General features: G+C 73.5%; 147 protein-coding genes, 1 tRNA gene, 5 pseudogenes and 1 riboswitch. Of the genes and pseudogenes, 82 read left to right on the forward strand and 71 right to left on the reverse strand.

From position 1 onward, the window contains the following. Positions 1 to 76 precede the first annotated feature (76 nt). On the forward strand, positions 77 to 631 hold the full coding sequence (locus tag AC068A_RS08020) for a nucleotidyltransferase family protein (protein ID WP_478582300.1): 555 nt from the start codon (positions 77 to 79) through the stop codon (positions 629 to 631). 273 nt (positions 632 to 904) lie between these two features. Then, a complete protein-coding gene (gene aceB / locus AC068A_RS08025; protein ID WP_478582303.1) occupies positions 905 to 2,524 on the forward strand; it encodes a malate synthase A in 1,620 nt (539 codons plus the stop codon). Here aceB and AC068A_RS08030 read toward each other — a convergent pair. Then, positions 2,514 to 2,969 carry a hypothetical protein gene (locus tag AC068A_RS08030; protein WP_478582306.1) on the reverse strand — a complete coding sequence of 152 codons (456 nt, stop codon included), beginning with the start codon at positions 2,967 to 2,969 and terminating at the stop codon, positions 2,514 to 2,516. The two genes, aceB and AC068A_RS08030, sit on opposite strands and share 11 nt — an antisense overlap. Positions 2,970 to 3,269: 300 nt before the next feature. Between AC068A_RS08030 and AC068A_RS08035 the strand changes: the two genes are divergently transcribed. Further along, complete coding sequence (locus AC068A_RS08035) at positions 3,270 to 4,460, forward strand: GDSL-type esterase/lipase family protein (RefSeq protein ID WP_478582309.1); 1,191 nt, start codon at positions 3,270 to 3,272, stop codon at positions 4,458 to 4,460. A gap of 60 nt (positions 4,461 to 4,520) precedes the next feature. Then, positions 4,521 to 5,138: a 3'-5' exonuclease gene (locus AC068A_RS08040; RefSeq protein ID WP_478582311.1), complete on the forward strand. Its 618-nt coding sequence runs from the start codon at positions 4,521 to 4,523 to the stop codon at positions 5,136 to 5,138. A gap of 71 nt (positions 5,139 to 5,209) precedes the next feature. Here AC068A_RS08040 and AC068A_RS08045 read toward each other — a convergent pair whose 3' ends face one another. The 7 genes from AC068A_RS08045 to AC068A_RS08075 form a co-directional block, all read right to left on the reverse strand. Continuing rightward, entirely contained in the window at positions 5,210 to 5,842 is a 633-nt protein-coding gene (locus AC068A_RS08045) for an HAD family hydrolase (RefSeq protein ID WP_478582314.1), read from the reverse strand. Positions 5,843 to 6,184: 342 nt separating this feature from the next. Next, positions 6,185 to 7,579, reverse strand: a complete 1,395-nt coding sequence (locus AC068A_RS08050; protein ID WP_478582317.1) for an 8-oxoguanine deaminase — start codon at positions 7,577 to 7,579, stop codon at positions 6,185 to 6,187. A gap of 269 nt (positions 7,580 to 7,848) precedes the next feature. Continuing rightward, entirely contained in the window at positions 7,849 to 8,772 is a 924-nt protein-coding gene (pucL, locus tag AC068A_RS08055; RefSeq protein ID WP_478582320.1) for a factor-independent urate hydroxylase, read from the reverse strand. A gap of 6 nt (positions 8,773 to 8,778) precedes the next feature. Then, positions 8,779 to 9,171, reverse strand: a complete 393-nt coding sequence (gene uraH / locus AC068A_RS08060; protein WP_478582323.1) for a hydroxyisourate hydrolase — start codon at positions 9,169 to 9,171, stop codon at positions 8,779 to 8,781. Between the two features lie 7 nt (positions 9,172 to 9,178). Next, positions 9,179 to 9,685, reverse strand: a complete 507-nt coding sequence (uraD, locus tag AC068A_RS08065) for a 2-oxo-4-hydroxy-4-carboxy-5-ureidoimidazoline decarboxylase (RefSeq protein WP_478582325.1) — start codon at positions 9,683 to 9,685, stop codon at positions 9,179 to 9,181. Between the two features lie 152 nt (positions 9,686 to 9,837). Further along, the gene (locus tag AC068A_RS08070) at positions 9,838 to 10,221 is read right to left on the reverse strand and encodes a helix-turn-helix domain-containing protein (protein ID WP_478582328.1); all 384 of its coding nucleotides are present in this window, start codon (positions 10,219 to 10,221) and stop codon (positions 9,838 to 9,840) included. After that, on the reverse strand, positions 10,218 to 10,469 hold the full coding sequence (locus AC068A_RS08075; RefSeq protein WP_478582331.1) for a thiamine-binding protein: 252 nt from the start codon (positions 10,467 to 10,469) through the stop codon (positions 10,218 to 10,220). The genes AC068A_RS08070 and AC068A_RS08075 overlap by 4 nt, the downstream gene beginning before the upstream one ends. Positions 10,470 to 10,594: 125 nt before the next feature. Between AC068A_RS08075 and AC068A_RS08080 the strand changes: the two genes are divergently transcribed. The 3 genes from AC068A_RS08080 (at position 10,595) to AC068A_RS08090 (ending at position 14,094) form a co-directional block, all read left to right on the forward strand. After that, positions 10,595 to 11,428 (forward strand): TIM barrel protein, encoded by an 834-nt coding sequence (locus tag AC068A_RS08080; protein ID WP_478582334.1) that lies wholly within the window; start codon positions 10,595 to 10,597, stop codon positions 11,426 to 11,428. Positions 11,429 to 11,515: 87 nt separating this feature from the next. After that, positions 11,516 to 12,409, forward strand: a complete 894-nt coding sequence (locus AC068A_RS08085) for a 2-hydroxy-3-oxopropionate reductase (protein ID WP_478582337.1) — start codon at positions 11,516 to 11,518, stop codon at positions 12,407 to 12,409. Positions 12,410 to 12,636: 227 nt separating this feature from the next. Further along, positions 12,637 to 14,094, forward strand: coding sequence for a catalase (locus tag AC068A_RS08090; protein WP_478582775.1), 1,458 nt, complete (start codon positions 12,637 to 12,639; stop codon positions 14,092 to 14,094). Positions 14,095 to 14,451: 357 nt separating this feature from the next. On the opposite strand, the gene AC068A_RS08095 is transcribed toward AC068A_RS08090, so the two are convergent. Continuing rightward, positions 14,452 to 14,763: a hypothetical protein gene (locus tag AC068A_RS08095; protein WP_478582339.1), complete on the reverse strand. Its 312-nt coding sequence runs from the start codon at positions 14,761 to 14,763 to the stop codon at positions 14,452 to 14,454. Further along, positions 14,760 to 15,368 (reverse strand): RNA polymerase sigma factor, encoded by a 609-nt coding sequence (locus tag AC068A_RS08100; protein WP_478582341.1) that lies wholly within the window; start codon positions 15,366 to 15,368, stop codon positions 14,760 to 14,762. The genes AC068A_RS08095 and AC068A_RS08100 overlap by 4 nt, the downstream gene beginning before the upstream one ends. Positions 15,369 to 15,904: 536 nt before the next feature. On the opposite strand from AC068A_RS08100, the gene AC068A_RS08105 reads away from it, so the two are divergent. Beyond that, the gene (locus tag AC068A_RS08105) at positions 15,905 to 16,495 is read left to right on the forward strand and encodes a TetR family transcriptional regulator C-terminal domain-containing protein (RefSeq protein ID WP_478582777.1); all 591 of its coding nucleotides are present in this window, start codon (positions 15,905 to 15,907) and stop codon (positions 16,493 to 16,495) included. Here the strand turns inward: AC068A_RS08105 and gcl are convergent, their stop codons facing one another. Together gcl and AC068A_RS08115 are read right to left on the reverse strand one after the other, a co-directional pair. Beyond that, on the reverse strand, positions 16,496 to 18,274 hold the full coding sequence (gcl, locus tag AC068A_RS08110; RefSeq protein ID WP_478582780.1) for a glyoxylate carboligase: 1,779 nt from the start codon (positions 18,272 to 18,274) through the stop codon (positions 16,496 to 16,498). Positions 18,275 to 18,591: 317 nt separating this feature from the next. After that, positions 18,592 to 18,978 (reverse strand): hypothetical protein, encoded by a 387-nt coding sequence (locus AC068A_RS08115; protein WP_478582344.1) that lies wholly within the window; start codon positions 18,976 to 18,978, stop codon positions 18,592 to 18,594. Between the two features lie 187 nt (positions 18,979 to 19,165). On the opposite strand from AC068A_RS08115, the gene AC068A_RS08120 reads away from it, so the two are divergent. Next, positions 19,166 to 19,534, forward strand: coding sequence for a hypothetical protein (locus AC068A_RS08120; protein WP_478582347.1), 369 nt, complete (start codon positions 19,166 to 19,168; stop codon positions 19,532 to 19,534). 98 nt (positions 19,535 to 19,632) lie between these two features. After that, positions 19,633 to 20,121 (forward strand): glutathione peroxidase, encoded by a 489-nt coding sequence (locus tag AC068A_RS08125; protein ID WP_478582350.1) that lies wholly within the window; start codon positions 19,633 to 19,635, stop codon positions 20,119 to 20,121. A gap of 139 nt (positions 20,122 to 20,260) precedes the next feature. Here the strand turns inward: AC068A_RS08125 and AC068A_RS08130 are convergent, their stop codons facing one another. Next, the gene (locus tag AC068A_RS08130) at positions 20,261 to 21,988 is read right to left on the reverse strand and encodes an AMP-binding protein (protein WP_478582352.1); all 1,728 of its coding nucleotides are present in this window, start codon (positions 21,986 to 21,988) and stop codon (positions 20,261 to 20,263) included. Between the two features lie 45 nt (positions 21,989 to 22,033). Further along, the gene (locus AC068A_RS08135; protein WP_478582355.1) at positions 22,034 to 23,155 is read right to left on the reverse strand and encodes a winged helix DNA-binding domain-containing protein; all 1,122 of its coding nucleotides are present in this window, start codon (positions 23,153 to 23,155) and stop codon (positions 22,034 to 22,036) included. 121 nt (positions 23,156 to 23,276) lie between these two features. Here AC068A_RS08135 and AC068A_RS08140 point away from each other — a divergent pair, with 121 nt between their 5' ends. Both AC068A_RS08140 and AC068A_RS08145 read left to right on the forward strand, forming a co-directional pair. Further along, positions 23,277 to 24,404 carry a magnesium and cobalt transport protein CorA gene (locus AC068A_RS08140; protein WP_478582358.1) on the forward strand — a complete coding sequence of 376 codons (1,128 nt, stop codon included), beginning with the start codon at positions 23,277 to 23,279 and terminating at the stop codon, positions 24,402 to 24,404. 330 nt (positions 24,405 to 24,734) lie between these two features. Next, positions 24,735 to 24,821: pseudogene (locus AC068A_RS08145) on the forward strand (hypothetical protein); the annotation flags it as partial. A gap of 85 nt (positions 24,822 to 24,906) precedes the next feature. Here the strand turns inward: AC068A_RS08145 and AC068A_RS08150 are convergent. The 6 genes and pseudogenes from AC068A_RS08150 to AC068A_RS08175 form a co-directional block, all read right to left on the reverse strand. Then, positions 24,907 to 25,589 (reverse strand): annotated as a pseudogene (locus AC068A_RS08150) (contact-dependent growth inhibition system immunity protein). A gap of 10 nt (positions 25,590 to 25,599) precedes the next feature. Continuing rightward, entirely contained in the window at positions 25,600 to 25,899 is a 300-nt protein-coding gene (locus AC068A_RS08155) for an RNase A-like domain-containing protein (RefSeq protein ID WP_478582360.1), read from the reverse strand. A 9-nt stretch (positions 25,900 to 25,908) separates the two neighbouring features. Then, a complete protein-coding gene (locus AC068A_RS08160; RefSeq protein ID WP_478582363.1) occupies positions 25,909 to 26,466 on the reverse strand; it encodes a hypothetical protein in 558 nt (185 codons plus the stop codon). Between the two features lie 29 nt (positions 26,467 to 26,495). Beyond that, positions 26,496 to 26,711, reverse strand: a pseudogene (locus AC068A_RS08165) (RNase A-like domain-containing protein); the annotation flags it as partial. A 75-nt stretch (positions 26,712 to 26,786) separates the two neighbouring features. Then, positions 26,787 to 27,005, reverse strand: a complete 219-nt coding sequence (locus AC068A_RS08170) for a hypothetical protein (protein ID WP_478582815.1) — start codon at positions 27,003 to 27,005, stop codon at positions 26,787 to 26,789. Positions 27,006 to 27,117: 112 nt separating this feature from the next. Further along, positions 27,118 to 27,555 (reverse strand): annotated as a pseudogene (locus AC068A_RS08175) (methyltransferase domain-containing protein); the annotation flags it as partial. Positions 27,556 to 27,643: 88 nt separating this feature from the next. Between AC068A_RS08175 and AC068A_RS08180 the strand changes: the two are divergent. From AC068A_RS08180 to AC068A_RS08190, 3 genes are read left to right on the forward strand one after another with little or no spacing between them, the layout of a single operon-like run. Beyond that, a complete protein-coding gene (locus tag AC068A_RS08180; RefSeq protein WP_478582365.1) occupies positions 27,644 to 27,799 on the forward strand; it encodes a hypothetical protein in 156 nt (51 codons plus the stop codon). Then, positions 27,796 to 28,026 carry a CATRA system-associated protein gene (locus AC068A_RS08185; protein WP_478582368.1) on the forward strand — a complete coding sequence of 77 codons (231 nt, stop codon included), beginning with the start codon at positions 27,796 to 27,798 and terminating at the stop codon, positions 28,024 to 28,026. Before AC068A_RS08180 ends, AC068A_RS08185 begins: the two co-directional genes overlap by 4 nt. Next, positions 28,023 to 28,676, forward strand: a complete 654-nt coding sequence (locus AC068A_RS08190; protein WP_478582371.1) for a methyltransferase domain-containing protein — start codon at positions 28,023 to 28,025, stop codon at positions 28,674 to 28,676. The genes AC068A_RS08185 and AC068A_RS08190 overlap by 4 nt, the downstream gene beginning before the upstream one ends. Positions 28,677 to 28,851: 175 nt before the next feature. Here AC068A_RS08190 and AC068A_RS08195 read toward each other — a convergent pair whose 3' ends face one another. Next, the gene (locus AC068A_RS08195) at positions 28,852 to 30,132 is read right to left on the reverse strand and encodes an MFS transporter (protein ID WP_478582374.1); all 1,281 of its coding nucleotides are present in this window, start codon (positions 30,130 to 30,132) and stop codon (positions 28,852 to 28,854) included. Next, a complete protein-coding gene (locus AC068A_RS08200; protein WP_478582377.1) occupies positions 30,129 to 30,509 on the reverse strand; it encodes an MBL fold metallo-hydrolase in 381 nt (126 codons plus the stop codon). The genes AC068A_RS08195 and AC068A_RS08200 overlap by 4 nt, the downstream gene beginning before the upstream one ends. 86 nt (positions 30,510 to 30,595) lie before the next feature. On the opposite strand from AC068A_RS08200, the gene AC068A_RS08205 reads away from it, so the two are divergent. Further along, positions 30,596 to 31,273, forward strand: a complete 678-nt coding sequence (locus AC068A_RS08205; protein WP_478582379.1) for an ArsR/SmtB family transcription factor — start codon at positions 30,596 to 30,598, stop codon at positions 31,271 to 31,273. A 76-nt stretch (positions 31,274 to 31,349) separates the two neighbouring features. On the opposite strand, the gene AC068A_RS08210 is transcribed toward AC068A_RS08205, so the two are convergent. From AC068A_RS08210 to AC068A_RS08225, 4 genes are all read right to left on the reverse strand, one after another. Continuing rightward, complete coding sequence (locus AC068A_RS08210) at positions 31,350 to 32,615, reverse strand: NAD(P)/FAD-dependent oxidoreductase (protein WP_478582382.1); 1,266 nt, start codon at positions 32,613 to 32,615, stop codon at positions 31,350 to 31,352. Between the two features lie 66 nt (positions 32,616 to 32,681). After that, on the reverse strand, positions 32,682 to 32,807 hold the full coding sequence (locus AC068A_RS08215) for a hypothetical protein (protein WP_478582385.1): 126 nt from the start codon (positions 32,805 to 32,807) through the stop codon (positions 32,682 to 32,684). Between the two features lie 58 nt (positions 32,808 to 32,865). Continuing rightward, complete coding sequence (locus AC068A_RS08220; RefSeq protein ID WP_478582388.1) at positions 32,866 to 33,633, reverse strand: tyrosine-protein phosphatase; 768 nt, start codon at positions 33,631 to 33,633, stop codon at positions 32,866 to 32,868. 68 nt (positions 33,634 to 33,701) lie between these two features. Next, positions 33,702 to 34,370, reverse strand: a complete 669-nt coding sequence (locus AC068A_RS08225) for an O-methyltransferase (protein WP_478582391.1) — start codon at positions 34,368 to 34,370, stop codon at positions 33,702 to 33,704. A gap of 503 nt (positions 34,371 to 34,873) precedes the next feature. On the opposite strand from AC068A_RS08225, the gene AC068A_RS08230 reads away from it, so the two are divergent. After that, positions 34,874 to 35,893: a trypsin-like serine peptidase gene (locus AC068A_RS08230; protein ID WP_478582394.1), complete on the forward strand. Its 1,020-nt coding sequence runs from the start codon at positions 34,874 to 34,876 to the stop codon at positions 35,891 to 35,893. A gap of 291 nt (positions 35,894 to 36,184) precedes the next feature. Here AC068A_RS08230 and AC068A_RS08235 read toward each other — a convergent pair whose 3' ends face one another. Continuing rightward, positions 36,185 to 37,051, reverse strand: coding sequence for a DUF2182 domain-containing protein (locus AC068A_RS08235; RefSeq protein WP_478582397.1), 867 nt, complete (start codon positions 37,049 to 37,051; stop codon positions 36,185 to 36,187). A 193-nt stretch (positions 37,052 to 37,244) separates the two neighbouring features. Between AC068A_RS08235 and AC068A_RS08240 the strand changes: the two genes are divergently transcribed. Then, a complete protein-coding gene (locus AC068A_RS08240) occupies positions 37,245 to 37,916 on the forward strand; it encodes a DUF1326 domain-containing protein (protein ID WP_478582400.1) in 672 nt (223 codons plus the stop codon). 36 nt (positions 37,917 to 37,952) lie between these two features. Here AC068A_RS08240 and AC068A_RS08245 read toward each other — a convergent pair whose 3' ends face one another. Then, a complete protein-coding gene (locus AC068A_RS08245) occupies positions 37,953 to 38,903 on the reverse strand; it encodes an oxidoreductase (protein ID WP_478582403.1) in 951 nt (316 codons plus the stop codon). A gap of 158 nt (positions 38,904 to 39,061) precedes the next feature. On the opposite strand from AC068A_RS08245, the gene cbiE reads away from it, so the two are divergent. The 3 genes from cbiE to AC068A_RS08260 are packed head-to-tail and all read left to right on the forward strand — an operon-like array spanning position 39,062 to position 41,917. Beyond that, positions 39,062 to 40,393 (forward strand): precorrin-6y C5,15-methyltransferase (decarboxylating) subunit CbiE, encoded by a 1,332-nt coding sequence (cbiE, locus tag AC068A_RS08250; RefSeq protein WP_478582405.1) that lies wholly within the window; start codon positions 39,062 to 39,064, stop codon positions 40,391 to 40,393. Next, on the forward strand, positions 40,390 to 41,139 hold the full coding sequence (gene cobM, locus AC068A_RS08255; protein ID WP_478582408.1) for a precorrin-4 C(11)-methyltransferase: 750 nt from the start codon (positions 40,390 to 40,392) through the stop codon (positions 41,137 to 41,139). Before cbiE ends, cobM begins: the two co-directional genes overlap by 4 nt. Next, complete coding sequence (locus AC068A_RS08260) at positions 41,129 to 41,917, forward strand: cobalt-precorrin-6A reductase (protein WP_478582411.1); 789 nt, start codon at positions 41,129 to 41,131, stop codon at positions 41,915 to 41,917. Before cobM ends, AC068A_RS08260 begins: the two co-directional genes overlap by 11 nt. A 553-nt stretch (positions 41,918 to 42,470) precedes the next feature. Here the strand turns inward: AC068A_RS08260 and cobJ are convergent. The 3 genes from cobJ to AC068A_RS08275 form a co-directional block, all read right to left on the reverse strand. Beyond that, positions 42,471 to 43,904, reverse strand: coding sequence for a precorrin-3B C(17)-methyltransferase (cobJ, locus tag AC068A_RS08265; RefSeq protein ID WP_478582783.1), 1,434 nt, complete (start codon positions 43,902 to 43,904; stop codon positions 42,471 to 42,473). Between the two features lie 155 nt (positions 43,905 to 44,059). Continuing rightward, complete coding sequence (locus AC068A_RS08270) at positions 44,060 to 44,707, reverse strand: precorrin-8X methylmutase (RefSeq protein WP_478582414.1); 648 nt, start codon at positions 44,705 to 44,707, stop codon at positions 44,060 to 44,062. After that, positions 44,704 to 46,437: a hypothetical protein gene (locus tag AC068A_RS08275; RefSeq protein ID WP_478582416.1), complete on the reverse strand. Its 1,734-nt coding sequence runs from the start codon at positions 46,435 to 46,437 to the stop codon at positions 44,704 to 44,706. The genes AC068A_RS08270 and AC068A_RS08275 overlap by 4 nt, the downstream gene beginning before the upstream one ends. Before the next feature lie 506 nt (positions 46,438 to 46,943). After that, positions 46,944 to 47,046, forward strand: a riboswitch (cobalamin riboswitch). A gap of 53 nt (positions 47,047 to 47,099) precedes the next feature. Between AC068A_RS08275 and cobN the strand changes: the two genes are divergently transcribed. Further along, positions 47,100 to 50,714, forward strand: coding sequence for a cobaltochelatase subunit CobN (cobN, locus tag AC068A_RS08280; protein WP_478582419.1), 3,615 nt, complete (start codon positions 47,100 to 47,102; stop codon positions 50,712 to 50,714). 195 nt (positions 50,715 to 50,909) lie between these two features. Here the strand turns inward: cobN and AC068A_RS08285 are convergent, their stop codons facing one another. The 6 genes from AC068A_RS08285 to AC068A_RS08310 form a co-directional block, all read right to left on the reverse strand. Continuing rightward, positions 50,910 to 52,226 (reverse strand): YncE family protein, encoded by a 1,317-nt coding sequence (locus AC068A_RS08285; protein WP_478582422.1) that lies wholly within the window; start codon positions 52,224 to 52,226, stop codon positions 50,910 to 50,912. A 150-nt stretch (positions 52,227 to 52,376) separates the two neighbouring features. Continuing rightward, positions 52,377 to 53,528: an XdhC family protein gene (locus AC068A_RS08290; RefSeq protein ID WP_478582425.1), complete on the reverse strand. Its 1,152-nt coding sequence runs from the start codon at positions 53,526 to 53,528 to the stop codon at positions 52,377 to 52,379. 68 nt (positions 53,529 to 53,596) lie between these two features. After that, the gene (locus AC068A_RS08295) at positions 53,597 to 55,063 is read right to left on the reverse strand and encodes an NCS2 family permease (RefSeq protein WP_478582428.1); all 1,467 of its coding nucleotides are present in this window, start codon (positions 55,061 to 55,063) and stop codon (positions 53,597 to 53,599) included. 355 nt (positions 55,064 to 55,418) lie between these two features. Further along, complete coding sequence (pucD, locus tag AC068A_RS08300; protein WP_478582431.1) at positions 55,419 to 57,821, reverse strand: xanthine dehydrogenase subunit D; 2,403 nt, start codon at positions 57,819 to 57,821, stop codon at positions 55,419 to 55,421. A 2-nt stretch (positions 57,822 to 57,823) separates the two neighbouring features. Next, positions 57,824 to 58,426, reverse strand: coding sequence for a (2Fe-2S)-binding protein (locus AC068A_RS08305; RefSeq protein WP_478582434.1), 603 nt, complete (start codon positions 58,424 to 58,426; stop codon positions 57,824 to 57,826). A 2-nt stretch (positions 58,427 to 58,428) separates the two neighbouring features. Continuing rightward, entirely contained in the window at positions 58,429 to 59,322 is an 894-nt protein-coding gene (locus AC068A_RS08310) for an FAD binding domain-containing protein (protein WP_478582436.1), read from the reverse strand. A gap of 253 nt (positions 59,323 to 59,575) precedes the next feature. On the opposite strand from AC068A_RS08310, the gene AC068A_RS08315 reads away from it, so the two are divergent. Both AC068A_RS08315 and AC068A_RS08320 read left to right on the forward strand, forming a co-directional pair. Then, entirely contained in the window at positions 59,576 to 61,255 is a 1,680-nt protein-coding gene (locus AC068A_RS08315; RefSeq protein ID WP_478582439.1) for a PucR family transcriptional regulator, read from the forward strand. A gap of 172 nt (positions 61,256 to 61,427) precedes the next feature. Next, a complete protein-coding gene (locus AC068A_RS08320) occupies positions 61,428 to 62,207 on the forward strand; it encodes a hypothetical protein (RefSeq protein ID WP_478582442.1) in 780 nt (259 codons plus the stop codon). 121 nt (positions 62,208 to 62,328) lie between these two features. Here AC068A_RS08320 and AC068A_RS08325 read toward each other — a convergent pair whose 3' ends face one another. Continuing rightward, complete coding sequence (locus tag AC068A_RS08325) at positions 62,329 to 63,000, reverse strand: GntR family transcriptional regulator (protein WP_478582443.1); 672 nt, start codon at positions 62,998 to 63,000, stop codon at positions 62,329 to 62,331. 134 nt (positions 63,001 to 63,134) lie between these two features. Here AC068A_RS08325 and AC068A_RS08330 point away from each other — a divergent pair, with 134 nt between their 5' ends. Both AC068A_RS08330 and AC068A_RS08335 read left to right on the forward strand, forming a co-directional pair. After that, positions 63,135 to 64,019 (forward strand): (2Fe-2S)-binding protein, encoded by an 885-nt coding sequence (locus tag AC068A_RS08330; RefSeq protein ID WP_478582446.1) that lies wholly within the window; start codon positions 63,135 to 63,137, stop codon positions 64,017 to 64,019. 440 nt (positions 64,020 to 64,459) lie between these two features. Then, positions 64,460 to 65,527, forward strand: a complete 1,068-nt coding sequence (locus tag AC068A_RS08335; RefSeq protein ID WP_478582448.1) for a DUF2637 domain-containing protein — start codon at positions 64,460 to 64,462, stop codon at positions 65,525 to 65,527. Positions 65,528 to 65,620: 93 nt separating this feature from the next. Here AC068A_RS08335 and AC068A_RS08340 read toward each other — a convergent pair whose 3' ends face one another. Together AC068A_RS08340 and AC068A_RS08345 are read right to left on the reverse strand one after the other, a co-directional pair. Beyond that, positions 65,621 to 66,001, reverse strand: coding sequence for an ATP-binding protein (locus AC068A_RS08340; RefSeq protein WP_478582786.1), 381 nt, complete (start codon positions 65,999 to 66,001; stop codon positions 65,621 to 65,623). A gap of 642 nt (positions 66,002 to 66,643) precedes the next feature. Further along, positions 66,644 to 67,549 carry a protein phosphatase 2C domain-containing protein gene (locus tag AC068A_RS08345; protein WP_478582450.1) on the reverse strand — a complete coding sequence of 302 codons (906 nt, stop codon included), beginning with the start codon at positions 67,547 to 67,549 and terminating at the stop codon, positions 66,644 to 66,646. A gap of 451 nt (positions 67,550 to 68,000) precedes the next feature. Here AC068A_RS08345 and AC068A_RS08350 point away from each other — a divergent pair, with 451 nt between their 5' ends. From AC068A_RS08350 to AC068A_RS08365, 4 genes are all read left to right on the forward strand, one after another. Continuing rightward, positions 68,001 to 68,192: a hypothetical protein gene (locus AC068A_RS08350; RefSeq protein ID WP_478582453.1), complete on the forward strand. Its 192-nt coding sequence runs from the start codon at positions 68,001 to 68,003 to the stop codon at positions 68,190 to 68,192. A gap of 370 nt (positions 68,193 to 68,562) precedes the next feature. Then, complete coding sequence (locus AC068A_RS08355; protein WP_478582455.1) at positions 68,563 to 69,543, forward strand: helix-turn-helix domain-containing protein; 981 nt, start codon at positions 68,563 to 68,565, stop codon at positions 69,541 to 69,543. A 24-nt stretch (positions 69,544 to 69,567) separates the two neighbouring features. Beyond that, the gene (locus tag AC068A_RS08360) at positions 69,568 to 70,050 is read left to right on the forward strand and encodes a DUF456 domain-containing protein (RefSeq protein WP_478582457.1); all 483 of its coding nucleotides are present in this window, start codon (positions 69,568 to 69,570) and stop codon (positions 70,048 to 70,050) included. 132 nt (positions 70,051 to 70,182) lie between these two features. Then, entirely contained in the window at positions 70,183 to 70,563 is a 381-nt protein-coding gene (locus AC068A_RS08365; protein WP_478582460.1) for a PPOX class F420-dependent oxidoreductase, read from the forward strand. 77 nt (positions 70,564 to 70,640) lie between these two features. Here AC068A_RS08365 and rsgA read toward each other — a convergent pair whose 3' ends face one another. Together rsgA and AC068A_RS08375 are read right to left on the reverse strand one after the other, a co-directional pair. Further along, positions 70,641 to 71,777: a ribosome small subunit-dependent GTPase A gene (rsgA, locus tag AC068A_RS08370; protein WP_478582463.1), complete on the reverse strand. Its 1,137-nt coding sequence runs from the start codon at positions 71,775 to 71,777 to the stop codon at positions 70,641 to 70,643. Between the two features lie 265 nt (positions 71,778 to 72,042). Further along, positions 72,043 to 73,212, reverse strand: a complete 1,170-nt coding sequence (locus AC068A_RS08375; protein WP_478582466.1) for a YihY/virulence factor BrkB family protein — start codon at positions 73,210 to 73,212, stop codon at positions 72,043 to 72,045. 17 nt (positions 73,213 to 73,229) lie between these two features. Here AC068A_RS08375 and AC068A_RS08380 point away from each other — a divergent pair, with 17 nt between their 5' ends. The 14 genes from AC068A_RS08380 (at position 73,230) to AC068A_RS08445 (ending at position 86,919) form a co-directional block, all read left to right on the forward strand. Then, positions 73,230 to 74,885: an acyl-CoA dehydrogenase family protein gene (locus AC068A_RS08380; protein WP_478582469.1), complete on the forward strand. Its 1,656-nt coding sequence runs from the start codon at positions 73,230 to 73,232 to the stop codon at positions 74,883 to 74,885. Between the two features lie 336 nt (positions 74,886 to 75,221). Further along, a complete protein-coding gene (locus AC068A_RS08385; protein WP_478582789.1) occupies positions 75,222 to 76,490 on the forward strand; it encodes a GAF domain-containing protein in 1,269 nt (422 codons plus the stop codon). A gap of 5 nt (positions 76,491 to 76,495) precedes the next feature. Then, complete coding sequence (locus AC068A_RS08390; RefSeq protein WP_478582472.1) at positions 76,496 to 77,059, forward strand: GNAT family N-acetyltransferase; 564 nt, start codon at positions 76,496 to 76,498, stop codon at positions 77,057 to 77,059. A 241-nt stretch (positions 77,060 to 77,300) separates the two neighbouring features. Next, positions 77,301 to 77,384 carry a putative leader peptide gene (locus AC068A_RS08395; protein ID WP_312845914.1) on the forward strand — a complete coding sequence of 28 codons (84 nt, stop codon included), beginning with the start codon at positions 77,301 to 77,303 and terminating at the stop codon, positions 77,382 to 77,384. Positions 77,385 to 77,602: 218 nt separating this feature from the next. After that, positions 77,603 to 79,294, forward strand: coding sequence for a nitrite/sulfite reductase (locus AC068A_RS08400; protein WP_478582475.1), 1,692 nt, complete (start codon positions 77,603 to 77,605; stop codon positions 79,292 to 79,294). A 28-nt stretch (positions 79,295 to 79,322) separates the two neighbouring features. After that, positions 79,323 to 79,502, forward strand: coding sequence for a hypothetical protein (locus AC068A_RS08405; RefSeq protein WP_478582478.1), 180 nt, complete (start codon positions 79,323 to 79,325; stop codon positions 79,500 to 79,502). Next, complete coding sequence (locus tag AC068A_RS08410; RefSeq protein ID WP_478582481.1) at positions 79,499 to 80,188, forward strand: phosphoadenylyl-sulfate reductase; 690 nt, start codon at positions 79,499 to 79,501, stop codon at positions 80,186 to 80,188. The genes AC068A_RS08405 and AC068A_RS08410 overlap by 4 nt, the downstream gene beginning before the upstream one ends. Positions 80,189 to 80,211: 23 nt before the next feature. Continuing rightward, on the forward strand, positions 80,212 to 80,757 hold the full coding sequence (gene cysC / locus AC068A_RS08415) for an adenylyl-sulfate kinase (RefSeq protein ID WP_478582483.1): 546 nt from the start codon (positions 80,212 to 80,214) through the stop codon (positions 80,755 to 80,757). Next, positions 80,754 to 81,704: a sulfate adenylyltransferase subunit CysD gene (gene cysD, locus AC068A_RS08420; protein WP_478582486.1), complete on the forward strand. Its 951-nt coding sequence runs from the start codon at positions 80,754 to 80,756 to the stop codon at positions 81,702 to 81,704. Before cysC ends, cysD begins: the two co-directional genes overlap by 4 nt. A gap of 2 nt (positions 81,705 to 81,706) precedes the next feature. After that, positions 81,707 to 83,059 (forward strand): sulfate adenylyltransferase subunit 1, encoded by a 1,353-nt coding sequence (locus AC068A_RS08425; RefSeq protein WP_478582489.1) that lies wholly within the window; start codon positions 81,707 to 81,709, stop codon positions 83,057 to 83,059. A gap of 230 nt (positions 83,060 to 83,289) precedes the next feature. Continuing rightward, positions 83,290 to 84,420 (forward strand): aliphatic sulfonate ABC transporter substrate-binding protein, encoded by a 1,131-nt coding sequence (locus tag AC068A_RS08430; RefSeq protein ID WP_478582492.1) that lies wholly within the window; start codon positions 83,290 to 83,292, stop codon positions 84,418 to 84,420. Positions 84,421 to 84,453: 33 nt separating this feature from the next. Continuing rightward, a complete protein-coding gene (locus tag AC068A_RS08435; protein ID WP_478582495.1) occupies positions 84,454 to 85,248 on the forward strand; it encodes an ABC transporter ATP-binding protein in 795 nt (264 codons plus the stop codon). Beyond that, positions 85,235 to 86,119: an ABC transporter permease gene (locus AC068A_RS08440; RefSeq protein ID WP_478582498.1), complete on the forward strand. Its 885-nt coding sequence runs from the start codon at positions 85,235 to 85,237 to the stop codon at positions 86,117 to 86,119. Before AC068A_RS08435 ends, AC068A_RS08440 begins: the two co-directional genes overlap by 14 nt. Before the next feature lie 5 nt (positions 86,120 to 86,124). After that, entirely contained in the window at positions 86,125 to 86,919 is a 795-nt protein-coding gene (locus AC068A_RS08445) for a sirohydrochlorin chelatase (RefSeq protein WP_478582501.1), read from the forward strand. A gap of 168 nt (positions 86,920 to 87,087) precedes the next feature. Here AC068A_RS08445 and AC068A_RS08450 read toward each other — a convergent pair whose 3' ends face one another. Then, positions 87,088 to 88,092 carry a ketopantoate reductase family protein gene (locus AC068A_RS08450; RefSeq protein WP_478582504.1) on the reverse strand — a complete coding sequence of 335 codons (1,005 nt, stop codon included), beginning with the start codon at positions 88,090 to 88,092 and terminating at the stop codon, positions 87,088 to 87,090. 414 nt (positions 88,093 to 88,506) lie between these two features. On the opposite strand from AC068A_RS08450, the gene AC068A_RS08455 reads away from it, so the two are divergent. Further along, positions 88,507 to 90,381 carry a DNA/RNA non-specific endonuclease gene (locus tag AC068A_RS08455; protein WP_478582507.1) on the forward strand — a complete coding sequence of 625 codons (1,875 nt, stop codon included), beginning with the start codon at positions 88,507 to 88,509 and terminating at the stop codon, positions 90,379 to 90,381. A gap of 19 nt (positions 90,382 to 90,400) precedes the next feature. Here the strand turns inward: AC068A_RS08455 and AC068A_RS08460 are convergent, their stop codons facing one another. Continuing rightward, complete coding sequence (locus AC068A_RS08460; protein WP_478582510.1) at positions 90,401 to 90,943, reverse strand: DUF1697 domain-containing protein; 543 nt, start codon at positions 90,941 to 90,943, stop codon at positions 90,401 to 90,403. A gap of 74 nt (positions 90,944 to 91,017) precedes the next feature. Between AC068A_RS08460 and AC068A_RS08465 the strand changes: the two genes are divergently transcribed. Then, on the forward strand, positions 91,018 to 91,884 hold the full coding sequence (locus AC068A_RS08465; protein WP_478582513.1) for a phosphotransferase enzyme family protein: 867 nt from the start codon (positions 91,018 to 91,020) through the stop codon (positions 91,882 to 91,884). Positions 91,885 to 92,037: 153 nt separating this feature from the next. Here the strand turns inward: AC068A_RS08465 and AC068A_RS08470 are convergent, their stop codons facing one another. Both AC068A_RS08470 and AC068A_RS08475 read right to left on the reverse strand, forming a co-directional pair. Then, positions 92,038 to 92,763 carry an exonuclease domain-containing protein gene (locus AC068A_RS08470; protein ID WP_478582516.1) on the reverse strand — a complete coding sequence of 242 codons (726 nt, stop codon included), beginning with the start codon at positions 92,761 to 92,763 and terminating at the stop codon, positions 92,038 to 92,040. A gap of 167 nt (positions 92,764 to 92,930) precedes the next feature. Continuing rightward, positions 92,931 to 94,265 (reverse strand): SAV2148 family HEPN domain-containing protein, encoded by a 1,335-nt coding sequence (locus tag AC068A_RS08475; protein ID WP_478582519.1) that lies wholly within the window; start codon positions 94,263 to 94,265, stop codon positions 92,931 to 92,933. 311 nt (positions 94,266 to 94,576) lie between these two features. Here AC068A_RS08475 and glgX point away from each other — a divergent pair, with 311 nt between their 5' ends. Both glgX and treY read left to right on the forward strand, forming a co-directional pair. Next, the gene (gene glgX / locus AC068A_RS08480) at positions 94,577 to 96,691 is read left to right on the forward strand and encodes a glycogen debranching protein GlgX (RefSeq protein WP_478582794.1); all 2,115 of its coding nucleotides are present in this window, start codon (positions 94,577 to 94,579) and stop codon (positions 96,689 to 96,691) included. A gap of 302 nt (positions 96,692 to 96,993) precedes the next feature. Then, a complete protein-coding gene (treY, locus tag AC068A_RS08485) occupies positions 96,994 to 99,327 on the forward strand; it encodes a malto-oligosyltrehalose synthase (protein WP_478582521.1) in 2,334 nt (777 codons plus the stop codon). Here treY and AC068A_RS08490 read toward each other — a convergent pair. After that, positions 99,301 to 100,182, reverse strand: a complete 882-nt coding sequence (locus tag AC068A_RS08490) for a LysR family transcriptional regulator (protein WP_478582524.1) — start codon at positions 100,180 to 100,182, stop codon at positions 99,301 to 99,303. The two genes, treY and AC068A_RS08490, sit on opposite strands and share 27 nt — an antisense overlap. 85 nt (positions 100,183 to 100,267) lie before the next feature. Here AC068A_RS08490 and lpdA point away from each other — a divergent pair, with 85 nt between their 5' ends. Further along, the gene (gene lpdA / locus AC068A_RS08495) at positions 100,268 to 101,671 is read left to right on the forward strand and encodes a dihydrolipoyl dehydrogenase (RefSeq protein WP_478582527.1); all 1,404 of its coding nucleotides are present in this window, start codon (positions 100,268 to 100,270) and stop codon (positions 101,669 to 101,671) included. A gap of 105 nt (positions 101,672 to 101,776) precedes the next feature. Then, positions 101,777 to 103,105: a M14 family zinc carboxypeptidase gene (locus tag AC068A_RS08500; protein ID WP_478582530.1), complete on the forward strand. Its 1,329-nt coding sequence runs from the start codon at positions 101,777 to 101,779 to the stop codon at positions 103,103 to 103,105. Positions 103,106 to 103,149: 44 nt separating this feature from the next. On the opposite strand, the gene AC068A_RS08505 is transcribed toward AC068A_RS08500, so the two are convergent. Further along, positions 103,150 to 103,710 (reverse strand): FHA domain-containing protein, encoded by a 561-nt coding sequence (locus tag AC068A_RS08505; protein WP_478582533.1) that lies wholly within the window; start codon positions 103,708 to 103,710, stop codon positions 103,150 to 103,152. 120 nt (positions 103,711 to 103,830) lie between these two features. Between AC068A_RS08505 and treZ the strand changes: the two genes are divergently transcribed. Next, positions 103,831 to 105,639, forward strand: coding sequence for a malto-oligosyltrehalose trehalohydrolase (gene treZ / locus AC068A_RS08510; protein ID WP_478582536.1), 1,809 nt, complete (start codon positions 103,831 to 103,833; stop codon positions 105,637 to 105,639). Between the two features lie 28 nt (positions 105,640 to 105,667). Here treZ and AC068A_RS08515 read toward each other — a convergent pair whose 3' ends face one another. Together AC068A_RS08515 and AC068A_RS08520 are read right to left on the reverse strand one after the other, a co-directional pair. Then, a complete protein-coding gene (locus AC068A_RS08515) occupies positions 105,668 to 106,777 on the reverse strand; it encodes a hypothetical protein (RefSeq protein WP_478582539.1) in 1,110 nt (369 codons plus the stop codon). Positions 106,778 to 106,781: 4 nt separating this feature from the next. Continuing rightward, complete coding sequence (locus AC068A_RS08520) at positions 106,782 to 107,681, reverse strand: LysR family transcriptional regulator (protein ID WP_478582796.1); 900 nt, start codon at positions 107,679 to 107,681, stop codon at positions 106,782 to 106,784. 77 nt (positions 107,682 to 107,758) lie between these two features. Here AC068A_RS08520 and AC068A_RS08525 point away from each other — a divergent pair, with 77 nt between their 5' ends. Together AC068A_RS08525 and AC068A_RS08530 are read left to right on the forward strand one after the other, a co-directional pair. Next, on the forward strand, positions 107,759 to 108,586 hold the full coding sequence (locus AC068A_RS08525; protein ID WP_478582541.1) for a CTP synthase C-terminal region-related (seleno)protein: 828 nt from the start codon (positions 107,759 to 107,761) through the stop codon (positions 108,584 to 108,586). A 94-nt stretch (positions 108,587 to 108,680) separates the two neighbouring features. Then, positions 108,681 to 108,753 (forward strand) — tRNA-His (locus AC068A_RS08530). Positions 108,754 to 108,811: 58 nt separating this feature from the next. On the opposite strand, the gene AC068A_RS08535 is transcribed toward AC068A_RS08530, so the two are convergent. Next, positions 108,812 to 109,585 carry an alpha/beta fold hydrolase gene (locus AC068A_RS08535; RefSeq protein WP_478582544.1) on the reverse strand — a complete coding sequence of 258 codons (774 nt, stop codon included), beginning with the start codon at positions 109,583 to 109,585 and terminating at the stop codon, positions 108,812 to 108,814. A gap of 121 nt (positions 109,586 to 109,706) precedes the next feature. Then, complete coding sequence (locus AC068A_RS08540; protein ID WP_478582547.1) at positions 109,707 to 109,832, reverse strand: hypothetical protein; 126 nt, start codon at positions 109,830 to 109,832, stop codon at positions 109,707 to 109,709. A 62-nt stretch (positions 109,833 to 109,894) separates the two neighbouring features. On the opposite strand from AC068A_RS08540, the gene AC068A_RS08545 reads away from it, so the two are divergent. After that, entirely contained in the window at positions 109,895 to 110,635 is a 741-nt protein-coding gene (locus AC068A_RS08545; protein WP_478582550.1) for a hypothetical protein, read from the forward strand. On the opposite strand, the gene AC068A_RS08550 is transcribed toward AC068A_RS08545, so the two are convergent. Beyond that, positions 110,622 to 112,685 (reverse strand): phosphocholine-specific phospholipase C, encoded by a 2,064-nt coding sequence (locus tag AC068A_RS08550; RefSeq protein ID WP_478582553.1) that lies wholly within the window; start codon positions 112,683 to 112,685, stop codon positions 110,622 to 110,624. The two genes, AC068A_RS08545 and AC068A_RS08550, sit on opposite strands and share 14 nt — an antisense overlap. A 207-nt stretch (positions 112,686 to 112,892) precedes the next feature. On the opposite strand from AC068A_RS08550, the gene AC068A_RS08555 reads away from it, so the two are divergent. Genes AC068A_RS08555 through AC068A_RS08590 form a run of 8 tightly spaced genes read left to right on the forward strand, consistent with a single transcriptional unit; the run spans position 112,893 to position 125,003 of the window. After that, positions 112,893 to 116,018: a hypothetical protein gene (locus tag AC068A_RS08555; protein WP_478582556.1), complete on the forward strand. Its 3,126-nt coding sequence runs from the start codon at positions 112,893 to 112,895 to the stop codon at positions 116,016 to 116,018. A 1-nt stretch (position 116,019) separates the two neighbouring features. Next, positions 116,020 to 117,351, forward strand: a complete 1,332-nt coding sequence (locus tag AC068A_RS08560) for a TRAFAC clade GTPase domain-containing protein (protein ID WP_478582559.1) — start codon at positions 116,020 to 116,022, stop codon at positions 117,349 to 117,351. Further along, on the forward strand, positions 117,348 to 120,020 hold the full coding sequence (locus AC068A_RS08565) for a GTPase-associated protein 1-related protein (protein ID WP_478582562.1): 2,673 nt from the start codon (positions 117,348 to 117,350) through the stop codon (positions 120,018 to 120,020). Before AC068A_RS08560 ends, AC068A_RS08565 begins: the two co-directional genes overlap by 4 nt. Beyond that, the gene (locus AC068A_RS08570) at positions 120,017 to 121,711 is read left to right on the forward strand and encodes a TRAFAC clade GTPase domain-containing protein (protein ID WP_478582565.1); all 1,695 of its coding nucleotides are present in this window, start codon (positions 120,017 to 120,019) and stop codon (positions 121,709 to 121,711) included. The genes AC068A_RS08565 and AC068A_RS08570 overlap by 4 nt, the downstream gene beginning before the upstream one ends. 47 nt (positions 121,712 to 121,758) lie before the next feature. After that, complete coding sequence (locus AC068A_RS08575; RefSeq protein ID WP_478582567.1) at positions 121,759 to 121,908, forward strand: hypothetical protein; 150 nt, start codon at positions 121,759 to 121,761, stop codon at positions 121,906 to 121,908. Between the two features lie 16 nt (positions 121,909 to 121,924). After that, complete coding sequence (locus AC068A_RS08580; protein WP_360638105.1) at positions 121,925 to 122,587, forward strand: vWA domain-containing protein; 663 nt, start codon at positions 121,925 to 121,927, stop codon at positions 122,585 to 122,587. Positions 122,588 to 122,646: 59 nt separating this feature from the next. Next, on the forward strand, positions 122,647 to 123,675 hold the full coding sequence (locus AC068A_RS08585; RefSeq protein WP_478582570.1) for a PP2C family serine/threonine-protein phosphatase: 1,029 nt from the start codon (positions 122,647 to 122,649) through the stop codon (positions 123,673 to 123,675). Further along, positions 123,672 to 125,003, forward strand: coding sequence for a protein kinase domain-containing protein (locus AC068A_RS08590; RefSeq protein WP_478582573.1), 1,332 nt, complete (start codon positions 123,672 to 123,674; stop codon positions 125,001 to 125,003). Before AC068A_RS08585 ends, AC068A_RS08590 begins: the two co-directional genes overlap by 4 nt. A gap of 27 nt (positions 125,004 to 125,030) precedes the next feature. On the opposite strand, the gene AC068A_RS08595 is transcribed toward AC068A_RS08590, so the two are convergent. After that, entirely contained in the window at positions 125,031 to 125,366 is a 336-nt protein-coding gene (locus AC068A_RS08595; RefSeq protein WP_478582576.1) for a hypothetical protein, read from the reverse strand. Between the two features lie 32 nt (positions 125,367 to 125,398). Further along, entirely contained in the window at positions 125,399 to 126,907 is a 1,509-nt protein-coding gene (locus tag AC068A_RS08600) for a hypothetical protein (protein WP_478582579.1), read from the reverse strand. A gap of 170 nt (positions 126,908 to 127,077) precedes the next feature. Here AC068A_RS08600 and AC068A_RS08605 point away from each other — a divergent pair, with 170 nt between their 5' ends. The 6 genes and pseudogenes from AC068A_RS08605 to AC068A_RS08630 all read left to right on the forward strand — a co-directional run. Further along, a complete protein-coding gene (locus tag AC068A_RS08605; RefSeq protein WP_478582582.1) occupies positions 127,078 to 128,103 on the forward strand; it encodes a 3-oxoacyl-ACP synthase III family protein in 1,026 nt (341 codons plus the stop codon). Continuing rightward, positions 128,100 to 128,897: a glycosyltransferase family 2 protein gene (locus AC068A_RS08610; RefSeq protein ID WP_478582585.1), complete on the forward strand. Its 798-nt coding sequence runs from the start codon at positions 128,100 to 128,102 to the stop codon at positions 128,895 to 128,897. Before AC068A_RS08605 ends, AC068A_RS08610 begins: the two co-directional genes overlap by 4 nt. Further along, positions 128,897 to 130,441, forward strand: a complete 1,545-nt coding sequence (locus AC068A_RS08615; protein WP_478582588.1) for an AMP-binding protein — start codon at positions 128,897 to 128,899, stop codon at positions 130,439 to 130,441. The genes AC068A_RS08610 and AC068A_RS08615 overlap by 1 nt, the downstream gene beginning before the upstream one ends. Before the next feature lie 320 nt (positions 130,442 to 130,761). Continuing rightward, complete coding sequence (locus AC068A_RS08620) at positions 130,762 to 132,501, forward strand: cytochrome P450 (protein WP_478582591.1); 1,740 nt, start codon at positions 130,762 to 130,764, stop codon at positions 132,499 to 132,501. Next, the gene (locus AC068A_RS08625; RefSeq protein ID WP_478582594.1) at positions 132,498 to 133,421 is read left to right on the forward strand and encodes an NAD-dependent epimerase/dehydratase family protein; all 924 of its coding nucleotides are present in this window, start codon (positions 132,498 to 132,500) and stop codon (positions 133,419 to 133,421) included. The genes AC068A_RS08620 and AC068A_RS08625 overlap by 4 nt, the downstream gene beginning before the upstream one ends. Before the next feature lie 417 nt (positions 133,422 to 133,838). Further along, positions 133,839 to 134,045: pseudogene (locus AC068A_RS08630) on the forward strand (site-specific integrase); the annotation flags it as partial. A 95-nt stretch (positions 134,046 to 134,140) separates the two neighbouring features. Here the strand turns inward: AC068A_RS08630 and AC068A_RS08635 are convergent. Then, the gene (locus AC068A_RS08635; RefSeq protein ID WP_478582597.1) at positions 134,141 to 134,482 is read right to left on the reverse strand and encodes a hypothetical protein; all 342 of its coding nucleotides are present in this window, start codon (positions 134,480 to 134,482) and stop codon (positions 134,141 to 134,143) included. An 11-nt stretch (positions 134,483 to 134,493) separates the two neighbouring features. Continuing rightward, positions 134,494 to 141,144 (reverse strand): polymorphic toxin-type HINT domain-containing protein, encoded by a 6,651-nt coding sequence (locus tag AC068A_RS08640; protein ID WP_478582600.1) that lies wholly within the window; start codon positions 141,142 to 141,144, stop codon positions 134,494 to 134,496. Between the two features lie 478 nt (positions 141,145 to 141,622). Between AC068A_RS08640 and AC068A_RS08645 the strand changes: the two genes are divergently transcribed. Beyond that, positions 141,623 to 145,525: an FG-GAP-like repeat-containing protein gene (locus tag AC068A_RS08645; RefSeq protein WP_478582603.1), complete on the forward strand. Its 3,903-nt coding sequence runs from the start codon at positions 141,623 to 141,625 to the stop codon at positions 145,523 to 145,525. Positions 145,526 to 145,659: 134 nt separating this feature from the next. On the opposite strand, the gene AC068A_RS08650 is transcribed toward AC068A_RS08645, so the two are convergent. Further along, on the reverse strand, positions 145,660 to 146,862 hold the full coding sequence (locus AC068A_RS08650) for an acyltransferase family protein (protein ID WP_478582606.1): 1,203 nt from the start codon (positions 146,860 to 146,862) through the stop codon (positions 145,660 to 145,662). 273 nt (positions 146,863 to 147,135) lie between these two features. Further along, on the reverse strand, positions 147,136 to 147,315 hold the full coding sequence (locus AC068A_RS08655) for an MbtH family NRPS accessory protein (protein ID WP_478582609.1): 180 nt from the start codon (positions 147,313 to 147,315) through the stop codon (positions 147,136 to 147,138). 245 nt (positions 147,316 to 147,560) lie between these two features. Between AC068A_RS08655 and AC068A_RS08660 the strand changes: the two genes are divergently transcribed. Together AC068A_RS08660 and AC068A_RS08665 are read left to right on the forward strand one after the other, a co-directional pair. Further along, on the forward strand, positions 147,561 to 147,878 hold the full coding sequence (locus AC068A_RS08660; RefSeq protein ID WP_478582612.1) for a hypothetical protein: 318 nt from the start codon (positions 147,561 to 147,563) through the stop codon (positions 147,876 to 147,878). A 138-nt stretch (positions 147,879 to 148,016) separates the two neighbouring features. Then, entirely contained in the window at positions 148,017 to 148,349 is a 333-nt protein-coding gene (locus AC068A_RS08665; RefSeq protein ID WP_478582800.1) for a hypothetical protein, read from the forward strand. 176 nt (positions 148,350 to 148,525) lie between these two features. On the opposite strand, the gene AC068A_RS08670 is transcribed toward AC068A_RS08665, so the two are convergent. After that, the gene (locus AC068A_RS08670; RefSeq protein ID WP_478582615.1) at positions 148,526 to 149,164 is read right to left on the reverse strand and encodes a CAP family protein; all 639 of its coding nucleotides are present in this window, start codon (positions 149,162 to 149,164) and stop codon (positions 148,526 to 148,528) included. Between the two features lie 155 nt (positions 149,165 to 149,319). Beyond that, positions 149,320 to 149,898 carry a hypothetical protein gene (locus tag AC068A_RS08675; RefSeq protein WP_478582618.1) on the reverse strand — a complete coding sequence of 193 codons (579 nt, stop codon included), beginning with the start codon at positions 149,896 to 149,898 and terminating at the stop codon, positions 149,320 to 149,322. 298 nt (positions 149,899 to 150,196) lie between these two features. Between AC068A_RS08675 and AC068A_RS08680 the strand changes: the two genes are divergently transcribed. Next, positions 150,197 to 150,589, forward strand: coding sequence for a response regulator transcription factor (locus AC068A_RS08680; RefSeq protein WP_478582621.1), 393 nt, complete (start codon positions 150,197 to 150,199; stop codon positions 150,587 to 150,589). On the opposite strand, the gene msrB is transcribed toward AC068A_RS08680, so the two are convergent. From msrB to AC068A_RS08700, 4 genes are all read right to left on the reverse strand, one after another. Beyond that, complete coding sequence (gene msrB / locus AC068A_RS08685; RefSeq protein WP_478582623.1) at positions 150,549 to 150,956, reverse strand: peptide-methionine (R)-S-oxide reductase MsrB; 408 nt, start codon at positions 150,954 to 150,956, stop codon at positions 150,549 to 150,551. The genes AC068A_RS08680 and msrB overlap by 41 nt on opposite strands. Before the next feature lie 41 nt (positions 150,957 to 150,997). Beyond that, positions 150,998 to 152,398, reverse strand: a complete 1,401-nt coding sequence (gene murC, locus AC068A_RS08690) for a UDP-N-acetylmuramate--L-alanine ligase (protein ID WP_478582626.1) — start codon at positions 152,396 to 152,398, stop codon at positions 150,998 to 151,000. A 114-nt stretch (positions 152,399 to 152,512) separates the two neighbouring features. Then, positions 152,513 to 152,980: an indole-3-glycerol phosphate synthase gene (locus AC068A_RS08695; RefSeq protein WP_478582629.1), complete on the reverse strand. Its 468-nt coding sequence runs from the start codon at positions 152,978 to 152,980 to the stop codon at positions 152,513 to 152,515. A gap of 132 nt (positions 152,981 to 153,112) precedes the next feature. Beyond that, positions 153,113 to 153,940 (reverse strand): pyrimidine reductase family protein, encoded by an 828-nt coding sequence (locus tag AC068A_RS08700; protein ID WP_478582632.1) that lies wholly within the window; start codon positions 153,938 to 153,940, stop codon positions 153,113 to 153,115. A 36-nt stretch (positions 153,941 to 153,976) separates the two neighbouring features. Between AC068A_RS08700 and zapE the strand changes: the two genes are divergently transcribed. The 4 genes from zapE to AC068A_RS08720 all read left to right on the forward strand — a co-directional run bounded on the left by zapE (position 153,977) and on the right by AC068A_RS08720 (position 158,372). After that, positions 153,977 to 155,086 carry a cell division protein ZapE gene (gene zapE, locus AC068A_RS08705; protein ID WP_478582635.1) on the forward strand — a complete coding sequence of 370 codons (1,110 nt, stop codon included), beginning with the start codon at positions 153,977 to 153,979 and terminating at the stop codon, positions 155,084 to 155,086. Between the two features lie 73 nt (positions 155,087 to 155,159). Next, positions 155,160 to 155,585 (forward strand): OsmC family protein, encoded by a 426-nt coding sequence (locus AC068A_RS08710; protein WP_478582637.1) that lies wholly within the window; start codon positions 155,160 to 155,162, stop codon positions 155,583 to 155,585. Between the two features lie 311 nt (positions 155,586 to 155,896). Next, a complete protein-coding gene (locus tag AC068A_RS08715) occupies positions 155,897 to 157,258 on the forward strand; it encodes an alkaline phosphatase PhoX (RefSeq protein WP_478582640.1) in 1,362 nt (453 codons plus the stop codon). A gap of 190 nt (positions 157,259 to 157,448) precedes the next feature. Further along, positions 157,449 to 158,372, forward strand: coding sequence for a polysaccharide deacetylase family protein (locus AC068A_RS08720; RefSeq protein WP_478582643.1), 924 nt, complete (start codon positions 157,449 to 157,451; stop codon positions 158,370 to 158,372). Between the two features lie 133 nt (positions 158,373 to 158,505). Here the strand turns inward: AC068A_RS08720 and AC068A_RS08725 are convergent, their stop codons facing one another. Genes AC068A_RS08725 through AC068A_RS08735 form a run of 3 tightly spaced genes read right to left on the reverse strand, consistent with a single transcriptional unit; the run spans position 158,506 to position 160,753 of the window. Further along, positions 158,506 to 159,249 carry an ABC transporter gene (locus AC068A_RS08725; RefSeq protein ID WP_478582646.1) on the reverse strand — a complete coding sequence of 248 codons (744 nt, stop codon included), beginning with the start codon at positions 159,247 to 159,249 and terminating at the stop codon, positions 158,506 to 158,508. Beyond that, a complete protein-coding gene (locus AC068A_RS08730) occupies positions 159,246 to 160,079 on the reverse strand; it encodes an ABC transporter ATP-binding protein (RefSeq protein ID WP_478582803.1) in 834 nt (277 codons plus the stop codon). The genes AC068A_RS08725 and AC068A_RS08730 overlap by 4 nt, the downstream gene beginning before the upstream one ends. Next, on the reverse strand, positions 160,076 to 160,753 hold the full coding sequence (locus AC068A_RS08735; protein WP_478582648.1) for an AIM24 family protein: 678 nt from the start codon (positions 160,751 to 160,753) through the stop codon (positions 160,076 to 160,078). Before AC068A_RS08735 ends, AC068A_RS08730 begins: the two co-directional genes overlap by 4 nt. A 71-nt stretch (positions 160,754 to 160,824) precedes the next feature. On the opposite strand from AC068A_RS08735, the gene AC068A_RS08740 reads away from it, so the two are divergent. Then, positions 160,825 to 161,583 (forward strand): aminoacyl-tRNA hydrolase, encoded by a 759-nt coding sequence (locus AC068A_RS08740; RefSeq protein WP_478582651.1) that lies wholly within the window; start codon positions 160,825 to 160,827, stop codon positions 161,581 to 161,583. A gap of 21 nt (positions 161,584 to 161,604) precedes the next feature. Here the strand turns inward: AC068A_RS08740 and AC068A_RS08745 are convergent, their stop codons facing one another. Beyond that, complete coding sequence (locus AC068A_RS08745) at positions 161,605 to 162,183, reverse strand: HD domain-containing protein (protein WP_478582653.1); 579 nt, start codon at positions 162,181 to 162,183, stop codon at positions 161,605 to 161,607. A gap of 377 nt (positions 162,184 to 162,560) precedes the next feature. On the opposite strand from AC068A_RS08745, the gene AC068A_RS08750 reads away from it, so the two are divergent. From AC068A_RS08750 to AC068A_RS08760, 3 genes are all read left to right on the forward strand, one after another. Beyond that, entirely contained in the window at positions 162,561 to 163,847 is a 1,287-nt protein-coding gene (locus tag AC068A_RS08750; protein ID WP_478582656.1) for an MbnB/TglH/ChrH family RiPP precursor modification enzyme, read from the forward strand. Then, positions 163,844 to 164,902, forward strand: a complete 1,059-nt coding sequence (locus AC068A_RS08755) for a TIGR04222 domain-containing membrane protein (RefSeq protein ID WP_478582660.1) — start codon at positions 163,844 to 163,846, stop codon at positions 164,900 to 164,902. The genes AC068A_RS08750 and AC068A_RS08755 overlap by 4 nt, the downstream gene beginning before the upstream one ends. A 108-nt stretch (positions 164,903 to 165,010) precedes the next feature. Next, positions 165,011 to 166,747, forward strand: a complete 1,737-nt coding sequence (locus tag AC068A_RS08760; protein ID WP_478582662.1) for an alpha/beta hydrolase — start codon at positions 165,011 to 165,013, stop codon at positions 166,745 to 166,747. 99 nt (positions 166,748 to 166,846) lie between these two features. On the opposite strand, the gene hemQ is transcribed toward AC068A_RS08760, so the two are convergent. Both hemQ and hemG read right to left on the reverse strand, forming a co-directional pair. Then, complete coding sequence (gene hemQ, locus AC068A_RS08765; RefSeq protein ID WP_478582665.1) at positions 166,847 to 167,560, reverse strand: hydrogen peroxide-dependent heme synthase; 714 nt, start codon at positions 167,558 to 167,560, stop codon at positions 166,847 to 166,849. A gap of 23 nt (positions 167,561 to 167,583) precedes the next feature. Next, on the reverse strand, positions 167,584 to 169,056 hold the full coding sequence (hemG, locus tag AC068A_RS08770; protein WP_478582806.1) for a protoporphyrinogen oxidase: 1,473 nt from the start codon (positions 169,054 to 169,056) through the stop codon (positions 167,584 to 167,586). A 165-nt stretch (positions 169,057 to 169,221) separates the two neighbouring features. Here hemG and AC068A_RS08775 point away from each other — a divergent pair, with 165 nt between their 5' ends. Beyond that, positions 169,222 to 170,316, forward strand: coding sequence for a DUF4349 domain-containing protein (locus AC068A_RS08775; RefSeq protein ID WP_478582667.1), 1,095 nt, complete (start codon positions 169,222 to 169,224; stop codon positions 170,314 to 170,316). A 75-nt stretch (positions 170,317 to 170,391) separates the two neighbouring features. Then, entirely contained in the window at positions 170,392 to 171,774 is a 1,383-nt protein-coding gene (locus AC068A_RS08780; RefSeq protein WP_478582670.1) for an FAD-dependent oxidoreductase, read from the forward strand. Positions 171,775 to 171,992 lie beyond the last annotated feature (218 nt).

The raw sequence follows: 171,992 nt of genomic DNA on the forward strand, positions 1-171,992 counted from the left end.
ACCCCGCTCCCTCTCCCCGCCCTCCTCGTCATCCCCGCCTCCCGCCAGCGGACCGCAGGCGTTTCGCCGGTGGTCGGTGCCCCCCCCCCCCTTCCCCCCCCCCCCCAAGGCCCTGCTGCCCTACCGCGGGCGCCCGCTCGTCGAGAACGCGGTGCGGGTGCTGCGCGAGGCGGGCTGCGGTCCGCTGCACGTGGTGCTCGGCGCCTCGGCCGCCGAGGTCCGCGAGCGGGCGGACCTCGGCGGCTGCGTGGTCGTCGACAACCCGGACTGGGCCGAGGGCATGGGCTCCTCGCTGCGGGCCGGCCTCGCCTCGCTGGCCGGCACGGGGGCGAGCGCGGCCCTGGTCTCGCTGGTGGACCAGCCGGGGATCGGGCCGGCGGCCGTGGCCCGGGTCCTCGCGGCGTACCGGTCCCCGGCGAGCCTGGCGGCGGCGGCGTACGGCGGGGAGCGCGGGCACCCGGTGCTCTTCGGGGCGGACCGCTGGGCGGACATCGCGGCCACGGCGACGGGCGACAAGGGCGCGCGGGTCCACCTGACACGGCACGCGGACGAGCTCACGCTGGTGGAGTGCGGGGACATCGCCGAGGCCTACGACATCGACACCCCGCCCGACCTGGCACGACTCGCCTGAGGACGGGCAGGGGCGGTCTTGAGCGGGCTGTGACCGTGGTGGCACTGAGGGCCACCACCGACCGGAGTGTGTCGATTCAGAGAATCTCGACGTCAACAAACCATTGAACTTCCACCATAAGGAAATTACTATCCACTGGTCAGAAGCGCCCTGAACCCCAGACGGCGCCCGCGACCGTATCCCGGAGCTCTCCACACCCGACGGCACTGCGTGCCGTCCTGAGCGAGCATTCCCCCGCGGCCGCCAGGCACCGCCGCTGAAGGAGTGACAGCCATGTCCGCACCAGCGCCGTCATCGCCGGCCATCGTCGACGCCGAACCCCTGCCCCGCCAGGACGAGGTCCTGACCGAGGCGGCCCTCGCCTTCGTGGCCGAGCTCCACCGGCGGTTCACCCCCCGCCGCGACGAGCTCCTCGCCCGCCGGGCCGAGCGCCGCGCCGAGATCGCCCGCACCTCCCACCTCGACTTCCTCCCGGACACCGCACAGGTCCGCGAGGGCGAGTGGCAGGTGGCCCCGGCCCCGGCCGCCCTGAACGACCGCCGTGTGGAGATCACCGGTCCGACCGACCGCAAGATGACCATCAACGCCCTGAACTCGGGCGCCCGGGTCTGGCTCGCCGACTTCGAGGACGCCTCGGCCCCCACCTGGGAGAACGTGGTCCTCGGCCAGCTGAACCTGATCGACGCCTACGAGCGCCGCATCGACTTCACCGACCCGCGCACCGGCAAGGCGTACGCCCTGCGGCCCGCCGAGGAGCTCGCGACCGTCGTGATGCGGCCGCGCGGCTGGCACCTGGAGGAGCGCCACCTCACGGTCGACGGCCGGCCGGTGCCGGGCGCGCTCGTGGACTTCGGCCTGTACTTCTTCCACAACGCGCAGCGCCTGATCGACCTGGGCAAGGGCCCGTACTTCTACCTGCCGAAGACGGAGTCCCACCTGGAGGCGCGCCTCTGGAACGACATCTTCGTCTTCGCCCAGGACCACGTCGGCATCCCGCAGGGCACGGTCCGCGCGACGGTCCTGATCGAGACCATCACGGCCGCGTACGAGATGGAGGAGATCCTCTACGAACTGCGCGACCACGCCGCCGGCCTGAACGCGGGCCGCTGGGACTACCTGTTCTCCATCGTGAAGAACTTCCGCGACGGCGGCGAGAAGTTCGTCCTGCCGGACCGCAACGCGGTGACGATGACCGCCCCGTTCATGCGGGCGTACACCGAACTGCTCGTCCGCACCTGCCACAAGCGCGGCGCGCACGCCATCGGCGGCATGGCGGCCTTCATCCCGTCCCGCAAGGACGCCGAGGCCAACCGCGTCGCGTTCGAGAAGGTCAAGGCCGACAAGGACCGTGAGGCGAACGACGGCTTCGACGGCTCCTGGGTCGCCCACCCCGACCTGGTCCCGATCGCCATGGCCTCCTTCGACGCCGTCCTCGGCGACAAGCCGAACCAGAAGGACCGCCTCCGCGAGGACGTCTCGGTGGCGCCCGGCGAGCTCATCGCGATCGACTCCCTGGACGCCAAGCCCACGTACGAGGGCCTGCTGGGCGCCGTCCGGGTCGGCATCCGCTACATCGAGGCCTGGCTGCGCGGCCTGGGCGCGGTCGGCATCTTCGGCCTGATGGAGGACGCGGCCACCGCCGAGATTTCCCGCTCGCAGGTCTGGCAGTGGATCAACGCCGGTGTCGTCTTCGAGAACGGCGAGCGCGCCACCGCCGAACTCACCCGCAGGATCGCCGCCGAGGAACTCGCCGCCATCCGCGCCGAGGCGGGCGACGAGGCCTTCGCGGCCGGCAAGTGGCAGGAGGCCCACGACCTCTTCCTCCAGGTCTCCCTGGACGCCGACTACGCGGACTTCCTCACCCTCCCGGCCTACGACCGCCTCATCGGCTGACCCGCCCGCCGAACGCAACCGGCCCCCGCCCGCAAGGGCCCGGGGCCGGTTGCGTTCGGCCCGTGCGCCGCCCGCATCCACCGGTCAGCCGGGCGGCGGCGGACAGGCCCGCGCCGGATCCTCCACCGGGACGGGCCGGACCTGGCCGACGGGTCCACTCGGGGTCCACCCCGAAGCAGGAGGGCGCGGGACGCCGTTGCTCGGCCGCCTGCTGCGTACGGGCGACGGCCCGCGCGGTGTTGTCGAGGGCGAGTCCCGCGAGCGAGGCAACGACCACGACCTCGACGCAGAACAGGCGCGCACCGGAATCAACGGCGAGGGCTCCGGCGGAGGGCCCCTCGCCCCGGCCGAACTCGGCCACGACGGGCCAGCCCCGCACCCCGAACTCCACCCTGGCCTGCTCGAAGTCCCGCGCCTCGCCGCGCACTTCGACCAGGGTGGGCACCCGTTGGCCGTACCGCCGTCGCACCGCCCCCACCCCCGCATCTCCTGGTCCGGTCGGGTGACCGTACCGGGCGCGGCGGGGCGGTGCGCGGGGAATTCCGGGCCGTGCGAAGCGGAGTTCGGGCGGCCGAACGACCGGTCGGTCGTTACGTCATCGTAATCTGCGGCTACCTAGCGGTAACAAGCCGGGGCGTGTCACCTTTCCCGTGCCACCGGCCGGCGGTGTCCCCCACTTCCCCAGCCATGCCCCGGAGTTCTCGCGCGCTCCGGCTCCGGCATGGCCTACCGCAGGAGTTCCGTCGTGATCGGATTCCGCTACGCCAGCAAGGACAGGACACACCGCCGGCTGCGACGACTGGCCGGGGCCGGGCTGGCCCTGCCGCTCGCCGCGGGCGCACTGGCAGTTGCCCCGGCCGGGACCGCGGCCGCCGCCCCCGGGACCGGGCCCACCGCCGTGGTGTCCATGGGCGACAGCTACATCTCCGGCGAGGCCGGGCGCTGGAAGGGCAACAGCCTCACCAATTCGGGCAGCCGGACCGGCACCGACCGGGCCTGGGTCAGCGGCAGCGTCTACGACCCGTCGAAGGTATACGGCTCCACCGCGGGCGGATGCCACCGCTCCGACTCCGCCGAGGTCAAGAGCGCCGGGCCGATCGCCGACGCGGCCGTCAACCTGGCCTGCTCCGGCGCCACCACCGCGAACGTCTTCCGCTCCGTCAGCGGCGGCGTCCCCTTCAAGGGCGAGGCCCCGCAGGCCGACCAGCTCGCCGCCGTGGCCGCGAGCCACAACGTCAAGGTCATCGCCCTCTCCGTCGGCGGCAACGACCTCGGCTTCGCCGACATCATCGAGGAGTGCGCGTACGACTTCGTGATCTGGAACTCGTACTGCTACGACGACCAGCAGTACGGCGTCGACCAGAAGATCGACGGCGTCATGGGAGGAGTCGCGAAGTCCGTGGACGAGATCCGGGCCGTGATGCGCGCCGCCGGCTACGGCGACTCCGCGTACCGGATCGTGCTCCAGTCCTACCCGTCGCCGATCCCGCGCGGCGCGGAGAACCGTCACCCCCAGAGCGACTGGAGCCGCTTGAACACCGGCGGCTGCCCCTTCTGGAACCGGGACTCGGACTGGGCGCGGGACTCCCTCGTCCCGCAGATCGCGAACCGCCTCAAGGCGGTCGCGGCGGAGAAGGGCGTGCAGTTCCTGGACCTGCGGGACATGATGCAGGGGCGCGAGGTGTGCGCCAAGGCCAGCACGCAGGTCACCTCCACCACGCCGGCGTCGGCGAAGACGAGCGAGTGGGCGCGCTGGATCGACAGCAGCGAGACCCAGGGGCTCGTCCAGGAGTCCATGCACCCCAACCACTTCGGCCAACTGGCGCTGGGCCGCTGCCTGGCCCTGGCCGTCGGCCAGAGCGGCACCTCGAGCGTCGGCTGCAAGAACACCGCCGGCGCGGACCAGACCGGGATGTACCTCACCCCCGTCCCGTAGCCACCGCAGGGCCCGGAAATCGGGATGATCGCCCGCGGTACGGGCTGGCATGCTCGGCGCATGGCAGCCCGTACCGCGCGTCCCAGCATCTACATCTCCGTCGACATCGAGGCCGACGGCCCGATCCCCGGCCCCTACTCCATGATCAGCTTCGGTGCCGCCGTCGCCGGGCGGCAGGACGGCGCCGCGTACACGGCCGCCGACCCCCAGCGGCAGACCTTCTACCGCGAACTGCGGCCGATCAGCGACCAGTACGACCCGGAGGCCCTGGCCGTCAGCGGGCTGGACCGGGACCGGCTGCTGCGGGAGGGCACCGACCCGGGCGCGGCCATGGCGGCGTTCCGGGGGTGGGTGCGCACGGTGGCCGAGGCGGCCGGGGCGCAGCCGGTGATGTGCGGCTACCCCGCCTCCTTCGACTGGACCTTCCTGTACTGGTACCTGATGCGGTTCGGCGGCGACAGCCCCTTCGGGCACTCCGGCTGCCTCGACATGAAGACCCTGTACGCGGCGAAGGCACGGGTCCCGCTGCGCGCCGCGGTCAAGGGGCGGATGCCGGCCGAGCTCCGCTCCCGCCGCCGCCACACCCACCACGCCCTCGACGACGCCATCGAACAGGCGGAACTGATGAGCAACCTGATGCTCTGGCAGGGCCCGGCCGACCCCGAAGCGGGCCGGTAGCCGCCGACTGCCGGCCCCGCCGGTGTGTTCGCCGGCCTCGTGCCGGGGGCGGCACCGCCCGCACGACGGTCTCAGCCGGGCGGCAGGAAGCCCAGCACCGCGCTGAGGTCGGCGAGTTCGCGGTAGTGGACGCCCGTCATGCCGATCGCGACCGCGGCCTCGACGTTCTCGGCCCGGTCGTCGACGAACAGGCAGCGGTGCACGGCGACGCCGGCCCGTTCGGCCGCGATCTCGTAGATCCGGCGGTCCGGCTTGGCGACCCCCACCCGGGCACTGCTGACGACGTGGTGCGCGAGGTCCTGGAGTCCCAGCGTCAGCAGGTCCGCCTCCAGCTGCTCGGTCGCGTTCGTCACCAGCACCAGGGGCATGTGCGCCCGTACCCGGCGGAGCAGCGCCACCACCGCCTCGTCGGCCCGGAACGGCGCTTCGGCGAACGCCGTTCCCAGCTCGCGGGCCACCGGCTCCGGCACGCAGTCGGCCAGGCCGAGCACGATGGACTCCACCCACTGCCGCTTCGTGGTCTCGCCCAGGACCAGCGGCAGGCCCCGTTCGGGTGCGAAGGCCACCCGTGCGGTCGTGCCCTCCGGCAGCCCGGCCCGCCGCTCCAGCTCCGGGAGCAGGGCCGGATCGTAGAAGCGGATCACGTTGTCGAAGTCGCAGAGCAGCGCGTCGAAGGGGGCGCCGGGTATCCCGTCATCAGCCACCTCCCTTGGATAGCAGCGCCGTCCGCGGTCGTCGAGACCACCCGCCCGGCGGGAGATCGGCTCGGAGCTCGCAGAACACGTCGAGCGGAGCCTGCACAGGGCGGCCGTACTCGCCGGGGTGCCGGGTCAGCAGACCGGTGACGACGCCCGCGTGCATGGCGGCCGCGGGCCGGAGGGCGCTCGCGTCGTTCCGCCGTACGGGCGTCAGGTGGCACGCGTCACCGCCCCGGGAGGCACCTCGGGCAAGCCTTCGGTGCCGCCCGGGAGCGGGAGCCGCGGACCCCGCTCGGGTCCGCGGCCGCCGGCCGGGGGCCGTCCCCCCCGGCCGGAGCCGGTGGGGGATCAGCCCTGCGCGGTGATGCGCGCGAGGCGCTGGGCCTCGTCCCGCGTGGAGCGGGCGATGGCGTCCTCGTCGGCGGTGAGCAGCCGGTTGTTCTCGACGATCTGCTCGCCGTTGACGAACGACGCGGTCACCGGGGCGGCCGCGCCGAAGACCAGGGCGGTGACCGGGTCGGCGATCGAGGAGTGCAGGAACGTGCTGAGGTTCCACAGCACCAGGTCGGCGAGCTTGCCGGCCTCCAGGGAGCCGATGCTGTCGGCTCGGCCGAGGACCTGCGCGCCGCCGTACGTACCGAGGCGCAGCGACTGGCGGGCGGTGAGCGCGGCCTCGCGGTGCACCGGGTTCAGACGGTTGATCAGCAGCGCGTTGCGCAGCTCGGTGTGCAGCTCGCCGGACTCGTTGGAGGCGGTGCCGTCCACGCCGAGGCCGACCGGGACGCCGGCGGCGAGCATGTCCGGGACGCGGGCGATGCCGGCGGCCAGGCGGGCGTTGGAGGACGGGCAGTGCGCCACACCGGTCTTGGTCCGGGCGAACGCGGCGATGTCGGAGTCGTTCATGTGGACGCTGTGCGCCATCCACACGTCCTCGCCGAGCCAGCCGGTCGACTCGAAGTAGTCGGTCGGGCCCATGCCGAAGAGCTCGTGGCAGAACTTCTCCTCCTCGACCGTCTCGCTGCCGTGGGTGTGCAGGCGCACACCGAGGCGGCGGGCCAGCTCGGCGCCCTGCTTGAGCAGCTCGGTGGAGACCGAGAAGGGGGAGCACGGGGCGACGGCGACCTGGGTCATCGAGTCGAAGGACGCGTCGTGGAACTTCTTGACGGTCGCCTCGGTGTCGGCCAGCGCACCCTCGAGGGTCTCGACCGCGTGGTCCGGCGGCAGGCCGCCGTCCTTCTCGCTGCGGTCCATGGAGCCGCGGGCCAGGGTGAAGCGGACGCCCATCTCGGACGCGGCGCGGATGATCGCGCCGGAGAGGTCGCCGGCCCCCTTCGGGTACACGTAGTGGTGGTCCATCGCGGTGGTGACACCGCCGCGGGCCATCGCGGCCAGGGAGCCCTGGGCGGCCGAGTAGGCCATCTGCTCGTCGATGCGCGCCCAGGTCGGGTACAGCGCCACGAGCCAGTTGAAGAGGTTGTGGTCGGTGGCCAGGCCGCGGGTGATCCACTGGTAGAAGTGGTGGTGCGTGTTGACCAGGCCGGGGGTCACGAGGTGGCCGGTGCCGTCGATGCGGCGCACCACGTTCTCGAGGTTCTCGGGGGCGCTGCCCGCGCCGATGGCCTCGATCCTGTTGCCGGCGATGACGATGTGACCCGAGGCGTACTCGGTGTCGTTCGCGTCGACGGTGGCGATCGCACAGTTCTCGATGACGATGCGCCGGGCCGCGCTGTCAGTGGCTGCCATGGGGCTTCCTCGTGCTTTCAGTGGCGGTGCGGGCACGGCAGGACCCAGGGATTTGAGTGCCGAAACCGGGGCCTGACAGCTGACAGTACTGCCGCCCCGTGTGATGCTCCGGGTGCCGAGTTCGGGAAGTGCGAAGGTGTTGCGGTGGATGCGCGATTCGGGTGGATGCGCGGTGCGGGTGGAGCCGGGGGTATCCGGAGTGTCCGGGTCCCGGGGCCGCTGAGGAGCCCCGGGACGCCGGGTGCCGGATGCCGGATGCCGGGTGCCGGCTAGAGGTTCGTCAGGTCCACCGGGATGCGCGCGTCGGCGCCGTCCCGCAGGATCGTGGCCTCGATCAGACCGTACGGGCGGTCCGCGGCGAAGTACACCTCGTTGTCGTTCTTGAGGCCGAAGGGCTCCAGGTCGACGAGGAAGTGGTGCTTGTTCGGGAGCGAGAAGCGGACCTCGTCGATCTCCGAACGGTGGTTGATGATGCGTGAGCCCATCTGGTACAGCGTCTGCTGGAGGGAGAGGGAGTAGGTCTCCGCGAAGGCCTCGAGCATGTGCTTCCTGGTGGCCTCGTAGGACTTCTCCCAGTTGGGCATGCGCTGCTCGTCGTCGGTCCAGTTGAACCGCCAGCGGCCCGACACCTGGGTGGCCAGGATGCGGTCGTAGGCCTCCTGGAGGGTCGTGTACTTGTCCTTCACGTACCCCCAGAACTCGGAGTTCGTGGAGTTCATGACGACCAGGTCCTTGAGGCCGGAGATGACCTCCCAGTTCTTGCCGTCGTACGTGACCTGGGTGACGCGGACTTCCTGGCCCTTGCGGACGAAGGAGTGCTTCACCTCGTCGGCGCCTATGAACTTGGAGTTCGCGTCCGAGGTCTGGATCCGCTCCCAGGCGTACTCCTCGATGCGGATGCGCGCCCGGTGGATCGGCTCCTGGCTGCCTACGAACCAGCGGGCCAGGTGGATGCCGAACTGCTCGGCGGACTCGATGCCGTACTCCTTGGCGAACGCGTACACCGTGTTCTTGGTGGTGTCCGTCGGCAGGACGTTCGCGTTCGAGCCGGAGTAGTGCACGTCGTCCATGTCGCCGGAGAGGGCGACGGAGACGTTCAGGTCCTTGATGTGGTGGGTGTCGCCGTCCCGCGTGATCTTGACGACGCGGTTCTCTGCTTTGCCGTACTGGTTCTGGCCGAGAATCGTGGGCATGGTCTGCTAGCTCCCTCGGTAAACGGAGTAGCCGAACGGGTTGAGCAGCAGCGGTACGTGGTAGTGCTCGCCCGGGTTGACCGCGAACGTGATGGTCACCTCGGGGAAAAACGCACCGCTGTCCCTTACGCGGGGGGCGTCCTGCTGCGCCTCGGCGGCTTGCTTCTTGGCGAAGTACGCCTCGGTCTCGAAGTCCAGGCGTACGTGGGTGGTGCCCTCCGGCAGTGCCGGCAGGTCCTTGCAACGCCCGTCGGCGTCGGTGGCCGAGCCGCCCAGGGCGGTCCACTCGGCGTCGTGGCCGCTGCGGGCCGCGAGCGAGATGGCGACGCCCTCGGCGGGACGGCCGATGCTGGTGTCCAGGATGTGCGTGGACACCGATGCGGTGGTTTCGGTGCTCATGGCCGTGTCACTCTCCTTCGGCGAGGCGGGTCAGACGGATCCGGTTGATCTTGACGAGCTCTCCGCGGGCGATCTCCCGCTCGGCCTCGGCGGTGTTCTGGATCCGGACCTTGACCGCGTCCCGCATCTGCTCACCGGTCGCACCGGTCGCGCAGATCAGGAAGACGTGGCCGAACTTCTCCTGGTAGGCCAGGTTGAGTTCGAGCAGCTCGGCCCTGAGCTCCTCGGAGGCCCCGGCCATGCCCCGCTGCTCGCGGGCGGAGGTCGGGTCGCCCGGCTTCGGACGGCCGATCGGGGGGTGGCCGGCCATGGCCTCCTCCAGGTCCGCGGCGGTGAGCTCCGCCATGGCGGCGTCGCTCGCGGCGAACAGGGAGGGGGCGTCGGCGAAGGGGCGGTGGGCGAGGACCTTGCTGCCCCAGGCCGCGCTGGCGCACACCTCGTGCAGTTCGGCCGCGGCCGCTGCATCGGCCAAGGCGTTGAACCGGGAAAGCCCCGGGGTCGGACTCGAAGTCACGGGAAGCCTCCGTGGCCTGATTGCTTTGACGGGCTGCGCATAGCTAACGCCCTCGGCAACACGGCGTCAACACTTTGTTGAATTTTCCCGTACACAAAAGCCGCCGTCCGGTTGATTCGGACGGCGGCTCGCGACCCTGGGTGACAGCTGGATCACCCCTGGTTGTTTTTATTGGGGTTTTCCCGGTTCAAGTAGTTGTAAACGGTGAAGCGGCTGACACCGAGGGCGCCCGCCACGGTCTCGACGCCGTGGCGCACGCTGAAGGCGCCGCGCGCCTCCAGCATCCGGACGATGCCCTGCTTGGACTTGCGGTCCAGCTGCGCCAGCGGCACGCCGTGGCGGCGCTCCAGCGCCGCCAGGATGTGGTCCAGGGACTCGCCCAGCTGCGGCAGGCGCACGGCGAGGACGTCCCGCCCCTCCCAGGCGAGCACCACGTCGTCGGGCCCGGCCTGGGCGGGATCCATCAGCACCCCGCCCATCGCGTCGACCAGCGGCTTGACCGCGGCGACGAACGGGTGGTCGCGAGGCTCGGTCATTCGACGCCCTCCCCGATCACGTTCACCTGGAGGGAGACGCGCGTGGCCCCGGCCTGAAGCGCGTCGCGCAGCAGCGCCGACACCGCCTGGAGCACCTCGCCGGCCTCGCCCTCGGCGGTGTTGCCGAACGGGCCGACGTCGACCGCGTCCAGTTGCGCCTTCTCGATGACCTCTCGCGCGACCACGGCATGGGCGGGTGCCTCTTCGAGGTCGAAGGGCTCGGTCGTGAACTCCACTCTCAATCGCACCTGGTCAAGCTACCCCGAGGTACCGAAATTCCGGCAGCCCCCACTTGACATCCGCACACAGCCCCATGCAGTCTTCCATCAAGCAGAAACAAACTTCCGCAATACGGAAGGAGCGCACACCCCTCATGGGATACACGGACCAGCGCTTCGATGTGAACCTGTCGATCCTCTTCACGGAACTCCCGCTCCTGGAGCGCCCCGCGGCCGCCGCCGCGGCGGGCTTCACCGCGGTCGAGCTGTGGTGGCCCTGGATCGACACCCCCACCCCGGCCCAGGAGGAGCTCGACGCCCTCAAGAAGGCCCTTGAGGACGCCGGCACGCAGCTGGTGGGCCTGAACTTCTACGCGGGCCGGCTCCCCGGGCCGGACCGCGGCGCGGTCTCCGTACCCGGCGAGGAGTCGGACCGCTTCCGCGCCAACATCGAGGTCGCGGCGGGCTTCGCCGCCTCCGTCGGCTGCAAGGCGCTGAACGCCCTCTACGGCAACCGCGTCGAGGGTGTGGACCCGGCCGTCCAGGACGAGCTCGCCCTGGAGAACCTGGTGACCGCGGCCCGCGCCGCGGACCGGGTGGGCGCGATCCTGCTGATCGAGACGCTGAACAAGCCCGAGTCCCCGCTCTACCCGCTGGTGAGCGCGCCGTCCGCGATCGAGGTCGTGGACAAGGTGAACGAGGCGACCGGCCTGGGGAACGCCAAGTTCCTGCTCGACCTGTACCACCTGGCGATGAACGGCGAGGACCTCTCCGAGGCCATCGGAAAGTACGCCGCCAAGACCGGCCACGTCCAGATCGCGGACAAGCCGGGCCGGGGTGCCCCGGGCACGGGCGAGCTGCCCCTCGAGGAGCTCCTCGACCAGCTCAAGAAGGCCGGCTACCAGGGCTTCGTCGGCCTGGAGTACAAGGCCGAGGACGCCGCCGCGTCCTTCGACTGGCTGCCGGCCGAGGCCCGCGCCGCCCGGTAGGAGGACGGAGTCCGGAGTTTCCCCCGGGCGCGCCCGCCACTTTTCGTACGCAGCTTCCAGAGCTTTTCAGAGAAGGACCCCGTCACAATGAGCAACAACCTCCCCAAGATTGCGTGGATCGGCCTCGGCATCATGGGCTCCCCCATGTCCGAGAACCTCCTGAAGGCCGGCTACCCGGTCACCGGTTTCACCCTGGAGCAGGACAAGCTGGACCGCCTCGCGGCGGCCGGCGGCACCGCGGCGGGCTCCATCGCCGAGGCCGTCGAGGACGCCGACGTCATCATCACGATGGTGCCGGCCTCCCCGCAGGTCGAGGCCATCTGCTACGGCCCCGAGGGCATCCTGGAGAACGCGAAGTCCGGCGCGCTGATCGTCGACATGTCGTCGATCACCCCGCAGACCTCCGTCGACCTGGCCAAGAACGCCAAGGAGAAGGGCATCCGCGTCATCGACGCCCCCGTCTCCGGCGGCGAGGCCGGCGCCGTCGAGGCCGTACTGTCGATCATGGTGGGCGGCGAGCAGGCCGACTTCGACGCGGCCCTGCCGATCCTGCAGGCGCTCGGCAAGACCATCGTCCTGTGCGGCCCGCACGGCTCCGGCCAGACGGTCAAGGCCGCCAACCAGCTCATCGTCGCCGTCAACATCCAGGCGTGCGCCGAGGCCGTGGTCTTCCTGGAGAAGTCCGGCGTGGACCTGACGGCGGCCCTGGACGTGCTCAACGGCGGCCTCGCCGGCTCCACCGTGCTGACCCGCAAGAAGGACAACTTCCTGAACCGCGACTTCAAGCCCGGCTTCCGGATCGACCTGCACCACAAGGACATGGGCATCGTCACCGACGCCGCCCGCAACGTCGGTGCGGCCCTCCCGGTCGGCGCGGTCGTCGCCCAGCTGGTCGCCTCGCTGCGCGCCCAGGGCGACGGCGGCCTGGACCACTCGGCCCTGCTGCGCGCCGTCGAGCGGCTCTCCGGCTCCCAGGTCTGACCGGGCAGCCCGATCGGGCCAACCCCCTCCCCCCACCGGGGGGTCCGAGTTTCCGGACGGTGCCGGTGCCGACACCTGTCCTGTCGCGCCCAGGCGCCGGCACCGTCCGGATCACCACTCTCCACCTTTGTTCAACAAACTGTTGACGTTGCGATCGGCCCGAATCTAGGCTGTTCCGCATGACGGAAAACGCTTTCCGTCAGCAGTTACCCGTACGGAAGGTCACCATGTCGAAGCGCACGCTGACGACCGAGTCCGGCGCCCCGGTCGCCGACAACCAGAACTCCGCCACCGCCGGCGTCGGTGGCCCGCTCCTGATCCAGGACCAGCAGCTCCTCGAGAAGCTCGCCCGCTTCAACCGTGAGCGCATCCCGGAGCGTGTGGTGCACGCGCGCGGCTCGGCTGCGTACGGCTACTTCGAGGTGACCGACGACGTCACCGCCTACACCAGCGCCGCGTTCCTGAACACGGTCGGCAAGAAGACCGAGACCTTCCTGCGGTTCTCCACCGTGGCTGACTCGCTCGGCGGCGCGGACGCGGTCCGCGACCCGCGCGGCTTCGCGCTGAAGTTCTACACCGAAGAGGGCAACTACGACCTCGTCGGCAACAACACCCCGGTGTTCTTCATCAAGGACCCGATCAAGTTCCCCGACTTCATCCACTCCCAGAAGCGCGACCCCTTCACGGGCAAGCAGGAGGCGGACAACGTCTGGGACTTCTGGGCACACGCCCCCGAGGCGACGCACCAGATCACGTGGCTGATGGGCGACCGCGGCATACCGGCCTCGTACCGCCACATGAACGGCTACGGCTCGCACACCTACCAGTGGACGAACGACAAGGGCGAGGCCTTCTTCGTCAAGTACCACTTCAAGACGAACCAGGGCATCCGCTGCCTGTCCTCCGAGCAGGGCGCCGAGCTCGCGGGCAAGGACCCCAACTCGCACCAGACCGACCTGCTCCAGGCCATCGAGCGCGGCGTGTACCCGTCCTGGACCCTCTACGTCCAGATCATGCCGGCCGCCGAGGCCGCGGACTACCGCTTCAACCCGTTCGACCTCACCAAGGTGTGGCCGCACGCCGACTACCCGCTGCAGCGCGTGGGCCGCCTGGTCCTCGACCGCAACCCGGACAACGTCTTCGCCGAGGTCGAGCAGTCCGCCTTCTCCCCGAACAACTTCGTCCCGGGCATCACCGCCTCGCCGGACAAGATGCTCCAGGGCCGCCTGTTCGCGTACGCCGACGCCCAGCGCTACCGCCTCGGCGTCAACCACACCCAGCTGCCGGTCAACGCCCCGAAGGCGGCCGTGGCGGACAACTACGGCCGCGACGGCTTCATGGCCACCCGCAACGGTGCGCGGACCGACAAGAACTACGAGCCCAACTCGTACCAGGGCCCGGCCGAGACCGGCCTCGCCCTCGGCGCCCCGAAGGCCGTCTCGGGCTACACGGGCACCCACGCGGCCCCGCTGCACACCAAGGACGACGACTTCTTCCAGGCCGGCGAGCTCTACCGCCTGATGTCGGAGGCCGAGAAGCAGCGTCTGGTGGCGAACATCGCCGGCGGCCTCTCCCAGGTCGGCCGCGAGGACGTCATCGAGAAGAACCTGGCTCACTTCCACGCCGCGGACGCCGACTACGGCAAGCGCGTCGAGGAGGCCGTCCGCGCGCTGCGCGAGGGCTGAGAGCCGCAAGCTGCGCCTGAAGCCTGGCGGGAGGTCTGGCTTCGGGCGCTGGGCCCACACTGCGGACCCGGATGAGGGGTGGTCCGCGGTGGGGTCAGGACGAGGACCGTGGCGGGCGTGCGAGCCAGTGCGGTGGTCATGGGCGCCGAGGCCCGTCTCTTGACCTGAGGGAGACGGAGCCGGAGCTCCCGTCGCCGACCGCCACGGTCCCAGCCGCTCCGCGTCCGTACAGGGGCCACGCACAGAGTCCCCTGTACGGACGCGGAACACCACCTCCCCCCACCACTCCGCCCGGCGGTGCGAACGTCCTGTCGCGCCAGCCTCGCACCGTCGGGCGGTCACAGCCAAAGCGCCGAGTCACGGACGGTCCCGCGACCCGGCGCTTTGCCTTTCGGTCGGCTGCTGCGCGGGCTTCGCCGCCGGGTGCGCCTCGGTGAGGGTGCAGACGCCGTCGGCACATCGGCGTTCCAGACGGCCGCGGGAGATCGTCTGCGCCAGGCCGACCATCCAGCAGGTGGGGCAGCCGCGGAAGGCGATCAGGGCCAACGGGGCCGCCAGCAGGGCGGCCGGTCCGGCGACCGGCACCAGGCAGATCGAGCCGATGATCAGCCCGAAGCCGATGGCGCCGCGCGCCAGGTGGCGCGGGACGGACGTGCCGGCGAAGTTCATCGTGGGTCTCCTCCCACTCGTGGGTCGATGGCGTGACCGGCCGCCCGGTCGGTCACGGCCAGTGAGTGACGCAGTGCTGCGCGCGCCCGGTGCAGCCGTGATTTCATCGCGGCGTTGCTCAGACCGAGCGAACGGGCGACGGTCCTGCCGGGCAGGCCCTGTACGTCCCGCATGACCAGGACCTGTCGCTGGTCGCGGGGAAGGGCACCGACCGCGGCCGCGATCCGCTCCACCTCCAGCCTGTGCAGCACCGCGTCCTCGGCGGACGGTTCCGCGGACGGTTCCGCGGACGCCTCCGGTTCGGTCGGCGCCCGGTCGCTCCGCGGGACGAACAGGCGCACCTGCCGGAGGCATTCGTTGCGCACGATCCGGAACATCCACGAGGCAAGCGCGCCGGTGGCCCGCAAGGTGCCGATCTTCCGGTAGAGGATGATCAGCGCCTCCTGCGCCGCGTCCTCCGCGTCCTGCGGCGAGGCGCACAGCGACAGGGCGAACTTGCGCACATGGGGCTGGGATTCCATGACGACGGTGGTGAGCGAAGTGACGTCGCCGTCCTGAGCGGCCTTGATCAGCCGCTCCTGCGGCCAGGGATGGCGTTGGTTCATGACTCCTCGTACTCGGATGGGCGGCCCGCGCGCAGGTGCCGGTCAGCTTCGGCTCTGGTAGCGCCGCATCAGGTGCCAGCTGCATGCGCCCACGAGCAGGGCTCCGATCACGATGAGGCCGGTGACCATCATTGGCGTTTCCTCCCGGTTCTGCCGGCGCGTTCGGCCGGTACGCAGATAAGAGACGGGGAGGTCCGCAGAGGATTCGCCGCAGGCCGAAGTTTCTTCTCGGCACGGCGTCCGCGCAGGGCGTACGTGACTTTCGGCAGTGCCGGACGGTCCGAGGGATCCGTACCGTCGACTCCGCGTACACCGAACTGATCGACGACGGGTCCGGGACCTCACAGTCCGCGCCGCGCCGCGGCTTTGACGCGGAAGGCGTTCTCTCCGCGGCTGCGCTGCTGTCGGCCGCGCTGTCCGTGCTGAGCCTGTGGTGGGCCGTGCCCGCCGCGGTGGCCGCCTTCCAGGCGGGGCGGCTCGCGCGGCAGCCGACCCGGGCGGCGCTCGCCCTCGGCGCGACCGTCGCGGCGGGTGCGGTGGCGTTGTGCGCCGTACCGGCCCGGCTCCCGCCGGCGGGCCGGCCTGTCGGCCGGAGCGCTCAAGCTCGCTCAGGGCCTCGACGAGCAGCACCGCCGGGCCGCGGGCGACATCAGGGCGAGGGCGGAGGCCGCGGTGGAGCGCCTCGCCCAGGTGATCGGGGTCCTGCGGGAGGAGGCCGGCGAGGGCCCGGCTGCCCCGGCGGATCCTCGCCGGCCGGCCCCGGTCTGCGCGCGAAGCTCGTCGAGTCGACCCGCGGGTGGGTCCGGGACACGGCCGAGCTCGTCGCGGACGCCCAGGCGGCCGGCCTGGCCGATCTGCGGGTCGAGCCGCTCGACGCCGCCGAGCGGCTGACCGCGCTCGTGGAGGGGCTCAGCGAGCGCCGGCTGAGCGGTTCGCTGGGCCTGGAGCGGGCCCGCGAGCTGCTGTCCGGCGCGGTCGACGCGGAGCTCGGCCCCCGCCGCGTAGGCCCCCCGCGCCTCGTACGGCATACGCGCGTACGGACGCACGAAGGCCCCCGTTCCTCCTTGCGGAGGGGCGGGGGCCGTTCGGGTGCTGTTCCTGCCCGACCTTCCGGTCAGGGAGGCTGATCAGACCTTCAGGGCCTTGATCGCGGTCGGGGCGTGGCCGGGCTCGGTGGCCAGCTCCTCGAACTCGGTGACGTCGCTCATGTCGACGGTCTTGCTCATCGCGATGTTCGTGATGCGCTCCAGGATCGCCTCGACGACGACCGGGACCCGGTGCTCGACGGCCAGCTTCTTGGCCTGCTCGAAGGCCGCACCCAGCTCCTCCGGGTCGGTGACGCGGATGGCCTTGACGCCCAGGCCCTCGGCGACCTTGACGTGGTCGACGCCGTAGCCGCCGAGCTCCGGGGCGTTGATGTTCTCGAACTCGAGGTTGACCTCGAAGTTGATGCCCAGGTTGCCCTGCGCCTGACGGATCAGCCCCAGGTAGGCGTTGTTCACGAGGACGTGGACGTAGGGGACCTTGTGCTGGGCGGCGACCGCCAGCTCCTCGATCATGAACTGGAAGTCGTAGTCGCCGGAGAGGGCGACGATCGGGGTCTCCGGGTCCGCGGTGGCGGCACCGATGGCGGCCGGGATGGTCCAGCCGAGCGGGCCGGCCTGGCCGCAGTTGATCCAGTGGCGCGGCTTGTAGACGTGCAGGAACTGCGCGGCGGCGATCTGGGAGAGGCCGATGGTGGTGACGTAGCGGGTCTCCGGGCCGAAGGCCTTGTTCATCTCCTCGTAGACGCGCTGCGGCTTCATCGGGATGTTCTCGAAGTGCGTACGCCGCTGGAGGGTGGCCTTGCGCTCCTGCGCGGAGGCGGCCCAGGCGGAGAAGTCCGGCAGCCCACCTGAAGCCTTCAGCTCCTTGGCGACCTCGATGAACAGCTCCAGCGCGGCCTTGGCGTCGGAGGCGATGCCGTAGTCCGGGGCGAAAATCTTGCCGATCTGGGTCGGCTCGATGTCGACATGGACGAACGTGCGGCCCTTGGTGTAGGCGTCCATGTTGTAGCCGGTGTGGCGGTTGGCCCAGCGGTTGCCGATGCCCAGGACGAAGTCCGACTCGAGGAACGTCGCGTTGCCGTACCGGTGGGCGGTCTGGACGCCGACCATGCCGGCGGCCAGCTCGTGGTCGTCCGGGATGGTGCCCCAGCCCATCAGGGTGGAGATGACCGGAACGCCCGTCAGCTCGGCGAACTCGACCAGCAGGTCGGAGGCGTCGGCGTTGATGATGCCGCCGCCGGCGACGATCAGCGGGCGCTCGGACTCGAGCAGGAACCGGATCGCCTTCTCGATCTGGGCGCGGGTCGCGGACGGCTTGTAGACCGGCAGCGGCTCGTAGGTCTCGGGGTCGAAGTCGATCTCGGTCAGCTGGACGTCGATCGGAAGGTCGATCAGGACCGGGCCGGGGCGGCCCGAGCGCATCAGGTGGAACGCCTGCTGGAAGACGCCGGGGACCTGCGCGGCCTCGAGGACGGTGGTCGCGGCCTTGGTGACGGGCTTCGCGATCGCCGCGATGTCGACGGCCTGGAAGTCCTCCTTGTGGAGCTTCGAGACCGGGGCCTGGCCGGTGATGCAGAGGATCGGGATCGAGTCCGCGATCGCGGAGTACAGGCCGGTGATCATGTCGGTGCCGGCGGGGCCGGAGGTACCGATGCAGACACCGATGTTGCCCGCCTTCGCCCGCGTGTACCCCTCGGCCATGTGCGAGGCGCCCTCGACGTGGCGGGCGAGGGTGTGGTTGATGCCGCCCACGTTCTTGAGCTCCCGGTAGAACGGGTTGATCGCAGCGCCGGGCACGCCGAACGCTTGCGCGACACCCTCGCGCTTGAGGATCTCCACGGCGGCGGCTGCGGCTGTCATACGGGGCATCGAGTACTCCTGGCGGTCCGGCGGTCAGACTTTTTCCGCAATGCGGAAGTCATATTCTGTTATGCGAAACAAGCTAAGTGGCGGCTCCTCACACGTCAAGGCGGTGCGGCACCCCGGAACCCACCAAAAGCCCCGCCCCGAGGGGGCGGGTTGCACAAACGGACCCCGACCGGGCGGAAAATCGCCGACGCCCTCGCGGCGGCGGTCGCGGGTGGTGGAGCATGGATCCACGCACAGCGACGGAGGGGGTCGGGGTCCATGACGGAAGCGGTGCCGGTGCGCTGCCCGGTATGCCTGCGCGAGAGCAGTTACGCCGCCCCGGTCTTCCCCTGCGCCTGCGGGACCCCGGCCGCCCTGCCGCTGGACCTGACGGCGCCGCCCGTGCCCCTGACGCACCGGACCTGGTCGGACTCGTGGGTGGCGGCGCGGTGCGGGACCTGCGGGCTGGTGAGCGAGTGGCCGCAGCCCGAGGTGGGCTGCGGCTCGTGCGGGACGGTGGTACGGGTTCCGGTGCACCCCGTGGAGCCGGTGGAGAAGGTGCGGCCGGTGGGGCAGGAGGGGCCGGTGGGGAGGGTAGGGCCCTTGGGGCCCGCGGATGCCCCGGATGCGGCGGATCCGCGGGCCGGCGGCTTCCGGGCCGAGGGCTTCCGGTCGGCGGACGTTCCCGCGGCGGACTTCCGGGCGGCGGCGAACATCCCGGCCGAGGCCCCCAGGGCCGCGCCCGGCCCTCCGCCTGCGCCCGGCCCTCCGCATGCGCCCGGTTCCCCGCTTGCTGCCGGCTCCCCGTCCGCCGCCGATCCGCGGCGGCCCGCCGGCCCGGCGGGCCCGTACCGCCCGCAGCGGCACGGAGTTCCGCCGGTGCCGCGGCCGCCGTTCCGCCCGATGACCATCCGCACCGCCCGGGACGCGGTGGCCACCGCCGCGCTCTACCTGCGCTGGCTCGGCTTCCGGGACGTCCGCCAGCCCGACGGCCGGCCGATCCCCTCGGCAGCGGTGGACCTGCGGGCTCCCGGCCTCGTCGCCCAGGTGGACCCGACCACCGCGCCGGCCGGGCTGCGGGCCGTGGAGTGCGTCTGGCTGCACGGGCTGACGAGTTCGGCGACCAGCGTCTACTTCGCGCTCGCCGGGTACACGCAGGAGGCCCGCTCCCGCGCCGACGAGCTGCGGATACCGCTGTTCGTCATGGACCTCACGGGCATGCCCCAGCCGCTCAACGACCCCGCGGACGCACTCGTCGCCGCGGGGGCCTGACCTCGGCCCCCTCCGGCCAGGACGTAGGCTCGGACGCGATATCCGCCGGCCGCGACCCGTCCTGCCCCGCCCTGCCCCGCCCTGCCGAGGAGAGCCCGATGAGCCTGTACGACATCCCGCTGACCACCCTGTCCGACGAGCCCACCACCCTCGGGGCCCACAAGGGCAAGGCGATCCTGCTGGTGAACACCGCCTCGCAGTGCGGGCTCACCCCGCAGTACTCCGGACTGGCCCGCCTCCAGTTCGCGTACGGGGAGCGGGGCTTCACCGTCATCGGCGTGCCCTGCAACCAGTTCGGCGAGCAGGAGCCCGGCACCGCCGAAGACATCCAGACGTTCTGCGCGGCCGGCTTCGGCGTGACCTTCCCGATGCTGGAGAAGTCCGAGGTCAACGGTGAGAACCGGCACCCGCTGTACCAGGAGCTGGTGAAGACCCCGGACGCCGACGGCGAGGCGGGCGACATCCAGTGGAACTTCGAGAAGTTCCTGATCTCCCCCGCCGGCGAGGTCGTCGCCCGGTTCCGTCCGCGTGTCGAGCCCGAGTCCGCCGAGGTCATCGCGGCGATCGAGGCGCACCTGCCCGCGTAGCCGTACGTACGTACGCGCACGGACACACGGACACACGGACGCACGGACGCACCGGGGCGCACACGGGGAGGCAGCTGAAAGGTACGCCGGGCGGGCTGACCGTGGGGTCAGCCCGCCCGGCGCCGCACCGACCGCGGCGTCAGCCCAGGTCGGCCTCGTCATACTCCGCTCCCGAGCCCGCCGCGGTGAGCTCCCGCAGCTCCACCCGGCGGATCTTGCCGGAGACGGTCTTCGGGAGCTCCGCGAACTCGATGCGCCGGATCCGCTTGTACGGGGAGAGCACCGCGCGGGAGTGCGCGAACAGCGCCCGCGCCGTCTCCGGACCGGGCTCCCAGCCGGCGGCGAGCGCGACGTACGCCTTCGGCACGGCCAGCCGCAGCGGGTCCGGGGCCGGTACGACGGCGGCCTCCGCCACGGCCGCGTGCTCCAGCAGCGCGCTCTCCAGCTCGAACGGGCTGATCTTGTAGTCGGAGGCCTTGAAGACGTCGTCGGAGCGCCCGACGTAGGTGAGGTATCCGTCCGCGTCGCGGGAGGCGATGTCGCCCGTGCGGTAGAGCCCGTCCGCCATCGCCTCGGCGGTGCGCTCCTCGTCGTCGCGGTAGCCGGCCATCACCCCGGCCGGGCGCGGGCCGAGGTCCACGCAGACCTCGCCCTCGTCCGGGGAGACCTTGCCGGTGACCGGGTCGAGGAGGACGATCTCGTAGCCGGGCGCGGGCCGCCCCATCGAGCCGGGCTTCACCGGCGCCCCGGGGAAGTTGCCGATCTGGAGGGTGGTCTCGGTCTGGCCGAACCCGTCGCGGATGGTGACGCCCCACGCGGCGCGGACCTTCTCGATGACCTCGGGGTTGAGGGGCTCGCCCGCGGCGACCGCCTCGCGCGGCGGGTTGCGCAGCTTCCCGAGGTCGGACTGGATCAGCATCCGCCACACGGTGGGCGGGGCGCAGAAGGTGGTCACGCCGTGCCGGTCCATCTCCGCCATCAGCCGCTCCGCGTCGAAGCGGGTGTAGTTGTACACGAAGGCGGTGGCGCCGGCGTTCCACGGGGCGAAGAGGTTGGACCAGGCGTGCTTGGCCCAGCCGGGCGAGGCGATGTTGAGGTGCACGTCGCCGGGCTGGAGCCCGAGCCAGTACATGGTGGAGAGGTGCCCGATCGGGTACGAGGCGTGCGTGTGCTCGACGAGCTTGGGGCGGGCGGTCGTCCCGGAGGTGAAGTACAGCATCAGCGGGTCGCCGGCCAGGGTCTCGCCGTCCGGGGTGAAGACCGGGTCGGCCCGGTACATGTCCTCCAGGCGCCGCCAGCCGGTGGGCCCCTTCGGTCCGGCGGCGATCCTGGTGTAGTTGCCCGGGACCCCGTCGAACTTGCCGGTGTCCTCGGCGCGCACGATGACGTGGCGTACGCGGCCGCGCTCGATGCGGTCGTGCAGGTCGGCCGGGCCGAGCAGCGGGGTGGCGGGGATGATGACGGCGCGCAGCCGCATCGCCCCGAGCATGACCTCCCAGAGTTCGCGCTGGTTGCCGAGCATGACGAGGACGCGGTCGCCGGCCGCGACCCCCTGTTCGCGCAGCCAGTTGGCGGCGGAGCAGGAGCGCTCGGACAGCTCCCGGAAGGAGAGGCTGTGGCTGGTGCCGTCCTCCTCGGAGATGCGGAGGGCGTCGACGGCGCCGGTGTCCACGGTGTCGCCGTGGGCGAGGTGGTCGAACCAGTCCTCGGCCCAGTTGAAGCGCTCGGGCCGCGGCCAGCCGAACCCGGCGCGGGCGCCCTCGTAGTCCTCGCGGTGGGCGAGGAGGAAGTCCCGCGCGGCACGGAACCCGGCGGCGGTGCCGCTCCCGGCCCCCGCCCCTGCATTCTCGACGGTGTTGTGCGTCATGAGGGGCATCGTGCCGTGAGGGCAGCGCGCCCCACCAGAGCCGGGTCAGCCGTGGATTGACCCGAAGCGGACGGAACCCGCCCCGCCCGCGGCCCCGGCCATGCCGGCGAGCATCCGTTCCCCTTCGGCGGCGACGGCGTCCTTCTCCGGCCGGGTGGCCTTGCCGAAGAGCTCGACGGTGAGCCGGCCGCCCTCCTCCAGCCGCCACAGGCCGGCGAGGAACCCGTCGAGGAGAAGGGTGCAGTACGCCTGATTGCCCGCCCAGGTACGGCCCTTGAGGTCGGCGGGAACCACCCGGGTGCGGTCGGCGTGGGACAGCAGGAGGTTGTCGAACTCGGGCAGGAAGCGGGGCGGGGCCGGGGTGTCCGCCTCGGGCCGGGGCGCGTCGGGCAGGTCGAACAGCTCCACGCCGCTCTCGTCGCGGAAGGCGGCGAGCTGCGGCCGCAGCCGCTCGAAGGATTCCCGCAGACGGGTGAGCCCGGCCCAGACCTGCATGTCCTTGACCGAGGCGGGCCCGAAGGCCCGGAGGTAGCGCACCACGAGCTCGTCCAGGCCCTTCTCGGGCGCCCGTGCTGCGGGCGGGGCGGCGCCGAGCCAGCGCTCGACGGTGGTGAGCCGTACCTGCCCGCTGTGCCCCCACACCCCGCGCGGCGTGACCTGGACGAGCGGCAGCCGGCAGCGCGCGGCGACGGACAGGGCCTGCGGCGCGGCGTCGGGCCAGTGCTTCAGCAGCTCCTCGCGGATCTCCCCCATGGTGCGCGGCGCGGCCTCGACGAACGCTCGGGCGAGCTCGGTGAGCCGTTCGAGGTCCACCCCGGCGAGGCCCTTGCGGAAGGTGCCCAGCTCCCGGTCCCGGGGGGCCTGGACGAGGGGCGGCAGGGTGAGCGCGTCCCGGGCGGTGTGGGTGTGGATGGTGGAGCGCATGGTGACCATCCGGACCACCTGGCGGGACTCCATCAGCCCGGCGAGCTCGGCGGGCCGGAATCCGGCGAGCCGTGCGTGGAGCTGGAAGTACGGCGGCTTCACGTTCTGCGCCTGGAGGCCGAGCAGGTGCGCGACGGCGTCCAACGCGGGCATGTCGGCGCGGCTGAGGAGTAGCTGGCGGGCGAGCGTGGCACGGTTCAGTGAACGGGTGTCGAGTACGGGGTGCGTCGTCCTGGAGGCCATGACGGCAAGCTATCCCCCATCGCGGACACCTCCTGTCCGCAACAGAATGCGAAACCCGAACCCCACGAGCCCGCCCATCCATCCTTCCGTCCATCCACCCACTCCCGGGAGCCGAGCTGCGATGTCGGAGCGCCCAGACCGCCGCCCCCCGCCGTCGGCGAAGCGACCGGGGTGGCGCCGCCCCGCGCCCCCGCCCGCCACACCACCGTCCGGGACGCCCGAGAACCACCTCAGCGTGATCGACTCCGCGGTGTACCGCGACGGCAGGCGCGTCGCCTCCCCCGAGACCCTCGCAGAAACCTTCCGCCGACTGCGCGAGCAACCGGGCCGCATGGCCTGGATCGGCCTGCACCGCCCCACCGAGGCCGAACTCCTCTCCCTCGCCGACGAGTTCAACCTCCACGAACTCGCCGTAGAGGACGCCCTGGAGGCCCACCAGCGCCCCAAGCTGGAGCGCTACGGCGAGACCCTCTTCGTCGTCCTGCGCGCCGCCCGCTACCTGGACGCCCCGGAGGAGGTCGAGTTCGGCGAACTCCACATCTTCGTGGGCCCGGACTTCCTGATCACGGTCCGCCACGGCGCCGCCCCCGACCTCTCGGCGGTACGCCGCCGCATGGAGGAGACCCCCGAGCTCCTCTCCCTCGGCCCGGAGGCCGCCCTGTACGCGATCCTCGACGCGGTGGTCGACGGCTACGCCCCGGTCGTCGAGGGCGTCCAGAACGACATGGACGAGATCGAGACCGAGGTGTTCCGCGGCGACCCGGAGGTCTCCCGCCGCATCTACGAACTCTCCCGCGAGATGGTCGAGTTCCAGCGCGCCACCCGCCCTCTGGTGGCCATGCTCCACGGCCTGATGGCGGGCTTCGCGAAGTACGGCACGGAGGAGGAGCTCCAGCGCTACCTCCGCGACGTGGCCGACCACGTCACCCACACCAGCGAACGCGTCGACGGCTTCCGCCAGGCCCTGACCGAAATCCTGACGGTCAACGCCACTCTGGTGTCCCAGCAGCAGAACGCCGAAATGCGAGCCCTGGCCGAAGCCGGCTTCGAACAGAACGAGGAGATCAAGAAAATCTCCTCCTGGGCCGCCATCCTCTTTGCACCTACGTTGGTGGGAACCATCTACGGCATGAACTTCGCAGCCATGCCAGAGCTGCGCTGGGCGCTCGGATACCCATTCGCAGTTGCCCTTATGGCGGCAGTTTGCATCAGTTTGTACCTCATCTTCAAACGTCGGGACTGGCTCTAGACCAAGCAACTAACCGCATCGCCCGCCTATTGGATTTGCATCTGTACCGTCAAAAAAATCGAGCGCGTGACGTGCCCTGGTGAGCGGCTGGGGAGAATGGACGTCCACAAACTTGTCTGCCTAGTAATCCAGTTGCAGATCGCGATCTTGCTGGTCGATGTGGTCATGAGGACGGATCGATATCGGATCAATGAAGTCACCCTCGATGACCGCATGGGAGACCGCTGCGGCGCGCAGCAACGCCGAAACCTCCCACCCCACCGTCGTCTTGCCGGCACCGGCCCGCCCTTTCGCGCCCTGTCCCCCGCCGTGAACGTCACGTTCACGGCGATGACATGCATCGACTGGCTCGGCTCCACGCTGTGCCAGATCACCGACCACTGGCACCCCAGCGGTGTCCACCGCGACACGGACGGCGTGTTCCGCGCAATCAGCACCGAGGCGGGCTACGACCGACTCGCGCAGCAGAGCTTCGCCCGGAAAGCCCTCCGGACGGAACTGTTCAGTTCGCGTAGTCGGGCCTGGCCGCCCCGAGATGCTCCGCCACCGTCCGGAGCCAGGCTTCGACCGAGAACGGGGCCGGCGGCTCGACCTCCATGCCGAGCTCAGCGACGCCGACGGCGTAGTCGTGCTCCTCCAGCCCCAGAGCCAGCAGTTCGTGGATCTCGCCGACCAGCCGGGCGGTCAGCTGGGGATCAACCGCTGCCCTGTAGTCGCGGACCGCCGCATCGTGGTCGCCGAACTCGTCGGGCATGTCATGTCCTGCGAGAACCAACCGCCGAGGAACTGTCCCAGCTCCCCGAAGCGGGCGTGCCACTCCCAGTGGGTCTGGGGGGCGACCGGCGGAGGCACATCGCCGGACTCGATGCTGCGCTTGATGTGGTCGGCCATCTCGGACAGCCAGCTTTGAGTCCGGGACTCGGACAGCCCGATGTCGGGTACCGAATAGAACTCGCCGAGGCGCAGCCGCAAGCGGCCCGGCGGATTCCGCGCGTATTCCCGGAGTTGTTGTTCGGCGACGGAGAGCGCCCAGGGCCGGGTGTGCCAGGTGTGCCGGAGGTACGCCTGAAGTGCCGGGGGCGCTGTGCCTGCTTCCGGACTGTCGGGTTCCTGTCCGACGAAGGCTGCGACGACGACGTTGAGTTCGCCGTACCGGCGGTCGAACTCAAGCGGCTTCATGGGCACTGCGGCACCTTCAGAGGTAGATCGGGTAAGTGGCGTGCACGACAAAGCCGTGCGGACTCAACGCTTCACGCCTCAGCGTCACCCGCGCGGCCCGCACATCGACGGGCTCGCGACCGGCGAGCATCATCGCCTGCAGCAGCACGCGCCCGACGGGCTCCTCACGGGACGGCCAAGCGGCCTCGATGGTGAGCCTCGGTCGCGTGCCCTGGGCCAGCCAGCGATGTACGGCCTGCTCGTTGCGCGTGACGACCTGCTGGGTACACCACTGTGCGGTCGCGCGGTCGGGATAGGTGGCAGAACGGGTACGCACGGGAGATCCTCAGTCGATGGTGAAGCCCCAGAAGATGCCGACTTCCGTGGCGGAGACAGCGATTACACCACAATCCATTACGTGGCTGGTGAAGCCCTCATAGGCACCCTCGCGACGGAACATATCGGCATGGGGATTCTCTCGCGCCGTCGCCGCATTGGTAAAAAACAGCGCGTCTTCTCCGAATCTCTTCAGGATCGTGCTCGCGCGCGAAGTCAGCTCGGCCTCTCGCGCATCGAAATCCGGAATGTCCTCTGTTTGGAACCACTCACCCTGGAGAGTGACCAGGATTTGTTCGGCGCCCCTCCTGGACACAGGGAAGGCCGTGCTGAAGTCTCCTGGCGTGACAGCACTGAACGGGCTGTCCGGGCCGGTGCCGTAATCGCCCCCTCCCGGCGCCGCGGCAACCTTCGACCAGCCACGCGGATCGTCCGTCCGCAGCTGCATGACGTCGAGGGCGTCCAGACGCCAGTCATCGCGCCGCCGCGCCCCCACGGCCGCGAACATGCCCTCCCCGAATAGGGCCCGCAGGGAACGGCTCCAGGAGGTGGCGTCAATCTGAGTCACGGGCCTTACCTCAGTTCTCCAAGTGCGCACTACGGGTGCTGGGTCTTGTCGGTGGGCATGGAAGTGAGAACGACGAACGGCGGGTGGCTCCCCGGGTTGGGTCTCAGAACGACCCATACATTGGTCACGTCACGCGCGGCGGTGTCGCCCCGGTCCCACGACCTTCCCACGACGTCGTTCGTCGTCAGGAGGAGTGAGCGTGACGAGTTGGGTCCAGGGTTACCCGCGAGCCAATTGTCAATCTTCCTCTGATTGTTCGGTTGTCATGACGCGCCTCCTGGCACGCTGCGGCCTTGCGGGCCGCGGGAAGGGCCGAGGGCTCAGCGGTTCGCCTTGACCGCGAGCAGGGAGATGCTCTTCACGCCGTACCGGGCGCCGGCCCGGCGGGCTTGTCCGGAGAGGAACTTGTAGTCGTTGCCGCGGAGTTCCTCGATGTGCAGTCCGGCGGCCCCGATGGCCTGCCGGTAGGTGGCCTCGTGGGCGGCGCCGCCGATGCACAACGCCCACAGACCGGCGTCGCAGACGATGGACCGGGCCAACGGCTGTTCCGTGACGATGTCGGCGAGTGCCAGTCGGCCCCCGGGACGCAGGACGTGCGGCTTCCGCGAAGACCCGCTCCTTGTCGGCCGAGAGGTTGATGACGCCGTTGGAGATCACACAGTCGAAGCTCGCGCCTTCTGCCGGCAGCGACTCGATGCGGCCCTCGCGGAACTCGACACGATCGAAGCCGCCGGCCTCGGCGAGCCTCCGGGCCTTGTCCAGCTGTGCGGGCGTGAAGTCGACGCCCACGACCCGTCCTGAGCCTGCGACCTGCCGGGCGGCGCAGAACGAGTCCGTTCCCGAACCGCTGCCCAGGTCGATGACGTGCTCGCCCTCGCCGAGCCCGGCCAGGTCGAGGAAGTAACCGACCCCGGCGAAGGAATCGACGGCTCCCGCCGGGACCCGGTCGAGCAGATCGGCGGGATAGCCCAGGCGACGGGCCAGCGCACGGCCCGTCTCGAAGTGGTAGGAGCCGCGTGGCTCCTGGGCCACCAGGCGGTACAGGGCCTGGACCTTCGCGTCCAGCTCCAGGGTGTTCACCGCGGTCATGGCCTTCGCCTTCCTCCGGGAGAGCCAGTGCCTTCGATGAGGAGGACGACGCGTGGGCCCGCATTATTGCCCGCAGGAGAAATAGGGAGTGGAGGGATTTCTCGCCCGGGAGGTCGCGGCCATGCTGGACGCGCCGCTCGGGACCGTGCTGGCCCGCCTGCACCGCGGACGCAAGCTGTTCGAGAAGCAGTTGTGGGACTACGCGGAGGACAACGGGCTGCTGAAGGAGGGTGCATCGCATTGATCACCTGTGCCGAGGCCACCAAGCGGCTCTGGGAGTACCTCGACGCCGCGCTCGGCGCGGCGGACCGGGCCGCGCTGGAGGAGCACCTGGCCGGCTGCCGACGCTGCTGCGGGGAGCTGGAGTTCGCCGGGGAACTCCGGCGGTTCCTGGCCGCGCCCGGCCGCGAGGAGATCCCTGATGACGTCCTGCGGCGCCTGAACCGAACCCTCGAGGAGTTGGAGCCATGACGAGGGAGACGAGGGACCTGATGCACGGTGCCGAGGTGAAGGAGCTGGTCCGCGCCGCGTACCGGAACGTTCCCGCGACCACTGCCGTCGTGGCCCGCCGGCTGTACAGCGCCGAGGAGCTGGCAGAGGTGCCGCGGTCCGCTGTCGACCGCTCGCTCGGCGTGGCCAATCATCTCCGCTTCGCCGAGGTCCGGCCCGGCGAGCGCATCCTCGACATCGGGTGCGGCGGCGGCATCGACACGATCCTCGCCGCCCGCCGCACCGGCCCCTCCGGCCGGGTGATCGCGCTCGACTTCCTCCCCGAGATGCTCGCGCGCACCGCGAACGCGGTGTCCGAGGCCGGTCTCGCCAACGTCGACCTGCTGGAGGGCGAAATGGAAGACATTCCCCTGCCCGACGCCGCGGTCGACCTGATCATCTCCAACGGCGTCGTCAACCTCTCCCCGAGGAAGGCCCGGGTGATGGCCGAATGCGCCCGCGTACTGCGACCGGGCGGACGGCTGTGCGTGTCGGACCTGACCGTCGGGCAGGACGACCTCCCACCGGAGATCCTCACGCAGCCGGCCGCCTGGGCGGGCTGCGTCGCCGGCGCACTCGCGGAGGACGCTTTCGTACGGAAACTGGAGAAGGCCGGCTTCCAGCAGGTCTAGGTGGTGCACCGAGAGGCGATGAGCGTCGACGACTGCGCCCTCTATCCTCTGTTCACCCCGGCCGTGATCCGCCTCATGAGGGAGCGTGGCCGTCTCCATCGTCGTCAGGGCCACCCGGCCCGCGGCAGAGCCGGAACCCTGACCCGCGCGCCGTCACACCCGGCAGTCGCAGTCGTCATGCCCTCGCCTGTTCGGTGATCCAGTGGGCGGCGAGGAGGCCGGAGGCAGCGGTGAGGGCGGCGGCGGCGATGACGGTGGCGTTGAGGCCGAGGGTGTCGGCGAGGACGCCGGCGACGAGGGCTCCAGCGGCGTAGCCGATGTCGCGCCAGAACCGGTAGGTGCCCAGGGCATTGGCGCGCCAGGCGGGGTGGGCGTGGTCGGAGACCGAGGCGATGAGGGCCGGATAGACCATGGCCGTGCCGATGCCGAGGGCGACCGCGGAGAGGACGCCTGCGAGCAGCGGCCGGTCCAGGAGCGCCAGGACCAGGACGAATCCGGTGGCCTGGACGAGCATCCCGGTCACGATCAGGGGTTTGCGGCCGATGCGGTCGGCGAGGTGGCCGGTCGGGATTTGCCCGACGCCCCAGAGGATGGGGTACAGGCCCTTGATCAGGCCGACGGCGGCGAGGCCCAGGCCGTGGTCGGTGAACAGGAGCGGGAAGACACCCCAGGCCAGTCCGTCGTTGAGGTTGTTGATCAGACCGGCCTGGCTGGCACCGCGCAATGAGCGGTCGCGCCAGGAGGTGCGGGCGAAGATCGTCCTCAGGCCGGTGTCCTCACCGGTGGGCAGCGGCTCGGGATGCTGGGCGAGTTCGAGGGCGACGTGGGCAGCGGTGTCCCGTACGACGAGGGCCAGGGCGAGGCCGGCGACGACGAAGACGACTCCGATGAGCTCGGGGACGGGGCGCAGGCCGTAGGTGGTGGCGAGGTAGCCGGTGAGGAGGGCGGTGACGCCGACCGCGGTGTAGCCGGCGGCCTCGTTGAGTCCGGTGGCCAGGCCGCGGCGCGCGGGGCCGACGAGGTCGATCTTCATGTTGACGGTCATCGACCAGGTGAGGCCCTGGTTGAGGCCGAGCAGCACGTTGGCCGCGACGATCCACCCCCAGGACGGCGCCCACGCGAGCGCGAAGGGGACCGGTATGCCGACGAGCCAGCCGGCGACGAGGAGCTGCTTGCGGCGGAAGCGGGCGGTGAGCGCGCCGGCGGCGAGGTTGGTGAGTGCCTTGGTGACGCCGAAGGCGATGATGAACGAGAAGACCGCCAGGTCGCTGGTCAGGCCGAATGTCTCGGAGCCGATGAGCGGCACGGTGGTGCGTTCCAGGCCCACCAGGCCACCCACGCAGACGTTGACGATCACCAGCAGGGTGAACTGGAGCCGGTTCTCCCGCAGGCCCAGACGTACGGGCGGTCCGCCGGATGCGCCGTCCGCCGCGGTGGATGCGGGGGTGGTCCTCACGAGCGCAGGAAGGGAAGGTGCTCGTCGGTGTGTCCCGGCGTGGCCAGCGCCCGCAGGGTCAGCCCGCCGAGGTCGACCTCGTCGCCGTCGGCGAGGCCCTGGTGGTCGAAGGCGCGGTGACCGGCGGCGGAAGCCAGCACGGTCGCCCCGTGGTCGTGGCCGAGCTGGACGGCGCCGGACAGGAAGTCGGCGTGCAGGTGGGTGTCGGCCGCGTACGCCACGGTCAGGCCGCGCCGCCGCGTGGCGGCGTGCAGGCTGCGCAGGTCACGGCCGGCGTCGACGGCCATGGCCCGGCCGTCGCCGAGGTCGACGACGTAGGCGCTGTTGCCCAGTCCCGTGTCGGCCAGCGGGATCAGGTGATCGTCGGCGAAACCCATCGTGCTGTCCCTCCAAGGGGTGCGACAGGCGGGAGCCGGATTTCCGGGCGCCAGTTACAGTAATCCATAGATATTTGGAGGAAGCAATGCGGGATGCCACCACGAGCGGCGCCAAGGCTGCCCTGTACGACGCGTTCGCGGCCAGCGGCAAGGCGCTGGCCAGCGGAAAGCGGCTGGAGCTGCTCGATCTGCTCGCCCAGGGCGAGCGCACGGTGGATGCGCTCGCGAAGGCCGCCGGGCTGAACCTGACGACCGCGTCCGCCCATCTGCAGACGCTCAAGCAGGCCGGTTTCGTCTCCACCCGCCGCGAGGGCGTCCGGATCCACTACCGGCTCGCCGGTGACGACGTCGCCCGGCTGTTCGCGCTGCTGCGCAAGGTCGCCGACCGCCACCAGACCGCCGTCCCCGCGGCCCGGGACGCCTATCTGGGTGAGGACGGAGCCGCCGAGGTCGGCCATGAAGAGCTGCTGGACCGGGTCGCCGCCGGCAACGTGGTGGTGCTCGACGTACGACCGGAGGAGGAGTACCTGGCCGGACACATCCCCGGCGCGATCTGCATCCCCGTCGCCGACCTGTCCGACCGGATCGGCGAGCTGCCCGAGGAGACCGAGGTCGTCGTCTACTGCCGCGGCGAGTACTGCGCACTCGCCTACGACGCCGCACGACTGCTGGCCGAGCACGGACGCCGGGCGATCCGGCTCAACGACGGCATGCTCGAATGGCGCCTGGCCGACCTGCCCGTACACGCCGGGGAGAGGGGGTGAACTTCCCACGCCGGACCGTATCGAGCCGTACTCGGGCCGCGCCTGAGCGGCCTTCCGCACCGCACAGCGGCGCAGCTCAACGTGCGGTTGGCGCAGCCGCCCCGCGGTGCCTGACATTGACGGCCGAAGCCTTGGCCAGCGCCACGGGGTTCAAAAATCGCAGCGGACCGATCAGGCGGGATGCGAAAAGATGCATGTGCCGGGCCACCGACTCATCGCGCGCTGCCGCCGAGAACATCAGCCGCTCCAAGGGATTGAACGGGCGGGCCTTGGCGAAGTCGGCGGCCAGGTACTGGTGGCCTCGCAGCCGGCGCCGGTGTCTGCGTGCGTACGCCGCAAGCGGGCTGTCGAGGTCGCCCCGACCGGTTGCGGCCGAGGCGACTGCCTCGGCCAGCCACTGCGCGGACTCCAGGGCCCACCCGCATCCCACTCCCCACAGGGGATCGCAGGTCAGGGCGGCGTCGCCGATGAGCGCGACGCCCGGTGCGGTCGGCTCGCGGCTGATCAGCGGGTAGTTGACCATGCCGATGATCTTCGTGATGCGTTCGGCGGAGTCGATGGGCGGCGCCTCGGGGAGGGCGCGTACGAACTCGAGGAAGCTGCCCTCCAGGTCCTCCCGAAAAGCCGGCAGCCGCTTCTTGTCCGGGAGCACCGCGATGACCGTCACCCCGTCGTCGTTCGGAAGCGCGTACGCCATGTCGGGCTCGAGGAACCAGGTGTGACCGATCCCGCCGTGCAGCGGAAGGTTGCGGAAGTGGGCGAGATAGCTGAACCGCGCGTTCTCGTACAGCCGGGCAGGAACCCCGGCGCACTTCGCCACGGCCGAGTCCTTGCCATCGGCGCCGACCACCAGGCGGGCCCGGATCTCGTGCTCACCCTGCGGGGTCGACGCGCGCACCCCCGAGGTTCGCCCGGCTTCCCGGACCAGCCCGGTCACATGACGGCCGAGGAGCAGATCGACGCCAGGGGTCTGCGCCGCACGGGACCTGATCAACGGGTCGAGGGTGCTGCGCCGAATGTTGTACGCGTACGGCAGCCCGGGGCCCGTCGGCGCGGCCCTCGGCTCGATCCATCCCCAGCGGGTGTACCAGCGGGCCTCGTTGCGGACGGCTCCCGCCTTCTCGAGAGCGGGGACGAGGCCGAGTTCGTCCAGCACCGGGTAGGCGTTGGCCGTGAGGGAGTGGGTGCACAGCACTTTGTACGCCTCGGGGTCCGAGCGGCGTTCCAGCAGCGCGACGCGGACACCGCGTCGAGCGAGCAGGATCGCCGCGGCGCTGCCGGCGAGGCCGGCTCCGCTGATGACGACGTCGTAGTCGTAGCCCGCACTCTCAGGCCTGGTCATGTGCTGGTCGCTCCCTTCGGGGTGTGGTGGCGTTCTGCCCCGCATCTCCGGGGCGGGCCCGGCCCGTCAGGGCACGGCGACGGCCGTGTCCGTGCGGTCCCGGTGTGCGGAGACCGTGGCCGGGGCTGCCGCCGCCCCCAACAGGAGCAGCGACAGCGCGGCGCCGACGAGAGGCCGACTGTCGATTGCCATGCGCATTGTTGTGATCTCAGGCTCAACTGGCAATGAAATAAGGAGGATTGGCTCGCCGTCAGGTCAGATAGCGGGACTTCAGGTGGTTCCGGGTCGAGGGTGTGATGCCCACGCGGTCGGCGAGGTAGCCGGCCGTCGAGCCGTACCGCGCCGACAGGTCGGCGAGGACCAGGGACAGGACGACCGCGGGTGCACGCCCGTACGACGGCCAGCGCATGGTGCGGTCCGGGTTGGCGGCGCGCCAGTCGGCCAGGAGCCGCTCGGTGGCCAGCTCGGTCAGGGCGAAGTCGGCCAGGATGTCCTCCTCGGACACCCCGAGGAGGGTCAGGACGAGGGCGGCGATGAGACCGGTGCGGTCCTTGCCCGAGGTGCAGTGGAACACCGCCGGCCCCGGCCCGGTGGCGATCAGCTCGATCACCTGCCGGATCTCCTCGACCCCGTCCTCCGCGACCTCCGCGAACCGGTCGGCCAGGTATCGCCAGGGGTCGACGGCGGGGTCGATGGCGGCCTGGTCGTACGGCCGGTGCTCGATGCTGAGGTTGGCGTACGTGAAGCGGCCGGGCTCGGGGATCCGGCCCTTGGCCTCGATCTCCCACGGGTAGCGCAGGTCGATGACCGTACGTATGCCCAGGGTGAGGAAGCGGTCCCAGTCGGGGCCCGCCTCCTCACCCCCGAGCTTGCCCAGCGAGTCGGCGCGGTAGAGCGCGCCCCAAGCGACTGTACGGCCGTCGGCGCCGCGGTAGCCGCCCAGATCGCGGAAGTTGTGCAGGCGGTCGAAGGTGATGTGGCGGCGGTGTTCCGGCGAGTGCGGCAATTGTTCGGTCAACTGGGGCTCCTTGGGCGGTTGTTGCTGTTGCGACCAAGGATGCCTTGTGGCCGGCCAGTCGGCCCGGTTCAGCGTTTGCGGGCGAGGGTGAGGCCGTCCGCGATGGGCAGGAGGACGGACTCGACCCGGGCGTCGGCGCGCACGTGCGCGTTGAACTCCCGGATCGCCAGGGCGTTTCCGGTGGCATCGGGGCGGGCCGCGTCGCCGCCGTAGAGGACGTTGTCGGCGAGGAGCAGCCCGCCCGGCCGCATCCGGGGCACGAGCTCGTCCCAGTAGGTGCGGTAGCCGCCCTTGTCGGCGTCCAGGAAGGCCAGGTCGATCTCCGCCTCGTACGGCAGGGCGCCGAGCGTGTCGGCGGCCGGCGCGAGCCGCAGGTCGATGCGGTCGGCGACGCCGGCCGCCTGCCAGGCCTCCCGGGCGATCGCCGTCCACTCCTCCGAGATGTCGCAGGTCACCACGCGCCCGCCGGGGGCCAGGCCCTCGGCGAGGGCGAGGGTGGAGTAGCCGGTGAAGGTGCCGACCTCGACGATGCGGCGGGCGCCGGTGATCCGGGCGAGGAGGGTGAGGAGGCACGCCTGCTCGTGCGGGACCTGCATGACGGCCACGTCGCCGAGCTCGCGCGTGCGGGCGGCCAGCTGCTGCTGGACGGGCGTCGGCGGGTCGGTCTGGGCGAGCAGGTACGCGTACACCTCCGGGGTGATCGGCACCGACTTGGCCGTACCGGCGGTCCTGTCCATGTCCTGCGCCCCCTTCGCGGGAGGACGGGGCCCCGCGCCGCCGTCCGGGGTGGTCAACGACCGCGTTCGGCTGCGGAAACGGTGGAGCCTGTCGTTCGGCCGCCCGGTAGCGGGTGGAGAGACGCGTACCGCAGGGGCGCGGCGCCGACGGGACCGCCTTGCGGGTCGGCACGTCGGCGACGGCCTCCGTCCGCGGCCGGGTGGGCGTACGGGTCCGCGGCCGGGTGTGGGTACGGGTCCTGCCTGCGCCGGCCCCGCGCCGCCGGTCGGCGGACGCGGGAACGCCACCGCCCTCAGGTTCCCGCCACGGGCGGCCCGGTCGACCGCCGGGCCGCCCGGGTACGGCAGCCCGAAGGGGAGTTGGCCGGGAGCCGGCCGAGGGCCGGCCGGGCGGTTGTGAGGACGGCCACACGCCGATGCGGAACTCCCGCTGCGGCCGCCCCCGTCGAACAGGAGGCGGAATCGGGAATCGGGGCAGGTAGCCGGGCAGGAGTCACAGTCACATGAGCACCACAGGGCGCAGTCGGCGGGGTATCGGCCGCCGGCTGCTCATCGTCGCGTGCTGCGCGGTGCTGGCGGGCGTCGCCGCGTACGCGTGGCAGCTGCGCGGCATCGTGGCGAACTCGGCGGCGGGCGACCGGGGCCGCGGAACATACCTCCAGGACCCGGAGACCGCCGACCGCACGGCCTCGGCCGTCCTGGACGGGATCGTACGGGAGACCGAGGCCGATCCAGGGCTGCGGGCGCGGCAGGCCGCCCCGCGACGCGCCACGAACTGGCGGTCCGGCGGCTGGCGGCCCTCCGACCCGCTGGTGGCGCGGCCCGCCGTCGGCGAGCCCACGGTCGGGGCGCTGTTCTCCCCCGGCAACGACGGGGACCCCGACCACCACTGCTCGGGCGTCGTGGTCCACTCCCCGGCCGGCGACCTGGTCGCCACCGCCGCACACTGCGTGTACCGGGCCGCCCTCGGCTTCCGCACCAACCTCGCCTTCGTGCCCGGCTACCGGGACGGGCAGGCCCCGTACGGGGTGTGGGTGCCCACCCGGATCGACGTCGACCCGCGCTGGACCGAGGACCAGGACCCGGATTACGACGTGGCCTTCCTGCGGCTGCGGCGGCCGGGGCGGCCGGGCGAGGAGCTGGAGGACGTCACGGGGGCGGAGACGCTCCGGTTCGATGCCGAACTGCCCGCACCGGCACGGCTCGTGGGCTACCCGAACACCGCCGAGCAGCCGCTGGAGTGCTTCAACACCGCCCGCCCCGAGGGGCCCACGCAGCTGCGGCTGGATTGCGCGGACGTACCCAACGGCACGAGCGGCGGTCCGATGCTGACCGACGGGCACACCCTGATCGGGGTGATCGGCGGCCGGGACGGAGGCGGGGACGAGAAGACCTCGTACAGCAGCCGGTTCGGCGACGGCGTCCGCGCGCTGTACGAGCGGGCCACCACGGGCCCGGCGAACCCGGGCCGCCGACAGGCCGCGCCACCCCCGGCCCAGGCGCCGGCCCCGGCCCCCCACTGACCCTCCCGCCCGCGGCCCCCACGCCGCGACCCGGCACCGCCGTCCGCCCCTGCCCGCCTGTCCCTTCACCCGTCGGCGGTCCGGTCCGCCGGGACCGGCGAGGCCGGCGCCTCGCGGCACCGCCTTGGATGACGCATGGCCGGCGGCTGCTGGGTGGTTGTCCGCATCGTCGTCGTCCATGGCACCGAGTGTCCCCGCCCGGCCCGCCCCGCCCCGGTCCCCGCCGGGGGCGCCTCGGCGCAACCCGGGGGCGGTCGGACTCGCGGACGGCTCACGGCGCGGCCGCGCAGCTCACGGCACCGCACCGGCGCCGAGCCGCTGCCCCGCCCCCAGCATGTCCATGTGCTCCGGCATCGGCTCCGGCGGGGTCTCCAGGCCCGGCAGGAGCCAGGGGTGGAACGGGGCCAGTGCGGCGAGGGCCAGGAAGGCGGCGCCGACCGCGAGGGAGAACACCGGGCCGAGCCGCCACAGCTTCTCCACGAAGATCACCACGGCGAGGGCGGCCATCGCCAGGACGTTCATGACGCCCAGCGGGATCAGGACGATCATCAGGCCCCAGCAGCAGCCGACGCAGTACAGGCCGTGGTGGAGCCCGACCCGCAGGTCACGGGCCCGGGTGCGGAAGCCCGCGTACCGGACGAGGTGGGCCATGGGGCTGCGGCAGTGCCGCAGGCAGACGTCCTTCAGCGGGCCGATCTGCTGCAGCCCGGCCAGCAGGAACGCCCCGGCGCCGATCCAGCGACCGGTGTCGGGATGCTCCTCCACCGCGCTGCCGGTCAGCACGAGGATCCCGTACGTGAGCAGCCCGAACGCCGTCCAGGCCAGCAGGTAGCCGCCGACGAACTCGGTCAGCCGCGCCGCGCGGGCCGCGCCCGCCGACCCGCGGCCGATGGACCGGGCCCAGGTGACCGCCACGGGCGCCACGGACGGGAACATCATGGCGATCATCATGATCACCCACAGCAGCAGGAACAGCGGCAGACCCATGCCCATGGTGCCCGGCTCGACCCCCATGCCCCGGGTCTGGCCCAGCACCAGGACCCAGGCGAGCAGCGCGAGCACGACCATCAGGGACCAGGCGACGGCGAGCTCCCGCGCAGGCAGGAGGTTCGCCGGCCTCAGCGGTGGCGAGAGGGCTCTGCGGTCGAGGCGGCGCACGCTTCCAGCACAGCACAGGCGTCGTCCCGGCGCGCGGTGCGGGGCTCGTCCTGCCCGGCTCCCGCGGCCCGCCTCCGGTGACGTGCGGCGCGGGCGGCCGTATGGCCCGCCGCCGGGCGGAGGGGGAGAATTTGAGGTGGGGACTTGTAGACCTGTGCTCAGGGGCGGCGAGGAGGCACGAGGAGGCGGCGAGATGTCCGCGGAAACGGTGACGGTCCCGAAGTGGCACGCGGTGGGCGACTGGTTCGACACGTGCAGGTGCCATGTGCCCTGTCCCTGCACGTTCGCGCAGCTGCCGACGTACGGCGCCTGCGACGGCGTCCTGGCCTGGCACATCCGTGAGGGGCGGTACGGGGACACGTCCCTGGACGGCCTCAACGTGCTGATGCTCGGCTCCTTCGTCGGCAACTTGTGGGCCGCGCACTCCAACGCCTACGCCGCGGTCTTCTTCGACGAGCGCGCCGACGACGGCCAGCGCGAGGCACTCCAGATGATCTTCAGCGGCAAGGCCGGCGGGTGGCCCGCCCGGCTGGGGGAGACGCTCGGCGCGGAGATGCGGGGCATGGACTTCGCCCCCATCGAGATGGAGGTCGCCGAGGACCTCAGCGGCTGGTGGGCGTCCGTCCCGGGCCGGGTCGAGGCCCGCGGCGAGGCGCTCACCGGACCCACCACCCCCGAGGGCGCGCGGGTCCAGTCGACGAACATGCCGGGCTGTGAGACGGGGCCGGGGCAGGTCGTGACCTGGGGCCGGGCGACGGCCAACCGCGCCGACGCCTTCGGGTTCGAGTGGAGCCGGCCCGGGCAGTCCAGCAAGTACATCCCGTTCGACTGGGCCGGACCGGACGAGGTCGAACACGCCGCCTGAGGCGGCCGCCCGGGCGCACGCCACGGCCCGCCGCGCTCAGCCGCGGGCGAGGGACTCGTACGCCACGGACGTGAGCTTCTCGGATGCGGTCCACAGCCGCCGCGCGGACTCGTCGTCCAGGGTCCACTTCGCCCGCCAGGAGGGGACCGGCGCCCCGCGCCAGCCCAGCCGCGGCCCGAAGAAGTCGTCGGGCCGGACCCCCGGCGCGGTGGCCGCGTACAGCGTCGGCAGCGCCCCCGCCGCCGCGGGCTGGGCGATGACGGCGTTGCCGAGTTCCATCAGCCGGGCCAGGGCCCGGCGGGCGCCCCCGTCCTCCGGGCCCTGTCGTGCGGCGCCCGCCTGCAGGTTGGTGGCGGCGTACCCGGGGTGGGCGCTCGCGGCGACGATGGTGGAGCCCGCGGCCGCCAGGCGCCGGGCCAGTTCGCGGGTGAAGAGCAGGTTGGCGGTCTTGGAGCGGCCGTACGCGGTCCAGCGCCGGTAGCGGTGCTCGCTGTTGAGGTCGTCGTGGTCGACGTCGCCGAGGGCGTGGAAGCCGCTGGAGACGTTCACGATCCGGGCTCCGGGCGCCGCGTCGAGCAGCCGCGGCAGGAGCAGGCCGGTCAGGGCGAAGTGGCCGAGGTGGTTGACCCCGAACTGGGTCTCGAAGCCGTCCGCGGTCCGCCCGTACGGCAGGGCCATCACGCCCGCGTTGTTCACCAGCAGGTCCAGGGCCGGCCGGCGCCGCGCGTAGCCGTCCGCGAACTCCCGTACGGAGCCCAGGTCGGCCAGGTCCAGCCGGGCGAACTCCACCTCGGCGCCGGGGACTTCGGTGCGCAGCCGGATTGCGGCGGCATGGCCGCGGGCCGCGCTGCGGCAGGCCAGGACCACCTCCGCCCCGTGCCGTGCGAGCTCCCGGGCGGCCGCGTAGCCGATACCGCTGTTGGCGCCGGTGACGACGGCGGTGCGGCCGCTCTGGTCGGGGATGTTCCGGGCACTCCAGCCGGGCATGTCAGCTCCCTCGCTACCCTCACGACAGTGGGTTACCGAGGGTAGTCCGGTCGCTGCGCGGGGGTGGACCCGGGGTCGGCCCTCCCGGCCAGTAGGCTGCGGGTCCGTCCCCCTCCCCGGCGGGTCCGCCCGTCCCCTACGCCCCGAGGTACCGCGCAGTGAGCCCCGCACCGCCGCCCCCCATACCCGTATCGGTCGTCGGCCTCGGCGCCGACGGCTGGGCCGGACTCACCGCCGCCGCCCGCTCCGCCCTCGCCGCCGCCGAGGTGCTGATCGGCGGGCCCCGGCAGCTGGACCTGCTGCCCGCCGCGGACTGCCGCGGCGAGCGGGTGGCCTGGCCGAGCCCGCTGCGGCCGGCGGTGCCGAAGCTGATGGCGGAGCACGCCGGCCGCCGGATCGCCGTGCTCGCCAGCGGCGACCCCATGTTCTACGGGATCGGCCGCGCCCTCTCGCAGGAACTCGGGCCCGAGGCGCTGCTGGTCCACCCGCACCCCTCGTCGGTGTCGTACGCCTGCGCCCGCCTGGGCTGGCCGGTGGAGGAGACCGAGGTCGTCACGGTGGTCGGCCGCCCCGTGGCCCGGCTCGCGGCCGCCCTGTACGAGGGGCGGCGGGTGCTGGTGCTCAGCGCGGGAGCAGCGACCCCGGGCGAGATCGCCGCTCTCCTTCGTGAGCAGGGCTTCGGCCCGAGCCGGATGCGGGTGCTGGAGCAGCTCGGCTCCGAGCGCGAGGACGCGTACGAGGGCCGGGCCGACAGCTGGGACCACCCGCCCGGCGACCCGCTGAACGTGGTGGCCGTCGACTGCCGCCGCGATCCGGCCGCGCCCGGCCCGCGGCTCGGCGCGACCCCGGGGCTGCCCGACACCGCGTACGAGCACGACGGCCAGCTCACCAAGCGCCACGTACGGGCCGCGACCCTGTGCGCCCTCGCCCCGGCCCCCGGCGAGCTGCTGTGGGACATCGGCGGCGGCTCCGGCTCCATCGGCATCGAGTGGATGCGCACGCACCCGTCCTGCCGGGCGGTGGCGGTGGAGCGCGTCCCGGAGCGGGCCGCCCGCATCACCCGCAACGCGGCCGCGCTCGGCGTGCCCGGGCTGAAGGTGGTCACCGGCTCCGCCCCCGCGGCGCTGGCCGGACTCCCGGCCCCCGACGCGGTGTTCATCGGCGGCGGACTGACCGCGCCCGGCCTGCTGGACGCCGCCTGGACGGCCCTGGCCCCCGGCGGCCGGCTGGTGGTCAACACCGTCACGCTCGAATCGGAGGCGGTCCTGACCGAGCGCTACCAGCGGCACGGCGGCGACCTGGTGAAACTGGCCGTCGCGCACGCGGTGCCGGTCGGCGGCTTCACGGGCTGGCGGCAGGCGATGCCGGTCACCCAGTGGACCGTCACCAAGCCCCGGGACCTGCCCGCGGACGACGGCACCCCGGCCGAAGCCCCCTCCGCCACTCCGGCCGCCCACACCCACTCGAACGAGAAGGACCATCAGATATGACCGTGTACTTCATCGGCGCGGGCCCCGGCGCCGCCGACCTGATCACGGTGCGCGGTGCCCGGACGCTGGCCGCCGCCCCGGTCTGCCTGTACGCGGGCAGCCTCGTCCCGCGCGAGCTGCTGGCGCAGTGCCCGCCCGGCGCCCGCCTGGTCGACACCGCGCAGCTGAACCTCGACGAGATCATCACCGAATGCGTACGGGCCCACGAGGCGGGCCAGGACGTGGCGCGGCTCCACTCGGGCGACCCGTCCATCTTCAGCGCGGTCGCCGAGCAGATGCGGCGGCTCGACGCGGCCGGCATCCCGTACGAGGTGGTGCCCGGCGTGCCCGCGTTCGCCGCCGCGGCGGCCTCGCTGAAGCGGGAGCTGACCGTCCCCACCGTCGGCCAGACCGTGATCCTGACCCGGATCGCCCAGCAGGCCACCCCGATGCCGCCCGGCGAGGACCTGGCCACCCTGGGCCGCAGCGGCGCGCTCCTGGTGCTGCACCTGGCCACGCGCTACGTGGACCGCGTCGTCGACGAACTGCTGCCGCACTACGGGGCCGACTGCCCGGTGGCGGTGGTGGCCATGGCCAGCCGCCCCGACGAGCTGGTCCTGCGGGGCACGCTGGCCGACATCGCCGGCCAGGTGAAGGAGGCGGGCCTGGTGCGCACCGCGGTCATCGTGGTGGGCCGTACGCTCGGCGCCGAGCAGTTCCGCGACAGCCACCTGTACTCCCCCGAACGCGACCGGCATGTCTGCTGAACCGCCCGCCGGGCCGCACGTCCTCATCCTGGGCGGCACCACGGAGGCCCGGCGCCTCGCGGAGGCGCTGGCCGCCGAACCCGCCCCGCCCGTACGCCCGTTCCGGGTGACCACCTCGCTGGCCGGGCGGGTCGCCGCGCCCGTGCTCCCGCCGGGCGGGGTCCGCATCGGCGGGTTCGGCGGGCCGGAGGGCCTCGCGGCCTGGATCGCCGACCACCGGGTCACCCACCTGGTGGACGCCACCCACCCCTTCGCGGAGCGGATGAGCTTCAACGCGGCCCGGGCGGCGGCCCTTTCGGGGATCCCGCTGCTGGCGCTGCGCCGCCCCGGCTGGACCCCGGGACCCGGCGACGACTGGACCTTCGCATCGGACCTCGAGGAGGCGGCGGCCCTCCTCCCCGGGCTCGGGGCCGGCCGGGTCTTCCTCACCACGGGCCGCATGGGGCTGCACACCTTCGCCCACCTGACCGAGCCGTGGTTCCTCGTGCGCTCCGTGGACCCCCCGGCCGGGCCGGTGCCGCCGCGCCTCGAAGTGCTGCTGGCCCGCGGCCCGTTCACCCTCGACGACGAGCGGGAGCTCCTGTCCCGGCACCGGATCGACGCCCTGGTCACCAAGGACAGCGGCGGCTCGGCCACCGCCCCCAAGCTGACCGCGGCTCGCGAGGCCGGCATCCCGGTCCTCGTCGTCCGCCGCCCCCCGATCCCCGAGGGCGTCCCGGCGGTCGGCACCGCGACGGCCGCGGCCGCCTGGCTGTACGAACACGCGACGCACGGCTGAGGGCTCCGGCACGGCGACGGAGCGGCCGGCGGCCCCCGGCCGGCCCCGCGCTCAACCCAGCCGACCTGTTCGCCATCGCCCACCAATCCCCGTCAGCCGCCGAGCAATGAGCAGCACGTAGCGATCCGGTGCGTCTACAGCCGGTCATCCGCAGGTCGGGACCGCCCAGGTGCCCGGTGAAGCCTCAGACCCGGCCGCGAGAGGAAGCGTTGGGGCACGCGACCGGTCCCCAACCGCCACCCACCCGGCCGGATCCGGGGAGACGGGAAGGGGCAAGGGAACGAAGGCCGCCGCATCTGCGATGCCGCGCCCCTGAACACGACCCTCCCGGCCGTTCCTCGGGGGCTTCCCGGCTGTCTGTTGGCATTCCGGGGCGGGTCGGTCGGTCAAGGGTGGCCGAAGGCCATCGCGAAGCGACGCGACGACGAAGGAGGAGCGCCCTTGACGGGCCGGCCCGAACCGGAAGGACAATGGGCGGCCGGGAAACCCCCGGACACCAACCGACCCCGCCCGACACAGCCCCCGCTCCCGCCCTCCCCCCTCGTCCGGCCGCTCAGGAGTAGCGGCGCGGGGTCCACGTGACGGACGAGCCGTCCGGCCGCTCCGTGACCTGCGTCTGCGAGGAGCCGATCAGCAGGATCGTGCGCATGTCGACCTCTGAGGGCTCCAGCGTGCCGAGCGTGACGATGCGGACGGACTGCTCCGGGCCGCCCACGTCGCGGGCGACGACCACCGGGGTCTGCGGGGAGCGCAGCTCCAGCAGCAGCTCCCGCGCCTTGGCGACCTGCCAGTTCCGGCTGCGCGAGCCCGGGTTGTACAGGGCGAGCACCAGGTCGGCCGCGGCGGCCGCGCGCAGCCGCTCCGCGATGACCTCCCACGGCTTGAGCCGGTCGGACAGGGAGACGGTGGCGTAGTCGTGGCCGAGCGGGGCCCCGGCCGCGGCGGCCGCCGCGTTGGCCGCGGTCACGCCCGGCAGGACCCGTACGGGCACGTCCTTGTACTCGGGCTGGGCGGCGACCTCCAGGACGGCGGTGGCCATGGCGAAGACGCCCGGGTCGCCGCCGGAGACCACGGCGACCCGCTTGCCGCGCCGGGCCAGGTCGAGCGCGAACTCGGCGCGCTCCGACTCGACCTTGTTGTCGGAGCCGTGCCGGATCTGTCCCGGCCGGTCGGGGACGCGGTCCAGGTACGTGGTGTAGCCGATCAGGACCTCGGCGTCGGACAGCGCCCGGCGCGTCTCGGGGGTGAGCCACAGCGGCCCGGCCGGCCCGGTGCCGACGACGGCGACCTCGCCGGGCCCGGACGGCACGCTGCCCGGGTTGCCGACCCGGCTGGGCACGACGGCGACGGCGAAGTACGGGACCGTGTCGGGGTCGGTGTCCGCGAGGACGCCGGTCCGCTCCCCCTCCATCGTGGCGCGCTCGACGTAGCGGGCCTCGGCCAGGCGGCCGCTGCCCTCCATCGCGCGGCGCACGGCCGGGAAGGTACGGCCGAGCTTCATGACGACCGCGGAGTCGGTGGCGGCGAGGCGGGCGGTGAGCTCCTCCTCGGGCAGGGTGCCGGGGAGGATGGTGAGCACCTCCTCGCCCTCCACGAGCGGGGTGCCCAGGCGGGCGGCTGCCGCACTGACCGAGGTGACGCCGGGGATGACCTCGGCCTCGTAGCGGTCGGCGAGCCGCTTGTGCATGTGCATGTACGAGCCGTAGAAGAGCGGGTCGCCCTCGGCGAGGACCGCGACGGTCCGGCCGGCGTCCAGGTGCGCGGCCAGGCGGGCGGCGGAGGCCTCGTAGAACTCCTCCATCGCGCCCTGGTAGCCGCCGGGGTGGTCGGTGGTCTCGGTGGTGACCGGGTAGACCAGCGGCTCCTCGATGTGGTCCGCGCGCAGGTGGCGGGCGGCGATCGAGCGGGCGATGGAACGGCCGTGGCGGGCGCTGTGGTAGGCGACGACGTCGGCCTCGCCGATCACCTCGACGGCCCGCAGGGTCATCAGGGACGGGTCGCCGGGGCCGAGGCCCACCCCGTACAGACGGCCCTTGGCCGGTGCGCCGTCGCCGGCGCCGGAGCCGACGACGTCGGCTCCGGTGCCAGTGGCGATGCTGGCGGTGCTGGTGGTGCCGGTGGTGCCGGTGGTGCCGGTGGTGCTCATTCTTCCTCGCTCGCGATCGCGTTGAGGGCGGCGGCCGCGATGGCGCTGCCGCCGCGCCGGCCGCGGACGACGAGGTGGTCGAGACCGGAGGGGTGGGCGGCCAGGGCGTCCTTGGACTCGGCGGCGCCGATGAAGCCGACGGGCACACCGATGACGGCGGCGGGGCGCGGGGCGCCCTCCTCGATCATCTCGAGCAGCCGGAACAGGGCGGTCGGCGCGTTGCCGACGGCGACCACGGAGCCCTCCAACAGGCCGCGGTCGCGCCACACTTCGAGGGCGGCGGCGCTGCGGGTGGTGCCCATGCGCCGGGCGAGGGCGGGGACGGCCGGGTCGGAGAGGGTGCAGATCACCTCGTTGTCGGCGGGCAGCCGCTTGCGGGTGACGCCGCTGGCGACCATCTGCACGTCGCAGAGGATGGGCGCGCCCGCGTGCAGGGCGGCGCGGGCGCGCAGGACGACGTCCGGCGTGTAGCCGAGGTCCTGGGGCAGGTCGGTCATTCCGCAGGCGTGAATCATGCGTACCGCGACCTGCGCGACGGAGGCGGGCAGCCCGGAGAGGTCCGCCTCGGCGCGGATCGTGGCAAAGGACTGGCGGTAGATCTCCGCGCCGTCCTTCTCGTACTCGAACACTGTGTACTCGCTCATTTCTTCGCTGCGTCGTCGTGGGAGGTGGTGCGGCGTGCGGACGCGAGGGCCGCGGCCAGGTGGTCGGAAGTCTCGATGCCGCGGTGCGGCGGGCCGCCGGCGACGGAGAGGTCGTAGCCGGCGGGAGTGGCGACGAGGTCGACCCACGCGGTGCCGCGGGGGTGCCCGCAGCGCCGGTCGCAGCCGGACCAGTGCACGGGCAGCGGTCCGGTCGCGCGGGCCGCTACGGCGCGGGCGTCGGCGCGGACGTCGGCCAGGGACTTGGCGCAACCGGGGCGCCCCGTGCAGGCGGTGACGGAGCGCCAGGGGTCGTCGGGGGCGGTGACGAGCCCGGCGTCGGCGAGTGCGGCCAGCGCCTCGGGGGCCCGGGCGGCGGGCAGGCCGGGGACGACGATCCCGCGCCAGGGCGTGAGCCGCATACGGCCGGTCAGCCCGGCCAGCAACCGCCACTGAGCGGTGGTCAGCCGCCCGAGGGGCGCGAGCACACTGAGCGCGACGGCCCCGCCGGGCCCGTCGACGACCCCGGGCTCGGGCCCCGGCCCGTCGGGCCCGTACGGGCGAGCGGCGGGCACGGCAGGTCCAGCCGGGTCCTGCGGGCGGGACGCGGGCACGGCGGAGCCGCCCGGGGTCCGCCGACGCTCCTCCTGCGGGGCCGCAGCGGTGTCGGCTGTGACCGGTGCGGACACGGACACGGACACGGCCGCGGACACGGGCACGGCGGTGGCCGCGATGCCGGCGGCCTCCAGCCGGGCCGCCAACCGGGCGGCGCTCAGGGCATGTTCGGCGGGCAGTTCGGCGGCCCGCCAGGCGCGTGTGCCGGACGCGCGGGCCGCGTCGAGGAAGTACCGGGCGGCGGCCACCGCGGCGCGCGGCACCTCGACCGCGGCCACAAGCACCGCCTGCGCCGCACCGCTGAACTCCGGACCGCCGGACACCGACGAGTTGATCCTCCCGGGCCCGGACACCAGGCCATCGGCCGCGTCGCCGAACGCCGAACCACCGGCCACCGCACCACCCGCCGCCGCGTCGCCGGATACCGAACCACCAGACGCCACGCCTCCGGAAGCAACGCTTCCAGCCCCCGCGCCACCGGACACTGTTCCGCCCGACACCACACCGTCGGCCGGCCCGGCGCCGGCAGCCGCTCGGCGGGCGGTGGGTGCGGCCGGGGCGGTCTGCGCGGTCGCGACGTACAGGAGGGCGTGTTCGGTGCCGCGGGCGACGACGGTGACATCCGCGTCCAGCGAGGCCACGTCGCCCCGGCCGTCGTCGAGGGCGAACAGGAAGCGCCCGGACAGGGCGGCCGCGTCCGGGTCGGCGCACAGCAGCCGGTCCAGCTCGGCCACCCACGGGGCCACGTCGGGGCGCGCCGGCAGGTCCAGGCCGGTCAGCGGCGAGGCAACGATGTTGCGGACCCGCTCGTGGGTGGGCGCGGGCAGCAGCCCGGCCCGGTCCAGCACCCCGGCCAGTTCGCCGCCGCAGCCGGCGCCGAGCCCGCGGAGCTGCGCGTTGCCGCGCGAGGTGAGGTCGATGTGCCCGTCGCCGAGCCGGTCGGCAGCGTCGGCGAGCAGCAGGGCCGCGTCCTCGCCGAGCATCCCGCCGGGGATCCGCACCCGGGCCAGGTACCCGTCGTCGGCCGCGTGGAGGCGCAGTGCGCCGGGACAGGCGTCACCGCGCTCCCGTATGACGGGTTCGTCCCGTGCTGCGGGGGCGGAGGGGGCTGTGGGCATGGCGGCGAGCATACCCACGAATCCCGGCCCCCGGCCTGTGGCCGTCACCACCCCCGACCTGCGGCCGCCACCACCCTCGACCCGCGGCCGTCGCCGACCCGGCCCCGCACCGTCGCCCGTCCGCGGACCCATCTCCGGCCGCTGCCCCGCCACATGCCCGCCGCGCCCCTCCCGCCCCGTGCCCGTGCCCCGCGCCCCCACTCCCGCGGTACGACCGCCGCACGCCCCGCCACACGAACACCGCATCCCCGGCCGCCATACGCCCCGCCCGCCGCACCAACACCGCACCCCCGGCCGCCGTACACCCCGCCCGCCGCACGCCCGCGGTGCGGAATCCGTGCGCCGCGCCGCGCGCCCCCGCCGTGCGCCCCCGCACCCCCGGTCACCAGGCACGTCCGTCCCACGGGGCTCCCTCGCCCCGGCCGTGGTCCGGCCGGGGACCCCTCACTCCCGGCCGGGGGCATCGGCACCTAAGATGACCTTCGGCGTGCCATTCGGCCCGCTCATCGCCGAGGACGGCGACATGGGAGGAAGCCCGGTGCGATTCCGGCGCGGTCCCGCCACTGTGAACCCGGCAGAGCAGCCGCCGACCGGGTGAGCCAGGAACTCCCGCCGTCCTCACTGCCCGGGGCGCGGAAACCCCGAGGAAGGCCTGCCGCCGCATGATCCTGCTGCTGTCGACGTCCGACACCGATCTGCTCAGCGCCCGAGCGGCCGCGGACGGCCCGGTGCCGTACCGGTTCGCGAACCCCTCCCGCCTTCCCCTCGACGACCTCCCCGGCCTCCTCGACGGCGTCGACCTGGTCGTCGTACGCCTCCTCGGCGGCCTGCGCGCCTGGCAGGACGGCCTGGACCTGCTGCTGGCCCCGGAGCAGACCCGCCCCGTCGTCGTCCTGACCGGCGAACAGGCCCCGGACGCGCAGCTGATGGAGGCGTCGACGGTCCCCATCGGCATCGCGGCCGAGGCGCACGCCTACCTGGCGCACGGCGGCCCCGCCAACCTGGAGCAGCTGGCCCGCTTCCTGTCCGACACCGTCCTGCTGACCGGGCACGGCTTCGAGCCGCCCGCCGCCGCCCCCACCTGGGGTGCCCTCGAGCGCCCGGAACCGGCGGCCGCGGACGGCCCGCGGATCGCGGTGCTCTACTACCGCGCCCACCAGATGAGCGGCAATACGGGCTTCGTGCACGCCCTGTGCGATGCGATCGAGGCGGCGGGCGGCTCCCCGATGCCGCTGTACGTGTCCTCCCTGCGCACCCCGGAGCCGGAGCTGCTGACCGCGCTGGAGGGGGCCGACGCGGTCATCACCACCGTGCTCGCGGCCGGCGGCACCCGCCCCGCGACCGCCTCCGCCGGCGGTGACGACGAGTCCTGGGACGCGGGCGCGCTCGCCCGCCTGGGCGTGCCGGTCCTCCAGGCCCTGTGCCTGACCGGTTCGCGCAGCGCCTGGGAGGAGAACGACGAGGGCCTGTCGCCGCTCGACGCCGCGACGCAGGTCGCCGTGCCCGAGTTCGACGGCCGCCTCATCACCGTCCCGTTCTCCTTCAAGGAGTTCGACGAGGACGGCCTGCCCGCGTATGTGGCGGACCCCGAGCGTGCCGCCCGGGTCGCCGGGATCGCCCTGCGTCACGCCCGGCTGCGGCACATCGCCCGCGCCGACAAGAAGATCGCGCTGGTCCTCTCCGCCTACCCGACCAAGCACTCGCGGATCGGCAACGCGGTCGGCCTCGACACCCCGGCCAGCGCGATGGTGCTGCTGCGCGCCCTCCTCGACGCCGGCTACGACTTCGGCCCCGCCGAGGGGATCCCCGGCCTGGTCTCCGGTGACGGCGACGAGCTGATCCGCGCCCTGATCGAGGCCGGCGGCCACGACCAGGACTGGCTGACCGAGGAGCAGCTCGCCCGCAACCCGGTCCGCATCCCGGCCGCCGACTACCGGCGGTGGTTCGCCGAGCTGCCGGCCGAGCTGCGCGAGCAGGTCGAGGAGCACTGGGGTCCGGCGCCCGGTGAGATGTTCGTGGACCGTTCGCAGAACCCGGAGGGCGACATCGTCCTGGCGGCGCTGCGCCGCGGGAACCTGCTGATCCTGATCCAGCCGCCGCGCGGGTTCGGCGAGAACCCGATCGCGATCTACCACGACCCGGACCTGCCGCCCTCCCACCACTACCTGGCCGCGTACCGGTGGATCCAGGCCCGCGCCGAGGACGGCGGTTTCGGCGCCGACGCGATGATCCACCTGGGCAAGCACGGCAACCTGGAGTGGCTGCCGGGCAAGAACGCCGGCCTGTCGGCGGCGTGCGCGCCCGATGCCGCGCTCGGCGACCTCCCGCTCGTCTACCCGTTCCTGGTCAACGACCCGGGCGAGGGCACCCAGGCCAAGCGCCGCGTGCACGCCACCCTGGTCGACCACCTGGTGCCGCCGATGGCGCGTGCGGAGTCGTACGGCGACATCGCGCGCCTGGAGCAGCACCTGGACGAGTACGCCCAGATCAGCTCCATGGACCCGGCGAAGCTGCCGGCGATCCGCGCGCAGATCTGGACGCTGATCCAGGCGGCGAAGCTCGACCACGACCTCGGTCTGGAGGAGCGCCCGGACGACGACGGCTTCGACGACTTCCTGCTGCACGTCGACGGCTGGCTGTGCGAGGTGAAGGACGCCCAGATCCGCGACGGCCTGCACGTCCTGGGCGGCGCCCCGACCGGCGAGGCCCGCGTCAACCTGGTCCTGGCGATCCTGCGCGCCCGCCAGATCTGGGGCGGTACGACGGCCCTGCCCGGTCTGCGCGAGGCCCTCGGCCTGGACGAGTCCGCGGCCACCCGTACGACAGCCGACGAGGCGGAGGAGACGGCCCGGGCGCTGGTGCAGGCGATGGAGGACGCCGGCTGGGACCCGGCCGCGGTGGCCTCGGTCGCCGCGGGCCGCTCGGCGGACGTGGCGGCCGTACTGGACTTCGCGGCCCGCGAGGTGGTGCCGCGGCTCGGCGGCACGACGGACGAGATCGCCCACGTGGTGGCGGCCCTCGACGGCCGGTTCGTCCCGGCGGGCCCGTCCGGCTCCCCGCTGCGCGGCCTGGTGAACGTGCTGCCGACCGGCCGCAACTTCTACTCGGTGGACCCGAAGGCCGTCCCGTCCCGCCTGGCGTGGGAGACCGGGCAGGCGCTGGCCGACTCGCTGCTCACGCGCTACCGCACGGACAACGGCGAGTGGCCGGCCTCCGTCGGCCTGTCGCTGTGGGGGACGAGCGCGATGCGCACGGCGGGTGACGACGTGGCGGAGGCGCTGGCCCTGCTGGGCGTCCGCCCGGTGTGGGACGAGGCCTCGCGGCGTGTGACCGGCCTGGAGCCGATCCCGCTCGACGAGCTGGGCCGCCCCCGCATCGACGTGACCCTGCGCATCTCGGGCTTCTTCCGGGACGCCTTCCCGCACGTGATCGGGCTGCTGGACGACGCGGTGCGGCTGGTGGCCGGGCTGGACGAGCCGGCGGAGCAGAACTTCGTCCGGGCCCACGCCCAGGCGGACCTGGCCGAACACGGCGACGAGCGGCGCGCGACCACCCGTATCTTCGGCTCGCGTCCGGGCACGTACGGGGCGGGCATCCTCCAGCTGATCGACTCCCGCGACTGGCGTACGGACGCCGACCTCGCGGAGGTCTACACGGTGTGGGGCGGCTACGCGTACGGCCGCGGCCTGGAGGGCCGGCCGGCCCGGGAGGAGATGGAGTCGGCGTACCGGCGCATCACGGTCGCGGCGAAGAACACCGACACCCGCGAGCACGACATCGCGGACTCGGACGACTACTTCCAGTACCACGGCGGCATGGTGGCCACGGTCCGCGCGCTGCGCGGCACCGCGCCGGAGGCGTACATCGGCGACTCGACCCGCCCGGAGACGGTGCGCACGCGCACCCTGGTGGAGGAGACCTCCCGCGTCTTCCGCGCCCGCGTGGTCAACCCGAAGTGGATCGAGGCGATGCGCCGCCACGGCTACAAGGGCGCCTTCGAGCTGGCGGCGACGGTGGACTACCTGTTCGGCTACGACGCCACGACGGGCGTGGTCGCGGACTGGATGTACGACAAGCTGACCGAGACGTACGTCCTGGACCCGGAGAACCGCGCCTTCCTGGAGGAGGCCAACCCGTGGGCCCTGCACGGCATCGCGGAGCGGCTGCTGGAGGCGGAGTCCCGCGGCATGTGGGAGAAGCCGGACCCGCAGATCCTGGAGGCCCTGCGCCAGGTCTACCTGGACACGGAGGGCAACCTGGAGGCGGACGCGGAGTAACCGCTGCCCGCACCCCGGTCCGGACACGGCGCCCGGCCCGCCCCCGTGGTGGGCGGGCGCCGTGCGCCTGCTCCGCCCACGCTCGCCGCGGCGGCGATTCACATCGCCGGAAGCCGCCGGCGGCAGGGCGGACCCCCGGCGAGGAGACCGCCCGGCTGCTGCGGGCGGCGGCCCGCCCGACCCCGCTCTACGGGGTCACCGGCCGGGGCCCGTCCAGTCGGCCGGGACGTGGCCGAGCCGGACGCGCTGGGGGTGGTCGCCGACGGGGACGGACACCCGCTTCGTGCCGGTGGCGAAGTCGATGGCGGTGACCCGGTCGGAGCCGCTCTCGGAGATCACGCAGCCGGTGCCGTCGCCGTCGACGGTGGCCCAGTACGGCTTGTCGGCGGGGACCAGCGGCCCCTCGGCGAGGGTGGCCCGGTCCACGACGGTGGCGTAGTCGTCCATGGTGCCCGCGATGCACAGCTTGGTGCCGTCGGGGCTCATCGACATGCCGTGGTGGCGGGAGTCGTTGACCCAGGTGGTGCGGTCGCTGCTGGTGGCGGGGTTCTGCGGGAGGGTCTTGACGCGGGTGACCCGGTCGGCGGCGAGGTCGTACTCGACGAACCCGTTGAAGAACGACACCTGGAAGTAGAGCGTGGACTCGTCGGGGCTCAGGGACATCGGCCGCACCGCGTCGGAGAGGTCCGAGCGCCCGAAGGCGTTCAGCCGGTCCCGCATGTCGATGGTGCGGACCGTGCGGAAGGTCTGCGCGTCGGCCACCGTGATCTTGCGGTCGCCCTTCGTCCAGTCCAGCCAGGGGGCGTCCAGGGCGGAGGTCACGTCGCCGATGGAGCTGTTCCACAGGAACCGGCCGTCGCGGGTGAAGGTGTTCTCGTGCGGCTTGTCGCCGGTGGCGAAGGAGCCGACCTGGCGGCCGGTCGCGATGTCGAGGACGTGCACGGTGTTCGCGGTGGACGCGGAGACGGCGACCCGGGTGCCGTCGGGCGAGACGGCCATGTGGTCGGAACGGTATCCGGCGACCGGGAAGCGCCAGTTGATCCGGCCGGTGCGCAGGTCGAGGGAGACGACGTCGGCGAAGCTGGGGCGGGAGACGACCACGGCGGAGCCGTCCGGGGTGGTGTACATGTCGTCGACGAACTGGTCGTGGCCCTCGCCGGCGGTGTGCCGGATCCCGAGGAAGAAGCCCAGCTTGATCGGGTTGAGGTAGATCTCCCGGAGGCGTTCCTCCTTGTCGGGGACCACGTTGATCCGGCCGATGCGCTCCAGGGTGCCGGTGGAGGCGAGGACGTCGGCGGTGCCCTCCCAGTTGTTGCCCACGAACAGCACCTCGCGCAGGCCCGGGGAGGAGGCGGCGGAGGCGACGGCGGAGGCCGGGGGCGCGGCGGCGGTCGCGGACGCCGAGGCGGCCGGTGTCGCAGCACCCGCCGCGAGGGCGGCCGCGGCCAGCGCGCACCCGGCGAGGAGCGTGCGGCGCACCGGCGTGCGGGCAGGGCGGTTCGTCCGGGACATACGCTCAACTCCGTTGCAGGCAGGCGCTGTTACCGGCGGGTAAAATAGAGGGGACGGCGAAAGGGCGCAAGCCCTGTGGCTGCGCCCGTTTCCTCACGCCTGCGGGTCACCGACCCGGCGGCCGTCCCTTCGGATCCGGTGGCCGCCCCGTCAAGCCACCGAGCCGATCCTGCCGACCACCGCGTCCGAGGTGTCGGGGTGGATCGGGATGTGCCCGCCGGTCAGGGCCGCCCCGGAGCCGCCGCGCCGGTTGGCGACGATCTCGGCCGCGATGGACAGCGCGGTCTCCTCCGGGGAGCGGGCGCCGAGGTCCAGGCCGATCGGGGAGCGCAGGCGGGCCAGTTCGAGCTCGGTCACGCCGACGTCGCGCAGGCGCCGGTTGCGGTCCTCGTGGGTGCGGCGCGAGCCCATGGCGCCGACGTAGGCGACGGGCAGCCGCAGGGCCAGCTGCAGCAGCGGGACGTCGAACTTGGCGTCGTGCGTGAGCACGCACAGCACGGTCCGGCCGTCGACCTCGGTGGTCTCCAGGTAGCGGTGCGGCCAGTCCACGACGATCTCGTCCGCCTCGGGGAAACGCTTCTTCGTCGCGAACACGGGCCGCGCGTCGCACAGCGTCACGCGGTAGCCGAGGAACTTGCCGATCCGCACCAGGGCGGCGGCGAAGTCGATGGCACCGAAGACGATCATCCGCGGCGGCGGGACGCTGGACTCGACCAGGACCTTCAGCGGCTCCCCGCAGAGCCGGCCGTCGGCGCCGATCTCGAGCACTCCGGTCCGGCCGGCGTCGAGCATGGCGCGCGCCTCCTCGGCGACGGTGCGGTCCAGTTCGGGGTGGCCGCCGAGGCCGCCCTCGAAGCCGCCGTCGCCGCGGACCAGTACGGCGCGGCCCTTGAGCTCGTCCGGGCCCTCCGCGATCCGGGCGACGGCCGCCGCCTCGCCGCGGGAGGCCGCGGCCAGCGCGGCGGCGAACACCTCGCGGCCCGGCGAGCCGACGGGGACCGGGGTGACGAGGATGTCGATGATGCCGCCGCAGGTCAGGCCGACGGCGAAGGCGTCGTCGTCGCTGTAGCCGAAGCGCTCCTGGACGGTCTCGCCGTCCTCCAGCGCCTGGCGGCACAGCTCGTACACCGCGCCCTCCACGCATCCGCCGGAAACCGAGCCGATGGCCGTGCCCTCGCTGTCGACGGCGAGGGCCGCTCCGGGCTGCCGGGGTGCGCTGCCTCCGACCGCCACGACCGTGGCGACGGCGAAGTCACGTCCCTGCTCGACCCACCGGTTCAGTTCTTCGGCGATGTCCAGCATGTGCGGCCTCCTCGGAGGTTCGGGTTCCAGTATCGGATGCGTGGAGGGTCAGTGCTTTTCGGTCAGGGTCAGTGGACCCCGAGCCAGCCCTCGATGGGGTTGAGCGTGTAGAAGACGATGAACACAGCCGTCAGTCCCCACATGAATCCGCCGATCTCGCGGGCCTTGCCCTGCGCGATCTTGATCGCGACGTGCGAGATCACACCGGCGGCGACACCGGCCGTGATCGAGTACGTGAAGGGCATCAGCACGACGGTCAGGAAGACCGGGATCGAGGTCGCCGTGTCGGCCCAGTCCACGTGGCGGGCGTTCTGCATCATCATCGCGCCGATGACCACCAGGGCGGCGGCGGCGACCTCACCGGGGACGATCTGCGTGATCGGGGTGAAGAAGACGCAGGCGGCGAAGAAGAGGCCGGTGACCACGGAGGCGAGGCCCGTACGGGCCCCCTCGCCGACGCCGGTCGCGGACTCGACGAACACGGTCTGGCCGGAGCCGCCGGTGAAGCCGCCGATGGCACCGCCCGCGCCGTCGATGAACAGGGCCTTGGACAGGCCGGGCATCCGGCCCTTGTCGTCGGCCAGCTTGGCCTCGGTGCCGACACCGATGATGGTGGCCATGGCGTCGAAGAAGCCGGCCAGCACCAGGGTGAAGACGATCATGCCGACGGTCATCGCGCCGACCTCGCCCCAGCCGCCGAACTCGACCTGGCCGAAGAGCGAGAAGTCGGGCATCGAGACGGCCGAGCCCTCCAGGACCGGCGGGCCGCTGGCCCAGGCCTTGTCGTCGATGTCGATGACGATGTTGAGGATGGCGGCGAGCACGGTGCCGGTGACGATGCCGATCAGGATGGCGCCGGGGACCCTGCGGGCCTGGAGCATGAAGATCAGCAGCAGGGTGACGGCGAAGAGGAGCACGGGCCAGCCGGCGAGCTCGCCGGTCGGTCCGAGGACCACGGGGCCGCCGCCCGGGGCGGGGTTCTCGTGCACGAAGCCGGCCTTCACCAGGCCGATGAGGGCGACGAACAGGCCAATGCCCATGGTGATCGCGTGCTTGAGCGCGAGCGGGATCGCGTTCATGATCATCTCGCGGAGGCCGGTGACGACCAGGAGGCAGATCACGACGCCGTACATGACGCACATGCCCATGGCCTGCGGCCAGGTCATCTGCGGGGCGACCTGCGAGGCCAGCACACCGGAGACGGACAGGCCGGCGGCCAGCGCGAGCGGGACCTTGCCGATGAAGCCCATCAGCAGCGTGGTCAGGGCGGCGGCGAACGCCGTGGCCGTGATCAGGGCCTTCTGGCTCAGGGTGTCCCCGGCGACGTCCTTGCCGGAGAGGATCAGCGGGTTGAGCAGGAGGATGTACGCCATGGCCATGAAGGTCGTGACACCGCCACGAACCTCATTGCCGACGTTCGACCCTCTATGGGTGATGTGAAAGTACCGGTCGAGCCAAGAACGCCCGGCGGGATGGCGAGAGCCGTCGCCGGCCTCTTCCGCGGTGGTTCTGGACTCCACAGACGACTGGGTCATGGTGCCTAACTCCCAAGGTTCACAGGGGCACCCGCTCGCGGGTTCCGGAGGCGGGATTTGGGAAATGCCGTTGGCTGCACGACCCGGGGTGACGGCCCGAGGCGACGCGATTGCAAACTGCGTGTACTGCGGGTACTGCGGGGGTTCTGCGGTACTGGTGACGGTGCCGGGGTACCGGCGCCGCCTTTCCTTCTGTCGGGGGTACTGCCGGTGGGGCGGACCGCGAGCGGTGCGGTCCCCGTGTGCCGGACTCCGTGCTCCGGGCGGTGCTCGGCCAAAGGTGTGACGTTCCGCTGTCGCACCGCCCGGAGAGTCTGGGGTCCGGGGGCCTCGCGGGCCCCCGGAGGACGCCGTCCTACAGGGTGCCGGTGAGGGCTTCCGGACGGATCGGCGTCTTGTTGAGCTCCAGGCCGGTCGCCGCCCGGATCGCCGCGAGGACGGCCGGGGTGGACGACAGGGTCGGGGCCTCGCCGAGACCGCGCAGGCCGTACGGCGCGTTCGGGTCGGCGAGCTCCAGGTAGTCGACGGGGATGCTCGGGGTGTCGAGGATCGTCGGGATCAGGTAGTCCGTGAAGGAGGGGTTGCGCACCTTCGCGGTCTTCGGGTCCACGATGATCTCCTCCATCACCGCGACACCGAGGCCCTGGGTGGTGCCACCCTGGATCTGGCCGACGACGGAGAGCGGGTTGAGGGCCTTGCCGACGTCCTGGGCGCAGGCCAGCTCGACGACCTTGACCAGGCCGAGCTCGGTGTCCACCTCGACCACCGCGCGGTGCGCGGCGAAGGTGTACTGGACGTGGCCGTCGCCCTGGCCGGTGACCAGGTCGAAGGCGACGGTCGGCCGGTGGCGGAACTCCAGCTCGATGTCGATGGCGTCCTCGCCCTCGAGCAGCTCGGCGATGTCCGCGAGGACCTCGCCGCCGTCGGTGACGACCTTGCCGCCCTCGAGGAGGAGCTCGGCGGTGGCCCACGCCGGGTGGTAGGAGCCGTTCTTCCGGCGGCCGATCTCCAGGACCTTCTCGCGCACGGCCTCGCAGGTGTTCTTCACGGCGCCACCGGTCATGTACGTCTGCCGGGAGGCGGACGTCGAACCGGCGGAGCCGACCTGCGTGTCGGCCGGGTGGATGGTCACGTTGGTGACGCCGAGCTCCGTACGGGCGATCTGGGCGTGCACGGTGACACCGCCCTGGCCGACCTCCGCCATGGCCGTGTGGACCATCGCGACGGCCTCGCCGCCGATGGCCTCCAGGCGCACGCGGGCGGTGGAGTAGTCGTCGAAGCCCTCGGAGAAGCCGACGTTCTTGATGCCGACCGCGTAGCCGACGCCCCGGACGACGCCCTCGCCGTGGGTGGTGTTCGACAGGCCGCCGGGCAGCGCGCGGACGTCCGCGCCCTCGCCGGCCGACTCCCACTGGCGCTCCGGCGGCAGCGGGCGTGCCTTGACCCGGCGCAGCAGCTCGGCCACCGGGGCGGGCGAGTCCACGACCTGGCCGGTGGGCATGATCGTGCCCTGCTCCATGGCGTTGAGCTGGCGGAACTCGACCGGGTCCATGCCCAGCTTGGCCGCGAGCCGGTCCATCTGGGCCTCGTACGCGAAGCAGGCCTGGACGGCGCCGAAGCCGCGCATGGCGCCGCAGGGCGGGTTGTTCGTGTAGAGGGCGATGGCCTCGATGTCCACGTCCTCGACCACGTACGGGCCGACGGAGAGCGAGGAGGCGTTGCCGACGACCGCCGGGGAGGCGGAGGCGTAGGCGCCGCCGTCCAGGACGATCCGGCACTTCAGGTGGGTGAGCTTGCCGTCCTTGGTGGCGCCGTGCTCGTAGTACAGCTTGGCCGGGTGGCGGTGCACGTGGCCGAAGAAGGACTCGAACCGGTTGTAGACCATTTTGACCGGCTTGTTGGTCGCGAGGGCCAGCAGGCAGGCGTGGATCTGCATCGAGATGTCCTCGCGGCCGCCGAAGGCACCGCCGACGCCGGAGAGCGTCATGCGCACCTTCTCCTCGGGCAGGCCGAGGACGGGGGCGATCTGGCGGAGGTCGGAGTGCAGCCACTGGGTGGCGACGTACAGGTCGACGCCGCCGTCCTCGGAGGGCACGGCGAGGCCGGACTCCGGGCCGAGGAAGGCCTGGTCCTGCATGCCGAAGGTGTACTCGCCCTCGACGATCACGTCGGCCCGCTTGCGGGCCTCCTCCACGTTGCCGCGGATGATCGGCTGGCGGTGCACGATGTTCGGGTGCGGGACGTGGCCGGCGTGGTGGTCGTCGCGGCCCGGGTGGATGAGGATCGCGTCCTCGGCGAGGGCGGAGGCCTCGTCGGTGATGACCGGCAGCTCCCGGTAGTCCACCTTGATCTTGGCGGCGGCACGGCGGGCGGTCTCCGGGTGGTCGGCGGCCACGAGGGCGACCGGCTCGCCGTGGTGGCGTACGCGGCCGTTGGCGAGGACCGGGGTGTCCTGGATCTCCAGGCCGTAGTTCTTCATCTCGGCCGGCAGGTCCGCGTAGGTGAGGACCGCGTGGACGCCGGGCACGGCCAGCGCCTCGGAGATGTCGATGCCCGCGATCTCGGCGTGGGCGACGGGGCTGCGCAGGGTCTGGCCCCACAGCATGTCCTCGTGCCACATGTCCGAGGAGTACGCGAACTCGCCGGTGACCTTGAGGGTGCCGTCCGGGCGGAGCGTGGACTCGCCGATGCCGCCCTGGTTGTGCTCCTGGGAGACGTTGGTCGGCGTACCGGACGGGGCGGTGCGGGTGTTGGCCATGGTCAGACCGCCTCTCCCTGGCGGGCGGCCGCCAGGCGGACCGCGTCGAGGATCTTCTCGTAGCCCGTGCAGCGGCAGAGGTTGCCGGAGAGGGCCTCACGGATGTCCTGGTCGGACGGGTCGGCGTTGCTCTCCAGCAACGCGTCGGCCTGGACCAGCAGACCCGGGGTGCAGAAACCGCACTGGACGGCGCCGGCGTCGATGAACGCCTGCTGGATCGGGGAGAGCTCCACGCCCTCACCGGTCTGCGAGTCGGTGCCCTTGGCGGTCCACTGCCTGGCCTCGTCGGTGGAGACGCCCCGGTCGCCGCCGCCGCACGCACCGGTGCCGCAGGAGTGGCCGTGCTCCTCGCGCTGCTTGGCGAAGTCGGCGAGGCCCTCGACGGTCACCACGTCGCGGCCCTCGACCTGGCCGGCGGCGACGAGGCAGGAGCAGACCGGCACGCCGTCGAGGCGTACCGTGCAGGAACCGCACTCGCCCTGCTCGCAGGCGTTCTTGGAGCCGGGCAGGCCCAGGCGCTCGCGCAGGACGTAGAGGAGGGACTCGCCCTCCCAGACGTCGTCGGCCTGCTGCGGACGACCGTTGACGGTGAAATTGACGCGCATGGTTACGCAGCCCCTTCAAGCGAGCGGCCGTTGCTGCCGCGGTACTGCTCCCACGTCCAGACCAGCTGGCGGCGAGCCATGATGCCGACCGCGTGACGGCGGTACTTCGCCGTGCCGCGGACGTCGTCGATCGGGTTGCACGCGCCGGAGGCGAGCTCACCGAACTGCTTGGCGATCGACGGGGTGATGACCTTGCCGGACTCCCAGAACCCGCCCTCCTCGAGCGCGGCGTTCAGGAACTCCTCGGCGGCCTTCGCCCGGATCGGGGTCGGGGCGGCCGAGCCGATGCCGGTGCGGACCGTACGGGTCTGCGGGTGCAGGGCCAGGCCGAACGCGCACACCGCGATGACCATCGCGTTGCGCGTGCCGACCTTGGAGTACTGCTGCGGACCGGTGGCGTTCTTGATGTGGACCGTCTTGATGAGCTCGTCCGCGGCGAGCGCGTTGCGCTTCACGCCGGTGTAGAACTCGTCGATCGGGATCATGCGGGTGCCGCGTACGGACTCGACCTCGACCTCGGCGCCGGCGGCCAGCAGGGCGGGGTGGGAGTCGCCGGCGGGCGAGGCGCAACCGAGGTTGCCGCCGACACCGCCGCGGTTGCGGATCTGCGGGGACGCGACCGTGTGCGAGGCGAGCGCGAGACCCGGCAGGGTTGCCCGCAGGTTCTCCATGATCTGGGTGTACGGGACGGAGGCGCCGAGCTCGGTGACCTCCTCGCCGACCTCCCACTCCCGCAGCAGCTCGATGCGGCCCAGGTCGAGGAGGTACTCCGGACGGCGGTGGTCGAAGTTGATCTCGACCATGATGTCGGTGCCACCCGCAATCGGCACAGCTGTGGGGTACTCGGCCTTGGCGGCGAGTGCCTCCTCCCAGCTGGCGGGGCGAAGGAAGTCCATGTGCGGCTCTCTTCTTGTAATCGGGTCGTTCACTTCAGGCCAGGAGGCCGAAGGGCCCTCGACTGGTCGTTCACGTGGTGTTAACGCGGTGTGGAGCCAGTACACAAGCCGCGCGTCCCCCGGGTGCAGTCACCGAAACCATGAAGGAGTTGGCTGGCGCCCTCCCTCGTCTTGTAGATTCGTATGAAAGGCAGGATGCAACGACCTGCCCGATTTCCAAGGGCAACATTCGAGACAGATCGGCGGCGACACCATGCGGCTGCGCGCACTGCTGGAAACCGAGGCGCTGGGGCTGCGGCTGCTGGGCGGCGAGGAAGAACTCGACCGGACGGTCCGCGGCGTCATGACGACCGACCTGAGGGATCCCAGCCGATACCTCACCGGGGGCGAACTCGTCCTCACCGGCCTGGCCTGGCGAAGAAATTCGGCCGACTCCGAGCCGTTCGTACGAATCCTCGCGAGCGCGGGCGTCGCCGGCCTCGCCGCCGGCGAGGCGGAGCTGGGGGACATCCCGGACGATCTCGTTTCGGCCTGCGAGCGCCACCGCCTGCCGCTGTTCGCCGTGAACGAGGACGTTGCATTCGCCACGATCACCGAGTACGTCGTACGGCAGGTCTCCGGGGAGCGCGCCGGCGATCTCGCGGCCGTCGTGGACCGCCACCGCCGCCTGATGACCTCGGGTCCCGCGGGCGGCGGACCGGACGTGGTGCTCGATCTGCTCACCACCGACCTCGATCTGCGCGCCTGGGTGCTGTCCCCCACAGGCCGGCAGATCGCCGGAGCGGGAGAACCCCTGGCACCGGGCATCTGTGCGGCTCTGGCCGGCGAGCACCTCGCGGCGGTCCGCACCGGTCGCAGGGGCCCGCACCGGATCTCCATCCAGGGTATTGCCTACTCCCTGTTCCCGATCAGGGGCGCGGGGCGCGGCCCGGGCGGCCCCGGCGGCCGCGACGTGCGCGAGAGCGTGCTCTCCGACTGGCTGCTGGCGGTCGAGGCGGACGCGGGCGACTGGCCGGCGGAGCGGCTGGACCTGCTGCAGGGCGTGACCCAGCTGATCGCCGTCGAGCGGGACCGGCGCGACGCGGCCCGCACGGTGCGCCGGCGGCTGGCGCAGGAGGTGCTGGAGCTGGTCCAGACGGGTGCCGCGCCCGCCGAGATCGCGGCGCGCCTGCGGGTGGCGGCCCCGGTGCTGCTGCCGGGGCTGGGCACCGCCCCGCACTGGCAGGTCGTCGTGGCCAGGGTGGACTGGGAGGGCGGGGACATCCCCGGCGGCCCGGTGGCCCAGTCGCTGCTGGAGGAGATCCTCGTCGACCCGTCCGCCTCGGGCCCGGAGCCCTCGGACCGGATCGCGGTCGCGCACACCGGCGACGAGGCGATCGCACTGGTGCCGCTGCCGGCGCACCCCGGAGAGCCGGGCGAGGACAAGGGCCCGGACGCCGGCCTGCACGCCGACGAGCTGCTGGCCGTCGTACGCGAACCGCTCCAGGCGGGCCTGGACGGCGACGGCCGGCTCACCTTGGGCGTCAGCGCGGCCGTGCACTCCGCCGAGGGGCTGCGCGGGGCGCTGGAGGAGGCGCGGCACGCCCGCCGGGTCGCCGCGGCCCGCCCCGGGCGGGTCTGCGCCGCCGGGCACCACGAGCTGGCCTCGCACGTCCTCCTCCTGCCCTTCGTTCCGGACGACGTGCGGCGCGCGTTCACCGCGCGGCTGCTGGACCCGCTGCGGGACTACGACCGCCGCCACCGGGCCGAGCTCATCCCGACCCTGGAGGCGTTCCTGGACTGCGACGGGTCCTGGACGCGGTGCGCGACGCGGCTGCACCTGCACGTCAACACGCTGCGCTACCGGGTCGGGCGAATCGAGCAGTTGACGTCGCGTGACCTGTCGCGGCTGGAGGACAAGCTCGACTTCTTCCTGGCCCTGCGGATGAGCTGAGCATTCCGCCGCACGGGCGGGAGGGGCGTATTCCGGAAAGTGCTGACGCCGTGTCCGGACTTTGTGAAAGAGTTCACCCGACCCCTTGGCCGAACCTGCCGATCCGTGCTCTCATTTCGCCCCAGGGCTCGAAGTCGTGCTGCTTCTGCTTGGTTGCTTTGGGGAGGGCAATGTGGCGGAGACCGCCATGTCCGGTGCCGGAACCACCGGGGGGGACGACCCCCTCCAGCGGGCGATATGGCGGCTGCGCTCGCGCGGCTGCTGGACCGATGCGGCGGCCCTGCTGACGCCGCACGTCGAGGACGACGCCGGCGCCGCCGTGCAGCGCACCGCGCTGCTGATCGAGCGGTGCCTGTTCACCGGGCAGGGCTGGGCCGAGGCGGAGGACGCGCTGCGCGTCGCCGAGGCCGTGGCCGCGGACGACGACGAGCGGGGCGCGGCGGCCTGCGAGCGGGGGCACCTGGCGTACGCGGCCACCGTGCTCGGGGTCCGCGACCGCGCGGACGAGGCCCGCGCGGCGCTGGGCCGCGCGGCGGCCCTGCTGTCCCCCGACTCCCGCACCCGCCCGCTGCTGGACCTGCGGCGGGGGCTGGTCGCCGAGCACCTGGCGGACGCCCCGCAGTCGGCGCGGCCGGCGTACCGGCGCGCGCATGCGGGGGCGGCGGCGAACGGCGACTCCCTGCTGCTGTCGTTCACGTGGCGGCACCTGGCCGCGCTGGCCCTGCGGGACGGCGAGGTGGCGGAGGCCCGCAAGGGCTTCGCGGAGTCGCTGCGGATCCGGGAGGAGCTGGGGTTCCTGGTCGGGACGGCGCCGGCGCTGGCGGCGCTGGCGGAGGCCGAGCCGGAGCCGGAGGCCAGCCGGCTGCGGGCCGAGGCCCGCCGCCTGTTCCGCCTCCTCGGCGGCATCCCCACCTGGCTCGCCGACCAACTCAACCCGACCCCGGCCACCTGAGCGGCTTCGGGGGAAGTGAGGCGCGCCCCCGGAAGCGGCGGCGCGCCCGGGCGCCGAGAGCGGTCGGCCGGTACAGCCCCGCCGGCGATCGAGGCGCAGGGGCGGCGGGCCGCCGGCAGCGTCAGGCGGCGGAGCCGGCGAAGTGTTCCCGGACCAGCGACTCGACCACCGGCAGATCACCCGCGATCAGCGCCTCCAGCAGCGCCGAGTGCTCCGCCGCATCCGCGACCAGGTCCGCCCTCCGCACCCGCGGGGCGCCGGGTACGGGCCACTGGGAGCGGCGGTGGAGCTCCTCCGCCACCTGGACCAGCTGATCGTTCCCGTCCAGGGCCAGTACCTCCCGGTGGAAGGCCCGGTCGGCCTCCGCGTAGCCGGCCAGGTCCCCGGCGGCGGCCGCCGCCGCCGTGGCGGCCGCCGCCGGCCGCAGGGCGGACCAGGTGTGGGCCGGGACCGTCCGGGCCAGCCGCAGCATCACCGGGACCTCGATCAGCGCCCGCACCTCGGCCAGCTCGGCCAGCGCCCGCGGGGTGCGCTGCAGCACCCGGAAGCCCCGGTTCGGCAGGCACTCCACGGCCCCTTCCAGGGCCAGCTGCTGCATCGCCTCGCGCACCGGCGTCGCGGAGACGCCGAAGCGCTCCCCCAGCGCCGGCCCGGAGTAGATCTCCCCCGGCACCAGTTCGCCGTCGACGAGCGCGGCGCGCAGCGCCTCCAGCACCTGTCCGCGTACGGAGTGGCGCAGCACCTTCTGGGTCGGGATCAGAGCCGACACCCCGACACGGGCCGCTTTGTGCACTCGGTCCTCCTGTGGGTCTCGGCCTGTCGGGAGAATAGTTGAATCCGTCCGGGAAGTGTGGATACAGACAGCCCCAGATCGGGTAAGGTAAGCCTTACCTATGTCGATCACGACCACCTGATCGGTGATGCCGCATGCCCGCGCCCGCCCTCGCAGCCGCCCCGGCCCCCGCTCCCGTACCCGCGCCCCCGGCCTCGCCGCTGGCGGACGCGTATGCACGGCTGACGGCGGTGTACGAAGGCCTGCACGTGGTGGAGCGCGCCGCGCACGAACCGCCCCCTCGCGGTGCGGGGTGGGTCGGCGCGGACCAGCTCGCGGCCGGCGGACCGGCCCTGGACGCCTTCCTGGCCTGGGACAAGGCCCAGGTCCTGAAGGACTACGGGCGTGAGGCGCGCCCGGACGTGCTCGCCACGTTCGGGCTGCACCGGTACGCGTGGCGCGCGTGCCTGCTGATCACCGTTCCGTGGTTCCTCGAGCGCCGGGTGCCCCGGCTCGCCCCGGCGGACGTGGCCCTCCACCGGCCCCTCGGGCGGATCAGCGTCCGCGCCGAGTCCTTCGCCTGCCTGCCGGACGATCCGGCAGCGGTCCTCCCCGGGGCTCGGGTCGTGCCCGACGGGGAGGCCCTGCGAGCCGAGGTGCGCGCTGCGGTGGCGCAGCACCTCGAACCGCTGCTGGACGGCTTCGGCCCGCGCATGCGGCGCGGGCGGCGCGCCCTGTGGGGCCTCGCGACGGACTCGCTCGTCGCGGGCCTGTGGTACGCGGCGAAGCTGCTCGACGAGGAACAGCGGGCCATCGCCGAGCTCCAGGCCCTGCTGCCCGGCGCGACGGCCCCGTACACCGGCGGCGCGGGGTTCCGTGCACTCACGGGCCCGGGCGGCGAGCCGCTGGCGACCCGGGACCGGGTCAGCTGCTGCCTCTTCTACACGATCCGGCCGGAGGAGACCTGCGTGACCTGCCCCCGGACGTGCGACGCGGACCGGGTCGCCCGCCTCACGGCCCGCGCCGCCGCCTCCGGCTGAGCGACCGTCACCGCCCGGCGCCGTCCGCCCGCAGGAATGGCGGGCCCTCCTGAACGCCGGAGCCGTACCGCGCACCCTGCCGGCCGCCGCCGTCCGGGAACGCGGCCAGGACCGCGGGACCGTGGTGGCCGTCGCCAACGAGCTCCTCGCCCTCTGGGACCGGCCCGGATCGACGAGACCGTCCTCGAAGGAGAGCTCCTCCCCGAGGTGTAGCCGCCGGGCGCCGTCAAGCGGCTCGCGCACCAACCCACCCGCCCGACCGACCGCAATCGAACACAACTCCCGCCATGCGAGCGGGAGTTCGATCCACAACACCCTATCCGGCGGGCCGCGCCGCCCGATGGCGTCCACTTGCCCCGAAACCCCCATGCCGAGCCGATCTCCTGCGCCACCATGGCCCCGGTAGGCCGCAAGTCGATGCAAAGGCGAGGGACATCCGCATGAGACTGACCGACATATCGCTGGACTGGCTGCTGCCCGGCAGCCTGTTGATCCTGGGCGTACTTGCGGCGGTTGCGGTACTGGCCCGGGGCAGGCGGGAGAACGACAAGGCGGCGACCGAGGACTCCTGGGAGCGCAGCGAGGAGCGGCGGCGGCGCAAGGAGGCCGTCTACGGAACCGCCTCCTACGTCCTGCTGTTCTGCTGTGCGGCGGTGGCCGCCGCCCTCTCCTTCCACGGGCTGGTCGGCTTCGGCCGGCAGAACCTGAACCTCTCCGGGGGCTGGGAGTACCTGGTCCCCTTCGGCCTCGACGGTGCCGCCATGTTCTGCTCGGTGCTCGCCGTGCGCGAGGCGAGCCACGGCGACGCGGCCCTCGGCTCGCGCATGCTGGTCTGGCTGTTCGCGGGCGCGGCGGCCTGGTTCAACTGGGTGCACGCACCGCGCGGCATGGGCCACGACGGGGCACCGCAGTTCTTCGCCGGCATGTCGCTGTCGGCGGCCGTCCTGTTCGACCGGGCCCTCAAGCAGACCCGCCGGGCGGCCCTGCGCGAGCAGGGCCTGATCCCGCGGCCGCTGCCGCAGATCCGCATGGTCCGCTGGCTGCGGGCGCCGCGCGAGACGTTCGGCGCGTGGTCGCTCATGCTGCTGGAGGGCGTCCGCACCCTGGACGAGGCCGTCGAGGAGGTACGGGAGGACAAGCGGGAGAAGGAGCTGGACCGCCACCGCAGGCGGGACCAGAACCGGCTGAACCGGGCCCGCCTGAAGGCGCTGGGCCGGCAGAACCGGACGTTCGTGTTCGGGCGCTCGCGCGGGCGCCAGGTGGACATGGCGGGGCTGGCCTCCGCGACGGGCTCCGCGCCGGTCGGCGCGGAGCCGGCCATAGCGGATCAGGGACAGCTGCCCGCCCCGCGCCGACGCCTCTCCCTGCAGGCCGTGACCGGATCGGACATCGGTGAGGTGTCCGGCCGTCGCACGGTCGACCTGACCGCCGAGGACGACACCCAGACGCTCCCCCGGCTCGACTCCCTGGAACGCAAACTCAAGGACCTGGAGCAGCAGTTCGGCTGACGATGCTGCCACCGCCGGCCCCGCCCGCCCGTCGCCGGGCACGGGGCCGCTCAGCCCGCAGGGCCCGCCTGGTCACGGCGGGCCCTGCGCCGTTCAGGCCTCGGCGACGCCGTGCAGTTCGAACCACACCACCTTGCCCGCCGCCGGGGCGCCGCCCGCCGTGTCCACGCCCCAGGCGTCGGCGAGCGCCTCCACCAGCATGAGCCCCCGCCCGTGCGTACCGTCGTCGGCGGCCGGTACGTACGGCCTCGGGGGCCGGCCCGCGGCGTGGTCGCGGACCTCCACCCGCAGCCGGCCCGCGGAGAGCCGGGCGGACACCTCGGCACCCTGGTCGGTGTGGACGAGGGCGTTGGTGACGAGCTCGGTGGCCAGGAGCTCGGCCGCCTCGGCGGTGTCGGCCCGGCAGCGGTGCCGCATCAGCTCCCTGAGGGCCCTGCGGACCTCGCCGACGGCCCTGAGATCGGCGCGGCGCACACTGCGGCGGATCTCCAGGGCCGCCTCCTTGCCGGCCACCGCAGCCTCCGGGGCGGACGGCTCACGCTGGAGGGGCCGCCCTCTGCGCCACTGCTTCCCGGTCTTCGCCTCCACCCGCACGGCGATGCCCCTCCCCCGTATCCCCTGGATCTCGAACAGGTCTACGGAATGCATGCCCGCCGGGGTATTCCGCACTCCTGCGGGCTGACCGCCGCATCACGTTGCGCAGTCGGGTTCGAGCCATCCGGATCACCCGGCCGCCCCGCCGTCGAACACCTTCCCTTTGGCGGACAGTGCGAATCCGGTCACCTACTCGACCCGGTTCCTCGGTGGAACGAACAGCGTTCCGGGGCCGGACACCGCGCCCGCGAGGGCGGGCCCGGTCCGGTCGGGGGTTCGTGGTCCCGTATGGAGGAAGGCCGGAAAACGGCGTGTCCAACCCGCCTGATCCGAGCGGTGAGTTGACGAACAGGACTGAATCGACGGGCCGGCCGTACTGCACGAGGGCGAGGAAAACTCCCACCGGCACCGAGGAGCCACGGGCACGTGGCACCGACACGACGGGGCGTCCGCGGCCGCAGAACGGTGCGCGCCCGTGGACCGGATATTCCGCACGGCGAATTCCCCGGGCACGAACGCGCTTTACGCCTCCCAGACCGCGGCGGCCGTCCGGTCGCCGGCGTACCCCTTGACGCGCAGCTGCGTGTCGGCGAGGAACGCGGCCAGGCCGGGCGGTTCCGCACCGGACCAGCGGGCCGCGAGCTCGGCCGGCAGCAGCTCCTCCTCCCGCATCGGGTCCGCCAGGCCGCCCGAGCAGAGCAGCAGGGTGTCGCCGGGCCGGGCGACGGCCGCGCGGAACCGGAAGCCGGGGCCCGGGTCGGGTCCGGGTCCGGGGTCGGGCCCCGGGTCGGGTCCGGGATCGCCGTCGGGCCGGGCGGCCGCGGGCGCCGGTTCGGCGGTCTCCAGGTCCTGCCAGGCGCCGGAGCGGAGCCGGAACAGCCCGCCGGCGCCGGCGCCGAAGCAGACGCGGGTGCGGCATTCGGGGTCGATGGGCAGGAGCAGGGCGCGCAGCCCGGCGGTGTACGCCTCCTCCGGGTGGCCGAGTTCGGCGGCACGGGCCCGCAGCCGGCCGTAGCCGCGGTCGGTGAGCCGCTGGAGCCCGGAGCGGAGGGCGTCGCGCCGCCCGGAGCGGATGTCGTCGGCCAGCTGCGGCCGGCTGCGGCCGACCGCGGCGCCGATCCAGTGGCACAGCTCGGCGGCGGCCTCGGCGGCTCCGGCGGCGGCACGGTCACCGCCGGCCAGGGCCACCAGCACGAGGGCGTCGTCGCCGGTGCCGAAGCGGGCGGTGAGCAGGACGTCCCGGCGCGGCTCGCCGCGGTAGCGGGCGGAGTCCCCGCGGACCGAGGTGGCGCGCAGGGTGCAGGCCCCGTGGCGGGCGCCCTCGAGGACGGTGTCCGGGACCAGGGCGTCGAGGGCGGCCGGGTCGGCGAGGGGCAGCGCGCCGGGCTCGGCGGCGTACGTGGGCGCCCGGTCCCCGAGGTGCCGCACCTCGGGCCGGGCAGGGGTCGGCGGGACGAGTGGGGCGGGTGGGGCGGGTGGGGCGGCGCGGGGCCGCTGGGGCTGCGGCAGGGGCGGTGGAGGCACGGGTGAGGGTGAGGGTGAGGGTGAGGGCGAGGCCGCGGGCGCGGGCGCGGGTGTGTCCTCGTCGGCCGGGACGGGCGGTACGGTCACGTCCCCCAGCCCGTACCCCGTCGTCCCGCCCTCGCGCGGATCCCGCGGCCGGGGCAGCCCCGCCCCGGCCCACGGCGCCACACCGAACCCCCCGGCTCCCGCCGGCCCGTCCGGCTCCCGCCCTCCGGACACGGGCTCGGCGGCATCCGGCGTCGCCCCCGGCGCGGGCACAGGCCCGGGCCGTACCGACGCGGGTGGCGACGGCGGGGCTGCCGCATCCGGCGGGAGCGCCTGCGGCGGGACCGCTGCGGACTCCGCCGGCGAGTGCGTGCCCGTCCCCGGCGGGCCCGAGGGCGACGGCACGGAAGCGGAGGCGCCCGGCCCGGCCGCCGCAGCATCGGGCCGCGGCGGTGGAACCACCGCATCCGCAGGGCCCGGCTGGGGCGGTACCCCGGGCGGCGCCGCCACCGGTGCGGGCCGGGGCTGCGGCGGGGAGGTCAAGGAGGCCGCCGAGTGGTAGCGGCTTTCGAGGGTGTCCCCGGGGTCGGGGGCCGGGCCCGCGTCGGGGTCCTCGTACAGCCTCTGCCACCAGTCGTCCGCGCCCTGCTGACTCATGCCGCTATTCTCGGCCCCCCGCCGCCGCGGAAAACGCGGAATTCACGAAAAGGCGTCCCCTTCCGCCTTCTTCGTACGGCCCTGCGAATTCCGCACACGAAATCGGACGCATCGACCCCTCCCGGGGATTTCCGGGCAGCCGTCGCACACGTCGCGTTCGAACGCCGGGTGTTGGTGCTGCGGGGACGGCTGCGGCGATGATGTCCGCGGCGGGTTTGCGCCGTGGCCGCTTCCCGCCAGGGGCGTCGGCGTGCCGAGAGGTGGGGGTGGACGGGTTGCTGAGTGCGATAGGCCTGGACGAGGGCCAGGAGGCGGCGTACCGCACGCTGGTGGCGCTGGGCGCGTCGGAGGTGCCGGATCTCGCGCACCGGCTGGCGCTGCCGGTGCCGCAGACCGAGCGGGCGCTGCGCCATCTGGAGCGGCACGGCCTGGCCGCGCAGTCCTCGGCCCGGCCGGGGCGGTGGGTGGCGGCCCCGCCGGGGGTGGCGCTGGCGGCGCTGCTGGCGCGGCAGCGGCATGAGCTGGAGCAGGCGGAGCTGTCGGCGGCCCTGCTCGCGCAGGAGTACCGGGCGGAGGCCGCCGAGCCGGCGGTGCACGACCTGCTGGAGGTGGTGACGGGCGCGAGCGCCGTGGCGCACCGGTTCCGGCAGCTCCAGCTGGGGGCGGCGCGGGAGGTGTGCGCCCTGGTCACGGGCCGGCCGCACGCGGTGACGGCGGCCGACAACGAGGAGGAGGAGCGGGCCGCGGCCGCGCGCGGGGTGGTGTTCCGGGTGGTGGTCGACCAGGACGTACTGGGCGGCCCGACGGGGATCCGGGAGGCCTCGACGGCGCTGGCGCGCGGGGAGCAGGTACGGGTCACGGACCGGGTCCCGACGAAGCTGGTGATCGCGGACCGGTCCCTGGCGATGGTCCCGCTGGCGGCGCGCGGGGCGGAGCCGACGGCGCTGGTGGTACATGCGTCGGGGCTGCTGGATTCGCTGATCGGCCTGTTCGAGGCGGTGTGGCGGGAGGCGGTGCCGCTGCGGCTGGGGGCGGCGGGGACGGCGGAGGAGTCGGGGGGCGTGCCGGACGCCACGGACCTGGAGATCCTGACGCTGCTGCTGGCCGGGCTGACGGACGCGAGCGTGGCCAAGCACCTGGAGCTGGGGCTGCGGACGGTGCAGCGGCGGGTCAAGGCCCTGATGGAGCTGGCGGGGGTGACGACCCGGCTCCAGTTGGGCTGGCACGCGCGCGAGCGGGGCTGGGTGGCCCGGTAGCCCCTGGTCGGGCACGCTGAGCATGTGGATCTGCCACAGCTGCTCCTGGTGGGGCTGGTGCTGCTGCTCGGGGTGGCCGGGGTGCTGGTCCCTGGCGTTCCCGGGACCTGGCTGGTCTGGGCGGGGGTGCTGTGGTGGGCGCTGCGGGAGCGGTCGGCGGCGGCCTGGTCGCTGCTGGTCTCGGCGACGGCCCTGCTGCTGGTGGTGCAGGTGGTCAAGTGGCAGCTGCCGCCGCGGCGGATCCAGGGGGTCGGGGTGAGCCGCCGGATGGCGGTGTACGCGGGGGTGGGCGCGTTCCTCGGCTTCGTGCTGGTGCCGGTGGTGGGTGCGGTACCGGGCTTCGTGGGCGGCATCTACCTGTGCGAGCGGCTGCGGCTGGGCACGCACGGCGAGGCGTGGGCGTCGGTACGGGCGGTGATGCGGGCGGTGGGGACGAGCGTGCTGGTGGAGCTGCTGGCCTGCCTGATGGTGATGGGGGCGTGGGTGGGCACGGTAGTGGCGGGCTGAGCCTGCCGACCGGCCGACGGCACGGCCCGGCGGCGGCACGGCCCGGCGGCGAGGCGGACCGGTACCGCAGACATGGACCGGACGGGCCTGCGGTCCGCTGCGGCACCGGGCCGGATGCGGGACCGTGGCCGTATGACGGAGTTCAAGGGTTTCAGCGAGGCGGAGCTGGCGTACCTCCGGTCGCAGCGGCTGGGGCGGCTGGCGACGGTGGACGCGAAGGGCCAGCCGCAGGCCAATCCGGTCGGGTTCTTCCCCCAGGAGGACGGCACGGTCCTGGTCGGCGGGCTCGCCATGGGTACGACGAAGAAGTGGCGGAACCTCCAGGGGAATCCGCGGCTGGCGCTGGTCGTCGACGACCTGGTGAGCACCCGGCCGTGGCGGGTCCGCGGCATCGAGATCCGCGGCCACGCCACGCTGGAGGTCGGCCCGCACACGCTGGGCCCGCACTTCAGCCCGGAGGTGATCCGGATCCACCCGGACCGGGTCTTCGCCTGGGGCCTGGACACCCCGTGAGGCTCGGGGCCGGGCGGGGCGGCGCCGGCAGGCACCCGCCCCGCCCGCCCGGCCTTGGTCGGGCCGGGCGCGGCCGGTCAGACGTGGCGGCCCCGCTTGGCCGCGTGGTTGGCGCGGCCCTCGGCCGACTTGCTGCGCCAGTCGCGGCGGATCTCGGCCCGCAGCCGCGCATCCGTCTTGGCCACGATCCGCCGGTTCTCGCGCACCAGCTTGCGGTAGCTCTCCAGGCGGCGCAGCGCCAGGTCCCCGGCGTCGATGGCCGCCAGCACCGCGCACCCCGGCTCCGCCTCGTGGGCGCAGTCGTGGAAGCGGCACTCGGCGGCGTACTCCTCGATTTCGGAGAAGACCTGTCCGACGCCGGTCTCGGCGTCCCACAGGCCCACGCCGCGCAGCCCCGGCGTGTCGATCAGCACGCCCCCGCCCGGCAGGGCCAGCAGGTTGCGGGTGGTGGTCGTGTGGCGGCCCTTGCCGTCCACCTCGCGCGCCGCCTGGACCTCCATGACGTCGGCCCCGAGCAGCGCGTTGGCCAGGGTGGACTTGCCGGCGCCGGAGATGCCGAGCAGCACGCTCGTACCGTCGGCGACGATCGCCGCGAGGACGTCCGTGCCCGCCCCGGTCAGGGCGGAGACGGTGAGGACCTGGACGCCCGGCGCCGTCGTCTCCACGTCCTGGACCAGGTACGACAGGGCGACCGGGTCCGGTACGAGGTCGGCCTTGGTCAGCACGACGAGCGGCTGCGCGCCCGACTCCCACGCCAGGGCCAGGAACCGCTCGATGCGGCCGAGGTCGAGTTCGACGGCGAGGGAGACCGCGATGACGGCGTGGTCGACGTTGGCGGCGAGGATCTGCCCCTCGGAGCGCTGCGAGGAGGTGGACCGGACGAAGGCCGTGCGGCGCGGCAGGTACGCCTTGGCGTACCGCGGGTTTCCGGAGGCTTCCACCGCCGCCCAGTCGCCGGTGCAGATGACGCGCAACGGGTCGTGCGGGGTGACGAAGGCGGTGTCGGCGCGGACGGTGCCTTCGGCGGTCACGACGTCGCACTGGCCGCGATCGACGCGGACGACACGGCCGGGCACCAGGCCCTGTGCGGCGTACGGGGCGAACTCGGCCTCCCAGGCCGCGTCCCAGCCGAGGGCGGTCAGCGCGGCGGAAGCCGGGGAGCCCGAAGAAGCAGAAGCAGCGGAAGAAGCGGAGGGGAAGGAAGAGGGAGTCAAGGGGAACCCTTCACAGGGTGGCCCCGGCCTCGCATGCGCCTGTGGCGCGCGAAAGAAGGTGTGAGGTCAGCCGGAGACCACGGGGGTGGCATTGATGGTCTTCTGAGTGCGGGAAGCACTGTGCACCGTGACAGTCATCAATGGACTCACCTCCTGGTCGTGCAACGCGCCGACGGCCCCTTACCGGGCGGCGGGGACGGGTTCACCGTAGCAAGTGCCCGCGGGGCCACGCCAATTGTTTTCCGGTTCCGGCTCGTCCGCCGGGTCAGTGCTTGCGGAGGCGGGCCGTGTAGTCCTCCGGCGGAAGGAAGTTCGACCAGCGTTCGGGGAACTCCGACGGGGTGCCGCCGTCGCCCTCCCCGTCCTCGTCGTCCTCGTCCTCGGACTCCCCCTCGGCCAGCGCCCGCCAGGCAGCCGCCCGCGCGACGAGCCGGGCGGCCTCGGCCTCCCGGGCCCGCTCGTTGGCCTCGCGGGCGGCGGCCGTGTCCACGGACGGCCAGACCCGGTCGATGGCGGCGTTCACGGCGGCGCCGACGAGGACCGCGAAGGCGGAGATGCCGATCCAGAGCAGCACGGCGACCGGGGCGGCCAGCGAGCCGTAGATGGTGGGGCCCTCGACCGTGTTGGTGAGGTAGAGGCGCAGCAGGAACGAGCCGAGCACCCACATGGCGAGCGCGACGAGCGCGCCCGGGACGTCCTCGATCCACGGCGAGCGCACGGGCACGGACACGTGGTACAGGGTGGTGAGGAAGACGATGGACAGCAGGGTGACGGTGGGCCAGTACAGCACGGCGATCACTTCCGTGCTCCACGGCAGCCACCTGACCACGGCGTCCGGTCCGGCCACCATCAGCGGCAGCACGACCGCGCCGATCACCAGGGCGATCACGTACAGCAGGAAGGCCAGCAGGCGGGTCTTGACGATGCCGCGGTGGCCGTCGAGCCCGTACATGACGGTGATGGTGTCGATGAAGACGTTGACCGCGCGCGACCCGGACCACAGGGCGAAGGCGAAGCCGAGGGAGATGATGTCGGGGCGGCCGCGCGAGGTCACGTCGTCCAGCATCGGTTTGGCGATCTCGTTGACGCCCCGGTCGGAGAGGACCGTGCCGACGGCGCGGAGGATGTTCTCCTCGATGGAGGCCACGAAGGTGCCGCCGGTCCAGCCGTCGACGTAGCCGAGGACGCCGAGCAGGCCGAGGAAGAGCGGCGGCAGCGACAGCAGCGTGAAGAACGCCGCCTCCGCGGCCAGTCCCAGGATCCGGTACTCGATGCACGAGTTCACGGTGTCCTTCAGGAGCAGCCACGCCATCTTGCGCTTGGAGACGTTGCGGTAGAGGGCTCGGGCCCGGTGGAGTCGTCCCGGGACCCGCTCGGGGACCCGCCCGGGGACCCGCCCGGGGACCCGCCCGGGAGTTTCTTCTGCTGGCTGCACGTCCTTACGGTATCCGCATGGCAGCCAGCACCCACACCGTGACGAATCAGGCTCCTCCCCTGGTGGGATACGACGTCTACGCCGGCGATCGGGCCCTCACCGAGAACGTGGAGCGCCATCTCGGCGACGGGCCGCCCGGGCTGCTCGCCGAGGTGCGCGAGGAGCTCTCGGAGCTCGGGCGGGCCGCGGGGTCCGCGCAGGCGCAGGAGTGGGCCCGGCAGGCCGACGAGAACCCGCCGCGGCTGCGGACGCACGACCGGTACGGGAACCGGATCGACGAGGTGGAGTTCCACCCGGCCTGGCACCGGTTGCTGGGGCACGCGGTGGGCGCCGGGCTCACGGACGCCTGGACCCGGCCGGCGGGCCACCTGCGGCGGGCGGCCGGGTTCTTCGTGTGGTCGCAGGCCGAGGCGGGGCACGGCTGCCCGGTGTCGATGACGCACGCGGCGGTGCCGGCGCTGCGGGCGGAGCCGGAGCTGGCCGCCGAGTGGGAGCCGCGGCTGACCTCGCACGTGTACGAGGAGGGGCTGAGGCCGGCCGGGCGGAAGGCGGGCGCGCTCCTCGGCATGGCGATGACGGAGAAGCAGGGCGGCAGCGACGTCCGGGCGAACACGACGGCGGCGCGGCCGCTGGGCGTGCCCGGCGAGTACGAGCTGACCGGGCACAAGTGGTTCTGCTCGGCGCCCATGTCGGACGGGTTCCTGGTGCTGGCGCAGGCGGCCGGGGCGGGGCGGGAGGGGCTGACGTGCTTCCTGGTGCCGCGGGTGCTGCCGGACGGGACGCGCAACGCCTTTGCGATCCAGCGGCTGAAGGACAAGCTCGGCAACCGGTCGAACGCGTCGGCCGAGGTCGAGTTCGACGGGACGTGGGCGCGCCGGGTCGGCGAGGAGGGGCGCGGGGTGCGGACCATCATCGAGATGGTCGCGGCGACCCGGCTGGACTGCGTGCTCGGGTCGGCGGCGCTGATGCGGCAGGCGCTGACCCAGGCCGTCCACCATGCGGAGCACCGCTCTGTTTTCGGAGCGCCGCTCATCGGCCAGCCCCTGATGCGGAACGTCCTCGCCGACCTGGCCCTGGAATCAGAGGCGGCGACCACCCTGGCGCTGCGGCTGGCCGCCGCCTGCGACGCCGGCACCGAACAGGAGCGGGCCTTCCTGCGCATCGCGGTGCCCGCCGCGAAGTACTGGGTGGCCAAGCGCTGCACGCCGATGGTGGCGGAGGCCCTGGAGTGCCTGGGCGGCAACGGCTACGTGGAGGAGTCCGGGCTGCCGCGGCTGCTGCGCGAGTCCCCCCTGAACTCGATCTGGGAGGGCTCTGGCAACGTCCAGGCCCTGGACCTCCTGCGGGTGCTGCGGCGCGAACCGCAGGCGCTGGACGCCTTCCTGCGGGAGATCGGGCAGGCCCGCGGCGCCGACCACCGGCTGGACGCGGCCGTCCGCGGGCTGCTGACGGAGCTGGCGGACCTGGCGGGCATCGAGGCCCGGGCGCGGCGGCTGGCGGAGCGCATGGCGCTGGTGCTCCAGGCGTCGCTGCTGGTGCGGTGGGCTCCGCCGGAGGTGGCGGACGCGTTCTGCGCAGCCCGACTGGGCGGCGACCGGGGCGCGGCCTTCGGCACGCTGCCGCACACCCTGGACCTGGGGGCAGTGGTGGAACGGGCGCGGATCACGGGGTAGGCGGGTCCCCAAACCGCGCCGCTGCCGGGATCCGGACCCGTTGACCGGGCCAGCGGTGGCGCCGCGCCGACTCGGCACCACCGCTGGCCCGAAAGCCCCGAGGAGGAGCTGTCACGCCGCTCACGGCGCGCGGACAGTTTCGGTCGGGCGACCGGGACTTGGCGAGAGTTGCATACCGTTGCAACCCTCTGAGACGGAACCGTCCGCCGGGTGTGCCGGGGGAAGCGCACGCCCGGGACGACCCGGGCGGGTTCCCTCGCACGTCCTGTTCCGCACGGGGAGGTTCCGGTGGCCGACACCGCAGGAGGCACGGTCGATGTGGCGCGCATCTCGGCCATGGACCCGCGGGAGGCGACGCGGCTGCTCAAGGGGGTGCGCGCGGCCGCGCTGGCCGGGCAGCGGCCGCCGGCGCTGCCCCGCCCGGAGATCGCGGAGTCCTGGCGCCGGATGCTGGCGCGCGGGGTGCACCCGGACCGGGACGCCCGCTCCCGGCTGCTGTCGGCGGCGGAGACGGAGGAGCGGCGGCAGGGGTCGCCGCTGCGGGAGATGCTGCCGGTGCTGCGCGAGGGGCTGCTGCCGGCCCTGGACACGGCCCTGCACATCATGGTCGTGGCCGATGCGGACGGGCGGCTGCTGTGGCGGGAGGGTGCCGCGCCGATCCTGCGGGCGGCGGACCGGCTCGGCTTCGGGGTGGGCGCCGACTGGGACGAGGCGGTGGTCGGCACGAACGGGGTGGGCACCGCCCTGGTGGCGCGGCGGCCGGTCCAGGTGTTCTCGGCGGAGCACTTCGTCTCCAGCCACCACGAGTGGACGTGCGCGGGGGCTCCGCTGCACGACCCGCGGGACGGGCGGCTGCTGGGCGTGGTGGACGTGAGCGGCCCGCTGGCCACCATGCACCCGGCCACCCTGGCCTGGGTGACCTCGGTGGCCCGGCTCGCGGAGCGGGAGCTGCGGGTGCGGCACCTGGAGTCGCTGGAGCGGCTGCGGGCGGTGGCGGCGCCGCTTCTGGCCCGGCTGCATCCCGACCGGGCGGCGGCGGTGGACCCGCACGGCTGGACGGCGGCGGTGACCGGGTTCGCCCCGCCCGAGCGGATCCCGCTGCCGAAGGGGTTCGGCCCGGGTCGGGTGTGGCTGCCGCAGCTCGGGCAGTGCGCGGTGGAGCCGCTGCCGGGCGGCTGGCTGCTGCGCGTGGCGCAGGCGCCCCCGGTCGGGGCGGCGGCGAGCCGGGTGGTGCTGGACCTGAGCCGGCCGCGCGCCTGGACGGCGACGGTGTACGGCGCGGCCGGGCACTGGTCGCTGGAGCTGAGCCCGCGCCATGCCGAGCTGCTGTTCCTGCTGGCGCAGAGCCCGCGGGGGCGTACGGCGGCCGAGCTGTCGGAGGAGCTGTTCGGGGACCCGACGCGGACGGTGACGGTCCGGGCGGAGCTGTCGCGGGTGCGGCGGCGCCTGGCGGGGGTCCTGGCCCACCGGCCGTACCGGTTCGCGGAGGACGTGGAGGTGGAGCTGGTCCGGCCCGCGGACCCGGCGGGGCTGCTGCCGCACTCCACCGCGCCGGCGGTGGTCGGGGCCCGCCTGGGCCGTTCGGGGTCCGGCATGGTTCCCTGACGTGCATGAGCACCGTCACCCTCACCACCTGGTCCCTGGAAATGACCTCCCCGGAGGACCTCGTCCCGGCCGCCGTACCGGGATCCGAGATACGTGTCCAGCGGGCGGAGGTCCCCTCGCCCGAGTTCAGCCGCTTCCTCTACGCGTCGGTGGGCGGTGACATCCACTGGACGGACCGGCTGTCGCTGACCCGCGCCCAGTGGGTGGAGTACCTGGCGCGGCCCGGGGTGGAGACCTGGGTGGCGTACGACCGCGGGACGCCCGCCGGATACGTCGAGCTCGACCCGCAGGACGACGGCGCGGTGGAGATCATGTACTTCGGGCTGCTGCCCGACTTCCGGGGCCGCCGCATCGGCGGGCACCTGCTGTCGGCGGGGGTGGCCGCCGCCTGGTCGCTGGCGGAGCGCTGGCCCGAGCGCGAGCCCACGCGCCGGGTGTGGCTGCACACCTGCAGCCAGGACGGCCCGACGGCGATGGACAACTACCTCCGGCGCGGCTTCAAGGTCTTCAGGACCGAGACCGAGGAGAAGGACGACACGCCGACCCCCGGCCCCTGGCCCGGCGCGTAGGCCCTGGCCCCCGGCCCGGCGCGCAGGCCCCGGGCCCGCGCCCGCACGCGCCCGACCGCGCCCCGAGTGCCCCCCGCGCCCCTGTCCCGCGCACCCCGCACGCCGCCCGGGGCCGGACCACCGGCCCCGGGCGCCCCACCCGTACGTGACCCCCGTCACGCCGTCTCACAATCCGGGACTACATCGTCCACATCATGGACAGTAGTGGACTCCTCCAATCGCCCCGTGACAGGCTTCGGCCATGAATGGAGCTGGAACAGCCTTGGTGAGTCGGCGGCACGTCGACCTCGGCCGCATGTCCAGCGCCATCTGTCCGGCGAGCTGACGGAACCAGCCACCGCCGCACAGCGCACCGCACAGCGTCGTCGCGGGTGCGCCGTCACCCCGCCAGTCCCCTGAAGGCAGACCACCGCCCTGACCTCCGGCACAACCGGAGCCGCGCGGCGATCGGCCGCACCTGCCCAGCGCCGGCGACGTCACAGGGGCCGCGCCGCCGACTCCCCCTGCCCTTGCTTTTGAGCCGCCGAAGAAGGACGTACCGCCATGGCCGCCACCCCCGAAACACCCGCCGCCGCGCGCCGCAAGACCGGCCGTCACCGCGGCGAGGGTCAGTGGGCCGTTGGACACCACACCCCTCTCAACGGCAACGAGCAGTTCAAGAAGGACGACGACGGTCTCAATGTGCGGACACGCATTGAGACGATCTACTCCAAGGCCGGATTCGACTCGATCGACCCCAACGACCTGCGCGGACGCATGCGTTGGTGGGGCCTGTACACCCAGCGCAAGCCCGGGATCGACGGCGGCAGGACCGCGATCCTGGAGCCGGAGGAGCTGGACGACAAGTACTTCATGCTGCGCGTCCGCATCGACGGCGGCCGGCTGACCACCGGGCAGCTCCGCGTGATCGGCGAGATTTCCGAGGAGTTCGCCCGCGGGACCGCCGACCTCACCGACCGCCAGAACGTGCAGTACCACTGGATCCGCATCGAGGACGTCCCGGAAATCTGGCGCCGCCTGGAGGCCGTCGGCCTGTCGACCACCGAGGCCTGCGGTGACACGCCCCGCGTCATCCTCGGCTCGCCCGTCGCCGGCATCGCCAAGGACGAGATCATCGACGGCACCCCCGCCATCGAGGAGATATACCGCCGCATCGTCGGGAACAAGGACTTCTCCAACCTGCCCCGCAAGTTCAAGTCCGCGGTCTCCGGCTCCCCGCTGCTGGACGTGGCGCACGAGATCAACGACGTCGCGTTCGTCGGCGTGAACCACCCCGAGCACGGCCCCGGCTTCGACGTCTGGGTCGGCGGGGGCCTGTCGACCAACCCCAGGCTCGGTGTCCGCCTGGGCGCCTGGGTCTCCCTCGAGGAGGTCCCGGACGTCTACGAGGGCGTCATCTCGATCTTCCGCGACTACGGCTACCGCCGCCTGCGCACCCGCGCCCGGCTGAAGTTCCTCGTCGCCGACTGGGGCGCGGCCAGGTTCCGCCGGGTCCTGGAGGACGAGTACCTGAAGCGGAGCCTCACCGACGGCCCCGCGCCGGAGCAGCCCAGCGGCCAGTGGCGCGACCACGTGGGCGTCCACCAGCAGCAGGACGGCCGCTACTACGTCGGCTTCGCCCCGCGCGTCGGCCGGGTGGACGGCGCCACCCTCACCAAGATCGCGGATATCGCCGAGCAGCACGGCTCCGGCCGCCTGCGCACCACCGCCGAGCAGAAGATGATCGTGCTCGACATCGAGGAGTCGCAGGTCGACTCGGTCGTGGCTGCCCTGGAGGCGCTGGACCTGCGGGTCAAGCCGTCCCCGTTCCGCCGCGGCACGATGGCCTGCACCGGCATCGAGTTCTGCAAGCTGGCCATCGTCGAGACCAAGGCGCGCGGCGCCTCGCTCATCGAGGAACTGGAGCGCCGCCTGCCGGACTTCGCCGAACCGCTCACCATCAACATCAACGGCTGCCCGAACGCCTGCGCCCGCATCCAGGTGGCGGACATCGGTCTCAAGGGCCAGCTGGTCCTCGACGAGGACGGCAACCAGGTCGAGGGCTACCAGGTCCACCTGGGCGGCGCACTCGGCCTCGAGGCCGGCTTCGGCCGCAAGGTCCGCGGCCTGAAGGTCACCTCGGCCGGGCTGCCGGACTACGTGGAACGCGTCGTCACCCGCTTCCAGGAGGAGCGCGAGGACGGCGAGCGCTTCGCCGCCTGGGTCGCCCGCGCGCGCGACGAGAGCCTCTCGTGAGCGCGGCGGGCGAACCGAGGAGCACGGTATGAGCGAGCGCGCCGCCCCGTTCCACTGCCCGTACTGCGGCGACGAGGACCTGTTCCCGAACGAGCAGGGTCACGGCGCCTGGGAGTGCAGGTCCTGCAACCGGGCCTTCCAGCTGAAGTACCTGGGACTACTGGCCCGCGGTCTGCGGTCCGAGACCGCCGGAGGGGAGGACATATGACCACCACGACGCTCAAGGAGCTGGCCGAGCAGGCCGACCGCGACCTGGAGGACGCCCCCGCCCCGGAGATCCTCGCCTGGGCGGCGCGGACCTTCGGCGAGCGGTTCTGCGTGACCTCCTCCATGGAGGACGCGGTCGTCGCCCACCTGGCGTCCCGCGTCTTCCCCGGCGTGGACGTCGTCTTCCTCGACACGGGCTACCACTTCGAGGAGACCATCGGCACCCGGGACGCGGTCGAGGCCGTGATGAACGTCAACGTCATCACCCTCACCCCCCGCCGGACGGTGGCCGAGCAGGACGCGGAGTACGGCCCCCGGCTCCACGACCGCGACCCCGACCTGTGCTGCGCCCTGCGCAAGGTCAAGCCGCTCGAGGAGGGCCTGACCGCGTACGACGCCTGGGCGACCGGGCTGCGCCGCGACGAGTCCCCGACCCGGGCGAACACCCCCGTGGTCGGCTGGGACGAGAAGCGGCAGAAGGTCAAGGTCTCGCCGATCGCCCGCTGGACCCAGGACGACGTCGACGCGTACATCGCGGAGCACGGCGTCCTGACCAACCCGCTGCTGATGGACGGCTACGCCTCGGTCGGCTGCGCCCCCTGCACCCGCCGCGTGGCGGAGGGCGAGGACACCCGGGTCGGCCGCTGGGCCGGCCGGGCGAAGACCGAGTGCGGACTGCACGGCTGATGACGGAACCTACGGAGAAGCAGATGAGCGTGACGGACCGGGGAGCCACGGTGTGGCTGACGGGTCTGCCGAGCGCGGGCAAGACCACCATCGCCCACGCGCTGGCCGAGCGGCTGCGCGGCGAGGGCCACCGGGTGGAGGTCCTCGACGGCGACGAGATCCGCGAATTCCTCTCGGCGGGCCTGGGCTTCACCCGCGAGGACCGGCACACCAACGTGCAGCGGATCGGCTTCGTCGCCGAACTCCTCGCCGGCAACGGCGTCAAGGTGCTGGTCCCCGTGATCGCGCCGTACGCCGACAGCCGCGAGGCCGTCGCGAAGCGGCACGCCGCCGCCGGCACGACGTACCTGGAGGTGCACGTGGCCACCCCGGTCGAGGTGTGCTCCGTCCGCGACGTCAAGGGCCTGTACGCGAAGCAGGCGGCGGGCGAGATTTCCGGTCTGACCGGCGTCGACGACCCGTACGAGGCCCCGGCCGCCCCGGACCTGCGCATCGAGTCGCACACGCAGACCGTCCAGGAGTCCGCGGCGTCCCTGTTCACGCTGCTCACCGAGAAGGGGCTGGCATGACCACCGCCGCGCACCTGCACAACAGCGCCGCCGACTCCGACGCGGACGCGCCGTACGCCCTGTCGCACCTGGACTCCCTGGAGTCGGAGGCGGTGCACATCTTCCGCGAGGTCGCGGGCGAGTTCGAGAAGCCGGTGATCCTTTTCTCCGGTGGCAAGGACTCGATCGTCATGCTGCACCTGGCGCTGAAGGCGTTCGCACCGGCGGCGGTGCCGTTCGCGCTGCTGCACGTGGACACCGGGCACAACTTCCCCGAGGTCATCGACTACCGCGACCGCACGGTCGCCGAGCACGGCCTGCGGCTGCACGTGGCCTCCGTCCAGGAGTACATCGACGCCGGCAGGCTGCGCGAGCGCCCCGACGGCACCCGCAACCCGCTCCAGACGGTCCCGCTGACCGAGGCCATCCAGAACCACCGGTTCGACGCGGTCTTCGGCGGCGGCCGCCGCGACGAGGAGAAGGCCCGCGCCAAGGAGCGGGTGTTCTCGCTGCGCGACGAGTTCTCCCAGTGGGACCCGCGCCGCCAGCGCCCGGAGCTGTGGCAGCTCTACAACGGCCGGCACGCCGCGGGCGAGCACGTCCGCGTCTTCCCGCTGTCCAACTGGACCGAGCTGGACGTGTGGCAGTACATCGCCCGCGAGAACATCGCCCTGCCGGACATCTACTTCGCCCACGAGCGCGCGGTGTTCGCCCGCAACGGCATGTGGCTCACCGCCGGCGACTGGGGCGGCCCCAAGGACGGCGAGACGGTGGAGAAGCGGCTGATCCGCTACCGCACCGTCGGCGACATGTCCTGCACCGGCGCCGTCGACTCCGACGCCGCCACGCTCGACGCGGTGATCGCCGAGATCGCCGTCTCCCGACTGACCGAGCGGGGCGCGACCCGGGCGGACGATAAGCTGTCCGAGGCCGCGATGGAAGACCGCAAGCGCGAAGGGTACTTCTAGCCATGTCCAGCACCACCGAGCAGCTGAGCGCGACGACGCTGCTGCGCTTCGCCACCGCGGGTTCCGTCGACGACGGCAAGTCCACGCTGGTGGGCCGCCTGCTGCACGACTCGAAGTCGGTCCTGGAGGACCAACTCGAGGCCGTGGAGCGGGTCTCCGCCGACCGCGGGCAGAACGCCCCGGACCTGGCGCTGCTGACCGACGGCCTGCGGGCCGAGCGCGAGCAGGGCATCACCATCGACGTCGCCTACCGCTACTTCGCCACCGCCCGCCGCCGGTTCATCCTGGCCGACACCCCCGGGCACGTGCAGTACACCCGGAACATGGTCACCGGCGCCTCCACCGCCGAACTGGCCGTGGTGCTGGTCGACGCCCGCAACGGCGTCGTCGAGCAGACCCGCCGGCACGCCGCGGTCGCGGCCCTGCTGCGCGTCCCGCACGTGGTCCTGGCCGTCAACAAGATGGACCTGGTCGGGTACGAGGAGGCGGTCTTCGCGAAGATCGCCGCTGAGTTCACCGAGTACGCCGGCGAGCTGGGCGTGCCGGAGATCACCGCGATCCCGATCTCGGCCCTGGCCGGCGACAACGTCGTGGAGCCCAGCGCCAACATGGACTGGTACGGCGGCCCGACGGTGCTGGAGCACCTGGAGACCGTCCCGGTCAGCCACGACCTGGCCGCCTGCCCGGCGCGCTTCCCGGTGCAGTACGTGATCCGCCCGCAGACCGCCGAGCACCCCGACTACCGGGGCTACGCCGGCCAGATCGCCTCCGGCGTGCTGCGGGTCGGCGAGGCCGTGACCGTGCTGCCGTCGGGCCGCACCTCGGTCATCGAGGGCATCGACGCGCTCGGCACCGGTCTTGGATCAAGCACGGCCGTCGACATCGCCTGGGCCCCGCAGTCGGTGACGCTCCGTCTGAAGGACGACATCGACATCTCGCGCGGCGACCTGATCGCGCCGACCGCTTCGGCCCCCGCCACCACGCAGGACGTCGTCGCGACCGTCTGCCACGTGGCCGACCAGCCCCTCTCCGTGGGCGCGCGGGTCCTCCTGAAGCACACCACCCGCACGGTCAAGGCGATCGTGAAGGAGATCCCCTCCCGCCTGACGCTGGACGACCTGTCCCAGCACCCCGACCCGGGGCAGCTGGTGGCCAACGACATCGGCCGCGTCGTCGTACGCACCGCCGAGCCGCTCGCGCTCGACGCGTACGCCGACTCGCGCCGCACCGGATCGTTCCTGCTCATCGACCCGGCCGACGGCACGACCCTCGCGGCGGGCATGGCCGGCGAGTCCTTCGCCTCCCGCGCCGCCCGGGGGGCCGCCGAGGCCGACGACGACGGGTGGGACTTCTGAGCCATGGACAGTGACATCTTCGCGACCTTCGCCAAGGAGGGCGGCCGAGTGGGAAGCGGCGCCCTCGGCAGCGGTCAGGGAGGGGTGGCGCGATGTGCGGGATGACCGCATCGCCGTCGGCGTCCCGCCGCCGGGCCCTCGCCCCCCACGAGCACCGCGTGCTCGACCCGACCTCGCTCCACCGACGAAGACGTGCGTCATGAGACGACGTCACGAGAGGAAGCCCTCCCGTGCCTGCCACCACCCGTGCCGCCGGTAGCGCGCTGCGCCGCGGCCTGGCCGCCGCAGCCGCCCTCCCGCTCCTGATCGGCGCGCTCGCCTCGTGCGGCTACGGCTCCCAGGCCGACAAAGCTGATGACAAGACGTCCGGCACTGCTGCCGGCTCCGGCACGAAGCTGTCGGCGTCCGAGGTCCGCATCGGCTACTTCCCGAACCTGACGCACGCCACCGCCCTGGTCGGCCTCCAGGAAGGCCTGATCGCCAAGGAGCTCGGCGGCACCAGGATCAAGCCTCAGGCGTTCAACGCCGGCCCGTCCGAGATCGAGGCCCTGGGCGGCGGCTCTCTCGACATCGGCTTCATCGGCCCCTCGCCGGCCATCAACGGCTACGTCAAGTCCAAGGGCCGGAACCTGCGGATCATCTCCGGCTCCGCCTCCGGCGGCGTGAAGCTGGTCGTGAACCCCGACAGGATCAAGACCCCGGACGACCTCAAGGGCAAGAGGATCGCCACCCCGCAGAAGGGGAACACGCAGGACGTCGCCTTCCTCAACTGGATCGCCGGGAAGGGCTGGAAGGTCGACCCCGAGTCCGGCAAGGGCGACGTCTCCGTCGTCCGCACCGACAACAAGGTGACCCCGGACGCCTTCAAGCAGGGGTCCGTCGACGGCGCCTGGGTGCCCGAGCCGACCGCCTCCAAGCTGGTCACGGAAGGCGCCGCGGTCCTCCTCGACGAAACCGACCTGTGGCCCGACAAGAAGTTCGTGATCACGAACGTCATCGTGTCGCAGAAGTTCCTCAAGGAGCACCCGGACGTGGTCGAGGCCGTGCTCCGCGGCACCGTGAAGACCAACGAGTGGATCAACGCCAACCCCGACCGGGCCAAGGCATCCGCGAACGCGGCCCTGAAGGCCGGGACCGGCAAGGAACTCGACGCGAAGGTCATCGACCCCGCCTGGAAGAGCATCCTCGTCACCGACGACCCGCTGGCCGCCACGCTCAAGGCGCAGGCCGACCACGCCGTCAGGGCCGAGCTCATCGAACAGCCCGACCTGGCCGGCATCTACGACCTGACGCTGCTGAACAAGGTGCTGAAGGAAGCCGGCAAGCCGGAGGTCCCCGACGCCGGCCTCGGCGCGAAGTAAGTCCGCACGAACAACCCCCAGGAGGTGACGACCATGGCCACCACGCTTGCCAAGGCCGCCGAGGGCACCGCCGCGACGGCCGCCGCCCACGCCGCCCGGATCGAGCACGTCTCGAAGTCCTTCACCGGCCCGGCCGGATCGCAGCTCGTCCTGGACGACATCAGCCTCGATGTCGGTCCGGGAGAATTCGTCACCATCCTGGGGGCCTCGGGCTGCGGCAAGTCCACCCTGCTCAACCTGGTCGCCGGCCTCGACAAGCCCACCGCGGGCACCATCGAGACCGCCGGCCGCCCCGCCCTGATGTTCCAGGAGCACGCCCTGTTCCCGTGGCTGACCGCGGGCAAGAACATCGAACTCGCCCTGCGGCTGCGCGGCGTGCCCAAGTCCGGCCGCACGGCGGAGGCCGAGCGGCTGCTGGAACTGGTCCGCCTCGGCGGGGCGTACGGCAAGCGCGTCCACGAGCTGTCCGGCGGCATGCGCCAGCGCGTCGCCCTGGCCCGCGCCCTGGCCCAGGACAGCCCGCTGCTGCTGATGGACGAGCCGTTCGCGGCCCTCGACGCCATCACCCGGGACGTGCTGCACGGCGAACTCACCCGTATCTGGCAGGAGACGAACCTCTCGGTCCTCTTCGTCACCCACAACGTGCGCGAGGCCGTACGCCTCGCCCAGCGCGTGGTCCTGCTCTCCTCCCGCCCCGGCCGGGTCGCGAAGGAGTGGGCCGTCGGCATCCCGCAGCCCCGCCGCATCGAGGACGCGGACGTCGCGGAGCTGTCCCTCGAGATCACCGAACACCTGCGTGGGGAGATCCGCCGCCATGGCCAGCACTGAAACGAAGGCGAAGACGGACGACCTCGCGGGCCTGGAGGCCGGCCTCGACGCGCTCGACGCCGTGGAGGTCCGGCGCACCCCGGTCAGGGAGGTCCTCCTCAAGAAGGTCCTCCCGCCGGTCCTGGCGGTCGCCCTCGTCCTGGCCGTCTGGCAGGTCCTCGTCTCGGCGGGGGTCACCGAGGAGAGCAAACTGCCCCCGCTGTCCGCGGTGTGGGACAGCCTGGCGGACATGTGGCTCAAGGGGACCCTGTTCGACGTCATCTGGACCTCGGTCTCCCGCGGCCTGCTCGGCTTCCTGCTGGCCCTGGCCATCGGCACCCCGCTCGGCCTGCTGGTCGCCCGGGTGAAGGCGGTGCGGGCGGCGATCGGCCCGATCCTGTCGGGCCTGCAGTCCCTGCCGTCGGTGGCCTGGGTTCCGCCGGCCGTCCTCTGGTTCGGCCTCAACGATTCCATGATGTTCACCGTCATCCTGCTGGGCGCCGTCCCGTCCATCGCCAACGGCCTGGTCTCCGGCGTGGACCAGGTGCCGCCGCTGTTCCTGCGGGCCGGCCGCACCCTGGGCGCGACGGGCGTCAAGGGCGTGTGGCACGTGGTCATGCCGGCCGCGCTGCCCGGCTACCTGGCCGGCCTGAAGCAGGGCTGGGCGTTCTCCTGGCGGTCCCTGATGGCCGCCGAGATCATCGCCTCCTCGCCCGACCTCGGGCTGGGCCTGGGCCAGCTGCTGGAGAACGGCCGCAACAACATCGACCTGCCCGGCGTGTTCCTCGCGATCATCCTGATCCTGGTCGTCGGCATCGCCATCGACCTGCTGGTCTTCAGCCCGGTCGAGCGGTGGGTGCTGCGCAGCCGCGGCCTGCTGGCCAGGAGCTGATCAGCATGGCCCCCGCCCCAGTCCCCGTCCTTCTCGTCATCGCCCACGGCAGCCGCGACCCGCGGCACGCGGCGACCGTGCACGCCCTCACCCGGCGCGTGCGGGCGCTGCGGCCGGGGCTGCGGGTGGAGACGGCCTTCCTCGACTTCAACGCCCCCCGGGTCGAGCAGGTGCTGTCCGCACTGCACGCCGACCGCGTCCACGACGTGGTCGCGCTGCCGCTGCTGCTCACCCGCGCCTTCCACGCGAAGGCGGACATCCCCGCGGTGCTCGCGGAGGCCCTGCTCCGGCTGCCGGCCCTCACGGTCCGCGTCGCCGACGTCCTCGGCCCCTCCCCGCTGCTGACGGCGGCGCTGGAGCTCCGGCTGCGGGAGGCCGGGATCACCCCGGCGGACCGCGCCACCACCGGCGTGGTGCTCGCGGCCGCCGGTTCATCGGACCCGGAGGCGATCGCAGTGATCGCTGAAACCGCGCGGGAGTGGCGGCACACCGGTTGGTGCGCCGTGCGGCCTGCGTTCGCCTCCGGAGCCTTTCCCGCCGGGTACTCCCGTACGGAGGACGCCGTACGGGCCCTGCGGGCGGAGGGCGTCCGGCGCGTGGCGGTGGCGCCGTACGTCATCGCCCCCGGCCGGCTGCCGGACCGGATCGACGCCGGGGCGCGCGAGGCCGGTGCGGACGTGGTGGCCGGGGTGCTGGGCGCCGCCCCGCAGCTGGCCCGCCTGCTCCTGCACCGGTACGAGGCCGCCGTCACGGCCCCGGCCGCCGCCCGGCGCCCGGCGCCCGTCGCCCTCTCGGCCTGATGGCCTGATGGCCTGAGGGCCGACCCGCCGGCTGCCGCTGCGCGGAGCCTTTCCCCACCCCGCCCCTTCCCGAAACTGTGGGCTCCGCCCCCAGACCCCCGCGCCTCAAACGCCGGCGAGGCTGGAATTTCCAGCCGGCGCGGCGTTTGAGCGCAGCGGCAGCGGCAGCTAGTGGCAGCGGGCGGCGGCTTCGTCGGCGAGGGCGGTGAGGTCCGCGATGGACATCGAGCCCGGTGTGATCCCCTCGCGGGCGAAGATGTTCGCCGCCTGCCGCAGCACCTCGTTGACCGGCGTCGGCACCCCGTGCAGCCGCCCCAGCAGGCACACCTCCCCGTTGAGGTAGTCGGCCTCGATCGACCCGGTCCTCCGCTGCAGGCTCTGCCAGGACGACCCGCCCCGCAGCACCGGCGGCTGCACGGCCCGGCCGTCCCAGGCCGCGGCCTCCTCCGCCTCCGACACGTACGCGATCCCCGCCGCGGCGAAGACGGCCGCGCCCTCGCGGCGGGCCCGCCGGAGCAGCGCCGCCTTGGCCGGGTCGGGTTCGGGCCCCGTGGTGGCTTGGATCGCGTTGCCGAGGTTGCCGAGCAGCTTCGCGTACTTCCACCGCATCACGTCCTCGACCACCGGCGCGTCGAAGCCGGCCCCGTCCAGGTCGGCCGCGATCCGCCGGGCCCGCGCATCCGCGCCGCCGGCGGCCAGGCCGATGTGCAGGATGCCGGTCCGGGGTGCGCCCAGGGCGCTCACCACGCCCGGCTCCAGGAACGTGGCCGGCAGCCACACGCAGACCCCGTACACCCGTGCGAATCGGCGCAGGGCGAGGCGCTGGCTCTCGACTCCGTTCTGCGCGCACAGCACCGGCAGCCGCTGGGCCGCCGTCCCGCCGCCCGCCACCTCCGCGGCACCCCACAGGTCGAGCGCGGCGATGGCGTCCTGGGTCTTCACGGCGAGCAGCAGGACGTCGTCCGGCCGCAGTTCGCCGAGCTCCGCCGGGCCCTCCACGACGGGCAGCCGGTGCACCCGGGTCCCGTCGGCCGTGGTGAGCCGCAGTCCGTCCGCCCGCAGGGCCCGGGCGTGTGCGCCCCGCGCGGCGAGGACGACCTCGTTGCCTGCCTCGGCGAGCCGTCCGCCGATGGTCGCGCCGATCGCTCCGGCACCGATGATGATGTAGCGCATGTGCGGAGCCTGGCACATGCGGCGTCCTGTGTTTTCGGCGGGGGCGTGGCGGACTGCGTGTTCCGGCTCGGCGGCGGCCTTCCCATACGGCGGCTCGGCCCCGGCACGGCAGGCCCGGCCGGGCCCCTGGTGCCGAACAGCCCGGTGCGCCAGTCGAGTTGGCGGCCGAGGGGTGGGTCCGGCAGACGTCGGCCCGGGCACCGGCTCAGCCGCCCGCCCATCCGGCGAAAACCTTGACGCGGCAACCATCCGTCTCACGCCTCGGGAACGCGAAGTCCTCGACGCGCCCGCCCGGTAGGGCGGCCGTACGCTGGAAGTGCACGCACGGAGCGGGGAGCCTCTGCCGGTGTGTCACCGCAGGGCGATCCGGCGGGCATCTCACACCCGGAACTCCCTGTTCGAAGGGAGCCTTCGATGGCTGCCACGAAGCGCACGTCCGCCCGGCCGAAGCCCTCGGCGAAGGAGCAGGACGAACTGATCACCTCGCTCAAGCACTTCATCCGCACCCGCGGGTCGAGTTACCTGAGCGATCCGAACGTGTCCTCGATCGGCATCGGCTACAAGGAGAAGGACGGCAAGCGGGGCAAGGAGCTGGCCCTTCAGTTCACGGTCGACCGGAAGGTCGAGCCGGAGGGCCTCGGTCTCCTGGGCAGCGTGGAGATACCCGCGTTCATCGAGGTCGACGGGGTCAGGGTGCCGACGGACGTCGTCCAGCGCAGCTACGCGCCGCACTTCCTGGTGGTGGCCGAGGGGGAGACCCCGGACCGGCAGCGGCGCGTCGACCCGGTACGCCCCGGGGTGAGCGTCAGCAACGTCAACCTGAGCGCGGGCACCCTCGGCTGCATCGTCTTCGACCGGAACGACGGCTCGACCTGCGTCCTGAGCAACTGGCACGTCCTCAACGGCCGCACCGGCACCCGGGGCGACCACGTCGTACAGCCGGGCGCCAAGGACGACAGCCGTACCGCCCTCAACCATCTGGGCCGGCTGGTACGCGCCCACCTGGGCGTCGCCGGCGACTGCGCCGTGTCGACGGTCACGGACCGGGACTGCGACCCGAGCATCCTCGACCTCGACGTGGCCCCGGCCAGGCTGGGCGAGCCGCAGATCGACGACAAGGTCGTCAAATGCGGCCGCACCACGGGGGTCACGCACGGCGTGGTGACCCGCCCCTTCGCCAAGGTGAGCGTCGACTACGGCACGGGCGTGGGCATCAGGGAGATCGAGTGCTTCGAGATAGGCCCCGACCCCAACAAGCCGGCGCCCGACGGCGAGATCAGCAAGCGGGGCGACTCGGGGGCGGCGTGGATGTTCAAGACCCGCGCCGGACGGCCGAGCGACGTGCTCGCGGGACTGCACTTCGGCGGCGAGTCCGAAGCCGACCCCGAGGAGCGGGCGCTGGCCTGCTTCCCCCGGGCGGTCTTCGACGAACTGAAGATCACCCTTCAGCGCCCGGCCCCCGAGGCGGGTCCCGCAGGCGGCTACGACCCGGCCTTCCTCTCCGTCCCGATAGCGCCCCCGAAGCTGAACCCGTCCATCAAGGACGACGCGGTGCAACTCGGCGGGTCCGAGGTCGTCCCCTACACGCACTTCTCCCTGGCGCTGAGCTCGAGCCGCCGGTTCGCGTTCTGGGTGGCCTGGAACATCGACGGCGGCAGCCTGAAGAAACTCGACCGCAAGGGGATCAAGTTCAAGACGGACCCGCGGCTGCCGCTCGCGGCGCAGGTGGACAACGACCTGTACAAGGGCGGGGCACACAACCGGCTCGACCGGGGCCACGTCGCCCGCCGCGCCGACCTGCTGTGGGGGCCGCTGGCCGAGGCGCAGAAGGCCAACCGGGACTCGTTCTTCTACACCAACATCACTCCGCAGATGGACGACTTCAACCAGAGCGCCCGCAACGGCGTCTGGGGGCACCTCGAGGACGCGGTGTTCGAGGAAGTGGAAGTCGACGGGCTGCGGGTGAGCGTGTTCGGCGGCCCGGTCTTCCAGGAGGACGACCGCGTCTTCCGGGGCGTGCAGATACCCCGGGAGTTCTGGAAGGTGCTGGTCTTCACCGAGCACGACACCCTGAAGTGCAAGGCCTTCCTGCTGACACAGAACCTGGTCCTGACCGAAGCGCTGGACCTGGACGAGTTCCGCGTGTTCCAGGTCAGGCTCGCCGAGCTCCAGGCACGCACCGGCGTCCGGTTCGCCGCGGCGATGGCCGAAGCGGACACCCTGGTCGTCCCCGAGGCCGTGGAGGACCGCGCCCCGCTGGAGCGCCTGTCCGACATCGACTGGAGCTGAGCGGCCTCGGGGAGGCCGCTCAGCGGGTCATCTCGACGAGCTTCACCACCGTGTTCCAGTTCCGGGTGGTGGCGTCGACGCCCTTGAACACCGCCGGCCGGAACAGGGCCTCGGCCAGCTTGGACCGCCCCAGCCCGTCGGGGGCGTACAGGTAGACGACCCGCTCGCCCACGCTGAACTCCTCCGGCAGGAACGCCTCCCGGTCGATCCCGGCGAACCGCGAGTCGTCGGGCTGCTCCGACAGGAAGGTGGCGTGCAGCTGCTTCCCCTCCAGCTCATCGGCGGGATAGGGGCAACCTTCCTGCACGGTCTTCAGCTGGGCCCCGTCGACCACGAGACAGGCCACGGAGAACCCGAACCGCTCTTCGAGGGCATGCTCGATCTCCCGGGCGAGCGCCACCGGATCGGCGTCCCGGCAGCCGAACACGGCGTTGCCGCTCTGCAGATAGGTCCGCACGTCCTCGTACCCGAGGCGTTCGAGCACCTCGCGCAGCTCGGCCATCGGAACCTTCTTCTTCCCGCCGACGTTGATGCCGCGCAGCAGGGCCGCGTATGTGGTCATGCTCAAACCATAGCCACAGTGCGAAACTGAACCCGCTCACCAAGACCCGGATCCGAGAGAGGGCAAGAGGGCGCATGGACGAGGCGCGGGCCAGGGATGTACTGGCGGCCGCGGGGTTCACCCGGCCGGCCCGAGGGCAGGCCGCAGCCCTCCTCGCCCTGGGGGAGAACGCGGTGTTCGGCGTCGGCGAGCTCGTCGTCAAGGTGGGCAGGGAGGCGGCGCTGCTGGAGCGGGCCGCGCGGGAACTCGCCGTGGCGCTCTGGCTGGAGCGGGCCGGGATCCCGGCGGTGCGGGCCGCCGAGCCGAAGCCGCGGCTGGTGGACGGCCACCCGGTGACGGTGTGGCACCGGCTGCCGGACGCGGTCCGGCCGGCCGGGCCGGAGGACCTGGCGGTGCTGCTGCGCCGCATCCACGCCCTGCCGGCGCCGCCGTTCGACCTGCCCGCGCGCGACCTGCTGGGCGGGGTCGAGCGGTGGCTGCGGCTGGCCGGCAGCGCCGTGGACCCGGCGGACGCCGCGTACCTGCGGGCCCGGCGCGATGGCTACGCCGGCCAGGTGGCCGCGCTCACCCCGCACCTCCCGCCGGGCCCGATCCACGGCGACGCGCTCCCCCGCAACGTGCACGTCGGCCCCGACGGCCCGGTCCTGGTGGACCTGGAGACCGTGTCGACGGACCTGCGGGAGCACGACCTGGTCGTCATGGCCCTGTCCCGGGACCGGTACGGCCTGCCGTCGGCGGCGTACGACGCGTTCGCGACCGCCTACGGGTGGGACGTGCGCGACTGGGAGGGCTGCGCAGTCCTGCGCGGCGCCCGCGAGACGGCGAGCTGCGCCTGGGTCGCCCAGCACGCCCCCGCCAACCCGAAGGCCCAGGCCGAGTTCCGGCGCCGGGTGGCGTCCCTCCGCGACGGGGACCCGCACATGCGCTGGCACGCCTTCTGACGGTGCAGCACCGCCGGCCCTGTGGACCCTCGCGGCGGCCTCCCACCGCGCGCTGGTCCACCTCCCGATCCGCGCCCACGCCGCGGCCGCTGAAGGGACGGGCGGGCGGCCGTCGGACCTGGTCCTGCTTGTACCGCTCCCGGCGGCGCTCCCTCAGGCCGGCACCGCCGCGATCCCCCGGAGCGGCCATGCCGGGTCGACCACCGCGTCCGGGGTGCCCTGGCGGCGCAGGTACGACTGGAAGTCCCGGGCCCAGCGCTCGTGCCAGGCGCTCTGGCGGGCGTGCAGCTCGGCCGGGGTGAGGGCGGCCACCTGCGGGTGGCGGACGGCTATCGCGCGGGCGACCTGGACCGCGGCCAGCGCATCGGCGCCCGCGTCGTGCGCACTGTCGAGGGTGACCCCGTACACCCCGCACACCGCCTCGAGCGTGCGCTTGCCTCGCCGGTAGCGGTCCACCGCCCGGTCGATGGTCAGCGGGTCGACCACCGGCCCGGTCGGCGTCCCCCCGAGCCGGTCGGCGAGCGAGGGGAGCCCGTGCCGGGCGAGTTCCGCCGTCAGCAGGGTCAGGTCGAAGGCCGCGTTGTACGCGACGACGACCGCGCCGCGGCTCCAGTGCTCCACGAGGCCCGCCGCGACCTCGTCGGCGACCTCCCGCACCGGGCGGCCCTCGGCGACGGCCCGCTCCGTGCTGATCCCGTGGATCGCCGAGGCCTGCCGGGGGATCGGTATGCCCGGGTCCGCGAGCCAGCAGCGCCGCCCGAGCACCTCCCCGCCCCGCACCTCGACCACCGCCGCCGTGACGATCCGCGACTCCCCCGGCTCCGTGCCGGTCGTCTCCAGGTCGAATCCGATCAGCGCTCCGGCGTGCCAGTCCCCCATCACGCGCCCCTCCCCCGTCACGTCCGCGGCCCTCGGTCCTCGGCCCCCGGCACCATTCGTCAGTCGTCAGCCATCAGTCATCAGCCGCCGGCCATCAGCACCGGCAGCCGTCGGCCGGCGTGCATCCCCCGGCCAACGACTTTCAGCCTGCCACGGGCCACTGACAGTCACGACACCGGGCGGGAGTCCTGCCAGATGGACTCGAATTCCTCCCGATACATGGGGAAAAGTCCGTGTTCGGTATCGCGGGGTGACGCCGAGGCCCGCGCACCGCCGCCCCGCAGGACGAGCACCGGCGCCTCCATGCCCCGCGCCCGGCGCAGGTACGACTGCACCACCGCGATGCCCGAGTTCTCCCCCTCCACCAGGTAGGCCGTGAAGCGCGGGGTCTCGTCGAAGACGTGGATCTCGAACCGCGAGGGGTCCCGCAGCCCGGCCCGCACCCGCCGCACGTGGAGGATGTTCATCTCCACCGACCGGCTCAGCTCGCCCTTGCGCAGCCCGAGCTCCCGTTCGCGGCGCTTGACGGCGCTGCTGGCCGGGTTCAGGAACAGCAGCCGGACCCGGCAGCCGGCCTCGGTGAGCCGGACGAGTCTTCGGCCGGAGTAGTTCTGGACGAGCAGGTTGAGCCCTATGCCGATGGCGTCGAGCCGCCGTGCGCCGCCGAAGAGGTCCTCGGCCGGGAGCTGCCGCTGGAGCCGGACCCGGTCGGGGTGGACGGAGACCACGTCCGCGTACCGGTCGCCCACCAGGTCCTCGACGGCGTCGATCGGCAGCCGGTCCGCCGACGGGGAGCCGGCGCCTCCGCCCAGCACCTCGAGCAGCCGGGCCGAGGCGCGCTCCGCCTGTTCCAGCACGGCCCGGGACAGCGCCCGGTTGCGGGAGACGACGTTCCGGGTGACCTCGAGCTCGTCGAGGGCGAGCTCGATCTCCCGCCGGTCGTCGAAGTACGGTTCGAAGCAGGGCCAGTGCTGGACCATCAGCTCCCGCAGCTGGGGCAGCGTCAGGAAGCTGAGGACGTTGTCGTCGGCGGGGTCGAGCAGGTAGCCCTTGCGGCGGCTGACCTCGCGCACCGCGACGGCCCGCTGCACCCACTCCTGTCCGGCGGGCCCGGCGGCGACGACGACCCAGTCGTCCTCGCCGTGCACGGGCTGGTAGATCGGCCGCAGGACGGCGCCGACCACCGCCCGCAGCCGCTGTTCGATCAGATTGAGCCAGATGTACGCGCGGCCCGCGCGCTGGGCCCGGGTGCGCACCTCGGTCCAGGCGTCCGCGCCCCAGTCCAGTTCGGCCCCGGCCCGTATCGCCGCGGCCTCCGGCGCCGCGAGGGACACCGCCCCGCCCGGCACCCCGCCGGGCCCGTCGGCCCCCCCGGCCCCGCCGCCCCCGGCCCCTTCCGGCACCCCGCCGGACGCACCGCCGGGTGCGCCTCCTGGGGCGTCCGCCGAGCCACCCTCGTGACCGCCGTCACCAGGGGGAAGCTCCAGCCCTCCCGAGCTCACCCGTGCACCGCCTTCTGCGTTCTGGACGCCCGTCTCCAGTGATCACGGAAGGGTACTCCGAGGTCGGCGCCCGGTGCAGCCCGATGCGACCCGATGAACCGTACACAGGTGATCCGTTGACCCATTATCGGATGCGCACACAGTCCGCTGACCCGCATATCGGCACACCGGGTCACCCGGCAGGAGTATCCCAAGTCCCCGCGTACAGCCCCTCTTTCGGGGAAGATCCTGCCCATGGCACGGATCGGCGGCCGCCGACCGCGAACCAGCCGCCCGACGCCGAGGGGAAGACGGGAGACGAGTCGTTGTCCATGCAGGTCTGGCCGGGACACGCGTATCCGCTCGGCGCCACCTACGATGGCGCAGGCACCAACTTCGCGGTCTACTCCGAGGCCGCCCGGCGCATCGAGCTGTGCCTGCTTCACGATGACGGCTCCGAGACGGCCGTCGAACTGCGCGAGACCGACGCCTTCGTCCGGCACGCCTACCTGCCGGGCGTGATGCCGGGCCAGCGCTACGGCTTCCGCGTCCACGGGCCGTACGAGCCCGAGCGCGGGCAGCGCTGCAATCCGGCCAAACTGCTCCTCGACCCGTACGCCCGGGCGATCGCCGGGAGCATCGACTGGGGCGAGGAGGTGTACGGCTACCACTTCGGCCGGCCCGACTCGCGCAACGACCTCGACTCGGCGCCGCGCACGATGGGTTCGGTCGTCGTGAACCCGTACTTCGACTGGGCCAACGACCGCCCGCCGCGCCACGAGTACCACCGGACGGTGCTGTACGAGGCCCATGTCAAAGGGCTGACCATGCGCCATCCCGAGCTCCCGGAGGAGCTGCGCGGCACGTACGGGGCGCTCGCGCACCCGGCGGTCATCGGGCACCTGACGAAGCTCGGGGTGACCGCGCTCGAGCTGATGCCGGTGCACCAGTACGTCCACGACCACCGGCTGGTCGACGACGGGCTGACCAACTACTGGGGCTACAACACGATCGGCTACTTCGCCCCGCACAACGGCTACGCCTCGGGCGACCGCGGCCAGCAGGTTCTGGAGTTCAAGTCGGCGGTCCGGGCCCTGCACGAGGCCGGGATCGAGGTGATCCTGGACGTGGTCTACAACCACACGGCCGAGGGCAACCACCTGGGCCCGACGCTGTCCTTCCGGGGGCTCGACAACGCCTCGTACTACCGGCTGGCGGACGATCCGCGGCATTACACGGACACCACCGGGACCGGGAACTCGCTGCTCATGCGCTCCCCGCACGTCCTGCAGCTCATCATGGACTCGCTGCGCTACTGGGTCACCGAGATGCATGTGGACGGGTTCCGGTTCGACCTGGCGGCCACCCTGGCCCGGCAGTTCCACGAGGTGGACAGGCTGTCGTCGTTCTTCGACCTGGTCCAGCAGGATCCGGTGGTCAGCCAGGTGAAGCTGATCGCGGAGCCCTGGGACCTGGGCGAGGGCGGCTACCAGGTGGGGAACTTCCCGCCGCTGTGGACGGAGTGGAACGGCAAGTACCGGGATACCGTACGGGACTTGTGGCGGGGGCAGCCGCGGACCCTCGCCGATTTCGCGAGCCGGCTGACGGGCTCCTCGGACCTCTACCAGGACGACGGCCGGCGCCCCCTCGCCTCCATCAACTTCCACACCTGCCACGACGGTTTCACGCTGCACGATCTCGTGTCGTACGACGAGAAGCACAACGAGGCGAACCGGGAGGGAAATCGGGACGGCGAAACCCACAACCGGTCCTGGAACTGCGGGGTGGAGGGCCCGACCGACGATCCGGAGGTCCTCCAGCTGCGCGAGCGGCAGATGCGCAACTTCACGGCCACCCTAATGCTGTCGCAGGGGGTGCCGATGCTCAGCCACGGCGACGAGTTCGCCCGCAGCCAGAGCGGCAACAACAACGCGTACTGCCAGGACAACGAGCTGGCGTGGGTGGAGTGGCCGGAGCCGGGCAAACCGGCGCCCTCGCTGCTGGAGTTCACCCGCCGGATGGTGTGGCTGCGCCGGGACCACCCGGTCTTCCGGCGGCGCCGCTTCTTCCACGGGCGGCCGGTGGAGGGCACCCACGACGAGCTGTCGGACATCGCCTGGTTCACCCCGTACGGGGAGCCGATGCGGGCCCGCGACTGGCAGGCGCAGCACGCGCGGGCGCTGACGGTGTTCCTGAACGGGGAGGCCATCTCCGAGCCGGGGGCGCGCGGGGAGCGGATCACCGACGACTCGTTCCTGCTGATGTTCAACGCCGGTGCCGAGGCACAGGAGTTCACGGTTCCGGCCGGCCACGGGGCGCAGTGGCGGCTGGTCGTGGACACGGCGCGGCCGGAGGTGCTGCCATCCGGCAGCGGACCGCAGTTCGCGGCCGGGGACCGGGTGACGCTGACGGGACGCTCGCTGGTCGTGCTCCAGCGGCCGGAGTGACGCGTGACGCGGGCCGGGGGGCCGGGGGCCGGGGGCCGGGGGCTGGGGCCGCGCGGTCAGGCCGGCGCCCGGCAGGCCTCGAGGGCGCCGGCGGCGCAGGCCGTGACCCCGGCACGCCTGGCTGGTTCCCTCTTCGTCACCCTCACGAACCAGCACGACGACAGGGAGAGATCAAAGCTGCCGGTCGGAGCACGGTCCTTCGCCCAGGAGGGCGAGAGGCCGCTCCTTCCGCTCCTTGCCCTGCTCCGCAGAAGTCCGATTCCTCCCCCGCCCGCGGGCCGGGGTCTCCTCGGAGGTTCCTGATGAGCCGACGCCATCCTCACCTCACGTCAGAATCCGACACTCCGACCGCCGCCGGCCGGGCGAGACCTTCGTCGACGTACCGCCTCCAGCTGTGCCCGGAATTCCCCTTCGCCGCCGCCGAGAAGACCCTTGCGCACCTCGCCTCGCTCGGGATCTCCCACCTGCACCTGTCCCCCGTCCTGGAGGCGGTTCCCGGCTCGGCCCACGGGTACGACGTCACCGACCACTCCCGGGTGCGGGAGGAGCTCGGCGGGGAGCGCGGGCTGCGCGGGCTGGCCGCCGCGGCCCGGGAGCGCGGGCTCGGCCTCGTGCTGGACATCGTTCCGAACCACATGGCGGTGCCCTCGCCGCTGCGGTTGAACCGGCCCCTGTGGGAGGTCCTGCGGGAGGGGCCGCGGTCCCCGTACGCGCGCTGGTTCGACATCGACTGGGAGGCGGGCGGCGGGCGGCTGCTGCTGCCGGTGCTCGGGGAGCCGCTCGACCCGGCCGCGTGCACGGTCGGCGAGGGGGTGCTGCGGGTCGGTGGCGGGTGGGAGTTCCCGCTGCGCGCCGGGACGGCGGGGCTGCCGGTGCCAGAGCTGCTGGCCGCCCAGTGGTACCGGCCCGCCTGCTGGCGGGAGGCCCGCACCGGGCTCAACTACCGCCGCTTCTTCACGATCTCGCAGCTCATCGGGGTCCGGGTGGAGGACCCGGAGGTGTTCGCGGCGACGCACGCGAAGGTGCTGGAGCTGGTGCGCGACGGGGTGGCCGCCGGGCTGCGGATCGACCACGTGGACGGGCTCGCGGACCCCGGGGCGTACCTGCGGCGGCTGCGCGCGGCGGTGGGGGACGGCTGCTGGGTGGTCGTGGAGAAGATCCTGGCCGGGCAGGAGCGGCTGCCGGCCGGCTGGCCGGTGGCGGGGACCACCGGGTACGACGCGCTGCGGCAGGTGGACGGGGTGTTCACCGACCCGGCCGGTGCCGCCGAACTGGACCGCCGCTACCGGGCGACCACGGGCCTGCCGGGCTGGGAGGACACCGCCCGGGCCTGCGCTCGGGAGATGCTGACCGGCGATCTGGCCGCCGAGCTGGGGGCGCTGGAGCGGGCGGCCGGGCCGGAGGCGGCACCGGCGGTGCGCGAGGTGCTGATCGCCTACCCCGTCTACCGGCCGTACCCCGGGGACGGGGGGCTGGATCCGGGGGCGCTGGCGGAGGCCGCCCGGCGGGCGGGTGAGCGGGCGGTGGCCGGCGTACGGGACCTCGTGCGGGGGGATCCGGCGTTCGCGGCGCGCTTCGCGCAGACCTCGGCGGCGCTGCGCGCCAAGGCGCTGGAGGACCGGGCGTTCTACCGGTACACACCGCTGCTGTCGGCCACGGAGGTCGGCGGGGATCCGGGGCACCCGGCCGTGGAGCCGGACGGGTTCCACGCGTACTGCGCCGCGCTCGAGCGGGACTGGCCGGGCTCGGGGACGGTGCTGTCCACGCACGACACCAAGCGCAGTGCAGACGTCCGGGCTCGGATCGCAGCCCTTTCGCAGGCGCCCGAGCTGATGGACGGGTCCGCGGGCGATGCGGACGGCACCGGGCACGACCCTCAACTGGCGTGGGTCGCACGGCAGACGGCGCTCGGCCTCGGCGAGGTCCCGGACCGCGCGGAGCGGCTCGCGGGAGCCCTGCTCAAGGCGGCGCGCGAGGCCGCCCTGCACACCAGCTGGACCGAGCAGGACGCGGCGTACGAGGCCTCGGTCGCCCGGTACGTACCGGCTGTGGCCGCCGGGGCGGAGGGGGCCGAGCTCCCGCAGGCCCTCGCGGAGGCGGCCCGCGCCAACCTGCTGGGGACGGCGCTGCTGCACCTGGCGATGCCCGGGGTCCCGGAGGTCTACCAGGGTGCCGAGACGGAGTACCGGGCGCTGGTGGACCCGGACAACCGGCGACCGGCCATGTTCCCCCGCGATGCGCTGGCCCGGCTGGACGCGGGGGCGGCGCCGGAGGGGGTGGCGGAGGAGAAGCTCGCGCTGACGGCCGCCCTGCTGCGGCTGCGCCGGGACCGGCCGGGGCTGTTCACCGGCTACGCGGCACTGGCCGCCCGCGGCCCGGCGGCCGGGCACTGCCTGGCCTTCGCCCGCCCGGGCGGCCTGGTCGCGGTGGCGACCCGGCTCTCGCTCCGGCTGGCCCGGTCGGGGGGCTGGCGGGACACCGTCCTGCCCCTGCCGCCGGGGCGGTGGAGGCCCGTACTGCCGCCGGCGCCCGGCGAGCCGCGGCCGGCATCGTACGAGGGCGGGGTGCGGCTGGCGGAGCTGCTGGCGGCGCGGCCGGTGGCGGTCCTGCTACGGGACGGGGTCGGCGGCGAGTAGCCCGGCGAAGGCCTCCGCCGCGCCCGTGAGCGGGACGCGGGAGAAGACGGCGAGGGGCCGGTGCCACGGCGGGTCGAAGGAGAGCAGCGTGCAGTCCTCGCCGAGGGCGCCCCGGGCCGTGTGGGCGGGGGCCATGACGACCCCGGTGCCGGCGGCTGCCATGCGGACGGCCGTGGAGGTGTGGTCGGTGCGCAGCACGGTGCGCGGGGTGAAGCCGACCTTGCCGCCCGCCCAGTCGAGGAACGGCTCGCCGTGTACGACGGGTTCCATGGCGCAGCGGATCCAGTCGCGGTCGGCGAGTTCGGCCAGGCGTACGGAGCCGCGGCCGGCCAGCGGGTCGTCGAAGGGGACGACGAGCACCAGCTCCTCCCGGCCGGCCGGGAGGACGGGGCCGGTCCACTCCTTGGGCTCGGGGCCCACGGCGAGGTCGGCAACGCCGCGGTCCAGCTGTTCCTCCAGGGCTTCGGTGGACGCGTACTCGCGCAGGACGAGCTGGACGCCGGGGTGGCGGCTGCGCCAGCGGGCGGCGACGGCCGGGAGCAGTCCGACGGCGACGGAGTGGACGGTGGCGACGTGCAGTTCGCCGCCGGCGGCTCCGGCGGCGGCGCGGGCGGCGCGCCGTGCCTGGCGGGCGCTGCGCACGGCGAGCTGGGCGTGGGGCAGGAAGGCGCGGCCCATGGGGGTGAGGCGGACCCCGCGCGGCATGCGCTCCAGCAGGGCGCCGCCGACCGACCGCTCCAGGGCCTTGATCTGGTGGGAGAGGGCGGGCTGGGTGACGTGCAGGGCGTCGGCGGCCCGGGTGAAGGAGGACTCCTCCACGACGGCGAGGAAGTACTCCATCTGACGCAGGCTCATGGATGCGAAGCATAAGCATGCTGCATGGGACCGAGAAGATCATTGCCTTGGACCGCAGGCCAGGGCCGGCCGCAGGGTGGAGGGCATGAACACCGCAGATGTGATCGTGATCGGCGGCGGCACCGGCGGGTACAGCACCGCCCTGCGCGCCGCGGCCCTGGGGCTGGACGTCGTCCTCGTGGAGCGCGACAAGGTCGGGGGGACCTGCCTGCACCGCGGGTGCATACCGAGCAAGGCCATGCTGCACGCGGCCGAGCTCGTCGACGGGGCGGCCGAGGCGCGTGAGCGCTGGGGGGTGCGGGTGACGGTGGAGGGAGTGGACTGGCGGGCCCTTGCCGCCACGCGGGACGACATCGTCGCCCGCAACCACCGGGGGGTGGAGGGGCACCTGCGGCAGGCCGGGGTGCGTCTGGTGCACGGCTCGGCCCGGCTGACGGGCCCGCGCTCCGTACGGACGTCGGACGGGCGGGAGTTCACGGCGGCGCGCGGCGTCGTGCTGGCCACCGGGTCGCGGCCGCGCGTCCTGCCGGGGCTGGAGCCCGACGGGCACACGGTCGTCACCAGTGACGACGCGCTGTTCGCGCCGGGGCTGCCGGGGTCGGTGCTGGTGCTGGGCGGTGGGGCGATCGGCGTGGAGTACGCCTCGTTCCACCGGTCGATGGGGGCGGAGGTGACGCTGGTGGAGGCCGCGGAGCGGCTCGTTCCGCTGGAGGACGCGGACGTCTCCCGGCATCTGGCGCGCGGGCTGCGGGGGCGTGGCATCGACGTGCGGACCGGGGCGCGGCTGGAGGGGGTCGAACGGCTCGCGGGCGGAGGGGTGCGGGCCGCCGTACGCGGTCCGCGCGGGAACCTCGAGGAGGTGGCGGCGGAGCGGCTGCTGGTCGCCGTGGGCCGGGTTCCGGTCACCGACGGGCTGGAGCTGGCGGCGGCGGGGCTGGCCGCGGACGGGCGGGGGTTCGTGGCGCCCGCCGACTGGTCCCGGCTGGAGACGGCGGTGCCGGGGATCCACGTGGTCGGGGACCTGCTGCCGCCGCCTTCGCCCGGGCTGGCGCACGCCTCGTTCGCGGAGGGGCTGCTGGTGGCGGAGACCCTGGCGGGGGTGCCGGGCGCGCCGGTGGACTACGCGGCGGTGCCGAGGGTGACGTACTCGGCACCGCAGACGGCCGCCGTGGGACTGACGGAGGCGCAGGCCCGCGACCTGGCGTACGACGTGGTGGTGGGCTCGATGCCGCTGACGGCCGTCGCCAAGGGGATGGTGCACGGGCGGGGCGGGACGGTGAAGGTGGTCGCGGAGCGGGGCGGGCGGGTGCTGGGCGTGCACCTGGTGGGGCCGCACGTGTCGGAGATGATCGCGGAGGGCCAGCTGGTCGTGGGCTGGGACGGCGAGCCGTCCGACGTGGCCCGCCACATCCACGCCCACCCGACGCTGTCGGAGGCGGTGGGCGAGGTGTTCCTGACCCTGGCCGGCCGCGGCCTGCACCAGCGGTAGGCGACGCGATTCCGGCACGGGAGGGCGGAGGCTTCGGCCGGCATTTCGGGAAGTGTGGGGCGCGCGGAGCAGTAGGGGGCGTGTGCGGCGGGCATTGCATCAGACGTGACCCACCTCCGTGACATGCGCTACCCCACACCGCGCGAACTCGCGCAGGCCGCCCGCGCACTGGCGGACGCACACCCCCGCCGGGTCCGGCTGCGCCAGGTCGGCAGCTCCCGGGGCGGGGAACCCCTCTGGCTCCTGTCCGTGGCCGCGAACCGGACTGCCGCGGACCGGACTGCCGCGGACGGGCCCGCCGGCGCCGGCGGGCCGCAGGACCGCTGTGTGCTCGTCGTGGCCGGCGCGCATGCCAACGAGCCCGTCGGCGGCGCCACCGCCCTCGCCCTGGCCCGGCGCCTCGTCCACGGCCCCGCGCCCCGTCCCGGCGGGGGGTGGCACTTCCTGCTGTGCGCCGATCCCGACGGCGCGGCCCTGCACCGCACCCCGCACCCGGACTCCCTGCTCGACTACCACCGGAACTTCTACCGGCCGCCCGGCCCCGAACAGCCCGAGTGGGCGCCGTCCTTACTGCCCCCGGACCGGCTGCCGCCCGAAACGCTGGCCCTGATGGCGCTCATCGACGAGCTGCGGCCGGTGCTCCAGGTCTCCCTGCACGGCACCGACCTCGGCGGCTCGTGGGTGCAGCTCACGCGGGACATACCCGGCCTCGCCGAGCCGTTCGCCAAGTCGGCCGCCGAGCTGCGCATCCCGGTGGAGACCGGGGCCTCGGACGCGGTCGGCTGGCCGTCCCCCGGGCCCGGGATCTTCGTGATGCCGCCGCGGGGACGCGCCGCCGCCGGGGCGTTCCACCCGGAGGACACCCGGCTCAGCACCTGGTACCGCACCCACCGCTACGCCGGGACCACCGCCATCGTGGAAGTCCCGATGTGGGCCTCCGACCTGGTGGACGACCCGGCCCCGCACCCCGACCCGCGCGGCGCGCTGCGGGTGCTCGCGGGCCGGCTCGCCGAGGACGCCTCGCTCGTCTCGGCGGTGCGGGACCGGGCGGCGGACGCGGTGCCGGGTGCGGACCCCGGCGCCGCCTCGCTGCTGCGCGCCGTCGACTGGACGCTCGGGCTGATCCCCGGGATCACCGCCGAGTGGACGGGCGCCGGAGCCCCCGCCGAGGCCTCGACGGCCCGCATCGGCAGCATCGACGCCTTCGGGCGGCGGCTGTCCCTGCGCGCCGCCGCGATGCTGCTGCGGGTGCTGCGCGTCCAGGGCCACCCGGCGGCGGGCGGCCTGGACCGGCTCGTCACCGGCTGGTGCGCGGAGTTCGCGTCCCGGTTCCAAGCCCGCTGGGTGCCGGTCGCCGACCAGGTCGAGCACCAGACCCGCACCGTCCTGGCCGCCCACGCCCGTCTCGCTGCCGCCGGACCCGTCAGCCCGTAGCGGCGGCGGCCCCGGCGGCGGCGGCCCCGGCGGCCCGAGGCCGCTCAGCCGGCCGAGATGCGGAAGGACGTGCGGCCGAAGCCGACCTGGTCGCCGTCGCGGACCACGATGGAGCCGGTCACCCTGCGTCCGTTGACGGTGGTGCCGTTCGAGGAGCCGAGGTCGGTCAGGACCCACACTCCGTCGTGCATGACGAGTTCGGCGTGCACCCGGGAGACGGTCTCGTCGGTGAGCCGGAGCCCGTTGCCGGGGTCACGGCCGATCCGCAGGGGCTGCGCGCCGGGGTGCGGGAGCAGCAGTTTCGGCAGGCGCTCCGCGTGCCAGGCGCGCCGGACCCCGGCCGAGAGGGCGGAGACCCGGCCCACCCAGCCGAACAGGCGGCGGGTCCAGGCGGCTTCGGAGTCCCGGCCGTCGAGGTCGGCGACGAGGACGGCGAGTTCCTCGGAGCGGCGGGCGACGAGGGCGAGCTCCATCCGGCGCAGGAAGGTGTCGTGGGACAGCTTGCCGAGGGCGGCTCCTTCGCGGAGCTTGCCCAGGGCGTGGTCGCGCTCCGCGTCGGAGAGGCGCGGCGCGGGGTAGGCGGGGAACTCGAAACTCGACGTCACAGGGTGATTGTCGGCCCGTCAGGGGCAGAGTGTCCAGAACTCCCCCGGCCACCGGTGATGATGGGTACGACACATGGCAAAGCTCACGTTCCGGTACCGCCGCAGACGAGGGGGCCGCCCGTGCATTTCGAGGTGTGGGCACCGCTGACAGACCGGGTCGTCCTGCGGCTCGCGTCGCACGCCGAAGCCGAAACCGCAACCGAAGCCGAAACCGAAGCCGCCGAAGAGCCCGAGGCCTGGGCCGCGTACGGGATGGTGCGCGATCCGGACCGGGACGGCTGGTGGGTGGTCGAGGCCCCGGCCGCCGACGGGGACCGGTACGGGTTCCAGCTGGGCGACGGCCCGACCGTACGGCCCGATCCGCGCGGCCGGCGGCTGCCGGACGGGCCGGACGGCCCGTCCGCCGTCGTGGACGCCGAGTCGCCGGCACCCCGGGCGCCGGCGCCGGGCGTCCGGCTTCAGGATGCGGTCCTGTACGAGCTGCACATCGGCACCTTCACCCCCGAGGGCACCTTCGACGCGGCCGCCGCCCGCCTCGGCCACCTGGTCTCGCTCGGTGTCACGCACGTCGAGCTGCTGCCGGTCTGCCCGTTCCCCGGCCGGCACGGGTGGGGGTACGACGGGGTCGCGCCGTGGGCGGTGCACGAGCCGTACGGCGGCCCGGCCGGGCTCGCCCGGTTCGTGGACGCGGCACACGAGGCCGGCCTCGGGGTGGTACTGGACGTGGTCCACAACCACCTGGGGCCGTCCGGCAACCACCTGACGGCCTTCGGCCCGTACTTCACGGACACCCACCACACGCCCTGGGGTGCGGCGGTGAACCTGGACGCGCCCGGCTCGGACGAGGTCCGCGCGTACTTCACCGGCAGCGCGCTCGCCTGGCTGCGCGACTACCGGATCGACGGACTCCGCCTGGATGCGGTGCACGCGCTGGCCGACGGGCGGGCGCTGACGTTCCTGGAGGAGCTGGCCGCGGCGGTGGACGCGCTCGCCGCCGAGACCGGCCGGCCGCTGTTCCTGATCGCCGAGTCCGACCGGTGCGACCCGCGGACCACCACCCCGCGCGCCGAGGGCGGGCAGGGTCTGCACGCCCAGTGGAACGACGACTTCCACCACGCCCTGCACTGTGCGCTGACCGGCGAGTCGCAGGCGTACTACGCCGACTTCGCCGAGGCGCCGCTCGCCGCCCTGGCGAAGACCCTGACCCGGGCCTTCTTCCACGACGGGACCTGGTCGGCCTTCCGGGGCCGCACCCACGGCCGGCCCGTGGACCGCCGGCGGACCCCCGCGCACCGCTTCCTCGGCTACGCCCAGACCCACGACCAGATCGGCAACCGGGCGCAGGGCGACCGGCTCGCCGCCTCCCTCTCCCCCGGGCTGCTGGCGTGCGCGGCGGCGCTGGTGCTGGCCGGGCCGTTCGTGCCGATGCTGTTCATGGGCGAGGAGTGGGGCGCCCGCACGCCGTGGCAGTACTTCACCGACCACCCGGACCCGGAGCTCGCCGAGGCGGTCCGCACCGGCCGGCGCCGGGAGTTCGCCGCCCACGGCTGGCAGGCCGTGGAAGTCCCCGATCCGCAGGACCCGGCCACCCGGGACCGGTCCTGCCTGGACTGGGCGGAACCCGAGCGTGCCCCGCACGCGCGGCTGCTGGCCTGGTACCGGACCCTGGTCGGGCTGCGCCGCAGCCACCCGGACCTGCGGGACCCGGACCTGGCCGCGGTGCGCGTCGCGTACGACGAGGAGCGGCGCTGGATCACCTTCCGGCGGGGCGACGTACGGGTGGTGGTGAACCTCGCCCCCGAGCCGGCGGTGATCGCCCTGGGCCGCAACGGGGTCCGGGTGCTGGCGTCCTGGGATCCGGTCGGCCACCCGGACCCGGAGGGCCGCGTCCACGTCCCGGCCGAGTCGGCGGTCCTCTTGGCACCGTAGGACCCGGGGTGCGGCGCCGGGGCCGGCTTCAGCCCGCCCGGAGGCGGCGTACCGCGCGGTCCTCCGCCCGCTCCACCGCGCCCCGCCCGTGTACGTGGACCAGGGCGAGGTGGAACAGGGCGGGGGCGGTGGGCGCCCAGTGGTGGATCCGGTCCGGCCGGAGCATGTACCGGACGACGTCGGCGGGGCGGAACGGGACCAGGTCGAGGCTCTGGTGCTCCCACCGGTCGGCGACCCCGCGGGACATCCGCTCCTGCAGGCCGTCCCCGGTCAACTCGGCGAGCCGGGCGTGGAAATGGGCGCTCCACTGCCGCCGTTCCACGTCGAGTACGAGGGCCAGCAGGCTCAGCGTGTACTCGTGGGGCTCCAGGGAGAGCTCCTCGCGCATTCCGCGGCGCGCCACCTCGTGCAGGTCGGGGGCGTTGCGTCCGGCGGAGTCGAGGTGCCGCGACAGTCCTTCGTTCACCGAGGAGTTCCACAGGCCGGTGCCGGTCCGGACGCTGTCGGCCCGCCGCCCGACGACCAGCAGGTGGTCGGCGGTGACCACGGCGACGTTGATGCCGAAGCTGCACTGGAGGAAGGCGGGTGCGGTCAGCGGGTCTGCGGGGTCCAGGTAGCGGCTGCGCGGCGTGGAGCCGTCGGGCAGCCTGCGGTCCAGCTGCTGGGCGGCCAGAAAGGTGAAGTAGTCGGTGGGGCGCAGCCGCAGGCGGACCTCCGGCTGCTCCTCGAGGGGGCTGCGGGAGACGGACACCTCGTCGACCGCGTAGCGGGGGCCGTTCCAGGCACCGCCGCCGTCCCGCGCGCGCTCCTGCTCCTCGATCTCGTCGCGCCAGGGGGCCATCTCCTCGGGCAGGACGATCTCCTGGTCGAGGACCTGGAGGTGGACGGCCGAGGGGGCGAGGGGATGCCGTCCGTCGCCCTCCACGATCAGGGCGGAGGTGCGCAGCGGGCCGAGGGCGAACGTCGACCAGGCGGCGGCCGAACCGCCATCCTGGCGGAACGTCAGACTCCGCACCCTGCCCGCCGATCGCTGTCTGAGCCGGTGCCAGGCGTCCTCGATCGGCTGCTGGAAGAGGCCTCCGAGGACGAGTCCGAACACGGCGCCCACCGCGCCGTTGACCACGTCTATTCCGCTCACACGATCAGCCTAGGCGGCCTCGGGGAAGTGGGGTGCGTCTCCCCGCGTCCCCGAGGCCGCTCAGGGCAGTGAGCCGGGCGGACAGGGCGGCGGCCGCGGGGGTGGGCGTACGGGGGGTGAGGAGCTCCGTGCGGTGCACCAGGCGGGGGTCGGCCAGGGGCACGGCCACCCCCGCCGCCGCGGTCTCGGCCACCCGGCGGGGCAGCAGGACCAGGCCGTGCCCGGCGGCGGCCAGGGCGCACAGGGCGTGCAGGTCGGTGCCGTCGTAGCGCAGGGCCGGGGCGGTGCGGACGGCGGCGGGCGGCGCGAGGCCGGCGTGCGGGGCGTCGAGCCAGCGCGCGTCGGCCAGGTCGTCCAGGCGGAGCACGGCCCGCCCGGCGAAGGGGTGCCCGGCCGGGAGGAGGACGGCGAGCTGCTCCTCGCCGATGCCGGTGACGGTCAGCGGGGCCACGTCGGGCAGCCGCAGCGGGTCGCTGGCGGCGGCGAGGCCGTCGACGAGCCCGAGGTCGCAGCCGCCGGTGGCGACGGCGGCCGGCACCTGGTCCGGCGCCACGACCCGCAGCTCGACCCCGGTGGCCGGCAGGGCGGCGAGCAGCCGCGGCCCGACGGCGAGCGGCGACGCGGCGAGGGCGACCCGGCCGGGCGGGGCCGCGGCCAGCCGGAGCACGTCGGCCCGGGCCGCGTCGAGCCGCAGCAGCAGGGGCGCGGCGTGCTCCAGCAGCCGCAGCCCGGCGGGGGTGGGCGCGACGGGGCGGCGGGTGAGCAGCTCGGTGCGCAGGTCCCCCTCCAGGGCGGCGATGTGCTGGGACACGGCGGACTGGGTGTAGCCGAGCTCGCGGGCTGCGGCGGAGAAGGAGGACAGCCGGGCCACGGTGACGAAGGTGCGGAGGAGGTGCGGATCCATGGTCATCAGCTTTGCTTATCGTGCATCCAGGAACAATCGTTGGCGCTGAAGCGGGGACCGCCCCCAGGATGATCGGCATGAGCAACACCACCACCGACACCACCACGGCCACCGACACCACCACGGCCACCGACACCGCCACCGCCACCGCCGTCGGCACGCAGACCGGGCAGAGCACGCCCGTCGCCCGGATCGCCCTCGTCGGCGACCGCTCCCCGCACGTGACGTCCCACACCCGGATCCCGCCCCTCCTCGACGCCCTCGCCTCCCGCGACGGGCTGGTCCTGGACGCGTACTGGATCCCCACCGCCGACGCCGGGGCCGAAGCCGCCTCGGGGGCCCTGGCCCGCTTCGACGCGGTCTGGGTGCTGCCCGGCAGCCCGTACGCCAGTGAGGCCGGGGCGCTGGCGGCGATCGGGGTGGCGCGGGAGGAGGGCATTCCGTTCCTCGGGACCTGCGGCGGCTTCCAGCACGCCCTGCTGGAGTACGCCCGCACGGTGTGCGGGCTGTCCGGCATCGCGCACGCCGAGAACGACCCCGGCGCCGAGGACCTCCTCATCACCCCGCTGGCCTGTTCGCTCGTCGGGCACGAGGGCGTCGTACGGGTGGAGCCCGGCTCGCTCGCCGAGTCCGTGCTCGGCGCGGAGCGGACCACGGAGCGGTACCACTGCAACTACGGGCCCGAGCCGCGGTACCTGCCGGCCCTCACCGCCCGCGGCCTGCGCCTGTCGGGGCACGACGAGGACGGGCAGCCGCGGATCGCGGAGCTGCCGGGCCACCCGTTCTTCCTGGCCACGCTGTTCCAGCCGGAGCTGCACGGCGACGGGAGCCGCCCGCACCCGATCGTGACGGCGCTCGCGGCCGCGGCCGTCGCGCACGCGGCCGCAGCCACGCCGCACGGGTAGCCGCCCGTCCGGCCGTATATCGCGTCGCAGGACCACCCGTCTGATCGGCTATGCTGTGCGTGCACATCGAACGGGTGGTCTGCCGCCCGTCGTGGTGGGTGTAGCTCAGTTGGTAGAGCACCTGGTTGTGGTCCAGGTGGTCGCGGGTTCGAGTCCCGTCACTCACCCTGTAGGTCCCGTAGGGGCACGAGGTCTTCTTTCCTCGTGCCCCTACGGGCGTTTCCGCTAGGCGACTGCGTCCCGGCCGGAGCGGAGGAAGTCCTCGACCGCTGTGACGAAGGCCACCGGCGTCTCGTGCGGCGGGTAGTGGCCGGCCCCGGGAATCGGGAGGACCCGGCAGTTCGGGTACGAGACCTGCCAGGTGGCGTGCATCACATCGGGGCTCAGCGCGAGGTCGTACTCCCCCGCGAGGACCAGCACCGGGACGGTGCTCCCCTTCACGGCGGCGGACAGGTCCAGCGACTGCCAGCTCGACAGGTAGGCGGCGAAGGCCTCGGGGCGGGAGACGGCGACGGAGTGCGCGACCATGCGGTCCAGCCAGTGGCGGCTCGCGCGGTGGCCGGTGACCAGGTCGAGGATGACGCGCCGGTTCTCCGGGCTGTCGGCGGCGCCGTGGAAGAGGGCGTGGGTGGCCTCGTCCATCTCGTAGGACGCCGCCGGGACCGGGTTGATGCCGATCAGCTTCTCGACCCGCTCGGGGGCGCGGACCAGGACCTGCTGGATGGCCTTGCCGCCCATGGAGTGGCCGATGAGGGAGAAGGTGTCCCAGCCGAGTTCGTCGGCGAGGGCGAGGACGTCGTCGGCGATCTCGGCGAGGTCGAAGCGGCCGGCGACGTCCCGGCGGTCGCCGTAGCCGCGGTAGTCCGGGAAGGCGTACGAGAAGCCCTTCGGATCGAAGAAGTCCAGCACGGAACCCCAGTTGGCGGAGGTGCCGAACCAGTCGTGCAGCACGATGGCGCGCAGCGGTCCGGTGCCGATCCTGCGGTGGGCGATGGCCATGGATTCTCCCTCAGTGGCGGACGTGGCTAAAACCGACGCCGTACCTACTGCCCACCGGGCCCGCCGCCACACCGCACCACCGCCACCGCCACCGCCACCGGCCGCCGTCAGCCGTCAGCCGTCAGCCGTCAGCCGTCAGCCGCTCCATCGCCGCCTGCTTCTCCGCAGCGGACCTGACGGGCAGTCCCGCGGCGAGCCGGCGCTCGTTCACCTGCCGCTTGGCTTCCTCCCAGCCGACACCGGCCATCCGTACTCCCGGAGGCGAGTCCGGCCGGCGAGCCCGGCCGCGGCGATGTCTAGCATCACACCGTGAAGCCGATATCCCGTGCAGTGCGTGTCAGTGTCAGCGGTGCGCGGACCGCCGAGCACGGGCACCCGTACCACCCCGCGGCGTACGAGATCGTCGCCCCCGACGACATCGCCGACGTGCTCGCCGCGTGGCCGGCGGACGCCGGGCCCGGTGAGCCCTTCGAGTGCATGTGCCTCGGCCATGACGGCTCCGCGAGCCTGTACGAGGCGAGCGGGCAGCTCGTCCGGAGCGCACGCCTCGCCCGCTCGGAGGCATTGGCGCACGTCCTCGACCCCGCCGCAGCCCACGGGATACCGGCCCGGCACCGGGCCCGCTGGGTGCGGGCGGCACCCGCCTCCCTCCGGGAGTACGCGGAGGCGATGGCCCGGGGCGAGGCCCCGGACGGCCCCCGCCCCGCAGTTCCGCCCGCCGTCGTCTTCGGCTGGCTGGGCGCGGCGCGGGACGAGCCCGGGGACGCGGCATCGGTCCTCGCCGAGCAGGCCCCGCTGCGGCTGCTCGCGGACGCCCCCACGGCCGAACTGGCCTGGGCGGTCAGGGAGACCGACCGGGCCGGGCTGGACGGGGCCGTGCGGTTCTTCGCCGGCGAGCACTTCACCACCCGCCACCCCAAGCACCGCCGGGTCCCGGACACCGCCCGGAACCTGCTGCTGGCCCACGCCCGCGACCGCCGCCCCCGGGACCTGCCGGTCCTGGAGCGGCGGTTGCTGCGCGGCGCGGAGGACCGCGTCAGGCGGTCCTGAGGGCCGGGTCGGAGACGCCCGGGGCGCCCGTTTCCACATGGCCCGCGAAGCGGCGCAGGAACGTGGCGTCGCGGTCCGAGACGACCCTGACGTCGTACCAGCGGGACGAGGCCTGAAGGTCCACCGTGTGGGTGACGGTGGCGCCGGCCGCGACCCGGAGGGTCCGGGCCGCCGCGGTGTCGTAGGCGTTGGTCACCGTGAGGTTGACGGCGGCCGTGCCGGAGTTGGTCAGGGTCAGGGTCAGGTTGCCGGTGGCGGCGTCGTGGCGGGCCGTGGCCTCGGGGCCCGCCTTCTTCGCCGGGCCCTTCCACGTCCGCAGGAACCCGTTGGGGCCCCAGACCGTGAGGTCGATCGTGTTGCCGGTGGAGCTGCTCGTCGACCAGGTGTCGGACAGGGTCTTGCCCGCCTCCACCGTGTAGGGCCACGGCCCGTCCGTGCGGTTGCCCGAGGTGCTGTGGAAGTGGGCGCCGAGGAGGGGGCCGGAGGAGAAGGTCAGGGTGAACTTGCCGGTGGAGACGGTGGCCCGGCCGTCCACGTACGGGGCGTAGCCCAGGGCGCGGGCGGGCTTGGCGCCGGCCTCCTGCCGCGGCAGGGCGCCCGCCGCCGGCGGGACCGGGTGGTAGGACGGGTGGCGGTTCCTGTCCGGGGGCACGTACCCGGCCGTGGACGGGAGCGCGGCGGGCGCGGCGTCCGCCCGGGTGAAGTCGAAGGCCGAGGTCAGGTCACCGCACACCGCGCGGCGCCACGGGGAGATGTTGGGCTCCTGCACGCCGAAGCGCTTCTCCATGAAGCGGATCAGCGAGGTGTGGTCGAAGGTCTCGGAACAGACGTAGCCGCCCTTGCTCCAGGGGGAGACCACGATCATCGGGACGCGCGGGCCGAGCCCGTACGGGCCGGCCGCGTAGCCGCCGCCGCCCGCGTACAGGTCCCCCTTGACGTCGGCCGTGGACAGGCCCCACGCGGAGGACGCTGGCGGGTACGGCGGGACGACGTGGTCGAAGAAGCCGTCGTTCTCGTCGTAGGTGATGAACAGGGCGGTCTTCGCCCACACCGCCGGGTTCGCGGTCAGCGCGTCCAGGACCTGCGAGATGTACCAGGCGCCGAAGTTCGTCGGCCAGTTCGAGTGCTCGCTGAACGCCTCGGGGGCCGCGATCCAGGAGACCTGCGGGAGGGTGCCGTTCACCACGTCGGCGCGCAGCCGGTCGAAGTAGCCCTCGCCCGCCTTGGCGTTGGTGCCGGTGCGGGCCTTCTCGTACAGGGGGCTGCCGGGCTGGGCGTTGCGGTAGGCGTTGAAGTAGAGGAGCGAGTTGTCGCCGTAGTTGCCGCGGAAGGCGTCGTTGATCCAGCCCCAGTGGCCGGCCGCGTTCAGGCCGTCGCCGATGTCCTGGTAGACCTTCCAGGAGATCCCGGCCGCCTCCAGGCGCTCGGGGTAGGTCTTCCAGCCGTAGCCGGCCTCCTGGTTGCCGAGGACGGGGCCGCCGCCGGCGCCGTCGTTGCCCGTGTAACCCGTCCACATGTAGTAGCGGTTGGGGTCGGTGGCGCCGATGAAGGAGCAGTGGTAGGCGTCGCAGACGGTGAACGCGTCGGCGAGGGCGTAGTGGAACGGGATGTCGTTCCGGGTCATGTACGCCATGGTGGTGGCGGTCTTCGCCGGGACCCACCTGTCGTACTTGCCGTTGTTGTACGCCTGGTGGCCGCCGGCCCAGTCGTGGTTCAGGCCCTCCAGGAACTGCATGCCGAGGTCCGGCACGTCCGGGTGGAAGGGGAGGAGGTCCTTCGTACCGTCGGACTGGTGGAAGACGGACTTGCCGTTGTCCTGGAGGACGGGGCGCGGGTCCCCGAAGCCGCGGACGCCCTTCATGGTGCCGAAGTAGTGGTCGAAGGAACGGTTCTCCTGCATCAGCACGACGATGTGCTCGATGTCCTGGACGGTACCGGTGGTGCCCTGCGCCGGAATGGCGGCTGCCCGCGCGATGCTCTCGTTCAGCATCGCCAGGGCGGCGGTGCCGCCGGCGATCTGCAGGAACCTGCGGCGGTTGAGTTCAGCCATGGGGTGACGACCTCTGCGGTGAAGGGGAAGGGGGCGGGGAGGTGACGGGGGACCGAGGGGCGCCCCAAGGACAGCGGGCCCGGGATACCGGCCGGAGAGCAAGCCGTGACGTCCCGCGGTACGGCGGGAGAACGCAAAGCCCTCCCGGCGGCTGCGCGGATCTGCTGGAATGACCTTCAGGACACACTGCGCGGGGGGCACGGGGGCATGACGGGGACGGGTACGGGGACCGGCTTCGGGCATGCCCTGGGGCTGTCGCGCGCGCTCACCGGCCTGCCGATGGCTCCGCTGGTGGAGCGGTACGGGGAACTCGTCGCCGCGCAACAGGGCCTGGGTCTCGGCCACTTGGGCGAGTTACTGGTCCCGCCGGGCGGGCGGCTGCGCGTACTGGACGGGGTCTTCGCCGTCGAAGGGCCGGGCCGGCGGCGCCATGTCGGCGCGGCCGTGCTGCGGGGGCCGGTGGCGGCCCGCGGCGGGGCCGGAGCCGCGGCGCTCGTCGAGCGGCTCGCCGGGGTACAGGAGCGGGATCCCGCCGCGCTGCGCCGGATCCTGCTGTACCAGCTGGTGCAGCTGCTGCACGACCACCCTCGCGGGCACCGGCCGGAGACGGCCGCCGCCCTCGGGATCGACCCCGCCGAGGCCGCGGCCCTGGCGCAGGCCGCGGCCGGGCGGGCCCGGCTGGACACGGCGGGGCGGGCCGCCGCCGAGAGCCTCGAGGACGCCTGGGCTCAGGGGCGGATCCGGGCCGCCGCCCTGTGCGCGGCCGCGCTCCCGCCGGCCGGCGGTGACCGGCTGCTGGCGGACCGGCTCGCCGGGATCGCCGCGCTGGTGCGGGACGCGGACGCGCTGCTGGAGGAGGCCCGCAGCTGTGAGGGCCGCGGGAACCGGGAGGGGGCAGCGGCCCGCTACGGGCAGGCCGCCCGCCTGGCCTGGGACTGCCCGCGCGCGGTACGCGGCCTGGTCCGCACCCACGCCCCCGCGCGCCCGGAGGCCGACCGCCTGACGGCCGCCCTCGTGCCGGAGGGCGTGGAACTGCGGTGGCTTCCGGCCGGAGGCGGCGGGGCTGCCGGACCGTCCGCGCCCGCCGGCTCGCCCGGGACGGCGTCCGGGGCGGTGTCCGGGGCGGTGTCCGGGGCGGTGTCCGGGGCGGAGGGACCCGCCGCAGCAGAGGGACCGGCCGGGGTGTCCTGGCGGATCGTCAGGCTGACTCGCGGCGAACCGCTCACCGTGCCGCTGTCGGAGGTCCCGGGGGACCCGGCGAACGGCCCGGTCACCGACTCCGAGGCCCCCCTCGGCCGCGAGGTCCGCTACGTGGCCCTCCCCCGCGAAACCCGGCCGGCCGATCCCGCCCCCGACACGACCGCCCCCGGGGCCGGGGGCGGCGCGGCATGCGGCATCCCTGCGGCCGGGGGCGCTTTCGCCGCCTCCACCGCGCCCGGAGGCGCGACCGGCGAGGCCGGCCCACCAGCCGCCCCCACCACGGCCCCCGGGACACCGACCCGTGGCGGCGCCCACGCACCCGCCGACGGTCGGACCAACCCCGCTGCCACAGCGGGCGGATTCCCGGCCACGACGGGCACCGCACACTCGGCGGGCGCCGAGGGCGCGGGCCGGGGTGCCGACGGGGCGCGGAGTGATGGCCGAACCGGCCCCCGGAGCCCGGCCCGCGCCCGCGGCCGCGCCCGCGGCCGGAACGGCGTACCGGCGGACGGGGTGGCCGGGAGCGGCGGTGCGGCCGAGGGGGTGGGGCCGCTGGTCGGTGCGGTGCTGCTGGTGGCGCCGGAGGTGGCGGAGCTGGTCCTCGCCGACGGGCGCGCCCGGATCGAGGCCTCCTGGTTACGCCCCGCCGGGGCGGTCGGGGTCGAGGTGACGGTGACCGGGCCCGACGGGCAACCCGTGCCGCACGGGTCCGTCATACCCGGCTTCAGCGCAGCCGGGGCCGCGCCGGCCGGCGCCGTCACCGACGAGCGGCCGGCTTCCGGGAGCACGCCGTCGGCAGCCGCAGCCGGGGCCCCCGCCTCCCGCCCCGGGCGGCCCGGCACGGGAACCGGGACGACGCAAGCGGCCGGGTACCGGGCCGCACCGGCCGGGACTGCCGCGCACGGCCCCGCGGGCAGCACGGGCGACGGGGCCGGAGCGGCCGGGGCCGGAGCGGCCGGGGCCGGAGCGTACGGCTCCGGCACCGCGGGGTACCGGGCCGCGCCCGCCGGGGTCGGCGGGTACGGCCCGGGGGACACGGGGGCTCGGGTCGGATCCGGGGCGGCCGGGGCCGGCCGTGCCGGGGCCGAGGGGGTGCGGGTCGGAGGCGTGGGCGCCGGGCGGTACGTGGTGCGGGTGCGGGCGCGGTATGCGGGGGGCCGGGGTGAGGTGCCGTCCCTGGGGGTCGAGGGTGAAGTCACCGTGCACGCGTGGCCGGAGCCCGTGGTCAGCCTTGGTGCGCGGGTGCGGGACGGCGGCGGGCTGCGCCTGCACTGGACCGGGGGCGCGGGGGCCGGCGTACGGATCGTGCAGTGGCCCGGCGACGCCCCCGCCGAGGGGGCCGAGCTCGCGGCCGACGGGCTGCCGCCGGCGCTGCCCTGGGTGGACGCGACCGGGGCCGCGGACCCGCCGCCCGGCACGCTGGCCACCGTCAGCGCCGTGGCCGTGCTCGGCGAGCGCGCCCTGGCCGGGCCGAGCACCGCCGTCGAGGCACCGCAGCCGGTGGCCGGGCTCACCGCCCACCGGACCACCGCGGGCCGCGCCCGCATCGCCTTCGACTGGCCCGACGAAGCGGGCCGGGTCATCGTCGCCACCGCGCCCGGGGCCGGCGGGGGCGAGCCCGCCGAACACCCCGTCGTGCGGGCCGTGTTCCTGCGCGAGGGGCTGGAGCTGCCGGTCGGGCCGGGCGCCGTCCGGATCACCGCGTACGCCGCTCCCCGCAGCTCCCTCGCGACGGTGGCCGCACCGGGCGACACCGGGCAGATCCTGCTGCCCGCCGACGTCGCCATCGCCTACCGGGTGCTGCCCGGGCAGCGGCGGATGCTGCGCCGCGGGCCCTCCGTGCTCCGCGTCACCCTGCTCGCGCCCGGCGGCGACCCCGGGGCCGGCCTGCCCGACTTCGTCCTCGTCGCGGGCACGGGCGGCGGTGCCGCCCGCCCCCACCGGCCCGCCGACGGCGCCGAGTTGTGCCGTGTGACCGGCAGCGAGCTCGCCGCCGCCGGGACGGTGGAGCGCGAGATCGTCCCCCACCCGCCCGCCACCGGCCCGTGCGCCGTGCGCGGTTTCCTCCTCGGCGGCCGTGCCGCCTCCGTCCGGCTCGACGAGCCCTCCCTCACCTCCCTGGTGGTCCGCTGACATGACCTCCGTCGTCTGCCCCTACTGCTTCGACCGCTCCTCCGCCGCCCGGCTGCCCTTCCGCTGCCAGATGTCCGCGACCGGGGTACGCGGGGGCAAGCCCTGCACCGCCGAACTCGACACCGTGTGGGCCGAGTTCATGGGTCCGAGCGTGCCGTCCGCGCTCACCCTGCGCGGCCCGGTCTTCCCCGGGCCGCGCGGACTCGCCGGCCGCCTCGGCGGCGGTTCCCGCGCGGACTGCCCCCACTGCGGGGTGTCCACCCCGGTCCGGGTCTGCCTGCGCTGCCACAGCGACTTCCCCAGCGACTACTGCGACCAGGACACCCGGATCATCGCCCTGCTGGGCCCGAAGGCCTCCGGCAAGAGCACGTACGTCTCCGTACTGATCAACGAGCTCCGCAACCGGGTCGGCCGGGCCTACGGCGCGTCGATCACCGCCATGGGCGGCGAGACGCAGCGCCGGGACCGGGAGATGGCCGAGGACCTGTACGACCGGCTGCGGCTGCCCGGGGCGACCAGACCGGCGGCGCTCGGCTTCAACGACCCGCTGCTGTACCGGCTGAGCCTGCCGCTGCGCCGCCGGCTGCTCGGCGACGGCAGCCGGCACACCGCGCTCGTGTTCTTCGACGCGGCCGGCGAGGACCTCGGCAGTGCGGAGGCCATGGACCGCTACACCCACTACCTGGCCGCGGCCGACGGGATCATCCTGCTGGTGGACCCGCTCCAGATGCGGGCCGTACGGGACCAGCTGCCCGTGGACGCCGGGCTGCCGCTGCCGACGGTGGAGACCCCGCCGCAGCAGATCGCGGCCGACCTCGCGGCGCAGCTGCGCGCCCACGGGCGGGGCAGCAGCCGGGGCCGGGTCACCACCCCGGTGGCGGTCGCCGTCACCAAGACCGACTCCCTGTTCTCGCTGGTGGGTCCGCATTCCCCGCTGCGGCGCAATGCCGGCCACGCGGGCGGCGCGGTGGACGACGAGGACCGGCTGGCCGTGCACGAGGAGATGCGCGCCCTGCTCGACAGCTGGGACTCGGGGGCGCTGTTCCGGCAGCTGGAGCGGGACTTCGCACAGCTGTCGCTGTTCGGGATCTCGGCGCTGGGCTCCCCGCCGCCCGCGGAGTCGCCGTCCGACGCCCCCAAGTCGGGGCCGCAGCCGCTGCGCGTGGAGGACCCGCTGCTGTGGCTGCTGGGGCTGGGCGGGCTGCTGCGGCGGGCCCCGGCCGGCAACGGCGCGCGCGACAGCAGCGCGGGCGGCCTCGGCGGGGACGGCATCGGCGCGGGCCGCCTCGGTGCGGCCGGCAGCCGGCGTACCGGATCGGGAGGAGAGGCGTGAACCTCGCGCAGCTGCACTACACCTCGGCTCCGCCCGGCCCGGACGGCTCGGGCTTCCGGTTCACCGCGGTCAGCCCCGGCGTGCCCGTATCGCTGCTGCGGGAGGCCGAGCAGCTGATCGGGTACGAGCCGCCCCGGGACGCCCCGCCGCGCCCCGATCCGGTCCAACTGCGCGCCTTCCCCCAGGCGTTGAGCCTGAACGTGCTCGCCGACGGCAGCCGGCTGCTGGCCCGCTCCGTGTACACGGGCGCCGACTACAGCGGCCGCTGGGGCAACTTCCACGCCCACGCCGTGCACCTGCCGCAGCCCGCCGGCCCGGACCGGCCGGCCGAGGGGCCGCTGCCGATCACGTCCTGGGGCTCCCCGCAGTGGGCCGACACGAGCCCGCCGCCTGGGGCGCCCCTGCCGCCGCTGGCGTCGGTGCCCGTGCCGGGCCCGCTGGACCGGGAGGCACTGGCGGCGTTCGTGGCCGCCCGGGGGCCGTGGCTGGCGGGGTTCTTCGCGGACGTGCGCCGGCTCGGCGAGGATCCCGCGGCCCCGCAGGTCGTCGTGGTGGAGCCGGACAGCGAGGCCGCGGCCCGCTGGATCATGCTGGCGTGCAGTGTGCTGCCGCACCAGCGGGGCCAGTGGCTGACCTTCACCACGTACACCCGGCGGCCGCAGCTCGCCCGGCAGCAGGTCATCGGCGTGCTGCCGGACGACGGGCTCGGCCTGGCCGGGCAGGAGCACCGCTACCGGGTGTACGACGCCGCCCGCGCGGCGGCCCCCGCCCCCGCCCGGGACGCGTGGGCGCAGACCGCCGCGTGCGTTTGGCGGGCGGGCCGGCAGGAGCTGTTCGCGGAGGTCCGGCGGCTGTCCGCCGAGCCGTACGCAGCCGGACCGCTGGCCGCCCTCGCCCTGGCGGCCGACGTCCCGCTGGCCCCGGCGGGCCGGGCGGCGGCCGCCGACTGGGCGGCCGGGAACCGGGAGGCGCTGGACGGCGGACGGCTCCACGCGCTGGCCGCGGCCCTGGGCCGCCCGGCGGACGGCAGCGCAGACGGACGCGCACACGGACGGGCGGACGGACGCGCGGACGCGCACACGGACGGACACGGCGGCGGGGAGGCCGCCGCCGAGGACACGGCAGCGGAGGCCGCCGCCTGCGGGCGGCTGCTGGCGGCCCTGGCCGGGTGGGCCCCCGTGGCGGTGACCGAGCCGCTCGCGGCGCTCGCCCTGGCCCGGGCCGTGCGCTCCGGCGGCGCCGCCCCGCCGGCCGGGCTGCTGGGCGAGGGAGCCCGGCTGCGACTCGGCGCGGAGCTGGAGCCGGAGCTGCGGGCGGCGCTGACCGACCCGCAGCGCGGGCCCGCGGACCGGGTGGACCTGCTGCGGGCCGGCACCGAGCTCGGGATCGACAGCACCGACGTACTGCCGGAGGTGGCCCGGCATCTGGCGCGCGCCCTGATCGCCGACCCGGAGGGGACGTACGGCGAGCCGGTGCGGTCCGCACTGGACGCGATGCCCGGCCTGCGGGCCCTCGTCCTGGACCGGCTGGACCGGCTCGCGGCGGGCGATCCGGCCGCCGCGGCCCGGGTGTTCGCCCGGATCCCGCTGCGGCTGACGCCCGCCGACGCCCTGCCCCACCTGCGGATGTGCGCGCGGGGGGCGGAGCCGGGCGGGGACCGGGTGCGGGCGCTGACCGAGCTGGTGCACGCGGCCGGAGTCCCGCTGGAGGCGGAGCCTCTGGTGCTGCGGACCGCGATGCGGCTGGTGTGGCCCGAGGGGGCGCCCGGCGCGCACGAGGCCTGGCTGGTGCTCACGGCGACGGGCCCCGGGCCCCACCGGGAGGCCGGCACCTGGGAGCTGCTCGCGCGGGCGGCGGTGGACGCCCCGGCCGAGGACCGGGCGGCGGAGGAGCTGGCCCCGGAGCTGCTGCGGCACTTCGCGGCCGAACTCCCGTCGGCGCTGCGGCCGTCGCTGCTGATGCTGGAGCTGGCCCGGAACCTGCGCGCGGGCGCGGCGGGGCCGGGCTGGGTGCGGCAGGCCCTGGACCTGGGGACGCTGGACCCGTCGCCCGCCGCCCGGGACCACGGCTACGGGGCGGTGGCGGCGCGGCTGCTGGCGGCCGAGGACCGGCCCGAGAGCGAGCTGCGGGCCCTGATCGAGAGCAACGACGCGGCGCTGCTGGCCGCGTACCGGCAGGCAGCCCGCGAGCCGCGGGTCGTGGACCGGCTCCGCCTCGACCCCCGCTACGCGGCCGAGTGCTTCGCCACCTGGTCCTCGCAGCCGCAGGCGGGTGCGGTGTGGCAGGAGGCCCGTACGGATCTCCTGGACGGGGTGATGCGGCCGGTCGTACGGGGTCTGCCGCCGGACGGGCTCGCGGCCCTGGAGGAGGCGCTGGGCCGCCTCGGCGGGCGCTGGGCGCAGGAGTTCCGCGGCTGGCAGCGGCCGGGCGCCTTCGGGCGGCTGCGGGACCGCTTCACCGGTGCGGGCCGGGGGGCGGCACGCCGCGCGGCGAAGGGCGGCGGCCGGGGCGGTGCGCCCGCCGATCCGCCGCCCCGCGGCGGGGGCGGCGGGCCCATCACCCCCGGCAGCCCGCCCGGACCGGCCGGCCCGCCCGGACCGCGCCACGCGGCCGGCCGGGGCGGCGACGGCGGTACCGGCGGCGACGGGAAGGACGGGCAACTGCCGTGAGCCCCGAACTGGGCCTCCAGATCCTCCTGTACGCCACCGGGGTCATCGGGGTGGCGGTGTGCCTCGGCTACGGGCTGTGGCGGTTCCTTGGCCTGGCGCTCCGGGCCGCCGCGTCCGCGTTCGGGCCCCGCACCCCCGGCGCCCCGGACCCGCGGATCGGGGCCCCGCACCCCGGGGCGGAGCCGGCGCAACCGGCCTACTGGGCGCTGCAGATGTGGGTCGACGCGGCGGGCGCCGGGCGGGCCGCCTTCGAGCTGGTGTGGTACCTGCTGACCCGGCACTGGCTGGACGAGATGGTGCGGGGCAGGCTGCTGCGCGGCTGCAGCGGCTACACCGGGGAGGAGGCCGAGCACTGGATCGGCCGCCTGGTGCTGCGGCTGATCGCTCCGGGGATGGCGCTGGCCGCGGTGCTGTCGGCGCTGCTGGCCTGGGTGCTGCTGGCCGGGATCGCGGTCGCGTTCGCCGCGCAGCTGGTGCTGGTGGCGGCGGTCGTGCTGGCCGGGGTGCTCGCCGGGCGGGGCGCGGACCGGCTGTGGAAGCTGGTCCGCGGCATCCGCATGAAGTGCCCGTACCCGGGCTGCTACCGGCCGTTCCCGCTGGCCGTGTACGTGTGCCCGGACTGCAGCGCCGTCCACGGCGAGCTGCAGGCCGGCCGGTACGGGGTGCTGCGGCACGTCTGCCGCTGCGGGCGGGCGCTGCCCACGACCGCGCTGGCCGGCCGGAGCAGGCTCGCCGCGCGCTGCCCGCACTGCGGCCAGGGGCTGCCGCGGGCCGTCGGCACGACGCGGGTGGTGCACCTGCCGCTGGTCGGGGGCACCTCCGCCGGGAAGACGATGCTGCTGGCTGCCGTGCTGGACGGGCTGACGGCCTGGTCGCACCGGTCCCGGCTGACCGTCGAGTACGCCTCCCCCGCCGACCGGCACGAGGCCACGGCCCTCGGCCGGCAGGTCGATGCCGCGGGCTGGGCGCTGAAGACCCAGGGCGGGCAGCCGCGTGCGCTGATGCTGCTGGTGGGCAAGGGGCGCCGGCGGCTGCGGCGGCAGCGGCTGCTGTACGTGTACGACCCGATGGGCGAGTCCCTGCGGGACGCGGACACCGCCCGCCGCCAGCAGTACCTGGCGCACGCCGACGGGGTGCTGCTGGTCGCGGACGTGCTGGCCTCGCCCGTCGTACGCCGTTCCCTGCGCGCGGGCGACGGGGAGCTGGCGGTGGCCGCCCGGCCCGCCGACCTGGGCCCGGTGGAGACGTACGCGGGGTTCACCGGCGAGCTCCAGGGCCTCGGCGGCCGGCGCCGGCGCCTCGGCGTGGCGGCGGTGGTGACCAAGCGGGACGTGTTGGACCGGCTGGACTCCCTGCCCCGGCCCGGGGACCGGCCGGTGGACGCCTGGCTGGAGGACGTCGGGCTGGGCGACCTGGTGCGGTCGCTGGGCCACGACTTCGCGGCGGCCCGCTTCTGGGCGGTCAGCGCCCGCGCCGCCACCGGGGCGGGGGCCCTGGAGTCGGAGCAGCTGCGGGCGGCCGAGCCGGTGCTGTGGCTGCTGTCCCGGACGGGACTGCGGATCGGCGGGCCGGCCGGCGGCCCCGGCGGCCCGGCGGACGGGGGGCGGCCGCCGGGGCTGCCGCGGCTGGCGCGGCTGCCCCGGCCGCGGGGTTCCGCCGGCCGCGGCACACCGGATCGATCAAGCCTGTGACGAGGGCCGGGGCGACTGGCTAGGGTCGCTGGAAGGAGCAACACCCCATGGTGACACCGCAGATCGCGCGGGGGCGGCGGCTGATGCTGGCCCTGCTCGTGGTGGCGGTCGCGATGACGGCGGCCGCCGGGCCGGCGGCGCTCGTGCAGTACGTACCCCAATGGCTTTGGGAGTTGAAGGAGATCAGCAGTGAGTGACATCCCCGGCGGGCCGATGGCGAACCGGCCGGTCCACTTCATCTGGCTGCTCGACTGCTCGTACTCGATGCAGGGCGAGAAGATCGGCCAGCTCAACTACGCGATCAGAGAGGCCGTTCCGGAGATGCGCTCGGTGGCGCAGGACAATCCGGCGGCCCAGCTGCTGCTGCGGACGATGACGTTCTCCACGACCGCGCGCTGGCACCACCAGGACCCGGTGCCGGTGGAGACCTTCACCTGGCAGGACGTCCAGGTCGACGGCATGACCAACCTGGGCGAGGCCCTGCAGCTGGTGGCGCGGGAGCTGGACACCCCGCCGATGCCGCAGCGCGCCCTCAAGCCGGTCCTGGCCCTCGTCTCCGACGGGGTGCCGACCGACGACTGGAAGGCCGGCCTGCGGGCGGTGGACGCGACCCCGTGGGGGCGCAAGGCCGTCCGGGTGGCCATCGCGATCGGCGCGGACGCGGACCGCACCGTGCTCCAGGAGTTCCTCGGCAACCCCGAACTCCAGCCGCTCGACGCGAACAGCCCCAAGCAGCTGGCGGCGGCGATCCGCTGGGCGTCGACGGCGGCGGTCAAGGCGGCCTCGCAGCCGGTGGCGGGCGCCGGGGACGGCATGGTCAAGCAGCCGCCGTACGCCCCGCCGGTGCTCGACGACGACGATGACGACGTGTGGTGAGCGGACCCGTGTCACCCGTGCCGCCACCCGTCCCGCCCGTGCCACCCCTGCCTCCGGGGGTGCCCGGCCCTCCCGGGCCGCCGACCGGTCCGCCGACCGGGCCGGCGCCGCTGTGGGAGACGTTCCGCCAGAGCGTGCAGGGCGTCAACAAGACCCGCAACCAGGACTACTGCGAGGCCCTGGGGCGCGGAACCGATGAGGAGCCGCTGATCCTGGCCGTGGCCGACGGCCACGGCTCGGCGGTGCACGCCCGCAGCCACCTGGGATCCCGGTTCGCGGTGGACCTCTTCGTCGAGCAGGCCCGGCAGTTCGGGGCGCTCGCCCGGCCGCGGGGCGACGAGCGGCCGCCGACCCTGGCCTGGCTGATGCACTACGCCGAGCACACCTTCCCCCGCCAGCTCGTCAGCGCCTGGCGGGAGCGGGTGCTCGGCAACTGGGCGCGGACCAGCTCCCACGAGGAGCCGGACCTGACCGACGAGGACAAGCTGCTGCTGTACGGCAGCACCCTCGTCGGCGCCGTGCTCACGCCCCGCGTCTTCGCGGCCTGGCAGCTCGGCGACGGCGAGCTGACCGTCGTCGGGGACGACGGCCGGGTGAGCGTGCCGCTGGCCCCCGCGGAGGCCGACCTGGGCGACGAGACGGAGTCGCTGTGCACCCCGGAGGCCTGGCTGCGCGTACGGACCCACTGGGCGCCGGTCACGGCCCCGTCCCGGACGCCCCGGCTGGTCGCGGTCTCCACCGACGGGCTGTCGAAGAGCTTCGCCTCGGACCGGGGCTTCCTCCAGTTCATGGCCGGGCTGGACGACCGGCTGTCGGCGGAGGGCGCGGCCACCGTCCGGGCCGTACTGCCCGAATGGCTGGGCAAGGCCTCGCAGCACTCGGGCGACGACACCACGCTGGTCGCCGCCTGGAACACCGCCGCGGCGGCGGACGGCGCACCGGAACCGGCACCGCCGGCGCCCGGGGCGGCCGGCGGCGCCGCGGAAGGGGCCGCAGAAGGGCCGGCGGACACCGGCCCCGCGGACGCCGGCCCTGCCGACGCCGGCCCCGACACGACGTCAGAAGACCCGCACGGGAGTGGATCATGAGCGGCATGCTCGACAGCGGTACCCGGCTGACGACCGACAGCGGCATGGCCGTGGACGTCTTCAACCTGCTCGGCGCCGGCGGCCAGGGGGAGGTCTACCGGGTCCGGACCCCGGCCGGGGACCAGGCCCTCAAGTGGTACTACCCGGCGTGCGCGACGCCCGCGCAGGAGGCCATCGTCCGCCAGCTGGTGGGCCGCGGCTTCGATGACGACCGCTTCCTGTGGCCCCTGGACTTCGTGGCCGACGGGCGCGGCGGCTTCGGGTACCTGATGGACATCCGGCCGGACCGGTTCAAGGGCCTGCCGCTGCTGTTCCGCCGGCAGCTGCGCACCTCGACGCGGGCCCTGCTGAAGGCCTGCCTGTACACGGTCGAGGCGTACCAGGCGCTGCACTCGCGCGGGATCGCGTACCGGGACATCTCCTGGGGGAACATCTTCTTCGACCCGGCCACCGGGGACGTGCTGGTCTGCGACAACGACAACGCGGTGGTGGAGGGCGACAGCACGGGCATCTCGGGCACCATGGAGTTCATGGCGCCCGAGCTGGTGCGCGGCGACCCGGGGGCCACCCCGGGCACGCAGAGCGACCTGCACTCCCTGTCGGTGCTGCTGTTCATGCTGCTGATGAACCACCACCCGCTCAAGGGACGGCGGGAGTTGGCGATCCACTGCCTGGACGAGGCCGCCGAGCGCAAGCTGTACGGGAAGCAGCCGCTGTTCGTCTTCGACCCGCAGGACCGGTCGAACGCCCCCGACCCGGCCGAGCAGCAAACCGTGCTGGCCACCTGGGCGGCGGCCCCGGACTCGCTGCGGGACCTGTTCACGAAGAACTTCACCACGGGCCTGCACGACCCGGCGGCCCGGGTCCGGGAGGGCCAGTGGCGGGACACCCTGCGGGCCGTGTACGACGCGGTGGTGGAGTGCGCGCACTGCGGGCGGCAGAACATGACCGAGCCGCGGTCCGCCGCCCCCGGGGCCTGCTGGAACTGCGGGAACACGCTGGTGCTGCCGCCCCGGCTGGTGCTGACCACACCCCCGCCGCGCACCGAGCACCACATCCTGCTGCACCGGTCCTCCCGGGTGCAGGCGCACCACTTGGCCCCCGAGCCGGCCCGGCACGACTACGGCGACACGACGCTGGTGGCGCAGCTGACCGAACACCCGCAGAAGCCGGGCCGGTTCGGCCTGGCGAACCGGTCGGCCGCCGCGTGGACGGGCACCCGGGCGGACGGCACCACCCAGCGCATCGACCCGGGCCAGACGGTCCCGCTGCGCTCGGGCCTGGAACTCGACTTCGGCGGCGCCCGCGCCGTCGTCCGCGCGAAGTGACCGGTCCCGCCCCCGGTCCGGGCGGGGTCAGCCGCCGGATACGAGGCGGGTGATCTCCTGGGCCAGGGCCAGGCCGCCGGTGCCTGCGCCCAGGCCCAGGGTGATGGTTTCCAGGGAGCGGCGGATCAGGCCCGGTTCGGCGGCGCGGTGTTCCCGTGCGGCGCGGTCCAGTTCGCCGCGCAGGACCTCCGCCGCCTCGATGCGGGCCGGGGCGGCGCCCTGGTCGCGGAGCCACTGGGTGAGCTGGGTCGCCAGCTGGAGCGTCTGGGCGGCGGTGTCCTGCTGCCCGACGTTGATGACGCCGTTGTCCCCGAAGTTGGCGGGGCCGTTGATGTTGCCGTGGAAGGTGTAGTTGCCGCCCATGTGCTTCTCCTCGTGCTGCGGATGTCGGGGGCTCAGGGGCGCGACGGGCCCTGGCCGCCGCCCGACGGGTGCGTGCCCGGGCCCGGCCCGGGGCCGTTGATGGTGCCGCCGGGGCCGTAGTTGCCCGGGCCGTGGATGTCGCCCTGGAAGTTGTAGGTGTGGGTGTTGATGACCTGCTGCGCCTGGTCGTAGGAGCTGGTGTCGACGTTGTGGTCCTTCAGGAACCGCTCGGTCGCTATCAGCACGCCCTGCTGGAGGCGCTGGAGGAAGTCCTGCGAGTCGGTGCGCTCGGAGAAGCCCAGCTGCCCCCAGTCGGAGACCCGCTCGCGGATGCTGTCGGCGGCCCCGTAGTCGTACAGCAGGTGCCGCTTGTCGATCTCGCGGCGCCACTTCTCCAGGGTGCGGGCCCGCCGGCGCCGCTCCGAGGCCCGGCGCGAGACCCGCCGGGGGGCGCTGAGCAGCAGGGACAGGGTGGCGCCGGTCGCGTACGAGACCAGGCTCCACCACCGCTCGAACCCGTCCACCGGGAGGCGGTTCACCCGGTTGAAGCGGGCCTGGAGCGGCGGGATGCCGTACGCCGACACCTCCCAGGTGAGACTCGGATGCTGGAGGCGGGCCCGCAGGTGCATGGACACGATGGCCCGGCCGCCCTCACCGGCGCGCTCCAGGCTGAGGTAGGTGCGCATGCCGGCGCCGGACTGGACCAGGCCCGCCTGGACGAGCTGCTTGGGGATCTGGGAGCGGGGCATGCGCAGCCGGTCCGGGAGCAGTTCGGCGCCGACGTACGGGACGTGGTTGCCGATCACGTACAGCCGGTTGCGGGCCCGCAGGCCCTTGAGGCCGGCGATGTTCTCCATCTCGCGGGCGACGAAGGTGTGCAGGTCGATCGCGTCGAACGGCTTGATGGTGAGCTTGCCGCCGCCCGCCGGGTCATCGGCGGGCCGGCTGACGTCGATGGGCTGCCACACCATCTCCTTGAGCTTCGATCCGCTGCCGACGAAGGGGTTGGTGCGCTCGGCGCTCGCCGTGTACGGGACGACGTTCGCCTTCCGCTGCTCGCGGAGCCGCTGCTCCGCCTCGGGTTCGACCGGCGGTGCGAGGTCGGCGGCCCGCCCGGAGCCGTGCTCGACGGCGAGCGCCGCCGTGCGGGCCTCGCTCTCGGCCCGGTGGACGAGCCACCAGGCGCTCCCGTACCCGAGGAGGATCGCCGCGCCGGCCGTGTAGCCGAGCCCCGTCAGGCCGGCGGCGGCCGCGTACAGCAGGGCCGGCACGGCCGCCCAGACGCAGACGGCGCAGATCCAGGCCAGGCACAGGTCGCGGAGGTCGATCCGGCGGACCGCGGCGCGGGCGTGGCGGGCGAGCGCGATCAGGTCGATGCCGAGGGTGAGGCCGATGGCGTTCAGGCGGTCCTCGGTGAGCTCGACGTCGACGTCGCGCGCGAAGTCCTCGTCGAGGTGGGCGCCCGCGCACAGGTGGCGGGTCACACCGTCGGTCCGGTACTGCGCCAGCGTCGGTAACTGGCGTATCGCCGTCTGGCCCATGCGGCCCCTTCCGTGGTCTGCCCCCTCACCCTACGAAAACGGGCCGCGCCTGTCCCCCCGTTGGGCGTGATCAGCGGGCCGGGGTACTCAGGCGGGAGCGTGCGCACGCGCGTGCGATCTGAGCATCCGTACTCAGGCCCGGGCCGCGGGCGCCTTGCCATCGTGAGGGCATGTTCCTTCAGTCGTACGAACCGCAGCCCCGCGCCGCCGGCATCACCGCCGTGGGCAGCATGCTGCCCGAGGAGGCCCTGTCCTCGGACTCCCTCCAGCAGGAGGTGGCGCGGCGCAGCGGTCTCGCACTGCCGCCGAGGCTGCTGACGCAGGCCACCGGGATCCGCTCCCGCCGGGTCGCCGGCCCCGGTGTGTACGCGTCGACGCTCGCCGCGGGCGCGGGCCGCCGGGCGCTGGCCGCGGCCGGGCTCACCGGGCCCGACATCGACCTGCTGCTGTTCTCGTCCGCGTCCCGCGACATGGTCGAGCCGGCCACCGCGCACATCGTGCAGGCGGAGCTCGGGACGCGGGCGCACGCGCTGGACGTCACCAACGCCTGCAACAGCTTCATCAACGGCATCGACCTCGCCCGGGCGATGGTCCTGGCCGGGCGGGCCCGGCGGGCGCTCGTCGTCACCGGGGAGACCCCGAGCCGGGCCGTGCAGTACGCGCCGGGCAGCCTCGCGGAGCTGCGCGACGGCTTCGCCGGGTACACGTTCGGCGATGCGGGGGCGGCGGTGGTCGTGGAAGCGGTGGAGCGCGGGGGGATTCTCGACGTGGACACCGAGACGCACTCGGAGCACTGGGAGGTCGGGGGCATCCCGGGCGGCGGCTCGCGGCACCCGCGCGGGGAGGCGTACACCTACTTCCGCGGTGACGGGCACGAGCTGCGGGGCGTGTTCGAGAAGGTGGGCACGGCGGTCATCGACCGGACGCTGCACCGCACGGGCCTGGACTGGGACGGGGTCGCGAAGGTGCTGGTGCACCAGGTGACGGTGCCGTACCTGGAGCGGTTCGCGGAGCTGACCGGGGTTCCGGCCGGCAAGCTGGTGGTGACGGTGCCCGAGCTCGGGAACATCGCGAGCGCGAGCATCGGGGTCCAGCTGGACCGGGTGTTCGCCGGACTCGCCCCGGGCGAGCGGGTGCTGTGCGTGGGGCTGGGCGGCGGCATCAGCATCATGACGATGGTCTGGGAGAAGTCGTGAGCGGCGTGGGCGGCGTGGGCGGCGTGAACGGCGTGAACGGCGTGAGCCGCGGGCACGCGCTGTGGGTGGTGCTGCCCGCCCACCAGGAGGAGGCCCGGCTGCCCGGCACCCTCGCCGCGCTCGCCGCGCAGCACGACCGGGACTTCACCCTGCTGGTCGTCGACAACGCCTCCACGGACCGGACCGGGGACATCGCGCGGGAGTTCGCGGCGGGCGCCCCGTTCCCGGTGCGGGTCCTGGAGGAGCCGGAGAAGGGGGTCGGCTCCGCCGTGGACACCGGCTTCCGGTACGCGATCGGGCAGGGCGCGACCCTGCTGGCCCGTACGGACGCCGACTGCCTCCCCCGGCCCGGCTGGGCGGGGGCCGCGCGGGCGGCGCTGACGGCCCGGCCGGGCCTGGTGTGCGGGCGGATCACCGCCCGGCGGGACGAGCACGGGCCGCTCGGCCGGGCCGGGTTCGCCGCCCTGGTCGGCCTCGCCGCACTGTTCGGGCGGCTGCGGCCGCAGCACGTGCGGCGGGGCGAGTTCCGGGCCCCGTACCGCATGCACGCCGGGAACAACATGGCCATCACCGCCGAGCTGTACCTGGCGGTCGGCGGCATGCCGCGGCGGCCGTCGCCCACGGACCGGCTCTTCCTGAACGCCGTACGCCGCCACACCGACCGGATCAGCCGCTGCCGGTCCATGGTCGTGGAGAACTCCACGCGCCGGCTGCGGGCGTACGGGATCCTCGGCACCGCCCGCTGGTACCTCGACCAGGGCAGCGGCCCTCACGGAACGGACGACCCCCGCTGATGCTCGACCGACTCGACCACGCGCTGCGCAGCCGCCCCGAGCGGCCGGCCGTCCTGACCGCCTCCCGTACGGGCGCCCCCCGGGTGCGGGCCCGGTGCAGCGAACTCGCCGATCTGGCCGACGCGTTCGCCGCGGGCCTGCACGCGCGGGGGCTGCGGGCCGGGGACACCGTCGGCGTCGCCGTCCGGCCCGGGCCGCGGGCCCTGGCCGTGCTGCTGGCGCTGTGGCGGCTCGGGCTGCGCGGGGCCGTCCTCGACCCCGGGGCCGGGCCGGACGTGCTGCGCGCCCGGCTGGCGCTGGCCCGGCCCTCGCTGGTGCTGGCCGACGCGGCCGCGCAGGCCGCCGCCGGGTGGGCCCGGCCGCTGGCCCGCAGGGCCCGGCTCGCACTGCCGGACCTGGCCGGGCTCGGCGGGCCGGTGGCCACCGTCGGGCCGCGGCTGCCGGGGTGCGCGCCCGCGCTGGACCTGCGGGCGCCGCGGCCGGCGGGCGGGGCGGCGGGCCGCGGTGCCGCCGTTGCCGGAGACGCCGACGCGGTGATCGTCTTCACCTCGGGGACCACCTCGAAGCCGCGGGCCGTGGTGCACACGCGGGCGAGCCTGGCCGCCGGGATGGAGACGGTGAGCGCCCTGTTCGCGGCGGCCGCGGAGCCGGCGGGGGCCGGGGGGCTCGGGGGTGACGGCGACCGGCCGGTGCTCGGGGGCACGTTCTTCGTGCTCGTGCCCGCGCTCACCCGTGGGGCCCCGGTCGCCCTCCCCGCCCGTTCGCCGCGGGTCCTGGCCCGCCAGCTGCACCGCCTGAAGCCGGCCGACACCTACCTGACACCCCCTCAACTCCGCGATGCGTTGCGGGCGGACGCCCGCTTCCACGGCCGGGTGTGGACGGGCTCGGCCCCGGCCGGCGCCGAACTGCTGGGCCGCGTACGGGACGCGGGCGCGGCCGAGGCCTGGGGGGTGTACGCGCTGACCGAGCTCTTCCCGGCGGCCGCCGTGGAGGCCCGGGAGAAGGCCGCGTACGACGGCCCCGGCGACCTGGTGGGCACCCCGCTGCCGGGGGTGGCGGCGAAGACGGACGAGGACGGGCAGCTGCTGCTGGCGGGGCCGGCGGCCCGCGACCGCTACCTGGGCGAGGAGCCCGACCCGTGGGTGCGGACGGGGGACCGCGCACGGCTGGACGGGACGGGCCGGATCGTCCTGGAGGGAAGGACGAAGGACATGGTGCTGCGCCGCGCCGAGAACATCTACCCGGGGCTGTACGAGCCCTCGCTGCACGTGCCGGGGGTGGAGCTGGCCGTGCTCGTCGGCGTCCCGGCCGGCGGGACCGCGGAGTCGGCGGGCGACGAGCGGCTCGTGGCCGTCGTACAGCCGCGACGCGGCGCCGCCGAGCCGGAGCTGCGGGCCGCGCTGGCGGATCCGCTGCGGCGGATGGGCTCCGCCCGGCCCGACGCGGTGCTGTTCGCGGAGGTCCCGCTGTCCGGGCGGTCCCGCAAACCGGACCGCGCGGCAGCCGCGGCCCTGGCCGCCTCGCGCCTGCGGACCGGCCGATGACCGCCCCTGCGATGCGCCCGGCCCGGGGCGCAGCGCCGGCCGCCGGAGCAGCGGTGCGGCCGGCGACGGCACCTGCGGCGGCCCAGGCCCCCGCCGCCGGGGCCGCGCCCGCGTCACCGGCCGTGGAAGTCCGGCCCGCCGCGGTCCGGGGCACGGCAGGGCATGCAACGCCGAGCCGTGCCGCGGCAACGGCACCGTCAGCGACACACGAGCGCGCCGGGGCCGCGACCGCCTCCCGCGCCGCGGTGGGGTACCCGGCCGCGAACACGGCGACCGACGACCCGGCCGAGGCACGACCCGGACCGGCGGACACGGGCGCGGTGACCGACGACTCGGAGACAACGCACCCCAGCACGGCGGACGCGGGCGCGGCAACCGACGGCCCGGCCACGACACCGCCCGTACCGGCAGGCACGGGCACAGTGACCCACAACTCGGAGACAACGCAGCCCGACGCGGCGGACGCGGGCGCGGCAACCGACGGCCCGGCGGAGTCGCGGCCCGGTGCGGCCGACGGGGACGTGGCGGCAGCGCGGCGGCGGGACCGGCGGGTGTATCTGCGCAGCCATCCGCTGCTGTTCGGGCTGCTCGCCGCGACGCGGGGCGGGCGCGGGGTGCGCCGGATCGGGCGGACCCTGCTCGTCCATGACGCGGCCGCCTACCGGGAAGCCCTGACCCGGCTCCCGCTCGACCGGACGGCTGCCGGCACCACGGGCGGCGCGGCGCGCGCGGCGCTGGCGGGGGCGGGCGCCCCCGGCGGCGGCGTGTTGTTCGACCAGGAGGGCAGCGGCCACCGGGCGGACCGGCGCTCCCTTGCCGACGGGCTCGGCGCGGCCGGAGTGGAGCAACTTCGGGCGCAGTGGCGGCCGTTGCTGGAGCAGCGGCTCGCGCCGCTCGCCGCGGGCGGCGAGGTGGACCTGGTGGCCCTGGCCCGGGAGCTGTCCGGGTCGGTGGTCTGCGGGCTGCTGGGCACGGACGCGGAACCGGTGGCGGTGGCCCGCGCGGCCGCCGACGCGGCGGCGGCCTCGGTCCGCGACCACCTGCCGGGCCTGCCCCGCCCGGGCGCCGCGGCCGCAGCCACCCGCACGGCCCGCACCCTGCGGGACCTGCTGACCGGAAGCGAGGCCATGGCCGGCGCCAGGCACACGCCCGCCACCCCGGCGTGGCCCGCACGCCGCGGCACCACCGTCCATCCGGAACCCGACGCCGGCCCGGCCGCGGGCGCGAGCACCGCTGCGGGCACGTTCACGCACCCCGGCACCACCGCGCACGCGGGCGTGACCGCACGCGCGGACACGAACCCGGAATCGGCCCCGGCCACCGGCACCGACGCGGAACCGGGCCCGAACACGGGCTCATGCCCGTACGCAGGCCCGGACGCCGCCCCGGGCACGGGCACGGGCACGGGCACGGGTTCGGATTCGGGCACGGGCACGGGCACAGGCACGGGCACAGGCACGGGCACAGGCCTGGCTGCGGAGGCGGGCACGGGCGCGGGCCCTGGTGCCAGCGCCCCTGCTGGTACCCGTGCCGGCGCCGCCGCGGAGGTGCGACGGGGTGTGGACGGGGCGCTGGGGGCGATGGTGGCGGTGGCCGCCGTCAACACCACGGTGGCCGCCCTGCCCCGGGCCGTGGCCTGGTGTGCCGACGCCGGGCTGTGGGAGCAGGCCGCCGACCCGGCGCTGCTGCCCCGGCTGGCCGACGAGTTGCTGCGGGTGACCGCGGCCTCGCCGGTGCTGCCGCGGGTGGCTGCCTCGGACGGGAGCGTCGGCGGCTGCGCGGTCCGCGGGGGCGACCGGCTGCTGCTGGTGGCCCGGCATGCCGCCGCGGCGCACCGGCGCGACCCCGACGCCCTGGATCCGGCCGCGCCGGCCGACGCCCACCTGGTGTTCGGCGCAGGCCCGCACGCCTGCCCCGGTGCCCGGCTGGCCCGGGCCCAGCTGGCCGACGTCCTGGCGGCGCTGGCCCCGTACCGGCCGCGGGTCGTCCGGGCCCGCGTGGACCGCGGAGCGGCCCTGCCCGGGTGGCGGGTCCTCACGGTGAAGGCGGCGGGCGCATGACACGTATACGTATCGCGGTCACGGGGGCGAGCGGCTTCTGCGGCGGGCACGTGGCCCGGGCAGCCGCCGCGCGCGGGGCGGAGGTGGTGTGCGTGGGCCGCCGGCCCGGTCCCGTCGGGGAGCACCAGTTCTGGGACGCCGCCCGGGAACTCCCGGACCTCGCCGGGGCGGACCTCGTCGTGCACTGCGCGGCGGCTGTGGGCGATCCGGCGCCCGGCTCGCCGGCCGAGGCGGAGATGCACGCGGTCAACGTCGGCGGAACCGCACGGCTGCTCCAGGCTGCCCGCGGCCTGCCGGTGGTGTGGGTGAGCAGTGCGAGCGTGTACGACCCGCGCCCGGACCGCAGCCTGGTCGGCGAGGACCACCCGCGTGCCGGCCAGCTGAACGCGTACGGGCGGACCAAGGCGGAGGGCGAGGCACTGGCCCTCGCCGCGGGGGCGGTGGTGCTCCGGCCGCGGGCCGTCTACGGACCCGGGGACACGACCCTGCTCCCCCGCATCCTGTCCCGGGTGCGGGCGGGGACGCTGTTCCTCCCCGGCCCGGACGTCCTGCTCAGTCTGACGGCGGTGGAGAACCTGGCCGACGCAGCGCTCGCGGCGGCCGGTTGGGCACCGGGTGCGTACAACGTGGCCGACGCGGAACCGTACGCGCGGGACGAGACCGTACGCCGGGTGCTGCGCGCCCACGGCATCACGGCCCGCATCCGCCACCTCCCGCCGGCCCTGGCCCGTACGGCCGCCCGCGCCGCGGAGGCCCTGGCCCGCGGCGGCGAGCCGCTCCTGAGCCGCTACGCGGTGGACCAACTGGCCCACTCGGTGGTCCTGGACCTGACCCGCGCCCACTCCCAGGGCTGGACCCCACACCACACCCTGGACCACTACCTGGCCACCCTGCCGGGCGGGGGACTGCCACAAAAATGAGCCGCAGTACAGAGAGTTCCCGCCACCATGCCACCGCACCACCCGGCCACCACAATCCCCCCACCCCGGATCGGCCACGGCCGCGCTACCCTTCTTCGCCTCCCAGTACTCCTGTGCGACTTCGCGATCGTGTGGCGTGGCCGGGTGAGAACGGCAACGGCCACCGCCTGATCATCAAGGGTTGCATGAACTCCGGAAGATCGTGCGGTGGCCGCGGGGCACAGCATAGACGCAGCCCGGTGGCGGGCGATGTTCGACCGGGGCATGCCCGGATCGCGGCCGGTTCAAGCGGGTCGAGCCTCGCGCCACGGCCCACGCCTTCGTGCTTGGGCTGCTGTTCGGCGTCGAGCGGAAGAACTGCTGGCGGGTGGCTGAAGAGGCCAGCCATGCCCGCCCCAGGCCGATGCAACGGCTGCCGCAACCGCCACTTTGCTCCTGGAGCAGGACGTCGAACTCGTCGTGATCAAGGAACTCCTCGGCCACGCTCATATCGGCGTCACCGCCGGCGTCTACGCCCACGTACGCCTCCGCCTCCAACGCCAAGCCATCGACACCCTCAGCAACGCCCTCACCCCGACCGACGAAGACCCTGAAGACCCACCCGCCGTAGCCGTCGTCCGCTGACGTTGCCGTCACCGTTGCCGTCACACGCCCCAGAGGCCCAGACGGAGGGTTCTCCGTCTGGGCCTCTGGGTCGCTGCTGAGTCAACCGCTGCTGTCTATTCGAGCCGAGCGATCCACTGCCGACACACGTCGACGGTAACCGGCACAAACAGCTCTGGCGTCGAAACCTCGAAGAGGAACTGCGTCAGCAACTCTACGTCTTCTTCTGCGATCTCTACGCGATCAAGCATATGCACAGCACCGGCCCACCTGGGCAAGTCTTGGACGCTCAGCTCTCCGGATATGCACCTTCGCAGAACATTCCTCACAGCTGGGCGGTCCAGGCGCACCGAATGCCCTTCCCTGAGGTCGCACAGGTTGGCGGCTTCAATCACCCCGTCCAGTGAATCGACCCAGCGGATTAGGCCGGTCAGCGCATCGAACGCTTCTGGCTCCATGCAACCTCACCCTACTTGAACTTGATGTGTGCAATTGTTCCGTCAGGGAGCCACGTTGTCTTGTACGCCAACTCCGTGACACCTTCAGCGTCAACTCGCTTCCGATAGATTGCAAATGATCCCGGAACCCTGCCAGGCACCTTATAGCTAAACTCGGCGCCGCCTTCAGGGAGGCGAATGATTCCTGGGATTTCGGCGTCTCCAGGACTCTTCTTCATGAACCCAGTGAGACTCTTCCGCAACGCTGGCGACAAATCATCTACACCAACAGCCGCAGCAACCTTTTCGCCTCGCGTTAGCTTTACACCACAGAGCTCATTCGAATTGTGAACGAGTACCGGAGTCTTACCCGCCAGCACATAGTACGTGTGGAGGTCTTCGACCGTCAGGTTGTAGGTCTTGGCGTGCTGGGTGAACGGGTGGTTGGCCGTGAGGATGGCCGTCGTTCCTTCGCTCGTGAGGAGCGACATGCCGGGCTTGAGGTCGGCGGCCTCCAGCCACGCGTGCTCGGAAGGGGACCAGAAGGGGTGCTCGTGTGTTGCTGTGAGTTCGCTGATCCCTGCTTCCGTTGCGATGGACAGCTTGTTGAAGTGCTTGTCGTCTTCGGTGACGATCAGGCGTGTGACCGGGCGTTTTCCGGTTTCACCGGAGCGCGGGTCGGTGGCCAGGACCTCGTCGCCGAGTTGTACGTCCTCGATGTTCTTGGTCGTGCCGTCGGCCAGTTGGACCTTGGTACCGGCGAGGAAGCACTGGCAGCTGGTTGGCCTGCTCGTGGGTATCTTGCGGGCGTTGGAGGGAAGGGGGGCTGACCGGACGTTGACGTTGCGGCCCTCGAAGGGGCCGTACACGGCTTCGACGGCGATGCCGTGCTGGATCACATAGTCTTCGAACTCGTCACACTTGATCTCTTGGCAGGCGTTTATCATCGCCTGGGTCTTGTTGATCCAGTCGTCCTGCTCGGAGAATCCGAGGCCGAATCTGCTGGTTTGTTTGATGTACTGCTGGGCGTACAGCTTGATGAAGAGCTGCGGCTTCTTCTCGGGGAGCTGGATCGGGAAGCCGTAGTCGTCTTCCAGCAGCGTCGGCGCTCTGTATTTGTTGTAGCTGTCGTAGCCGCCCGTCAGTCCCGTCTTGCGTGTCGGGTCGTTGACGCTCTTCTTGTCGTGTCGGGGGTTGTAGTGGCCGTCGCAGTGGCCGTTCCAGCAGTCCCTTTCTATGAGGCCCGTGGGATCGGAGAGGCTGACGGGGTTGTTGCTGGAGTAGACGTACCCGTGCATCTGCTGGGAGCTGGACAGGTCCATGAGCGGGTCGACCGATATGAAGCGGCCGGTGACCGGGTCGTACTCGCGGGCTCCCAGGTGGGTGAGGCCGGTGTCGGTGTCCTTGGTGCCGCCGACGAATCCCTTGTCGCCGGCCCAGGCCGTCGGCTGGGGACCGCGGTCCTCGCCGAAGATGCCGGTCTTGCGGCGGGTGACCGTCTGGGTGGCGTCCGCGGTCACCTGCATCGTGCCGGTGCCGTGGTGGTCGGCGAAGAGGTAGGTCAGCTTGCCGCCCTCGCGCATCGCCACGCCGCCGTAGTAGCGGGTGCCCGAGACGGTGCCGGTCTTGTCCAGGCGCAGTTCGTTGCCGCCGGGCAGGTAGAGCGTGGTGCCCTTGCTGTCCTTGCGGAGCAGGCGCTGGCCGGCGGTGTCGTAGACGAAGGAGTTGCTGGAGGTGCCCTGGTTGAGGGTCTTCAGATGTCCTTCGGCGTCCCAGTCGAGGTACTGCGTCTCGGCGTCGGTGCTGGTCTTGCGGGTTTTGGTGTTGCCGACCGCGTCGTAGGTGAACACCTCCTCGTGCGGGTCGACTCCGGTCTGCGTCACCTTGGGGAGGTCGTGCTTGCCGGGGGTCGGGGCCTGGTAGGTGCGGACGATGTCAGCCGTCGGGCCCGATCCCGTCTTGCGCTTGGTTTCGGTCTTGCGGTTGCCGACCGCGTCGTAGGTGTACGTGGTCCAGTACGGGTCCTCGCCGCCGATCACCGTCGCCGACGGGGACGTCGCGCAGGTTTCGCCCTTGTTGGTCCACGCCTGGGTGATGCGGTTCAGCGCGTCGAGCTTGACGCACTGGGTGTCGGTGGTGCGGAGGGCGTCCTGGCCGTAGGCGGTTGCGATGGAGGTGATGCTGCCGGCCGGGTTGTAGCCGTACTTGGTGTCCTCGATCCGCTGCGGCGCGAGGTCGCGGTCGGTGTAGGAGCGGGTGACCTCGCCGGTGTGCTCGTCGTACTCGCTCGTGCGGTAGAGGCGCTGGCCGAGGGCTCCGTGCTCCGACCGGATGCTGCGGCCGTAGTGGTCGTAGGCCATGGCCGAGACCAGACGGCTGGTGCCGGCTCCCATGCTGTTGAGGAGGCCGGAGACCGACTTGTAGGTGCTGCCGACCGTCTCGGCCGGAAGGCCGCCTACAGCCGGCTGCTTGGTGGTCAGGATTTGACCGGCGATGTTGTACGTGTTGGACCACTGGTAGGTGCCGGCCAGCGCCCCGGTGTCCGGGGTGGACGGGATGGTCACCGTGCTGGCGAGCGGCTGGTACAGGTGGTTGTAGGAGAGGATCTCCGACTCGTACGCCTTGCCGTTGTCGTAGCGGACCGACTTGGTCAGCTGCCCCTTGGCGACGGTGTCGTAGACGTGTGCGGTCAGGGTCGTCGTGCCCTGCTTGGTGGCGACCGGACGGCCGAGGTCGTCGTAGTCGGTGTGCAGGGTGATGCCGCGGGCGTCGGTGACATCCGTTGCACGGTCGCCGGCATCGTAAGCGGTCTTGGTGATGCCCTTGTCGGGGTCGCTCGTCTCGACCAGGCGGCCGCGGACGTCGTAGGTGTACGTCCACTTGGCGTTGCCCGGGTCGGTGACCTGTGCCAGCCGGCCCAGCTTGTCGTGGCTGTACAGGGTGGACTGCGATGTCGTGCGGTCGGCGTTGGTGTACTGCTTGCGCTCGACGGTGCGTCCGAGGGCATCCGTGACGACGGCGGTGGCCACCCCTCCCGTGGGCGGTACGACCGTGGTCGTGTCACCGGCGTAGCTGGTGGTGGTGCGCTTCGTCTCGGTGCCGAACTTCTTGGCGATGACCGCCGTGGGTCGGCCCGCACCGTCGAAGAGGGTGTCCGTGGACGACGGGTAGGCGGTCTCGGCGCCGGTCACGAGGTCGGGCAACGGGGCGCCGTCGGCGTAGTAGGTACCGGAGCTGCGCCAGGCCAGGCCGCGGGTGTCGTAGAACGTCTCGGTGACGAGGCGTCCGGCCAGGTCGGGCGACTGCGTCTGCGTCTGGCGCTCGCGCAGCAGGCCGTCCTGGATGGAGTGGACGGTGGCGTACTTGTGGTCGTGGGTCAGGGTCTTCGAGGTGGTGACGTTCGGGCCGTCGTTGCGGATCGTGTACTCGAAGACGCGGCTGGGGGTGTTCGGGTTGTCGGCCACGGTCCAGTTCGGCAGCCAGACCTTCGTCATACGGCCGAGGGCGTCGTAGGCCGTGGTGGTCACCTTGCCGTTGGCGTCGGCGACCTTCGTCGGCTGCGAGCGCAGCGGGTCCACCTCGGAGGTGACGACGTGACCCAGCGGGTTGGTGACCGTCATCGAGGTCGGCGCCTCGCCCGTGGCCGGGGTGTAGGCGGTCGTGGTGACCTTGCCGTACGCGTCGGCGGCCGCGAGCTGGCGGCCGTGGATGTCGTAGCAGAGCTCGTTCTTTGCGGCGCCGCAGGTGGAGGGGACGCTGGAGACGGTGTCGTAGTCGTCGCCCCTGCCGTTGATCTTCTGGATCTTCGTCATCAGGCCGCTGCCCGGGACGCTGCCGAGGGCGGCGTTGTCGAAGTAGGTGCGGACGTCGCTGATGATGTCGGCCGGCCCGCTCGCAGGTGTCCCGCAGGGCGCGGCGACTGATGTGATGCGGCTGACCTTGTTGAGGATCCAGGTGTCCGTGTTGCGGGCGTACGTGCTGGTCGTGCACTTCTCGTCCCCGGACTTGGCCGTGTCTCCGGTCTCCGAGACCCAGTCCACCATGCCGTAGTCATCGAAGTGACTCGTGGACTCGACCGTGCGCGTACCGCCGGTGACGGTCACTCGGGTGGACTGCTTCTCCGTGCCCGTCTTGACCGCGACCAGGTCGGGCAGGTCCGTGCGCTTCCTGGTCGCGGCGGCGGCAGAGGACCACGGAGTGACGGACGTGGCCGTCAGGGGCTTGGTCGTGTCGTCGCCGTTGTAGAGCACTGTTTCGCGCGGGGTGCCGGCGAACGGTGTCCGGTCGACGACGACTGCCCCGGTGGAGTCCTTGACCTCCGCTCCGTCCAGGCCGCGGAAGTAGCGGGCCTCCGAGAGCGTCTTGGCGTCGTCGGCGGCTCCGGTTCGCGTCTGCACCAGTCCGTAGCCGCGCGCCACGGAGTGGACGCGATCGTCGGCCTTGGTGAACTCGTCCGTGCTCTTGGCCCAGGCGGCACCGCCCACGTAGCTGTAGGACGTCACCTTGTCGGGCGAGGCGGCGATGTTGTCGCCCTCCACGATCTGGGTCGCCACGTAGGTGTTGAACCAGTCAACCTTGGAGGTGTCGCCCTCCCAGGCCCACTTGACGGGGTAGCAGCGCGTCGTGTTCGTCTCGTCCGGCTTGGGCAGCGTCGCGGCGGTGCAGTCGGGCTGGGAGTAGGTGACGCCGACAGTGCCGCCGGTCTCGGTGGTCACCTGGTACATGCGCAGCCGGACGAACGGTGCCAGGCCGTCGCCGGTCGCATCGACGCGGTTGGGACGCTGCTCACCGGCGAAGGTGACGGGCGGCAGGGGCACGTCTGCGCCACTGCCCGACTTGCCGGTCCGGGTGATCGACTTCAGCCACAGGGCCCGGGATATGCCGTCGCCGGAAGGAGGGAAGTCCTGCTCGAGCTTCCAGGAGTCGACGTCCTGGTAGGCGCCGCTGGTGAGGATCTTCGTGTTGATCCCGGTCAGGCGCATGCGTGACCAGAACGTCGGCGAGTACTGGTCCTTGCACTCGGTGGACCCGTCCTTGCAGAACAGGTCGTACGGGGAGTCGGGCCAGTTCTTGGCGTTGGTCTCGTCGAAGGTGGTGCAGCCGGTCAGGCAGCGCTCGTTGACGTCGAACGTGACCTGGCCCATGGCCTTGGCGGTATACACGCTGTCGGCGCGCAGGCCGTAGTCGATGTGGTCGAGCCAGCCGCCGCGGATGTACGGGGTGACCGTGGCCTTGCCGGTGGACTCCGAGACGTTCCGGCCGTAGTTGTTGGTCTCGGTCTTCCAGTAGTACGCCATGGCGCTGCCGCCGGGGGCTACGACGTAGTCGAGCTGCCAGCGCCAGGCCTGGTGGCACCAGCCGCTGGCGAAGGAGGCGTTGTAGCAGGGCTCGCCCGGGTGGTTGCCGAAGACGGGCACGGTCCAGGCCGAGTTCGTCGTCGGGGTGGCGGCGTCCTTCCAGCCCGGCAGCCGGTTCAGGCCGAAGAAGTACTGGGTGCCGTCGGTCGTGGTGATCTTCCAGTGCTCACCGTTGTCGTCGCCGTTGGAGGCGTCGGTCAGCTTCTCGACCTTCTCGCCGGAGTCGGCGGCAGGGTGCCAGCCCTTGCCCTGCTCGAAGACGAGCTCCGTCGATTTGCCGTTCAGCGACAGCGTGGCGTTGTCGTTGAACCAGCACAGGTCCCCGACCTTGGTCGTGTTCGTGGCACCGGTCTTGTCATCGTTGCAGGCCTTGTACCTGCGCTCGATGAAGCCGGGCTCCCAGGACCATCCGTCGCCGATCCATGAGGCCTGGCTGTTGGAGGCGGCCATCCGCCCGTCGACCGTCTGGGAGCTGTAGGACAGGCTGATCTTCGGATCGAGCCCGCCCGGGGTGGTCGGGATGCTGACGTTGTAAGACCACGAGAAGGCCCCGGTGGAGCCGCCGGCGCTCCAGGAACCCGAGGGCTGGAGCGGGGTGGCCTTGTAGTCACCCGTCGCTCCGGACGCGCCGGCGGTCGCCGCGAGGACGGTCGCGCCGGCGGCGCCTGCGGCAGCGGACATCGCGGCCGCGCCCGACTTAGCCGAAGGCGCGGCCGCGGCCGGTGTGGTGACCTGGGCGGTGAGCTTGCCCGAGCGGGTGTCGTTGCGGGTCTGGAGAGGCTTCTGGGCGCGGCATTCCGGGCGGTCCGGGGTCGTCAGCGCACACGCGGGAAGTTCCACGAGGTGGAGGCGCGCCGCGTAATCGCCGCCGTAGGCGTTGCGGAAGGTGTTGTAGTCGACCTCGACCTTCGCCGTTGCGGCCTGCTTCGCGCCGTCCGAGCGGCCCACCGACAGCAGCATGCCGTCGACGCCGGCCTTGCGGGCGGCGTCCTTGCCGGAGACGGACACCTTCACCTTGGAGGGGGCCTCTGCCGCCTTGCCCGGCGCGGTGTACACGGCGACAGGGAGCCTGCCGGCTTGCTGGGAGCGTGCACCGACGCCCGGAGCCTGCGACGCGCTACCGGAGAGGAACAACTTCGAGACCGGGGCGGACGCCAGGTCCACCTCGGCGGTTCCCGGCGCGGGCCAGGCAACCTTGGGTGCCTTCCACGGGTTCTTCGCCGCGGCGTCCGGCTTCTTCGCCCCGCCGGCGCGGACCGGCGCGACGGGTACGGCCTTCGGCTGCTTGAGGTCCGGCAGCGCCGGCCGTGGTTTGCTTTCGGCCATGGCAATTGAGCCAGGCAACACGCTTGAGAGGATCGCCGCGGCCAACGCCGCGGAAAATCCTCGTCTGTGAAATGTTCTCACACCCCACCCCATCTATCTACACAATTCACCGGCGCAGGCTAACAGGGATCCGCACCCCTACCCGACGCACAGTCAGGTCCGATTCATTGTGGGCGTATCGGACACAGTGCGAGCAAGATGGATCTTGGTAACCAAACGGATACCCGGCGTATGCGTGGCTTAAAATCTGCTGGTCACAGCGGGCTGGGTAACCTCACGCCCGGTAGAGTCGCGGTGAAATCCGACAGTTGGAGTTTACGTGAGAATAAGAGAGGCCCGGCCGATACTTTCGGGTGGGCGGGGGATTTCGCGGCTCATATGCATCGCATTGGCGGGCGCTATGACCGTAACCGGACTCAGTATTTTCCAGCCTTCTGGCAGCGCTTCGGCCGCCACGGATCCCGTGGCGGAGGGCTCCATGACGGCAGCCGACTTCGCCCTCGCCAAGGCGAAGGAGACCGGGCAGCCGTTCGAGCTCGTCTCGGCACGGACCGAGACCTCGGACACGTGGGCGCTGCCGACGGGGAAGTGGTCGGTCAAGCGGCACGGGACGACCGTGCGGGTGCGGCGTGCCGGGGGCTGGGTGCCAACCGATCCGACGCTGGAATTCGCGGCCGACGGAAAGGTGAGGCCCAAGGCCTCGGCCGTCTCGATCGCCTTCTCGGGAGGCGGGGCCGGCCCGCTGCTGACGGGCGTGAGAAACGGTCGGACGCTGTCGTTCTCGTGGCCGACAGCACTGCCCAAGCCGACCCTGGCGGCGAACGTGGCCACGTACGCGAACGTATTGCCGGACGTTGACCTTCAGTTGAAGGCCGAGGTCGAGGGCTTCTCCCAGCTGCTGGTCGTCAAGACCCCCGCTGCAGCGAAGCACCCCGACCTCGCCACCTTGAAGTTCAAGATCGACACCGTGGGCCTCAACGTCAGCCGGGACGCGACAACCGGTCTGCTGACCGCCGTCAACCCGGCCGGCGAGCTCGTCTTCACCTCGCCTGCCCCCTTGATGTGGGACTCCACCACCACAGCGGGCGCTACCCAAGCGCCGACTGGCATGCAGGCACTCAGCGCAGACGGTGGAACAGACACCGCCACCGCCACCGCCCCCTCGGACGCCTTCGTCACGCCGTCGGGCGCGAAGAACGCCCAGATGCCCGCCACCGTCGCGAACGGCACGCTGGAGATCAAGCCCGACCAGGCCCTCCTCACCGCTACGGAGACGAAGTACCCCGTCTTCATCGACCCGTCGGTGGCCTGGGGCGAACGGCAGAACTGGGCGTGGGCCTACCGCACCTGGCGATCAAACTCGTACTGGAACACCAAGGAGGACGTGCGAGTCGGCTACGAGTCCGAGACGAACGGGCTCTCCCGCTCCTACTTCCAGCTCGACACCTCCGGCGTCAAGGGCGCCCAGGTGACCAAGGCCACCTTCCGGATCAAGGAGACCTGGTCCTGGTCCTGCACCAAGACTCTGGTTGAGCTGTGGTCGACCGGGCCGATCTCCCCCCAGACGACGTGGGACCGCCAGCCCGCCAAGGGCCAGTACCTGGACGCCGTCAAGGACGCCAAGGGACGGCCCGGCTGCGAGGCAGGCAACCTGGAGTTCAACGCGACCAAGGCCGTACAGGAAGCCGCGGCCAACAACCGGTCGAGCGTGACCCTGGGCCTGTTCGCGCCGAACGAGAGCGACGTCTTCCAGTGGAAGCGCTTCGACGCGAAGACGATGACGCTGGAGATCGAGTACAACAACCCGCCCAACACCCCGTCCGACCCGGGTACGTCGCCGTGGGTGCCCTGCCTCCAGGGTGGCGCGATCGGCAATGCCACGATCAGCCTGTACGCAACGGCCTCCGACCGTGACTCGGGGAACCTGACCACCGAGTTCCAGATTTTCAAGTCCGGCCAGAGCACGCCCGCCGCCAGCCTGTCCGTCTCCGCCAACAACGGCAAGGTCGCGACCTGGGCGGTCCCCGACACCTCCCTGCCGAACGGGAGCTACGAGTGGAAGGCGCGGACGACCGACCAGGACGGCGCCCAGTCGGCCTGGTCCCAGACCTGCAAGTTCACCGTGGACCGCACCCGGCCGGCAAAAGCACCGAAGATCTCCTCGGCCGTCTTCCCCGACGGCAGGAACGGCTGGCCCCAGGGCACCGGAAAGGCCCGCCAGGAAGGGGATTTCACCCTCTCCGACAACGGCGTCGAGGACCTCACCTGGTACGGCTACTACACCGACTGGGATCCGGAGGTGAAGAGCGCCTCCGTCGCCGCCGGCACCTCGTTCACTGCCAGGCTGACCCCTCCCGGCGCAGGCCCGCACTTCGTCTACGCCTTCAGCCAGGACGCCGCCGGCAATCGCTCCGACACCACCGCCTACCAGTTCTACGCGGGCCGTACGGCAACCGTCGACACGGCCCACGACCTCAACGGCGACGGCCTGCGCGACATCTGGAGCGCCGACCTCTTCGGCAGTCTCCTGACCTACACCGGCCAGGGCAACGGAAAGTTCTCGGCGTCAGTCAGCTCCGGCAAGTCCTTCGCCGGCGCCCAGGTCGCCACCCTCGGCGACTGGGACGATGACGGCTACAACGACATGCTGGCCCTCGAGCAGCCGGCGGGTGCCACGAACAAGGTTCTGTCGATCTACGGCAACAACGGCCGGGGCGCAGTCCACAACCCCATCCCGATGGGGGTGAACCTGCCCGGAAACGATCACTGGTCGAACGCCGAGCAGATCATCGCGCCCGGAGACCTCAACGGCGACAAGGTCCCGGACGTCCTCGTCAAACAGGGGAACAAGCTCTGGGCGTACTACAACACCATCTGGGGCTCCCTGGACGACACCGCGCCCGTGCTCGTGGGCGGCACCGACTGGGACAAGTACACCGTCATCGCCCCCGGCGACATCAACAAGGACGGCGTGCCGGACCTCTGGCTGCGCGACAGCGCCACAGGTGACATCCTGCAGACGCACGGCAAGAGGAGCCAGGAAGCAGACCAGGCCGTCGACCTCGCCACCTGGGGCACCCAGACGCGCTCCAAGATCGGCTCCGGCGTCTCCCAGGCCGCCTACCCGACCCTCGCCGCAGCCGGTGACCTCAACGGCGACAGCATCACCGACCTGTGGGCCCGCCAAGCTGACAACACCATGGTCGGCTGGCCCGGCCGGCTCACCGCAGACAGCACCACCGTCGGCTCCTTCGCCAACCGGTTCGAGATCGACGGCGTGCCCGGCCCACGCATCCCCTCCGGGACCACCCTCGCCTCCGGGCAGGAGTTCTCCAGCGGCAACGCCAAGCTCGTGATGCAGGCCGACGGCAACCTCGTGCTGTACACCAAGGACAAGAAGCCCGTCTGGGCGACCAGGACCACCGGGAACCCGGGCGCCGTGGCCCGCATGCAGAGCGACGGGAACTTCGTCGTCTACGCCGCGGACGGCAAGACGGCGCTGTGGAGCACCAAGACCAGCACGCCGTACTCGTACGCCGTACTCCAGCCAAGGGGCGCACTCGTCCTCTACAACGCCTCCGGACAGAGCCTGTGGACCAGCGGCACGCAGAGCCGGCCCGACTACAACGGCGACGGCTACACCGACATCGTCACCCGTGATGCCAATGGCGAGCTCTGGATCTACCCCGGCACCGGCGGAACGGGCACGAGCACGCTCGGTACCCGGTACTTCGCAGGCAACGGCTGGTGGCGTGACCACTGGACCAACATCTACACGTCCGACCTCAACAACGACGGCTACACCGACATCGTCACCCGCAACCACCTGGGTGACCTGTACCTGTATCCGGGAACAGGACGTACCGGAACCAATACGCTCAACAACCCCGTCCTGATCGGAACCGGCTGGAACGCCTACGACCTCGGCTTCGGGGACATCAACGGCGACGGCCGCACCGACGTCATCGGCCGGGACGGCAGCGGCAACCTGTGGGTCTACCCCCACAAGGGCGGTACCGGTACCCAGACCCTCGGCAACCGGATCTCGATCGGAATCGGCTGGGGAGCCGCGGACTGGACCACCCTCCGATTCGCAGACCTCGACAACGACTACAAGATCGACGTTCTGGCACACCGCAACGACGGCAAGCTCTACCTCTACCCCAACACCAGCAACGACGATGCCATGAGCCTCGGCAACCCCAGCGTCGTAGGCGTCGCCTGGTGGAACTCCGACTGGACCCCCTACGCCGCCGACCTCAACAGCGACGGCCCGGCGGAGCAAGTGGGTCTGACCCGCAACGGAGAGCTCTATGACTTCATCGGACCCGACCGCACCCTGATCGGTGTCGGCTGGAGCACCTACGACATCATCCTCTGACCTCGGAGAACCAGCCTGTTGGGGGGAGGGAGGATCCCGCAAGGATCCTCCCTCCCCCTCTCCATGCCTGAACGGTTCCGGCCCGTCGAAGTCGGGCGCGCTGCGCCGGCCGTCGGCGTGACCACCGTCGGCGTTCAGCCAGCCGTCGCGGCGTCCGAGTGCGCGCGAACTGAACCGCGGGCCCGGGTGAGGCCCCGCTTCAGGGCTGCGGACAAGGGTCGTTCGAGGAAGCGGTGGACCAGCCAGGACGCGGCCAGCATCCCGAGGGTCATCACGGCGACCAGCGTCCACGGAGAGAGGTGATGGCGCAGCAGCCGGATGCCGGTCCAGCCGATGTGTTCGTGCAGGAGGTAGAGCGGGTACGTGGTCGCACCGGCCACGGTGAGCCACTTCCCCCGCACCCAGCTCAGCCGGCCGAGCGCGAGCGCGAGCATCACGAGGTAGCCGAGGGTCATCAGGGCGATGGCCGGCTTGGCGTCCAGACTACGGCCGAGGCTGGCGGCCAGGGCGTCGTTGTACAGGGCAACCTGCCGGACCGAGAACAGCCATGAGATCAGCACGATGCCCCACAGCAGCAGGGTCGGCCGGAAGCGGTGCATCAGGTACATGGCCACGCCGGCCACGAAGTAGGGCGAGTACTCGGGCATGACGATGTAGTTGGCGAACGGCGCCCGTCCTGAGGTGACCAGTACGGAGGCGACCGTCCACAGCGCGCAGAACAGGATCACCCGGCGGTAGGTCACCCCCTTCCACACCACCAGTGCAAACAGCAGGTAGAAGCGGAGCTCGACCCAGAGCGTCCAGTAGACGGCGTCGACGGACGCGACACGGAACGGCTCCTGCAGCATGGTGAGGTTGAGCAGGACGTCCTTCGCGCCCAGCGGCTGCACGACAAGCGGCCACAGGGTCACCACGGCCGTGGTGGCCAGGACGGCGAACCAGTAGGCGGGGTAGAGCCTCACCACGCGGGAGGTGAAGAAGTCGCCCAGGCTGCGGCCCCAGCTGCTCATGCAGATCACGAAGCCGCTGATGATGAAGAAGAACTCCACCCCGGTCCAGGTGTACGAGGCGAGCCAGGACGCGGTGGGAAACATCACGTCCACCGGCTTGGTCCAAGCGTTCTTGGAAGCCTCAGAATTACCCGCAAACCCTACATAGTGGTGAAAAACAACCATGAGGGCTGCTATCAGCCGGAGGCCGTCCAGAGCCTCCAGCCTGGGACGCTTCCCAGCCACTGGAAGTGGCATCGGATCCGCTGCGCGACGCGGGCTGGGTATGAGGTGGTTACGCATCCGGCAGATCCTACTTCCCGCGCCGTGGCCTGCTCCTCGAGCCATGCAGCCGCCGGCGCGACTGTCCGGAGGGGACCGCCGAAAAGCCGCGGCAGGCAAGCCGCCCGGCCAGGCGCTCGCCTCGGGCAGTGCGCCGGCATTCTGTACGGCCGACCGTCCGGGCGGTTCGGCCGGGCTGCCGTATCAGGCCCCGCCGGCTGCTCGGAGGGGCGGGCACGCCGGCCGGCGGGGCTCGGTTCCCCCGCGCCTCAGCCACGCCGGGCGGCGTGTGTGTCCCCCGTCAGGCGCCGGCGGCCTCGGCCAGGCTGCGGCGCAGGCTCAGCGGGCGCATGTCGGTCCACACGCGGCCGATGTGGTCCAGGCACTCCTGCCGGGTGCCTGCGGTGCCCTCGTCGTGCCAGCCGGCCGGCAGTTCGCGGTCGCCCGCCAGATCGAGTACTGCTCCTCGTCGTTGTGCACGACCCGGTAGCGGCTCTCGTCGGTGTCCCTGTCACTCATCGCCTCGGTCCTCCCGCAATCGATCGGTCAGCGGTCCCACCCTGCCGCCCCGCCCCTCCCCGGCCATAGGGACAAACGCGCAGCAGGACCGGCGGACGGTGCTGCCGCTCCTTCCCTGGCGGCCGCGGTGCGGGCGGCGGCAGTGTTCCGGGCAGCCAGGGTGGCGCCCGAGAGGTTCCGGCAGGTGCCGGGGGCGGCGGGCGCCGCCGGCCAGGCCACCCCCTCGGGCTGGAAGGAGCTCCGCCATGTCGGACACACCGGAGAACGTGTACCTGACCTCGGGCGGGTGGCGGCTGTGGGAGCACTTCGCGCTCCGCGGCCCCGGCTTCCCCGCCGAGGGGGTCCTGCGCACGGCGCCGCCGGGGCTGGGTCTGGCCGCGGACAAGTTCGGGCCGGGCGATCCGCTCGCCGGTCCGGAATGGGACGGCTTCATCGGGGCCTTCGAGGAGGGCGCCGTGCGCACGCCCGGCTGCTCCAGGAGATCGCGGCCTCGCCGCGCTTCCGGGCCGCCGTGGCCTGGCAGAACCCGGCCGTGCTGCGCACGGGGATCGCCCCGTTCCTGAACTGGACGCCGACCGCCGCCGGCCGCACCAGCATGCCGCGGCAGCGCGAGGAGTTGGTGGCCCACCACTGGCAGCGGTTCTGCGTCAAGAACGACACCATCGGGGTTCTTCGGCCCCGTCGGCTGGGGCCGCTGGGACCTGGCCGCCGCCGACGGGGTGCAGGTCGACCCCGGGCCGGGCTTCCTCGCGGACTCCCGCGTGTACTTCGCCAGTTGGGCCGTCGACGCCCTCGCCGCGATCCTGGACGCGGACCCGGCCCTGCGGGAGTGGGTGGCGCCCCGGAGGGTGCCGTTCGTCCGCCAGACGGGTGAGGAGGTGACCGTCCCGGGCCGGCCGCGGCAGGCCCTGACCGCGGCGGCGCGGGCCGTGCTCGCGCTGTGCGACGGCGTACGGCCGGCCCGGGAGATCCGGGCCGCGCTGCCCGGGGTCGACGTGTCGGCCGCGCTCGCGGACCTGGTCGCGCGGCGGTAGGTGGTGTGGCGGCTGGAGGTGCCGGCCGGGGCCCGCCCGGAGCGCGATCTGCGGGCCTGGCTGGAGCGGGTCGGCGATCCGGGGCTGCGGCGGGCCGGGCTTCTCTCGCCCGAGTACGTCCGGTACGAGGGCGGTGCGGCAGCACGCCGATCTCGAAGAAGCGCCCGGCCAGGGCCTCAATCGTCATCCATCGGTGCCCCGACGTTGTCCCGGAACCTGCCGGCGACGTTCCCCGCCGGGCCGTAACTGCAGACGATGTACGTCTGGAACGACTCCTCGCCGGGCGGTCGGCCCGCGGCCCGGCCGCAGCCGAGGACGTCGCTGGACTTCCACACGACCTGCGTGAAGGAGCCGGTGTCGGGCGAGTATCCGGGCCGGTCCCAGTCGTAGCCGCCCGTCCAGCGGGTCTCGTACCAGAGCCGCACCGCCTCTTCGCACGTCGCGGGCTCGTTCTCGTGCGTGGCGAACCAGTAGCGGTTCTCTCCGTAGCCCTTCGAGCCCGGCCCCGGCGTCGAGAGCCCGTCCTGCGTTGAGGCGACCTGGGCGCGTTGCACGGCGTGCGCGATGGCGGCATCGTCCAGGGTCAACCGCGGGGCGCCGTGCCGGGCGCGGTAGGAGTTGTGCGCGGCGAGGCATTCCTGGTTGAACGCCTCGTCCGTGGCGTCGGGCAGAGGTGGACGCTTGTCCGCTGCCTGCAGTGCCGGTGCGGGCGCAGCCGCGCCGGCGAGGGCCGGAGCGGCCATGATTGCCGCGCCGGCGAGAACAGCGGTGACGAGAACGTGCTTGGTTGCCTTCACGCCGGAAGAAACGATCACCAGGCCTTCTCGTCACGGTCGAGGACGCCAACGGGCCGGACGGCAGACCGCAACACATCTTCCTTCGGTCCGGAGGTGATCCGAACGACACGGCCTGGCGGACGAGGGCCGGTGGAGGAGGGCCGACGTGGCGGACGAAGCCGGCCGACGGGGGGTCAGGCCGGGGCGCGGCCGGGCCGGATCGTCACGATGACCGGCCAGACGAGGCTGTACAGCAGGATCTTGGTGAGCGGGTTCAGCCAGACGAGGAGGAGGGAGCCGCGCTCCAGGCCGCCGACGAGCCACACCATGCCGAGCAGCAGCGCGCAGCCGACCGCGTACGCCAGCAGGAAGCGGAGCCAGGAGCGCCACTCCTGGCGGACGCGGGCCCGGCCGTACAGGACCGGCCGCGGTGTCTCGGGGGCTCCGCCGAACCGCCGGGCGAACCTGGCGTCGGCCCAGCGCAGGGTGTCGTGCCCGAAGGCCACGGTGAAGCCCAGGTAGGCGGCGGAGAGCCCGTGCCAGATGCTCGCCTCGGCCCCGTCCCGCAGGCTGAGGACGGTGGCCGCCAGCAGCACGACGTCGATCAGGGGGACGCACAGCAGGAGCACGCCGCCGAGGAGTTTCCATCCCTTGGCGTAGCGGGCGGCGAGTCCGGCCGCCAGCAGGACCCAGAAGAGCACGTCGCAGGCAATGATTAAGTACAGGATGGGTCGTTCACCTCGTGGCGTGTCGTGGCGTGTCGTGTGCTGCACGGCGCGTGTCGTGCGCCGAACGGCCCGGGACCCGTTCCTCCCCCGGTACCGGCCAGTCTACGAGCCGGCCATGGCCAATGCATTCACCCTCCGTGACGAACTGCCGTTCCGCACCGGCCCGTTGCCCGTTGGCCGGGGGGCGGGACGGCGGTTCCGGGACACCCCGCCGCCTCCGCGGGCGGCCGGACGTGCTGCTCGGCGAACCGGACGACGGCTACCGCGGCGAGGCCGTGGCCGCCCCCGCCCTCCCGTGCGCCGACGTCGCCCGCGCCGAGGCCGAGCGGCTGGACGGGCCCGCATGGAGCGGCTGCCCGGCTACTGGCGGGAGCGGCCGGCCGGGGTGGCCCCGCTGGCGCTGCCCGGGGACGCGCCGCGGCTCACGGCCCGCCAGACGGCGGTGCTCACCCTGATGGCGGAAGGCCACGGCAACGCCGTGATCGCCCGCACCCTGTCCTGCTCGGAGCACACCGTCAAGAACGTGATCTACGAGCTGATGGGCCGCCTCCAGGCCCGCAACCGCGCCCACGAGGTGGCCTGCGCCGTCCGCCACCGCCTGATCCGACCCTGCCGGGGCAGGGGGCCGGGGGCCGGGCCGGGGCCGGGGGCCGGGGCGGGGCCGGGGGCCGGGGCGGGGCCGGGGGCAGAGGGCGTCAGCCCTCGTCCGGAGCCAGCCGCAGAGCGATCGAGTTGATGCAGTAGCGCTGGTCCGTGGGGGTCGGGTAGCCCTCACCCTCGAACACGTGCCCGAGGTGGGAGCCGCAGCGGGCGCAGAGGACCTCCGTGCGGACCATGCCGTGCGAGGTGTCCGCCCGCAGCTCGACCGCGTCCGAGTCCTTCGGGTCGTAGAAGGACGGCCAGCCGCAGTGCGACTCGAACTTCTCGGTGGAGCGGAAGAGCTCGGCGCCGCAGCCGCGGCAGCTGTAGATGCCGGGCGTCTTGGTGTCGGTGTACTCACCGCGGAACGCGGGCTCGGTGCCCGCCAGCCGCAGTACCTGGTACTCGGACGGCGTCAGCTCCGCCTGCCACTGCTCGTCCGTCTTCTCGACCTCGTACGCCATGGCTCTTCCGCTCCCTCTCCCTGTCCCTCGTCTCCGGCCCGTCAGCCCGAGAGGCGGGCGAGGATCGCCGGACCCAGGTCCGTGACGTCTCCCGCGCCCATCGTGAGAACGAGATCGCCCGGCTTCGCCATTCCCGCAATGACCTCGGCGACGGCGGCCTTGTCGTGCTCGGGGGTCACGTCGGCTCCCGCCGCGCGCGCCGCCGAGATGATGATCTCGCTGGTGACCCCCGGGACCGGGTCCTCGCGGGCCGGGTAGATGTCGAGGACGACGGAGGCGTCGGCGAGGGCGAGGGCGTCGCCCATCTCCTTGCCCAGCTCCTGGGTGCGGGAGAACAGGTGCGGCTGGAAGACGACCAGGATGCGGGAGTCCCCGGCGGCGCCGCGGATGGCCTCCAGGTCGGCGGTCATCTCGGTGGGGTGGTGGGCGTAGGAGTCGATGACCTGCACGCCGCCGGCCTCGCCCTTGAGCTGGAGGCGGCGCTTGACGCCGGTGTACTTGCCGAGCGCGGCGGCGAGGTCCTCGACCGGGATCCCGAGGGCGCGGCCGGCGGCGAGGGCGGCGACGGCGTTGTGCGCGTAGTGGCGGCCGGGCACGGAGACGGTGAAGACGATCTCGCGGCCGTCGATCAGGACCGAGACCTCGCTGGTCAGACCGCGGGGGGTGATCTTCCGGATCTGGATGTCGGCGCCCTCGTCCTCGCCGTACGTGGTGACCGTCAGCCGGGGGTTGCCGCTGACGCGGCCGGCGATCTCGGCGGCGCCGGGCTCGGCGAAGGGGACGACCAGGGTGCCGCCGGGGACGATCTTGCCGACGAAGGTCTCGAAGGACTCGTAGATCTCGTCCATCGACGCGTAGTTCGCGTGGTGGTCGAGCTCCGCGTTCAGGATGATCGCGACCTGCGGGGCGTACTTGTGGAAGCTTCGGTCGCTCTCGTCCGCCTCGGCCACGAAGATGTCGCCCGTGCCGTGGTGGGCGTTGGAGCCCGGGGCGTCGAGGTCGCCGCCGATGGCGTACGAGGGGTCCAGGCCGAGCGCGGACAGGGACACCGCCAGCATCGAGGTGGTGGTGGTCTTGCCGTGGGTGCCGGCGACGGCGATCGGCCGGAGGCCGTCCATCAGGGCGGCGAGGGCGTCGGAGCGGTGCACGACCGGGATGCCGAGCTCGGCGGCGCGGGCCAGCTCGGGGTTGTCGGCGCGGATCGCGCTGGAGACGACCACGCAGGTGGCGTCGTCGGCGAGGTGGCCGGCGGCGTGCCCGATGTGGACCGTGGCGCCGTGGGCGCGCAGCGCCTGGGCGGTCTCGGAGTCACGGGCGTCGCTGCCGGCGACCCGGGCGCCGCGCTGGGCGAGGATCTTCGCGATGCCGGACATCCCGGCGCCGCCGATGCCGATGAAGTGCGGGCGTTCCATGGCGTTCGGCAGGCCGGGCGGCGGCGTCATATCGGGGCTCCCCAAGGTGCGGGTCGGGCGGTACGTCGGTGGGTGCCGGGCGCGCGCCGGCGGCCCGCGGTGCGGGTCGGCCCGACGGGCTCGACGGGTGTGTCGGACGCCAGCCTATTCGTTGTGGGCGAAGAGCTTGAGCACCGGAACCCCGACCTTGTGCCGGGCGCGGGAGGCCCAGTCCCGGTGGAAGAACTCCTCGACGAAGTGCGGGGCGGTCAGAACGATCACCTCGTCGGCGTTCGAGGCCTCGACGACCTCGCGCAGTGTGTCGAGGGGATGCTGCTGGACGATCTGCCCGTCGGCCCGGGCGCCCTTCCTGCGCAGGACCTCGATGGAGTGGGCGAGGGCCTGCTCGGCGGGGCCGAGCGCGGCGTCGCCCTCGGGTACGTCGGCCTCGCGGAGCGCCTCCGGCAGCTCGCCGAGGGCGACGTCGTCGATGGCGCGCAGCAGCCGGTCCTGGTCGCCCCTGGGCTGCATGAGCACGACGAAGGAGACCGGGTCGTCCCCGTGCAGGGTGGTGACGAAGTCCGCGTCGACGGCGGTCAGCGGCTGCTCGATCATCAAAACGCTCGTGAACACGGACGCCCTCACCTCCATGGGCCGCGACCGGGCGGCCGCGCCCTGCGGAAACCATCCTGCCCCGCTCTCGCAGAGCGTGCGCAGATATATGTGCCCAACGGAAGCCGAGCGGAACGAGGAATTCCGCTTTTGTCAGATCCGACGGTAGCGCGTGAAGAGGAACCCGGCCTCCTCCAGCACGGAGACCGGTGCGAGCCGGTGCGGCACGGCCACCGCGGGCCCTCCCGCGATGCGCTGGGCGTCACCCGCCGTGAGCGTCGGGGAGATCGTCAGGCACAGCTCGTCGAGCACGCCGGCGGAGACGAACTGGCCCAGCAGCCGGGGCCCGCCCTCGGTGAGCTGGCGGCGCAGCCCGCGGGCGGCGAGCTCCCGCACCGCGCGGGCCGGGTCCACGGCGGTGCCGTCCCCGGCCACGACGATCTCGACCCCGGCCCCGGCCGCCTCGGCCATCTTGCCGACCGGGGCGCCGGCGCCGGTGACGAGCAGGGTCGGCACCAGCGGGGAGGTGAACAGGGGCAGCGAGAAGTCCAGGTCCGCACCGGCCGTGACGACGGCGATGGCGGGCGCGGGGCCCTGCCCGGCGGCCGCACGGCGGGCCGCGAAGGCCTCCCGGGCCCGGGCCGGGCGGTAGCCCTCCTGGCGAACCGTTTCCGCGCCGGCGATCACCACGTCGGCCAGCGCCCGCAGGGTGCCGAAGATCCGCATGTCGGTCTCGCCGGAGATCGGCTGCGAGCGGCCCTCGTGCTGGGCGGCGCCGTCCAGGGTCGACACCATGTTCGCCCGCAGCCAGTGGCCGTCCGGCCCGATCTCGGGGTACGCGTAGGCCTCGGCCAGCTCGTCCAGCGACCACTCCCGGTCTTCGGAGCCCGCGGGACGGCCTGCGGGCCGGTCCGCGGGACGCCCACCGGGCCGGTCCGCGGGGCGGGATGTCTGATCGGTCACAGGGAACAGGCGTCGCATCGGTGCAGTGTGCCACGCCGCGTAGAGTGAGGAGCTGTGCCAACATCACTCTCCGCCTCCGGTTCCACCCACGGGCGACCCCCGATAGCCGACGCGGGCCCGCAGTCCCTGTGCGCCCGCGAGCCCCGGGTGCCCGCCGAACGGCTGGTGGCCGAGATGGTGCCCCCGCCGCGGTTCGACTCGGTGCGCTTCGACACGTACGTGCCGGACCCCACCCAGCCGAGCCAGGCCGAGGCGGTCACCACCCTCAGCGGCTTCGCCGCCGGGCTGGGCGGCGCGCACGCCACCGGCGCCGGCAAGCGGCGCTGGTTCTCCCGCGCCCCGAAGAGCACGGCCCCCGCCGCCCCGCGCGGGGTGTACCTGGACGGCGGCTACGGCGTCGGCAAGACCCACCTGCTGGCCTCCCTGTGGCACGCCACCCCGGCCGAGCCCGCACTGAAGGCCTTCGGCACCTTCGTGGAGCTGACCAACCTGGTCGGCGCCCTCGGCTTCCAGCAGACCGTGGACACCCTCGGCGGACACCGGCTGCTGTGCATCGACGAGTTCGAGCTGGACGACCCGGGCGACACCGTCCTCGTCTCCTCGCTGCTCAGCCGGCTCGTCGAGCGGGGCGTGGCGCTGGCCGCCACCTCCAACACGCTGCCCGGCAAGCTCGGCGAGGGCCGGTTCGCGGCCGCGGACTTCCTGCGTGAGATCCAGGGGCTCTCGGCCCACTTCCGGCCGCTGCGCATCGACGGGCAGGACTACCGCCACCGCGGGCTGCCGGAGGCCCCGGCGCCGTTCTCGGACGAGCAGGTGGCGAAGGCCGCGTACGCCACCGAGGGCGCGAGCCTGGACGACTTCCCCGGCCTCCTCGACCACCTGGCCAAGGTGCACCCGAGCCGGTACGGCGCCCTCACCGAGGGCATGACCGCGGTCTGCCTCACCGACGTGGTCCCCGTGCCGGACCAGTCGACGGCCCTGCGGCTCGTCGTGCTCGCGGACCGGCTGTACGACCGCGAGATACCGGTGCTCGCCTCGGGTGTCCCGTTCGACAGGCTGTTCAGTGACGACATGCTGAACGGCGGCTACCGCAAGAAGTACTTCCGCGCCATATCCCGGCTCACGGCCCTGGCGCGCGACGCGAAACCCCTGGTGTCCCAGTAGGTTTGGGGGCGCCGGGCCGCTTCTCGGGCGGACCGGCCGTTACCCACTTTCCTGCGAAGGGACATCAGCGAACATGGCCACCACCCGTCACGCACACACCGTCTGGGAAGGCAACCTGCTGGAGGGCAAGGGTGTCGTCACCCTCGACTCCTCGGGCATCGGGTCGTACGACGTCTCCTGGCCGTCCCGCGCGGAGGCGGCGAACGGCAAGACCAGCCCGGAAGAGCTGATCGCGGCCGCGCACTCCAGCTGCTTCTCGATGGCCCTGTCCCACGGCCTGGCCGGCAAGGGCACGCCGCCGACCCGCCTGGAGACGAAGGCGGACGTCACCTTCCAGCCGGGCGAGGGCATCACCGGCATCCACCTGACGGTGGAGGGCGAGGTTCCCGGACTGGACGAGGCGGGCTTCCAGGCCGCGGCCGAGGACGCCAAGAAGAACTGCCCGGTCAGCCAGGCCCTGACGGGCACGACCATCACCCTGAGCGCCACCCTCGCCTGATTTCCCGGCAACGCCCCGGGCCCGCCCCGCCGCGGGCCCGAGGGCCCGGCCCGCCCCGCCTCGGGATCCGAAGCCCCGGGCCACCGGACGCCCCGTCTGCCCGTCGTATGTGACGGGCAGACGGGGCGGCCGGCCGTGGTCCGCCAGGGCCAAGCGGCTCGGACGGTTACGCCCTGCGTTCCCGTTTCCGGGTACGGCCGGCGATTTCGGGCGGCCGGTGGGGTGAGGGGGCGGGCGGGGTACGCGGGGGCGGGCCGGCGGGCGTGGTACCACGGGCCGGTCGACCGCCGCCCTCGTCCCGGGGAACCTCCATGTCCCTCTCCCGCCGCAGTCTGCTCGCCGCCGCCGGCACCGGCATCGGCATCACCCTCGCCGGGAGCCTCGGCGCGCTCCACGCCGCCGACCCGCGCGCCGCCGCCCGGGCCCGGGCCGGGTACGGCCCCCTCCTGCCCGACCCGGACGGGCTGCTCGACCTGCCCGCCGGGTTCACGTACCGCATCCTGTCCCGGGCCGGCGCCCCGCTGCGCTCCGGCGAGGGCACCGTGCCCGCCAACTGCGACGGCATGGCCGCCTTCGCAGTTGGCGCCGACGGCGGGGTCCGGCTCGTCCGCAACCACGAGAACCGGACCACGGCCACGTTGCGCGTCCCCGCCGTCGACGGCCTGACCTACGATCCCGCCGCCCTCGGCGGCTGCACCCTCCTCGGCCTCGACCCGGCCGGCCGGGTCACCGCCGAGCGTGTCGCCCTCGCCGGCACCGCCGTCAACTGCGCGGGCGGCCGCACCCCTTGGAACACCTGGCTGAGCTGCGAGGAGACCGAGGACCGGGCGGGCACCTCCGGCTACACCCGGGACCACGGCTACGTCTTCGAGGTCGACCCCGCCGACCCGCGCCGCTCCGGTGCCGTCCCGCTGACCGCCCTGGGCCGCTTCGCGCACGAGGCCGTCGCCGTGGACCCGTACCGCGGCACCGTCTACGAGACCGAGGACGCGTTCGTCGAGCCGTTCGGGCTCTTCTTCCGCTTCCTGCCCGCGCGGCCGCTCGGCGGCCCCGGCTCCCTGCGGGCCGGCGGGCACCTCCAGGCGCTGCGCGTGCCGGGGGTGCCCGACCTGTCCGTCGTCACCGAGCCCGGCGCCGAGTTCCCGGCGGAGTGGGTCCCCGTACCCGACCCCTCGGCGGCCGGCACCCCGATCCGGTTCCAGGACTTCGGGCCGGGCGGCATCACCCACGCCCAGAAGCTGGAGGGCTGCTACTGGGGCAACGGCGGCGTCCACTTCGTCTCCAGCTACGCCCGCAGCAGCGAGGGGGCCGCGGCCGACCACCACGGCCAGGTGTGGTTCCACGACCCGCGGCGGGGCGTGGTCCGGCTGGAGGTGGTCTTCGGGCCGGCCTCCGACATCCGGCTGCCGGGCGACTCCCCCGACAACATCTGGCTGGCCCCCGACGGCGGTCTGATGGTGTGCGAGGACGGCGGCGGCGCCCAGTACGTCTTCGGGGTCACCCCGGGCGGCGAGGTCTACCCGGTGGCCCGCAACGCCGACGACACCGGCGGGCCCGGGGCCCCGGAGTTCGGCGAGTTCGCCGGGGTGACCTTCTCCCCGGACGGGCACACCATGTACGTCAACGCCTACATCCCGGGGACCACCTTCGCCGTGACCGGCCCCTGGCACTGACCTGTTCCGGTCCGGCCGCCGGCCGGTCGGGGCAGGGCGGCGAGGCAGGGCGGACCGGGGCGGGGGGCGGGCCGGGTAGACCTTCCGATCCCCCGCCTCCGACGGCGCGTCTCGCGCCGGACGGGGGATTGGCCTGCCCGGCCCCGCGCCGCGAACATTCGCCAATCAGATCGTCATATATTTTGCGTGCGTGACCCTTTCTGTGCGCAATGCGGTGGCCACGGCCGCCCTCGGTGCCGCGCTCTGCACCACCCTCGCCGGCTGCGGAGGCGGTGACACCCCCGCCTCCGGCGCGGGCGGGCAGGCCCGTCCGGGCACCCCTGCCGCCCCCGCGCCGGCGGCGTCCTCCCCCCGTTCTTCCCCGTCGGCCCCGTCCGCACCTTCAGCCCCGTCCGCCGCTCCCGGCCCCGGCAAGGTCCCGACCCTGCCGCCCGGCCCGAACGGCCTGACCCCGGTCTTCGAACGGGCGAACCAGCAGACCGAGAAGACCGTCGCCCTGACCTTCGACGCCGACATGACCTCGGACCAGGGGCCGCGCGCGGCCGGCGGGGAGCGCTTCGACAACCCCCAGCTGATCTCCACGCTGCGAGCCCTGAACGTGCCGTCCACGATCTTCATGACGGGCCGCTGGGCCGAGGAGTACCCCGACCAGGTGAAGGCGATCGGCACCGACCCGAACTTCGAGATCGCGAACCACTCCTACAGCCACCACGCCTTCACGTCCCCCTGCTACGGTCTCCCCGCCCTCGACGCCGCGGCGGCCCGGGCCGACGTGGACCGGGCCTTCGCCGCCTTCCGCACGGCGGGCGCCGTCAACACCGTCCCCTACTTCCGCTTCCCCGGCGGCTGCTACGACGACCGGGCGCTGCGGGCCCTGTCCACCGCCAAGGTCACGGCGGTCCAGTGGGACGTGGTCAGCGGGGACGCCTTCGCCAAGGACCCGGACGCGGTGGCCCGGCAGGTGATCGCCGGGGTGAAGCCGGGCTCGGTGGTGGTCATGCACTGCACGCGCAGCGCCGCCCCGGTCACCGAGGAGGCCATCCGGAAGATCGTCCCGGAGCTACGCAACCGCGGCTACCGGTTCGTGAAGGTGTCCGACCTCATCGGAAAGTAGGCACACCCGCCGGTGCCGGCTCCGGTCCCGGCCGCCCCGGCCCACGGCATGCCGGAACGGGGCGGGGCGACCGCCGACCGGCCGGCTGGCCCGTCGGCTGGCTGGTCAGTGACCTGCGTGAGACACGGGCCGCTCAGCCGCCGCGCCGCCGGGCGGCCAGGCAGGCCACCGCCCCCGCCCCGCAGGCCAGGACCAGGGCCGACGCGGCGGCCACCGCCAACCCGGCCGTGGCCACCGTGCCCGTACGGGACCCCGCGACCAGCGCGGTCACCGCCCCGCGGGCCGGGGAACCGGACAGACCCAGGACCGCCAGGGAGCCGAGGCCGCCCGCCAGGACAGCAAAGCCGGTCGGGCGCACCAGCGGCCGGCTGCCCAGCGTCCCGACCGCCGTGCCGGCCAGTGCGCAGGCCGGCACCGCCAGGGCCGCCGCACCCGCGGCCGTCCCGGCCGGCACCCCGGCGCGCCCGCCCACCAGGAGCACCACCGCGGTGGCCACCGCCCCGGCGAGCAGCGCCCCGCCCAGGGCGGTGAGCAGGGCCGCCGCGTGCACGCGTACGGGGCCTGCCGCGGCAGCGGCGCAATCGCGCGCGGCGGCGGGCTCGTTGGTGACGCAGACCCGGACCAGCCAGGCGGCGACGGGCACCAGCCCGGCCGCCGCCCAGCCCAGCGAGTCGAGCACCGGCTCACCGGGCCGGATCCCGGCGGCCAGGAAGGCGGCGTACAGCAGCAGTGGCCCGATCCACCGCTGCGAGTGCAGCAGCAGCGCACTCTGATAGCGGATCAACCCGGCGAGCGCGGCGAGCCCGTGGCTTCCGGCGCGTCCGGGGCGTCCGGCGCGTCCGGGGCGTCCGGCGCTTCCGGGGCGTCCGGTCGTCACAGCAGTTCCTCCACACCTCGGATGTGCCAGGGCGGCGTCGCCGTGAGCAGGGCGCGCAGCACGGCGTCGGACCGGTCCGCGGGCACCGTGACCAGCAGGCCGCCGTCGGGCGCGGGCGAGGCGGCGGCCAGCCCGGGCGGCGGCACCGCACCGGCCGCTCCGGCCGCCCGAATCCGTACCCGGGGCCCGGTCTCCACCGCCGGGTCGCCCTCCCCCACCGGGACGGGGACCAGGCCGGTCCTCTCCACCCGGTGGCGGGCGTCGGGCGCGCCCGCGAGCCGCGCCGGGTCGTGGTCGACGAAGACCACGGCCCCGCCGGCGGCCGTCCGCTCGGCGACAGCCCTGTCCAGCTCGGCACGGGCCGACGCGTCGAGGCCGGTCCAGGCCTCGTCGAGGACGAGCAGGCCGGGCTCGGCGAGCAAGGCCTGGGCGACGGCGACCTTCTGGCTGCTGCCCTTGGACAGTTCGGCGAGCGGGGTCCGGGCATGCGCACCGGCCCCGAACCGCTCCAGCCAGTACGCCGCCCGGCGCGCGGCCTCGGCCCGCGGCAGCCCGTGCACCCTGCCCATGTGCGCGAGGTAGGACGCGGCGGTGAGCGGCAGGGCCGCCGGGAAGCGTTCGGGCACGAAGGCCGTACGGCGCGGGCGGCCGGTGACCCGCCCCTCGGTCGGGGCGTCGATCCCGGCGATGATCCGCATCAGCGTCGACTTGCCGCCGCCGTTGCGGCCCTCGATGCGCACCAGCGTCCCCGGCACCAGCTCCAGGGAGACCCCGCGCAGCACCCAGGGCCGCCGGGGCCCGTGGCGGCGGCCGATGCCGGTCAGCTTCAGTGGGCGGCCGCCGTCGCCTCGGTGACCTCGCTGGGCCGGACGATGACGAAGCCGTCGCCGGACAGCTTCAGCTGGACGGCCTCGCCGGAGCCGCCGCGCAGCATGGAGCCGACGGACTGGGAGCGGTGCAGGCCCGTCTCCAGCTGCGCGCTCCAGCCGACGACCGCGTCCGTGTCCACGTACACCGGGGACTGCGCGGTGACGGGTATGACGATCGGGTTGCCGTCGCAGACCACGGCGAGCTTGCCGGTGCCGGTGAAGACGCTGTTGAAGAGGCCACCGCCGGTCATGCCGGCGCCCTTCACCATCTTGATCTCGTAGGCGAGGGTGGAGTCGAAGCAGAGGACGTTGCGCCCGTTGACGGTCAGGGCGTCGCCGGGCTCGAAGTCGACGATGAAGCAGTTGCCGGCCTGGTGGGCGAACCAGGCCTCGCCCTGGCCGCGTACGGTCATCAGCGGCAGGCCCTCGCCGGTAACGGCGCGCTTGAGCATGCCGCCTATGCCCTGGCCCTTGCGCTCGAACTGGAGGTTGCCGCGGAAGGCGACCATCGAGCCCTGCCGGGCGAGCATCTCGCCGTTCACGGCGTACTTCACCGACTTGGCGTTCTGCAGGGACATGCCGGGGGCGGCGGCGGACTGGGCAAGGTTCTCCGACGAGAAAAGGTCGCTCTTCATGGGCCTGATCCTCACCCGGCCGGCACCCCCGCGGCATCCTCCTGAAGATGGAGCCTGGCATCCTTGGCAGGATGAGCAGCCAGGACACGCACCACACTTCAGACGTACCCGCCGTGGGGGCCGACAGCCCGTTCCGGCAGGGGCGCATCGCCCGCGACGACGCCCCTCAGTTCGTGCTGCCCCTGGTCGTACGGATCGAGAAGGCCGAACCGCCCGCCCGTACGGACGCGTTGGAGACGGCCGCCCGCGCGGTGTTGGTCCTCCTGTCGGACGAGCGCGCGCACGGCGAGGGCGAGTGGGCCCAGGCCGTGCGCGACTGGCAGGACGCGCGGATCCGGAAGGTGGTGCGGCGGGCGCGCGGCGCGGAATGGCGCAAGGCCGGCACCCTCCCCGGCATCACGGTGCACGGCGAATCCGCCGAGGTACGGGTCTTCCCGCCCATCCCGCTGGACGGCTGGCCCAAGGAGTTGGCCAAGCTCCAGGTGTCGGGCACCGACCTGGACGACCCCGAGCCGGTCTCCCCGCCCACGCCGGAGGTCCCGGTCCTCTGGCTCAACCCGGACCTGGAGATGTCCGCCGGCAAGGCAATGGCCCAGGCCGGCCACGCGGCCCAGCTCGCCTGGTGGGAGTTGACCGCCCCGGAACGCACCGCCTGGCGGGACTCCGGCTTCCGCCTCCGGGTCCGCACGGCAGCGCGCGCCGACTGGCCGGCCCTGACCCGGAGCGGCCTCCCCCTCGTCCGGGATGCCGGCTTCACGGAAATCGCCCCCGGCTCGGCCACGGTCATCGCAGACCACCCGTCCCTCCGGGCCCGCCTCGCGAGCCGCTGACCCGCGAATGCCGGCCCCGGCTCAGCCCTTCTCGCCCATGGCTGCCCGCAGCCAGTCGAGCGTGTCCTGGCCGAGCAGTTCGTCCGCCAGCCGCTTGCCGGTCTCCGTCGTGATCCTGGCGCGGCTGTTGTCGATCCACCGCTGCGCGGCCTCGTATCCCTGGGCCTTGTACTCGATGCCCTGGAGCAGGCACTCCAGCTTGTCGGCGTCGCGCGCGCAGACCGCCTCGGGTGAGTCCTGGGCCTCGTACTCGGCGACCAGGTCCCGGATCGCCGACGCCAGCACTTCGGGCATGCCTGCGGTCTGGTCGGCCGTGACGGCCTGCGGGTCGGCGCCGGCCGCGTACTTCTTCCCCAGGCGGTTGACATCCCCGGTGCGGGTCTCCTGGGTGTCGTGCCAGACGGCCAGGAACGCCGCCCGGGCCGGGTCGGCGTCCTCGAGCTTCGCGATGACGGACGCGATGAGCGAGGTACGCCACGAGTGCTCGGCCACGCTCTCGGGGTCGTTGACGCCCGCCATCCACCAGCCCGTACGGCGCGTGTGCTTGAGCGTGCCGGCTTCGTAGAGGAAGCGGGCCACCGCGGACAGGTCGTCAGCCACGGGTTCTCCTTCTCACGCCTCGGCGAGGCGGATCGCGTACCGAGTGCCCTCCAGCTCTCGGCGCGCACGCGTCGAGAGCACGGGTGCCATCCAACAGCACAGGCACCTGATCTGGCAGCGCCCGCACGGCGCCCGAGTTGCCGCGCAGGAGTCCCGGACGCGCGGCGAGCAGCAGTGCCCACCGGGTATGGACGTTGAGAGAGGCACGATCCCGGCCTCTTCGGGGGTCGGGGCGTCCCCGCGGCCTCGTACCGGGGCCGGCCGGAACCTCAAATGTTGCTCTGAACGTCCCCTTTCCGTGGTTGGCCCTGCTCCGGCGGGGTCATGACACCGGCACACGGGCCCGTACGCGGACCGCTGAGAGGGGGCAAGGGGACATGAAGCCCATGGAACGGCTGGGGGTGGGCATCGGCTGGCGGCCGGAGATCGCCGAGGCGATCGAGCGGCTGCCGGGCCTGGACTGGGTCGAGGTGGTGGCCGAGAACGTCTGCCCCGGCCATCTGCCCGAGCCGCTGCGCCGACTGCTCGACCGCGGGGTGCGCGTCGTGCCGCACGGGGTCTCGCTGGGCCTCGGCGGCGCCGACCGGCCCGACGCGCAGAAGCTGGCCGCGCTCGCCGAGCGGGCGGTGGCCCTCGGGGCGCCGCTGGTCACCGAGCACATCGCGTTCGTACGGACCTCCTCGCCGGCGCTGGAGGCCGGCCACCTGCTGCCGGTGCAGCGGACCCGGGAGGCCCTCGACGTGCTGTGCGAGAACGTCCGGATCGCGCAGGACGCCCTGCCGGTGCCGCTCGCGCTGGAGAACATCGCCGCGCTGATCCGGTGGCCCGGCGAGGAGCTGACGGAAGCGCAGTTCCTGACGGAGCTCGTCGAGCGGACCGGGGTCCGGCTGCTGATCGACGTCGCCAACCTGCACACGAACCGGATCAACCGCGGCGAGGACCCGGCCGCGGTGCTGGACGCGATTCCGCTGGAGGCGCTGGCGTACGTGCACATCGCCGGGGGCGTGGAGCGGGACGGGGTATGGCACGACACGCACGCGCACCCGGTGCCGCCCGCCGTGCTGGACGTCCTGGCCGAGCTGGGCCGGCGGACGGCCCCCGCCGGGGTGCTGCTGGAGCGCGACGACGACTTCCCGGCGGAGGCGGAGCTCGCCGGGGAGCTGGCCCTCATCCGTGCCACCCTCCGGACCGCGGAGCAGCCGGACGTCCCGGAGCCGCGCGCCGCAGCACCGGCCGACTCCGGCGACGGGCTCGATGCGGCGCGGACCCGGGTCGGATTGGAGCAGGCCGCGCTGCTGTCCGCGCTGGTCGCCGGGACGCCCGTACCCGAGGGCTTCGACCGGCAGCGGGTACGGGTGCAGGCGCGCGCCCTGGCCGCGAAGCGGGCCGACGTCGTCGCGAAGATCGCCCCCGAGCTGCCCGGGATCCTGGGCGGCCGGGCGCCGTTCCGCGAGGCCTTCCTCGCCTACGCCCGCACCCGCCCCATGACCGGCGGGTACCGCCGGGACGCCCTCGACTTCGCCGAGGACCTGCTGATCCGGGACCTGCCCGCCGACCCCGCCGCCCGGCGCCGGCTCACCGCCTGGTGGCAGGACCGGGCGGGGGCGAGGCCGCCGCGGCGCATCGTGCGCTGGGCCCGCACCCTGCTGGGGAGGGCCGCGTGAACTTTCTCGCCCTCGACGTCTGGATCGCCGTCCTCGTCTCCTCGCTGCTGCTCGTGGCCGGGCTGCGGCGCGCCCGGCCCCGTACCGCGGACCCGGCTCCGCGGCTGCACGACCTGTCCGAGGCTGCGTTCCTCACGGGCGGGCCGGGCGGGGTCGTGGACACCGCGCTGGTCTCGCTCCTCGGCGACGGCCGGCTGGCCGCGGGCGGGCCCGGCATCGTCCAGGTCCGGCCCGGGGCCCGGGCCGCCGACCCGGGCGAGCGCGCCGTGCTCCAGGCCTGCGCACAGGCCCCGTCCGGATGGCTCTACCAGGTGCGGTACGCCGCCATGATCGACCCCGCGGTCCAGGAGACCGGGGACGCGCTGGCCCACCGCGGGCTGCTCGCCCCGCCCGGCTGGGGGCACAGGTGGCGGCGCTGGGGCAAGGCCCAGGCGGCCGTGTGCGCGGTCCTGCTGTTCCTGTCGCTGCCGGGGACCTTCTTCATGCTGGCGGTGGACCCCGTACCCGACGTGCTGTCCTTCGTCACCGTGTACCCGGCCCTGATCGGCGGCATCGTCGTCGGCGCCGTGTGCGCGTCGCGGGCCAAGCGGCGCATCACCCCGGCCGGGGAGCAGGCCCTGCGCGGGATGCGGGCCCTGTACGGCGGCGAAGGCAGCCCGCAGGTGCAGACCGCCCTGTTCGGGCTGCGCGGCCTCCGGGACCCGTACCTGCGGTCCCTGCTGGTCCCGGCGGCCCGGGACACCCGGCTGGCCGCGGCCCAGCACCGGTCCCGCCACGCCGTCTACGGCGGCTCCGGCGGCCCCCGCCGCTCCGGTGCGGACGACGGGTGCGGGTCGTCCGCCCCGGACGCGGTGCCGGTCGTCTGGTGCGCGAGCAGCGACACCGGCGGGTCCGGATCCGGTTCGGGCTGCGGCAGCGGCGGATCCGGCTGCGGCAGCAGTGGGTCCGGTTGCGGCAGCAGCGGTTCGGGCAGCTCCAGCGGCTCCAGCTGTTCCAGCGGGTCCAGCTGCAGCAGTTCGTCGGGATCCAGTTGCAGCAGTAGCAGCAGCTCCTGACGCTCCCTCAACCGGGCGACGGGCGGCCGACACCCGGCGGGGGTCCTGTACAACCAACCGCCCGCCGCATCTCATCGGATCATCCGAGGAAATGGAGGGCGGCCTGCCATGAGGACCCTGTTCGACCGCCGCCACGCCGCCGCGGCCCTGCTCTGCCTCACCGCCCTGGGCAGTCAGTCCCCCGCCCACGCCGCCCCCGCCGCCCCCGCCGACACCCCCGCCGCCCGGCGGGACGCCGCCGACGCCGACGCCGGGGCCGAGCTCGTCGCCCGGCGGCTGGCCGGACAGCTGGCCGGACAGCCGGCCGGGCCGTCGGCCGGGCGGTCGGCCGGGCGGTCGGGGGCTGGCGGCGGGTCGGCGTTCGGGCCCTGCCCGGCGGAGGAGGAGCTGCCCTCCCCCGTCGTGTGCGCGACCCTCACCGTCCCCCTCGACTACGCCCGCCCCGACGGCCCGCAGATCCGGCTCACCGTCAGCAGGGTCCCCGCCACCGGCCACGGCGGCGCCGCCCGCCAGGGCGCGCTCGTGTACAACCCGGGCGGCCCGGGCGCCTCCGGGCTGTTCTTCCCCCTCGTCGCCGACCTGCCCGAATGGGAGCGCATCGGCGCCGCCTACGACCTCGTCGGCTACGCCCCGCGCGGCGTCGGCGGCACCGCCCCGCTGTCCTGCGAGGACCCGGCCGCCCCGGCCGTGGCGGGTCCCACCCGGCTCCCGGCCGACCCCTCCCCCGCCGACAAGCAGGCGCGTGTCGCCGCCGCCCGGGCCTACGCCCGCGGCTGCGCGCAGCGGGCGGGGGCGGCACTGCCGTACTACTCGACCCTGGACAACGTCCGCGACCTGCACGTGCTGCGGGCCGCGCTCGGCGAGAAGAAGCTGACCTTCATGGGGGCCTCGTACGGCACCTACCTGGGCGCGGTGTACGCCACCCGCCACCCGGGCCACGTCCGCCGGATGGTCCTCGACTCCGCCGTGAACCCCGACCCGCACCGCGTCTGGTACCTCAACAACCTCGACCAGGCGGCCGGGTTCGAGCGCCGCTGGCACGACTTCCGGGCCTGGGCGGCCCGCCACCACGCGGTGTACGGGCTCGGCACCACCCCGGCGGCCGTGCAGGCGAGCTACGAGCGGGTGCGGGACGCGGTCGGCCGCGCCCCGGCGGGCGGGGCCGTCGGGACGGGCGAGCTCCAGTCGGCGTTCCTCCAAGCCGCCTACTCCGACGAGGTGTGGCCGGAGCGGGCGGCGGCACTGTCGGCCTTCCTGGCCGGGGATCCGGGCCCGCTGACCGAGCAGGCCCGGCCGGACCCGGGCTCGGCGGCCGCCCGGGAGAACTCCCGCGCCGTGTACACGGCGGTGCTGTGCAACGACGCGCCCTGGCCCGCCGACTGGGCGGTCTGGGACCGCGACAACACGGCGCTGGCGCGCCGGGCACCGTTCGAGACCTGGGCGAACGCCTTCCTGAACCTGCCGTGCGCGTACTGGCCGGTCCGCGAGCGGCAGCAGCCGGTGGCGGTGGGCGCGCAGCCGGCCGAGCTCCCCGGCACGCTCGTGGTCGCGGCGGAGCGGGACGGGGCGACCCCCTACCCGGGGGCGCTGGAGCTCCAGCGGCGTCTCGGCCGGCGGGCCTCGCTGGTCACGGAGGCGGGGGCCGGCACGCACGGGGTGGCCGGCGGGCGCAACGCGTGCGTGGACGGGCACGTGGAGCGGTATCTGCTGACGGGGGCCACTCCGGGGTGGCGTGTCAGGTGTGCGCCGCATCCGGAGCCCGCACCGGTGTCGCTGGACAACCGGGCAGCAGCGTCCGGGAAGGTACCCGAGGTACCCAGGGCTCTGCTGCCACCGGCCGTCTGAACTTCCGGGGCGGGATCTCCGGCTGCGTCGTTTCGGGGGCAGGGCCTCCCGATCCGCCGGAGGAGGTCAGTCCACCGGCCGTTCCCCCCTGGGGAGGTTTCAGGCGAGCCCGGCCACCAGATCGGCGACGGACTTGCGGCGCCCGGTGAAGAACGGAACCTCTTCACGGACGTGCATACGGGCCTCGGAGGCGCGCAGGTGGCGCATGAGGTCCACGATGCGGTACAGCTCGTCGGCCTCGAAGGCCAGCAGCCACTCGTAGTCGCCCAGCGAGAAGGAGGCGACCGTGTTGGCGCGCACGTCCGGGAAGCCGCGGGCCATCTTGCCGTGGTCGGCGAGCATGCGGCGGCGGTCCTCGTCGGGCAGCAGGTACCAGTCGTAGCTGCGCACGAAGGGGTAGACGCTGACGTAGTCGCGGGCGACCTCGTCGGCCAGGAAGGCCGGGATGTGCGACTTGTTGAACTCGGCCGGGCGGTGCAGGGCCATGTTCGACCACACCGGCTCCAGCGCACGGCCCAGCCTGGTGCGGCGGAACAGGTTGTACGCGGTCTGCAGCTCGTCGGCCGTCTCCGCGTGCCACCAGATCATGACGTCCGCGTCCGCGCGCAGACCGGAGACGTCATAGGTGCCGCGGACGGTGATGTCCTTGGCGGCCAGCTGGTCGAAGAGCTCCTGGACCTCGTCCGCGTAGCCGGAGCGGTCCTCGGGGAGGACGTCCTTCAGCTTGAAGACGGACCACAGGGTGTAGCGGATGACCTCGTTGAGGTCCTTCGCCTTCTTCCCCGCGTTGGGAATCTTCTCTGGTGCAGTCATGTGTCCATTGTCCCGTGTGCTGATCAGTGGTCGGTGCCAGGGGTCCCCAACGTGGCGATGACCACGTCGGCGGCCTTCCCGGCGCTCGCGATGCACGCCGGGATGCCGACCCCGTCGTACAGGGCGCCGCACACGGCAAGACCGGGCAGGGCCGCCACGGCGGCGCGGATCCGGTCCACCCGGGCGAGGTGGCCGACCGGGTACTGGGGCAGGCCGCCGTCCCAGCGGGTGACGGTGGAGGCCACCGGGCGGGCGGCGAGGCCGACCGCCTCGCCGAGGTCCCGCAGCGAGACGTCGACCAGCTCGGAGTCCTCGCGGCCCAGGTCGGCCTCGTCGGCGTGGCGGCCGACGGAGGTGCGCAGCAGGAAGAGGTCGGGGTCGGCGCCGGCCCAGGACCACTTGCTGCTGGAGAAGGTGGACGCCTTGATGGTCCGCCGGTCGACGGGCGGTACGAGGAACCCGCTCGCGCGGCCGTCGGTGATCACGGCGGGCAGGTCGGTACGCCGGAACGCCATGGTGACCAGGGCCATCGACGCGTACTCGACGGTGCGCAGCTCGGCGGCCGCCGCCGGGGCGAGCCCGTCCAGCAGCCGGGCGGCGGGTTCGGCGGGGACGGCCAGCACGACGGCGTCGGCGGCCACGGTGCCGGTGTCGGTGACGGCCTGCCAGCCCTCGGGGGTGCGCCGGAGCTCGCGCACGGGGGTGTCGGTGCTGATCCGGGCCCCGGCGGCCCGGCAGGCGTCGGCGACGGCCCGCGGGAGCCGCCCGATGCCGCCGTCGATGCCGGAGAAGACGGGTCCGGCCTGCTGCGGCTGCTCCGCGGCCCGGCGCTGGAGGTCCCGTACGGCCTCGCCGAGCGAGGCGTGCGTCCGGGCGGCCTCGAAGAGCTGGGGCACGGCGGCGCGCATCGAGAGGCGGTAGGCGTCGCCGGCGTAGACCCCGCCGAGGAGGGGCTCGACGAGCCGGTCGACGACCTCCCGGCCGAGGCGGGCGGCCACGTACGCGCCGACGGCGACGTCCTCGCCGATCTCGGCGGGCGGCAGGTCGCGTTCGGCCTCGATCCGGGCCAGGCCCTCCGCGGAGAGCACCCCGGACGCGGCCAGCGGTGCCAGGTCGCCGGGTACGCCCATGACGTGCCCGCGGGGCATGGGCCGCAGCGCGCCGCGGGTCCACAGGTGGGCGGTGGTGGTGGCCGGCGGCTGGAGCGCCTCGCCGAGGCCGACGGCCCGGGCGAGTTCCAGGGCTTCGGGGCGGCGCGCGAGGACGGATTCGGCGCCGAGGTCGACGGGGGCGCCGGCGAGCTCGCCGGCGTACAGCTTGCCGCCGAGGCGCGGCCCGGCCTCCAGCAGCGTGACACCGATGCCCGCGCCGAGCAGCCGGTGGGCCGCCGCGAGGCCGGCGATGCCGCCGCCGATGACGACGGCGTGGCGGGGCCGGGGCACCGCCTGGTCCGTCCGATCCGTCCGGTTCGCTGCGTCCGCCGCGTCCGTACGCATGTCCGCTTCGTGCATGGACACATCGTCTCAGACCGAGCAACGGGCGATCACCGAGGCCGGACCGTGACCGCATCGGGACCGTCCCGGGACCGCGGGAGCGAAACCCGCGGGGCGACCGTGGACGTCGAAACGGCACAGCAGCAGCCGACCCTTGGGGGGACAGCAGTGCAGACTCGGAACGGCCCGGACAGTCCGGACAGCCCCGACCGCCCTCGCACCAGAGGCCGTTCGCGCGCAGGGCGCGGTACCGCGGCGCTGGCCGGCCTCGGCCTGGCGTGCGCGCTCGCGCTCACCGGGTGCGGCGCCGGGAACGACCGTGCCGGCGAGGCCTCGGCGGACAAGGCGGCGGTGGCCCCGCAGGCCCCGGCCGCCCAGGGCAAGGCGGGAGCGGGGGCGGCCGCCCCGGCGCCGGCGGAGGGCGCGGCCGGGAGCCCGAAGGCGCCGGCGGCGGTCCGCCCGCACGTCATCCGGACCGCGAGCCTCGGCATCGAGACGGCGGACGCCCGGAAGGTGCTGGCGGCGGCCCGTACGGCGGCGGAGGGCGCGGGCGGGTACGTGGGCAACGAGTCCACCCGGCGCGGCGAGAACGGCCGGATCAAGTCGGCGCTGACCCTCCGGGTGCCCGCGGACCGGTTCGACTCCGTGCTCGGCGCCCTGGAGGGCAGCGGCAAGCTGCTCCACCGCAAGGTGGAGGCGCAGGACGTCACCGAGAAGGTCACCGACGTCGACAGTCGGGTCAAGTCGCAGCAGGCGAGCGTGGCGCGCGTGCGGGAGATGATGGAGAAGGCCACCGCGCTCGGCGACGTGGTCATGCTGGAGGGCGAGCTCAGCAAGCGCCAGTCGGACCTGGAGTCGCTGCTGGCCCAGCAGAACGCGCTGCGGGACCAGACCTCGATGGGCACGATCACGGTGGAGGTCTCGGAGCCGGCGGCCGACGGGTCGGCGCAGGCGGAGGACGCGCCGCCGTCCGTCGCGGGCGCTCTGGAGGGCGGCTGGAACGCCTTCACGACGGTCCTGCGGTACGTGGTGCTGACCGTGGCCGTGGTGCTGCCGTTCGCGGTGACGGCGGCGCTGGGCGTGGTGGCGTTCCGGCTGTACCGGCGGCTGCGCCCGCCGAAGCCGAGGACGGGGCCCACGCCGGGGTCCGCCCGCACGGTCCCGGCGCCGAGGCACCCGTCGGGCCCGGAGCCGGAGCCGGATGCGGCCGCTGCCCCCTCCCCCGCCCCGGACCGGGACCCGGGCCCGGGCCCGACGGAATAGCCCCGGATTCCGGACTGAACACCCGTACGCCCGTAGCGTGTTCCCCAGGAACGGCAGTGGAGGACGGTGCGGACGATGGCGGCGGAACGACTCGTGGTGGTCGGCGGTGACGCGGCGGGGATGTCCGCCGCGTCACAGGCCCGGCGGCTGAAGGGCCCGGCGGAGCTGGAGATCGTCGCCTTCGAGCGCGGGCACTTCACCTCGTACTCCGCGTGCGGGATCCCGTACTGGATCGGCGGCCGGGTCTCCGAGCGCGACGACCTGATCGCCCGGACCCCCGAGGAGCACCGGGCCCGGCACATCGACCTGCGCACCCGGACCGAGGTCATCGGGCTCGACCTGGCCGGGAGCCGGGTCCGGGCCCGCGACCTCGACTCGGGGGCCGAGTCCTGGACGGGCTACGACAAGCTCGTCCTGGCCACGGGCGCCCGCCCGGTCCGGCCCCGGCTGCCCGGCATCGGGGCGCACGGCGTGCACGGCGTGCAGACCCTGGACGACGGCCAGCGGCTGATGGACACCCTGGAGCGCACACCGGGCCGCCGGGCGGTCGTCGTCGGCGCGGGCTACATCGGCGTGGAGATGGCGGAGGCCCTGGTCCACCGGGGCTACGAGGTCACGGTCCTGCACCGCGGCGCCCAGCCCATGGCCACCCTGGACCCGGACATGGGCGGCCTGGTGCACAGCGCCATGAACCGCATGGGCATCACCACGGTCGCAGGGGCCGAGGTGGTGAAGGTCCTCACCGACGAGGAGGACCGGGCCCGCGCGGTGGCCACGGCGGCCGGCGACGAGTACCCGGCGGACGTGGTGGTCCTCGGCATCGGCGTCGAGCCCCGCACCGCCCTGGCCCGGGCGGCGGGACTGCCGCTGGGCACCTCGGGCGGCCTGCTGACGGACCTGTCGATGCGGGTCCGCGGCCACGAGAACATCTGGGCCGGGGGCGACTGCGTGGAGGTACTGGACCTGGTGGCGGGCCGCCACCGGCACGTCCCGCTGGGCACCCACGCCAACAAGCACGGCCAGGTGATCGGCTCCGGCGTCGGCGGCGGCTACGCCACGTTCCCGGGGGTGGTCGGCACGGCGGTGAGCAAGGTCTGCGACCTGGAGATCGCCCGTACGGGGCTGCGCGAGCGGGACGCGCTCGACGCCGGCCTGCGCTTCGTGACGGCGACGATCAGCTCCACGACCACGGCGGGCTACTACCCGACGGCCGCCGGCATGACGGTCAAGATGCTGGCCGAGCGCCGCACGGGCCGGCTGCTGGGCGTGCAGATCGTCGGCGGGGCGGGCTCCGCGAAGCGGGTGGACATCGCGGCGGTCGCCCTCACCGCGGGCATGACGGTGGAACAGGTCGTCGCCCTGGACCTCGGCTACGCCCCGCCGTTCTCCCCGGTCTGGGACCCCGTCCTGGTGGCCGCCCGCAAGGCCGTCTCCGCGGTCCGCGCGGCCGGGCTCTGACGGTCCGCCAAGCGCCGCGCGGGCTGGAAATTCCAGCCCCGCCGGCGTTTGAGGCGCGGGGGTCTGGGGGCGGCGCCCACAGTTTCGGGAAGGGGCGGGGAGGGGAACGGCTCCGCGCAGCGGCAGCGGCAGCGGCAGCGGCAGCGGCAGCGGCAGCGGCAGCGGCAGCGGCAGCGGCAGCGGCAGCGGCAGCGGCAGCGGCAGCGGCAGCGGCAGCG

The sequence above is a fragment of the Streptomyces sp. NPDC043854 genome (genome assembly GCF_056436005.1).

Excerpts from the sequence above, each read along its gene's own strand:
- aceB (WP_478582303.1), top strand. The coding sequence starts at position 905 with ATGTCCGCACCAGCGCCGTCATCGCCGGCCATCGTCGACGCCGAACCC.
- AC068A_RS08040 (WP_478582311.1), top strand. The coding sequence starts at position 4,521 with ATGGCAGCCCGTACCGCGCGTCCCAGCATCTACATCTCCGTCGACATC.
- AC068A_RS08050 (WP_478582317.1), bottom strand. The coding sequence starts at position 7,579 with ATGGCAGCCACTGACAGCGCGGCCCGGCGCATCGTCATCGAGAACTGT.
- pucL (WP_478582320.1), bottom strand. The coding sequence starts at position 8,772 with ATGCCCACGATTCTCGGCCAGAACCAGTACGGCAAAGCAGAGAACCGC.
- uraH (WP_478582323.1), bottom strand. The coding sequence starts at position 9,171 with ATGAGCACCGAAACCACCGCATCGGTGTCCACGCACATCCTGGACACC.
- AC068A_RS08070 (WP_478582328.1), bottom strand. The coding sequence starts at position 10,221 with ATGACCGAGCCTCGCGACCACCCGTTCGTCGCCGCGGTCAAGCCGCTG.
- AC068A_RS08080 (WP_478582334.1), top strand. The coding sequence starts at position 10,595 with ATGGGATACACGGACCAGCGCTTCGATGTGAACCTGTCGATCCTCTTC.
- AC068A_RS08085 (WP_478582337.1), top strand. The coding sequence starts at position 11,516 with ATGAGCAACAACCTCCCCAAGATTGCGTGGATCGGCCTCGGCATCATG.
- AC068A_RS08090 (WP_478582775.1), top strand. The coding sequence starts at position 12,637 with ATGTCGAAGCGCACGCTGACGACCGAGTCCGGCGCCCCGGTCGCCGAC.
- AC068A_RS08095 (WP_478582339.1), bottom strand. The coding sequence starts at position 14,763 with ATGAACTTCGCCGGCACGTCCGTCCCGCGCCACCTGGCGCGCGGCGCC.
- AC068A_RS08100 (WP_478582341.1), bottom strand. The coding sequence starts at position 15,368 with ATGAACCAACGCCATCCCTGGCCGCAGGAGCGGCTGATCAAGGCCGCT.
- gcl (WP_478582780.1), bottom strand. The coding sequence starts at position 18,274 with ATGACAGCCGCAGCCGCCGCCGTGGAGATCCTCAAGCGCGAGGGTGTC.
- AC068A_RS08115 (WP_478582344.1), bottom strand. The coding sequence starts at position 18,978 with ATGTTCGCCGCCGCCCGGAAGTCCGCCGCGGGAACGTCCGCCGACCGG.
- AC068A_RS08120 (WP_478582347.1), top strand. The coding sequence starts at position 19,166 with ATGACCATCCGCACCGCCCGGGACGCGGTGGCCACCGCCGCGCTCTAC.
- AC068A_RS08125 (WP_478582350.1), top strand. The coding sequence starts at position 19,633 with ATGAGCCTGTACGACATCCCGCTGACCACCCTGTCCGACGAGCCCACC.
- AC068A_RS08130 (WP_478582352.1), bottom strand. The coding sequence starts at position 21,988 with ATGACGCACAACACCGTCGAGAATGCAGGGGCGGGGGCCGGGAGCGGC.
- AC068A_RS08135 (WP_478582355.1), bottom strand. The coding sequence starts at position 23,155 with ATGGCCTCCAGGACGACGCACCCCGTACTCGACACCCGTTCACTGAAC.
- AC068A_RS08140 (WP_478582358.1), top strand. The coding sequence starts at position 23,277 with ATGTCGGAGCGCCCAGACCGCCGCCCCCCGCCGTCGGCGAAGCGACCG.
- AC068A_RS08190 (WP_478582371.1), top strand. The coding sequence starts at position 28,023 with ATGACGAGGGAGACGAGGGACCTGATGCACGGTGCCGAGGTGAAGGAG.
- AC068A_RS08200 (WP_478582377.1), bottom strand. The coding sequence starts at position 30,509 with ATGGGTTTCGCCGACGATCACCTGATCCCGCTGGCCGACACGGGACTG.
- AC068A_RS08205 (WP_478582379.1), top strand. The coding sequence starts at position 30,596 with ATGCGGGATGCCACCACGAGCGGCGCCAAGGCTGCCCTGTACGACGCG.
- AC068A_RS08210 (WP_478582382.1), bottom strand. The coding sequence starts at position 32,615 with ATGACCAGGCCTGAGAGTGCGGGCTACGACTACGACGTCGTCATCAGC.
- AC068A_RS08215 (WP_478582385.1), bottom strand. The coding sequence starts at position 32,807 with ATGGCAATCGACAGTCGGCCTCTCGTCGGCGCCGCGCTGTCGCTGCTC.
- AC068A_RS08225 (WP_478582391.1), bottom strand. The coding sequence starts at position 34,370 with ATGGACAGGACCGCCGGTACGGCCAAGTCGGTGCCGATCACCCCGGAG.
- AC068A_RS08230 (WP_478582394.1), top strand. The coding sequence starts at position 34,874 with ATGAGCACCACAGGGCGCAGTCGGCGGGGTATCGGCCGCCGGCTGCTC.
- AC068A_RS08240 (WP_478582400.1), top strand. The coding sequence starts at position 37,245 with ATGTCCGCGGAAACGGTGACGGTCCCGAAGTGGCACGCGGTGGGCGAC.
- AC068A_RS08245 (WP_478582403.1), bottom strand. The coding sequence starts at position 38,903 with ATGCCCGGCTGGAGTGCCCGGAACATCCCCGACCAGAGCGGCCGCACC.
- cobM (WP_478582408.1), top strand. The coding sequence starts at position 40,390 with ATGACCGTGTACTTCATCGGCGCGGGCCCCGGCGCCGCCGACCTGATC.
- AC068A_RS08260 (WP_478582411.1), top strand. The coding sequence starts at position 41,129 with ATGTCTGCTGAACCGCCCGCCGGGCCGCACGTCCTCATCCTGGGCGGC.
- cobJ (WP_478582783.1), bottom strand. The coding sequence starts at position 43,904 with ATGACCCTGCGGGCCGTCGAGGTGATCGGCGAGGCCGACGTCGTCGCC.
- AC068A_RS08270 (WP_478582414.1), bottom strand. The coding sequence starts at position 44,707 with ATGAGCGAGTACACAGTGTTCGAGTACGAGAAGGACGGCGCGGAGATC.
- AC068A_RS08275 (WP_478582416.1), bottom strand. The coding sequence starts at position 46,437 with ATGCCCACAGCCCCCTCCGCCCCCGCAGCACGGGACGAACCCGTCATA.
- cobN (WP_478582419.1), top strand. The coding sequence starts at position 47,100 with ATGATCCTGCTGCTGTCGACGTCCGACACCGATCTGCTCAGCGCCCGA.
- AC068A_RS08285 (WP_478582422.1), bottom strand. The coding sequence starts at position 52,226 with ATGTCCCGGACGAACCGCCCTGCCCGCACGCCGGTGCGCCGCACGCTC.
- AC068A_RS08290 (WP_478582425.1), bottom strand. The coding sequence starts at position 53,528 with ATGCTGGACATCGCCGAAGAACTGAACCGGTGGGTCGAGCAGGGACGT.
- AC068A_RS08295 (WP_478582428.1), bottom strand. The coding sequence starts at position 55,063 with ATGACCCAGTCGTCTGTGGAGTCCAGAACCACCGCGGAAGAGGCCGGC.
- pucD (WP_478582431.1), bottom strand. The coding sequence starts at position 57,821 with ATGGCCAACACCCGCACCGCCCCGTCCGGTACGCCGACCAACGTCTCC.
- AC068A_RS08305 (WP_478582434.1), bottom strand. The coding sequence starts at position 58,426 with ATGCGCGTCAATTTCACCGTCAACGGTCGTCCGCAGCAGGCCGACGAC.
- AC068A_RS08310 (WP_478582436.1), bottom strand. The coding sequence starts at position 59,322 with ATGGACTTCCTTCGCCCCGCCAGCTGGGAGGAGGCACTCGCCGCCAAG.
- AC068A_RS08315 (WP_478582439.1), top strand. The coding sequence starts at position 59,576 with ATGCGGCTGCGCGCACTGCTGGAAACCGAGGCGCTGGGGCTGCGGCTG.
- AC068A_RS08330 (WP_478582446.1), top strand. The coding sequence starts at position 63,135 with ATGCCCGCGCCCGCCCTCGCAGCCGCCCCGGCCCCCGCTCCCGTACCC.
- AC068A_RS08335 (WP_478582448.1), top strand. The coding sequence starts at position 64,460 with ATGAGACTGACCGACATATCGCTGGACTGGCTGCTGCCCGGCAGCCTG.
- AC068A_RS08365 (WP_478582460.1), top strand. The coding sequence starts at position 70,183 with ATGACGGAGTTCAAGGGTTTCAGCGAGGCGGAGCTGGCGTACCTCCGG.
- AC068A_RS08380 (WP_478582469.1), top strand. The coding sequence starts at position 73,230 with ATGGCAGCCAGCACCCACACCGTGACGAATCAGGCTCCTCCCCTGGTG.
- AC068A_RS08385 (WP_478582789.1), top strand. The coding sequence starts at position 75,222 with ATGGACCCGCGGGAGGCGACGCGGCTGCTCAAGGGGGTGCGCGCGGCC.
- AC068A_RS08390 (WP_478582472.1), top strand. The coding sequence starts at position 76,496 with ATGAGCACCGTCACCCTCACCACCTGGTCCCTGGAAATGACCTCCCCG.
- AC068A_RS08395 (WP_312845914.1), top strand. The coding sequence starts at position 77,301 with ATGAATGGAGCTGGAACAGCCTTGGTGAGTCGGCGGCACGTCGACCTC.
- AC068A_RS08400 (WP_478582475.1), top strand. The coding sequence starts at position 77,603 with ATGGCCGCCACCCCCGAAACACCCGCCGCCGCGCGCCGCAAGACCGGC.
- AC068A_RS08405 (WP_478582478.1), top strand. The coding sequence starts at position 79,323 with ATGAGCGAGCGCGCCGCCCCGTTCCACTGCCCGTACTGCGGCGACGAG.
- AC068A_RS08410 (WP_478582481.1), top strand. The coding sequence starts at position 79,499 with ATGACCACCACGACGCTCAAGGAGCTGGCCGAGCAGGCCGACCGCGAC.
- cysC (WP_478582483.1), top strand. The coding sequence starts at position 80,212 with ATGAGCGTGACGGACCGGGGAGCCACGGTGTGGCTGACGGGTCTGCCG.
- cysD (WP_478582486.1), top strand. The coding sequence starts at position 80,754 with ATGACCACCGCCGCGCACCTGCACAACAGCGCCGCCGACTCCGACGCG.
- AC068A_RS08425 (WP_478582489.1), top strand. The coding sequence starts at position 81,707 with ATGTCCAGCACCACCGAGCAGCTGAGCGCGACGACGCTGCTGCGCTTC.
- AC068A_RS08435 (WP_478582495.1), top strand. The coding sequence starts at position 84,454 with ATGGCCACCACGCTTGCCAAGGCCGCCGAGGGCACCGCCGCGACGGCC.
- AC068A_RS08440 (WP_478582498.1), top strand. The coding sequence starts at position 85,235 with ATGGCCAGCACTGAAACGAAGGCGAAGACGGACGACCTCGCGGGCCTG.
- AC068A_RS08445 (WP_478582501.1), top strand. The coding sequence starts at position 86,125 with ATGGCCCCCGCCCCAGTCCCCGTCCTTCTCGTCATCGCCCACGGCAGC.
- AC068A_RS08450 (WP_478582504.1), bottom strand. The coding sequence starts at position 88,092 with ATGCGCTACATCATCATCGGTGCCGGAGCGATCGGCGCGACCATCGGC.
- AC068A_RS08455 (WP_478582507.1), top strand. The coding sequence starts at position 88,507 with ATGGCTGCCACGAAGCGCACGTCCGCCCGGCCGAAGCCCTCGGCGAAG.
- AC068A_RS08460 (WP_478582510.1), bottom strand. The coding sequence starts at position 90,943 with ATGACCACATACGCGGCCCTGCTGCGCGGCATCAACGTCGGCGGGAAG.
- AC068A_RS08465 (WP_478582513.1), top strand. The coding sequence starts at position 91,018 with ATGGACGAGGCGCGGGCCAGGGATGTACTGGCGGCCGCGGGGTTCACC.
- AC068A_RS08470 (WP_478582516.1), bottom strand. The coding sequence starts at position 92,763 with ATGGGGGACTGGCACGCCGGAGCGCTGATCGGATTCGACCTGGAGACG.
- glgX (WP_478582794.1), top strand. The coding sequence starts at position 94,577 with ATGCAGGTCTGGCCGGGACACGCGTATCCGCTCGGCGCCACCTACGAT.
- treY (WP_478582521.1), top strand. The coding sequence starts at position 96,994 with ATGAGCCGACGCCATCCTCACCTCACGTCAGAATCCGACACTCCGACC.
- AC068A_RS08490 (WP_478582524.1), bottom strand. The coding sequence starts at position 100,182 with ATGAGCCTGCGTCAGATGGAGTACTTCCTCGCCGTCGTGGAGGAGTCC.
- lpdA (WP_478582527.1), top strand. The coding sequence starts at position 100,268 with ATGAACACCGCAGATGTGATCGTGATCGGCGGCGGCACCGGCGGGTAC.
- AC068A_RS08520 (WP_478582796.1), bottom strand. The coding sequence starts at position 107,681 with ATGGATCCGCACCTCCTCCGCACCTTCGTCACCGTGGCCCGGCTGTCC.
- AC068A_RS08525 (WP_478582541.1), top strand. The coding sequence starts at position 107,759 with ATGAGCAACACCACCACCGACACCACCACGGCCACCGACACCACCACG.
- AC068A_RS08535 (WP_478582544.1), bottom strand. The coding sequence starts at position 109,585 with ATGGCCATCGCCCACCGCAGGATCGGCACCGGACCGCTGCGCGCCATC.
- AC068A_RS08540 (WP_478582547.1), bottom strand. The coding sequence starts at position 109,832 with ATGGCCGGTGTCGGCTGGGAGGAAGCCAAGCGGCAGGTGAACGAGCGC.
- AC068A_RS08550 (WP_478582553.1), bottom strand. The coding sequence starts at position 112,685 with ATGGCTGAACTCAACCGCCGCAGGTTCCTGCAGATCGCCGGCGGCACC.
- AC068A_RS08555 (WP_478582556.1), top strand. The coding sequence starts at position 112,893 with ATGACGGGGACGGGTACGGGGACCGGCTTCGGGCATGCCCTGGGGCTG.
- AC068A_RS08560 (WP_478582559.1), top strand. The coding sequence starts at position 116,020 with ATGACCTCCGTCGTCTGCCCCTACTGCTTCGACCGCTCCTCCGCCGCC.
- AC068A_RS08575 (WP_478582567.1), top strand. The coding sequence starts at position 121,759 with ATGGTGACACCGCAGATCGCGCGGGGGCGGCGGCTGATGCTGGCCCTG.
- AC068A_RS08580 (WP_360638105.1), top strand. The coding sequence starts at position 121,925 with ATGGCGAACCGGCCGGTCCACTTCATCTGGCTGCTCGACTGCTCGTAC.
- AC068A_RS08590 (WP_478582573.1), top strand. The coding sequence starts at position 123,672 with ATGAGCGGCATGCTCGACAGCGGTACCCGGCTGACGACCGACAGCGGC.
- AC068A_RS08595 (WP_478582576.1), bottom strand. The coding sequence starts at position 125,366 with ATGGGCGGCAACTACACCTTCCACGGCAACATCAACGGCCCCGCCAAC.
- AC068A_RS08600 (WP_478582579.1), bottom strand. The coding sequence starts at position 126,907 with ATGGGCCAGACGGCGATACGCCAGTTACCGACGCTGGCGCAGTACCGG.
- AC068A_RS08605 (WP_478582582.1), top strand. The coding sequence starts at position 127,078 with ATGTTCCTTCAGTCGTACGAACCGCAGCCCCGCGCCGCCGGCATCACC.
- AC068A_RS08615 (WP_478582588.1), top strand. The coding sequence starts at position 128,897 with ATGCTCGACCGACTCGACCACGCGCTGCGCAGCCGCCCCGAGCGGCCG.
- AC068A_RS08625 (WP_478582594.1), top strand. The coding sequence starts at position 132,498 with ATGACACGTATACGTATCGCGGTCACGGGGGCGAGCGGCTTCTGCGGC.
- AC068A_RS08635 (WP_478582597.1), bottom strand. The coding sequence starts at position 134,482 with ATGGAGCCAGAAGCGTTCGATGCGCTGACCGGCCTAATCCGCTGGGTC.
- AC068A_RS08640 (WP_478582600.1), bottom strand. The coding sequence starts at position 141,144 with ATGGCCGAAAGCAAACCACGGCCGGCGCTGCCGGACCTCAAGCAGCCG.
- AC068A_RS08645 (WP_478582603.1), top strand. The coding sequence starts at position 141,623 with ATGACGGCAGCCGACTTCGCCCTCGCCAAGGCGAAGGAGACCGGGCAG.
- AC068A_RS08650 (WP_478582606.1), bottom strand. The coding sequence starts at position 146,862 with ATGGCTCGAGGAGCAGGCCACGGCGCGGGAAGTAGGATCTGCCGGATG.
- AC068A_RS08655 (WP_478582609.1), bottom strand. The coding sequence starts at position 147,315 with ATGAGTGACAGGGACACCGACGAGAGCCGCTACCGGGTCGTGCACAAC.
- AC068A_RS08660 (WP_478582612.1), top strand. The coding sequence starts at position 147,561 with ATGTCGGACACACCGGAGAACGTGTACCTGACCTCGGGCGGGTGGCGG.
- AC068A_RS08680 (WP_478582621.1), top strand. The coding sequence starts at position 150,197 with ATGGAGCGGCTGCCCGGCTACTGGCGGGAGCGGCCGGCCGGGGTGGCC.
- msrB (WP_478582623.1), bottom strand. The coding sequence starts at position 150,956 with ATGGCGTACGAGGTCGAGAAGACGGACGAGCAGTGGCAGGCGGAGCTG.
- murC (WP_478582626.1), bottom strand. The coding sequence starts at position 152,398 with ATGACGCCGCCGCCCGGCCTGCCGAACGCCATGGAACGCCCGCACTTC.
- AC068A_RS08700 (WP_478582632.1), bottom strand. The coding sequence starts at position 153,940 with ATGCGACGCCTGTTCCCTGTGACCGATCAGACATCCCGCCCCGCGGAC.
- AC068A_RS08710 (WP_478582637.1), top strand. The coding sequence starts at position 155,160 with ATGGCCACCACCCGTCACGCACACACCGTCTGGGAAGGCAACCTGCTG.
- AC068A_RS08715 (WP_478582640.1), top strand. The coding sequence starts at position 155,897 with ATGTCCCTCTCCCGCCGCAGTCTGCTCGCCGCCGCCGGCACCGGCATC.
- AC068A_RS08735 (WP_478582648.1), bottom strand. The coding sequence starts at position 160,753 with ATGAAGAGCGACCTTTTCTCGTCGGAGAACCTTGCCCAGTCCGCCGCC.
- AC068A_RS08740 (WP_478582651.1), top strand. The coding sequence starts at position 160,825 with ATGAGCAGCCAGGACACGCACCACACTTCAGACGTACCCGCCGTGGGG.
- AC068A_RS08750 (WP_478582656.1), top strand. The coding sequence starts at position 162,561 with ATGAAGCCCATGGAACGGCTGGGGGTGGGCATCGGCTGGCGGCCGGAG.
- AC068A_RS08760 (WP_478582662.1), top strand. The coding sequence starts at position 165,011 with ATGAGGACCCTGTTCGACCGCCGCCACGCCGCCGCGGCCCTGCTCTGC.
- hemQ (WP_478582665.1), bottom strand. The coding sequence starts at position 167,560 with ATGACTGCACCAGAGAAGATTCCCAACGCGGGGAAGAAGGCGAAGGAC.
- hemG (WP_478582806.1), bottom strand. The coding sequence starts at position 169,056 with ATGCGTACGGACGCGGCGGACGCAGCGAACCGGACGGATCGGACGGAC.
- AC068A_RS08780 (WP_478582670.1), top strand. The coding sequence starts at position 170,392 with ATGGCGGCGGAACGACTCGTGGTGGTCGGCGGTGACGCGGCGGGGATG.